Annotated in this window: 219 protein-coding genes, 5 tRNA genes, 1 pseudogene and 2 riboswitches (2 of these 227 only partly in view); of the genes and pseudogenes, 74 read left to right on the top strand and 151 right to left on the bottom strand. The window is 71.9% G+C overall.

The window, feature by feature from the left end; all coding sequences use genetic code 11:
• Both OG218_RS25500 and serB read left to right on the top strand, forming a co-directional pair.
• Positions 1 to 536: the 3' portion of an LLM class F420-dependent oxidoreductase gene (locus tag OG218_RS25500; protein WP_328296017.1), read on the top strand. 268 nt of this gene lie to the left of the window's left edge; 536 of the gene's 804 nt are visible here — the last part of the coding sequence; the start codon falls outside the window, past its left edge; it ends in the stop codon at positions 534 to 536.
• A 36-nt stretch (positions 537 to 572) separates the two neighbouring features.
• The gene (gene serB / locus OG218_RS25495) at positions 573 to 1,823 is read left to right on the top strand and encodes a phosphoserine phosphatase SerB (RefSeq protein ID WP_328296016.1); all 1,251 of its coding nucleotides are present in this window, start codon (positions 573 to 575) and stop codon (positions 1,821 to 1,823) included.
• A 101-nt stretch (positions 1,824 to 1,924) separates the two neighbouring features.
• On the opposite strand, the gene OG218_RS25490 is transcribed toward serB, so the two are convergent.
• Positions 1,925 to 2,656, bottom strand: coding sequence for an SDR family oxidoreductase (locus tag OG218_RS25490; protein ID WP_328296015.1), 732 nt, complete (start codon positions 2,654 to 2,656; stop codon positions 1,925 to 1,927).
• Between the two features lie 72 nt (positions 2,657 to 2,728).
• Here OG218_RS25490 and OG218_RS25485 point away from each other — a divergent pair, with 72 nt between their 5' ends.
• The 4 genes from OG218_RS25485 (at position 2,729) to OG218_RS25470 (ending at position 5,201) form a co-directional block, all read left to right on the top strand.
• Positions 2,729 to 3,070 (top strand): DUF3099 domain-containing protein, encoded by a 342-nt coding sequence (locus OG218_RS25485; RefSeq protein WP_328296014.1) that lies wholly within the window; start codon positions 2,729 to 2,731, stop codon positions 3,068 to 3,070.
• A 152-nt stretch (positions 3,071 to 3,222) separates the two neighbouring features.
• Positions 3,223 to 3,435, top strand: coding sequence for a hypothetical protein (locus OG218_RS25480; protein ID WP_328296013.1), 213 nt, complete (start codon positions 3,223 to 3,225; stop codon positions 3,433 to 3,435).
• The gene (locus OG218_RS25475) at positions 3,432 to 4,349 is read left to right on the top strand and encodes an SURF1 family cytochrome oxidase biogenesis protein (RefSeq protein WP_328296012.1); all 918 of its coding nucleotides are present in this window, start codon (positions 3,432 to 3,434) and stop codon (positions 4,347 to 4,349) included. The genes OG218_RS25480 and OG218_RS25475 overlap by 4 nt, the downstream gene beginning before the upstream one ends.
• A gap of 99 nt (positions 4,350 to 4,448) precedes the next feature.
• Positions 4,449 to 5,201 (top strand): SDR family oxidoreductase, encoded by a 753-nt coding sequence (locus OG218_RS25470; protein WP_328296011.1) that lies wholly within the window; start codon positions 4,449 to 4,451, stop codon positions 5,199 to 5,201.
• 29 nt (positions 5,202 to 5,230) lie between these two features.
• Here the strand turns inward: OG218_RS25470 and OG218_RS25465 are convergent, their stop codons facing one another.
• A complete protein-coding gene (locus OG218_RS25465) occupies positions 5,231 to 5,449 on the bottom strand; it encodes a helix-turn-helix domain-containing protein (protein ID WP_328296010.1) in 219 nt (72 codons plus the stop codon).
• A gap of 174 nt (positions 5,450 to 5,623) precedes the next feature.
• Here OG218_RS25465 and OG218_RS25460 point away from each other — a divergent pair, with 174 nt between their 5' ends.
• Complete coding sequence (locus OG218_RS25460) at positions 5,624 to 6,160, top strand: hypothetical protein (protein ID WP_328296009.1); 537 nt, start codon at positions 5,624 to 5,626, stop codon at positions 6,158 to 6,160.
• Between the two features lie 288 nt (positions 6,161 to 6,448).
• Here the strand turns inward: OG218_RS25460 and OG218_RS25455 are convergent, their stop codons facing one another.
• Entirely contained in the window at positions 6,449 to 8,047 is a 1,599-nt protein-coding gene (locus OG218_RS25455; RefSeq protein ID WP_328296008.1) for an ABC-F family ATP-binding cassette domain-containing protein, read from the bottom strand.
• A 90-nt stretch (positions 8,048 to 8,137) separates the two neighbouring features.
• Between OG218_RS25455 and OG218_RS25450 the strand changes: the two genes are divergently transcribed.
• The 4 genes from OG218_RS25450 to OG218_RS25435 all read left to right on the top strand — a co-directional run bounded on the left by OG218_RS25450 (position 8,138) and on the right by OG218_RS25435 (position 11,819).
• A complete protein-coding gene (locus OG218_RS25450; protein WP_328296007.1) occupies positions 8,138 to 8,749 on the top strand; it encodes a biotin transporter BioY in 612 nt (203 codons plus the stop codon).
• 13 nt (positions 8,750 to 8,762) lie between these two features.
• The gene (locus OG218_RS25445) at positions 8,763 to 9,455 is read left to right on the top strand and encodes an energy-coupling factor ABC transporter ATP-binding protein (RefSeq protein WP_328296006.1); all 693 of its coding nucleotides are present in this window, start codon (positions 8,763 to 8,765) and stop codon (positions 9,453 to 9,455) included.
• Positions 9,452 to 10,096 (top strand): CbiQ family ECF transporter T component, encoded by a 645-nt coding sequence (locus tag OG218_RS25440; RefSeq protein WP_328296005.1) that lies wholly within the window; start codon positions 9,452 to 9,454, stop codon positions 10,094 to 10,096. The genes OG218_RS25445 and OG218_RS25440 overlap by 4 nt, the downstream gene beginning before the upstream one ends.
• Before the next feature lie 139 nt (positions 10,097 to 10,235).
• A complete protein-coding gene (locus OG218_RS25435; RefSeq protein WP_328296004.1) occupies positions 10,236 to 11,819 on the top strand; it encodes a methyl-accepting chemotaxis protein in 1,584 nt (527 codons plus the stop codon).
• A 19-nt stretch (positions 11,820 to 11,838) separates the two neighbouring features.
• Here the strand turns inward: OG218_RS25435 and OG218_RS25430 are convergent, their stop codons facing one another.
• The 6 genes from OG218_RS25430 to OG218_RS25405 all read right to left on the bottom strand — a co-directional run bounded on the left by OG218_RS25430 (position 11,839) and on the right by OG218_RS25405 (position 17,274).
• Complete coding sequence (locus OG218_RS25430) at positions 11,839 to 12,720, bottom strand: patatin-like phospholipase family protein (protein WP_328296003.1); 882 nt, start codon at positions 12,718 to 12,720, stop codon at positions 11,839 to 11,841.
• Between the two features lie 79 nt (positions 12,721 to 12,799).
• On the bottom strand, positions 12,800 to 13,159 hold the full coding sequence (locus OG218_RS25425) for a metal-sulfur cluster assembly factor (protein ID WP_328296002.1): 360 nt from the start codon (positions 13,157 to 13,159) through the stop codon (positions 12,800 to 12,802).
• A gap of 10 nt (positions 13,160 to 13,169) precedes the next feature.
• A complete protein-coding gene (gene sufC, locus OG218_RS25420) occupies positions 13,170 to 13,928 on the bottom strand; it encodes a Fe-S cluster assembly ATPase SufC (RefSeq protein ID WP_328296001.1) in 759 nt (252 codons plus the stop codon).
• Positions 13,929 to 15,149, bottom strand: coding sequence for a Fe-S cluster assembly protein SufD (gene sufD, locus OG218_RS25415; protein WP_328296000.1), 1,221 nt, complete (start codon positions 15,147 to 15,149; stop codon positions 13,929 to 13,931). It abuts the gene before it with no gap.
• Positions 15,149 to 16,528 (bottom strand): Fe-S cluster assembly protein SufB, encoded by a 1,380-nt coding sequence (sufB, locus tag OG218_RS25410; RefSeq protein ID WP_328296296.1) that lies wholly within the window; start codon positions 16,526 to 16,528, stop codon positions 15,149 to 15,151. The genes sufD and sufB overlap by 1 nt, the downstream gene beginning before the upstream one ends.
• A gap of 53 nt (positions 16,529 to 16,581) precedes the next feature.
• The gene (locus tag OG218_RS25405) at positions 16,582 to 17,274 is read right to left on the bottom strand and encodes a helix-turn-helix transcriptional regulator (protein WP_328295999.1); all 693 of its coding nucleotides are present in this window, start codon (positions 17,272 to 17,274) and stop codon (positions 16,582 to 16,584) included.
• Positions 17,275 to 17,433: 159 nt separating this feature from the next.
• On the opposite strand from OG218_RS25405, the gene OG218_RS25400 reads away from it, so the two are divergent.
• Entirely contained in the window at positions 17,434 to 18,396 is a 963-nt protein-coding gene (locus tag OG218_RS25400) for an ABC transporter ATP-binding protein (protein WP_328295998.1), read from the top strand.
• The gene (locus tag OG218_RS25395) at positions 18,393 to 19,157 is read left to right on the top strand and encodes an ABC transporter permease (RefSeq protein WP_328295997.1); all 765 of its coding nucleotides are present in this window, start codon (positions 18,393 to 18,395) and stop codon (positions 19,155 to 19,157) included. Before OG218_RS25400 ends, OG218_RS25395 begins: the two co-directional genes overlap by 4 nt.
• A 172-nt stretch (positions 19,158 to 19,329) precedes the next feature.
• Here the strand turns inward: OG218_RS25395 and OG218_RS25390 are convergent, their stop codons facing one another.
• Positions 19,330 to 20,328, bottom strand: a complete 999-nt coding sequence (locus OG218_RS25390; RefSeq protein ID WP_380162091.1) for a heme o synthase — start codon at positions 20,326 to 20,328, stop codon at positions 19,330 to 19,332.
• A gap of 377 nt (positions 20,329 to 20,705) precedes the next feature.
• Between OG218_RS25390 and tkt the strand changes: the two genes are divergently transcribed.
• From tkt to pgl, 5 genes are all read left to right on the top strand, one after another.
• Positions 20,706 to 22,799: a transketolase gene (gene tkt, locus OG218_RS25385; RefSeq protein ID WP_328295995.1), complete on the top strand. Its 2,094-nt coding sequence runs from the start codon at positions 20,706 to 20,708 to the stop codon at positions 22,797 to 22,799.
• Between the two features lie 94 nt (positions 22,800 to 22,893).
• Positions 22,894 to 24,015 (top strand): transaldolase, encoded by a 1,122-nt coding sequence (tal, locus tag OG218_RS25380; RefSeq protein ID WP_328295994.1) that lies wholly within the window; start codon positions 22,894 to 22,896, stop codon positions 24,013 to 24,015.
• Positions 24,012 to 25,553 carry a glucose-6-phosphate dehydrogenase gene (gene zwf / locus OG218_RS25375; protein ID WP_328295993.1) on the top strand — a complete coding sequence of 514 codons (1,542 nt, stop codon included), beginning with the start codon at positions 24,012 to 24,014 and terminating at the stop codon, positions 25,551 to 25,553. Before tal ends, zwf begins: the two co-directional genes overlap by 4 nt.
• 22 nt (positions 25,554 to 25,575) lie before the next feature.
• A complete protein-coding gene (gene opcA / locus OG218_RS25370) occupies positions 25,576 to 26,730 on the top strand; it encodes a glucose-6-phosphate dehydrogenase assembly protein OpcA (RefSeq protein WP_328295992.1) in 1,155 nt (384 codons plus the stop codon).
• Complete coding sequence (gene pgl, locus OG218_RS25365) at positions 26,727 to 27,470, top strand: 6-phosphogluconolactonase (protein ID WP_328295991.1); 744 nt, start codon at positions 26,727 to 26,729, stop codon at positions 27,468 to 27,470. Before opcA ends, pgl begins: the two co-directional genes overlap by 4 nt.
• A 63-nt stretch (positions 27,471 to 27,533) precedes the next feature.
• Here the strand turns inward: pgl and OG218_RS25360 are convergent, their stop codons facing one another.
• The 9 genes from OG218_RS25360 to uvrC form a co-directional block, all read right to left on the bottom strand.
• Complete coding sequence (locus tag OG218_RS25360) at positions 27,534 to 27,884, bottom strand: RNA polymerase-binding protein RbpA (RefSeq protein ID WP_328295990.1); 351 nt, start codon at positions 27,882 to 27,884, stop codon at positions 27,534 to 27,536.
• 55 nt (positions 27,885 to 27,939) lie between these two features.
• Positions 27,940 to 28,191 (bottom strand): preprotein translocase subunit SecG, encoded by a 252-nt coding sequence (secG, locus tag OG218_RS25355; RefSeq protein WP_328295989.1) that lies wholly within the window; start codon positions 28,189 to 28,191, stop codon positions 27,940 to 27,942.
• Positions 28,192 to 28,235: 44 nt separating this feature from the next.
• Positions 28,236 to 29,021 (bottom strand): triose-phosphate isomerase, encoded by a 786-nt coding sequence (gene tpiA, locus OG218_RS25350; RefSeq protein WP_328295988.1) that lies wholly within the window; start codon positions 29,019 to 29,021, stop codon positions 28,236 to 28,238.
• A gap of 32 nt (positions 29,022 to 29,053) precedes the next feature.
• Entirely contained in the window at positions 29,054 to 30,280 is a 1,227-nt protein-coding gene (locus OG218_RS25345; protein WP_328295987.1) for a phosphoglycerate kinase, read from the bottom strand.
• Between the two features lie 89 nt (positions 30,281 to 30,369).
• The gene (gene gap, locus OG218_RS25340) at positions 30,370 to 31,374 is read right to left on the bottom strand and encodes a type I glyceraldehyde-3-phosphate dehydrogenase (RefSeq protein ID WP_328295986.1); all 1,005 of its coding nucleotides are present in this window, start codon (positions 31,372 to 31,374) and stop codon (positions 30,370 to 30,372) included.
• Between the two features lie 161 nt (positions 31,375 to 31,535).
• Entirely contained in the window at positions 31,536 to 32,516 is a 981-nt protein-coding gene (gene whiA / locus OG218_RS25335; protein WP_328295985.1) for a DNA-binding protein WhiA, read from the bottom strand.
• Positions 32,517 to 32,619: 103 nt separating this feature from the next.
• Positions 32,620 to 33,645 carry a gluconeogenesis factor YvcK family protein gene (locus OG218_RS25330; protein ID WP_380162093.1) on the bottom strand — a complete coding sequence of 342 codons (1,026 nt, stop codon included), beginning with the start codon at positions 33,643 to 33,645 and terminating at the stop codon, positions 32,620 to 32,622.
• Positions 33,646 to 33,698: 53 nt separating this feature from the next.
• Positions 33,699 to 34,610: an RNase adapter RapZ gene (rapZ, locus tag OG218_RS25325; RefSeq protein ID WP_328295983.1), complete on the bottom strand. Its 912-nt coding sequence runs from the start codon at positions 34,608 to 34,610 to the stop codon at positions 33,699 to 33,701.
• A gap of 97 nt (positions 34,611 to 34,707) precedes the next feature.
• Entirely contained in the window at positions 34,708 to 36,732 is a 2,025-nt protein-coding gene (gene uvrC, locus OG218_RS25320) for an excinuclease ABC subunit UvrC (protein WP_328295982.1), read from the bottom strand.
• Positions 36,733 to 36,912: 180 nt separating this feature from the next.
• On the opposite strand from uvrC, the gene wecB reads away from it, so the two are divergent.
• On the top strand, positions 36,913 to 38,094 hold the full coding sequence (gene wecB / locus OG218_RS25315) for a non-hydrolyzing UDP-N-acetylglucosamine 2-epimerase (protein WP_328295981.1): 1,182 nt from the start codon (positions 36,913 to 36,915) through the stop codon (positions 38,092 to 38,094).
• Here the strand turns inward: wecB and OG218_RS25310 are convergent.
• From OG218_RS25310 to OG218_RS25295, 4 genes are read right to left on the bottom strand one after another with little or no spacing between them, the layout of a single operon-like run.
• Positions 38,072 to 38,368 (bottom strand): Smr/MutS family protein, encoded by a 297-nt coding sequence (locus OG218_RS25310; protein WP_328295980.1) that lies wholly within the window; start codon positions 38,366 to 38,368, stop codon positions 38,072 to 38,074. The genes wecB and OG218_RS25310 overlap by 23 nt on opposite strands.
• A 17-nt stretch (positions 38,369 to 38,385) precedes the next feature.
• Complete coding sequence (locus tag OG218_RS25305) at positions 38,386 to 38,871, bottom strand: AAA family ATPase (protein ID WP_328295979.1); 486 nt, start codon at positions 38,869 to 38,871, stop codon at positions 38,386 to 38,388.
• Positions 38,872 to 38,874: 3 nt separating this feature from the next.
• Complete coding sequence (locus tag OG218_RS25300; RefSeq protein WP_328295978.1) at positions 38,875 to 39,234, bottom strand: hypothetical protein; 360 nt, start codon at positions 39,232 to 39,234, stop codon at positions 38,875 to 38,877.
• A gap of 45 nt (positions 39,235 to 39,279) precedes the next feature.
• Positions 39,280 to 40,149 carry an ABC transporter substrate-binding protein gene (locus OG218_RS25295; RefSeq protein WP_328295977.1) on the bottom strand — a complete coding sequence of 290 codons (870 nt, stop codon included), beginning with the start codon at positions 40,147 to 40,149 and terminating at the stop codon, positions 39,280 to 39,282.
• 191 nt (positions 40,150 to 40,340) lie between these two features.
• On the opposite strand from OG218_RS25295, the gene OG218_RS25290 reads away from it, so the two are divergent.
• Entirely contained in the window at positions 40,341 to 41,945 is a 1,605-nt protein-coding gene (locus tag OG218_RS25290; protein WP_328295976.1) for a methyl-accepting chemotaxis protein, read from the top strand.
• Between the two features lie 27 nt (positions 41,946 to 41,972).
• Here OG218_RS25290 and OG218_RS25285 read toward each other — a convergent pair whose 3' ends face one another.
• Positions 41,973 to 43,322 carry a protoporphyrinogen/coproporphyrinogen oxidase gene (locus OG218_RS25285; RefSeq protein WP_328295975.1) on the bottom strand — a complete coding sequence of 450 codons (1,350 nt, stop codon included), beginning with the start codon at positions 43,320 to 43,322 and terminating at the stop codon, positions 41,973 to 41,975.
• Positions 43,323 to 43,675: 353 nt separating this feature from the next.
• Positions 43,676 to 46,573, bottom strand: a complete 2,898-nt coding sequence (gene uvrA / locus OG218_RS25280) for an excinuclease ABC subunit UvrA (protein WP_442906559.1) — start codon at positions 46,571 to 46,573, stop codon at positions 43,676 to 43,678.
• 223 nt (positions 46,574 to 46,796) lie between these two features.
• On the opposite strand from uvrA, the gene OG218_RS25275 reads away from it, so the two are divergent.
• Both OG218_RS25275 and OG218_RS25270 read left to right on the top strand, forming a co-directional pair.
• Entirely contained in the window at positions 46,797 to 47,369 is a 573-nt protein-coding gene (locus OG218_RS25275) for a MarR family winged helix-turn-helix transcriptional regulator (protein WP_328295973.1), read from the top strand.
• Between the two features lie 25 nt (positions 47,370 to 47,394).
• Positions 47,395 to 47,763, top strand: coding sequence for a DNA polymerase ligase N-terminal domain-containing protein (locus OG218_RS25270; protein ID WP_328295972.1), 369 nt, complete (start codon positions 47,395 to 47,397; stop codon positions 47,761 to 47,763).
• On the opposite strand, the gene uvrB is transcribed toward OG218_RS25270, so the two are convergent.
• Positions 47,751 to 49,880, bottom strand: coding sequence for an excinuclease ABC subunit UvrB (gene uvrB, locus OG218_RS25265; protein WP_328295971.1), 2,130 nt, complete (start codon positions 49,878 to 49,880; stop codon positions 47,751 to 47,753). The genes OG218_RS25270 and uvrB overlap by 13 nt on opposite strands.
• A gap of 37 nt (positions 49,881 to 49,917) precedes the next feature.
• Positions 49,918 to 51,069: a dephospho-CoA kinase gene (gene coaE / locus OG218_RS25260; protein ID WP_328295970.1), complete on the bottom strand. Its 1,152-nt coding sequence runs from the start codon at positions 51,067 to 51,069 to the stop codon at positions 49,918 to 49,920.
• 53 nt (positions 51,070 to 51,122) lie between these two features.
• Here coaE and OG218_RS25255 point away from each other — a divergent pair, with 53 nt between their 5' ends.
• On the top strand, positions 51,123 to 51,269 hold the full coding sequence (locus OG218_RS25255) for a hypothetical protein (RefSeq protein ID WP_328295969.1): 147 nt from the start codon (positions 51,123 to 51,125) through the stop codon (positions 51,267 to 51,269).
• A 75-nt stretch (positions 51,270 to 51,344) separates the two neighbouring features.
• On the opposite strand, the gene mmsB is transcribed toward OG218_RS25255, so the two are convergent.
• The 3 genes from mmsB to chvE form a co-directional block, all read right to left on the bottom strand.
• Complete coding sequence (gene mmsB, locus OG218_RS25250; protein ID WP_328295968.1) at positions 51,345 to 52,574, bottom strand: multiple monosaccharide ABC transporter permease; 1,230 nt, start codon at positions 52,572 to 52,574, stop codon at positions 51,345 to 51,347.
• Entirely contained in the window at positions 52,571 to 54,169 is a 1,599-nt protein-coding gene (gene mmsA / locus OG218_RS25245; protein WP_328295967.1) for a multiple monosaccharide ABC transporter ATP-binding protein, read from the bottom strand. Before mmsA ends, mmsB begins: the two co-directional genes overlap by 4 nt.
• Before the next feature lie 107 nt (positions 54,170 to 54,276).
• Positions 54,277 to 55,428, bottom strand: coding sequence for a multiple monosaccharide ABC transporter substrate-binding protein (gene chvE, locus OG218_RS25240; protein ID WP_328295966.1), 1,152 nt, complete (start codon positions 55,426 to 55,428; stop codon positions 54,277 to 54,279).
• A 370-nt stretch (positions 55,429 to 55,798) separates the two neighbouring features.
• Here chvE and OG218_RS25235 point away from each other — a divergent pair, with 370 nt between their 5' ends.
• Positions 55,799 to 56,836, top strand: a complete 1,038-nt coding sequence (locus OG218_RS25235) for a LacI family DNA-binding transcriptional regulator (protein WP_328295965.1) — start codon at positions 55,799 to 55,801, stop codon at positions 56,834 to 56,836.
• A gap of 81 nt (positions 56,837 to 56,917) precedes the next feature.
• Here the strand turns inward: OG218_RS25235 and rpsA are convergent, their stop codons facing one another.
• Positions 56,918 to 58,441, bottom strand: a complete 1,524-nt coding sequence (gene rpsA, locus OG218_RS25230) for a 30S ribosomal protein S1 (RefSeq protein WP_328295964.1) — start codon at positions 58,439 to 58,441, stop codon at positions 56,918 to 56,920.
• A 181-nt stretch (positions 58,442 to 58,622) separates the two neighbouring features.
• Here rpsA and OG218_RS25225 point away from each other — a divergent pair, with 181 nt between their 5' ends.
• On the top strand, positions 58,623 to 59,441 hold the full coding sequence (locus tag OG218_RS25225) for a class I SAM-dependent methyltransferase (protein ID WP_328295963.1): 819 nt from the start codon (positions 58,623 to 58,625) through the stop codon (positions 59,439 to 59,441).
• Positions 59,442 to 59,643: 202 nt separating this feature from the next.
• Here OG218_RS25225 and polA read toward each other — a convergent pair whose 3' ends face one another.
• From polA to OG218_RS25180, 9 genes are all read right to left on the bottom strand, one after another.
• On the bottom strand, positions 59,644 to 62,445 hold the full coding sequence (gene polA / locus OG218_RS25220; RefSeq protein ID WP_328295962.1) for a DNA polymerase I: 2,802 nt from the start codon (positions 62,443 to 62,445) through the stop codon (positions 59,644 to 59,646).
• Positions 62,446 to 62,494: 49 nt separating this feature from the next.
• Positions 62,495 to 64,159, bottom strand: a complete 1,665-nt coding sequence (locus tag OG218_RS25215) for a sensor domain-containing diguanylate cyclase (RefSeq protein WP_328295961.1) — start codon at positions 64,157 to 64,159, stop codon at positions 62,495 to 62,497.
• Positions 64,160 to 64,196: 37 nt separating this feature from the next.
• Positions 64,197 to 64,796: a GNAT family N-acetyltransferase gene (locus OG218_RS25210; protein WP_328295960.1), complete on the bottom strand. Its 600-nt coding sequence runs from the start codon at positions 64,794 to 64,796 to the stop codon at positions 64,197 to 64,199.
• Positions 64,797 to 65,070: 274 nt separating this feature from the next.
• A complete protein-coding gene (locus tag OG218_RS25205) occupies positions 65,071 to 65,823 on the bottom strand; it encodes an ABC transporter ATP-binding protein (RefSeq protein WP_328295959.1) in 753 nt (250 codons plus the stop codon).
• Positions 65,820 to 66,647: an ABC transporter ATP-binding protein gene (locus tag OG218_RS25200; RefSeq protein WP_328295958.1), complete on the bottom strand. Its 828-nt coding sequence runs from the start codon at positions 66,645 to 66,647 to the stop codon at positions 65,820 to 65,822. Before OG218_RS25200 ends, OG218_RS25205 begins: the two co-directional genes overlap by 4 nt.
• On the bottom strand, positions 66,640 to 67,788 hold the full coding sequence (locus OG218_RS25195) for a branched-chain amino acid ABC transporter permease (RefSeq protein WP_328295957.1): 1,149 nt from the start codon (positions 67,786 to 67,788) through the stop codon (positions 66,640 to 66,642). The genes OG218_RS25200 and OG218_RS25195 overlap by 8 nt, the downstream gene beginning before the upstream one ends.
• On the bottom strand, positions 67,785 to 68,774 hold the full coding sequence (locus OG218_RS25190) for a branched-chain amino acid ABC transporter permease (protein WP_328295956.1): 990 nt from the start codon (positions 68,772 to 68,774) through the stop codon (positions 67,785 to 67,787). Before OG218_RS25190 ends, OG218_RS25195 begins: the two co-directional genes overlap by 4 nt.
• An 84-nt stretch (positions 68,775 to 68,858) precedes the next feature.
• The gene (locus OG218_RS25185; RefSeq protein WP_328295955.1) at positions 68,859 to 70,040 is read right to left on the bottom strand and encodes a branched-chain amino acid ABC transporter substrate-binding protein; all 1,182 of its coding nucleotides are present in this window, start codon (positions 70,038 to 70,040) and stop codon (positions 68,859 to 68,861) included.
• A gap of 302 nt (positions 70,041 to 70,342) precedes the next feature.
• The gene (locus tag OG218_RS25180; RefSeq protein WP_328295954.1) at positions 70,343 to 70,969 is read right to left on the bottom strand and encodes an ANTAR domain-containing response regulator; all 627 of its coding nucleotides are present in this window, start codon (positions 70,967 to 70,969) and stop codon (positions 70,343 to 70,345) included.
• A 110-nt stretch (positions 70,970 to 71,079) separates the two neighbouring features.
• On the opposite strand from OG218_RS25180, the gene OG218_RS25175 reads away from it, so the two are divergent.
• Positions 71,080 to 71,153: transfer RNA gene (locus OG218_RS25175), tRNA-Leu, on the top strand.
• A gap of 162 nt (positions 71,154 to 71,315) precedes the next feature.
• Here OG218_RS25175 and pyk read toward each other — a convergent pair.
• Complete coding sequence (pyk, locus tag OG218_RS25170) at positions 71,316 to 72,755, bottom strand: pyruvate kinase (RefSeq protein WP_328295953.1); 1,440 nt, start codon at positions 72,753 to 72,755, stop codon at positions 71,316 to 71,318.
• A 149-nt stretch (positions 72,756 to 72,904) separates the two neighbouring features.
• Here pyk and OG218_RS25165 point away from each other — a divergent pair, with 149 nt between their 5' ends.
• Positions 72,905 to 73,285 (top strand): hypothetical protein, encoded by a 381-nt coding sequence (locus OG218_RS25165; protein ID WP_328295952.1) that lies wholly within the window; start codon positions 72,905 to 72,907, stop codon positions 73,283 to 73,285.
• Positions 73,286 to 73,363: 78 nt separating this feature from the next.
• Here the strand turns inward: OG218_RS25165 and OG218_RS25160 are convergent, their stop codons facing one another.
• The 10 genes from OG218_RS25160 to hisI all read right to left on the bottom strand — a co-directional run bounded on the left by OG218_RS25160 (position 73,364) and on the right by hisI (position 85,979).
• Positions 73,364 to 74,821 carry a glutamate synthase subunit beta gene (locus OG218_RS25160; RefSeq protein ID WP_328295951.1) on the bottom strand — a complete coding sequence of 486 codons (1,458 nt, stop codon included), beginning with the start codon at positions 74,819 to 74,821 and terminating at the stop codon, positions 73,364 to 73,366.
• Positions 74,814 to 79,436, bottom strand: a complete 4,623-nt coding sequence (gene gltB, locus OG218_RS25155) for a glutamate synthase large subunit (protein ID WP_380156610.1) — start codon at positions 79,434 to 79,436, stop codon at positions 74,814 to 74,816. Before gltB ends, OG218_RS25160 begins: the two co-directional genes overlap by 8 nt.
• Before the next feature lie 241 nt (positions 79,437 to 79,677).
• Entirely contained in the window at positions 79,678 to 80,679 is a 1,002-nt protein-coding gene (gene lgt, locus OG218_RS25150) for a prolipoprotein diacylglyceryl transferase (RefSeq protein ID WP_328295949.1), read from the bottom strand.
• Entirely contained in the window at positions 80,676 to 81,503 is an 828-nt protein-coding gene (locus OG218_RS25145) for a DsbA family protein (RefSeq protein ID WP_328295948.1), read from the bottom strand. The genes lgt and OG218_RS25145 overlap by 4 nt, the downstream gene beginning before the upstream one ends.
• A gap of 40 nt (positions 81,504 to 81,543) precedes the next feature.
• Entirely contained in the window at positions 81,544 to 82,368 is an 825-nt protein-coding gene (gene trpA, locus OG218_RS25140) for a tryptophan synthase subunit alpha (protein ID WP_328295947.1), read from the bottom strand.
• The gene (gene trpB / locus OG218_RS25135) at positions 82,365 to 83,645 is read right to left on the bottom strand and encodes a tryptophan synthase subunit beta (protein WP_328296295.1); all 1,281 of its coding nucleotides are present in this window, start codon (positions 83,643 to 83,645) and stop codon (positions 82,365 to 82,367) included. The genes trpA and trpB overlap by 4 nt, the downstream gene beginning before the upstream one ends.
• 29 nt (positions 83,646 to 83,674) lie before the next feature.
• Positions 83,675 to 84,499, bottom strand: a complete 825-nt coding sequence (trpC, locus tag OG218_RS25130) for an indole-3-glycerol phosphate synthase TrpC (protein WP_328295946.1) — start codon at positions 84,497 to 84,499, stop codon at positions 83,675 to 83,677.
• A gap of 67 nt (positions 84,500 to 84,566) precedes the next feature.
• Positions 84,567 to 84,872, bottom strand: coding sequence for an HGxxPAAW family protein (locus OG218_RS25125; protein ID WP_328295945.1), 306 nt, complete (start codon positions 84,870 to 84,872; stop codon positions 84,567 to 84,569).
• 94 nt (positions 84,873 to 84,966) lie between these two features.
• Positions 84,967 to 85,563, bottom strand: coding sequence for a Trp biosynthesis-associated membrane protein (locus tag OG218_RS25120; protein WP_328295944.1), 597 nt, complete (start codon positions 85,561 to 85,563; stop codon positions 84,967 to 84,969).
• Positions 85,560 to 85,979: a phosphoribosyl-AMP cyclohydrolase gene (gene hisI / locus OG218_RS25115; protein ID WP_380156622.1), complete on the bottom strand. Its 420-nt coding sequence runs from the start codon at positions 85,977 to 85,979 to the stop codon at positions 85,560 to 85,562. The genes OG218_RS25120 and hisI overlap by 4 nt, the downstream gene beginning before the upstream one ends.
• On the opposite strand from hisI, the gene OG218_RS25110 reads away from it, so the two are divergent.
• Entirely contained in the window at positions 85,978 to 86,631 is a 654-nt protein-coding gene (locus OG218_RS25110) for a TIGR03085 family metal-binding protein (RefSeq protein ID WP_328295942.1), read from the top strand. The genes hisI and OG218_RS25110 overlap by 2 nt on opposite strands.
• Here the strand turns inward: OG218_RS25110 and hisF are convergent.
• Positions 86,628 to 87,401: an imidazole glycerol phosphate synthase subunit HisF gene (hisF, locus tag OG218_RS25105; RefSeq protein ID WP_328295941.1), complete on the bottom strand. Its 774-nt coding sequence runs from the start codon at positions 87,399 to 87,401 to the stop codon at positions 86,628 to 86,630. The genes OG218_RS25110 and hisF overlap by 4 nt on opposite strands.
• Positions 87,402 to 87,453: 52 nt before the next feature.
• Between hisF and OG218_RS25100 the strand changes: the two genes are divergently transcribed.
• Positions 87,454 to 88,722 carry a GNAT family N-acetyltransferase gene (locus OG218_RS25100; RefSeq protein ID WP_328295940.1) on the top strand — a complete coding sequence of 423 codons (1,269 nt, stop codon included), beginning with the start codon at positions 87,454 to 87,456 and terminating at the stop codon, positions 88,720 to 88,722.
• The gene (locus OG218_RS25095; RefSeq protein WP_328295939.1) at positions 88,704 to 89,288 is read left to right on the top strand and encodes a hypothetical protein; all 585 of its coding nucleotides are present in this window, start codon (positions 88,704 to 88,706) and stop codon (positions 89,286 to 89,288) included. Before OG218_RS25100 ends, OG218_RS25095 begins: the two co-directional genes overlap by 19 nt.
• Here OG218_RS25095 and OG218_RS25090 read toward each other — a convergent pair.
• From OG218_RS25090 to def, 13 genes and pseudogenes are all read right to left on the bottom strand, one after another.
• Positions 89,285 to 89,740 carry a PH domain-containing protein gene (locus OG218_RS25090; protein ID WP_328295938.1) on the bottom strand — a complete coding sequence of 152 codons (456 nt, stop codon included), beginning with the start codon at positions 89,738 to 89,740 and terminating at the stop codon, positions 89,285 to 89,287. The two genes, OG218_RS25095 and OG218_RS25090, sit on opposite strands and share 4 nt — an antisense overlap.
• 8 nt (positions 89,741 to 89,748) lie before the next feature.
• Positions 89,749 to 90,594 (bottom strand): ATP phosphoribosyltransferase, encoded by an 846-nt coding sequence (gene hisG, locus OG218_RS25085; RefSeq protein WP_328295937.1) that lies wholly within the window; start codon positions 90,592 to 90,594, stop codon positions 89,749 to 89,751.
• Positions 90,595 to 90,604: 10 nt separating this feature from the next.
• On the bottom strand, positions 90,605 to 90,868 hold the full coding sequence (locus tag OG218_RS25080; RefSeq protein WP_380156636.1) for a phosphoribosyl-ATP diphosphatase: 264 nt from the start codon (positions 90,866 to 90,868) through the stop codon (positions 90,605 to 90,607).
• Between the two features lie 140 nt (positions 90,869 to 91,008).
• A complete protein-coding gene (ribH, locus tag OG218_RS25075; protein WP_328295935.1) occupies positions 91,009 to 91,494 on the bottom strand; it encodes a 6,7-dimethyl-8-ribityllumazine synthase in 486 nt (161 codons plus the stop codon).
• A 23-nt stretch (positions 91,495 to 91,517) separates the two neighbouring features.
• Positions 91,518 to 92,105, bottom strand: a pseudogene (ribB, locus tag OG218_RS25070) (3,4-dihydroxy-2-butanone-4-phosphate synthase); the annotation flags it as partial.
• A 29-nt stretch (positions 92,106 to 92,134) separates the two neighbouring features.
• On the bottom strand, positions 92,135 to 92,764 hold the full coding sequence (locus OG218_RS25065; RefSeq protein WP_328295933.1) for a riboflavin synthase: 630 nt from the start codon (positions 92,762 to 92,764) through the stop codon (positions 92,135 to 92,137).
• Positions 92,745 to 93,833: a bifunctional diaminohydroxyphosphoribosylaminopyrimidine deaminase/5-amino-6-(5-phosphoribosylamino)uracil reductase RibD gene (ribD, locus tag OG218_RS25060; RefSeq protein ID WP_328295932.1), complete on the bottom strand. Its 1,089-nt coding sequence runs from the start codon at positions 93,831 to 93,833 to the stop codon at positions 92,745 to 92,747. The genes OG218_RS25065 and ribD overlap by 20 nt, the downstream gene beginning before the upstream one ends.
• Positions 93,834 to 94,025: 192 nt before the next feature.
• Positions 94,026 to 94,152: riboswitch (FMN riboswitch) on the bottom strand.
• Positions 94,153 to 94,206: 54 nt separating this feature from the next.
• Complete coding sequence (gene rpe, locus OG218_RS25055) at positions 94,207 to 94,872, bottom strand: ribulose-phosphate 3-epimerase (protein WP_328295931.1); 666 nt, start codon at positions 94,870 to 94,872, stop codon at positions 94,207 to 94,209.
• Positions 94,873 to 94,955: 83 nt separating this feature from the next.
• Positions 94,956 to 95,996: an alpha-hydroxy acid oxidase gene (locus tag OG218_RS25050; RefSeq protein ID WP_328295930.1), complete on the bottom strand. Its 1,041-nt coding sequence runs from the start codon at positions 95,994 to 95,996 to the stop codon at positions 94,956 to 94,958.
• Positions 95,997 to 96,076: 80 nt separating this feature from the next.
• On the bottom strand, positions 96,077 to 96,853 hold the full coding sequence (locus OG218_RS25045; protein ID WP_328295929.1) for an isocitrate lyase/PEP mutase family protein: 777 nt from the start codon (positions 96,851 to 96,853) through the stop codon (positions 96,077 to 96,079).
• A 62-nt stretch (positions 96,854 to 96,915) separates the two neighbouring features.
• On the bottom strand, positions 96,916 to 98,376 hold the full coding sequence (locus OG218_RS25040) for an RsmB/NOP family class I SAM-dependent RNA methyltransferase (RefSeq protein ID WP_328295928.1): 1,461 nt from the start codon (positions 98,374 to 98,376) through the stop codon (positions 96,916 to 96,918).
• Positions 98,373 to 99,293: a methionyl-tRNA formyltransferase gene (fmt, locus tag OG218_RS25035; RefSeq protein WP_328295927.1), complete on the bottom strand. Its 921-nt coding sequence runs from the start codon at positions 99,291 to 99,293 to the stop codon at positions 98,373 to 98,375. The genes OG218_RS25040 and fmt overlap by 4 nt, the downstream gene beginning before the upstream one ends.
• The gene (gene def / locus OG218_RS25030; RefSeq protein WP_328295926.1) at positions 99,293 to 99,838 is read right to left on the bottom strand and encodes a peptide deformylase; all 546 of its coding nucleotides are present in this window, start codon (positions 99,836 to 99,838) and stop codon (positions 99,293 to 99,295) included. Before def ends, fmt begins: the two co-directional genes overlap by 1 nt.
• Before the next feature lie 198 nt (positions 99,839 to 100,036).
• Between def and OG218_RS25025 the strand changes: the two genes are divergently transcribed.
• Complete coding sequence (locus OG218_RS25025; protein WP_328295925.1) at positions 100,037 to 100,333, top strand: DUF6458 family protein; 297 nt, start codon at positions 100,037 to 100,039, stop codon at positions 100,331 to 100,333.
• A gap of 15 nt (positions 100,334 to 100,348) precedes the next feature.
• On the opposite strand, the gene OG218_RS25020 is transcribed toward OG218_RS25025, so the two are convergent.
• From OG218_RS25020 to pyrR, 16 genes are all read right to left on the bottom strand, one after another.
• Positions 100,349 to 101,359 (bottom strand): aldo/keto reductase family protein, encoded by a 1,011-nt coding sequence (locus OG218_RS25020; protein WP_328295924.1) that lies wholly within the window; start codon positions 101,357 to 101,359, stop codon positions 100,349 to 100,351.
• A gap of 38 nt (positions 101,360 to 101,397) precedes the next feature.
• Positions 101,398 to 103,458 (bottom strand): primosomal protein N', encoded by a 2,061-nt coding sequence (locus OG218_RS25015; protein ID WP_328295923.1) that lies wholly within the window; start codon positions 103,456 to 103,458, stop codon positions 101,398 to 101,400.
• Between the two features lie 21 nt (positions 103,459 to 103,479).
• On the bottom strand, positions 103,480 to 104,682 hold the full coding sequence (gene metK, locus OG218_RS25010; protein WP_328295922.1) for a methionine adenosyltransferase: 1,203 nt from the start codon (positions 104,680 to 104,682) through the stop codon (positions 103,480 to 103,482).
• 26 nt (positions 104,683 to 104,708) lie between these two features.
• The gene (gene coaBC, locus OG218_RS25005) at positions 104,709 to 105,968 is read right to left on the bottom strand and encodes a bifunctional phosphopantothenoylcysteine decarboxylase/phosphopantothenate--cysteine ligase CoaBC (RefSeq protein ID WP_328295921.1); all 1,260 of its coding nucleotides are present in this window, start codon (positions 105,966 to 105,968) and stop codon (positions 104,709 to 104,711) included.
• Positions 105,965 to 106,231 (bottom strand): DNA-directed RNA polymerase subunit omega, encoded by a 267-nt coding sequence (gene rpoZ / locus OG218_RS25000; protein ID WP_328295920.1) that lies wholly within the window; start codon positions 106,229 to 106,231, stop codon positions 105,965 to 105,967. The genes coaBC and rpoZ overlap by 4 nt, the downstream gene beginning before the upstream one ends.
• 34 nt (positions 106,232 to 106,265) lie before the next feature.
• Positions 106,266 to 106,853, bottom strand: coding sequence for a guanylate kinase (gmk, locus tag OG218_RS24995; protein WP_442906558.1), 588 nt, complete (start codon positions 106,851 to 106,853; stop codon positions 106,266 to 106,268).
• The gene (mihF, locus tag OG218_RS24990; protein WP_328295919.1) at positions 106,850 to 107,200 is read right to left on the bottom strand and encodes an integration host factor, actinobacterial type; all 351 of its coding nucleotides are present in this window, start codon (positions 107,198 to 107,200) and stop codon (positions 106,850 to 106,852) included. Before mihF ends, gmk begins: the two co-directional genes overlap by 4 nt.
• Positions 107,201 to 107,356: 156 nt before the next feature.
• Complete coding sequence (locus tag OG218_RS24985) at positions 107,357 to 109,150, bottom strand: ExeM/NucH family extracellular endonuclease (protein WP_328295918.1); 1,794 nt, start codon at positions 109,148 to 109,150, stop codon at positions 107,357 to 107,359.
• Between the two features lie 129 nt (positions 109,151 to 109,279).
• A complete protein-coding gene (locus OG218_RS24980) occupies positions 109,280 to 109,561 on the bottom strand; it encodes a hypothetical protein (protein ID WP_328295917.1) in 282 nt (93 codons plus the stop codon).
• Between the two features lie 63 nt (positions 109,562 to 109,624).
• Positions 109,625 to 110,476 (bottom strand): orotidine-5'-phosphate decarboxylase, encoded by an 852-nt coding sequence (gene pyrF / locus OG218_RS24975; protein ID WP_328295916.1) that lies wholly within the window; start codon positions 110,474 to 110,476, stop codon positions 109,625 to 109,627.
• A complete protein-coding gene (gene carB, locus OG218_RS24970; RefSeq protein WP_328295915.1) occupies positions 110,473 to 113,778 on the bottom strand; it encodes a carbamoyl-phosphate synthase large subunit in 3,306 nt (1,101 codons plus the stop codon). The genes pyrF and carB overlap by 4 nt, the downstream gene beginning before the upstream one ends.
• On the bottom strand, positions 113,778 to 114,941 hold the full coding sequence (carA, locus tag OG218_RS24965) for a glutamine-hydrolyzing carbamoyl-phosphate synthase small subunit (protein ID WP_328295914.1): 1,164 nt from the start codon (positions 114,939 to 114,941) through the stop codon (positions 113,778 to 113,780). The genes carB and carA overlap by 1 nt, the downstream gene beginning before the upstream one ends.
• Positions 114,938 to 115,459 carry a PH-like domain-containing protein gene (locus tag OG218_RS24960; protein WP_328295913.1) on the bottom strand — a complete coding sequence of 174 codons (522 nt, stop codon included), beginning with the start codon at positions 115,457 to 115,459 and terminating at the stop codon, positions 114,938 to 114,940. The genes carA and OG218_RS24960 overlap by 4 nt, the downstream gene beginning before the upstream one ends.
• A complete protein-coding gene (locus tag OG218_RS24955) occupies positions 115,456 to 116,748 on the bottom strand; it encodes a dihydroorotase (protein WP_328295912.1) in 1,293 nt (430 codons plus the stop codon). The genes OG218_RS24960 and OG218_RS24955 overlap by 4 nt, the downstream gene beginning before the upstream one ends.
• Complete coding sequence (locus tag OG218_RS24950; RefSeq protein WP_328296293.1) at positions 116,745 to 117,704, bottom strand: aspartate carbamoyltransferase catalytic subunit; 960 nt, start codon at positions 117,702 to 117,704, stop codon at positions 116,745 to 116,747. Before OG218_RS24950 ends, OG218_RS24955 begins: the two co-directional genes overlap by 4 nt.
• A gap of 2 nt (positions 117,705 to 117,706) precedes the next feature.
• On the bottom strand, positions 117,707 to 118,279 hold the full coding sequence (gene pyrR, locus OG218_RS24945; RefSeq protein WP_328295911.1) for a bifunctional pyr operon transcriptional regulator/uracil phosphoribosyltransferase PyrR: 573 nt from the start codon (positions 118,277 to 118,279) through the stop codon (positions 117,707 to 117,709).
• 280 nt (positions 118,280 to 118,559) lie between these two features.
• On the opposite strand from pyrR, the gene bldD reads away from it, so the two are divergent.
• On the top strand, positions 118,560 to 119,054 hold the full coding sequence (gene bldD / locus OG218_RS24940; protein ID WP_106206055.1) for a transcriptional regulator BldD: 495 nt from the start codon (positions 118,560 to 118,562) through the stop codon (positions 119,052 to 119,054).
• A 234-nt stretch (positions 119,055 to 119,288) separates the two neighbouring features.
• Positions 119,289 to 120,221, top strand: a complete 933-nt coding sequence (locus tag OG218_RS24935) for a hypothetical protein (protein ID WP_328295910.1) — start codon at positions 119,289 to 119,291, stop codon at positions 120,219 to 120,221.
• A gap of 81 nt (positions 120,222 to 120,302) precedes the next feature.
• Here the strand turns inward: OG218_RS24935 and nusB are convergent, their stop codons facing one another.
• Both nusB and efp read right to left on the bottom strand, forming a co-directional pair.
• Complete coding sequence (gene nusB / locus OG218_RS24930; RefSeq protein ID WP_328295909.1) at positions 120,303 to 120,713, bottom strand: transcription antitermination factor NusB; 411 nt, start codon at positions 120,711 to 120,713, stop codon at positions 120,303 to 120,305.
• Positions 120,713 to 121,276, bottom strand: coding sequence for an elongation factor P (gene efp / locus OG218_RS24925; RefSeq protein ID WP_328295908.1), 564 nt, complete (start codon positions 121,274 to 121,276; stop codon positions 120,713 to 120,715). The genes nusB and efp overlap by 1 nt, the downstream gene beginning before the upstream one ends.
• Positions 121,277 to 121,582: 306 nt before the next feature.
• Between efp and OG218_RS24920 the strand changes: the two genes are divergently transcribed.
• From OG218_RS24920 to OG218_RS24895, 6 genes are all read left to right on the top strand, one after another.
• Positions 121,583 to 121,978, top strand: a complete 396-nt coding sequence (locus OG218_RS24920; protein WP_328295907.1) for a hypothetical protein — start codon at positions 121,583 to 121,585, stop codon at positions 121,976 to 121,978.
• Positions 121,979 to 122,531: 553 nt separating this feature from the next.
• Complete coding sequence (locus OG218_RS24915; protein WP_328295906.1) at positions 122,532 to 123,587, top strand: IS630 family transposase; 1,056 nt, start codon at positions 122,532 to 122,534, stop codon at positions 123,585 to 123,587.
• Between the two features lie 188 nt (positions 123,588 to 123,775).
• Positions 123,776 to 124,261 carry a hypothetical protein gene (locus OG218_RS24910; RefSeq protein ID WP_328295905.1) on the top strand — a complete coding sequence of 162 codons (486 nt, stop codon included), beginning with the start codon at positions 123,776 to 123,778 and terminating at the stop codon, positions 124,259 to 124,261.
• Positions 124,252 to 125,442 (top strand): glycosyltransferase 87 family protein, encoded by a 1,191-nt coding sequence (locus OG218_RS24905; RefSeq protein WP_328295904.1) that lies wholly within the window; start codon positions 124,252 to 124,254, stop codon positions 125,440 to 125,442. Before OG218_RS24910 ends, OG218_RS24905 begins: the two co-directional genes overlap by 10 nt.
• A 45-nt stretch (positions 125,443 to 125,487) precedes the next feature.
• Positions 125,488 to 126,681 carry a hypothetical protein gene (locus OG218_RS24900; protein WP_328295903.1) on the top strand — a complete coding sequence of 398 codons (1,194 nt, stop codon included), beginning with the start codon at positions 125,488 to 125,490 and terminating at the stop codon, positions 126,679 to 126,681.
• Between the two features lie 176 nt (positions 126,682 to 126,857).
• Positions 126,858 to 127,901, top strand: coding sequence for a hypothetical protein (locus OG218_RS24895; RefSeq protein ID WP_328295902.1), 1,044 nt, complete (start codon positions 126,858 to 126,860; stop codon positions 127,899 to 127,901).
• On the opposite strand, the gene aroB is transcribed toward OG218_RS24895, so the two are convergent.
• From aroB to OG218_RS24820, 15 genes are all read right to left on the bottom strand, one after another.
• A complete protein-coding gene (aroB, locus tag OG218_RS24890; protein WP_328295901.1) occupies positions 127,888 to 128,979 on the bottom strand; it encodes a 3-dehydroquinate synthase in 1,092 nt (363 codons plus the stop codon). The two genes, OG218_RS24895 and aroB, sit on opposite strands and share 14 nt — an antisense overlap.
• Complete coding sequence (locus tag OG218_RS24885; RefSeq protein ID WP_328295900.1) at positions 128,976 to 130,505, bottom strand: bifunctional shikimate kinase/3-dehydroquinate synthase; 1,530 nt, start codon at positions 130,503 to 130,505, stop codon at positions 128,976 to 128,978. Before OG218_RS24885 ends, aroB begins: the two co-directional genes overlap by 4 nt.
• A gap of 106 nt (positions 130,506 to 130,611) precedes the next feature.
• Entirely contained in the window at positions 130,612 to 132,084 is a 1,473-nt protein-coding gene (locus OG218_RS24880; protein ID WP_328295899.1) for a cell wall-binding repeat-containing protein, read from the bottom strand.
• 43 nt (positions 132,085 to 132,127) lie between these two features.
• Positions 132,128 to 133,312, bottom strand: coding sequence for a hypothetical protein (locus OG218_RS24875; protein ID WP_328295898.1), 1,185 nt, complete (start codon positions 133,310 to 133,312; stop codon positions 132,128 to 132,130).
• A complete protein-coding gene (gene pilO, locus OG218_RS24870) occupies positions 133,312 to 133,992 on the bottom strand; it encodes a type 4a pilus biogenesis protein PilO (RefSeq protein ID WP_328295897.1) in 681 nt (226 codons plus the stop codon). Before pilO ends, OG218_RS24875 begins: the two co-directional genes overlap by 1 nt.
• 28 nt (positions 133,993 to 134,020) lie before the next feature.
• Positions 134,021 to 134,668 (bottom strand): PilN domain-containing protein, encoded by a 648-nt coding sequence (locus tag OG218_RS24865; RefSeq protein WP_328295896.1) that lies wholly within the window; start codon positions 134,666 to 134,668, stop codon positions 134,021 to 134,023.
• Entirely contained in the window at positions 134,665 to 135,711 is a 1,047-nt protein-coding gene (gene pilM / locus OG218_RS24860) for a type IV pilus assembly protein PilM (protein ID WP_328295895.1), read from the bottom strand. The genes OG218_RS24865 and pilM overlap by 4 nt, the downstream gene beginning before the upstream one ends.
• A gap of 103 nt (positions 135,712 to 135,814) precedes the next feature.
• Positions 135,815 to 136,606: a prepilin peptidase gene (locus OG218_RS24855; protein ID WP_328295894.1), complete on the bottom strand. Its 792-nt coding sequence runs from the start codon at positions 136,604 to 136,606 to the stop codon at positions 135,815 to 135,817.
• On the bottom strand, positions 136,606 to 138,387 hold the full coding sequence (locus OG218_RS24850) for a hypothetical protein (RefSeq protein ID WP_328295893.1): 1,782 nt from the start codon (positions 138,385 to 138,387) through the stop codon (positions 136,606 to 136,608). The genes OG218_RS24855 and OG218_RS24850 overlap by 1 nt, the downstream gene beginning before the upstream one ends.
• A gap of 38 nt (positions 138,388 to 138,425) precedes the next feature.
• On the bottom strand, positions 138,426 to 139,151 hold the full coding sequence (locus tag OG218_RS24845; protein ID WP_328295892.1) for a prepilin-type N-terminal cleavage/methylation domain-containing protein: 726 nt from the start codon (positions 139,149 to 139,151) through the stop codon (positions 138,426 to 138,428).
• Positions 139,152 to 139,186: 35 nt separating this feature from the next.
• Positions 139,187 to 140,533 (bottom strand): type IV pilus modification PilV family protein, encoded by a 1,347-nt coding sequence (locus OG218_RS24840; RefSeq protein ID WP_328295891.1) that lies wholly within the window; start codon positions 140,531 to 140,533, stop codon positions 139,187 to 139,189.
• 103 nt (positions 140,534 to 140,636) lie between these two features.
• Positions 140,637 to 141,179 carry a type IV pilin protein gene (locus tag OG218_RS24835; RefSeq protein WP_328295890.1) on the bottom strand — a complete coding sequence of 181 codons (543 nt, stop codon included), beginning with the start codon at positions 141,177 to 141,179 and terminating at the stop codon, positions 140,637 to 140,639.
• Between the two features lie 84 nt (positions 141,180 to 141,263).
• Entirely contained in the window at positions 141,264 to 141,680 is a 417-nt protein-coding gene (locus OG218_RS24830) for a type IV pilin protein (protein WP_328295889.1), read from the bottom strand.
• A complete protein-coding gene (locus OG218_RS24825) occupies positions 141,677 to 142,942 on the bottom strand; it encodes a type II secretion system F family protein (protein ID WP_328295888.1) in 1,266 nt (421 codons plus the stop codon). The genes OG218_RS24830 and OG218_RS24825 overlap by 4 nt, the downstream gene beginning before the upstream one ends.
• 14 nt (positions 142,943 to 142,956) lie before the next feature.
• Positions 142,957 to 144,327 carry a type IV pilus twitching motility protein PilT gene (locus OG218_RS24820; protein ID WP_328295887.1) on the bottom strand — a complete coding sequence of 457 codons (1,371 nt, stop codon included), beginning with the start codon at positions 144,325 to 144,327 and terminating at the stop codon, positions 142,957 to 142,959.
• Positions 144,328 to 144,621: 294 nt separating this feature from the next.
• On the opposite strand from OG218_RS24820, the gene OG218_RS24815 reads away from it, so the two are divergent.
• Positions 144,622 to 145,260, top strand: coding sequence for a hypothetical protein (locus OG218_RS24815; RefSeq protein ID WP_328295886.1), 639 nt, complete (start codon positions 144,622 to 144,624; stop codon positions 145,258 to 145,260).
• Between the two features lie 34 nt (positions 145,261 to 145,294).
• Here OG218_RS24815 and OG218_RS24810 read toward each other — a convergent pair whose 3' ends face one another.
• The 6 genes from OG218_RS24810 to OG218_RS24785 form a co-directional block, all read right to left on the bottom strand.
• Positions 145,295 to 146,155 (bottom strand): shikimate dehydrogenase, encoded by an 861-nt coding sequence (locus tag OG218_RS24810; protein WP_328295885.1) that lies wholly within the window; start codon positions 146,153 to 146,155, stop codon positions 145,295 to 145,297.
• 21 nt (positions 146,156 to 146,176) lie between these two features.
• Complete coding sequence (gene mltG / locus OG218_RS24805; RefSeq protein WP_328295884.1) at positions 146,177 to 147,271, bottom strand: endolytic transglycosylase MltG; 1,095 nt, start codon at positions 147,269 to 147,271, stop codon at positions 146,177 to 146,179.
• An 8-nt stretch (positions 147,272 to 147,279) separates the two neighbouring features.
• The gene (ruvX, locus tag OG218_RS24800; protein ID WP_328295883.1) at positions 147,280 to 147,822 is read right to left on the bottom strand and encodes a Holliday junction resolvase RuvX; all 543 of its coding nucleotides are present in this window, start codon (positions 147,820 to 147,822) and stop codon (positions 147,280 to 147,282) included.
• 26 nt (positions 147,823 to 147,848) lie between these two features.
• Positions 147,849 to 150,530: an alanine--tRNA ligase gene (alaS, locus tag OG218_RS24795; protein ID WP_328295882.1), complete on the bottom strand. Its 2,682-nt coding sequence runs from the start codon at positions 150,528 to 150,530 to the stop codon at positions 147,849 to 147,851.
• Between the two features lie 180 nt (positions 150,531 to 150,710).
• Positions 150,711 to 151,262 (bottom strand): type II toxin-antitoxin system PemK/MazF family toxin, encoded by a 552-nt coding sequence (locus OG218_RS24790; protein WP_328295881.1) that lies wholly within the window; start codon positions 151,260 to 151,262, stop codon positions 150,711 to 150,713.
• A 17-nt stretch (positions 151,263 to 151,279) separates the two neighbouring features.
• Positions 151,280 to 152,659 (bottom strand): replication-associated recombination protein A, encoded by a 1,380-nt coding sequence (locus tag OG218_RS24785; protein ID WP_328295880.1) that lies wholly within the window; start codon positions 152,657 to 152,659, stop codon positions 151,280 to 151,282.
• A 114-nt stretch (positions 152,660 to 152,773) separates the two neighbouring features.
• Between OG218_RS24785 and OG218_RS24780 the strand changes: the two genes are divergently transcribed.
• The 6 genes from OG218_RS24780 to OG218_RS24755 all read left to right on the top strand — a co-directional run bounded on the left by OG218_RS24780 (position 152,774) and on the right by OG218_RS24755 (position 159,554).
• Positions 152,774 to 153,238: an STAS domain-containing protein gene (locus OG218_RS24780; RefSeq protein WP_328295879.1), complete on the top strand. Its 465-nt coding sequence runs from the start codon at positions 152,774 to 152,776 to the stop codon at positions 153,236 to 153,238.
• A 159-nt stretch (positions 153,239 to 153,397) separates the two neighbouring features.
• Positions 153,398 to 154,153: a response regulator transcription factor gene (locus OG218_RS24775; protein ID WP_328295878.1), complete on the top strand. Its 756-nt coding sequence runs from the start codon at positions 153,398 to 153,400 to the stop codon at positions 154,151 to 154,153.
• 28 nt (positions 154,154 to 154,181) lie between these two features.
• Positions 154,182 to 155,705 (top strand): sensor histidine kinase, encoded by a 1,524-nt coding sequence (locus OG218_RS24770; protein WP_328295877.1) that lies wholly within the window; start codon positions 154,182 to 154,184, stop codon positions 155,703 to 155,705.
• An 86-nt stretch (positions 155,706 to 155,791) separates the two neighbouring features.
• Positions 155,792 to 157,111, top strand: a complete 1,320-nt coding sequence (locus OG218_RS24765; protein ID WP_328295876.1) for a bifunctional glycosyltransferase family 2/GtrA family protein — start codon at positions 155,792 to 155,794, stop codon at positions 157,109 to 157,111.
• Positions 157,108 to 159,201: a glycosyltransferase family 39 protein gene (locus tag OG218_RS24760; protein ID WP_328295875.1), complete on the top strand. Its 2,094-nt coding sequence runs from the start codon at positions 157,108 to 157,110 to the stop codon at positions 159,199 to 159,201. The genes OG218_RS24765 and OG218_RS24760 overlap by 4 nt, the downstream gene beginning before the upstream one ends.
• 122 nt (positions 159,202 to 159,323) lie before the next feature.
• Entirely contained in the window at positions 159,324 to 159,554 is a 231-nt protein-coding gene (locus tag OG218_RS24755) for a hypothetical protein (RefSeq protein ID WP_328295874.1), read from the top strand.
• Here OG218_RS24755 and OG218_RS24750 read toward each other — a convergent pair.
• The 6 genes from OG218_RS24750 to OG218_RS24725 form a co-directional block, all read right to left on the bottom strand.
• Positions 159,492 to 160,133, bottom strand: coding sequence for a phosphatase PAP2 family protein (locus OG218_RS24750; RefSeq protein WP_328295873.1), 642 nt, complete (start codon positions 160,131 to 160,133; stop codon positions 159,492 to 159,494). The two genes, OG218_RS24755 and OG218_RS24750, sit on opposite strands and share 63 nt — an antisense overlap.
• A complete protein-coding gene (gene aspS, locus OG218_RS24745; protein WP_328295872.1) occupies positions 160,130 to 161,920 on the bottom strand; it encodes an aspartate--tRNA ligase in 1,791 nt (596 codons plus the stop codon). The genes OG218_RS24750 and aspS overlap by 4 nt, the downstream gene beginning before the upstream one ends.
• 86 nt (positions 161,921 to 162,006) lie before the next feature.
• Complete coding sequence (locus OG218_RS24740; RefSeq protein WP_328295871.1) at positions 162,007 to 162,396, bottom strand: roadblock/LC7 domain-containing protein; 390 nt, start codon at positions 162,394 to 162,396, stop codon at positions 162,007 to 162,009.
• Entirely contained in the window at positions 162,393 to 162,992 is a 600-nt protein-coding gene (locus OG218_RS24735) for a GTP-binding protein (protein WP_328295870.1), read from the bottom strand. Before OG218_RS24735 ends, OG218_RS24740 begins: the two co-directional genes overlap by 4 nt.
• Positions 162,993 to 163,110: 118 nt before the next feature.
• Positions 163,111 to 163,479, bottom strand: a complete 369-nt coding sequence (locus OG218_RS24730; RefSeq protein WP_328295869.1) for a hypothetical protein — start codon at positions 163,477 to 163,479, stop codon at positions 163,111 to 163,113.
• Positions 163,480 to 163,814: 335 nt separating this feature from the next.
• Positions 163,815 to 164,327, bottom strand: coding sequence for a GNAT family N-acetyltransferase (locus OG218_RS24725; protein ID WP_328295868.1), 513 nt, complete (start codon positions 164,325 to 164,327; stop codon positions 163,815 to 163,817).
• Positions 164,328 to 164,842: 515 nt separating this feature from the next.
• Here OG218_RS24725 and OG218_RS24720 point away from each other — a divergent pair.
• Positions 164,843 to 165,514 carry a hypothetical protein gene (locus tag OG218_RS24720; RefSeq protein ID WP_328295867.1) on the top strand — a complete coding sequence of 224 codons (672 nt, stop codon included), beginning with the start codon at positions 164,843 to 164,845 and terminating at the stop codon, positions 165,512 to 165,514.
• A 34-nt stretch (positions 165,515 to 165,548) separates the two neighbouring features.
• Positions 165,549 to 166,235, top strand: coding sequence for a pentapeptide repeat-containing protein (locus tag OG218_RS24715; protein ID WP_328295866.1), 687 nt, complete (start codon positions 165,549 to 165,551; stop codon positions 166,233 to 166,235).
• Positions 166,236 to 166,237: 2 nt separating this feature from the next.
• Here OG218_RS24715 and OG218_RS24710 read toward each other — a convergent pair whose 3' ends face one another.
• Entirely contained in the window at positions 166,238 to 166,930 is a 693-nt protein-coding gene (locus OG218_RS24710; RefSeq protein WP_328295865.1) for an MBL fold metallo-hydrolase, read from the bottom strand.
• A 119-nt stretch (positions 166,931 to 167,049) separates the two neighbouring features.
• On the opposite strand from OG218_RS24710, the gene OG218_RS24705 reads away from it, so the two are divergent.
• Complete coding sequence (locus OG218_RS24705) at positions 167,050 to 168,672, top strand: DUF349 domain-containing protein (protein ID WP_328295864.1); 1,623 nt, start codon at positions 167,050 to 167,052, stop codon at positions 168,670 to 168,672.
• 62 nt (positions 168,673 to 168,734) lie between these two features.
• Positions 168,735 to 169,364, top strand: a complete 630-nt coding sequence (locus tag OG218_RS24700; RefSeq protein ID WP_328295863.1) for a hypothetical protein — start codon at positions 168,735 to 168,737, stop codon at positions 169,362 to 169,364.
• Here the strand turns inward: OG218_RS24700 and OG218_RS24695 are convergent.
• The 7 genes from OG218_RS24695 to ruvA all read right to left on the bottom strand — a co-directional run bounded on the left by OG218_RS24695 (position 169,336) and on the right by ruvA (position 177,680).
• Positions 169,336 to 171,774, bottom strand: coding sequence for a RelA/SpoT family protein (locus tag OG218_RS24695; RefSeq protein WP_380156749.1), 2,439 nt, complete (start codon positions 171,772 to 171,774; stop codon positions 169,336 to 169,338). The two genes, OG218_RS24700 and OG218_RS24695, sit on opposite strands and share 29 nt — an antisense overlap.
• A gap of 75 nt (positions 171,775 to 171,849) precedes the next feature.
• Positions 171,850 to 172,407, bottom strand: a complete 558-nt coding sequence (locus OG218_RS24690; RefSeq protein ID WP_328295861.1) for an adenine phosphoribosyltransferase — start codon at positions 172,405 to 172,407, stop codon at positions 171,850 to 171,852.
• Positions 172,404 to 173,396 (bottom strand): protein translocase subunit SecF, encoded by a 993-nt coding sequence (secF, locus tag OG218_RS24685; protein WP_328295860.1) that lies wholly within the window; start codon positions 173,394 to 173,396, stop codon positions 172,404 to 172,406. The genes OG218_RS24690 and secF overlap by 4 nt, the downstream gene beginning before the upstream one ends.
• Complete coding sequence (gene secD / locus OG218_RS24680; RefSeq protein WP_328295859.1) at positions 173,396 to 175,387, bottom strand: protein translocase subunit SecD; 1,992 nt, start codon at positions 175,385 to 175,387, stop codon at positions 173,396 to 173,398. Before secD ends, secF begins: the two co-directional genes overlap by 1 nt.
• 95 nt (positions 175,388 to 175,482) lie before the next feature.
• Positions 175,483 to 175,845 (bottom strand): preprotein translocase subunit YajC, encoded by a 363-nt coding sequence (gene yajC, locus OG218_RS24675; protein WP_328295858.1) that lies wholly within the window; start codon positions 175,843 to 175,845, stop codon positions 175,483 to 175,485.
• A 174-nt stretch (positions 175,846 to 176,019) separates the two neighbouring features.
• Positions 176,020 to 177,090: a Holliday junction branch migration DNA helicase RuvB gene (gene ruvB, locus OG218_RS24670; RefSeq protein ID WP_328295857.1), complete on the bottom strand. Its 1,071-nt coding sequence runs from the start codon at positions 177,088 to 177,090 to the stop codon at positions 176,020 to 176,022.
• On the bottom strand, positions 177,090 to 177,680 hold the full coding sequence (gene ruvA / locus OG218_RS24665) for a Holliday junction branch migration protein RuvA (RefSeq protein ID WP_328295856.1): 591 nt from the start codon (positions 177,678 to 177,680) through the stop codon (positions 177,090 to 177,092). Before ruvA ends, ruvB begins: the two co-directional genes overlap by 1 nt.
• Before the next feature lie 108 nt (positions 177,681 to 177,788).
• Here ruvA and OG218_RS24660 point away from each other — a divergent pair, with 108 nt between their 5' ends.
• Positions 177,789 to 178,505, top strand: a complete 717-nt coding sequence (locus OG218_RS24660) for a dienelactone hydrolase family protein (protein WP_328295855.1) — start codon at positions 177,789 to 177,791, stop codon at positions 178,503 to 178,505.
• Here the strand turns inward: OG218_RS24660 and ruvC are convergent.
• The 9 genes from ruvC to pgsA form a co-directional block, all read right to left on the bottom strand.
• A complete protein-coding gene (gene ruvC, locus OG218_RS24655) occupies positions 178,424 to 179,056 on the bottom strand; it encodes a crossover junction endodeoxyribonuclease RuvC (RefSeq protein WP_328295854.1) in 633 nt (210 codons plus the stop codon). The genes OG218_RS24660 and ruvC overlap by 82 nt on opposite strands.
• A gap of 66 nt (positions 179,057 to 179,122) precedes the next feature.
• On the bottom strand, positions 179,123 to 179,884 hold the full coding sequence (locus OG218_RS24650; protein ID WP_328295853.1) for a YebC/PmpR family DNA-binding transcriptional regulator: 762 nt from the start codon (positions 179,882 to 179,884) through the stop codon (positions 179,123 to 179,125).
• A gap of 48 nt (positions 179,885 to 179,932) precedes the next feature.
• A complete protein-coding gene (pdxT, locus tag OG218_RS24645) occupies positions 179,933 to 180,586 on the bottom strand; it encodes a pyridoxal 5'-phosphate synthase glutaminase subunit PdxT (RefSeq protein WP_328295852.1) in 654 nt (217 codons plus the stop codon).
• A 119-nt stretch (positions 180,587 to 180,705) separates the two neighbouring features.
• Positions 180,706 to 181,230, bottom strand: coding sequence for an NUDIX hydrolase (locus OG218_RS24640; protein WP_328295851.1), 525 nt, complete (start codon positions 181,228 to 181,230; stop codon positions 180,706 to 180,708).
• 10 nt (positions 181,231 to 181,240) lie between these two features.
• On the bottom strand, positions 181,241 to 182,155 hold the full coding sequence (pdxS, locus tag OG218_RS24635) for a pyridoxal 5'-phosphate synthase lyase subunit PdxS (protein WP_328295850.1): 915 nt from the start codon (positions 182,153 to 182,155) through the stop codon (positions 181,241 to 181,243).
• Between the two features lie 48 nt (positions 182,156 to 182,203).
• A complete protein-coding gene (locus tag OG218_RS24630) occupies positions 182,204 to 182,737 on the bottom strand; it encodes an NUDIX hydrolase (protein ID WP_328295849.1) in 534 nt (177 codons plus the stop codon).
• Complete coding sequence (locus OG218_RS24625) at positions 182,734 to 183,834, bottom strand: glycosyltransferase family 4 protein (protein ID WP_328295848.1); 1,101 nt, start codon at positions 183,832 to 183,834, stop codon at positions 182,734 to 182,736. Before OG218_RS24625 ends, OG218_RS24630 begins: the two co-directional genes overlap by 4 nt.
• A 3-nt stretch (positions 183,835 to 183,837) precedes the next feature.
• Complete coding sequence (locus OG218_RS24620) at positions 183,838 to 184,782, bottom strand: phosphatidylinositol mannoside acyltransferase (RefSeq protein WP_328295847.1); 945 nt, start codon at positions 184,780 to 184,782, stop codon at positions 183,838 to 183,840.
• On the bottom strand, positions 184,779 to 185,396 hold the full coding sequence (gene pgsA, locus OG218_RS24615; RefSeq protein ID WP_328295846.1) for a phosphatidylinositol phosphate synthase: 618 nt from the start codon (positions 185,394 to 185,396) through the stop codon (positions 184,779 to 184,781). The genes OG218_RS24620 and pgsA overlap by 4 nt, the downstream gene beginning before the upstream one ends.
• Before the next feature lie 100 nt (positions 185,397 to 185,496).
• Here pgsA and OG218_RS24610 point away from each other — a divergent pair, with 100 nt between their 5' ends.
• Complete coding sequence (locus tag OG218_RS24610) at positions 185,497 to 185,967, top strand: hypothetical protein (protein ID WP_328295845.1); 471 nt, start codon at positions 185,497 to 185,499, stop codon at positions 185,965 to 185,967.
• Positions 185,964 to 186,824, top strand: a complete 861-nt coding sequence (locus tag OG218_RS24605; protein WP_328295844.1) for a hypothetical protein — start codon at positions 185,964 to 185,966, stop codon at positions 186,822 to 186,824. Before OG218_RS24610 ends, OG218_RS24605 begins: the two co-directional genes overlap by 4 nt.
• On the opposite strand, the gene OG218_RS24600 is transcribed toward OG218_RS24605, so the two are convergent.
• The 6 genes from OG218_RS24600 to OG218_RS24575 all read right to left on the bottom strand — a co-directional run bounded on the left by OG218_RS24600 (position 186,773) and on the right by OG218_RS24575 (position 191,002).
• Complete coding sequence (locus OG218_RS24600) at positions 186,773 to 187,141, bottom strand: thiol-disulfide oxidoreductase DCC family protein (RefSeq protein ID WP_328295843.1); 369 nt, start codon at positions 187,139 to 187,141, stop codon at positions 186,773 to 186,775. The genes OG218_RS24605 and OG218_RS24600 overlap by 52 nt on opposite strands.
• On the bottom strand, positions 187,138 to 187,710 hold the full coding sequence (locus tag OG218_RS24595; protein ID WP_328295842.1) for an HIT family protein: 573 nt from the start codon (positions 187,708 to 187,710) through the stop codon (positions 187,138 to 187,140). Before OG218_RS24595 ends, OG218_RS24600 begins: the two co-directional genes overlap by 4 nt.
• A 1-nt stretch (position 187,711) precedes the next feature.
• Positions 187,712 to 189,694 (bottom strand): threonine--tRNA ligase, encoded by a 1,983-nt coding sequence (gene thrS / locus OG218_RS24590; protein WP_328295841.1) that lies wholly within the window; start codon positions 189,692 to 189,694, stop codon positions 187,712 to 187,714.
• 51 nt (positions 189,695 to 189,745) lie between these two features.
• Positions 189,746 to 190,300 (bottom strand): MOSC N-terminal beta barrel domain-containing protein, encoded by a 555-nt coding sequence (locus OG218_RS24585; RefSeq protein WP_328295840.1) that lies wholly within the window; start codon positions 190,298 to 190,300, stop codon positions 189,746 to 189,748.
• Positions 190,301 to 190,317: 17 nt separating this feature from the next.
• Positions 190,318 to 190,389 (bottom strand) — tRNA-Val (locus OG218_RS24580).
• Positions 190,390 to 190,459: 70 nt separating this feature from the next.
• Positions 190,460 to 191,002: a TIGR02611 family protein gene (locus OG218_RS24575; protein ID WP_328295839.1), complete on the bottom strand. Its 543-nt coding sequence runs from the start codon at positions 191,000 to 191,002 to the stop codon at positions 190,460 to 190,462.
• Positions 191,003 to 191,372: 370 nt separating this feature from the next.
• Between OG218_RS24575 and OG218_RS24570 the strand changes: the two genes are divergently transcribed.
• The 6 genes from OG218_RS24570 (at position 191,373) to OG218_RS24545 (ending at position 194,739) form a co-directional block, all read left to right on the top strand.
• A complete protein-coding gene (locus tag OG218_RS24570; RefSeq protein ID WP_328295838.1) occupies positions 191,373 to 191,801 on the top strand; it encodes an SsgA family sporulation/cell division regulator in 429 nt (142 codons plus the stop codon).
• A gap of 194 nt (positions 191,802 to 191,995) precedes the next feature.
• A tRNA-Gly gene (locus tag OG218_RS24565) sits at positions 191,996 to 192,068 on the top strand.
• Between the two features lie 34 nt (positions 192,069 to 192,102).
• Positions 192,103 to 192,176, top strand: a tRNA-Cys gene (locus tag OG218_RS24560).
• Positions 192,177 to 192,211: 35 nt separating this feature from the next.
• Positions 192,212 to 192,286, top strand: a tRNA-Val gene (locus OG218_RS24555).
• Between the two features lie 217 nt (positions 192,287 to 192,503).
• Positions 192,504 to 193,739, top strand: coding sequence for a glycosyltransferase (locus OG218_RS24550; protein ID WP_328295837.1), 1,236 nt, complete (start codon positions 192,504 to 192,506; stop codon positions 193,737 to 193,739).
• Between the two features lie 70 nt (positions 193,740 to 193,809).
• Positions 193,810 to 194,739, top strand: coding sequence for a hypothetical protein (locus OG218_RS24545; RefSeq protein ID WP_328295836.1), 930 nt, complete (start codon positions 193,810 to 193,812; stop codon positions 194,737 to 194,739).
• A 13-nt stretch (positions 194,740 to 194,752) separates the two neighbouring features.
• Here the strand turns inward: OG218_RS24545 and OG218_RS24540 are convergent, their stop codons facing one another.
• On the bottom strand, positions 194,753 to 195,700 hold the full coding sequence (locus OG218_RS24540) for a YihY/virulence factor BrkB family protein (RefSeq protein WP_328295835.1): 948 nt from the start codon (positions 195,698 to 195,700) through the stop codon (positions 194,753 to 194,755).
• Positions 195,701 to 195,899: 199 nt separating this feature from the next.
• On the opposite strand from OG218_RS24540, the gene glgX reads away from it, so the two are divergent.
• The 5 genes from glgX (at position 195,900) to OG218_RS24515 (ending at position 204,104) form a co-directional block, all read left to right on the top strand.
• The gene (gene glgX, locus OG218_RS24535) at positions 195,900 to 198,041 is read left to right on the top strand and encodes a glycogen debranching protein GlgX (RefSeq protein ID WP_328295834.1); all 2,142 of its coding nucleotides are present in this window, start codon (positions 195,900 to 195,902) and stop codon (positions 198,039 to 198,041) included.
• Positions 198,042 to 198,055: 14 nt separating this feature from the next.
• Positions 198,056 to 200,479, top strand: coding sequence for a malto-oligosyltrehalose synthase (gene treY, locus OG218_RS24530; protein ID WP_328295833.1), 2,424 nt, complete (start codon positions 198,056 to 198,058; stop codon positions 200,477 to 200,479).
• A 97-nt stretch (positions 200,480 to 200,576) separates the two neighbouring features.
• Complete coding sequence (gene treZ, locus OG218_RS24525) at positions 200,577 to 202,316, top strand: malto-oligosyltrehalose trehalohydrolase (protein WP_328295832.1); 1,740 nt, start codon at positions 200,577 to 200,579, stop codon at positions 202,314 to 202,316.
• Between the two features lie 4 nt (positions 202,317 to 202,320).
• Entirely contained in the window at positions 202,321 to 202,968 is a 648-nt protein-coding gene (locus tag OG218_RS24520; protein ID WP_328295831.1) for an NUDIX hydrolase N-terminal domain-containing protein, read from the top strand.
• 53 nt (positions 202,969 to 203,021) lie between these two features.
• Positions 203,022 to 204,104 carry a HoxN/HupN/NixA family nickel/cobalt transporter gene (locus OG218_RS24515; protein ID WP_328295830.1) on the top strand — a complete coding sequence of 361 codons (1,083 nt, stop codon included), beginning with the start codon at positions 203,022 to 203,024 and terminating at the stop codon, positions 204,102 to 204,104.
• Here OG218_RS24515 and zapE read toward each other — a convergent pair.
• Positions 204,069 to 205,109 carry a cell division protein ZapE gene (gene zapE, locus OG218_RS24510; protein ID WP_442906557.1) on the bottom strand — a complete coding sequence of 347 codons (1,041 nt, stop codon included), beginning with the start codon at positions 205,107 to 205,109 and terminating at the stop codon, positions 204,069 to 204,071. The genes OG218_RS24515 and zapE overlap by 36 nt on opposite strands.
• Positions 205,110 to 205,264: 155 nt before the next feature.
• On the opposite strand from zapE, the gene OG218_RS24505 reads away from it, so the two are divergent.
• Genes OG218_RS24505 through OG218_RS24490 form a run of 4 tightly spaced genes read left to right on the top strand, consistent with a single transcriptional unit; the run spans position 205,265 to position 208,034 of the window.
• The gene (locus OG218_RS24505) at positions 205,265 to 206,173 is read left to right on the top strand and encodes a sulfurtransferase (RefSeq protein ID WP_328295828.1); all 909 of its coding nucleotides are present in this window, start codon (positions 205,265 to 205,267) and stop codon (positions 206,171 to 206,173) included.
• A gap of 59 nt (positions 206,174 to 206,232) precedes the next feature.
• Positions 206,233 to 206,646, top strand: coding sequence for a SufE family protein (locus OG218_RS24500; protein WP_442906556.1), 414 nt, complete (start codon positions 206,233 to 206,235; stop codon positions 206,644 to 206,646).
• A gap of 16 nt (positions 206,647 to 206,662) precedes the next feature.
• Positions 206,663 to 207,313 carry a GTP cyclohydrolase II gene (gene ribA, locus OG218_RS24495; protein WP_328295826.1) on the top strand — a complete coding sequence of 217 codons (651 nt, stop codon included), beginning with the start codon at positions 206,663 to 206,665 and terminating at the stop codon, positions 207,311 to 207,313.
• Positions 207,314 to 207,368: 55 nt separating this feature from the next.
• On the top strand, positions 207,369 to 208,034 hold the full coding sequence (locus OG218_RS24490) for a RibD family protein (protein WP_442906555.1): 666 nt from the start codon (positions 207,369 to 207,371) through the stop codon (positions 208,032 to 208,034).
• Between the two features lie 33 nt (positions 208,035 to 208,067).
• Here the strand turns inward: OG218_RS24490 and OG218_RS24485 are convergent, their stop codons facing one another.
• The 6 genes from OG218_RS24485 to gcvP form a co-directional block, all read right to left on the bottom strand.
• Positions 208,068 to 208,475 (bottom strand): PPOX class F420-dependent oxidoreductase, encoded by a 408-nt coding sequence (locus OG218_RS24485; protein WP_328295824.1) that lies wholly within the window; start codon positions 208,473 to 208,475, stop codon positions 208,068 to 208,070.
• Positions 208,472 to 209,986: a cryptochrome/photolyase family protein gene (locus OG218_RS24480; protein ID WP_328295823.1), complete on the bottom strand. Its 1,515-nt coding sequence runs from the start codon at positions 209,984 to 209,986 to the stop codon at positions 208,472 to 208,474. The genes OG218_RS24485 and OG218_RS24480 overlap by 4 nt, the downstream gene beginning before the upstream one ends.
• 56 nt (positions 209,987 to 210,042) lie before the next feature.
• Positions 210,043 to 211,113 (bottom strand): SPFH domain-containing protein, encoded by a 1,071-nt coding sequence (locus OG218_RS24475; RefSeq protein ID WP_328295822.1) that lies wholly within the window; start codon positions 211,111 to 211,113, stop codon positions 210,043 to 210,045.
• Positions 211,113 to 211,586, bottom strand: coding sequence for an NfeD family protein (locus OG218_RS24470; RefSeq protein ID WP_328296292.1), 474 nt, complete (start codon positions 211,584 to 211,586; stop codon positions 211,113 to 211,115). The genes OG218_RS24475 and OG218_RS24470 overlap by 1 nt, the downstream gene beginning before the upstream one ends.
• Positions 211,587 to 211,785: 199 nt before the next feature.
• A complete protein-coding gene (locus OG218_RS24465) occupies positions 211,786 to 212,298 on the bottom strand; it encodes a VanZ family protein (RefSeq protein ID WP_328295821.1) in 513 nt (170 codons plus the stop codon).
• Positions 212,299 to 212,488: 190 nt separating this feature from the next.
• On the bottom strand, positions 212,489 to 215,362 hold the full coding sequence (gcvP, locus tag OG218_RS24460; RefSeq protein WP_328295820.1) for an aminomethyl-transferring glycine dehydrogenase: 2,874 nt from the start codon (positions 215,360 to 215,362) through the stop codon (positions 212,489 to 212,491).
• 83 nt (positions 215,363 to 215,445) lie between these two features.
• Positions 215,446 to 215,547, bottom strand: a riboswitch (glycine riboswitch).
• A 60-nt stretch (positions 215,548 to 215,607) separates the two neighbouring features.
• Here gcvP and OG218_RS24455 point away from each other — a divergent pair.
• Entirely contained in the window at positions 215,608 to 216,369 is a 762-nt protein-coding gene (locus tag OG218_RS24455) for a ParA family protein (protein WP_328295819.1), read from the top strand.
• 141 nt (positions 216,370 to 216,510) lie between these two features.
• The gene (locus OG218_RS24450) at positions 216,511 to 217,176 is read left to right on the top strand and encodes a hypothetical protein (RefSeq protein WP_328295818.1); all 666 of its coding nucleotides are present in this window, start codon (positions 216,511 to 216,513) and stop codon (positions 217,174 to 217,176) included.
• Between the two features lie 81 nt (positions 217,177 to 217,257).
• On the opposite strand, the gene OG218_RS24445 is transcribed toward OG218_RS24450, so the two are convergent.
• The 9 genes from OG218_RS24445 to OG218_RS24405 form a co-directional block, all read right to left on the bottom strand.
• Positions 217,258 to 217,857, bottom strand: coding sequence for a MerR family transcriptional regulator (locus OG218_RS24445; protein WP_380156814.1), 600 nt, complete (start codon positions 217,855 to 217,857; stop codon positions 217,258 to 217,260).
• A 144-nt stretch (positions 217,858 to 218,001) separates the two neighbouring features.
• Positions 218,002 to 218,481, bottom strand: coding sequence for a bifunctional nuclease family protein (locus tag OG218_RS24440; protein ID WP_328295817.1), 480 nt, complete (start codon positions 218,479 to 218,481; stop codon positions 218,002 to 218,004).
• A gap of 25 nt (positions 218,482 to 218,506) precedes the next feature.
• Complete coding sequence (gene ftsR / locus OG218_RS24435; RefSeq protein ID WP_328295816.1) at positions 218,507 to 219,220, bottom strand: transcriptional regulator FtsR; 714 nt, start codon at positions 219,218 to 219,220, stop codon at positions 218,507 to 218,509.
• Positions 219,221 to 219,261: 41 nt separating this feature from the next.
• Positions 219,262 to 219,678 (bottom strand): FHA domain-containing protein, encoded by a 417-nt coding sequence (locus OG218_RS24430; RefSeq protein WP_442906554.1) that lies wholly within the window; start codon positions 219,676 to 219,678, stop codon positions 219,262 to 219,264.
• A gap of 309 nt (positions 219,679 to 219,987) precedes the next feature.
• A complete protein-coding gene (gene gcvH / locus OG218_RS24425) occupies positions 219,988 to 220,371 on the bottom strand; it encodes a glycine cleavage system protein GcvH (protein WP_328295814.1) in 384 nt (127 codons plus the stop codon).
• 41 nt (positions 220,372 to 220,412) lie between these two features.
• Complete coding sequence (locus OG218_RS24420) at positions 220,413 to 221,180, bottom strand: DUF881 domain-containing protein (protein WP_328295813.1); 768 nt, start codon at positions 221,178 to 221,180, stop codon at positions 220,413 to 220,415.
• A complete protein-coding gene (locus tag OG218_RS24415) occupies positions 221,177 to 221,509 on the bottom strand; it encodes a small basic family protein (RefSeq protein ID WP_328295812.1) in 333 nt (110 codons plus the stop codon). The genes OG218_RS24420 and OG218_RS24415 overlap by 4 nt, the downstream gene beginning before the upstream one ends.
• A 70-nt stretch (positions 221,510 to 221,579) precedes the next feature.
• Entirely contained in the window at positions 221,580 to 222,434 is an 855-nt protein-coding gene (locus OG218_RS24410) for a DUF881 domain-containing protein (protein ID WP_328295811.1), read from the bottom strand.
• Entirely contained in the window at positions 222,431 to 223,015 is a 585-nt protein-coding gene (locus OG218_RS24405) for a CDP-alcohol phosphatidyltransferase family protein (RefSeq protein ID WP_328295810.1), read from the bottom strand. The genes OG218_RS24410 and OG218_RS24405 overlap by 4 nt, the downstream gene beginning before the upstream one ends.
• Before the next feature lie 230 nt (positions 223,016 to 223,245).
• On the opposite strand from OG218_RS24405, the gene OG218_RS24400 reads away from it, so the two are divergent.
• Positions 223,246 to 224,001, top strand: a complete 756-nt coding sequence (locus tag OG218_RS24400) for an SDR family NAD(P)-dependent oxidoreductase (RefSeq protein WP_328295809.1) — start codon at positions 223,246 to 223,248, stop codon at positions 223,999 to 224,001.
• 80 nt (positions 224,002 to 224,081) lie between these two features.
• Here OG218_RS24400 and hrpA read toward each other — a convergent pair whose 3' ends face one another.
• Entirely contained in the window at positions 224,082 to 228,233 is a 4,152-nt protein-coding gene (hrpA, locus tag OG218_RS24395; RefSeq protein WP_328295808.1) for an ATP-dependent RNA helicase HrpA, read from the bottom strand.
• A gap of 175 nt (positions 228,234 to 228,408) precedes the next feature.
• Between hrpA and OG218_RS24390 the strand changes: the two genes are divergently transcribed.
• The 3 genes from OG218_RS24390 to OG218_RS24380 form a co-directional block, all read left to right on the top strand.
• Positions 228,409 to 229,023, top strand: coding sequence for a hypothetical protein (locus tag OG218_RS24390; protein WP_328295807.1), 615 nt, complete (start codon positions 228,409 to 228,411; stop codon positions 229,021 to 229,023).
• A 129-nt stretch (positions 229,024 to 229,152) separates the two neighbouring features.
• The gene (locus tag OG218_RS24385; RefSeq protein ID WP_328295806.1) at positions 229,153 to 229,998 is read left to right on the top strand and encodes a DUF4397 domain-containing protein; all 846 of its coding nucleotides are present in this window, start codon (positions 229,153 to 229,155) and stop codon (positions 229,996 to 229,998) included.
• Positions 229,979 to 230,073, top strand: partial view of a class F sortase gene (locus tag OG218_RS24380; RefSeq protein ID WP_328295805.1) — the 5' portion only. Its footprint extends 592 nt past the window's final position; only the first 95 of its 687 coding nucleotides appear in the window; it begins with the start codon at positions 229,979 to 229,981; its stop codon lies beyond the right edge, outside the window. Before OG218_RS24385 ends, OG218_RS24380 begins: the two co-directional genes overlap by 20 nt.

The following is a 230,073-nucleotide window of genomic DNA, read 5'->3' as shown; positions in this document are numbered from 1 at the left end:
TCGCCGACATGGCCCGCACCGTCGACCACGTCTCCGCCCACGACACGGGATCGGGCCGCCTGATCCTGGGCATCGGGTCCGGGTGGTTCGAGAAGGACTACGACGAGTACGGCTACGAGTTCGGCACCGCCGGCGGAAGGCTGAACAAGCTCCGTGACGACATGCCCCGCATCGAGAGCCGGCTGGCGAAGCTGAACCCGGCGCCCACCCGCAAGGTTCCCGTCCTCATCGGCGGCGGCGGGGAGCAGAAGACGCTGCGCATCGTCGCGAAGCACGCCGACATCTGGCACTCCTTCGGCGACGTCGAGACGTTCACCCGCAAGAGCGGGATCCTCGACGAACGCTGCGCCGAGATCGGCCGGGACCCCCTGGAGATCGAGCGCTCCGTCGGGGTCGAGCCCAAGGACGGGGTCGAGGCGGCGGAGGCGCTGCACGCCGCCGGCGGCCGGCTGTTCACCTTCGGTACCGGTGGACCCGACTACGACATGGGTTTCCTCGCCGAGCTCATCGCCTGGCGCGACAGCAAGAACGCCTGACCGTCACCGCAGGGCACGCCCGGTAGGGTTCCGGGCGTGCCTGACACCCCCTCCCCGACCACGGTGCTGGTGACCGTCACCGGACCCGACCGGCCCGGGGTGACGTCGGCGCTGTTCGCCGCCCTCGCCGGGACGGCGGCCCACGTGCTGGACGTGGAGCAGGTCGTCGTCGGCGGGATCCTGACGTTGTCGGCGCTGGTCACCGACCCGGTTCCCGGGGCGGTGGCCCTCGCCGTCTCCCCCGGAACCGTCGCCGGCCTGCAGGGGCTCGAGGTGACCTGCGCCGCACCGGAAGAAGTGCTCGTCACGGCCCGGCCGCGACGGTTGCACGTGACGCTGCTGGGAGCGCCGTTGGTGCCGGCCGCGATCGCGCGCATCACCACGGTGCTGGCCGAGGCCGGCGCCAACGTCGACCGGATCCGGCGGATGTCGGTCCACCCGGTGACCAGCGTGGAACTCGACGTCTCCACCCACGGCGGTCCCGAGGAACTCCTCGCCCTGCGCCGCACGCTCTCCGTCGAGGCCGGCCGGCACGGACTCGACGCGGCCGTCTCCCCCGCCGGCCTGGCCCGGATGGGTCGACGCCTCGTCGTCATGGACGTCGACTCGACCCTCATCCAGCAGGAGGTCATCGAACTCCTCGCCGCGCACGCCGGACGCGAGGCCGAGGTGGCGGCCGTCACCGAACGCGCCATGCGCGGGGAGATCGACTTCGCCGCCTCGTTGCGCGAACGCGTGGCCTGTCTGGAGGGTCTCGACGTCTCGGTCATCGACGCCGTCCGGGCGGCCGTCGTCCTCACCCCGGGGGCGCGGACCCTGTGCCGGACGCTGCACCGGCTGGGCTTCACCCTGGCCCTGGTGTCCGGGGGGTTCCTGGAGGTCGTCGGCCCCCTCGCCGCGGAACTCGGGATCGCCCACGTGCGGGCGAACCGGCTGCAGGTGGTGCACGGCACGCTCACCGGGCGGGTCACGGGACCCGTCGTCGACCGCGCGGCGAAGGCCGTGGCCCTGCGCGACTTCGCCGCCGCGGAGGGACTCCCGCTGCACCGCACCGTCGCCGTCGGCGACGGCGCGAACGACCTCGACATGCTCGCCGCGGCCGGGCTGGGGATCGCCTTCAACGCCAAACCCGTCGTGCGCGAACAGGCCGACGCGGCCCTCAACGTCCCCTACCTCGACGCCGTCCTGCCGCTGCTGGGCATCACCCGCGACGACGTCGAGGAGGCCGACCTGCTCGACCAGGCCGGACGGAGCGGTCCCGGGGACGCGGCGCTCAGCCGCGGTTGAGCGCCCAGGTGGAGAGCCCGGCCAGCCCGAGGATGACCACGATCATCACGACGCCGTAGAGGGCCAGGCGCCGGCCCCCGGAGGGTTTCGGGTCCGCCACCTCAGTGCCCCATCCCGAGGCCGCCGTCGACGGGCAGCACGGCCCCGTTGACGTAGCCGGCGTCGGCGAGGAACAACGCGGCCTGCGCGATCTCGGCGACGTCACCGAAGCGCCCCGCCGGGATGCTGCCCTTGTACTGGGTGGCGGTCGCCTCGGGCAGGGCACGGGTCATGTCGGTGTCGATGAACCCGGGGGCGATGACGTTGGCGGTGATGCCGCGGCTGCCCAGCTCGCGGGCGATGGAGCGGGCCAGGCCGATGAGACCGGACTTGGACGCCGCGTAGTTGGTCTGGCCCGGGGAGCCGTAGAGCCCCACGACGCTGGACATGAAGATGAGGCGCCCCTTCTTGGCCCGCACCATCCCGCGCACCGCACGGCGCGCCACCCGCCAGGCCCCCGCGAGGTTGGCGTCGAGGACGGAGTCGAACTCCTCGTCGCTCATGCGCATCAGGAGCTGGTCGCGGGTGGTGCCGGCGTTGGCCACCAGGACCTCGACGGCGCCCTGCTCGGCCTCCACGGCGGCGAAGGCCGCGTCGAGGGAGGCGGGATCGGTCACGTCGGCGCGGACCCCGAACAACCCTGCGGGCGGCTCCCCGGAGCGGTACGTGATCGCCACCCGGTCCCCGGCGGCCGCGAAGGCCTGGGCGACGGCGAGGCCGATCCCCCGGTTCCCGCCGGTCACGAGGACGCTGCGGGGAGTTCGTTCGCCGGTGGGGGCAGTGAGCTGCGACACGATGGGCGAAAATAACGCATCCGGCTGTGAACTGGACGGGTGGGGGTCGTCGGGCAGGCATAGCGTGAACGTGTGCAGGAGCAGGAACCGAGCTACCAGATCACCGCCGCCCCGACGTCCCAGACCGACGACATGGGGGTGCGGTACCGCAAGTACGTCATCTCGATGATCATCCGCACGGTCTGCTTCCTGTGCTTCGCGTTCATCAACCACCCCATCCGCTGGGTCTTCGTCGGTGGTGCGCTCGTGCTGCCCTACATCGCCGTGGTGCTCGCGAACGCCGGCCGAGAGTCCCGTGGGCCCGCCCCGGACTCCTTCGACATCACCGCGCCGGCCCCGCGGCCCCCGGAGCAGCTGCCGGCGATCGAGGCCACGATCACGTCCGTGCGCTCCCCGCGGGACGACGCCCGCTGAACCGCTCGGCCCGGACACGCGACATCCGGCGTTCACACAGGGTTGGACGGGACGTCGCTCGGTGCGAGACTGCTGACGTGGAACCTGGTGCACAGCCCGGTACGACTCATGGCGATGCCTCGCCGCGCTACTCCCCCCCGACCGTGGTCTCGATGCACGAGCCACCCTCGGACCCCGTCTGCAGCGCTCGGGGGTGCACCCACCACGCCGACTTCGGCCTGCTGTGGAACAACCCGAGCCTGCACACCCCCGAACGCCGCAAGACGTGGCTGGCCTGTGCCGAGCACCGTGACCACCTGTCGGAGTTCCTCGGGGCGAGGGGCTTCCTGCGCGAGGTTCTCGAAGTGGCACAGTTGCGGGCGTGAGCGTTCTGCGACTGCTGCGGGAACCACGGTGGCTGCGTGGACTGGCGGTCGCCGTCCTGATCGCGTTCGTCTGCCTCCTCCTGGGTCGCTGGCAGTGGCACCGCCGTGAGGAGCGCCTGGCCGCGAACGCCCCCCTGGTCCAGAACTACGACGCGCGACCCGTCGACGTCACCCGAGTGCTGCCCGCGGGCTCCGAACTGGCGAAGGCCGACGTGTGGACGCCGGTGCGGGTCACCGGTACCTACGACGTGGCCGACACCCTGCTGGTGCGCAACCGGCCGCGCGACGACACCGCCGGCTACGAGGTGCTCGTGCCGCTGGTGCTCGGTGACGGCACCGCCCTGGTCGTGGACCGCGGGTGGCTGGCGGCCGGTGACGACACCGACCGCCCGGACACGCTGCCCACCCCGGCGCAGGGCGAGGTCACCGTCGTGGCGCGCCTGCGTCAGTGGGAGGAGGCCAAGCGCGGGACCGTCCCGGCCGGCCAGGTCGGCTCCATCGGACGTGCGCAGGTGGCGGCGGCCGTGCCGGGGCTGAGACTGCTCGACGGGTACGCCGTGCTCGCCACCGAGGACCCGTCCACGGCCACCGCCCCCGCTCCGGCGCTGCGGCCCGACGTCGACGAGGGGCCGCACCTGGCCTACACGGTGCAGTGGTTCGGGTTCGCCCTGACGGCGCTGGTCGTCTGGGTCGTCGCGGGCCGGCGGGAGCTGGACCTGCGGGCCGGCGAGACCGTCGAGTCCGAGGAGGCCGGGGAGGCCGGGGAGACCACGGAGGGTGAGCGGATCGAGGAGACCGTCGAGGCGGTCGAGGCGGCTCCCGCGCCACGCCGGGGGGCCCGGCGCACGGTGCGGTCCGGGGTGGACGAGCAGGCGGAGGACGCCGAACTGGACGCCGCTGACCAGCGGTTCTAGAAGATCCCGGGTGTCCGCGGACCCCACCGAGGTTCGCCCGTTCGGGGGCAAACGATCATGCTGTGTGTACCAACGGCCACTCTGCGCAACAATGGACCCATGGACCTGGGCCTGAGTGACCGCGTGTACATCGTCTCCGGTGCGTCCACCGGGCTCGGGCTCTCCTGCGCCAGGGTGCTCGCCGACGAAGGTGCACTCCTCGTGCTGCACGCGGGAGACGAGGACGAACTGCGCACGGTGATGCCCAGCATCGGCGAACCGTCCCGTCTGCTGCCCGTCCCGGGCGACATCTCCGACCCCGGCACCGAGACCCGTCTCGTCGCCGCGGCCCACGCCCGGTTCGGGCGCCTGGACGGCGCGATCATCTCCTGCGGGGCTCCACCCACCTCCACCGTCCTGGAGGCCTCCGACGGGGCGTGGCGCGAGGCGTTCGAGTCGAGCCTGCTCGGCCCGCTGCGCCTGGCCCGTTCGGTCGGCAAGGCCGCGACCGGGGAGGGTGCCTCGATGGTGCTGCTGCTCTCCAGCACCGTCCGCACGCCCGTCATGGACGCCGGCGTCGCGAACGGGCTGCGTCCGGGCCTGGCGATGGCCGCGAAGGCCCTGGCCGACGAACTCGGCCCGCGCGGGGTGCGGATCAACAACCTGCTCGCCGGGCACGTCGACGCCAGTTCGCCGTTGGAGTTCGAGGATTCCGCCGAGCTGGCCCCCGACGTGCTGGAGGACATCCCGCTGCGCCGGGCCGGACTCCCCGACGAGTTCGCGCGCGCGGCGGTGTTCCTGCTCTCCCCCGCGGCGTCCTACATCACGGGGGCGTCGCTCACCGTGGACGGAGGAACCGACCGCTCGCTGTGAACGGCCGGCCCCCGCTCGGCAGCGGCCTCTCAGCCCTGCCGGGCCTTGCCGCGGGTGGCCCCGCCACGACTGCGCAGGGTCACCTCGTTCTCGCTGAGCAACCGGTGCACGAAACCGTAGGAACGACCTGTCTCCTCGGCGAGTGCGCGGATGCTCTTCCCTTCGGCGTAACCCTTCGACAGCTCGCCGGCGAGCTGCTCCCGTTCGGAACCGCTCAACCGGGTTCCCCGCTTGATCGTTTCGGTCATCCCGACCTCTCCTCAACGTCGTCGCAGACCCCAGGACCCCCTCCATGGTCACCACCACCGGCGGTTCCGGCCACTCGAACGGGGAGATCACTGCTCCGTACGTGATCTTCGGACCACCGCTCCGACCTGCACAAACGTTTCATCCTGGGAGGGTCGACCCGCCAGACCGGCGTGGTGACGCGGACGGGGAGGTGCGGGACCTCGGAAACCCGGCTGATCGTGGTCCGGGGGAACTCCGGCAGCGAGGGGTCGACGCTGGCCGCCGCGCTCCGGGCGGCGCGTCCCCGCGGCGTCGCGGTCCTGGGTCAGGACGTCCTGCGGCGTCAGGTGCTGCACGTCGAGGACCGGCCGGGCGCGTTGTCCGTCGGGCTCCTGGACCTCACGGCGCGCTCCGCCCTGGACCACGGACTCCACGTGGTCGTCGAGGGGATCCTCCACGAGGAGATCCACGGCAACGGCGCGGGCGTAGTACACCTGGTCGCCGAGCACGTCGGGACGAGTTGCTGCTACCGCTACGAGGTCCCCTTCGAGGAGACGCTGCGCCGGCACGCGACGAAGGGGGACGTGGCGCACGAGTTCGGAGAGGCCGAGATGCGTTCCTGGTGGCGGGACCGGGACCCGCTCACGGGAGTCGACGAGCGCACCCTCGACGCGGCGTGCAGGGCGATGCAGGCCCTGGCCACGGTCCTCCACGACTGCGGCTGGGGCTGACGGCCCCCGTGGGGAGGGACGTGATCGAGACGGTGCAGCTGCGCGACGGCGCCCGGTCGAGGACGGCGTCGCGCATCCGTCCGGGCGCCCGGCCCGTGGTGATCGTGCCCGGCGGCCCGGGAGGCTGGGACCACCTGGCTCCGGTCGCCGAGCTGGTCGGGATCCCGGGCTGCTGCCCCGCGCGGGACTGCGCCTCCTGGAAGGCGCCGGCCACCACCCGTGGGTGGAGCGCACCGAGGAGTTCACCGCCGTGGTGCGGGACTTCCTCGAGCCACCTCGACCTCGACCTCAGGCCAGCGAGACGAGCTCCTGGTAGCCCGCGTTCCACAGGTCCTCCACCCCGTCGGGCAGCAGCACCACCCGCTCGGGGCCGAGCGCCTCGACGGCGCCCTCGTCGTGGGTGACCAGCACGACGGCACCCTCGTAGTGCTTCAGCGCGTCGAGGATCTCGGCGCGCGAGGCGGGGTCGAGGTTGTTCGTCGGTTCGTCCAGCAGCAGCACGTTGGCGCTGGAGACGACGAGCGTCGCCAGGGCGAGGCGCGTCTTCTCCCCACCGGAGAGCACCCCGGCGGGCTTGTCGACGTCGTCTCCGGAGAAGAGGAACGAGCCGAGGACGGTGCGGACCCGGGTGTCGTCGAGGTCCGGGGACGCCGAGCGCATGTTCTCCAGCACCGAACGGTTGACGTCGAGCGTCTCGTGCTCCTGGGCGTAGTACCCGATCTTGACGCCGTGGCCGCCGATGATCTCACCGGTGTCGGGCTGCTCGACCCCACCGAGCATCCGCAGCAGCGTGGTCTTCCCGGCGCCGTTGAGCCCCAGGATGACGACGCGCGAGCCACGGTCGATGGCCAGGTCGACGCCCATGAAGATCTCCAGCGAGCCGTAGGACTTCGACAGGCCCTCCGCCATCAGCGGGGTCTTGCCGCAGGGGGCGGGCTTGGGGAAGCGCAGCTTGGCGACCTTGTCCTGGACGCGGACCTCCTCGAGGCTGCCCAGCAGCCGCTCGGCGCGCTTGGCCATGTTCTGCGCCGCCACGGCCTTCGTCGCCTTGGCCCCCATCTTGGCGGCCTGCAGCAGCAGCGTCCCGGCCTTCTTCTCGGCGTTGGCGCGTTCGCGGATGCGGCGCTTCTCGTCGGTCTCGCGCTGCTTGAGGTAGTTCTTCCAGCCGACGTTGTAGAGGTCGATGGTGGCGCGGTTGGCGTCGAGGTGGAACACCCGGTTGACGACGACCTCGAGCAGTTCGACGTCGTGGCTGATGACGATGAGCCCACCGGCGTAGTTCTTGAGGTGGTCGCGCAGCCAGGCGATGGAGTCGGCGTCGAGGTGGTTGGTCGGCTCGTCCAGCAGCAGCGTCTCGCTGGCGGAGAACAGGATGCGGGCGAGCTCGACGCGGCGGCGCTGACCCCCGGAGAGCGTCTTCAGCTGCTGCTCGAGGATGCGCTCGGGCAGGTTGAGGTTCGCGCAGATCCGGGCGGCCTCGCTCTCGGCGGTGTAGCCGCCGAGGGCCACGAAGCGGGCGTCGAGCTTGGTGTAGCGGTCCATGGCCTTGTCGCGGACCTTGTCGTCCTCGCTGGCCATGTCGACCTCGGCCTTGCGCAGCTTGGCGATGACGTCGTCGAGGCCGCGGGCGGCCAGGATGCGGTCGCGGGCCAGCATCTCGGGGTCGCCGGCGCGCGGGTCCTGGGGCAGGTACCCGATCTCCCCGGAGCGGGTCACGGTGCCCGAGGCGGGCTGCCCCTCCCCGGCGAGGACCTTGGTCAGGGTCGTCTTCCCGGCGCCGTTGCGGCCCACCAGTCCGATGCGGTCGCCGGCGGCGACACGGAAGTTCACGCCCTCCATGAGGAGACGGGCCCCTGCACGCAGTTCGATGTCGGACGCGACGATCACGAGGGCAGCTCTCAAGGGTTTCGAACGACGGGGGTCGACGACGATTCTACGGCCCTCGGTACCGGTGCACCGTCCGCTAGGTTTCGGCCCGTGACCTCGCCCACCCGCCGGCGCCCGGCGACCGCCCCCGACGCCGGTCTGCGCCGTCCCGCCGAACCCTCCCGGGACCTGGCCCTCGTCGCCGTCTTCGCCGCCCTGGTGTGCGCGCTGGCCCTCACCCCGGGCATCCCGATCGGGCTGCTGGCCATCCCGATCACGCTGCAGACGTTGGGGATCGTGCTCTGCGGTGCCCTGCTCGGCCCGTGGCGCGGGGCGGCGGCCGCGGCGCTGTACCTCGTGGTCGGAGCGGCCGGTGTCCCGGTCTTCGCCAACGGGGGCGCCGGGCTCGGTGTGTTCGCGGGCGCGAGCGCCGGGTTCCTGCTCTCCTACCCCTTCGCCGCCTTCGTCACCGGGCTGATCACCCGCGCGGGGGTGCGCCGCGGGCGCGCCGTCCTCGGGCTGGTCGCCGGGACGGTGGTGGGCGGGCTGCTCGTCGTCTACGCCTTCGGCATCCCCGGGATGGCCTGGGGCGGCGGCCTGACCTGGGGGAAGGCCGCTGCGCTCTGCCTCGGTTACGTGCCCGCCGACCTCGTCAAGGTCGTCCTCGCCGTGCTCGTCGCCGCCCCGGTGCACCGCGCCTTCCCCCGCCTGAGCGCCCGCTGAGGTCGCACGTCCCGTGATCCGCCTGGCGGGGGTGCGTGTGGAGGCCGGTGAACGGACCGTGCTGCACCACCTCGACCTCGAGATCGATCCGGCGAGCAGCCCGATGACGGCGCTGATCGGGCCCAACGGTTCCGGGAAGTCCACGCTGCTGCGGCTGCTGGACGGTCTCGTCCTGGCCAACGACGGTCGGATCACCGTCGACGGCCTCGACCCCGAACGTGAGCTGAAGGCGCTGCGGCGGCGGGTCGGTTTCGTCTTCACCGACCCCGACGCACAGCTCGTCATGCCGACGGCGGTCGAGGACGTGGCCCTGTCGTTGCGCCGCACGGAGGTCCCCCGCCGTCACCACGACGCCCGGGCGCGGGAACTGCTGGCCGCCGCAGGGCTGGGCGCCCTGGCCGACCGGTCGGTGCGGGAGGCCTCCAGCGGGCAGCGACAGCTGCTGGCGTTGACCTCCGTGCTGGCGACGGGTCCGCGGGTGCTGCTCTGCGACGAGCCGACGACCCTGCTGGACCTGCGCACCGCCCGTCGCGTCGGCGACGTCCTGCGGGACCCGCCGGCCCCCGTCGCCCAGGTCGTCGTCGCCACCCACGACCTGGACCTCGCCGGGCGCGCCGACCGGGTGCTGTGGATCGAGGACGGCCGGGTGCGGGGCGACGGGGGTCCCGCCGAGGTCGTCGCCGCCTACCGCCGGGCCGCCGGGTGAGGCGCGGCCTGCTCGGGGCGCCGCTGCTGCTGGGGGTGGTGGAACCGGGTGACTCCTGGCTGCACCGGACCGCTCCGGGGGTCAAGCTGGCCGTCTTGCTCGTCCTGGGCACGGTGATCGGGGTGGTGCGGCTGGTGGCCCCGGACGTGGTCGCCGCCGCGGTCCCGGTCGGTCTCGGCGTGCTGGTCGTCGTCCTCGCCCGCGGTGGCGGGCTGCGGGTGCGGCTGCTGCTCGTGCCGGTGCGCCGGGTGTGGGTGCTGCTCCTGGCGCTGGCGCTGGTGCAGCTGTGGAGCGCGGGGCCGCTGCGCGCGGTCGCCACCGTCGCGGGTCTGCTCGCGTGCCTGTGGGCGGCGACGGTCGTGACCGCCACGACGCCCGTCCCGGCGGTGCTGGACACCGTCGTGCGGGCCGCCACGCCAGTGCGCCGCTTCGGGGTGGACCCCGACCGGCTGGCGCTCGGGCTGACCCTGACGATCACCAGCATCCCCGTCGTCGGTCGCCTGCTCGCGGAGTCGCGCGAGGCCGCGGCCGCCCGCGGACTCGGTGGCGACCCGCGGGCGCTGCTCGTGCCGACGCTGGTCCGCACGGTCGCGCACGCGGAGGCGCTGGGTGAGGCGCTGGCCGCCCGGGGACTCGACTGACCCCAGGAGGGACGGTCACCGCTGGGCCGACCGGGTGGTCACGGTGTTGTGGGGCTCAGGACCGAGGGTGACGACTGCCGACAGGTGGTGGAGAGCCTGCGGACTCCTCCGGCGGGACCCATGAGCGGAGAGTTGTGCCATGTCGCGTCTGCGGGACCTGAGGGTCGCCTCGAAGCTGTTCGCCGGCTTCACCGTCGTGGTGGTCCTGATCGTCACCGTCGGGGCCGTCGGGTTCCTCGGCCTGCGCTCGGCCCAGCACCGGCTCGAGGACATGTACTCCAACAGCGTGGTCTCGGTCAGCACCCTGCAGCAGGTCCAGACCGACTTCGTGCAGAGCCTGAAGAGCCTCGACGACCTCGTCATCGCCTCCGACGACACGCACACCACGGCGGCGGCCGGCGACCTGCGGGCCGCCGACGCCGCCCTGGACGCGGACTGGAAGGCCTACCTGGCCACCGACCCGGTGCAGACCCCGGCGCAGCTCGACGCCTTCGAGACGGCCCTCGCCCAGTACCTCACGGCGCGCAAGGACCTGGAGGGGATCGCCCAGTCGTTCGACTCCAGCGCCTTCAGCGGTCGGTTCGACGCGACGGTGAAGCCCCTGGAGGCCTCCCTGGAGCAGCAGCTGCGGGAGATGGACGACCGCGAGCTCGCCGCGGCGCAGGCCTCCCGGCAAGCCGGGGCCACGGCCTACGCCCGCGCCGCCGTCCTCATGGTCGCGACCATCGCCGTCGCCGTCGTGGCCTCGCTGGTCATGGCCACCGTGATCGCCCGCAGCATCGCCCGTCCCCTGCACCGGGTGGTGGCGGTCGTGCGGGGCCTCGCCGAGGGGCACCTCGACGAGCGCGTCGGCCTCACCAGCAAGGACGAGATCGGCGTCATGGCTCAGGCCCTCGACGCCTCCACCGAGCGTCTCGGCTCGGTCATGGCCCAGATCGTCGCGAACTCCTCCACGTTGGCCGCCTCCGCCGAGGAGCTCACCACCGTCGCCACCCAGATGTCCGCCGGCGCCGAGGAGAGCTCGCACCAGAGCCAGGTCGTCTCCGCGGCCACCGAGCAGATCTCCGCGAACATCGGGACCGTCGCCGCCGCCGGCGAGGAGATGACCGCCGCGATCCGCGAGATCTCGGCCTCCACCGCCGACGCCAGCCAGGTCGCCGGCACCGCCGTCGTCGCCGCCCAGGCCGCGGACGAGACCCTCACCCGCCTCGCGGTCTCCAGCCGCGAGATCGGCGAGGTCGTCAAGCTCATCACCTCCATCGCCGGGCAGACGAACCTGCTGGCCCTGAACGCCACCATCGAGGCCGCCCGCGCCGGGGAGATGGGCAAGGGCTTCGCCGTGGTCGCCGAGGAGGTCAAGGAACTCGCGCAGCAGACGGCCCGCGCGACCGAGGAGATCGTCGCCAAGGTCGGTTCGACGCAGGCCGACGCGACCGCCGCCGGGGCGGCGATCGCGGAGATCTCCGAGGTCATCGCCCGCATCGACGCGCTGCAGTCGACCATCGCGGCGGCCGTCGAGGAGCAGTCCGCCACGACGTCGGAGATGGTCCGCAACGTCACCGAGGTCTCCGCCGGCGCCGGCGAGATCTCCGCCACCATGTCCGGCATCGCCCAGGGCGCCGTGGAGTCCGCCAACTCCGCCGGGCACACCGCGACGACCAGCCAGGACGTCTCCCGGGTCGCGAGCGACCTGCAGAGCCTCGTCTCGACCTTCCGCTTCTGAGACCCCCGGGCCCGCGGGCTCAGCGGGTCCCGCGCTGCGCCCAGGAGGCGCCGAGGCGGTGGGCGAGATCGCGGCCCCGTGCGGCACCGGCCCGCGCCGCGGCCGGGCGCAGCGAGAGGTCCATCGCGTTCGCGCCGAAGAGGTGCTCGTGCTCGACGTCGGGGACGACCGTCTCGACGTGGCTCCCGCCCGCCTCGAGCTCCTCGACCTGGGCCGCGAGCTGCATCCCCCAGGCCGGCGGGTGCAGGGTCCTGCCGCCGAGCGGTGAGAGCACGAGGACCCGGTCGTACCCGGCGGCGAGGTCGGCGTTCTCGTTGCGGCGGTAGCCGCCGTCGAGGTAGCGGTCCTCCCCGATCCGGTACGGGAGACGGCTGGAACAACTGGCCGCGACGGCGTCGACGAGGTCCGCCCCGGAGTTCCGGTCGAAGGTGAACCCCTCGCCGGTGCGGGCGTCGAGCGCGGTGAGGAGGAGTCTGCGCTGCGGCCAGTCCGGGCGGGGCAACCGGGCCGCCACGGTGTCGCGCCACTGCACCGACCAGGAGGCGTCGGAGTCCGTCGCCAACGCTGCGGCCCCGAGCCGCCGACGCATGTCGGCCGGATCCTGCGACCCGGCGATGAGGTCACGGAGGCGCTGCAGGTGGTCGCTCACCGGGCGGCCCGGTCCGCCCCCGGTGCGGGTGGGCGGGGGGACGAGCGCGGCGGCCAGCAGTTCCGTGGGGGTCGCCCCGGCCAGCTGTGCCGCAACCGTGGCCCCGGCCGAGGTGCCGACCGTCAGGTCGGCGTCGCTGACGTCGAGACCCGCCTCGAACAGCCCCGCCACGACGCCGATCAGCCAGGCGTTGCCGGTCGAGCCGCCGCCCCCGAGGACGAGGGCGGTGGACGGGGCGGGGTGGGCGGTCACGAGGGTCAGCGAAGCAGACGCACGAGGGGCGCGACACCGGGTTTCCCGGTGCCGCGCCCCTGTGGTGCTGCGTGCCTGCTCAGACGTTGAAGCCGAGCGCCCGCAACTGGTCCTTGCCGTCGTCGGTGATCTTCTCGGGACCCCACGGCGGCATCCACACCCAGTTGATGCGGTGGTCGGCCACCACGTCGACGAGGGCCTGCTGCGTCTGGTCCTCGATGACGTCGGTCAGCGGGCAGGCCGCGCTGGTCAACGTCATGTCGATGGTCGCGACGTTGTCGTCGGAGACCGTCAACCCGTAGATGAGGCCCAGGTCGACGACGTTGATCCCCAGCTCGGGGTCCATGACGTCCTTGAGGGCTTCCTCGATGTCGGCGATGGCCGCCGGCGTCGGCCCGCTGGCCGACGTGGTGGTCGCCGAAGTTTCTGTCTCGCTCACCAGGGCCTCCTCAGGCGTGGGTGAGGAAGCGGTCGTAACCGGATTCCTCGAGGGCGTCGGCCAGTTCCGGACCACCCTGTTCGGCCACCCGGCCGTTGACGAACACGTGCACGAACTGCGGCGTGATGTAGCGCAGGATCCGCGTGTAGTGCGTGATGAGCAGGACGCCCGGGTTCACGGTCGAGAGCGAGCGGTTCACGCCCTCGGAGACGATCTTCAGCGCGTCGACGTCGAGGCCGGAGTCGGTCTCGTCGAGGATCGCGATCTTGGGCTTGAGCAGCTCCATCTGGAGGATCTCGTGGCGCTTCTTCTCGCCGCCGGAGAAGTGCTCGTTGACGTTGCGCTCGGCGAAGGTGGGGTCCATCTTCAGGTCGTCCATCGCCTGCTTGACGTCCTTGACCCACGTGCGCAGCTTGGGCGCCTCGCCGTCGATCGCGGTCTTCGCGGTCCGCAGGAAGTTCGACACGGTGACCCCGGGGACCTCGACGGGGTACTGCATCGCGAGGAACATCCCGGCGCGGGCGCGCTCGTCGACGGTCATCGCGAGGACGTCCTCGCCGTCGAGCGTGACGCTGCCGCCGGTGACGGTGTACTTGGGGTGGCCCGCGATCGAGTAGGCCAGCGTCGACTTGCCGGAACCGTTGGGCCCCATCACGGCGTGGACCTCACCGGAGTTGATGGTGAGGTCGACCCCGCGCAGGATCTCCTTCACGGAGCCGTCGGCTTCGTCGACCGTCACGTGCAGGTCGCGGATCTCCAGGGTGGACATTCAGTTCTCCTCAACGGTTTCTCGCTCGGCGAGCTGGCGTTCGATGGTGGTCATGAGACGCGACGAGACGTCCGGGATCCCGATCTTGTCGACGATGCTCGCGAAGAACCCGCGGACCACCAGTCGACGGGCCTCGTCCTCGGTGATGCCGCGCGACTGCAGGTAGAACAGCTGCTCGTCGTCGAAGCGACCCGTCGCGGACGCGTGGCCGGCGCCGACGATCTGGCCGGTCTCGATCTCGAGGTTCGGCACGGAGTCGGCGCGCGCCCCCTCGGTCAGGACGAGGTTGCGGTTCAGCTCGTAGGTCTCGGTGCCCTCGGCCGCGGCGCGGATGAGGACGTCACCGATCCAGACGGCGTGCGCGCCCTGGCCCTGCAGCGCGCCCTTGTACTCCACGTAGCTCTTGCAGTTGACGGCCTCGTGGTCGACGAACTGGCGGTGCTCGGTGTGCTGACCGGCACCCGCGAAGTAGACGCCGAGCGCGGTGGCGTCGCCGCCGGGGCCCGCGTAGCTGAGGTTCACCGAGATCCGGACGGCCTTGCCGCCCAGCGAGACGCTGATGTGGCGGACGCGGGCGTCGCGCCCGGCCCGCACGTCGTGCTGGCCGATGTGGACCGCGTCGGCGTCCCACTCCTGCAGCGACACGACCGTGACCTCGGAGGCGTCGCCCGCGCGGACCTCGACGTTGCCGCGGTGCGCGCCGCCGCCCAGGTGCGAGAGCACGACGAGCGCCTTGGCGTGGTGCCCCGTCTCGACCACGACGTGACCGGCGGTGGTGCGACCGGCCTCCCCGCGGATGGTGACGAGGACGGGTTCGTCGAGTTCGGCCTCGGCCGGCACCTTCACCAGGTGCGCGACCTCGGTGGAGCTCCAGCCGGCGGCCGCGGCGCGGTCACCCGGCACGAACGCCGACCCCGCGCCGACCTCGGCGAGGGTGCCGGTGCGGTGCTCGACGACGGCGGGGCCGGAGACCTCGACGCTCGCAGCGTTCCCGGCGACCGCGTCCACGGCCTCGAAGAGCGGGCCGAACTCACGCAGCGGCGAGAACTTCCACTCCTCCTCGCGACCCGTGGGCACGACGAAGTCGGCCACGTCGAAGGAGGTCCTGCGCTCGGCGCGGGACGCCTCGGGGACGGTCCCGCCACCGTGGCTGTGAGCCCCGGTGGTGTCGCCCTGCTGAGCGGCGCGACTCTCGTCGAGGGCTTCGTTGAGCAGGGTCATCAGCCGACGGCCCCTTCCATCTGCAGTTCGATGAGGCGGTTGAGTTCCAGCGCGTACTCCATGGGCAGTTCCCGCGCGACGGGTTCGATGAACCCGCGCACGATCATCGCCATGGCCTCGTCCTCGGCCATGCCGCGGCTCATGAGGTAGAAGAGCTGGTCGTCGGAGACCTTCGAGACCGTGGCCTCGTGACCCATGACGACGTCGTCCTCGCGGATGTCGTTGTAGGGGTAGGTGTCCGAGCGGGAGATGGTGTCGACCAGCAGCGCGTCGCAGCGCACCGTGGAGGCCGAGTGGTGCGCGCCCTCGAGGACCTGGATGAGCCCTCGGTAGGACGTGCGGCCACCGCCGCGGGCGATCGACTTCGAGATGATCGAGCTCGCGGTGTACGGCGCCGCGTGGACCATCTTGGCGCCGGCGTCCTGGTGCTGACCCTCACCGGCCATGGCGATGGACAGCGTCTCGCCCTTGGCGTGCTCGCCCATGAGGTAGATCGCGGGGTACTTCATCGTGACCTTGGACCCGATGTTCCCGTCGACCCACTCCATGGTCGCGCCCTCGGCGGCCGTGGCGCGCTTGGTGACCAGGTTGTAGACGTTGTTCGACCAGTTCTGGATCGTCGTGTAGCGCACGCGGGCGTTCTTCTTCACGATGATCTCGACGACCGCGGAGTGCAGCGAGTCGCTCTGGTAGATCGGCGCCGTGCAGCCCTCCACGTAGTGCACGTAAGAGTCCTCGTCGGCGATGATCAGCGTGCGCTCGAACTGGCCCATGTTCTCGGTGTTGATCCGGAAGTAGGCCTGCAGCGGGATGTCGACGTGGACGCCCTTGGGCACGTAGATGAACGAGCCGCCGGACCACACCGCGGTGTTCAGCGACGCGAACTTGTTGTCGCCCACCGGGATGACGGTGCCGAAGTACTCGCGGAAGAGTTCCTCGTGCTCGCGCAGACCGGTGTCGGTGTCGACGAAGATGACACCCTTCTCCTCCAGGTCCTCGCGGATCTGGTGGTAGACGACCTCGGACTCGTACTGCGCGGCGACGCCGGCGATGAGGCGCTGCTTCTCGGCCTCGGGGATGCCCAGGCGGTCGTAGGTCGCCTTGATGTCCTCGGGGAGCTCGTCCCAGCTGGTGGCCTGCTTCTCCGTCGAGCGGACGAAGTACTTGATGTTGTCGAAGTCGATGCCGCTGAGGTCGGAACCCCAGTTCGGCATCGGCTTGCGGCCGAAGAGGCGCAGGGCCTTGAGGCGCAGGGCGAGCATCCACTCGGGCTCGTTCTTGAGCGAGGAGATGTTGCGCACGACGTCCTCGGAGAGCCCGCGGCGGGCGGTCGAGCCGGCGACGTCGGAGTCCGCCCAGCCGTAGGCGTACTTGCCCATGCCCTCGAGTTCGGGCGGGCCCGCGGTGGTCTGGGTGTCGGACACGGTGTCGGTCACGAGCGTCGTCCTTCCGTCTGGTCCCCCGTGGCGGTGGCCACGGTGTCGTCTTGCGGGTCGTGCTGGTTCTGGGTCAGCGCCTCGAGCGGTACGAACGAGGTGCAGACGTGGTCGCCGTGCGCGAGCGTGGCCAACCGCTGGACACGGGTGCCGAGGATCCGCTCGAACGTGCGCCGCTCGGCCTCGCACAGCTGCGGGAAGGACTCGGCGACCCGTTGCACCGGGCAGTGCCCCTGGCACAACTGGAGCCCTTCGGTGGCTGTTCCCCGCGCCGCCGGGCGCGAACTGGCCGAGTAGCCCTGGGCGGCCAGCGCCTCGACGAGGGCCTGCACCCGCTCGGGCACCGTCCCCTCCAGACCGGCGAGGGAGTGCTCCAGCGCGGCGAAGCGCCGGTTCGCGAAGTCCTCGACGGCCTGCGGTCCCTGGACCTCGGCGAGGTAGGCCAGGGCCGAGAGCGCGAGGTCGTCGTAGCCGGCCGGCAGGGCGTCGTGCCCGGCCGAGCCGACCACGTAGTCCTTGGCGGGACGGCCCCGGCCGCGGCGGGCGTCCGCACGCGGCTCCCGGGTCTCGAGCACCCCTTCAGCCACCATCGGGTCGAGGTGGCGCCGGACGGCGGCGACCGTGAGACCCAGCAGCTCGGCGATGCGGGCGGCGGTGACGGGACCGAACTCGGCGACGGTCGCCCGCACCCGGGTACGGGTCCGTGCGTCCTCACCAACTAAGGTCGGCCTCACCATTTGCACAACACCCATGTTACCTAATTGGCCGTCGCTCGCCCAACCACCCCGCGGGGTGACCTGGCCCACGTGGTCCAGCGGCTACTACCCGGGCTCGTAGACTCAACCCTCGTGGCGATCGGCTCCCCCTCACCCCTGACCCTGGGCGACTTCCGCAAGGACGCGGCCGTCGAGGTGAGCGACCTGCGCAAGACCTACCCCGGCGGCTCCGCCGTGCTCGACGGCCTGTCCTTCCGCGCCGAACGCGGTCGCGTGACCGCCCTGCTCGGCCCGAACGGGGCGGGCAAGACGACGACGGTCGGCATCTGCGAGGGGCTGCAGCGCGCCGACTCCGGCACCGTCCGCGTCCTCGGACTGGACCCGGTCGCGGACGCGGCCACCCTGCGGCCGCGGGTCGGGGTGATGCTGCAGGACGGCGGGCTGCCCAGCGGCGTCGGGGCCCTGGAGGCGCTGCGCCACCTCGCCGGGCTGCACACCGACCCCCTCGACGTCGACGCCCTCGCCGAGCGGCTCGGGCTCACCTCCTTCGCGAAGACCCGCGTGCGCCGCCTCTCCGGCGGCCAGCGCCAGCGGCTCGCGACGGCCTGCGCGCTCGTGGGCCGGCCCGAGCTGGTCTTCCTCGACGAACCCAGCGCCGGCCTCGACCCGCAGGCGCGGCTCGCCGTCTGGGACGTCGTGCGCGAGGTGCGGGCCGCGGGGGTGGCGGTCGTGCTCACCACCCACCTCATGGAGGAGGCCGAACGCCTCGCCGACTCCGTCGTCGTCGTCGACCACGGCCGGGCGGTCGCCACCGGCTCCCCCGACGAGCTCACCCGCGGTCCCGCCTCGCTGGCCTTCCGCTCGCGGCCGGGACTGCCCACCGAGTCCCTGGCCCGCGCGCTGCCGGTCGGCGCCGACGTCTCCGAGGTCGACACCGGCCGGTACCTGGTCAGCGGCATCGACGTCGACCCGCGGGTCGTGGCGACCGTGACCAACTGGTGCGCCACCCACGACGTCCTCGCCGAGGGGGTCGGACCGGTGCGCCGGACGCTCGAGGACGTCTTCCTCGACCTGACCGGGAGGACCCTGCGATGACGTCCGGTGCAACGACCCTCGACTTCACGCCCGCCGGGACCGCGGCGCCGCTGGCCCGCCGGGTGCTGCGCCAGGCCGCGTTCGAGACCAAGGTCTCGTTGCGCAACGGCGAGCAGCTGCTGCTGACCCTCCTCCTGCCCGCCCTGGTGCTCGTCGGGGTCACCCGCGTCACCTCCCTCGACCTCGGCTCCGGCGACCGCCCGGCGCTGGCCCTGGGGGGTGTCGTGGCCCTCGCGGTGGTCTCCACCGCCTTCACCGGGCAGGCCATCGGAACGGGGTTCGACCGGCGCAACGGCGTGCTGCGCCTGCTGGCGGCCAGTCCGCTGGCGCGCTCGGGCCTGCTCGTGGGGAAGGTCCTCTCGGTGCTGGCCGTCGTGGTGGTCCAGGTCGTCGTGCTCGGCGTCATCGCGCTGTTCCTCGGCTGGTCCCCCGACGCCGCCGCCCTGGCCGCGGCCGTCCCGGCCGTGCTCCTCGGCGTCGCGGCGTTCACGTCGCTGGGCCTGCTGCTGGCCGGGACGGTCCGCGCCGAAGGCACCCTCGCCGTCGCCAACTTCGTCTGGGTGCTGCTGCTCGCGGGGGGTGGGCTGGTGCTGCCGTCCCCGCTCGGCGCGTTCGCCGGGGTGCTGCCCTCGGGGGCCCTGGGGACCGCCGTCCGGCAGGCTCTCGCCACCGGCACGGTCGCCGTCGTCCCGCTGCTCGTCCTCGCCGCGTGGGGCCTCGTCGCGGGCCTGGCCTGCGCGCGCTGGTTCCGCTGGGAATGAGACGGGCCCCCGCCCGCCCGCCCGCGGGATCGTTGCCTCCCCGACGTCACCAGGCGTCCTCGGGGAGGCAACGATCCCACCCCGCCCGGCCCACCGCGGCCGCGGCGCCAGAACGGACGAAGCCGCCGTGGACGCTGTCCACGGCGGCTTCGTCGTTCGTCCGGTCAGGCCCTCAGAACGGCCAACCAACGCTCACGAACGGGTCGACCGCGACGGCGATCGACAGCAGCGTCAGGTAGGTGATCGAACCGTGGAAGACCCCCATCGGGGAGATCTGCTTCAGCTGCTCCAGCGTTCCGGCGTCACGCCCCCCGGTCTCCCGCTCGAAGCGGGTCGCCCTGCGGTGCAACCCGATCGTCTGCACCAGGAACCCGACGCCCAGCACGAGCGCGGCCACCCCGTAGACGACACCGGCGTTCCCGAGCGGCACCAGCAGCAACGAGCAGAGCACCATCGCGATCGTGTAGAGCACGATCTGGCGCGAGACCGTCGTGGGTTTCGCGACGACGGGGAGCATCGGGACACCGGCGTTGGCGTAGTCCTCGCGGTAGCGCACCGAGAGCGGCCAGTAGTGCGGCGGGGTCCAGAGGAAGATCACGCCGAACAGCACGAAGGGCGCCCAGTCCAGGGAGTCGCGCACCGCGGTCCAGCCGATGAGCACCTGCATGCACCCCGCGACCCCGCCCCAGACGATGTTCTGGGAGGTCCGGCGCTTCAGCAGCAGCGTGTAGCCCACGACGTAGAGCAGGATCGCGAGCAGCGCCAGCGCCGCGGAGAGGACGTTGACGAACGCGACGAAGATCGCCGTCGAGGCGAGCCCCAGGACCGTCGCGAAGACGAGCGCCTGGTTCGGCGAGATCAGACCCGTCACCAGCGGTCGGTTCTCGGTGCGTTTCATCAACGCGTCGATGTCGCGGTCGAAGTAGCAGTTGAGCGTGTTCGCGCAGCCCGCGGACAGCGCTCCCCCGACGAACGTCGTCAGGATGAGCCAGCCGGAGGGCAGGCCACCCGCGGCGAAGAGCATGACCGGGATGGTCGTGATGAGCAGCAGCTCGACGATGCGCGGCTTGGTGAGCGCCACGTAGGCGGCCACCCGGGGGTAACGCGGAGGACGCCCCTTGCGGCGCCGGCCCAGCAAGCTGGTCCGGGAGTGCGCGGGGGCGTCGGTCAGACGCGGGTCGGCGACGGTCACAGTGTCCTCAGGGCGAGGCGACAACGGGCGAGCACGAGCTTACGCCGCTGCTACGCAGTGTCGTACGCGGCGCCGCCTCCCGTGTCGGCGACGGTGCCTCGCACGAGGCCCCTGAGCACTCCCGGTGCGCCACCCTCACGAGCTGCGCCAGAGTCCCGTACGAGTAGGCTCGCTCTCGGTGATCCTCCCGCCGCGCCCGTCGTGTCGGGACGGAGGAGCCGCACACAGACGAACGCCTCGGGACGTCGCACCGCACGCGGTGGCGACGAACGACGGAGACAGAGAGCGGACCACGGCCGGTCCTCCACCGCCATCCCGGCGCTGGTCGGTCAGCTGGTTCGCACGGGAGGAGACACGTGAGCCAGCCCAGCCTCGAGTGGAGCGACCTCGACGACAAGGCGGTAGACACCGTCCGCGTCCTGGCGATGGACGCCGTGCAGCGCGTCGGCAACGGACACCCGGGTACCGCCATGAGCCTCGCGCCGGTGGCCTACCTGCTGTTCCAGAAACTGCTGCAGAACGACCCCACCGACCCGGACTGGGTCGGTCGTGACCGCTTCGTGCTGTCCTGCGGGCACTCCAGCCTGACGCTGTACATCCAGCTGTACCTGGCCGGCTACGGCCTGGAGATCGACGACCTCAAGGCGCTGCGCACCTGGGGTTCGAAGACCCCCGCGCACCCCGAGCACGGACACACCGCCGGTGTCGAGATGACGACCGGCCCGCTGGGTCAGGGTCTGGCCTCGGCCGTCGGGATGGCCATGGCCGCCCGTCGTGAGCGTGGTCTGTTCGACCCCGAGGCCGCACCGGGCACGAGCCCGTTCGACCACAACATCTTCGTCCTGGCCTCCGACGGTGACATCCAGGAGGGCGTCACCTCCGAGGCCTCGGCGATCGCCGGCGTCCAGGAACTGGGCAACCTCGTCGTCATCTACGACGCGAACCACATCTCCATCGAGGACGACACCGCGATCGCGCTCGGCGAGGACACCGGCAAACGCTACGAGGCCTACGGCTGGCACGTCCAGACCATCGACTGGACCAACGGCGGCGAAGGTCCCTACACCGAGGACGTCGCCGGTCTGCACGCCGCGATCGAGGCCGCCAAGGCCAAGACCTCCAAGCCCTCGATCATCGTGCTGCGCACCCTGATCGCGTGGCCCGCGCCCAACGCGCAGAACACCGGCAAGGCCCACGGTTCCGCGCTCGGCGAGGCCGAGGTCAAGGCGACCAAGGAGGTCCTCGGCTTCGATCCCGAGCAGACCTTCCAGGTCGACGAGGACGTCCTCGCGCACACCCGCGCCGCCCGTGAGCGCGGCAAGACGCTGCACGAGGAGTGGCAGGGCGCGTTCGACACCTGGCGCAAGGGCGCCGGCGACCGCGTCGAGCTCTTCGACCGGATGCGGACCCGCACCCTTCCCGCCGGTTGGGAGAAGGCGCTGCCCGTCTTCGAGGCCGGCAAGTCCGTCGCGACCCGCAAGGCCTCGGGCGACACGCTGAGCGCCCTCGCGAGCGCCCTCCCCGAGCTCTGGGGCGGTTCGGCCGACCTGGCCGAGTCCAACCTCACCGCCATGAAGGGCGAGCCGAGCTTCCTGCCGCTCAACCGCACCACGAAGACCTGGGACGGCAACCCCTACGGGCGCACGCTGCACTTCGGCATCCGTGAGCACGCCATGGGCTCGATCCTCAACGGCATCGCGCTGCACGGCGGCACCCGCCCCTACGGCGGCACGTTCATGGTCTTCAGCGACTACATGCGCCCCCCGGTGCGTCTGGCCGCGATCATGCAGCTGCCGGTGACCTTCGTCTGGACGCACGACTCCATCGGGGTCGGCGAGGACGGTCCGACGCACCAGCCGATCGAGCACCTCGCCTCGCTGCGCGCCATCCCCGGCCTCGACGTCGTCCGCCCCGGTGACGCCAACGAGACCGCCTGGGCCTGGAAGACGATCCTCGAGACGACGAACCGTCCGGCCGGCCTGGCGCTCTCGCGCCAGAACCTGCCGACGTTCGACCGGTCTCAGGAGGGCTGGGGCGGCGCCGAAGGCACCGCCAAGGGCGCCTACGTCCTGGTCGAGTCCTCCACCGCGACGCCGTCGGTGATCCTCATCGCCACCGGTTCCGAGGTCGAGATCGCCGTCGGCGCCCGCGCCAAGCTGGAGGAGGCGGGCGTCCCGACGCGCGTCGTCTCGATGCCCTGCCGCGAGTGGTTCGACGCGCAGCCGCAGTCCTACCGCGACACCGTCCTGCTGCCGCAGGTCAAGGCCCGCGTCGCGGTCGAGGCCGGCATCGCTCAGGGTTGGCACGACCTGACCGGCGACGCCGGTCGCATCGTGAGCATCGAGCACTACGGCGCCTCCGCGGCCGCCGGCGTGCTCTACCGCGAGTTCGGCCTGACCGACGACGTCGTGTTCTCGGCGGCGCAGGAATCCCTCGCCGGACTGCAGTGATCCACCCCCGGGGGTTGCGACCTGCGACCCCCGGGGTTCTGCGGGCGCCGTCCCGGCGCCCACCCACCCAGTGGACGATGGAACGGAGCACCTCATGAGCAACAACCTCGAGACCCTGCACGAACACGGCGTGTCGGTCTGGCTGGACGACCTCTCCCGCGAGCTGACCGACGGCGGTGAACTCGGCCGCCTCGTCGAGGCCGGCGTCCTCGGCGTCACCTCGAACCCGACGATCTTCGCGAGCGCGCTGAGCAAGGGCGACCGCTACACCGACCAGGTGAAGGAACTCGTCGCCGCCGGCGCCGACACCGAGGAAGCCGTCTTCCAGATCACCACCGAGGACGTCCGCAAGGCGTGCGACGTGCTCAAGCCGGTCTTCGACCGCACCGACGGGCTCGACGGCCGCGTCTCCCTCGAGGTCGACCCGCGCCAGGCGCGCGACACCGCCGGCACCGAGGTCTCCGCGCGCAAGCTGTGGAAGGCCGTCGACCGCGAGAACCTCTACATCAAGATCCCCGCGACCGTCGAAGGTCTCGCCGCGATCACCACCGCGATCTCCGAGGGCATCAGCGTCAACGTGACCCTGATCTTCTCCCTCGACCGGTACCGCGCCGTCATGCAGGCGTTCCTCACCGGGCTCGAGCAGGCCAAGCAGAACGGCCACGACATCTCCAAGATCGAGTCGGTCGCCTCCTTCTTCGTCTCCCGCGTCGACACCGAGATCGACAAGCGTCTCGAGGAGATCGGGACCGACGAGGCCAAGGCTCTGCGGTCCAAGGCCGGTCTCGCCAACGCGCGCCTGGCCTACCAGGCCTACGAGGAGGTCTTCTCGACCCCGCGCTGGCAGGTCCTCAAGGAGTCCGGCGCCCGCGCGCAGCGTCCGCTGTGGGCCTCGACCGGGGTCAAGAACCCCGACCTCCCCGACACCCTCTACGTCACCGGGCTCGTCGCCGCGAACACCGTGAACACGATGCCGGGCAAGACGCTCGAGGCGACCATCGACCACGCCGAGGTCACCGGGGACACCATCCGCGGTTCCTACGGCGAGTCCCAGGCCGTCCTCGACGACCTCGAGCGTCTCGGCGTCTCCTACACCGACGTCGTCGAGTTCCTCGAGACCGACGGTCTCGACAAGTTCGAGAAGAGCTGGGGCGAGCTGCTCACCACCGTCACCGACGAGCTGGAGCGAGTGAAGACGCAGGTCGACGCCCAGTGAGTCCGACGCGGGTGACGCACGCGGAGAACCCGCTGCGCGATCCGCGGGACCGTCGGCTCCCGCGGATCGCCGGTCCGTGCGGCATGGTGATGTTCGGCGTGACGGGTGACCTCGCGCGCAAGAAGCTCATGCCCGCGATCTACGACCTGGCGAACCGGGGCCTGCTGCCCCCCGGTTTCGCGCTGACGGGTTTCGCCCGTCGCGACTGGGTCGACCAGGACTTCGGCAAGATCGTCTACGACTCGGTGCGCCAGCACGCCCGGACCCCCTTCCGGGAGTCCGTGTGGGCCCAGCTCGCCGAGGGCTTCCGGTTCGTCCCCGGTGAGTTCGACGACGACGAGGCGTTCGACCAGCTCGCCACGACCGTCGCCGACCTCGACCGGGTCCGCGGTACCGGCGGGAACCACGCGTTCTACATGTCGATCCCGCCGCGGTTCTTCCCCGTCGTCGCCAAGCAGTTGGCGCGCAGCGGGTTGAGCGCCCAGCACGGCGACCAGTGGCGACGCGTCGTCATCGAGAAGCCCTTCGGGCACGACCTCAAGTCGGCGCGCGAGCTGAACGCCGTCGTCGAGAACGTGTTCCCGCCGGACTCGGTGTTCCGCATCGACCACTACCTCGGCAAGGAGACGGTCCAGAACATCCTGGCGCTGCGTTTCGCCAACCAGATGTTCGAGCCGCTCTGGAACGCCAACCACGTCGACCACGTGCAGATCACCATGGCCGAGGACATCGGCATCGGTGGCCGCGCGGGGTACTACGACGGGATCGGCGCCGCCCGCGACGTCATCCAGAACCACCTCCTGCAGCTCCTGGCGCTGACCGCGATGGAGGAGCCCGTCTCCTTCGACGCCGCCGACCTGCGCGCGGAGAAGGCCAAGGTCCTCTCCGCCGTGCGTCCGGCCAAGGACATCGCGAAGTCGACGGCCCGGGGCCAGTACGCCTCGGGCTGGCAGGGTTCGGAGTTCGTCAAGGGCTACCTCGACGAGGACGGGATCCCCTCGACCTCGACGACGGAGACGTTCGCGGCGATCGAGCTCGAGATCGACACCCGCCGCTGGGCGGGGGTCCCGTTCTACCTGCGGGCCGGCAAGCGGCTCGGGCGCCGGGTGACCGAGATCGCGGTCGTCTTCAAACGCGCCCCGCACCTGCCCTTCGAGAAGACCGCCACCGAGGAACTCGGGCAGAACGCCCTGGTGATCCGGGTGCAGCCCGACGAGGGCATCACCATGCGGTTCGGGTCGAAGGTCCCCGGGACGGCCATGGAGGTGCGCGACGTGACCATGGACTTCGGGTACGGCCACGCCTTCACCGAGTCCAGCCCCGAGGCCTACGAACGCCTCATCCTCGACGTGCTGCTGGGTGACCCGCCGCTCTTCCCCAGCCACACCGAGGTCGAGCTGTCGTGGAAGGTCCTGGACCCGATCACGCAGTTCTGGGCCAAGAACGGCAAGCCCGAGCCCTACGCGTCGGGCAACTGGGGTCCCGCCTCGGCCGACGCCATGCTCGAACGGTCCGGCCGGCAGTGGCGGCGCCCGTGAGCCAGACCCACCAGGAGCTGATGTGATCATCGACCTGCCCAGCACGTCGACCAGCGCCATCAACAAGGCGATGGTCGACCTGCGGGACTCCGGCGGGGCCGTCGCGCTCGGCCGGGTCCTGACCCTCGTCGTCATCACCGACGACGCCCACGCCGAGGACGCCATCTCGGCGGCCAACGAGGCCAGCCGCGAGCACCCGTGCCGGGTGCTCGTGCTGGCTCGCGGCAACAAGCGCGGTGCGGCCCGCCTCGACGCCCAGATCCGCGTCGGCGGCGACGCCGGCGCGAGCGAGGTCATCGTGCTGCGTGCCTACGGCCCGCTCGTCGAGCACGGGGAGACGACCATCGTCTCCCTGCTGCTGCCCGACGCGCCGATCGTGGCGTACTGGCCCGGGACCGCGCCCGACGACCTGCGCACCGACCCCATCGGGGCCATCGCGCAGCGCCGGATCACCGACTCCGCGGAGGCGAGGGACCCGGCCAAGGCGCTGGACTCCCGCCGCACCAGCTACCGGGCCGGTGACACCGACCTGGCGTGGACGCGGCTGACCAACTGGCGTGCGCTGCTCGCGGCCGCGCTGGACCAGCCGCCCTACGAGCCGGTCACCTCGATCACGGTGGCCGGTGCCCCGGACAGCCCCAGCACCGAACTCCTCGCGGCGTGGCTCGCGGCGAAGCTCAAGGCGCCCGTCGTACGGGCCCGCACCAAGCGAGGGACCGGGGTGCAGAGCGTCCGGTTGGAGCGCAAGTCCGGTGCGGTGGAACTCATCCGGCCGGAGCAGAGCGTCGCCACCCTCACCCAGCCCGGCCAGCCCGACCGCCGGCTGTCGCTGGCGCGTCGGCTGGTCAAGGACTGCCTGTCCGAGGAGCTGCGCCGTCTCGACCCGGACGACGTCTACGGCGAGGTCCTGGCCGACGGCCTGCCCCAGGTCAACAAGAAGGTCATGTCCGTCCGCGACGCGCAGACCGCCGGCAAGCTCTCGACCCCGGCGGCCGCCGCGAAGCGCCAGGCCGCCGCCGAGCAGCAGTCGGCCAAGGTCTCGCGCAGCATGAAGGGCGCCCCGCCGGAGCCGGAACGCAGCGGGGACCTGACGCTCGCGGCACCGGTCAGCCCCACCCCGGCGGCCAAGAAGGCGGCTCCGCGCAAGCGGGCCGTCGCGAAGAAGGCCACGGCGTGACCCGGGCGCTCGTCGTCCGGCACGCGACGCCGGACCTGTTGGCCGCCGCGACGGCCGGCCGGTTGCTCGCGGCCATCGCGGACGCCCAGGCCGAACGCGGGATCGCGCACGTGTCGCTCACGGGCGGCACCATCGGGGGCAAGGCGCTTGCCGCGGTGGGGTCCTCCCCCGCGCGCGACAGCGTCGACTGGTCCCGCGTCCACCTGTGGTGGAGCGACGAACGGTTCCTCGCGACCGGTGACCCGGAGCGCAACGCGACCCAGGCCGCCGACGCACTGCTCGACGTGCTGCCGTTGGACCCGGCCACGGTGCACCTGCCGCCAGCCACCGACGGTCCGGACGGGGACGACCTCGACGCGGCCGCGGCCCGCTACGCGGCCGAGCTGCTGGCCTTCGGGGGCGGGGCCGAGGTGCCCGCGTTCGACGTCCTGCTCCTGGGGATGGGGCCCGACGGTCACGTCGCGTCGTTGTTCCCGCACCACCCCGGGCTGGGTCGCGACGACTCCAGCGTCGTCGGGGTCCGGGAGTCCCCGAAGCCGCCGCCGCTGCGGGTGTCGTTCACCTTCGGGGCCATCGCCCGCGCCCGCCAGGTCTGGCTCGTGGCGGCCGGGGCCGAGAAGGCGGCCGCCGTGGCCCGGGGGGTCGCGGCCGGCGACGTCTCCGAGACCCCCGCGGCGGGGGTCTTTGGGACCGAGCGGACGCTCTGGCTCGTCGACGAGGCCGCGGCCTCCGACCTCTGAACCACCGAGGACGAGAGAAGGCCCCCTGCGGGAACCGCAGGGGGCCTTCTCTCGTTCGACAGGTCAGCGGATGAGACCGCGGGCCCGCAGGGAGTCGAGCGCTTCGTTGAGGATGGCCTCGCCGTCCGCGTCGGAGCGACGTTCCTTCACGTAGGCCAGGTGCGTCTTGTACGGCTCGTTCTTCAACGGAGCGGGCGGGTTGGCCCGGTCCGTGCCGGCGGGGAACCCGCACCGCGGGCAGTCCCAGGTCTCGGGCGGTTCGACCCCGGACTCCTCGGCGAAGCTGGGCTTCGTCTCGTGCCCGTTGGCGCACCAGTAGGAGATGCGGATGCGGGGCGCGGTGTCCCCGCGTTCCGCTTCGCCCATGGGGCCCGCGCCGACCCTGCTGCCCCGGATGGCGTTGCCACCTGCCACGTCGGTCCTCTTCCTGCTTCAGTCTCGGTGGATGCCGTGCTGCGGTGCTGGCCGGTCAGAACTCGTTGGTGAACCGCTCGACGAGGCCGAGGGTGACGATCGTGGCGAACCAGACCAGTCCCAGACCGACCGTGAAGCGGTTGAGGTTCCGTTCGGCCATGCTCGAGCCGGAGAGACTCGTCGTCACGCCGCCACCGAACATGTCGGACAGCCCACCCCCCTTGCCCTTGTGCAGGAGGATCAACAGCGTCAGGAGGAAGCTGGAGATCCCCAGGATGACCTGCAGCACGATGCGGAGCACGCTCACACCGGTCAGCCTAAGCCATCACTGGCGGTGTTCCCGCAGATTCGTCACGCGGGGTGGTCGCGGAAGCGGACGATCGCGGCGAAGTCCCCGGCGTCGGTGCTGGCCCCGCCGACCAGCGCACCGTCCACGTCGGGCTGCTTCATGATGGCCGCGATGCTCGCGGGCTTCACGCTGCCGCCGTAGAGGACCCGCACGGCGTCCGCGGTCGCCTGGTCGAACTGCTCGGCCACGGCGGCGCGCAGCGCGGCGCAGACCTCCTGGGCGTCCTCGGGCGTCGCGACCTCGCCGGTGCCGATCGCCCAGACCGGTTCGTAGGCCAGCACGAGACCGGCGACCTGCTCCGCGGTGAGCCCGGTGAGCGCCTGGGTGACCTGCCCGACCGTGAACTCGACGTGCTGCGCGGCCTTGCGGATCTCCAGGGCCTCGCCGACGCAGACGATCGGGGTCAGCCCGCTGGCCAGCGCCTTCGCCGTCTTCGTCCGCACGACCGCGTCGTCCTCGCCGTGGTACTGGCGACGCTCGGAGTGCCCGACGGCCACGTAGGCGACGCCGAGCTTGGCGAGCATCGCGCCCGAGACCTCACCGGTGTACGCCCCGGAGTCGTGCTCGGAGACGTCCTGCGCGCCGAGCTTGAGGGACAGCTTGTCCCCCTCGATCAGCGTCTGCACCGTGCGCAGGCTGGTGTGGGAGGGCAGCACGGCGACCTCGACGGCCGAGTAGTCGTGCCTGGCGTCCTTCAGCGTCCAGTCCAGCTTCTGGACCAGCAGGGTGCCCTGCTGGTGGTCCAGGGTCATCTTCCAGTTCCCGGCGATCAGCGGGGTGCGGGTCATCGTCGATCCTTCGTCTCGTCGGTTCGGGCGGGTCAGTCGAGCACGTCGAGGCCGGGCAGGTGCTTGCCCTCCAGGTACTCCAGGCTCGCTCCACCACCGGTGGAGATGTGCCCGAACTGCTCGTCGGCGAAGCCGAGGCTGCGCACCGCGGCCGCGGAGTCCCCGCCGCCGACGACGCTGAAGGCGCCGGAGTCGACGATGCCCTGCGCGACGGCGCGGGTGCCGTGGGCGTAGGGCTCCATCTCGAAGACGCCCATCGGGCCGTTCCAGAACACCGTGCGCGCGTCGGCGAGGCGGGCGGCGAACGCGGCGCCGGAGTCGGGGCCGATGTCGAGGCCCAGGCGGTCGGCGGGGATGGCGTCCGCCGCGACCACGTCGTGCTCGGCGTCCGCGGCGAAGGCCGTCGCGGCGACGACGTCGGTGGGCAGGACGAGCTCGACGCCCTTGTCCTTCGCGGTCCGCACGTACTGCGCGACGCGGTCGAGCTGGTCGGCCTCGAGCAGCGAGGTCCCGACCTCGTACCCCTGGGCCTTGAGGAAGGTGAAGACCATCCCCCCGCCGACGAGGAGGCGATCGCCCTCGCTCAGCAGCGACCCGAGCAGGTTGTCGATGACGCCGAGCTTGTCGGAGACCTTCGAGCCGCCCAGGACGACGGCGTAGGGCCGTTCCGGGGAGGTCGTGAGCCGCTTCAGCACCTCGACCTCGGTGGCGACGAGGCCACCGGCGGCGTGCGGCAACCGGCGCGCGACGTCGTAGACGCTGGCGTGCTTGCGGTGCACCGCACCGAAGCCGTCGGAGACGAAGGCGTCGGCGAGGGCGGCGAGCTCGTCGGCGAAGGCGCCGCGCTCCCCGTCGTCCTTGCTGGTCTCGCCCGCGTTGAAGCGGATGTTCTCGAGGAGGAGGAGCTCGCCGTCGGCGAGCGCGTCGACCGCGGCCTTGGCCTCCGGGCCCACGGTGACGGGGCTGAAGCCGACGGAGACGCCCTCGAGCAGCTCGGCGAGGCGGGCGTGCACGGGCGCCAGGGAGTACTTGGCCTCGGGGGCGCCCTTCGGGCGGCCGAGGTGCGCGGTCACCACGACGCGGGCACCGGCGTCGAGGAGACGACGCAACGTCGGCACCGAGGCGCGGATGCGGCCGTCGTCGGTGATGACGGGAGCGTCACCGGACTGGTCGAGGGGGACGTTGAGGTCGCTGCGCACGAGGACGCGCTTGCCGGCCCAGCCGCCGATCTGGGCCTCGAGGTCGTCGATCGTCTTCACGGGTGTTCCTTTCGCGTGACTGCCCGGATCCGGACGGACGACGGCCCGGGCACTCGTGACGCGAGTGCCCGGGCCGACGTGTCAGGACCTCAGAGCGAGGAGCCGACGAGCTTGACGAGGTCGACGAGGCGGTTGGAGTAGCCCCACTCGTTGTCGTACCAGCCGACGACCTTGACCTGGTTGCCGTTGACCTTGGTGAGGCCCGAGTCGTAGATGCACGACGCGGGGTCGGTGACGATGTCGGTGGAGACCAGCGGCTCGTCGGAGTAGACGAGGTAGCCCTTGAGCGGGCCGTCCGCGGCGGCCTGGTAGGCGGCGTTGACCTCGTCGACGGTGACCTCGCGGGCCAGCGTGACGGTGAGGTCGGTCGCCGAGCCGGTCGGGACCGGGACGCGCAGCGCGTAGCCGTCGAGCTTGCCCTTGAGCTGCGGCAGGACCAGGCCGATCGCCTTGGCCGCACCGGTCGAGGTCGGCACGATGTTGAGGGCCGCGGCGCGGGCGCGACGAAGGTCCTTGTGCGGGCCGTCCTGGAGGTTCTGGTCCGCGGTGTAGGCGTGGATCGTGGTCATCAGACCGCGTTCGATGCCGAAGGAGTCCTCGAGGACCTTCGCCAGCGGGGCCAGGCAGTTCGTGGTGCAGGACGCGTTCGAGATGATCGAGTGCTTCGCGCCGTCGTAGGCGGAGTCGTTGACCCCCATGACCAGGGTGACGTCGTTGTTGGTCGCCGGGGCGGAGATGACGACCTTCTTGGCGCCGGCGGTGAGGTGCGCCTTGGCCTTCTCACCGTCGGTGAAGAACCCGGTGGACTCCACGACGACGTCGACGCCCAGCGCGCCCCAGCCGAGGTTGGCGGGGTCGCGGTCGGCGAGGACCTTGATCGTCTTCGAGCCGACGACGATGGAGTCACCCTCGACCCGGACGTCCTCGGCGAGCTTGCCGAGGATCGAGTCGTGCTTGAGCAGGTGGGCCAGGGCCTTCGCGTCGGTGAGGTCGTTGACCGCGACGATCTCGAAGTCCGCGTTCTGCGCGAGTGCCGCGCGGAAGAAGTTGCGGCCGATGCGACCGAATCCGTTGATGCCGACGCGAGTGGTCATGCGCTCTCCTCCTTGACGCACCCTCGACCGGGCGGGCCTGGTGCGTCTCGTGCTTGCGGTACCGGTCCTGTGTCTGGTCCTACGGGTGCTGCGCCGCGGCCCCGCGGCGTCGCCCCGACCTTATGGCCTGCGTCACGTTCCCCGTGAACGGGGGTCCGCGCTCAGGCGTCGAGCATGTCCGCCGTGAGCCCGGACTCCGTACCCGGGATCCCGAGTTCGATGGCCTTCTTGTCCGCCATGCCGAGCAGCCGCCGGATCCGGCCGGCGATCGCGTCCTTGGTCATGGGCGGGTCGGCGAGCTGACCCAGCTCCTCGAGGCTGGCCTGCTTGTGCTCCAGGCGCAGCCGACCGGCCTGCAGCAGGTGGTCGGGGATCTCGTCACCGAGCAGTTCCAGCGCTCGTTCCACCCGGGCCCCCGCGGCGACCGCGGCCCGCGCGGAGCGGCGCAGGTTGGCGTCGTCGAAGTTCGCGAGGCGGTTGGCGGTGGCGCGGACCTCGCGCCGCATCCGGCGCTCCTCCCAGGTCATCATCGCGTCGTGGGCCCCGAGGCGGGTGAGCAGCGCGCTGATGGCGTCGCCGTCGCGCAGCACGACGCGGTCGACGCCGCGGACCTCGCGGGCCTTCGCCGACAGTTCGAGGCGGCGGGCCGCACCGACGAGGGCCAACGCCGCCTCCGGACCGGGGCAGGTCACCTCGAGCGCGGCGGAGCGGCCGGGTTCCGTGAGCGAACCGCGGGCCAGGAACGCCCCGCGCCAGGCGGCCTCGGCGATCTGGGCGGAGCTGGAGACGATGTGCGAGGGCAACCCGCGCACCGGGCGACCCCGGGTGTCGAGCAGTCCCGTCTGGCGGGCCAGCGACTCCCCGTCGCGCGCGACGCGCAGCACGTAGCGGGTCCCCCGACGCAGCCCCCCCGCCTGGACGACCAGCAGGTCGCTGGGGTGCCCGAACACGTCGGCGATGTCACGTCGCAGGCGCCGTGCGATCGAGGCCGAGTCGAGCTCGGCCTCGATGACGATGCGACCGGACACGATGTGCAACCCGCCGGCGAAGCGCAGCATCACCGACACCTCGGCCTTGCGCGCCGCCGTCGTCGTCACCGGCAACCGGCTCAGCTCGTCCTTGACCGCTGCCGTCATCGCCATGACTGGACCTCCCCCGACACCCGCACCACGCGTGAGTCTCCTCGTTCCTGCTCTGTCCGCACGTCTGTCCACACGTCTGGTTCCACGACTACCACCGCAGCCTTCACCGCGCCGCGAACCGGGGCGAGGAGAAGACGTCACGGTAGGCCGCGGCCAACCGCAGCGCGTCGTGGCGCGGCGTTCCGTCACCCATAGACACGCTGCGCAGCAACACCTCCGCACCGAGGGCCTCCGCGACCCGCACCAGCGAGTCCACGTCACCGACGGCCACCGGGTCCGCCAGGACCGCGTCGATCACCAACGCCGGGGCGTGGGCCGCGAGGACCTCGAGGTAGGCCTCGGCGCTGAAGCCGTCGGTCTCCCCCGGCTGGACGGCGAGGTTCAGCGTGACGCACGTCCGGGCCCGGGTGCTGGTCAGGGCCGCGAGCAGCCCCGGCACCATGAGGTGCGGCAGGACGCTGGTGAACCACGACCCCGGCCCGAGCACGACCCAGTCGGCCGACCCGATGGCCTCGACGACCTCGGGGCGCACCGGCGGGTCGGAGGGGACGAGCCGGACGTTCGCGACGCGACCCGTCGTGGAGGCCACCGCGACCTGTCCGCGCACCGCGGTCGTCTCCTCCGGGGCGCCCTCGACGAGACCGAGGACGTCGGCCTCGATGTCGAGCGGGACCGCGGCCATCGGCAGCACCCGGCCCCGGGCCCCGAGCAGGCGCCCCACCCAGTCCAGGCCGGCGACCTCGTCGCCCAGCAGTTCCCACAGCGTCGAGATGAGCAGGTTGCCGGTGGCGTGACCGTGCAGCGACCCCTCGCTGGAGAAGCGGTGCTGCAGCACGTCGCGCCAGGTCCGGCCCCACTCGGAGTCGTCGCAGAGGGCGGAGAGGGCCATCCGCAGGTCACCCGGCGGCAGGCCGCCGAGCTCCCGGCGCAACCGCCCGGAGGAACCGCCGTCGTCGGCGACGGTCACGACCGCGGTCAGGCGGTCGGTGAGGTGACGCAGGGCCGAGAGCGAGGCCGAGAGTCCGTGGCCGCCGCCGAGGGCGACCACGGCGGGCGCACCGGACGCGCCGACCCCGGGCGGGGTGAGGGGCGGGGAACCCGTCGCCGGCACAGCCCCGACGGTGGGGATCAGGCCGGTCGGGAAGCTCGTGGACGAGGGGTGCGAGTGCTCGGGCAGCGTGCTCACTCCCGGCCCAGGTCGCGGTGCAGGACGCGCACCGGCACTCCGTCGCGGCGCAGCCGCTTGCCCAGTTCCTCGGTCATCGCGACCGATCGGTGCTTCCCGCCGGTGCAGCCGAAGGCGATCGTCGCGTAGCGCTTGTTCTCCCGCCGGTAACCGTCGAAGACCGGCGCGAGCGCGGCCTCGTAGCGGTCGAGGAACGTCGCGGCCCCGTCGGCGGCGAGGACGAACTCGGAGACGGGGGCGTCCTGACCGGTGAGCGGGCGCAGTTCGGGTTCCCAGTGCGGGTTCGGGATGAACCGGACGTCGGCGACGTGCTCGGCGTCGGCGGGGGTCCCGTACTTGAACCCGAAGCTCATGACCGTGACCCGCAGGTCCTCCGCGCGGTCGGCCTCGAAGAGCGAGGCGACCAGCGCGCCGAGCTGGTGGACGTTGAAGGAGCTGGAGTCCACGACGACGTCGGCCCGGGCGCGCAGTTCGCCGGTGAGGGCGCGTTCGCGGGCGATCCCGTCGACGATGCGGTCGTCGCCCTGCAGCGGGTGCGGACGGCGCACGGATTCGAAGCGGCGCACCAGGACGTCGTCGGTGGCGTCGAGGAACAGCACCCGCGGGGACACGTGCCGGGTGTCGAGGGCGGCCAGCGCCCCGGTGAGCTCGGCGAAGAACGTGCGCCCGCGGACGTCGACGACGACGGCGAGGCGCGGGATGGTCAGCCCGGCCCGGGCGGCGAGTTCCGCGAGCGGTTCCAGCATCTGCGGCGGGAGGTTGTCGACGACGTACCAGCCGAGGTCCTCCAGCGCCTTGCCGGTGGTCGAGCGTCCGGCCCCCGACATGCCGGTGATGATCAGGAGTTCGGGACGGCGTGGCCGTTCCCCGTCCCCTGCGTCGCTCGTACTGTCCGCCGCGTCCTGCACTCGCCCATCCTGTCATCCCGGGCGTGTCGCCCGCGACGAGCCTGGCACTCGTCGCTGTCGTCCGATCACCCTGCGTTCCAGCGAGGCGGTCCGGCCGTCAGTCGAGGAGCTCCCCCGTGGCCGTGTTGACCGCGGGCTGCGCCGCGGTGTCGACCGCCTGGGTCCCGCCGCCCTGCAACGCCTCGACGACGGCCTGCGCCGTGCGCGGTCCCATGCCGGGGACGGCCGCGACCTCCTCGGCGGAGGCGGCACGGAGCTTCTTCACCGACCCGAAGTGGCGCAGCAGCGCCGTCTTGCGGGCCTGACCGAGGCCGGGGACGCCGTCGAGGGCGCTGGTCGTCATCGCCTTGCTGCGCTTGGAGCGGTGGTAGGTGATGGCGAAGCGGTGCGCCTCGTCGCGGACCCGTTGCAGCAGGAACAACCCGGGACTGGTGCGGGGCAGCACGATCGGGTGCGCCTCCCCCGGCAGCCAGACCTCCTCGAGGCGCTTGGCCAGGCCGCAGAGCGCGACGTCGACGATCCCGACGTCCGCGAGCGCCCGGGCGGCGGCCTCGACCTGGGGCTGGCCGCCGTCGACGACGACGAGGTTGGGGGCGTAGGAGAAGCGGCGGGGGCGGCCGGTGTCGGGGTCGATGCCGGCGAGGACCTCCCCGCTGACCGGGGCGGAGGTCTCGATCTCGGCGCCGTCGTCGGTCTCGGTGATGCGGGCGTCGTCGGCCTCGTCGCTGCGCAGCCGGCGGAAGCGGCGGGTGAGGACCTCGCGCATGGCGCGGGTGTCGTCGACGCCGCCCTCGTCGCCGCGGACGGCGAAGCGGCGGTAGTCGGACTTCTTGGGCAGGCCGTCCTCGAAGACGACCATCGAGGCGACGACGTTGGTCTCCTGGGTGTGGGAGACGTCGTAGCACTCGATGCGCAGCGGGGCCTCGTCGAGGCCGAGGGCCTCCTGGAGCTCCTGCAGCGCCTGGCTGCGGGTGGTGAGGTCCCCGCCGCGGCGGGTCTTGTGCAGGACGAGGGCCTGGGAGGCGTTGCGCTGCACCGTCTCCATCAGGGCGCGCTTGTCCCCGCGCTGGGGCACCCGCAGGTCCACCCGGGAGCCGCGCAGTTCGGAGAGCCAGTCCTCGACGTCGCTCTCGACGGTGGCGGGCAGTTCGGGGACGAGGACCTCGCGGGGGACGCCGTCGCCGGTCTCGCCGCCGTAGACCTGGAGCAGGAGCTGTTCGACGAGTTCGGGGGTGCCGACGTCCTCGACCTTCTCGGAGATCCAGCCGCGCTGGCCCCGGACCCGGCCGCCGCGGACGTGGAAGACCTGGACGGCGGCTTCGAGCTCGTCGTCGGCGATGGCGAAGACGTCGGCGTCGGTGGCGTCGGGCAGGACGACGGCGGACTTCTCCAGGGCCTTGTCGAGGGCGCCGAGGTCGTCGCGCAGCCGGGCGGCGCGTTCGTAGTCGAGGTCGGCGGCGGCGGCCTTCATCTCGCGTTCGGTGCGGCGGACGAACTTCTGGGTGTTGCCGGCCATGAAGTCGCAGAAGTCCTGGGCGAGGGCCTGGTGGTCCTCGGGGCTGATCTTGCCGACGCAGGGGGCGGAGCACTTGTCGATGTAGCCGAGCAGGCAGGGGCGTCCGACCTGACCGGCACGCTTGTAGACGCCGGTGGAGCAGGTGCGGACGGGGAAGACGCGCAGCAGCAGGTCGACCGTCTCGCGGATGGCCCAGGCGTGGGTGTAGGGGCCGAAGTAGCGGGTGCCCTTGCGCTTGGCCCCGCGCATGACCTGGACCCGGGGGACGTCCTCGCCCATGGTGACGGCGAGGTAGGGGTAGGACTTGTCGTCGCGGTACTTGACGTTGAAGCGCGGGTCGAACTCCTTGATCCAGGAGTACTCCAGCTGCAGGGCCTCGACCTCGGTGGTGACCACGGTCCACTCGACGCTGGCGGCGGTGGTGACCATCGTCATCGTGCGCGGGTGCAGGGCCGAGAGGTCCTGGAAGTAGTTGGAGAGCCGGGCGCGCAGGTTCTTGGCCTTGCCGACGTAGATCACGCGGCCCTGGGGGTCGCGGAAGCGGTACACCCCGGGATCGAGCGGGATCTCCCCCGGCTTGGGGCGGTAGGTGGCGGGGTCGGGCACGGGTACGAGGTTAGGTCGCGGGTCCGACACGGGCCCCTCGTGGTCCCTCGTGGTCCCTCACGCACGCTTCGTTCCTGACCGAACACGTTCTGCGACAACGGGTGCGCAGTTGGTGTGAACTCTCGCCGGATCGCGGTGGAAGCACCTCGCCGGGGGTGTCCACCGGCCTACCGTCCGTACGTGGCCACCCCGACGATGAGCTCCGCCGACCTCCCCGCGCCCGAGCGTCCGCGGGGCCTGCGGCGACCGCTCGGGTTCCCCGTCGGCGAGGACGCTCCCGGCCCGGTCGCCGTCGTGCTCGGTACCCGCCCGGAGGCGATCAAGCTCGCCGACGTGGTGCGCCGGCTCGGCGGGGCCGGACTGCTCGTGCACACCGGCCAGCACCACGACGCCGCGATGTGGTCCGACGTCACGGCCCAGCTCGGCTTCGCCACCACCCCGCTCGGTCTGGGCGTGGGCGGGACCTCGCGCGGTCACCAGCTGGGGGCGGCGGTGGCCGCGCTCGACGCCACCTTCGCGCGGCACCGGCCCTCCTGCGTCGTCGTGCAGGGCGACACGACGGCCGCCCTGGCGGGCGCGCTGGCCGCGAACGCCGCCGACCTGCCGCTCGTGCACGTCGAGGCCGGTCTGCGCAGCTTCGACCGGCGGACGCCCGAGGAGCACCACCGCGTCACCATCGACCACCTGGCCGACCTCTGCTGCGCCCCGACCCCGGCCGCCGTCGCGCACCTGCGCGCCGAGGGGATCTCCGACGACCGGATCCTGCTGACCGGGAACACCGTGGTGGAGTCCGTCCAGCAGCTGCTGCCGGCGCAGGAGGAGCAGGACCGGATCCTCGCCGGCCTCGGGATCCGCGGCGACCACCTCCTCCTGACGCTCCACCAGCCGGAGAACGTCGACAACCCGGCCGTCCTGCGTCAGGTCCTCGCCGAACTGCGCGGCGTCGTCGCCGAGGGCCTGCAGGTCGTCTTCCCGGCCCACCCGCGAACGCTGGACCGCCTGCGCGGCAACGGCCTCGGTGACCTCCTCGAGGCCTTCACGACCATCGCGCCGCAGCCGCCGGCGGAGTTCCTGACGCTGCTGGACCGGGCGCGCCTCGTGGTCTCCGACTCCGGCGGCGTGCAGGAGGAGGTCAGCGTCCTGAAGAAGCGGCTGCTCGTGCTGCGCCGGTCCACCGAACGTCCGGAGGTGCTGGGGACCTTCGCCACGCTGGTCCCGGGCGGGTTGCGCCTGGGTGCCGCGGTGCGTTCCGCGCTGGCCGAGGACCCGCGCGCGCTGCTGGACGTTCCCTCGCCCTACGGCGACGGGTCGGCCAGCCGGGTCATCGTCGAGTCGATCGTCAAGCTGGTCGCTCCCTACTGACCGGACGACTGACCGGACGACCGACCGCGCGCTCGAAGCGCACCAGGACCCGACCCGGGTTGTGCGGGTCGGGCGCCGCGCCCGCGTGCAACCGGCGGACGTGGGGCTGGGTCAGGAACGTCAGCACCCGCTCACGCAGCTGCCCGGACCCCTTGCCACACACGATCTCCGCCTGCGGTCCGCCGCTCGCGGCGGCCCGCAGCAGGAACGTGCGCAGGGCGTTGTCAATGTCGCGGCCGCTGCGGAAGACGGGGTGCAGGTCGAGGGAGAGCACCCCACCAGGATGAGGCCTCAGCCGGCGTGGCGGAGGATCTCGTCGACGACCCGCGACAGCGGGGCCGTCGCGTCGATCCGGACGGCGTCGCGCGGCAGATCCTCCCCGGTGGCGTGCACCCGCAGGACGAGCTCGCGCTCCTCGGGCCGCCCGCCGAACTCGTCGTCGCGCGCGGCGAGGCGGGCGATCAGGGTCGCGCGGTCGAGGTCGAGGACGACGACGGCGTCGAAGAGGTCGAGGAACGTCGCGTGGTTGCGCGAGCCCCCGCAGAAGAAGGTGGCCGGGGTGCTCCGGTCCGCGACCAGCACCCGTACGGCGTCCACCCGCCACAGGTGGTGGTCGTGGGTGTGACCGGTCGTGGGCTCACCGGTTACCGGGTCCCCCTGGTACGCGAGTTCGGTGTCGCCGTTGACGGCGTGGTGACCGCGCCGCTGCAACTCCCGGCAGACCGAGGTCTTGCCGCTGCCGGAGACCCCTTCGACGAGGACGTTGCGGACACCCACCGCTCAGTGCTCACCCGGGAGCGACATCAACCCCGAGCGGGCGACCCAGCCGCGGACGGGACGGGTGAGGAGCAGGACCGCGACGGCGACGTTCAGCACGACGGCGGCCAGGGCCACGACCCCGAACCCCACCACCACGAGCGAGGCGACCCCGAGGCCGCCGGCGAGGACCGAGAGGGCGAGGAGCACGATCCAGGCCAGACCGCTGCTGCGCCGGATGCGGTGCAGCAGCCACAGGTCCAGCGCGAACCAGACCAGGGCGAGGACCCCGCGGCCCGGGAGACCCAGGTAGAGGACCTCGCAGACCAGGACGGCCAGGAGCCGCTGCCCCACCGGATGGGTGCGCCACCACGTCGTGTTCACGGGCCCAGCCTAGGCCTCACCCCCGGGGCCCCGGAGCCCCGGACCTCAGGCGCCGCCGTTGATCGCGGTGGTGCGCAGGGCGGCGGCCTCGAGGCCGTGGGCCTTGAGAATCTCGTCGTAGCGGCCGGCGGCGATGGACTGCTGGAGGGCGACCTGGACGGCGTCGCGCAGGTCACTGCGGTCCTTGGCGAACCCCAGGCCGTAGGGCGCCGCCTGCAACGGGTCCCCGGCCAGGGAGAGCGCCCCGCTCGAGGTGGTGACGAGGTCGACGGCCGAGGGGTAGTCCTCGACACCGAAGTCGGCGGCACCCGCCGCGACCCGGTCCGCGCTCTTGCCGTTGGGGACGTCGACGATCGCCACGGCGGGTTTCCCGGCGGCGGTGCAGAGCGCGGACTGCGCGGCGACGAGGTCGCCGTTGGTGGTACCGGAGTTGACGGCCGCGGTGTGCCCGCACCAGGTGTCGGGCGCGGCCAGGCCGAGGGGGTTCCCGGCCGCGGCGATGGCCTGGCTGCCGGCGATGAAGTAGTCGACGAAGTCCACCTTCTCCTGGCGGGCGGCGCGGTCGGTCATCGAGGAGACGACGAGGTCGGCCCGGTGCGCGCCGACGGTGTCGATGAGGTCGTCGAAGCCGGTCTGGACGAAGGTCACCTTCAGGCCCATCCGCTGGGCCAGGTCGGTGACCACGTCGATGTCGGCGCCGGTGAACGCGGTGCCGTTCATCGACTCCATCGGGGCGTAGGTGGCGTCGGTGGCCACCGTGAGCGTCCCGGGCGTGAGCAGGGGGAGGTCGACCGCGGCCGTCGACGCGGGGGCGGTGGCGGAGGCGTCTCCCCCGCAGCCGGCCAGGACCGGCAGGGTCGCCGCGAGGACGAGCGTGGCGGTGAGCGCCCGGGATCGGGACAGCGGTGCGGGCACGGTGGCTCCTCGGACTCCGGCGACGAAGGGGCCCGGTGGGGCCCCCGCTGTGTCCATCGGCAGCTGGGGCGGTGGGCCCGTTCACCCGTTCGGGTGTCGCTTCCTCGGCGCAACCGGTTCAGTCACCGCGACGGGACGCCGATGCCGAACCTCGTGGGGTCTGGTCCCCACCGACCGGTCAGGAGCCCCGCATGTCCAGCACGACCGCCGCCCCCCGCCGTTCGACGAGTCTCGCCACCCGGGTCGCGCTGCTCGCGGTCACCGGCCTGGTGGGTGTCGCTGCCGTGGGCACCATCGGCCTCGTCGGTTCGGCGGGCCAGGACTCCGCCCGGACCACGCTGGTGCGGGCCGAGCGGGCCGCCACCCTGGCCGAGACCGTCGACGCGCAGCAGGCCGCCCTGCGCGCGGACGTGCTGGTGTCGGTGGTGGCCGCGAACGCCGCCGACCGGCAGGCGGCGATGTCCGCGCTGGGCGACGACGCCGTCGCGCTCCGGGCCGCGTTGCGCGAGCTGGCCGCGGCGGGCAACCCGCAGACGCGCGCAGCCGCCGAGCAGCTGCTGACCGAGTCCGAGCAGCTCGTCACGCTGGGCCAGCGGGTCGTCTCCCTCGCCAACCACGACGTCACCGACCCCGGTCAGGTCGCGGCCCGCGAGGCCGTGCCCGCGTTCACCGCGCAGGCCACGAAGGTCGCCGCGGCACTGCCGCAGATCCGCGAGCAGGCGTCCACCGCCCGCGCCGGGGCCATCACCGCGGCGGACGGCGCCCGGCGCAAGGCGCAGCTGCTGACGCTGGTCACGGCCGCCGTCGTCGCCGCTCTGCTGGCGGTGGTCGCGCTCACGGTCGTGACGTCGTTGCGCCGTCGGTTGCGCGCGACGGTGACGGTGCTGGAAGCGCTGGCCGACGGGCGCCTGGACCAGCGCGGCGAGGTGGGTCGTCACGACGAGATCGGGCGGATGACCCTGGCGTTGAACACCGCCCTGGACCGGATGTCGGGCCTGCTGTCCCAGGTCGCGCGCTCCAGCGACGAGCTGACGGCGTCCGCGGCGGACCTGACCGGCGTCTCCGGTGACCTGCGCGACCGGGCCGCGGGGACGGCGTCCCAGGCCGACGCGGGATCGGCGGCGTCGGAGGAGATCTCGGTGACGATCCGTTCCGTCGCCGACTCCAGCGCGGAGATGGAACAGGCCATCGCCCAGATCGCGGCGGCGACCACGGAGGCCAGCCAGGTCGCCCACGACGCCGTCGCGGCGTCCGGGGACGCGGCCCGCACGGTCCAGGGCCTGGCCCGGTCGTCGGCGGAGATCGGCGACATCGTGAAGGTCATCACCTCCATCGCCGAGCAGACGAACCTGCTGGCCCTGAACGCGACCATCGAGGCCGCTCGCGCCGGGGAGTACGGCAAGGGGTTCGCCGTCGTCGCCAGCGAGGTGAAGGAGCTCGCCACCGAGTCGGCGCGCACGTCGGAGACGATCGTCGCGAAGATCGCTGCGGCGCAGCAGGACGCGGCTGCGGCCAGCGTCGCGATCGGGCGCATCGATGAGGTCGTGGAACGCATCAGCGCGATCCAGTCGACGATCGCGAGCGCCGTGGAGGAGCAGACCGCGACGACGCGGGAGATGGTCCGCAACGTCGAGGAGATCGCGGCCGGGTCCAGCGACGTCACCCGGTCCATCACGGGGATGGCGCAGGACGTGAACCGCACGACGGGTGATGCCCAGCGCACGGCGGACGCGGCCGAGCAGGTCGCACGCTCGGCCGCCCGCCTCGACGAGGCGGTCCGCAGCTTCCAAGTCTGAGTCCCCGACCGCTGCCGCGTGGGTGCGTCAGACGGTGGTGAGGACGTGCGCGCTGATGCTGCGGCCCGCGAGCAGCGCGTCCTCCGGCCCGATCCCGTCGTGGCGCCCGTGGCGTCCGACCCGGGCGAGGTTGGAGAACGCGTCGAGCTGGACGTCGAGCTGCGCGCGAGCCGCTTCGGCGCCGCGGGTCGGCACGGGCACGCTGCGCGGCAGGCGGAGCACGTCGTGGTCGAGGACGCGGACACCGCGGTCCACCCCGAAGGCGGGGAGTTCCGCGATGGCGAGCTGGGCGAGCTCGTGGTCGGTCCGGGCCGACAGGTCGTCGTCGCCGGAGCTCCAGAACTCCGCGCAGAGGACGGTCCGGGGTTCGTCGCGGAACGCGGCGGGCCGCCAGACCCGGGTGTTGGAGAGGCGCCCGACGCGCAGCGACTCGTCGCAGGCGGTGACGTGGTGGCTGTCCTGGCCGACGTCACCGTCGAGGAGCAGGTGGACGAGGTAGGTGTCGCGGCTGCGCAGCGACGGGCCGCTCGGGGCGGTGGTACCGGGGAGCCACCGCACCAGCACGGGCGCGGGGACGCTGGAGACCACGGCACGGGCGGCGATCGAGAACTCGGCCGAGGTGTCACGCACCCGGACGGCGGTGACCCGGCCGTCGGTGGCGCTCAGTCCGGTCACGGTGGTGCCGAGCAGGATCCGGGCGCCGCGGGCGCGCAGCCGACGGGCCAGCTCGTCCCAGACGGCGCCGGTCCCCTCGCTCGGGGTGAGGAGTTCGACGGGTCGCTCCCCGGCGCGGCGGGTGCCCTGCAGCTCGTCGGCGAAGGCCGGGGACAGGTCGCGGGGGTGGGCCCCGAGGTACTTGCGCGTGTAGGGGGCGAGGAGTTCCTCGACGACGGCGCGGCCGTGGCTGGCGACGAGCGCCTGGTAGGCGTCGACGGGGGTGCGGGGTTCGCGGCGGTTCAGCGTCGCGGCGAGGCGGGCACCGGCGGCGCGGGCCGTGGCTCCGGCGCCGACGGTGCGCAGGACCTGACCGGGACGGGGCGGGAAACCCACGACGCGTCCGCGCCAGACGGCGGATCGCCGCGCCCGGGTGCGTTCCACCCCGCCGACGGCGCCGGCGAGGTCCAGCCACCGGGTCACCGACTCCGGGTGGGCGTCGGAGCGGAAGCTGTGCGGGCCGAGGTCGAAGCGGTGGCCCCACAACTCGATCGAGCGGGACAGACCACCGACCTCGGGGGCGCCGTCCACGACCACGACCTGGGCCCCGGCGTCCAGCAGGTGCTCGGCGGCGGCCAGCCCCGCGGGACCGGCCCCGATGACGACAACCGGCTGGTCGGTGCCGGCGCGGCCGGTCACACCCTCCACGACGAGCGCGCTCACGTCGTACTCCTCTGCCCCATGTGCTTCTCCCCGAGACGATCCGTGGTCCCCGCGGTGAGGAGTCCCTCGACCGCGGCTCCCCGCGGCGGTGCGGTGCTCGTGGTCACGGTGTCGTTCAACGTCCCCCCCCCCAGGTCGGTGCCGCGCGGAGACCCCCCGGAATCCGTGCGTGATCACGAGGAGTGTGGCAGGCGGGACGACCGTCGGGACGGCAAACCCCCGATCTGCGCGCGAGAAACACGAAGCGTTCTCGACGGTGACCGGCAGTTGCCGAGGAGGGCACCGGACCTTCACGGGGAGTAGGTGATCGGGGCACTCAGCAGCCCCGATCACCCGCCGCCCACAGGCGGGGCTCAGCTCACGCGGGCTCGCCGACGCGACGTCGTGGTCGCTGCCGTCGGGGTCTTGAGCACCTCGGCGAGGAACTGGCCGGTGTAGCTGTCCGGGTTCGCCGCGACGTCCTCGGGAGTGCCCTCGGCCACGACCTTGCCGCCGCCGTTGCCGCCCTCGGGGCCCATGTCCACCAGCCAGTCGGCGGACTTGATGACGTCGAGGTTGTGCTCGATGACCAGGACGCTGTTGCCCTTGTCGACGAGACCCTGCACGACACCGAGCAGACGGCGGATGTCCTCGAAGTGCAGACCCGTGGTGGGTTCGTCGAGGACGTAGATCGTCCGGCCGTTGGAGCGCTTCTGCAGCTCCGAGGCGAGCTTCACCCGCTGGGCCTCGCCCCCCGACAGCGTCGTCGCCGGCTGCCCGAGACGGACGTAGCCGAGACCGACCTCGGTGAGGGTCGTCATGAACCGCGAGATCGCCGGGACGGCCGCGAAGAAGTCCTTGGCCTCCTCGATGGGCATGTCGAGGACCTCGGCGATGGTCTTGCCCTTGAAGTGCACCTCGAGGGTCTCGCGGTTGTAGCGCGCACCGTGGCAGACCTCGCACGGGACGTAGACGTCGGGGAGGAAGTTCATCTCGATCTTCAGCGTCCCGTCGCCGGAGCACGCCTCGCAGCGGCCGCCCTTGACGTTGAAGGAGAACCGGCCGGCCTGGTAGCCGCGCAGCTTGGCCTCCGGGGCGGAGGCGAACAACTTGCGGATGTGGTCGAAGACACCGGTGTAGGTGGCCGGGTTGGAGCGCGGCGTGCGCCCGATCGGGCTCTGGTCGACGTGCACGACCTTGTCGAGGTGCTCGAGTCCCTTGACGGCCTTGTGCCGCCCCGGGACCCGGCGGGCACCGTTGAGCTGGTTGGCCAGGACCGTGTAGAGGATGTCGTTGACCAGGGTCGACTTCCCCGACCCCGACACCCCCGTCACACCGACCAGGCAGCCCAGCGGGAACTCGACCGTGACGTCCTGCAGGTTGTTCTGCCGTGCCCCCGTCACCACGAGCTTGCGGGCCGGGTCGATCGGGCGGCGCTGCTCGGGGACCTCGATGGCCCGGGCCCCGGAGAGGTACTGCCCGGTGAGCGAGCGCGGGTTCTCCAGCAGGCCCTTGAAGTCGCCCGAGTGCACGACCTCCCCACCGCGCTCCCCCGCCCCCGGACCGAAGTCCACGATCCAGTCGGCCACCCGGACGGTGTCCTCGTCGTGCTCGACGACGATGAGGGTGTTGCCCAGGTCGCGCAGTCGGGTCAGGGTGTCGATGAGGCGGCGGTTGTCGCGCTGGTGCAGCCCGATGCTCGGCTCGTCGAGGACGTAGAGGACGCCCACGAGGCCGGAACCGATCTGCGTCGCGAGCCGGATGCGCTGGGCCTCCCCGCCCGAGAGCGTGCCCGCCGGGCGGTCGAGCGAGAGGTAGTCGAGGCCGACGTCGAGGAGGAACCCCAGCCGGGCCTGGATCTCCTTGAGGACCTGCGCGGCGATCCGCTTCTCCCGCGTCGAGAGCTGCAGGGCGTTGAGGAAGGTCGAGCACTCGTCGAGCGGCATCGCGCAGACCTCGGAGATCGAGCGGTCGCCGACCTTCACCGCGAGGATCGAGGGCTTGAGCCGGGCCCCGTGGCACACCGGGCACGGCGTCTCGCGCATGTAGCCCTCGTAGCGCTCCTTGCTCATGTCCGACTCGGTCTCGCCGTGGCGGCGCTTGATGAAGTCGACGACGCCCTCGAAGCCGGTGGAGTACGAGCGTTCGCGCCCCCAGCGGTTCTTGTAGCGGACGTGGACCTCGTGGTCCTTGCCGCGCAGCAACGCGTCCTTGGCGCGCTTGGGCAGGGCCCGCCACGGGACGTCCATCGAGAAGGTGAGGTCGGCCGCGAGCGCCGTCATGAGCCGCTGGAAGTAGTCGGCGGAACTGCTGGCCCAGGGCGCGATGGCGCCCTCGTTGAGCGAGAGGTCCTCGTCGGGGACGACGAGCTCGGGGTCGACCTCGAGCTGGGTGCCGATGCCGGTGCACTCCGGGCAGGCGCCGAAGGGGGCGTTGAAGGAGAAGCTCCGCGGTTCGATGTCGTCGATGTCCAGCGGGTGCTCGTTGGGGCAGGCCATCTTCTCGGAGAAGCGACGCTCCCCCTCGGGGCCCTCGACGTCGACGAGGTCCACGACCAGCAGTCCGGCGGAGAGGACGAGGGCCGTCTCGACGGAGTCGGTGAGGCGCCGCTTCACCCCGTCCTTGAGGACGAGGCGGTCGACGATGACCTCGATGGTGTGCTTGAGCTTCTTCTGCAGCGTCGGCGGGTTGTCGAGGGCCACGACCTCGCCGTCGACGCGGGCGCGGGCGAAGCCCTTGGTCTGCAGCTCGCGGAAGAGGTCGGCGTACTCGCCCTTGCGGTCGCGCACCATCGGGGCGAGGACCTGGAAGCGGGTGCCCTCGGCCATCTCCAGCAGCTGGTCGACGATCTGCTGCGGGGTCTGGCGTCCGATCGGCTCCCCGCAGACGGGGCAGTGCGGACGTCCGGCGCGGGCGTAGAGCAGACGGAGGTAGTCGTAGACCTCGGTGATCGTGCCGACGGTGGAGCGGGGGTTGCGCGAGGTCGACTTCTGGTCGATCGAGACGGCCGGGGAGAGCCCCTCGATGAAGTCGACGTCGGGCTTGTCCATCTGGCCCAGGAACTGGCGGGCGTAGGCCGAGAGCGACTCGACGTAGCGGCGCTGTCCCTCGGCGAAGATCGTGTCGAAGGCCAACGAGGACTTGCCCGAACCCGAGAGGCCCGTGAAGACGACGAGGCTGTCCCGGGGCAGGTCGACGGAGACGTTCTTCAGGTTGTGCTCACGGGCACCGCGCACGACGAGACGGTCGTTGGCCACCCGGGCGGAGGTCACCGATCGTGTCGCCGCGCTGGCGGCGGTCTTCGCGCGGGTACCCGGAGAACGAGGGCTGGAAGAGGGAGAGCGAGTGGCCACGGGGCAACCCTAGGCGTCACCTCCGACACGAGCCTCCGCGGTGTTCGGACGGCGTTCGGGGACCCGGTCCGTGCCGAACGCCCACCTCGGGGTCAACCGATCGGCGGACGCGGTAGTTGAAAGCGCTGCATAAGCTGGGGACATGGCACCATCCGGCACGCTGATCGAGGTCCAGAGCACCACCGCGTCGCAGGACGCCGAACCGGGCCCGGTGGCGGGCGAGGGCACCCGGTGGCTGGACGACGACGAGCAGGTGACCTGGCGGACGTTCCTGTCGACCATGCAGCTGCTGCTGGACCGCTTCGACCGGCAGCTGCAGCAGGACTCCGGGATCGTCCTCACGTACTACGAGATGCTCGTGCGCCTCTCGGAGGCCCCGGACCGCTCGCTGCGCATGAGCGAGCTCGCGGAGTCCTCGTTGTCCTCCCGCAGCCGCGTCTCGCACGCCGTGGCCCGGATGGAGGAACGGGGCTGGGTCCGTCGCGAAGCCTGCCCCACCGACGGCCGGGGATACCTCGCCGTCCTCACCGACGAGGGTTTCGCCGCCCTCGCCCAGGCCGCTCCGGGCCACGTGGAGACCGTGCGGCGTGATCTCTTCGACCAGCTCTCCCCGACCCAGCTCGAGCAGTTGCGCGGGATCGGCGAGACGCTGATGGCCCACCTCACCGAGACCGGCAGCGTCTCCCCCGTCCCGGGCCTGCCCGGCGCGTCCTGACGCGGCGCTCGAGGTGGCGCAGGAGGTGACGCGGCGGCCGGCCTTCGTCCTGCACGAGCACCGCAGACCCCGTCGCCACCACGACCTCCGCCTGGAGGAGGACGGGGTGCTGCGCTCGTGGGCGCTGCCGAAGGGGCTGCCGACGTCGCCGGCCGCCGACCGGCTGGCGATCGCCGTTCCCGACCACGACCTGGCCCACCTCACCTACACCGACGAGGACAAGGCCATCGCCGACACCGGCTGGTGGGAACTGCTGGACCGCACCGGGCGCCGCACCCTCTTCGCCCTGCACGGGCGCGGGGGGACCCGCCGGTACGCGCTGATCCGCACCGGCGGCCCGAAGCCGGAGAACCTCCTGCTGCACCTCACGAAGGACCAGGGTCAGGCGCCCTGAGCCGCCTGCATCCCCCGCAGTTCCTTCTTCAGGTCCCCGACCTCGTCCCGCAGCCGGGCCGCGAGCTCGAACTGCAGTTCCGCGGCGGCACCGTGCATCTGGTCGGAGAGTTCCTGGATGAGCTGGGCGAGGTCGGCCTGGGCCATGCCCGGGCGCGGGGCCGCCGTCTCGCCCTGCGCGGTCTTGCGGCCCTTGCCCTTCGCCGGGGTCGGGGCCTTCCCCCGCGACTGCGACCGTCCGCTGCCGCCCTGGCTCGCAGCGGCGAGGAGGTCGGCGGTGTCGGCGTCCTCGCGGGCGATGAGGTCGGTGATGTCGGCGATGCGCTTGCGCAGCGGCTGCGGGTCGACCCCACGCTCGAGGTTGTAGGCGACCTGCTTCTCGCGGCGCCGGTTCGTCTCCTCGATCGCCTGCTCCATCGAGGCGGTGATGCGGTCGGCGTACATGTGGACCTCGCCCGACACGTTGCGGGCGGCGCGCCCGATCGTCTGGATCAGCGAGGTGGCCGAGCGGAGGAACCCCTCCTTGTCGGCGTCGAGGATCGCCACCAGGGACACCTCGGGCAGGTCGAGGCCCTCGCGCAGCAGGTTGATCCCGACGAGGACGTCGTACTCGCCCTGACGCAGCTCCCGCAGCAGTTCCACCCGGCGCAGGGTGTCGATGTCGGAGTGCAGGTAGCGGACCCGGACGCCCTGGTCGAGGAAGTAGTCGGTGAGGTCCTCGGCCATCTTCTTCGTCAGCGTCGTCACCAGGACGCGCTCGTCCTTGTCGGTGCGCAGCCGGATCTCGTGCAGCAGGTCGTCGATCTGGCCCTTGGTGGGTTTGACCACGACCTGCGGGTCGATGAGTCCCGTCGGGCGGATGATCTGCTCGACGACGCCCTTCCCGCGGGAGAGTTCGTACTGCCCCGGGGTGGCCGAGAGGTAGACCGTCTGCCCGGTGCGCTCGAGGAACTCCTCCCAGCGCAACGGCCGGTTGTCCATGGCGCTGGGCAGGCGGAACCCGAAGTCGACGAGGGTCCGCTTGCGGGACATGTCCCCCTCGAACATCCCCCCGATCTGGGGGACGGTGACGTGCGACTCGTCGATGACGAGGAGGAAGTCCTCGGGGAAGTAGTCCAGCAGGGTGTTCGACGCCGACCCGGGGGCCCGGTTGTCGAAGTGGCGGGAGTAGTTCTCCACCCCGGAGCAGGAACCGACCTGGCGCAGCATCTCGATGTCGTAGGTGGTGCGCATGCGCAGCCGCTGCGCCTCGAGCAGCTTGCCCTGCTGCTCGAGTTCGGCGAGGCGTTCGGTGAGTTCGGCCTCGATCGTCCCGATGGCGCGTTCCAGCCGTTCGGGACCGGCCACGTAGTGCGAGGCGGGGAAGATGTAGACGTGCTCCTCCTCGCGCAGGACCTCCCCGTTGAGGGGGTTCAGCGTGTAGAGCTTGTCGATCTCGTCGCCGAAGAACTCGATGCGGATCGCGTGCTCCTCGTACACCGGGATGATCTCCACGGTGTCCCCGCGGACGCGGAAGGTGCCCCGGGTGAAGGCGAGGTCGTTGCGGGTGTACTGCTCAACGATGAACTTGCGCAGCAGGTCGTCGCGCTCGATGGTGTCGCCGACCTTGAGCGGGACCATGCGGTCGACGTACTCCTGCGGGGTACCCAGCCCGTAGATGCACGACACCGACGCCACGACGATGACGTCGCGCCGCGTCAGCAGCGAGTTGGTGGCCGAGTGCCGCAGCCGTTCGACCTCGTCGTTGACCGAGGAGTCCTTCTCGATGTAGGTGTCCGACTGCGGGACGTAGGCCTCGGGCTGGTAGTAGTCGTAGTAGGAGACGAAGTACTCGACCGCGTTGTTGGGCAGGAGTTCGCGGAACTCGTTGGCCAGCTGCGCCGCGAGGGTCTTGTTGGGGGCCATCACCAGGGTGGGCCGCTGGACCTGCTCGATGAGCCAGGCCGTCGTCGCCGACTTGCCGGTACCCGTCGCGCCGAGGAGCACGACGTCCTGCTCCCCCGCGTTCACCCGCTTCGCGAGCTCCGCGATGGCCGCGGGCTGGTCGCCCGAGGGTGAGAACTCGGAGACCACCTCGAAGGGCGCCACCCGGCGCTCGATGTCTGTCGTCGGCCGCATGGGGGGAAGCCTAGGCGGGACCTCCGACACGAGCCCCTCAGCGCTGCGCGAGCACCTCGTCGACGAAGGCGGACTTGCCGGCGGCGTAGGCCTCGGTGTCGCCGGTGGACGCTGCGAGGGCCCGTTTGAGCGCGACGTAGCGCTCGCGCAGCCCGGCGTCGGCCCGGAGCGCGTCCCGGAAGGCCAGCGCGTGCGCGACGGCGGGCGAGGAGACCGGGCGGACGTGGCAGTTGACGGCCCGGCCGGGATCGGCGTTGGAGGCCAGGGCCTTGTCCACCTCGCCCCCGCCGGGCAACCGGTCCCACCAGCGCCCGGGCTCGCGGACCAGCCCGACGGCGAGCAGGTCCTCGGCCACCGCGGCCGCCGTCTCGAGGTCGGCCACCACGACCTGCACGTCGATCACGTCCTTCGCCACCAGCCCGGGGACGGCGGTGGAGCCGGTGTGCTGCACGTCGAGGGCCCGCGCCCCCGCCACCCGGGACACCCGCGCGCAGGTGCGCGCGCCGGCGGCCGCCCAGCCCGGGTCGGGGTCCACGAGCGCCACCGGCCCGCGGGCGGCGGACCGGCGGGCGCGGAGGTCGGCCTCGAAGGGGAGCAGCCGCTCCCGCCAGAGGGTCTCGACGAGCCCCGCGAGGGGGTCCGGTGCTCCCGCGGGGCGGCGCGGGTTCGCCAGCAGGACGTCGGCGACGGCCCGGCGCTCGTCGTCGCTCGCCTGGGCCGCGAGCCGGGCGCGGGCGTCCTCCGGACTCATCCCGCGGTCCTCGACGAGCCGGCGCAGCCGCTCCGGCGCGTCCGCCTCGACGACGACGACCAGCGGGAAACCGGGCGCCGCACCGGTCTCCACGAGGAGCGGGACGTCCTCGACGACGATCGCGTCGGTCGGCGCGGCGGCGGCCAGCTCGGCCCGCCGGGCCGCGACCAACGGGTGCACGATGCCGTTCAGCACCGTCCGGGCCTGCGCGTCCTGGAACACGATGCGCCCCAACGACGGACGGTCGAGGTCACCCTCCGCCCCCAGGACCCCGGTCCCGAAGTGCTCGACGATCGAGGCCAGACCCGGTGTTCCGGGGGCGACGACCTCCCGGGCCAGCAGGTCGGCGTCGACGATGACGGCACCCAGGGCCGCCAGCGACCGCGACCCGGTCGACTTGCCCGCCCCGATGCCCCCGGTGAGGCCCACTCTCAGCACGGTCGGACCCTAACGGATCACCTAGTCTGGAACCCCGAGTGCCGGAGGAAGCGATGAGCGGACAGCCCGAACGCCTCTGCGTCTGCGGGCACCCCGCGGTCCACCACCAGCACTACCGGCGCGGGAGCGACTGCAGCGAGTGCGACTGCCCGCACTACCGGCGCCGGGACAGCCTGTGGCGCCGGTTGTCGCGTCGCTGACCCGGTACCGCCGGGGAACGGCGAAGGGCCCGACCGCATCGCTGCGGTCGGGCCCTTCGTCGTGGGGGTGGCGGGTCAGCGCACCCCACCGCGACGCTTGTTGTAGACGTCGAACGCGACAGCGAGGAGCAGCACGAGGCCCTTGATGACCGACTGCAGGGACTGGTCGAGGCCCAGCAGCTGCATGCCGTTGGAGATCACGCCGACGAGCAGACCACCGATCATGGCGCCCTGGATCTTGCCGATGCCGCCGGTGACGGCCGCGCCGCCGATGAAGGCCGCGGCGATCGCGTCGAGCTCGAAGCCGACGCCGGCGCTCGGCTGGGCTCCGTTGGACCGCGAGGAGAAGATGACCCCCGCGACCGCGGCCAGGAAGCCCATGTTGACGAAGATCCAGAAGTTCACCCGACGGACGTTCACGCCGGACAGCTGCGCCGCAGCGAGGTTCCCGCCGATGGCGTACACCTGACGACCGAACACCGTGCTCTTCATGATCACGGAGTAGGCCAGGATCAGGACGGCCAGGATGATGAGGACGATCGGCAGACCACGGCTGTGCGCGAGCTTCCACGCGATGGCCATGACCACGAGCGCCACCAGGACGATGCGCAGCACGAACAGCGGGAGCGCCTCGACGACCTGCTGGTAGCGGACCTTGGCCAACCGGGTGCGGAACTGACCCACGGCGAAGGCGACGACCGCGACGACCCCGATGAAGAGGGTGAACGCGTCGTAGCCGTACCCGCCGAACAGACCGTTGATGAACCCGGTCGCGACCTTGCCGTACTGCTCGGGGAAGGGCGAGAGCGAGACGTTGTCCAGCACGAACAGCGTGAAACCGCGGAACAGCAGCATCCCGGCCAGCGTGACGATGAAGGCGGGGATGCCGACGAAGGCGACCCAGAAACCCTGCCAGGCACCGATGAGGATCCCGACCCCGAGGGCGGCGAGGATGCCGACCCACCACGCGTGACCGTCACCGATCACCAGTTTCGCCGAGACCGCCCCCGTGAGGGCGACGACAGACCCGACCGAGAGGTCGATGTGGCCGGCGACGATGACGATGACCATCCCGATGGCCAGCACCAGGACGTAGGAGTACTGCAGGATGATGTTGGTGATGTTGCCCGGGCTGAGCGACAGGTGGTTGTCGGTGATCAGCCAGAACAGCGCCACGACCACGACGAACGCGATGTAGATGCCGCTCTCGCGCAGGTTCGCCGTGATGGCGACGAGGGGGTTGGCCGAACCGGTCTTCGGCGCCGGCGGCGGCGTCGCCTTCTTGACCGTGCTGGTGCCGCTCATGCGGTGTGCTCCTGAGGGGTGGGGGTGGTGGTGAGCGAGCGGTCCTTCGTCATGAGGACCATCAGGCTCTCCTGCGATGCCTCGGCGATCGGCACCTCACCGGTGATCCGGCCGGCCGAGAGGGTGTAGATGCGGTCGCAGATGCCCAGCAGTTCGGGCAGTTCGGACGAGATGACGATGACGGCCTTGCCTGCGGCCACCAGCCGGTTGATGATCGTGTAGATCTCGTACTTCGCGCCGACGTCGATGCCGCGCGTGGGTTCGTCGAGGATCAGCACGTCGGGGTCGGAGTAGATCCACTTCGACAGGACGACCTTCTGCTGGTTCCCGCCGGAGAGCTTCCCGGTCAGGGCCGTCACCGTCGGAGCCTTGATGTTCATGCTCCGCTTGCTGTCCTCGGCGACCTTGATCTCCTCGTTGGCGTCGACGAAACCGCCGGTGGCGAGTTTGTCGAGGGCCGCCGCGGAGACGTTGCGCTTGATGTCGTCGATGAGGTTGAGGCCGTACTTCTTGCGGTCCTCGGTGGCGTAGGCGAGCCCGTGCTTGATCGCCTCGCCGACGTTGCGGGTCTGGAAGGGCTTGCCGCGGTGGAACAGCTGCCCACCGAGGTAGCGGCCGTAGCTGCGACCGAAGACGCTCATCGCGAGTTCGGTGCGCCCGGCGCCCATCAGCCCGGCGATCCCCACGACCTCGCCGGCCCGCACGTTCAGGCTCGCGTGGTCGACGACCAACCGGTCCTGCACGGGGTGCCCGACGGTCCAGTCCTCGATGCGGAGGACCTCCTCGCCCGGGTTCGACTCGCGCTCGGGGTAACGGCTGTCGAGGTCACGGCCGACCATCCCGCGGATGATGCGGTCCTCGGTGACGGCGTCGGCGCGCATGTCGAGGGTCTCGATGGTGCGACCGTCGCGGATGATCGTCACCGAGTCCGAGATGGCCTCGATCTCGTTCAGCTTGTGCGAGATCATGATGCAGGTCATCCCCTCCTCCCGCAGCTGGCGCAGCAGGTCGAGGAGGTGGGCGGAGTCGTTGTCGTTGAGCGCCGCGGTCGGCTCGTCCAGGATCAGCAGGCGGACGTCCTTGCTGATGGCCTTGGCGATCTCGACCAGCTGCTGCTTGCCGACGCCGAGCTGCCCGATCGGCGTCGTCGGGTTCTCGTCGAGCCCGACGCGAGCCAGCAGCTTCGACGCCTCGCCGTTCGTGCGGTTCCAGTCGATGAGACCGCCGCGGCCCTTGATCTCGTTGCCGAGGAACATGTTCTCGGCGACCGACAGGTAGGGCACCAGCGCGAGCTCCTGGTGGATGATCGCGATGCCGGTCTTCTCGCTGTCGGCGATCCCCGAGAACTGCGAGAGCTTGCCGTCGAAGTGGATCTCGCCCTCGTAGGTCCCGTAGGGGTAGACCCCGGAGAGGACCTTCATCAGCGTCGACTTCCCGGCGCCGTTCTCGCCGCAGATGGCGTGCACCTCACCGCGACGGACCGACAGGGAGACGTCGGACAGCGCCTTGACCCCGGGGAAGGTCTTGGTGATGGAACGCATCTCCAGGATGGTGGGCCGCGTCGCTGAAGTCGACGCCTGGGTTGTGTCGGTCATCGGTGAACCGTCGTCCCTCGTTCTGGATGGGGGTTTTCGTGCTGGAGCACCACGGATCCCGCCCCGGCCGCGGAGACCGGGCCGGGGCGGGAGGTTCACGTGGTGGGTCAGCTGGCCTTGCCGGCGTCGACCTCGGCCTGGGTGTAGTACTTGGTGTCGACCAGGGCGGTCTTCACGTTGTCCTTGGTGACGACCTGGGACTCGAGCAGGAAGGCCGGGACGACCTTGACGCCGTTGTCGTACGTCTTGGTGTCGTTCGCCGTGGGCTCCTTGCCGGCGAGGATGTCGCCGGCGGCGGTGACGGCCTCGTCGGCGAGCTTGCGGGTGTCCTTGAAGATGGTCGAGTACTGCACGCCGTCGTTGATGAGCTTGACGGAGGCGATCTCGGCGTCCTGACCGGTGATGACCGGCATCTTCTTGTCGCCGCTGCCGTAGCCGGCGTTCTGCAGCGCGGTGATGATGCCGCGGGAGATGCCGTCGTAGGGCGAGAGGACGCCGTCGACCTTGCTGCCGTCGTTGTAGGCGGAGGTCAGGAGGTTCTCCATGCGCTGCTGCGCGACCTCCTGCTGCCAACGGAGGATGGCGGCCTGGTCGATCTTCGACTGCTTCGACTTGACGACGATCTGACCCTTGTCGATGAAGGGCTGCAGGGTGTCGATCGCACCGTCCCAGAAGAACTGCGCGTTGTTGTCGTCCAGGGAACCGGCGAAGAGTTCCACGTTGAACGGGCCGGTGGCGGTGCCGGGGGTTCCGTCGGCGTTCAGCAGGCCGAGACCGGTCAGCAGCGAGGTGCCCTGCTGCACACCGACCTTGTAGTTGTCGAACGACACGTAGAAGTCGACGTCGGCCGAGCCGCGGATGAGGCGGTCGTAGGAGATGACCTTGATGCCCGCGGCCTTGGCGGCGGTGAGCTGGCTGGTCAGCGCCGTACCGTCGATGGCGGCGATGATGAGGACCTTGTCGCCCTTGGTGATCATCTGGTCGATCTGCTGCGCCTGCGTCGGGATGTCGTCGTTGGCGAACTGCTTGTCGACCTTGTAGCCGGCCTTCTTGAGGCCCGCCTCGACGTTGTTGCCGTCGGCGATCCAGCGCTCGGAGGTCTGGGTCGGCATCGAGACGCCGACGGTGACGTCGGAGGGCTTGGCGGAGGAACTGCCGTCACCGCTGGCGGTGTCGGTGCCCGCACCGCCACCACCACAGGCGGCGAGGGTGAAGGCGATTCCTGCGCCGAAGACGGCAAGGGCACTGCGGCGTTTCATCACGGCGGAACTCCTCTGTACCTCGTGAATGCCGCGCGAACGAGCTCGCGCGGCACTGAGTGTGCGCCGGACGGCGCTGGGGGATGGATGTTCGCTGCGGGGCTCGAGCTTCCTCGTCCCAGCGCCCGACAGCAGGTCGATCTGACGATCTGGTGTGACTGGTGACTTCATTGTTAACGTTGCCAAACGCGCTCGTCAAGCTGTTCACCCAGACGCCGAGAAGGTGCACGTGGTAGTGCGGGCGTGGGTTACCCTGACGCCGCGAGGTCGACGCCGACAGGAGCACTCCCCCGCACCCCCGTCGTTCCTCAGCCCTTCTCCCGTCCCTCAGCGATGAGGGGCGAGACCTGCTCACCAGTCAGGAAGTGGCATGTCCGCCGATTCCGAGGCCCGGGGCGCCGCTGCCCCCGAGGCCGAGTCGCGCGTTCCGGTCCTCGCCGACGTCGCCGCGCTGGCCGGCGTCTCCCAGCAGACCGTCTCCCGCGTGGTGCGCGGCAGTCCCTCCGTCGCGCGCCGCACCCGCGAACGCGTCGAGCTCGCCATCGCCGAGCTCGGCTACCGGCCCAACATCGCCGCCCGGACCCTCGTCACTCGGCGCTCCCACCGCATCGGCGTGGTCGCGGCCGACACCTCGCTCTACGGCAGCGTCACCACGCTGTCCGGGATCCAGGAGGCGGCGCGTGCGGCCGGGTACTCCGTCTCGCTCGTGATGCTGCCCGACCTCACGCCCGACGGTGTGCGGACGGCGCTGGAGGAACTCCGCTCGCAGTACGTGGACGGCGCCATCGCCGTCGTCCCCGAGGACGCCTCGCAGGAGGCCGTCCGCGCGGTGGACGCCGCGTTCCCCTGCGTGCTGGCCCCCGGCCTCGACGGGGCCGGGATCGCCGACGCCTACTGGGCCGAGGTCACCGCGGCCCGGGAGGCGACCCACCACCTGCTCGACCTCGGGCACACCACGGTCCACCACGTCGCCGGGCCCCGGGACTGGGCGGAGTCGCGGGCACGCTCCACGGGCTGGCGGACCGCGCTGGTCGAGCGCGTGCGGGTCGTGCCCCGTCCCGTCCGCGGCGACTGGTCCGCGCAGTCGGGGTACCTGGCGCTGGGTGGACTGCCGGTGGATGAGGTCAGCGCCCTCTTCGTCGCCAACGACCACATGGCCGTGGGGGTCCTGCGGGCGCTGGCCGACGTGGGCCGCTCCGTCCCCGAGGACGTGAGCGTCGTCGGCTTCGACGACATCCCCGAAGCGCGGTTCCTCTTCCCCCCGCTGACGACGGTCAGCCAGGACTTCGCCGAGATCGGCCGCCGCTGCGTGCGGGTGCTGCTCGGCCGCCTGGGCGAGCGCGTCGTCGAGACCGGTCCGGTCTCCCCCGCTCTGATCGTCCGTTCCAGCACCGCCGCCCCCCGCTGACCGGACACCCCCGGCACGACAAAGGCCCCGACCGGGATCCGGTCGGGGCCTTCGTCAGTCGATCAGCGTGTCAGCGGAGGATCAGTTCCCGCCGGTGAGCTTCTCGCGCAGGGCCGCCAGGGCCTCGTCGGACGCCAGCGTGCCGGCGGCCTCCGGAGCCTCGGAGGTGTAGGACGACGGAGCGGAGGACGAAGAGCTGCTGCTGCTCGAGGAGCTGGAGCTGCTGGTCGTCGACGCCGCGGTGACGCCCTCGGCTTCGGCCTTCGCCTCGGCCTCGGCCTGCTCGGCCACGGACTTCTTGTGGGCCTCCCAGCGCTCGTGGGCGAGGGCGTACTGCCCTTCCCACTCCTCGCGCTGGGTCTCGAAGCCCTCGAGCCAGTCGTTGGTCTCGGGGTCGAAGCCCTCGGGGTACTTGTAGTTCCCCTGCTCGTCGTAGTCCGCCGCCATGCCGTAGAGCGAGGGGTCGAACTCCTCGCCCGCGGCCGCGAGGGCCTCGGTGGCCTGCTTCAGCGACAGCGAGATCCGGCGACGCTCGAGGTCGATGTCGATGACCTTGACGAAGATGTCGCTGTTGACCTGGACGACCTGCTCCGGCACCTCGACGTGGCGCTCGGCCAGCTCGGAGATGTGGACCAGGCCCTCGATGCCGTCGTCGACGCGCACGAACGCACCGAACGGGACGAGCTTGGTGACCTTGCCCGGCACGACCTGACCGATCGCGTGGGTCCGGGCGAACTGCTGCCACGGGTCTTCCTGCGTCGCCTTGAGCGACAGGGACACGCGCTCGCGGTCCATGTCCACGTCGAGGACCTCGACGGTGACTTCCTGACCGACCTCGACGACCTCGGAGGGGTGGTCGATGTGCTTCCAGGACAGCTCGGAGACGTGGACGAGACCGTCGACGCCGCCCAGGTCCACGAACGCACCGAAGTTGACGATCGAGGAGACGACGCCGGAGCGGACCTGACCCTTCTGCAGGGTCGTGAGGAAGTTCTGGCGAACCTCCGACTGGGTCTGCTCGAGCCAGGCACGGCGGGACAGGACCACGTTGTTGCGGTTCTTGTCCAGCTCGATGATCTTGGCTTCGATCGTCTTGCCGACGTAGGGCTGCAGGTCGCGGACACGACGCATCTCGACCAGCGACGCGGGCAGGAAGCCGCGCAGACCGATGTCGAGGATGAGGCCGCCCTTGACGACCTCGATGACGACGCCCTCGACGACCTCGTCGGCTTCCTTCTTGGCCTCGATGGTGCCCCAGGCACGCTCGTACTGAGCGCGCTTCTTGGACAGGATCAGACGGCCTTCCTTGTCCTCCTTCTGGAGGACCAGGGCCTCGACCTCGTCGCCGACACCGACGACCTCGTTGGGGTCGACGTCGTGCTTGATCGAGAGCTCGCGCGAGGGGATGACGCCCTCGGTCTTGTAACCGATGTCGAGGAGGACCTCGTCACGGTCGACCTTCACGATGGTGCCGGAGACAATGTCACCGTCGTTGAAGTACTTGATGGTCGCGTCGACCGCGGCAAGGAAGTCCTCAGCCGATCCGATGTCGTTGATCGCGATCTGAGGAGTGGTGCCCGCCGGCGCGGTCGTGGTGGTCGTCATGGAGGTAGGGGCTCCGTCATGGACAGTCGTAGGGTCGCGGGCCCGGGTCGTCCCGGCCGCCACCTGCGCCACCCGGGGGAACCGTAGGTGGAACCTGGGGACGCAAGCCGTACGAGCTTACCTGTGTGCGGCGGAGGGGGCAAAGCCGCCCCGGCACCGGGGTGACTGGGACGATCTCCCGGTGAGCACCGAGGAACTCCCCGACCAGCCCTCCGTGGGACGCCGCAGCGTCGGCGCGAGCGAGACCGTGGCCGCCCAGCGCCGCTGGTGGGACGCCGAGGCCGACGGGTACCGCCGCGAGCACGGCGCCTTCCTCGGTGACGACCGGGAGGGCTCGGAGCTGGTCTGGGGACCGGAGGGCCTGCGCGAGGCCGACGCGGGGTTGCTCGGCGACCTGACCGGGAGGACCGTCCTGGAGTTCGGCGCCGGGGCCGCGCAGTGCGCCCGCTGGGTCGCCGCGCGCGGCGGACGGGTCGTGGCCAGCGACCTCTCCCTCGGGATGCTGCGCGAGGGTTCCGACGCGGCGCACGCCGCCGGGGTGCCGCTGGTGCAGTGCGACGCCCGGGTGCTGCCCTTCGCCGACGACAGCTTCGACGTCGTCTTCACCTCCTACGGGGCACTGCCCTTCGTCGCCGACGCGGACGCCGTGCTCGCGGAGTCCGCCCGCGTGCTGCGCCCGGGCGGCCGGTTCGCGGCGAGCGTCCCGCACCCGCTGCGGTGGGCCCTGCCCGACGTCCCCGGCCCCGAGGGCCTCACCGCCACCCACTCCTACTTCGACCGCCGGGCCTACGTCGAGGCCGACGAGCACGGCGTCGTGACCTACGCCGAGCACCACCGCACCGTCGGCGACTGGGTGCGGCTCCTCGTCAGCGCCGGGTTCGTGGTGCGCGACCTGGTCGAACCCGAGTGGGCCGCCGGCGACGCCGTGTGGGGCGGGTGGAGCCGGCTGCGCGGAGAGCTCCTCCCGGGGACCCTGGTCCTGGTCGCTGACCTGCCGTGACTCTGCCCACCCACGCCCCGGACCGTCGCAACCATCGGTGTCACCACGTGGAGTGAGGTGTGGGTGGGACGGAGTGGGCGTCAGGGCGACCTGTCCGGCACACCCACACCTCACTCCACGGTGCGGCAGCGCCGGGACGGACCGGTGGCAGGTCGGCCGGTCGCTGCGGGGGTGACCACCGCGGCGACCCGCACGACCGGGGTCAGTGCCCCGCTTCGTGCCAGCTGCGCCCGACGCCGACCGACACGTCCAACGGCACGGCCAGGTCCGCCGCCCCCGCCATCGTCGAGCGCACCAGGGCCTCCAGGGCCTCGCGCTCGCCCTCGGCGACCTCGAGGACGAGTTCGTCGTGGACCTGCAGCAGCAGCCGCGAGCGCAGCCCGGACTCCCGCAGACCCCGGTCCAGGTCGAGCATCGCGACCTTGATGATGTCGGCCGCCGAACCCTGGATGGGCGCGTTGAGGGCCATCCGCTCGGCCATCTCGCGTCGCTGGCGGTTGTCGCTGGCGAGGTCGGGGAGGTAGCGGCGACGACCCATGATCGTCTCGGTCCACCCGGTCCGGCGGGCCTCCTCGACGACACCGAACAGGTAGTCGCGCACCCCGCCGAAGCGTTCGAAGTACTCGTCCATGAGGCCCTTGGCCTCCTCGGTGGAGATCTTCAGCTGGTTGGAGAGCCCGAAGGCGCTGAGGCCGTAGGCGAGTCCGTAGGACATCGCCTTGATCTTCGCGCGCATCTCCGACGTCACGTCGGCGGGTTCCACGTGGAAGACGCGACTGCCGACGAAGCGGTGCAGGTCCTCGCCGGAGGTGAAGGCGGCGATCAGCCCCTCGTCCCCGGAGAGGTGGGCCATGATCCGCATCTCGATCTGGGAGTAGTCGGCCGTGAGCAAGCACTCGAACTCCCCCCCACCAGCTGCGTAGGAGCCGACGACGAACGCCTCCCGGATCCGGCGTCCCTCCTCGGTGCGGATCGGGATGTTCTGCAGGTTCGGGTCCGTGGAGGACAGCCGACCGGTCGCGGCGATCATCTGCTGGTACGTCGTGTGGATGCGGCCGTCGTCGGCCACGGACTTCTGCAGCCCCTCGACGGTCTGGCGCAGCCGGGACGCGTCGCGGTGCTCGAGCAGGTGGGCCAGGAACGGGTGCTCGGTCTTGACGAAGAGCGCGGCCAGCGCGTCGGCGTCCGTCGTGTACCCGGTCTTGGTGCGCTTCGTCTTCGGCATCTCCAGCTGTTCGAAGAGCACGGTCTGCAGCTGCTTGGGCGAGCCGAGGTTGATCTCGGTGCCGATGACCTCGTAGGCGAGGGTCTGCGCCTGCGCGACGCGCTCGGCGAAGTGCGCCTCCAGGTCGGTCAGCAGCTGTCCGTCGACGGCGACGCCGACGCGTTCCTGGCGAGCGAGCACCCCGACGAGCGGCAGTTCGACCTCGTGCAGCAGCCGGGTGCCGCCGCGCTCCTCGAGCTCGGTCGCGAGCACCCCGGCCAGCTCGGAGATCGCGAGCGCCCGGACCATGCCCTCCTCGGCGCGGGCCTGCTCGTCACCGCCGACGGGACCGTCGTCACCGTCGAGGGTGAGCTGCTCGTCGACGGGTTCGGCGGGCGAACCGGGCGCGGAGCCCTCGGCGCGCAGCTCGCGCTTGAGGTGGCGCACGGACAGGTCGGCGAGGTCGTAGCTGCGCTGGTCGGGCCGGCACAGGTAGGCGGCGAGGGCGGTGTCGAAGACGACCCCGGCCAGCTCCCAGCCGCGGGCGAGCAGGGCGTGGCTGGGGCCCTTCACGTCGTGGGCGACCTTGGGTCGTGCGGGATCGGCGAGCCAGGCGGCGAGGGCCTGCTCGTCGCCCGGTTCGAGGGTGACCGGGTCGATCCAGGCGGCGACGCCGTCGGCGCCGGCGAAGGAGAGGCCGGTGACCTCGCCCGTGCCGCGTCCCCACTCCCCCGTGACCTGCAGTCCGGTCCGGCCCTGGGCGTGCTCCAGCAGCCAGGGGGCCACCTCGCCGCCGAGCAGGATCGCGCCGTCGACGCCGAATCCCTCCTCGGCCTCCGGTTCGGCCGATTCCAGCGTCGCGAACAGCCGGTCGCGCAGGACGCGGAACTCCAGACCGTCGAAGACGGTGTGGACCTCCTCGCGGTCCCAGGCGCGGCGGATCAGCTCGGGGATGGTCGCGGAGAGCTGGAGGTCGTTGACCAGGGCGTTGAGTCGTCGGTTGCGGATGACGGAGTCGAGGTGCTCGCGCAGGCTCTCCCCCGCCTTGCCCTTGACGAGGTCGGCGTTGGCGATGACGCCGTCGAGGCCGTCGTAGAGGTTGATCCACTTCGCGGCGGTCTTCGCGCCGACGCCCGGCACCCCGGGCAGGTTGTCCGAGGTCTCCCCCACCAGGGCCGCGAGGTCGGGGTAGCGCTGCGGCGGGACGCCGTACTTCGCCTCCACGGCCTCGGGGGTCATCCGGATCAGTTCGGAGACCCCCTTGACCGGGTAGAGGACGGTGACCTCGTCGCGGACGAGCTGGAAGGCGTCGCGGTCCCCGCTGGAGATGAGGACCTCGAAACCCTGCTCGACGGCCCGTTCGGTGAGGGTCGCGATGACGTCGTCGGCCTCGTAGCCCTCGATCTCGACGATCGGCACCCGCAGGGCGGTGAGGACCTCCTTGACCAGGTCCACCTGCCCGCGGAACTCGTCCGGGCTCTTGGTCCGGGTGCCCTTGTACTCGGCGTAGACCTGGGTGCGGAAGGAGGCGCGCGAGACGTCGAAGGTGACGCAGAAGTGGGTCGGGTCCTCGTCGCGCAGCAGGTTGATGAGCATCGAGGTGAAGCCGTAGACGGCGTTCGTCGGCTGGCCCGTCGTCGTCGCGAAGTTCTGCACCGGCAGGGCGTAGAAGGCGCGGTAGGCCATCGAGTGGCCGTCGATGAGCAGCAGCCGGGGGCGGGTGGGCGCCGCCTTCTTCGCGGGCTTCGCGGCGGTCTTCTTCGCGGCGGCGCGAGTGGGCGTGGAGGCAGCGGGTGTCACGTCGGTCAGGGTAGCCAGCCCCTCCGACACCGGCCTCACCAGCGAGGGGTCAACGGCCGGGGTCGCTCCAGTCCGCCCGGCGCCCGGCGCGCTTCGCCACGTACATGGCGGCGTCGGCGCGGGCGACCAGCGTGCCGGCGGTGTCGCCGGGGACGGCCCGCGCGGAGCCGGCGCTGGACCCGATGGGCAGCCGGTGCAGGTCCCCGGCCAGCTGCGGGGTGCGGGGCAGGTTCTCGCGCAGCGTCTCGCAGGCGCGCCGGGCGAGGTCCTCGACCTCCTGCTGGTCCTCGCTGCGGTGCAGCACGACGAGGAACTCGTCGCCGCCGAGGCGGGAGACCTCGGCGCCTCCGGGGTGGACGGCGACGACCTCGCGCAGGACCTCGCTGACCCGGATCAGCAGCGCGTCGCCGACGGCGTGCCCGAGGCGGTCGTTGACGGACTTGAAGCCGTCGAGGTCGAAGAAGATCACCGCGGGGGCGTGCTCGCCCCCGGTCGGGGCGGTGGCGAGCGCGTCGTCGAGGGCGCTCAGCACGGCGGAGCGGTTGAGGCAGCCGGTGAGGCCGTCGGTGGTCGCGCGGTGGGCGAGGCGCCGCTGAGCGCGCACGGCCTCGGTGACGTCCTGGACGACGAGCACGACACCGGGTTCACCGTCGTCGTCGCCCAGGGGGACGACGTCGATCGAGCAGTGCTGGGCGCCGGACCAGTCGTCGCCGCCGACGGTGACCTGGACGCGGGCGTCGTCACCCCCGGTGAGGCAGGCCTGCACGGCGGCCAGGGTGCGAGTGGCGCAGTCCTCGCCGCAGTCGGCGAGGCGGGCAGCCAGCGAGGCGTCCTCGGCCAGGCCCGCGGGCGAGCCCAGCAGCGCGCCGAAGCGGGCGTTGACCTGGACGACGCGGCCCTGCAGGTCCATCCGGAGCAGGCCGACGGGCAGCGCCTCGACGGTTCGGCGGAAGAGCCGCTCCCGGCGACGCAGCTCCTCCACGGCGGCCATCTCGGTGCTGATGTCGGTGAGTTCGGCGACCACGGACAGGGTGCCGTCGGCGGTGGGCGCGAGCTGCTGCACGACCTCGAGCCAGAGCCAGCTGCCGTCGCCGCGACGGTGGCGCAGCCGCGACCGGTAGCCGACTCCGGTGCTCAGCATCTGCATCCACCCGTCGAGGGCGACGGCGACGTCGTCGGGGTGCAGGAACTCCGTGGAGCGGTGTCCCAGCATCGCCGCGGCGGGGTGTCCCAGGAGGCGTTCGGCCCGGTCACCGACCTCGGTGATGAGGGCGTGGGAGTCCTTGCGCAGGGTGGCGGTGCGCGGACGCACCTCCTCGATGACGCGGGTGATCTCCTGGGCGCCGCTGCCGGTCCCCACCAGGGTGACCCCGAGCGGGGTCAGCGAGGCCAGGTAGCACCCGTGCTCCGCGCGGGCGTCGGCGAAGGCGAGGGCGTACTGCTCGGGGTTGCCCGGCAGCCGGACCACGCCGGAGGCGACGCCGTCGACCTGCACGGACTCCCACATCTCGACCACGCGCATCAGGTCCAGGGAGTCCACGAGGTGGGCCAGCGTCGTGCGGTGGCCGGGCGGGGTGAGCGCGCTCCCCGCGGGCAGTTCCAGGCTCGCGGGGACGGTGACGAGCACACCCTCGTGGTCGATGGCGCAGACGCGGGACCGCTCGTCGGCCCGCATGGCGGCGACGATGGCGGCAGCTGCTTCCGACGTGCTCACCTTCGGGGTGTCGGCACCCCGGAGGTGGTCTTGAGCCTCAGGAGGCGGTCGGGACGCCCGTGCCGGGAGTCGTCGGGGCCGCCGAGCGGGCCAGCCGGGCCCGCAACGAGCGGCGCCGGGCCACGACGTCGGTCGTGTGCACGAGGGCGGCGGGTCCCTCGGAGAGACGCCGGCGCAGGACGTGGACGGGGACCGCGCGGCGCACCACGGCGGGCGCGAACCCGAGGCGGGCCATGTAGCGGGTGTAGTCGCGGTCACCCGGCAGGACGGTGCAGGCGATCTGCTCGGCGCCCTCGGCCTGGGCCAGGTGCAGCGCACGACGCAGCAGCGCCCGGCCGACCCCGCGACGCCGCAGCGCCGGGACGACGTGGAGGTGTTCGATGCTGGGGCCCGCGGTGCTGCCCAGCGGCAGCAACGGCGAGGTCGTCAGGAGGGCGTAGCCGGCGGGCTCGGCGCCCAGGAACGCGATGAGCACCTGGACCTCGCCGGCCTCCATCGCCCGCTCGAGCCGGGCCCGGACGCTGCCCACCGAGGCGCGCAGCTGGCCCTGGTCGAAGCGGGCGCTCGAGTAGAGCTCCATGAGGGCGTCGAGATCGCCCGTGCCGGCGTCTCTGACCTCCAGGGCAGGTCGTGCCACGTGATCCCCTTCCACGAGGTGCGTCGACGCACCCGACGAAGCAGACCGGGCCCCCGCTCCGGTGGCCGCCCCGCTTGCTCGTGGCGACTGCGCCGGACACTAGGGCACGGGAGCGCCGGGGCGGAAGGTACCCCCACGATCTGGGCGTCACCTTCGACGCTGTGTGCTCGATTGTGCTGTCAACGTGACGATCCGCCACGCCCGCGATCAGGCGCACGCTGACCCCGGGAGCCGGGCTCCCGGGGTCTGCGGCGTCGTGACGGACGGGGAGGGCCTAGACGTCGCCCCCGAGGTAGGCGGCGCGGATGGAGTCGTCCGCGGCCAGTTCGGCCCCCGTGCCCGTTCGCACGACGGTTCCGGTCTCCAGGACGTAGGCCACGTCGGAGATCCGCAGCGCCTGGGCGGCGTTCTGCTCGACGAGCAGGACGGTGGTGCCCTGCTGGTTGATCTCCACGATGATCGAGAAGATCTGCTGGATGAGCTTGGGCGCGAGGCCCATGGACGGCTCGTCCAGGAGCAGCACGCGGGGTCGACTCATGAGGGCGCGCCCGATGGCGAGCATCTGCTGCTCCCCGCCCGACATCGTCCCGGCGAACTGGGTGCGGCGTTCCTTCAACCGCGGGAACAACGTGTAGACGCGGTCGAGGTCGCTCCGGTAGGCCGCGGAACGCCGGTCCTTGCGGGTGTAGGCGCCCATGTCGAGGTTCTCCTCGACCGTCATCCCGACGAACGTCCCCCGACCCTCCGGGGCCTGGCAGAGCCCCTTCGTGACGAGCTTGTGCGAGGGCACCTTGGTGATGTCCTCGCCCTCGAACACGATCCGGCCGGTCCGCACGGTCCGCAGACCCGACACCGTCTTGAGCGTGGTCGTCTTGCCGGCCCCGTTGGCGCCGATGAGCGTCGCGATCCCGCCCTGGGGGACGCTGAAGGAGACGTTGCGGATGGCCTCGATGCGCCCGTAGTTGACGCTGAGGTCGTCGACGACGAGCTGGGTCTCACCGAGGGTCTTCTGCGTCGGCGTGCTCACTGGTCGTCCTCCTCGGACTCGACGCCGAGGTAGGCGGCGATGACGGCGGGGTCGTTGCGGATGTCCGCGGGGAGGCCGTCGGCGATCTTCTTCCCGAACTCCAGGACGACGATCCGGTCGGTGACGCCCATGACCAGGCGCATGTCGTGCTCGATGAGCAGGACCGTGTTGCCCATGTCGCGGACCCGGCGGATCAGGTCCATCAACCGCTGCTTCTCGACCGGGTTGAAACCCGCGGCGGGTTCGTCCAGGCAGAGCAGCTTCGGCCGGGTGGCCAGGGCGCGGGCGATCTCCAGGCGGCGCTGCTCGCCGTAGGAGAGGTTGCGCGCCAGGTCGTCCGCCCGGTGGGACAGGTCCATCATCTCGAGCAGTTCCTCGGCCAGCCGGTGTCCCTCACGGGTCTCGCGCCGGTGCCGGGGCAACCGGAACAGCGAGTTGATCACCCCCGAGCGGTGGTGGGAGTCGGCCCCGACGAGGACGTTCTCCCGCGCGGTCATGTTCCCGAACAGGCGGATGTTCTGGAACGTGCGGGCGATCCCGAGACGGTTGATCTGGAACCGCTTGCGCTTGCCCAGCGGCTGCCCGTCGAAGACGACCCGGCCCGACGTCGGCTGGTAGACGCCGGTGAGGGCGTTGAAGCACGTCGTCTTGCCGGCGCCGTTGGGGCCGATCAGGCCGAGGATCTCCCCCTCGCGGATCTCGAAGGAGACCTCGTTGAGGGCGACGACCCCGCCGAACTTGAGGGTGACGTTCTCCATGGTCAGCAGCGCACGGCCGGCCTGGCCCGGTGCGGTGTTCCCGGTGTCCTTCGTGAGTTCAGGCACGAGCGCCCTCCTCGGTCCCTTCGAGTTCCTTGGTGGCGGCGTCGGCGCGCTGGGCACGCTTCGCCCGCCGCGGTGGCAGCAGACCCTGCGGGCGGAAGTTCGCCAGCAGCAGCAGGAGCAGGCCGAAGACGACGATGCGGAAGTCGGCGAACTCGCGGAAGCGTTCCGGCAGGTAGGCCACGACGACACCGCCGACGATGGCGCCCCAGCGGTTGCCCTGGCCTCCGATGACGACGGCGGCGAGGAACATCATGGACAGCTGGATCATGAACGAGTCGGGGTTGATCGACCCGATGCGCGAGGCGTACAACGCCCCCGACAACCCCCCGACGAACGCCCCCATGGCGAACGCGAGCAGCTTGAAGCGGAACGTCGGGACCCCGTTGAGCTCGGCGGCCTCCTCGTCCTCGCGGGTGGCCTCCCACGCACGGCCGACGCGGCTGGCCTGCAACAGCTTGTCGGCGATGAGGACGACGATGATGACGATGAGGGCGAGCCAGTAGTACGGCACCGCGTCGAGCAGTCCGAACTTCAGGAAGATCGACTTCGCGCCGTCGCCGAGGTCCACCTTGGCCGTCGCCCCGTCCCAGACCAGGCTGGGCAGGCCGAAGAGTTCGGTGGACGGCGGACGCGGGATCCCGGTGATACCGCGGGCCTGGTTCAGCCACGGCGAGTTCAGGGCCGTGAGGCGGATGATCTCGCCGAACCCGAGGGTCACGATCGCCAGGTAGTCCCCGCGCACCCGCAGGGTCGGGGCCCCGAGCAGCAGACCGCTCGCGGTGGAGATGGTGACGGCCATGATGATCAGCACGAACCAGTTGATGTGGCCGTGCAGCGATCCGCCGACCCCGACCGTGTAGGCACCGATGGCGTAGAAACCCACGTACCCGAGGTCGAGCAGTCCCGCGTAGCCGAGCACGATGTTCAGGCCGAGGGCGACGAGGGCGTAGTTCGCGACGGTGGCCAGCACGGACCCGAACTGGGCGTCCGGGGTGGACACGATCGGCAGGTTCATCAGCGGCAGGACGAAGAAGAAGAGCGCGATGAGCACCCAGACCAGGATCTGGGCGGGTTTGGGCAGGGCCGACCAACGGTCGACCAGGGTCAGCTTCACGGGTTTCGCCGTGGCGGAGGTGCTCATGCGCGGGCCTTCCCGAGGGACTCACCGAGGATGCCGGTGGGCCGGAACAGCAGGACGACGATCAGCAGCAGGAACGACACGACGTCCTTCCACGACGACGCCAGCCCGAACAACGTGGCGTAGTTCTCGGCCAGGCCGAGGACGAGGCCACCGACGAGGGCGCCGCGGATGTTGCCGATGCCGCCGAGGACGGCGGCGGTGAAGGCCTTGATGCCGAGGATGAACCCGACGTTGTAGCGGGTGACCCCGATGTGCAGCAGGTACAGCAGCGCCGCCGCACCGGCCATCAGACCACCGATGAAGAACGTCAGCTGGACGACGCGCTTCTGGTTCACACCCATCAGCGCCGCGGCCTCGGGGTTCTGCGACACGGCGCGGACGCCCCGGCCGAGGCGGGAGCGGCTGACGAACTGGTCGAGCGCGACCATCATGAGGATCGCCGCGACGAGGACGATGAGCTGGTTGCTGCGGATCTCGAAACCGCCGACCGCCAGCACCTGCACGTTGGGCAGCGGGTTGGGGAAGGAGGTGTTCTCCCGGGCCTGGCGGACGTAGTCGCCGAGGACGCCGTCGAGACCGACCCAGCCGGCGATGCGGTCCCGCAGCCCCATGATCTCGGACAGCATGAACGAGGCCCCGATGGCGGAGATGAGCGCGACCAGGGGCGGCGCGTGCTTCTCACGCAGGCGGCGGTAGGCGATCCGTTCGACGACGAGGGCGACCCCACCGCTGACGAGCATGGCCACGACCAGCGCGACGATCAGCAGCCCGATCGCGGCCACCCAGTTCATGCCGGAGTGCGCACCGAGCAGCGTCATGGCCCAGACGGCACCGAAGCTGCCCCACATGAAGACTTCGGAGTGCGCGAAGTTGATGAGGCGCAGGACGCCGTAGACGAGGGTGTAGCCGAGGGCGAACAGGGCGTAGATCGCGCCGATCACCAGACCTGTGAATGTCAGGTCGAGAAACGTGGACAGGGGAACCACCCGGGGTGAGGGGAACGAGCGGGGGGACGGTGAGGACGTGCGACGGCCCCACCCGCACAGCGGCGGGTGGGGCCGTCGACGACGTCAGGAAGCCTTGATCTCCTGGTCGGCCACGATCTGACCGCCCTCGACCTTGTAGGCCCAGACGCTGATCTCGCTGGGCTCACCCTTGTCGTCGAACTTCAGCTGCTTGGTGACACCGGCCTCGTCGTAGCTGGCCACGTAGGACAGCAGGTCGGCGCGGGTGACCTTCCCGGCCGCGATGCCCTTGAGCAGGATCGTCGCGGCGTCGTAGCCCTCGGCCGAGTAGGTGGCCGGCGCTGAGCCGTTCTCCTTGGTGTAGTCGGCGACGAAGGTGCCGCCGGCCTTGTCCGGCGGCAGGCACGGGCAGGTGAGGTAGGCGCCTTCGGCCGCGGACTCGCCCGCCGCGGTGATGAGCCCCTGGTCCTTCGCGCCGTCGTCGGAGACGAAGGCGACCTGGTCCGAGGTCAGCCCCGCGTCGCGCATCTGCTTGAGCAGCAGCCCGGCCTCGGCGTAGTAGCCGCCGAAGAAGACGGCGTCGGCGCCGGAGGCGCGGATGTCGGCGACGACGGCCGAGAAGTCCGTCTGGCCCTTCTGGATGGTGTTGTCCTTGACGTCGGCCGCGCCCAGGCCCTTGCGGGTCAGGTCGGCCAGGCCCTTGCCGTACTCGGAGGAGTCGTCGACGACGTACACCTTCTGCTTGCCCAGGGTGCCGGTGATGTAGGACGCGGCGGCCGGGCCCTGCGAGGCGTCGTTGCCCAGCACGCGGAAGAAGGTCTTCCAGCCGTTGTCGGCCAGCGCGGGGTTGGTGGCCGAGGGGGTGATCGCGACGAGGTTGACGTCGGGGTCGGCGAAGATCGGGTCGGCGACCTTGGACTCGCCGGAGAACGCCGGACCGACGAGGCCGACGAGGTTCTTGTCCCCGGCGGCCTTCTGGGCCAGGCCCTGGGCCTGGTTCTGGTCGCCCTGGGAGTCGTAGGGGGTGAGCTTGACCTGGCACGCACCGGACTCGGCGTTGTGCTCCTTGAGCGCCAGCTTCACGCCGTTCTGGATGTTGACACCCAGGTTCGCGTCGGGGCCGGTGAGGGCGCCGAAGAAGCCGATGCTGAGGCCGGAGGGGCAGCTGCTGCTGCCGCCGCTGGACTCGCCGCCGGTCGCGGTGTCGTCGCCACCGGTGGTGCCGCACGCAGCGAGCAAGAGGGCGGCGGCCGCGGCCGGAGCCGCGAGTTTGACGATGGAGCGCACTGGCTTGTCCTCCTGGGCCGTGGGCGCGGGAGGCGCACCGACGCACGCACCCGCGGGCACCACCCGTGAGCGGTGGAGCCGGGGTGAACACTAGGGGGCGCACAGCGTTTTCGGGGGTATTGCGTGTACGAGTTCACCGGGTCGTTACACACATCGGTCAACACCGGGCCCCGGAACTGCGCAGATGTTCCGTTCCGTGACCGGATCGACGCCGAAACGACGACAACCCCGACCCGCGCGGAGCGCGTGTCGAGGATGTCGTCGTGGTGCGGTCACCGCAACGGGAGCCGCTGGACGCAACGTCAGGCGCGGTCCTCGCCGCCGGCGCTGATGACCGTCGTCGCGACCTCGCGCATCGTGAGGCGCTTGTCCATCGAGGTCTTCTGGATCCAGCGGAAGGCCTCGGGCTCGGACATGCCGAACTGGGTCTGCAGCTTCGACTTGGCCCGGTCGACGAGCTTGCGCGTCTCGAAGCGGTCGGCGAGGTCGGCGACCTCGTCCTCCAGCGCCATGATCTGCTGGTAGCGGCTGACCGCGATCTCGACGGCCGGCAGCAGGTCGGCGGACGTGAACGGCTTCACGACGTAGGCCATCGCCCCGGCGTCGCGGGCGCGTTCGACGAGCTCGGCCTGCGAGAACGCCGTCAGCAGCACGACGGGCGCGATGCGGGCCTTGGCGATGCGTTCCGCGGCGGAGATGCCGTCGAGGATGGGCATCTTGATGTCCATGACCACGAGGTCGGGCTTGTGCTCCTCGGCCAGCGCGACGGCCTGCTCGCCGTCACCCGCCTGACCGACGACGTCGTACCCGGCCTCGGTGAGCATCTCCACGATGTCGAGCCGGATGATGGCCTCGTCCTCCGCGACGACCACCCGACGAGTGGTCGCGGAGGGGGCGGGGGTGTCGGGAGTGTTCGTCACGGAGGGCATCCTAGTCCGTACCCCGCACCTACTACGACCCGTCGTCGCGTCGGGTGTCCCCGAGGGGTGTCGAAGGCACCGCTCCGGCTTCGGTAAGGTGATCCAGCATCCTCCGGGACGCCCTGGTAGCCCAACCGGCAGAGGCATGCGACTCAAACTCGCACCAGTGTGGGTTCGAATCCCACCCAGGGCACGCGTGAACGGTCGTCGGCCCCGCAGCTGCTCCCCGGACTCCCGTCCGGAGGGGCCGTTGCGGGGCCTTCGTCGTCTCCGGCCCCGACGGCACGGCCCGAGGACGACGAAGCGCCCCCCGGCTCAGGTGGTCCCTGGCCGGGGGGCGCTACGTCGTCGTCCGTCAGCGGTAGGCGGCGGTCGATCCGGACGTGGCGTCACCGATCCGGTGGACGCGGACGGCGTTGGTGGAACCGGCGATGCCCGGGGGGGCACCGGCGACGATGACGACGAGGTCACCGATGGCGCAGCGGCCCATCTCCTGGAGGCGACGGTCCACCTCCTTCACCATCTCGTCGGTGGTGGAGATGAACGCGGCGAACTCGGGCTCGATGCCCCAGGACAGCGCGAGGCGGCGGCGGGTCTTCTCGTCGGGGGTGAAGGCCAGCAACGGGATGCCGGAGCGCAGCCGCGACAGGCGGCGGGCGGAGTCGCCGGACTGCGTGAAGGTCACCAGGAGCTTGGCGTCGAGCTGCTTGCCGATCTCGGCGGCCGCGAGGGTGACCGCACCGCCCTTGGTGTGGGGAACGGTTCCCAGGGCGGCGATCCGCTCGGCGCCGTGGGTCTCGGTGTTCTCGATGATGCGGGCCATCGTGCGGACCGCCTCGAACGGGAACGCGCCGACGCTGGTCTCGCCGGAGAGCATGAGCGCGTCCGCGCCGTCGAGGACGGCGTTGGCGCAGTCCGAGGCCTCGGCGCGGGTCGGACGCGGCGCGGTGATCATCGACTCGAGCATCTGGGTCGCGACGATGACGGGCTTGGCCTGACGACGGGCGAGCTCGATGGCGAGCTTCTGGACCAGCGGCACCTCTTCGAGGGGCAGCTCCACCCCGAGGTCACCGCGGGCGACCATGATGCCGTCGAAGGCGGCGACGACCTCGCGGATGTTCTGCACGGCCTGCGGCTTCTCGACCTTGGCGATGATGGGGACGGTGATCCCCTCCTCGTCCATGATCGCGTGCACGTCGTCGGCGTCCGCGGCGGAGCGGACGAACGACAGCGCGACCATGTCGACGCCGAGCTGGAGGGCGAAGCGGAGGTCCTCGATGTCCTTCTCGGACAGGGCGGGGACGCTCACGGCCACGCCGGGCAGGTTGATGCCCTTGTTGTTGCTGACGGGGCCGGGGACGGTCACCTTGGTGGTGACGCGGGGACCCTCGACCCCGGTGACCTCGAGGCCGACCTTGCCGTCGTCGATGAGGATCGCGTCGCCGACCGACACGTCGCCCGGCAGACCCTTGTAGGTCGTCGACGAGACGTCCTTGGTGCCGACGATCTCCTCGGTGGTGATCGTGAACACGTCACCGACCGCGAGGTCGTGGGGACCGGCGGCGAACTTCCCGAGGCGGATCTTCGGACCCTGCAGGTCGGCGAGGATCGCGACCGAGCGCCCGCTGGCGGCCGCAGCCGATCGCACCCCCTCGAAGTTCGCCCGGTGGTCGTCGTGGGAACCGTGGCTCAAGTTCAGCCGGGCGACGTCCATCCCGGCGTCCACCAGTGACTGCAACCCTTCGGGACCCGCCACGGCGGGTCCGAGGGTGCAGACGATCTTCGCTCTGCGCATACCCAGACCCTATTGCGCCCGCAGCGGTGATCGGTGCGTGGGGCGCGCCGCACACCCTCGAACTCACCGGATCGTCACCTGCCCGACGCCTGCGCCGTGTGGGTGGGCCTCGACGGGCCGCACTCCCCCGACCCCGTCACACTGGGCCCGTGAACGCGCACGAACCGCAGCAGCAGAAGGACTTCGACCGCGAGATCGACGAACTCGCGGAGGAGGGGAGCGAGCACGAGTACGCCGTCTACCTGCGCCTGCACGAGGACCGCCGCTGGCCGCCGGGGGCGTTGCAGACGCTGCTGGCCGACCTGCACGCGACCCACCCGCGCCTCGAGCAGGTCGACGCACCCCGCCACGACGTCGTCATCAGCGTCGACGGGGACGGTCTGGACGCCCAGGGCGCGGCCCGGCACGCGCTCGCGCGCGTCACCGCGGCCGCGCAGGCCCGCGGGTTGTCCGGGCACGCCGCCGACGTGACGGTGCTCAGCGACAACGCCGTCTGGACCTACGACAAGGACGAGGTCGCCGGCTGGTAGTCCGGTAACCACTTCTGGGGGACTTTCCACCCTTCCCGCGCACGAGAAGGGTGGAAAGTCCCCCAGAAGTCGGGTCGATCAGGCGGTCAGGGGTACCGCGTCGGCCCGGATGGGCGACGGGAGCGCGGTGTCACCCATGAGGAACTCGTCGACGGCGGACGCGCAGGCGCGACCCTCGGCGATGGCCCACACGATGAGCGACTGCCCACGCCCGGCGTCGCCGGCCACGTAGACGCCCGGGGTCGAGGTCGCGTAGCCGGGGGTGCGGGTGAAGCGGGTGCGGGCGTCGGCCTGCAGACCGAGCTGCTCGACCAGACCACCGTGCTCGGGACCGGTGAAGCCGATCGCGAGCAGCACGAGCTGGGCCGGGAGGTCCTCCTGGGTCCCCTCGACCGGGGTCCAGACGCCGTCGACCTTCTCGACCTCGACGACGCGCAGCGCGGTGACGTGACCGTCCTCGCCGATCAGCGCCTGGGTCGAGGCGGAGAACTTCCGCTCCCCGCCCTCCTCGTGGGAGGAGGACACCGAGAAGACCTTGGGCATCGTCGGCCACGGTTCGGCCTCGTGGCGCTCCCCCGGAGCCTGGGGGTAGATGTCCAGCTGCGTGACCGACCTCGCGCCCTGGCGCAGGGCGGTGCCGTAGCAGTCGGAGCCGGTGTCGCCGCCGCCGATGACGACGACGTCGAGACCCGCCGCGTCGATGTGGTCCGCGGGAGGTTCCTCCCCGACCGCGACGCGGTTGGTGGGCGGCAGGTACTCCATGGCCTGGTGGATGCCAGCCAGGTCGCGGCCGGGCAGGTCCACGTCGCGCCACGCCGTCGCACCCGTCGCGACGACGATGGCGTCGTAGCGGTCGCGCAGCTGCTCGCCGGTGATGTCCTCACCGATGGAGACGCCGGCGCGGAACCGGGTGCCCTCGACCTCCATCTGGGCGAGACGACGGTCCAGGACGGCGCGTTCCATCTTGAACTCGGGGATGCCGTAGCGCATCAGCCCGCCGATCTTGTCGTCGCGCTCGTAGACGGCGACGGTGTGACCGGCCCGGGTGAGCTGCTGCGCCGCCGCGAGCCCGGCGGGACCGGACCCGATGACGGCGACGGTCTTGCCCGTGAGGCGTTCGGGGACGCGCGGTTCCAGCCAGCCGTTCTCGGCGGCGTTCTCCGCGATCATCACCTCGACCTGCTTGATCGTCACCGGCGGCTGGTTGATGCCCAGCACGCAGGCCGACTCGCACGGCGCGGGGCAGAGCTTCCCGGTGAACTCCGGGAAGTTGTTCGTCGCGTGCAGGCGCTCGATGGCCTCGTGCATGTCACCGCGACTCACCAGGTCGTTCCACTCGGGGATGAGGTTCCCCAGCGGGCACGCACTGTGGCAGAACGGGATGCCGCAGTCCATGCAGCGCCCGGCCTGGCGCTGCAACTGCTGCATGTCCTGCTTCTCGTAGACCTCGCGCCAGTCCATGAGGCGCAGCGGGACGGGACGGCGCGGGGGCAGTTCCCGCTCCCGGACGGTGAGGAATCCCCGGGGATCAACCATGCGAAGCCTCCATGATGCGGGTGAGCACGGCGTCGGAGTCGGGTTCGAGGCCGTCGCTGACGGCCTTGGCCCGCACCTCGAGGACGCGCTGGTAGTCCCGCGGGACGATCGTCGAGAAACGGTGCCGCGCGGTGCCCCAGTCGGCGAGCAGCTTCGCGGCGGTGGTGGAGTCGGTGTGGTCGCGGTGGCGCACGAGCAGCTCGTGCACCGTCGCGGCGGCCTCGTCGTCCAGCGGAACGACGTCGACCATGTCGCGGTTGACGCGGGACTCCTTGAGGTCGAGGACGTGGGCGAACCCGCCCGACATGCCCGCGGCCACGTTGCGCCCGACGCGGCCGAGGATGACGACCGTCCCGCCGGTCATGTACTCCAGCGCGTGGTCGCCCACCCCCTCGACGACGGCGGTCGCCCCGGAGTTGCGGACGCAGAAGCGTTCGCCGACCTCACCGCGCAGGAAGAGCGAACCGCTCGTGGCGCCGTAGGCGATGACGTTGCCGGCGACGATGTCGCGTCCCCGCGAGCCCGACGCGCGGTCGGGGCGCACGACGACGGTCCCGCCGGAGAGGCCCTTGCCGACGTAGTCGTTGGCGTCGCCGAAGAGGCGCAACGTGATGCCCCGGGGCAGGAACGCCCCGAGGGACTGACCGGCCGACCCGGTGAGGGTCACGTCGATCGTGCCCTCGGGCAGACCGTCCTCGCCCCACTTCCGGGTCAGCTCGTGACCCAGCAGGGTGCCGACGGTCCGGTTGACGTTGCGCACGGGCAGCTCGACCTGGACCGGGGTGCCGTCGGCGAGGGCACCGGAGGCGCGCTCGATGAGCACGTGGTCCAGCGCCTTCTCCAGACCGTGGTCCTGGGTCTGGGACCGGTACAGGGTCGTGCCCGCCGGCGGGACCGGCGCGTGCAGGATCGGCGACAGGTCCAGACCGGACGCCTTCCAGTGCGAGACGGCGCGACGGCTGTCGAGGACCTCGACGTGGCCGACGGCCTCCTCGACCGAGCGGAAACCGAGCGAGGCGAGCATCTCGCGCACCTCGAGGGCGATGAACTCGAAGAAGTTCACGATGTACTCGGCCTTGCCGGTGAAGCGGGCCCGCAGTTCCGGGTTCTGCGTCGCGACGCCGACCGGGCACGTGTCCAACTGGCAGACGCGCATCATGATGCAGCCCGACACGACCAGCGGGGCGGTCGCGAAGCCGAACTCCTCGGCGCCCAGCAGCGCGGCGATGACGACGTCACGGCCCGTCTTGAACTGCCCGTCGACCTGGACGGTGATCCGGTCGCGCAGCCCGTTGACGACGAGGGTCTGCTGGGTCTCGGCGAGGCCGAGCTCCCAGGGCCCGCCGGCGTGCTTGAGGCTCGTCAGCGGCGCGGCGCCCGTGCCACCGTCGGCGCCCGAGATGAGCACGACGTCGGCCTTGGCCTTGGAGACACCCGTCGCGACGGTGCCGACGCCGACCTCGGAGACCAGCTTCACGTGGACCCGGGCCGCCGGGTTCGCGTTCTTCAGGTCGTGGATGAGCTGGGCGATGTCCTCGATGGAGTAGATGTCGTGGTGCGGCGGCGGCGAGATGAGCCCGACGCCCGGCGTGGAGTGCCGGGTCTTCGCGATGTTCGGGTACACCTTGTGCCCGGGCAGCTGACCGCCCTCGCCGGGCTTGGCGCCCTGCGCGACCTTGATCTGCAGGTCGGTCGCCGAGGTCAGGTAGTTGCTCGTGACGCCGAAGCGGCCGGAGGCGATCTGCTTGACGCGCGAGGTCCGCTGCGGGTCGTAGAGGCGGTCGACGTCCTCGCCGCCCTCGCCGGAGTTGGACCGTCCGCCGAGCTGGTTCATGGCGACCGCGAGGACCTCGTGGGCCTCCTGGCTGATCGAGCCGTAGCTCATCGCGCCGGTGTTGAACCGCTTGACGATCTCGCTGACGGGTTCGACCTCGTCGAGCGGGACGGGCTCGCGGGCCCCCTTCTTCAGCTGCAGCAGACCGCGCAGCGTCATCAGCCGCTCCGACTGCTCGTCCACCCGGGAGGTGTACTTGCGGAAGAGGCCCTCGTTGCGCTGACGCGTGGAGTGCTGCAGCTGGAAGACGGTCTCGGGGTCGAACAGGTGCGGCTCACCCTCACGACGCCACTGGTACTCGCCCCCGGTCTCCAGCCGGCGGTGCGCGCGCTCCTGGCCCTCGAGGGGGTAGGCGAGGCGGTGCCGCTGGGAGACCTCCTCGGCGAGGACGTCGAGGCCGACGCCGCCGAGGCGGGAGGTCGTGGCGGTGAAGTACTCGTCGACGAGGGTCTGGGAGAGACCCAGGGCCTCGAAGACCTGCGCCCCGCGGTAGGAGGCGACGGTCGAGATGCCCATCTTGGACATGACCTTCAGGACGCCCTTGCCGAGCGCCTTGATGAGGTTCTTCACGGCCGTGGGACCGTCGACGTTGGTGATGACCCCGTGGCGGACGAGGTCCTCGACGGTCTCCATCGCCAGGTAGGGGTTGACCGCGGCCGCGCCGTACCCGATGAGCAGCGCGACGTGGTGCACCTCGCGGACGTCACCGGCCTCGACGAGCAGCCCGACCTGGGTGCGCAGCTTCTGGCGCACGAGGTGGTGGTGGACGGCCGAGGTGAGCAGCAGCGACGGGATCGGTGCGTACTCGGCGTTGGAGTCGCGGTCGGAGAGCACGACGAAGACGGCGCCGTCGGCGATGGCGCGCGAGACCTCCGCGCGGATCTCCTCGATGCGACGGGCGAGTTCCGCCCCGCCGCCGGCGACCCGGTACAGGCCCTTGACGGTGTGGGTGGTGCGACCGGGGTTGCGACGGTCCTTGTCGATGTGGACCATCTTCGCGAGCTCGTCGTTGTCGATCACGGGGAACGGCAGCACCAGCTGGTGGCAGTGCGCCGCCGACTCCGAGAGCGGGTTCTGCTGCGGCCCGGCGGTGGTGATGAGCGAGGTGACGAGCTCCTCGCGGATCGCGTCCAGCGGCGGGTTGGTGACCTGCGCGAAGAGCTGGGCGAAGTAGTCGAAGAGCAACCGGGGACGCGGCGAGAGCACCGCGAGCGGGGTGTCGGAACCCATCGAGCCGATCGGCTCGGCCGCCGCACGGGCCATCGGCGCCAGGATGAGCCGCAGCTCCTCCTCGGTGTAGCCGAAGGTCTGCTGACGACGCGTGACCGACGCGTGGCTGTGCACGATGTGCTCGCGCGGGGGCAGGTCCCCGAGGTGGACGACGTTCTTGAGCCACTCGGCGTAGGGCTGGGCGGCGGCGAGCTCGGACTTGATCTCCTCGTCGTCGACGATCCGGCCCTTGGCCGTATCGACGAGGAACATCTTGCCGGGAGCGACGCGGCCGCGGGCCACGATCGAGGACGGGTCCAGCTCGAGCACACCGGTCTCGGAGGCCAGCACGACGAGACCGTCGTCGGTGACCCAGTACCGCGAGGGGCGCAGGCCGTTGCGGTCCAGGACGCCGCCGATGACGGTGCCGTCGGTGAAGGTGAGGTTGGCCGGGCCGTCCCACGGCTCGGAGAACATCGAGTGGAACTCGTAGAAGGCCCGGCGGGCCGGGTCCATCTCGGTGTTGTTCTCCCAGGGCTCCGGGATCATCATCAGCACCGCGTGCGGCAGGGACCGTCCGCTGAGGTGCAGCAGCTCCAGGACCTCGTCGAAGGAGGCGGAGTCGGAGCCCTCGGTCGCGCAGACCGGGCCGAGGCGCTGGACGTCACCCGGGATGAGCGGGGTGGACATCGTCGACTCGCGGGCGGCGGTCCAGTTCCGGTTGCCCTTGACGGTGTTGATCTCGCCGTTGTGGGCGATGGCCCGGAACGGGTGCGCCAGCGGCCAGCTCGGGAACGTGTTCGTCGAGAAGCGGGAGTGGACCAGGCCGAGCTCGGAGGTGAACCGGCGGTCGGAGAGGTCGGGGAAGAACGGCTCGAGCTGCCCGGTGGTGAGCATGCCCTTGTAGACCATCGTCCGCGACGACAGCGAGGGGAAGTAGACGGCGAGTTCGCGCTCGGCGAGCTTGCGCAGCGCGTAGACCCGGCGGTCCAGGACGATGCCGGTCTCCTGCGCCTGCAGGCCCTCGCGGCGGGTCGCGACGAAGAGCTGGGCGAAGAAGGGCATCGCGGCGCGCGCCTGCTGGCCCACGAGGTCGGCCGTCACGGGCACGTCGCGCCAGCCGAGGACGTCGAGGCCCTCGGCCACGGCGATCTCCTCGATGCGGGCGACCGCGGCGGCGCGTTCGGTCTCGTCCACCGGCAGGAAGGCGTTGCCGACGGCGTAGGCCCCCTTGGCCGGCAGCTCGACGCCCTGCTCGGCCATGACGGCGCGCAGGAACTCGTCGGGGACCTGGGTGAGGATGCCGGCCCCGTCACCCGTGTTGGTCTCGGCGCCGACCGCACCCCGGTGGTCCAGGTTGCGCAGGGCGGTGAGGGCGTGGTCGACGATGTCGTGACCGGGTTCGCCGCGCATGGTGGCGACGAAGGCGACACCACAGGCGTCGTGCTCGTTGGCTCGGTCGTAGAGACCGGCCGAGGGCGGGAACGACGTGAACGGCAGCGGGCGGACCGGCGGGGTCAGCGGCTGGGTCACGGACGTGGTGATCGGGTGCGACGCGGGGAAATGCGACATGCAGTGCACCGTCCTCGGAGAGAGGTCGCGATCGACCTCGAGTGGACAGGGGGTCTCTCGACGGATCTCCTCGAGCGTTCGCCACACGGGTGGCGATCTCGGCGAGCCGGGTGGGTCTCTTCGAGATGAGGCTCACGCCTGGAGGGCGCGCACCACGAACGGGGGGCGGCGCTGGCCCGCGTTCACCTCACTGTAACGCGCGAGACGCGGTGCTCAGGCGCACCAACGCGTCACCGGATCATCACGAATTGCGCGCGTCCGGGCGTTCTTCACGGTCCAGCGGAGGGTGATCGGCAGTCGCGGTGACGGTCGGTCCGCCGGTCTGCATCGCTTCGTCACCGGACGGGGTGACCGCCGGCGACTCGGAGGAGGCTACCCGTTCCAGGACCTCGGGCTGACCACGATCGTCCCTGTGCACCCTGCGTGAACGGATGAACGCGACGAGTGCGACCGCGAAGACGATGCCCGCCACCCACTGGTTGACCCGCAGGCCCAGGATCTGGTTGGCCTCGTCGATGCGCAGGTCCTCGAAGTAGCTGCGGCCCAGGCAGTACAGCGCCACGTAGAGCAGGAACGCCTGTCCGTGGCGCAGCCGGAAGCGCCGGTCGAGCAGCACGATCACGACCGCCACCGCCGCGCACCACAACGACTCGTAGAGGAACGTCGGGTGGAAGGTGCCGAGCACCACGGGGTTGCCGTCGGCACCCACGACGGCGCGGCCGGCCGACTCGTCCCAGCGGTGGACGGTCAGGGCCCAGGGCACGTCGGTGGAGCGACCGTAGAGCTCGTTGTTGAACCAGTTGCCCCAGCGGCCGAGGGCCTGCGCGACCAGCAGCCCCGGGGCCATCGCGTCCGCCATCGGCGCGAGCCGGTACCCGGCCCGGCGGCAGGCGATCCAGACCCCGAGGGCTCCGCCGGCGATCGCGCCCCAGATCCCGAGCCCGCCCTCCCAGACGTAGAGGGCGCGGACCGGACTGCCGTCCGCACCGAAGTACGCCTGGGGGGAGGTGATGACGTGGTACAGCCTCGCGCCGACGACACCGAGCGGGACGGCCCACACCGCGGCGTCGAGGACGAAGTCCTTGCGACCGCCCTTGGCCTGCCAGCGCCGCTCGGCGATGACCACGCCGGCGACGATCCCGAGCACGATGCACAACGCGTACGCGCGCACCGGGATCGGGCCCAGGTGCCAGACGGCGACCGTCGGGCTGGGGAGGGCGGAGGCCAGGGCGGCGGGGATCACGGCGCGGCCGTCGCGGCGGTCACGGCCGACTGGAGGGCGCCCACCGGGTCGGCGCCGAGGAGCTGCTCGTTCGTCAACGACGTCTTCTGCCCGGAGGCCGAGGTGACGGTCACGGTGGGGGTTCCGCTGACCTTGTTGGCGTCCATCGAGGCCTGCACGGACTTCACGTAGTCGCGGTAGGCGTGGCCCTCGACCGCCTTCTGCCACGCGTCGAGGTCTGCCACCCCGGCGTCCTTCGCGAACCCTCGCAGGTCGGCCAGGGTGTACCCGGTCCCCTCCTCGGGCTGGTTGGCGAAGACGACCTTGGTGTACTCGGCGAACCGGCCCTGCGCGTCGGCCGCCGCCGCCCCCTCGGCCGCGAGCTGGGAGGCGGTGTTGCCGAGCTTGTCGTCCAGGAAGGTGAGCGTGTGCACGACCACCTTGGCCTGCCCACCGGTCGCCAGGGCGACGTAGGCGTCGCCTGCGGCCGTCTCGTACTGCTTGCAGAACGGGCACTGGTAGTCGAGCCAGACGTCGACGGTGGGCGCCCCGGCGGCAGGCGTGCCCGCCAGCACGTAACCCGCGGCGGTGGCCCCGGCGCTCGGCGGGTTCACCTGCGCCGCGGTGGGGACGTCCTCCGGGCGGGACCTCTGGATGACCACCACGACGACGGCGACCAGGGCCAGCACCACGACGACGGCGATGCTGATGAGCACCACCCGGCGGCTGCGTTCGCGGGCCAGCTCGCGCTGGCGCAGGGCCGCGGCCTTCTTGCGCCGGGCTTCGCGCGCGTCCTCGGCCTCCCCGGCTCGTGCGGGGTGGCCACCGGGCTTCTTCGTGCTCAACGCAGGTTCTCCTCGTCGGGGTTCTCGTCGGTGAAGGCGTTCAGCCGGCGCGGACACCCTCGGAGAGGGCACGGGCGAGTTCCTCGACGGCACGCGCCCCCGCGAGGGGCGAGTCCGCGTCGAGCAGGCGCTGGACGAAGGCCGAGCCGACGATGACGCCGTCGGCGTAGCCCGCGACCTCGGTCGCCTGCGCCGGGGTGGAGACTCCGAGGCCGACGCAGACGCGTTCGGCACCGGCCGCGCGGGTGCGTCGGACGAGTTCCGACGCTCCTGCGCCCACCGTGGCACGCGTTCCTGTGACCCCCATCAACGACGCCGCGTAGACGAACCCGCGGCACGCGGCCGCGGTCGTGCTCAGCCGGGCGTCGGTCGAGCTCGGAGCGACGAGGAACACGCGTTCGAGGTCGTGGTCGTCGCTGGCGGCGATCCAGGCGGCGGCCTCGTCGGGGATGAGGTCGGGCGTGATGAGCCCCGCTCCCCCGGCGTTGGCCAGGTCGGTCGCCCAGCGGTCCATGCCGTAGCGGTCGATCGGCGGGAAGTAGGTCATGACGAGGGTGGCGGCGCCGGTGGCGGCGACCCCCTCGACGGCCCGCAGGACGTCGACGGGCCGGGTCCGGTTCGCCAGGGCGACGTCGACGGCCTGCTGGATGGTGTGCCCGTCCATCGTCGGGTCGGAGTAGGGCAACCCGAGCTCGATGATGTCCGCACCCCCCGCGACGGCGGCCTTGGCCGCCTCGATCGAGGCGTCGACGTCGGGGTAGCCGACCGGGAGGTACGCGACGAGCGCGGCGCGCCCCTCGGACTTCGCCCGGTCCACCGCCGCAGCGGCCTTGCCCACGCGTGCGGGGCTCTCCAGAGTGCTCACCAGCCGGATCCTTCGGTCTTCTCGGGGGCTTCGGAGACCCGCTCGGCTTCGGAGGCGACGAGGTCGGCGTCGCTGACGAGGCCGAACCAGCGCGCCGCGGTGTCGACGTCCTTGTCTCCGCGCCCGGAGAGGTTGACGAGGATGACGGCGTCCGGACCGAGCTCCTTGCCCAGCTCCAGCGCGCCGGCGAGCGCGTGCGAGCTCTCGATCGCGGGGATGATCCCCTCCGTGCGGCAGAGCAGGCGGAACGCCTCCATGGCCTGGGCGTCCGTGACCGGGCGGTACGTGGCGCGACCGCTGGCCGCCAGCCACGCGTGCTCCGGTCCGACGCCCGGGTAGTCCAGGCCGGCGGAGATGGAGTGCGACTCGATCGTCTGGCCGTCCTCGTCCTGCATGACGTACTGGCGGGCACCCTGGAAGACGCCCGAGACGCCCGCCGAGATCGGCGCGGCGTGGCGGCCGGTCTCGATCCCGTCGCCGCCGGCCTCGTAGCCGTACAGCGCTACGCCCGGGTCGTCGAGGAAGCCGTGGAAGATCCCGATGGCGTTCGACCCACCGCCGACGCACGCCGCGACGGCGTCGGGCAACCGGCCGACGAGGTCGAGCACCTGCTGGCGCGCCTCGATGCCGACGACGCTCTGCAGGTCGCGCACCAGCACCGGGAACGGGTGCGGGCCCGCGACCGTGCCGAAGGCGTAGTGGGTGGTGTCGACGGAGGCGACCCAGTCGCGGAAGGCCTCATTGACGGCGTCCTTCAGGGTGCGGCTGCCGGCCGTGACGGGCACGACGGTCGCGCCGAGGAGACGCATGCGGGCGACGTTCAACGCCTGCCGCTTGGTGTCCTCCTCGCCCATGTAGACGACGCACTCGAGACCCATCAGGGCCGCGGCGGTGGCGGTGGCGACACCGTGCTGGCCGGCCCCGGTCTCCGCGATGATCCGCTTCTTGCCCATCCGCTTGGTGAGCAGCGCCTGACCCAGCACGTTGTTGATCTTGTGCGAACCGGTGTGGTTCAGGTCCTCGCGCTTGAGGATGAGCCGCGCCCCACCGGCGTGGGCCGCGAAGCGCGGGACCTCGGTGATGATGCTGGGACGGCCGGAGTAGCTGCGGTGCAGTTCGGCGAGCTCGGCGAGGAAGCCCTCGTCGGCCATGGCCGCGTTGTGGGCGGCCTCGATCTCGTCGAGCGCTGCGACCAGCGCCTCCGGGACGAAGCGGCCACCGAAGTCCCCGAAGTACGGGCCGCGTTCCTGGCTGAAGCTGCGAGCGGAGGTGGTCAGGGGTGTCTCGTTGACCTCGGCGGAGGCGCTCACGGGCGCACCGCCTGGATGGAGGGGTGCGCGCCGGCGGCGACGAGGTCGGCGACCGCGCGACGGGGGTCCGCGCCCTTGACCAGGGTCTCTCCGACCAGGACGGCGTCCGCGCCCGCACGGGCGAACTCGACGACGTCGCGGGGACCGGACACGCCCGACTCGGCGATCTTGACGACGTGGTCGGGGATGAGCGGAGCGAGGTCGGCGAAGGTGGCGTTGTCGACCTGGAGGGTCTTGAGGTTGCGGTTGTTGACACCGATGACCTTCGCGTCGGCGTCGAGGGCGCGCGCGACCTCCTCGGCCGTGTGCACCTCCACCAGCGCGGTCATGCCCAGGGACTGGGTGCGTTCGATGAGGGACACGAGAGCTTCCTGTTCGAGGGCGGCCACGATGAGGAGCACGACGTCGGCTCCCCAGGCGCGGGCCTCCCACAGTTGGTACGAATCCACGACGAAGTCCTTGCGCAGCACCGGGACGTCCACGGCGAGGCGCACCGCACGGAGGTCGTCGAGGCTGCCGCCGAAGCGGCGCTGCTCGGTGAGGACGGAGATGACGGTGGCGCCGCCGAGCTCGTACTGCGCGGCGAGGGCGGCCGGGTCCGGGATGGTGGCGAGGGCGCCCTTGGAGGGGCTCTTGCGCTTCACCTCGGCGATGACCTTCACCCCGCGCTGCTCCACGTCACGCGGCCTGAGGAGCGCACGAGCGTCCTTGGCCGCGACCTGACGGTGGGCGCGGTCCTTCAGCTCGTCGAGGGTGGTCAGCGCCTTGCGGGCGGCCAGGTCCTCGCGGACGCCGGCCAGGATGTCGTCGAGGACAGTCACAGCACGAGGGTATCCCCGCTCACCGACACGCCCGACACCGTCCTGACCCCGTCCGGTCAGCACGTCCTCAGTGCTGGGCGCGGCCGACGCCGACGGGGGTGCCGTCGGCCTTCTTGACGCCGTAGCCGGCCTTGGCCAGCCCCCCCGCGACGGCCAGGGAGGCCACGATGACGACACCGCCGATGATCCCCCACGTCAGGCTGGGGAAGACGATCGCGAGGCAGAGGATGAGGAACCCGACGAGGCACACCGCGACACCGGCCCAGGCCGCGACGCTGTGGCCGTGACCGTGCTCGTCGACGACGTCGGTCGCCCCGCGGGTGGTCGAGTCGTTCGCCCCGTGGCTGTTCGACGGGCTCTGCTGGCTGCTCACGGTGGGCTCCTGGGGAAGAGGGGTGTACTACGCACACCGTACCCACTCCCCCGGCCCGGGCGCCCGCCGCGGTGGGTCGGACGGACAGGCGGGTTCAGCGGGTGGGGTCCTCGCCCTGGCTCAGGGAGTCCCAGGCCGCGGCGGGGTCCTCGTGGGGGGCCAGGGTGACCGCGGCGCGGGTGGCGTCGCGTTCGTGGCGGGTGGAGCCGACGGACGGCGCGGCGGCGTTCCAGCGCCGCGTCCGCACCAGCACACCCGCCCCGCCGACGAGCACCAGCACCCCACCCACGGCGGAGACCACGGGCCAGGGCCGCACCGACGGATCGCCCTGGAGACGGACCCCGGTCGTCCCGCTGGCGGCCCGGGCGGGTGCGGTCAACGCCGCGGACGGGTCCGAGGTGACGGCCAGGCTGGCCACGACCGTCCCGGCCCCGCCGAGGACGAGGACCACCGCGGCCACGAGCCGCGCCACCCGGCGCCCCAGCGTCGAGGCCACCACGGCGGCGAGGCTGACCAGGCTCAGCGCGGTGGCGACGGGGGCGGCGTCGCGACCGTTGACGAGCACGGCGCTCGCACCGGTCGCGGTCTCCACGGCCCCGCTCACCCACGTCGGCGCACCGGCCCCGAGGCCGACGACGGCCCCCGCGATCCCGGCGAGCAGCAGCAGACCGCGTTCGCGTCCGGCGTTCACGCCGGCAGGAGGGGCAGCGTCACGGCGTCGAAGCACGTGCGGTCGCCGGTGTGGCAGGCGGCCCCGACCTGGTCGACCTCGACGAGGAGGGCGTCGCCGTCGCAGTCCAGCGAGACCTTCTTGACCCACTGGACGTGCCCGGACGTGTCGCCCTTGCGCCACAACTGCTGGCGGCTGCGGGAGAAGTAGGTGGCCCGGCCGGTGGCCAGCGTGCTCGCGAGCGCCTCGTCGTCCATCCAGGCGACCATCAGCACCTCCCGGGTGTCGTGCTGCTGCACGACGGCGCAGACCAGTCCGGCCTCGTTGCGCTTGAGCCGCTCGGCGACGTGGGGATCGAGATCGAGGGACGACACGGGGACGATGGTCTCACCGCCCGCGCGTGGCGCGCTCCGCCCCGGGTGGCACGATCTGGCCATGACGACGGCGCAGGCCCCCCGCAGCAGCCACCGCACCGACGCCCGGCGGGAGCGTGACGCGCTGTGCGACAGCGCCTCGCGGGTCGGTCCCGACGCGCCGACGCTCTGCGCGGGCTGGGACGTGCGCGACCTGCTGGTGCACCTGGCGGTGCGTGACAACCGGCCGGACGTGGTGCTGGGCGAGGCTGTGGGCCCGTTGCGCCCGCGGCGCGAGCGGGTGCTGGCGGAACTGGGCGCCCAGCCCTTCGAGGAGCTGGTGGAGCGGGTGCGCAACGGCCCGCACGGGCCGCTGAAGCTGCAGGCGCTGGACAGCCTGGCCAACACCTCGGAGTTCTTCGTCCACCACGAGGACATCCTGCGGGCCCAGGACGACTGGGCCCCGCGCGAGCTCCCCCGGGGGCAGACGGCGACGCTGTGGCGCACGGTGAGGGTGATGGGTCGCGTCGCCTACCGCCGTGCCGGGGTCGGGGTCGTGCTGGTCACCCCCGGCGGTCCGCGCGCCGTCGTCCGCTCCGGTGACGAGGCCGTCTCGTTGACGGGTGAGCCGGCGGAGCTGGTGCTGCACGCGTTCGGTCGGCGCAGTCGGGCGAAGGTCGAGGTCGACGGCACTCCCGCTGCGGTGCAGCGCTTCCGCAAGGCCTTCCCGGGCTAGCGGACGGCGGACCCGCTGGCCCGCAGCGCGTCCTTGACCTCGCCGACGGTGAGCTGGCCGAAGTGGAAGACGCTGGCGGCGAGGACGGCGTCGGCGCCCGCGGCGACGGCCGGCGGGAAGTGCTCGACGGCCCCGGCGCCGCCGCTGGCGACGAGGGGGACGCTGACCCGGGCGCGGACCTGGCCGAGCATCTCGAGGTCGAAGCCGGCCTTGGTGCCGTCGGCGTCCATGGAGTTCAGCAGGATCTCCCCGGCGCCGAGCTCGGCGGCTCGGGCGGCCCACTCGACGGCGTCGAGGCCGGTCCCCCGTCGGCCACCGTGGGTGGTGACCTCGAAACCGGACGCGGTGGTGGGTTCGCCGGGCAGGGTCCGGCGGGCGTCGACGGAGAGCACGAGGACCTGCGCGCCGAAGCGGTCGGCGATCTCGGCGATGAGTTCGGGCCGCGCGATGGCCGCGGTGTTCACGCCGACCTTGTCCGCGCCGGCGCGCAGCAGCTTCTCGACGTCGGCGACGCTGCGGACACCGCCACCGACGGTGAGGGGGATGAAGACCTGCTCCGCGGTGCGGCGCACGACGTCGTAGGTGGTCTCCCGCGAGCCGGAGGATGCGGTGACGTCGAGGAACGTCAGCTCGTCGGCGCCCTCGGCGTCGTAGCGCCGCGCGAGTTCGACGGGGTCACCGGCGTCCCGCAGGTCGGCGAAGTTGACGCCCTTGACGACGCGGCCGGCGTCGACGTCGAGGCAGGGGATGACACGGACGGCGACGCTCACGGGGCCAGACTAGACGGGGCCGCGTCGGGGCCCGACCGCTACGGTGGCGGGCATGAGCGTGCTCGAGGAGACCCTTCCACTGAGCTCGGTCGACCCGGGCGACCGGGACGCCCTGCGCGCCTGGTACACCTCGAGCCGTGCGGCCTTCCTCGAGGCCGCCCCCACCGAGGCCGACCTCGACGAGCGGTCGAAGGCCATCGCCGCGCACCGCCTCACCGCCGTCCGCGACGGCGAGCGGGTGGTCGCGACGCTGCGGACCTTCGACTCCGAGCTGACGATGCCGGGCGCCGGTCCGGTGAGCGTCGACGCGGTCTCCACGGCGACCGTCCTCGCGACCCACCGCCGGCGGGGGCTGCTGACGCGGATGCTCACCGCGGACCTCGAGCGCGCCCGGCTCGCCGGCCACGCCTTCGCGACGCTCATCGCGGCGGAGGCCCCGATCTACGGCCGGTTCGGGTTCGGGGCCGCGACCCGGGCGACCAGCCTGGCCATCGACAACACCCGGGTGCGCTTCCGCGACGACGCCCCGGCGGCGAGCGGGTCGCTGGAGTTCCTCACCGGAGCGCTCGACGAGCCGGCCCTGGTCCACGACGCGGCGCGGCGGTCCCGCCCGGGCGGCCTGCACCGCGACGCCGCCTTCTGGGAGGCCGCGAACCGCCGGGGCGAGGGGCGCTGGATCGGGACCCACGGTCACGCGGTGCTGCACCGCGACGAGGGCGGGACCGCCGACGGCTACGTCGTCTACGAGCTGCGGGACGAGTCGGTGGGGCGCGTCGTCACCGGCACGACGACGGTCCTGGACCTGACGGCGACGACGCCCGCCGCGTACCGCGCGCTCTGGGAGTTCGTGACCTCGATCGACCTGGTGCGCACCACCCGGGCCAAGGACCGGCCCGTGGACGAACTGCTGCCGCACCTGCTCCTCGATCCCCGTGCGGTGCAGACCGGTCCGGTGGACGACTTCGCGTGGCTGCGCGTCCTCGACGTCCCGGGTGCGCTGGCGGCGCGACGCTACCTGGGCTGCGGGACGCTGGTGCTGAAGGTCGTGGACCCGCTGGGGCTGGCCGACGCGACGGTCTCCCTGCACGTCGCCCCGCAGCGCTGCGGGGCCGACGGGTGGGTCTGCGCCGAGATCACCACCACCGACGCGGCGCCCGACGTCGTGCTGGGGGTCGGGGAGCTGTCCTCGCTCGTGCTCGGCGGGACCTCGGCGGTGGCGTTGCACCGCGCGGGACGCCTCGACTGCTCGGCCGCGGACGCGTTCGCCCTGCAGACGCTGTTCGCGACGCCCGAGGCCCCCTGGTGCCCCACGTGGTTCTGACCGCCCGCTCGACCACCGACGTCGTCGACGACCTGGTCGCGCTGCTGGCGGCGACGCCGGTCCCACCCGCCGGTCCGGTGGTGGTGGCGGTCGACGGCCGGTCCGGGTCGGGCAAGACCGACCTCGCCGACGTCCTCGCGGCCCGCGTCGGGGCGGTCGTGGTGCACATGGACGACCTCTACCCGGGGTGGTCCGGTCTCGCGGCGTCGGTGCGGCTCCTGGGCCGGGTCCTCGACGGTCTGCGTTCCGGCGCGTCGACGAGCCACCCGGTCTGGGACTGGGCCGCGGCCGCCTACACCCGCGAGGTCGTCCTCCCCCGGGCGGGGACCGTCGTGGTCGAGGGGGTCGGGTCGGGCTGCGCACGGCCCGTGGACCTGCTGGTCCGCCTGGAGGCCGCCCCCGACGTCCGACGCGACCGGGCCCTGACCCGGGACGGGGCGACGTTCGAGGCGCACTGGGACGCGTGGGCCGCTCAGGAGGCGGAGCTGTTCTCGCACGAGCCGTTCCGTGCCGACGTCGTCTTCACGTCCGACACCACCGCGGGCGGGGAACCGGCCTGGCGCTAGTCGGCGTCGGGGCGCGGGGCGTGCGCCTCGACGAGGCGGGCCAGGCGCCGCGCCTCGGTCTGGGCGAACTCGCCGTCGGCGCGCTGGACGGCCATGACCGCGAGGTTCTCGCCGTCGTCGAGGTCGAGGGTGAGCCACGGCTCGGCCCCGCCGAAGCGGACGGCGACGACCGCGCCCCAGGCCACCCGCCGGGTGAAGACGACGTTGCGGACCTCGAGGCCGTCGGCGGTCACCCGGGCACGGACCGCGACGAGGCGGACGAGGACGCCGGCCAGCAGCACGGCGAAGACGACGGCCGAGACGGTGTCCTGGCCGGTCCACCCGGACTGCGGGGAGAACGTGAGCAGGATCGACATCCCGACCATCACGACGAGGATGCCCACGGCGAAGACCAGCCCGACGACCCGCGCCCGGCGCGGGCGGAACGCGGACTCCGGGACCGCACCCGGCACGGGGGGCGTCACAACCGGCAGGCGTGGATGCTGGTCACCAGGATCGCCCGCGCACCGAGGTCGTAGAGGTCGTCCATGACCTGGTTGGTCGCCGCCTTCTTCACCATGGCGCGCACCGCCACCCAGTCCGGGTTCGCCATCGGCGACACCGTCGGGGACTCCAGCCCCGGGGTGATCGCGCAGGCCTCCTCGACGATCGACTTCGGGCAGTCGTAGTCGACCATCACGTACTGGCGGGCGACGAGGACCCCGCGCAGCCGACGCACCAGGACCTCGACGGCCGGGTCGAGCGGCGCGTCGGCCCGGCGGACCAGGGTCGCCTCCGAGGACATGATCGGCTCACCGAAGATCTCGAGCCCGGCGGCGCGCAACGTGGTCCCGGTCTCGACGACGTCGGCGATCACGTCGGCGATCCCGAGGGCGACGGCCGTCTCCACAGCCCCGTCGAGGTGCACGATGTCGGCGGTCACGCCGTGCTCGGCGAGGTGCTTGCCCAGCAGGCCGGAGTAGCTGGTCGCGATGCGGCGGCCCTGCAGGTCGCTCACACCCTCGGCGACCCCGGGGCGGCCGGCGAAGCGGAAGGTGCTGCGGGCGAACTCCAGCGGCAGGATCTCCGACGCCGGAGCGTGGGAGTCCAGCAGCAGGTCACGACCGGTGATGCCGACGTCGAGGGTCCCCGAGCCGACGTAGAGCGCGATGTCGCGCGGGCGCAGGAAGACGAACTGCGCGGAGTTGTCCGGGTCGTCGAGGATGAGTTCCTTCGCCTCGCGGCGCTGGTTGTAGCCGGCCTCGCGCAGCATGGCGCTGGCGGCCTCGGCGAGAGAACCCTTGTTGGGGACGGCGATGCGCAGCATGGTGGGTTCCTCAGAGGTGGGCGTAGACGTCGTCGAGGGTCAGTCCGCGGGAGATCATCAGCACCTGCAGGTGGTACAGCAGCTGCGAGATCTCCTCGGCCGTCCGTTCCCCGGACTCGTGCTCCGCAGCCATCCACACCTCGGCCGCCTCCTCGACGACCTTCTTGCCGATGGCATGGACCCCGGCGTCCAGTTCCAGCACCGTCCCCGACCCAGCGGGTCGGGTCAGCGCCTTGTCGCTCAGCTCGGCGAACAGGGCGTCGAAGGTCTTCACGTGCACGGAGTCTAGGTGGTGGCGCCCCACTCTCCCGCCACCCCCTGGCGGAGTCGGCCGGGTGGGATCGTTGCCTCCCCGAGGACCCCCAGCGACCTCGGGGAGGCAACGATCCCACCTCGCGATCCCACCCGGTGCGGTCAGCCCTTCGGGAGGGGCGCGACGTCGCGCAGGGCGACGACGGTCTCCAGGGCGGCGAGGACGGCTTCGGCGCCCTTGTCCTCGCGCGAGCCGCGCAGGCCGGCGCGGTGCAGCGCCTGCGCCTCGGTGTCGACGGTCAGCACCCCGAAGCCGATCGGGACGCCGGTGGTCACCGCGACCTGGGTCAGCCCCGAGGTCGCCGCGTCGCAGACGTACTCGAAGTGGGGGGTGCCACCGCGGATGACGACGCCGAGGCAGACGACGGCGTCGTAGCCCGCCCGGGCGAGGCGGGAGGCGGCGACGGGCAGCTCGAACGCGCCGGGCACCCGCACCTCGGTGACGTCGGTGACGCCCGACGTCTCCAGCGCGCGGCGCGCCCCGGCGACGAGGCCGTCCATGGTCTCGGTGTGCCACCGGGCGGCGACGACCGCGATCCGCAGCCCGCTCCCGTCGACGGTGATCTCCGGACTTCCGTCCCCGCTCATCTGTGCTCTCCCTCGGGTGCAGCTGCGGTCAGGTGAGCCCGCAGATCGGCGATCGTCAGCACGGGCAGGTCGTACTCCTCACCCAGAGCGACGATCTGGTCCCAGCGTGACATCGATCCGTCGTCTTCGACGAGCTCCGAGATGAGCGCGACCGGCGCGAGCCCCGCGAGCCGGCAGAGGTCGACGGCGGCCTCGGTGTGTCCGGGCCGTTCCCGCACCCCACCGGGACGGGCCCGCAGCGGGAAGACGTGCCCGGGTCGGATCAGGTCCGAGGGGGCCGAGGACGGGTCGGCGAGGACGCGCGCGGTGCGGGCCCGGTCGGCGGCGGAGATGCCGGTCGTGACGCCGGCCGCCGCGTCGCAGCTGACGGTGTAGTCGGTGCGGTAGGAGTCCTCGTTGCGCTCGACCATCCGCGGCAGCCCGAGGGCGTCGGCGCGCTCCGCGGGCATGGGCGCGCAGAGCATCCCGGAGGTGTGCCGCACGGTCCAGCCGACCCACTCGGGGGTGGCGTGCTCCGCGGCGAGGATCACGTCGCCCTCGTTCTCGCGGTCGGCGGCGTCGCTCACCAGGACGGGTCTCCCCGCCCGCAGCGCATCGAGGGCCGCGGCGATGGTCTGGTCGAGACCCACCGTCGGGGCGTTCACGCGGACACCTGCGCGGAGCGGTCGAAGGCGTTGAGGCGCTCGACGTACTTCGCCAGCACGTCCACCTCGAGGTTGACGGTGGCGCCGACCGGTTTGCGACCCAGGGTCGTGAGGTCCAGCGTCGTGGGGATCAGCGAGACCTCCAGCCACGGTTCGCGCTCCTCGACGGGGCTCACCCCGGACACGGTCAGGGAGGTCCCGTCGAGGGTGATGGACCCCTTCTCCACGACGTAGCGGGCGAGGTCGGTCGGGATCGCGACCCGCACGACCTCCCACGCCTCCCCCGGCGTCCGCACGGCGATGGTGCCGGTGCCGTCGACGTGGCCCTGGACGATGTGCCCGCCGAGGCGGCCGTGGGCGGCCATCGCCCGTTCCAGGTTCACCCGCCGTCCCGCGGCGACGTCGTGCAACGAGCTGCGCACCAACGACTCCTGCATCACGTCGACGGTGAACGTCCCCGGTTCGGGCTGGTCGACGACGGTCAGGCACACCCCGTCCACCGCGATCGACGCCCCGTGCACGGCGTCGGACACGACCAGCGGACCGCGCACGGTCAGCCTCGCCGACTCCGCGCCGAACTCCACGGCGACGACCTCGCCGATCTCCTCAACGATCCCGGTGAACACCGAAGGCCTCCTGCAACTCGTGGCTGGTCTGGCTGGGCTGGAACTGCGGTGGGACGTCACGGCCGAGCGGCCGGGCGACGATGCGGACGTCGTCGCCGACCAGGTCGACGGAGGTGGTCCGCAGGCGGGCGATGTCGGGCATCCCCCGGATCCCGAGGTCGCCGACGGCAGCGGGACCGGCGCCGAGCAGGGCGGGGGCGAGGTAGCAGACGACCTCGTCGACGAGACCGGCCGCGAGGAACGCGGCCGCGAGCGCCGGGCCGCCCTCGAGCAGGACGGTCCGGACCTCGCGGGCGGCGAGTTCGGCGAGGACGACGTGGGGGTCGCGGGTGCGGACGTGCAGCAGGTCCGCGTCCCCGTCGAGGAGTCGTGCTCCGGGCGGCAGGTCGCGCAGTCCCGCGACGACCCGCAGCGGCTGCGGTCCGCGGACGACGCCGTCGCGCCGGACGGTGAGCGAGGGGTCGTCGGTGAGCGCCGTCCCGGTCCCGATGAGGACGGCGTCGTGCTCGGCCCGCAGCCGGTGCACGTCGGCCCGGGCCGGGGCGGAGGTGATCCAGCGGCTGCTCCCGTCGGCGGCGGCGGAGCGCCCGTCGAGGGTCGAGGCCCACTTCCACGTCACCCACGGTCCGCCGCGGCCGACGGCGGTGGCCCAGCGTTCGTTGAGGGCCCGGGACTCCTCCCCCAGCAGACCGACCTCGACGTCGACGCCGTGCGCGGCGAGTTCGGCGATGCCGCCGGCGGCGTGCGGGTTGGGGTCGGGGGTCGCGACGACGACGCGGGTGACCCCGGCGTCGAGCAGGGCCCGGCTGCACGGCCCGGTGCGCCCGGTGTGGTTGCACGGTTCCAGGGTGACGATCGCGGTCGCCCCGGCGGCGGAGGTGGTGAGGGCCTGCAGGGCGACGACTTCGGCGTGCGGAGCGCCCGCCCCGTGGTGGTACCCCTCGGCCAGGGTCGTGCCGTCGGGGGCGAGGATGACGCACCCGACGCGGGGGTTGGGTCCGTGCGTGGGTCCGCGTGCGGCGAGCTCGAGGGCGCGTCGCATCGCGGCGAGTTCTGCTGCTGGTGCCACCACCGGTTCCTGCCTCTCGGACGGTCCGACGAACGGACCCCGGAGGGGGTGCACACAGGGGGGCGACGACGGGTCGGCGACGGCGCAGCCCCGGAGGGGTGCACCGCAGCGGACCGTCGACTCGGGCGTCGTCGGAGGGGCCGGCACGCGCGTCAGCAGAGGACGGCGACGACGGCTCGCACCGACGACACCGCGCGCTGCCTCCCATCCGGACTCTCACCGTCGGCCCCGGAGTTCCACCGGATCAACCACCTGCCGAAGCAGGGGCTCGCGGACTGTCACCGCCGGCTCGGACTTCCACCGACCCCGGAGCACGCGTGTCGTGCGGTCTAGCTGTTGGTACTGCTGGCGGCAGTGTGCCACGCGCACCCGGTCAGTGCCTGCAGGCCCCGGCGGCGAGGTTCCTGAGGGTCCCGATCGCGGCGGCCGCGTCCTGCGCCCCGTAGACCGCGGACCCGGCGACGAAGACGTCGGCGCCGGCGTCGGCGGCCCGTTCGATCGTGTCCGCGGAGACCCCGCCGTCGACCTGCAGCCGGACGTCGAGGTCACCGATCGCGGCCCGTGCGCGGCGGACCTTCGGCAGGGTGACGTCGAGGAAGCTCTGCCCGCCGAAGCCGGGTTCGACGGTCATGACGAGGATCATGTCGAACTCGCCGAGGAGGTCGACGAAGGGCTCGATCGGCGTCGAGGGCCGCAGCGCGATCCCCGCGCGACCGCCCGCCGCGCGGATCTCGCGGGCCAGCTTCACGGGGGCGATCGCGGCCTCGGCGTGGAAGGTGACCCCCGCCGCGCCGGCCTCGGCGTAGGCCGGTGCCCAGCGGTCCGGGGCCTCGATCATCAGGTGGCAGTCCAGCGGGATCGGCGAGACCCGTTGCAGCGCTTCGACGATGGGCAGCCCGAGGGTCAGGTTGGGCACGAAGTGGCCGTCCATGACGTCGACGTGCGCCGCGTCGGCGGTGGAGATCCGCTGCAGTTCCGCCTCGAGGTTGGCGAAGTCCGCGGACAGGATGCTGGGGTTGATCTGCACGGTGCTCGACACCCGCCGAGGGTAGCCGTCGCGCTCGGGATCGTTGCCTCCCCGGTGTCGTCCAGCGGGACCGGGGAGGCAACGATCCCCCCGCGTCAGCGGCGGACGACGTCGCGCGGCGCGAGGTCGTGGACGGAGCCGATGCCCATCTGACGCAGGGTGGTGACGAACTCCGCCTGGTAGGTCGCGAGCACCGCGGCGACCCCGTCGGCCCCGTCGGCGGCCAGACCCCACATGACCGGGCGGCCGATGTGGACGGCCTTGGCGCCCAGGGCGATCGCCGCGGCGGCCTGGGCTCCGCCGCGGATGCCGGAGTCGACGTGCACCTCGGCCTCGGACCCCACCTCGGCGAGGATCTCGGGCAGCGCGTACGCGGAGGTGACGGAGTTGCCGAGGCGGCGACCGCCGTGGGTGGAGACGATGATCCCGTCGGCCCCGGCGTCGACGCAGCGGCGGGCGTCGCGGGCGGTCAGCACGCCCTTGCAGAGCACCGGGAGGCCCGAGGTCTCGGCGAGCCAGCCGATGGTGTCGGGGGTCAGGTCGAGGGCCATGTCGGTGTCGGCGCCGAAGCGGTCGAGCTCGTCCGCGGTGAGGTTCGCGGTGCGGTTCTTGCGCGGGCCGGCGGGCCAGTTGCGCGGGTCGATCGCGGGGATCTCCCGGCCGATCGGGGTGGTGTCGACGGTGAGGATGAGGGCCCCGGCCCCGGCCTCGGCGGCGCGCTGGACGAGCAGGCGCGTCGCCTCGCGGTTGCGCGCGACGTAGACCTGGTACCACCAGGGCGCGCCCTGGGCGGCGATGTCGGAGAACGTCGCGCCGGTGTTGGTGGAGACCCCGAGCAGGGTCCCGGCCTTGGCCGCCCCCTGGGCGGTCAGCACCTCGCCCTCGGGGCGGGCACCGACCTGCTGGGCCATGGGGGCCACCAGGATCGGGGCCGCGACCGGCGTCCCGAGGACCTGGGTGGCGGTGCTCTGGATCGACGCGTCGCGCAGGACGCTGGGCCGCAGCCGCAGCGCGTTCCAGTCGGCGATCCCCTCGCGTCCGCAGGAACCGTCGCCGGCGTAGGAGTGGTAGTACTCCGACACGTAGTCCGGCAGCACGGCGTCGGCGCGGTGGGCGAGGTCTTCGATCCAGGTCACGGAACTCATCCTCGCCCACCGGCGCTCACGGGTGTGACCGCTCCCGGCGATCCGGGAGCGAAGTCACCGGTTCGGCGTCACTAGTTCAGCGGTCGGGTGCCCTCGGGGATGCCGCCACCGGCGTAGATCCCGCGGGCCGCGTCCTGCAGGGCGGTCAGCGCGACCCGCTGGGTCAGCGGACCGTAGGTGATGCGTGCGACGCCCAGCTCCGCGAGGCGGGCCTGGTCCGGCAGGCTCGGGAAGCCGATGACCGACAGCTTCTGCGGGCCGAAGGCACCCACGAGCCGGGTCACGGTGTCCTCGTCGAGCATGCCGGGCACGAAGACGGTGGTGGCCCCGGCGGCGAGGTAGGCCCGGCCGCGTTCGATGGCGTCGGCCAGGACGACGTCGGCGGGTCGGTCGCCGCCCTTGGCGAACGCGTCGGTGCGGGCGTTGAGGACGAACGGGACACCCTCGGCCTCACCGGCAGCGATGATCGCCTCGACGTTGGCGACGGAGTCGGCCAGCGGTCGCAGCTGGTCCTCGACGTTGGCGCCGACGACGCCCACGCCGATGGCCTTGCGGACGGTCTCCCCCGCGTTGCCGTAGCCGCCGTCGAGGTCGGCGGAGACGGGCAGGTCACCGGCGGCGACGACGATGCGCTCGACGAGCGAGAGCGCGAGGTCGAGCGGGATCTGCTCGCCGTCGCCGTAGCCGAAGGTGGCGGCGATGGAGTGGCCGGCGGTGGCCAGCGCCTTCGTCTGCGGTTCACCCGCGACGACGGTGGCGGAGACCGCGTCCCAGACGTTGACCAGGACGAGGAGTTCGGGGTCGGCGTGCAGCTGCCGCAGTCGTGCGGCCTTCTCGGCGAAGTTCACCCCCGAAACCTCCCACGCCCCCGCCGCCCGGGCGCACCGGCCCCGCCCCCCGTCGGGTGGGATCAGCCCACGCGGCGCAACAGCGCGACGTGCATGGCGTCCGTCCCGTGCGTGTGCGGCCACAACTGCACGGCCTGACCCGCTGCAGCGGAAGGCATCCCGGGGACGACCCGCTCGAGGACGGCGGGGGTGTCCACCCGTTCGACGAGGACCCCGCGCTTCTTCGCGGCCTTCACCGCGTCGTCGACGACGAGCCGGGTCTCGCTCAGCACCGGCGAGCACGTCGCGTAGGCGACGACCCCGCCGGGACGGACCGCGTCCAGCGCCGAGGCCAGCAACTCGCGCTGCAGCGGACCGAGCTCGCCGAGGTCCGCGGGCGTCCGGCGCCAGCGGGCCTCCGGGCGGCGGCGCAGGGCCCCGAGGCCCGTGCAGGGCGCGTCGACGAGCACCCGGTCGTAGCTCGCGGGTTCCTCGGCCCCGACGGTGCGCCCGTCGCCGACCCGGACCTCGACCTCGCCGGGAATCGCGGTGAGGGCCTGGCGCACCAGGTCGGCGCGGTGCGGGGCGAGCTCGACCGCGGTCAGCGAGGCCCCCCGCCCGGCGGCCGTCGCGGCCAACAGGGCCGCCTTGCCGCCCGGTCCGGCGCACAGGTCGAGCCAGCGCTCGTCGCGACCCTCGAGGTCCGCGGCGGCGAGCACCAGGGCGACGATCTGCGACCCCTCGTCCTGCACCCGGGCCCGTCCGCCGCGCACCGAGGGCAACTTGCCCGGGTCGCCGTGCACGAGCTGGACCGCCGTCGGCGCCCAACGGCCGGGGACGACCTCGAGGAAGGACGCCTTACCCACGAGGTCCTCGGGTTCGGACAACCCCGGCAGGGCGGCCACGGCGACCTGGGCGGGGGTGTTGTCGGCGGTGAGCAGGTCCTCCAGCTCGCCCGCCTCGTGCCCGTGCGCCTTCAACGCCTCGCGCAGGCTGCGCACGATCCACTGCGGGTGGGAGTAGCGCAGCGCGAGGTCGTCGTCCTCACGACCGGTGCTCGCGACCTCCGCGATCCAGGCGTCGAGGTCACGGCCGGCGGCGCTGCGCAGCACCGCGTTGATCAGGCCGGACGGGCCACCACCGACGACGTTGCGCGCGAGGGCGACGGAGGTCGCGACGGCGGCGTGGTCGGGGACCCGCATGGCCAGCAGCTGGTGCAGGCCCATCCGCAGGATGTCCAGGACCCCGGCGTCGAGCTCGGCGAAGGGGCGGTCGACGAGCGTGGCGAGCAGCGCGTCGTAGGTGCCCTGACCGCGCAGGACGCCGTAGGCGAGTTCCGTCGCGAACGCGGCGTCGCGGCCGTTCAACTTCCTGGCGCGCAACAGCTTCGGCAGCACGAGGTTGGCGTAGGCATCGTCCCCGGACACCGCGCGCAGCACCTCGTAGGCGACCTTGCGCGACTCGTCGACGCGGGTGAAGCGGTCCTGCTTGACCCCGGTGCGCGGGGTCCGCTGCTGACCTGTTCCCAGTTTCGGTCCGGTCACGAGAACTCCTCTTCCGGCTCCGGCCGGATCCCACGCGCCCAGTCGGTCGCGTTCATCGCCTTCTTGCCCGCGGGCTGGACGGTGCCCAGCGCCACGCAGCCCTGGGCAGAACCCACCAGGACCCGTTTCCTCTCCACCACGATGCGCCCCGCGGGTACGTCCTCCGGGCCCGGGACGAGCGGGCCGACCTTGACGCGTTCGCCGCGGAACGCCGTCCACGCGCCCGGTTCGGGGGTGCAGCCGCGGACCCGGCGGTCGATCTCGACGGCGCTCGCCGTCCAGTCGATCCGGGCCTCCTCGACGCTGATCTTCGGCGCCAGCGACACCCCTTCAGCGGGCTGCGGGAGGGCGTGGGCGGTGCCGTCCTCGATCGCGTCGAGCACGCCGACCAGCAACGCGGCCCCGCGCACCGCGAACCGGGACAGCAGGTCCCCCGACGTGTCGGTCGGGCCGACGGGATCCGCGAACGAGGCGTAGACCGGACCGGTGTCCAGCCCCTCCTCGAGCCGGAAGACGCAGGCGCCGCTGACGTCGTCACCGTTCATCACCGCACGCTGCACGGGCGCCGCTCCGCGCCAGGCGGGCAGCAGCGAGAAGTGCAGGTTCAGCCAGCCGAAGCGCGGGACGTCCAGTGCCGCGCGCGGCACCAGGGCCCCGTAGGCGACGACCGGGCAGGCGTCCGGCGCCAGCTCGCGCAGCTGGGCCAGGAACTCCTCACCGCGCGGCTTCACCGGTTGCAGGAGCGGGAGTCCCACCTCGCGGGCCCGCAGCGCCACGGGCGAGGCGGCGTGGCGACGGCCGCGACCAGCGGCCGCGTCGGGACGGGTCAGGACGGCGACGACCTCGTGCCGGCTGGCGAGCAGCGCGTCGAGGGCGGGGACGGCGACGTCGGGGGTTCCGGCGACGACGAGGCGCACTACCTCGCCTGACCGAAGGTGTCGTGCGGGGAGACCTTGATCTGGGGGGTCTCCAGGCCCAGCCACTCGGCCTCGCGCACGGCCTTCAACGCCAGCTTGCGCTGCGGTTTGTCGAGGCGGTCGATGAAGAGGATGCCGTCGAGGTGGTCGGTCTCGTGCTGGATGGCCCGCGCCTTGAACTCCGAGCCGGAGATCGTGACCGGTTCACCGTGCATGTCGAAGCCCTTGGCCACCACGTGCAGGGAACGCCGGGTGTCGGCGACGATCCCGGGGAACGAGAGGCAGCCCTCGTCACCCTCCTGGCACTCCTCGGAGAGGTCGAGGACGGGGTTGATGAGGTGCCCGATCTCGTCGTCGGCGTTGTAGGTGAACACGCGCAGCGACACCCCGAGCTGCGGGGCGGCGAGCCCCGCCCCGGGGGCGGCGAGCATCGTCTCCTCGAGGTCCTTGACGAGCTGCCGCAGCTCCTTGTCGAAGGTGGTGACCTCCTCCGCGCGCTGGCGGAGGACGGGGTCCCCGAAGAGTCGGATGGGCTGGATCGCCACGAGGCTCCCTGGAAGTGGAACGGCTGGGTGCGGCGTCGAGTCTACGGGCCGGTGGTGACCGTCGACGACGACGCGCAGCCACGCTCCGTCGCGACCGGTGGCTCTGCGTGCTGCCACTGCCGCCCAGGGAGGGACCCTCCTGCGGCGGGCGGGTGAGCCGGGGCGGCTTTCCCTGCCGCGACCGCGGAGGGTGGGGTCGTGCGAACCGGAAACAGTTGCTGTCTGCTCACGATCGGCGCGATCCTCGCCTTCGCCGTGCACGTCGACCTCGACGTCGTCGACGTGGCGACGGTGGGGTGGATCCTCATGCTCGTGGCCGTGGTCGGCGCCTTCGTCGACCTCGCCGTGGTGCGCCCGCGCGCCCGGGCGGCACGGGTGGAGGCCGAGCTGCGCCTGGCCTCCACCCGCCCCGTCGCCCGGACCCCGCAGACCTCGTGGTCGTCCTGGGACACCCGCGCGTTCACCCCGGTCCAGCGCCCCCACCAGGAGTCCTGAGCCCGGGCGCGGGGATCAGACCTCGCGCTGCTTGGGCGAGGACTCGTGGGTCTTGGCCGGATCGCGCTCGACGACGTCGCCGAGGACGGCGTCGATGCGGCTCAGCACCTCGGGCGGGATCGTCTTCCCGGCCGCCCCGGCGTTGTCGTGCACCTGCTCCGGGCGCGAGGCCCCGATGATCGCGGTCGCCACGTTCTCGTTCTGCAGGACCCACGCGACGGCGAGCTGCGCCATCGAGAGGTCGAGTTCCGCCGCGATGGGCTTGAGCTCCTGCACCCGGGACAGGACGTCGTCGCGCATGAACCGCTTGATCATGTCCGCGCCGCCCTTGGTGTCGGTGGCGCGCGAGCCCTCGGGCAGCTTGCCGCCCGGGACGTACTTGCCGGTCAGGACGCCCTGCGCGATGGGCGACCAGACCACCTGGGACACACCGAGTTCCTTCGAGGTCGGGACGACCTCCTCCTCGATGACCCGCCACAGCATCGAGTACTGCGGCTGGTTGGAGATGAGCTGGAAGCCGAGCTTCCCGGCCAGTTCGACGCCGGCGCGCAGCTGCTCGGCGGTCCACTCGCTGACCCCGACGTAGAGGACCTTCCCCTGCCGCACGAGGTCGGCGAAGGCCTGCATCGTCTCCTCCAGCGGCGTCGCGTAGTCGTAGCGGTGCGCCTGGTAGAGGTCGATGTGGTCGGTCCCGAGGCGGCGCAGCGACCCTTCGCAGGCCTCCATCACATGCTTGCGGGAGAGGCCGGTGTCGTTGTGCTGCTTGGGGCCGATGGGGCCGAAGACCTTGGTGAGGATCTCCAGGGATTCCCGTCGCTGCCCCTTCAGCGCCTGCCCGAGGACGGTCTCGGCGACGGTGTTGGCGTAGACGTCGGCGGTGTCGAAGGTGGTGATCCCCGCGTCGAGGGCGGCGTGCACGCACGCGATCGCCGCCTCGTTCTCGACCTGGGACCCGTGGGTGAGCCAGTTGCCGTAGGTGATCTCGCTGATCTTCAGGCCGGAGCGGCCGAGGTGTCGGAAGTCCACGGGCGTGATCCTTCACCCGCTGGGGCGATGGCGCGCGGTCAGCCGATCTGGAGGGGGTCCACGCGGACCCGCACCAGGGGCAGCTTGCGGACGCTGCGACCAGCGGTGACGTTCTTCACCGCGGCCGACAGCGCGGCCGACTCCGTCCGCGGCACGCGCACGACGCTGCGGACCATCGGCGCGTGACCGGGCCGGTCCGGCACGGGCAGGGGTCCGAGCACCCGCACCCCGGGCAGCTCGGGCAGCGCCTGCACGAAGTCCTCGACGTCGGCGGCGACCCCGATGAGACCGGCGAAGCGCGCCGCCGGGGGCAGGTCGAGCTCGCGGCGCTGGGCCAGTTCCCGTTCGGCGAAGCCCGCCGGGTCCCAGCGCACGAGGGCCTGCACCGCCGCGGCCTGGGGGTCGGCGACGACGACGACCGCCCCACCCTCGGCGGCGGGACGGACCAGGGACGCGGCGCTCGTCCAGCGCCGGAACGCCTCCTCCTGCGCGCGCAGGTCCGGGCGGGCCAGCAGGGCCCACCCGTCCAGCAGCAGGGCCGCGGCGTACCCGGTCGCCACGACCGGTTCGGCGCCGGGCGTGGAGATCACCAGCGACGGCTTGTCCGGCACGGTGTCCAGGACCTGCGAGCCGCCCGAGGTGCGGACGTCGACGCCCGGGAAGGCCCGGCCGAGCTCCTCGGCGGTGCGACGGGCCCCGGTGACCACGGCCCGGAACCGGCCGTCACCGCAGTTCGGGCACACCCAGTCCGTCGCCGGCCGGCCGCACCAGCGGCACGAGGCGCGCTCCCCCGCGTCGGTGACGGCGAGCGGGCCGTGGCAGGAGGTGCAGCGGGCCGGGTCGCGACACGTCTGGCAGGCCAGCGTGGGGACGTAGCCGGTGCGCGGGACCTGGACGAGCACCGGCCCGCGCCGGACGGCGTCGCGCAGCACCCGCCACCCGTCGGAGGGCAGTCGCGCCGCCGCCGCCAGCGGGTCCTGGGCGTCGAAGCCGCTGGTCCCGGCGACGGAGATGCGCGGCGAGGTGGAGCGGACGGTGTCGCGGGAGGCGAGGACGGGACGCGCCCAGCCGGACTCCAGGAGCAGCTGCGTCTCGGCGGTGCGGGTCCGGCCCGCGAACAGCGCGGCGGCGCCGGTCTGCTCCGCGCGCAGCACCGCGACCTCGCGGACGTGGGGGTAGGGGGCGCGCTGGTCGGCGTGGGAGTCGTCGCCGTCGTCGAGGACCGCGATGAGCCCCAGGTTGGGCAGCGGGGCGAACACCGCGGCCCGGGTGCCCGCGACGATCCGCGTGCGGCCGGTGAGGGCCTGCAGGAAGGCCCGGTAGCGCGGCGAGGGTCCCGCGTCGGCCTCGAGGCGGACGTGTCCCTCCGGGACGATGCGCTCCAGCGCCTGCGACAACCGGTCGAGGTCGCGGTGGTCGGGCACGACGAGCAGCGCCGTCCGCCCCGAGGCCAGCGTCGCGCGCGCGGCGACCGCGAGCGCCGCGAACGGGTCCGTCCCCGGCGCGAAGGTGGCGACGGCCCGCGGCGATCCGCCGCCGCGGACGTGGGCGAGGAAGGCGGGTCCGGCGCTGTGGCGTTCCCACCCGTGCAGGTCCTCCCCCAGCAGGACGGGTTCGTGCACGACGGGGTCGGCGCTCAGCACCGACTCCTCGGCGGCGGCGTGCCGGCCGGGGACGGCGAGGCGGACCACGTCGGACAGCGTTCCCGCGTACTCCGCGGCGACGCGTCGGCACAGTTCCAGCGTGGAGGGGGTGAGGACCGGCACGCCCGAGACCACGCGCCGCAGCCGGGCGAGGCGGCCCGGGTGCTCGCTCTCGGCGAGCCGTTCCAGCACGTAGCCCTCGGCGTCGGTGCCGGCGAACGGGACGCGGACCAGGCGTCCCGGTTCGGCGGTGTTCTCCATCGACGCGGGGACGAGGTAGTCGAAGGGCCGGTCCAGGTGCGGCAGTTGCGAACTCACCAGGATCCGCGCGACCGGGTCGGTCTCCGCGACCCCCTCGAGGGCCTTCTTCTTCGCGGTCGGCTTCTTCTTCCTCGGAGCGACCGCGGGGACGCCCAGCCCGTCGAGCGCGGGCTGAGCGTCGTCGTCAGCGGACACGATCAGCGGGCAAGGTGAGGGTCAGGCACCCGTCGCGGCGCGCAGCTGCTCGACCCGGTCGGTGCGCTCCCAGGTGAACCCGGGCAGTTCCCGGCCGAAGTGGCCGTAGGCGGCCGTCTGGGCGTAGATCGGCTGCAGGAGCTGCAGGTCGCGCACGATGGCGGCGGGACGCAGGTCGAACACGTCGCGGATGGCGGACTCGATGCGGGCGCGGGCGACCTTCTCGGTGCCGAACGTCTCCACGTAGAGCCCGACGGGCTGCGCCTTGCCGATGGCGTAGGCGACCTGGACCTCGCAGCGGGTCGCGAGACCAGCCGCGACGACGTTCTTCGCGACCCAGCGCATGGCGTACGCGGCGGAGCGGTCGACCTTCGAGGGGTCCTTGCCGGAGAACGCGCCGCCGCCGTGGCGGGACATGCCCCCGTAGGTGTCGACGATGATCTTGCGGCCGGTGAGACCGGCGTCGCCCATCGGGCCGCCGATCTCGAAGCGGCCCGTCGGGTTCACCAGCAGGCGGATGTCGGAGGTGTCGAGGTCGAGACTCTCCAGCACGGGTTCGATGACGAAGCGGCGCACGTCCGGGGTCAGCGTCTTGATCAGGTCCACGTCCGGCTCGTGCTGGGTGGAGAGCACGACGGTGTCGAGGCGGACGGCCTTGTCGCCGTCGTAGCCGACCGTCACCTGGGTCTTGCCGTCGGGACGCAGGTAGGGGATCTCCCCCTTCTTGCGCACCTGCGAGAGCCGCTGGGAGAGCTGGTGGGCCAGGTGGATCGGCAACGGCATGAGCTCGGGGGTCTCGTCGCAGGCGTAGCCGAACATCAGGCCCTGGTCACCGGCGCCCTGCAGGTCGAGGGGGTCTTCCCCGCCGCCGTCCTGGCGGTTCTCCCACGCCGAGTCGACGCCCTGGGCGATGTCCGGGGACTGCGAACCGATCGAGACCTCGACGCCGCAGGTGCGGCCGTCGAAACCCTTCGCCGAGGAGTCGTAGCCGATGTCCAGCAACGTCCGGCGCACGATCGTGGGGATGTCGGCGTAGGCCTCGGTGGTGACCTCGCCGGCCACGTGCACGAGGCCGGTCGTGACCATCGTCTCGACCGCGACCCGGCTCCTGGGGTCCTGGGCCAGCAGCGCGTCGAGGATCCCGTCGGAGATCTGGTCGCAGATCTTGTCCGGGTGGCCCTCGGTGACCGACTCGGACGTGAACAGGCGAAGCGGGGTCGTCACGGGGCTCCAGTCTCCAAACGGGTCCTTCACGTCGTCAGTGTGACGGCGGACGTCAGCATAGGCACCACGGCGTCCCACACCGCGTCGGCCACGACGTCCTTGCTCGCCTCGGCCACCTCGCGCTCGGAACCGTCGGCACCGAGGATCGTGACGGCGTTCGTGGGGGTCGCGAAGCCCTTCGCCTCCCCCACCTCGTTCAGCACCAGCAGGTCGCAGCCCTTGCGGGTCAGCTTCGCCCGGCCGTGCTCGAGGACGGTGCCGGACTCGTCGCCCGTCTCGGCGGCGAACCCGACGATCACGGGTGCGGCGCCGGCGCGCTCGCGGACCAGCCCGGCGAGGACGTCGTCGGTGCGTTCGAGCACCACGACCGGGTCGCGGGCCGGGTCGTCGGACTTCTTGATCTTGTTGCCGGCGCGGGTCGCGGGGCGGAAGTCGGCGACGGCCGCGGCCATCACGACGACGTCGGCGGAGGCGGCGAGCGCCCGGACGGTCTCCCCCAGCTCGGCGGCGGTCGCGACGCGGACGACCTCGACGCCGGAGGGGTCGGGGACCTCGACGTGCGCGGCGACGAGGGTCACGACCGCGCCCCGCGCGGCGGCGGCCGCGGCCAGCGCGACCCCCTGGCGACCCGAGGAGCGGTTGCCGAGGAAGCGCACCGGGTCCAGCGGTTCGCGGGTCCCGCCCGCGGAGACGACGACCCGTCGCCCCGCGAGGTCGTAGGACCGCGCTCCGGAGGCCAGCAGACGACGGCAGGCGGCGGCGATGTCGGCGGGTTCGGGCATGCGCCCGGGCCCGGTGTCGGCACCGGTGAGCCGCCCGGAGGCCGGTTCCAGCACGGTGGTCCCGCGCGAGCGCAGCAGCGCGACGTTGGCCTGGACGGCCGGGTTGAGCCACATCTCGGTGTGCATCGCCGGGGCCAGCAGCACCGGGCAGGTCGCCGTCAGCAGCACGTTGGTCAGCAGGTCGTCGGCGAGGCCGTGCGCCGCCCGACCCAGCAGGTCGGCGGTCGCGGGGGCGACGACCACGAGGTCCGCGTGCCGGCCCAGCCGGACGTGGGGGACCTCGTCGGCGTGGCTCCAGACGTCGGTGGCGACCGGCTTCCCGGACAACGCCTCCCACGTCGCGCGCCCGACGAAGTGCTCGGAGGCCGCGGTGGGCACGACGGTCACGTCGTGCCCGGACTCGGTCAGCTCGCGCAGCAGCAGCGCCGCCTTGTACGCGGCGATGCCCCCCGCGACCCCGAGGACGACGCGCGGGCCGTTCCCGGGGCCACGGGTGGTGCTCACTGCTGCTCGATCGGCTCCGACGTCAGCAGACCCTCGTTGATCTCACGCATGGCGACGGACAGCGCCTTCTCCTGCACGTGGGTCTCGACGAGCGGACCGACGTACTCCAGCAGGCCCTCGCCCAGCTGGGAGTAGTACGCGTTGATCTGACGCGCGCGCTTGGCGGCGTAGATGACCAGGGCGTACTTGGAGTCGGCGGCCGTCAGCAGGTCGTCGATGGGCGGGTTGGTGATGCCCTCGGGCGCTGCGACGGTTCCAGCCACGATGGTTCTCCTCGGTTCGAAAGCGTCCGGTCCATCACGCAGGGTGGACCGGTAGACCCATGCATCCTACGAGCTCGTCGGTCGCCCGGCGCACGTCGTCGTTGTAGATGGTCACGTCGAACTCCGGTTCGGCCGCCAGTTCGACCTTCGCGGTGGCCAGGCGGCGCTCGCGCTCCTCCTCCGACTCCGTCCCGCGACCGACCAGGCGGCGCACGAGTTCGTCCCAGCTGGGCGGGGCGAGGAAGACGAACTGGGCGTTCAGGCCGGTGACGGGGATCGCCTCCCGGACCTGGCGGGCACCCGCGAGGTCGATCTCCAGCAGCGCCGGTCGACCGGAGGCCAGCACGTCGGCGACGGGACGACGCGGCGTGCCGTAGCGGTGGCGGCCGTGGACGCGGGCCCACTCCAGCAGCTCGCCGTCGCGCACGTAGCCGTCGAAGACGTCCTCGGAGACGAAGTGGTAGTGCACCCCGTCGACCTCGCCGGGACGCTGGGCCCTGGTCGTCGCCGACACCGAGATCCAGACCTCGGGGTAGCGCGCGCGGAGGTCGGCGGAGACGGTGCCCTTCCCGACGGCCGTGGGGCCGGCCAGGACGGTCAGGCGCGGGGTCGCAGCGTTCAGGAGGTGCTCCCGGCGGCGTGGTCCGGGGAGCGGTGGTTCCCGAACCGGTCGACCAGGGCGGCGATCTGGTGCGCCCCGAGGCCCCGCACGCGGCGCGACTCCGAGATCCCGATCTCCTCCATGATCTGCTTCGCGCGGACCTTGCCCACGTTCGGCAACGACTCCAGCAGCGCGGAGACCTTCATCTTGCCCAGGACCTCGTTCTCCTGGCCGTCCTTGATGACCTCTTCGAGGTCACCGCCGGTGTACTTCAGGCGGTGCTTCACCGCGGCGCGTTCCCGGCGGGCGGCAGCCGCCTTCTCCAGCGCAGCGGCGCGCTGTTCGGCGGTCAGGGGAGGCAGAGCCACGTAGTCACCTCGGGTCGTCCACTCGAGTTTCTGCGGTGTCGCCCGGTCGAGCGGACGAACACCAGGAGGAGTTCGGCTGAACCTATCCACCCTGGTCACAGCCCTGCAACGGGAGGGGGTCCCCGCGGGCTCCGGGGACGGGTCGCCGGGTCCCCGTCAGCGCGCCAGGTCGATGCCGATGACCAGCGGGTCGTGGTCGCTGGAGCGGTAGGGGTTCGCCGCGTACAGCGCCGGGTCCCCGTCGTACTCGTAGGCGAAGGACTCCACCGAGTTGACGTTCCAGTGCGCCACGCCGGTGATCTTCCGCGTCAGCTCCCGGGTGGCCAGCGCGTGGTCGAGGGAACCGGAGAGGGCGTCGAAGACGTAGCTGTAGCGACCGGCGTCGAACCTCGAGCCCAGGTCGGTGAACCCGTCGCGACGCAGTTCCTCGATCGGGTCCTCCCGCGTGTAGGAGTTGAAGTCGCCGAGCAGGACGACGTCGGGGTCACCCGTGCTGCGGCGCAACCGGTCCGCGAACCCGGCCAGCGACGCGGCCTGGCGCACCCGGGCGCCGTTCCAGGCTCCCTGCCCGTCGCCGGAGTCGGCGTCGTCGCCGACGGCGTCGTCACCGGAACCCTTGGACTTGAAGTGGTTCGCCACCACGGTGAACCGGTCGGTCCTCCCCCGTCCGACCTGCACGAAGGTCTGCGCCTGCGGTTCGCGGGCGTTGGACCAGACGCTCTCGTCGACGAGGCCGACGGGGGCGCCCAGTGCCCGGACGGTGTCGTCGCGGTAGACGATGGCGCTGCGGATCGCGTCGCGCTGCACCCCGTACAGCTCGGCCGGCATCGGGACGTAGGACCAGTGCCCGTCGCCCGCCGCGTTCAACCGGCGCGTGAGGTCGGCGAGAGCGGTGTCGGCGTTGCCGGGGGTGAGTCCGGTGGAGTCGGTGTCCTCGATCTCCATGAGGGTCACGACGTCGGCCCCGAGGGCCCTGATCGCCGGCACGATCTTGGCGGCCTGGGCGTCGAGCCCCGCCTGGTCCGCGGCCCCCCGCGCGTCCGGGCCCGTGAAGGTCAGGAAGTAGTTCAGGACGTTGAAGGCCCCGATCTGCACGTCACCGCCGACGCGGTAGGGGCGGCGTTCCCGGGTGTCCTGGGCCGCGAACACCCCGTCGGCGGTGCCGTCGGCGGGCTGCAACCGCCAGGCGTCGAACCCGTGGCCGAGGACGAGCGGTTCGCGGAACCGCACGACGTCGCCCACCCGGACGGGGGTGGTGGCCGAGAGGTAGGGCCGCTCCGTCGTGCTGGTGCGGGCGCTCGAGGCGTCGTCGAGGACGATGCTGGAGTTCGCGTTGTCCGTCGCGATGCGCTGCGCGCGGGGCGAGCCCGGGCGGGCCAGTTCGGTGGGCTGGACGAGCCGGCCGCCTGCGGACAGGGTCAGCTCCCCGAAGCGGGTGAGGTCGTAGACCTCGCTGACCGTCAGCGCGTCGGCCGGGGCGACGAGCATGCCCTCGAGGCGCTCCCGGGCGGCGGGGTCGGCGGGGAGGTCCAGCTTCGCGGCCTTCGGCAGGTTCCTCGCCGACCCCTCGGCGCAGACGGTGACGCCGCCGCGGGCCGAGACCTGGGTCTGGCCGGAGTACTCGCTCACCGCGCCGGTCGCGGTCACCGTGTCGCCCAGGTCGACGGCGGCGTCCGGCGCGTACACGAAGACGCCGTCGGAGGTCGCGCGGTCCCGATCGCCGCCGTCCTGGAGGTAGAAGCCGGACAACCCCGGGACGTCGCCGACGACGGTCCCGCTCACGGTGACGGTCCGACCGGCGAGGGGGCTGACGTCACCGGTGCCCTGGACGGCACCGACGGCCTGCGTGGGCGCGGCGCAGCCGGTCGCCGTGGCGGGCAGGGCGGTGAGCAGTGGGCTCGCGAGGACGAGGGCGAGCGCGCCCCCGGTCAGCAGTCGGGCGCGGCGCATGAGTGGGTCCCCCCGGTCGGTTCCGTGATCGGGAGCAACCTAGCCACTCTCAGCAACGACACAACCACCTCACGGTGAACACCTCCCCCCGCCCCGTGATCCCGCGGGGATTCCCCGCGGGATCACGGGTCAGAGGGGGGTGCCGCTCGCGGTGTCGACGGTCATCCGCTCCAGCCAGGCGCGGGCCTCCAACGCGGCGAGGAGTTGCCGTTCGCCGCCCGCGACCCGCATCTCGGCCGGGGCGAGCTCGGCGACGGCGGCGACGGCCTCGCGCAGGATCGTCACCGGGTCCAGCGAGAGCCCGCGCAGGGAGGCACCGACCTGACGCCGCGCCTCGAGCTCGTCGTGACCGACCTCGACGGCCGTCACCGTGAGGGCCGCGAGCCCCCGGGCGATCTCCTTCGAGGGCATCAGCAGGTCTCGCCGGGGTGTCGCAGGAGCACCCGTCCATCGTAGTGAGCGGTGGTGCCGCGGCTAGCGGGCCAGCGCCGCTCCGACCGCGTCCGCGCTGCGACGGGCCGCGTCGCGCAGGGCCGTCACGTCGGGTCCGGCCTGCAGGACCTCCCGCGAACTGGACGCGAGCACCAACCGGCGCCCATGGCCGAACACCCGCTGCAGGTCCTGCGCGGTCGCACCCTGCGCGCCGACCCCGGGGGCCAGCAGCGGACCGTTCACGGCGTCGAGGTCGATGCCCAGGTCCTCCACGGCGGAACCCACGGTCGCGCCGACGACGAGACCGACGTCACCGAAGGGCGACGCACCGGAGTTCTCCCGCGCCGCGGACTCCGCGACGGCCCGGGCGACGGAGCGACCGTCGTGACCGAGCGCGTGCTGGACGCCGGCCCCCTCCGCGTTCGAGGTGAGCGCCAGCACGAAGACGCCCCGGCCGTTCGCCAAGGCCAGGTCCAGGACCGGGCGCAACGACCCGAACCCCAGGTAGGGCGAGACCGTGACGGCGTCCCCGGCCAGCGGCGAGTCGCCCACGAACGCGTCGGCGTAGGCGGCCATGGTCGAGCCGATGTCCCCGCGCTTGGCGTCGACGATCGTCAGCAGACCGGCCGCGCGGGCGTCGGCGACGACACGTTCCAGCGCGGCCACCCCGCGGGAGCCGTGCCGTTCGAAGAACGCCGCCTGCGGTTTGACGCAGGCGACGTTCCCGGCGAGCGCCTCGACGACCGTGCGGCCGAACCGTTCGACGCCCGCGGCGTCGTCGCTCAGTCCCCACGCCGCGAGCAGCGGGGCGTGCGGGTCGATGCCCGCGCACAGCGGACCGTGCGCGGCCATCGCCGCGGCGAGGCGCTCCCCGAAGCGCGCCGTCGGCCTCACGCGCGGAACCCGTCCCAGGCGGCGACGAGCCGCGCGGTGTGCTCCTGCAGCGACGCGACGTTCCGCCCGCCGCCGTTGCGGTAGGCCTCGATGGCCTGCACCGCAGCGGAGAGCTCCTGGATCGTCGTGATGATCGGCGCCCCGACCGCGGTGGCGGCGGCGCGGATCTCGTAGCCGTCGGCGCGGGCCTGGTTGCCGGAGGGGGTGTTGACGACCATCGAGATCTCGCCGTCCCCGATGCGCCCGACGATCGTGGGTTCCCCGTCCTCCCCGACGCCCTCGGTGAGCTTGCGCACCACGGTGGAGGCGATCCCGTTGCGACGCAGCACCTGCGCGGTGCCCTCGGTGGCGACCAGGGTGAACCCGAGGTCGGCGAGGCGCTTGATCGGGAAGATCATCGCGCGCTTGTCCCGGTCGGCGACCGAGATGAACGCGGTCCCCTCGGTCGGCAGCCCGCCGTAGGCGGCGGTCTGCGACTTCCCGAACGCCGTCGGGAAGTCGACGTCGATGCCCATGACCTCACCGGTCGAGCGCATCTCCGGCCCGAGCAGGGAGTCGACGACGACGCCCTCGGCGGTGCGGAACCGCGCGAACGGCAGCACCGCTTCCTTCACCGACACCGGCGAGTCCGCCGGCAGCAGCCCACCGTCGCCTCGGGAGGGCAGCAGACCCTCGGCCCGCAGGTCCCGGATCGAGGTGCCCGCCATCAACCGCGCGGCGGCCTTGGCCAGCGCGACCCCGGTGGCCTTGGAGACGAACGGCACGGTGCGCGAGGCCCGCGGGTTCGCCTCGAGGACGTAGAGGATGTCGGCGGCGAGGGCGAACTGCACGTTGAGCAGACCCCGCACCCCCACCCCGCGGGCGATGGCCTCGGTCGCGGTGCGGACCCGGGCGAGTTCGGAGTTGCCGAGCGTCGCGGGCGGGATGACGCAGGCCGAGTCGCCGGAGTGGATGCCGGCCTCCTCGATGTGCTCCATGATCCCGCCGAGGTACATCTCCTCGCCGTCGAACAACGCGTCCACATCGATCTCGATGGCGTCGTCGAGGAACCGGTCGACGAGCACGGGCCGTTCCGGCGACACCTCGGTCGCGGTCCGCATGTACTCCTCGAGGGAGGCCTCGTCGTAGACGATCTGCATCCCGCGGCCACCGAGGACGTAGCTCGGGCGGACGAGGACGGGGTAGCCGATCTCGGCGGCGATCGCCTTGGCGCCCGGGAAGCTCGACGCCGTCCCGTGCTTCGGGGCGACCAGCCCGGCGCGTTCCAGCACCTGGCCGAAGGCGCCGCGCTCCTCGGCGAGGTCGATGGCCTGCGGCGAGGTCCCGATGATCGGGACACCCGCCTCCTCGAGCTTCGCGGCGAGGCCCAGCGGGGTCTGTCCGCCGAGCTGCACGATGACGCCCTTGACCGGGCCGCAGCGCATCTCGGCGTGCACGACCTCGAGGACGTCCTCGAGGGTGAGGGGTTCGAAGTACAACCGGTCGGAGGTGTCGTAGTCCGTGGACACCGTCTCGGGGTTGCAGTTGACCATGACGGTCTCGTACCCGGCGTCGCGCAGCGCGAAGCTCGCGTGCACGCAGGAGTAGTCGAACTCCACGCCCTGCCCGATGCGGTTGGGGCCCGAGCCGAGGATGAGGATCGCCTCCTTCTCGCGGGGGCGGGTCTCGTCCTCCTCGTCGTAGCTGGAGTAGTGGTACGGCGTGCTCGCCGCGAACTCGGCGGCGCAGGTGTCGACGGTCTTGAAGACGGGCCGGATCCCCAGCGCGTGCCGGACGCCGCGGACGACGTCCTCGGGCAGGTGACGCAGTTCGCCGATCTGCAGGTCCGAGAACCCGTGCCGCTTGGCGTGACGCAGCAGGTCCGGGGTGAGTTCGTCGCTCTCGCGGACCTCGACGGCGATCTCGTCGAGCAGGAACAGCTGGTCCAGGAACCACGGGTCGATCCGGGTGGACTCGAACAGCTCCGCCGGGGTCGCACCCGCGCGGATGGCCTGCATGACCAGCCCGATGCGTTCGTCGGTGGGCTGCGCGGCGCGGCGCAGCAGATCCGCTCGGTCCCCCGGGTCACCCGCCCAGGAGAACTGCGCGCCGCGCTTCTCGGTGCTGCGCAACGCCTTCTGCAGCGCCTCGGTGAAGTTGCGGCCCAGCGCCATGGCCTCGCCGACGCTCTTCATCGTCGTGGTCAGCGTGGGGTCGGCGGCCGGGAACTTCTCGAACGCGAACCGCGGGACCTTGACCACGACGTAGTCGAGGGAGGGTTCGAAGCTCGCCGGGGTCGAGCGGGTGATGTCGTTCGGGATCTCGTCGAGGGTGTAGCCGACGGCGAGGCGGGCGGCGATCTTGGCGATGGGGAACCCCGTCGCCTTCGACGCCAGCGCGGAGGAACGCGACACCCGCGGGTTCATCTCGATGACGATGATGCGACCGTCGGCGGGGTTCACCGCGAACTGGATGTTGCAGCCGCCGGTGTCGACGCCGACCTCGCGGATGACGGCGATCGCGATGTCGCGCATCCGCTGGTACTCGCGGTCGGTGAGGGTCATCGCGGGCGCGACGGTGATGGAGTCGCCGGTGTGGACGCCCATCGGGTCGAAGTTCTCGATCGAGCAGACGACCACGACGTTGTCGGCGCGGTCGCGCATGAGTTCGAGCTCGTACTCCTTCCAGCCCATGATCGACTCCTCGAGGAGCACCTCGGTCACGGGCGAGTGGTGCAGCCCCTGACCGGCGATGCGCCGGAGGTCGTTCTCGTCGTAGGCGAAACCCGAACCCAGCCCGCCCATGGTGAAGCTGGGGCGCACGACGACGGGGTAGCCGAGGTCGGCCGCTCCGGCGAGGACCTCGTCCATCGAGTGGCAGAGGTGGCTGCGCGCGGACTCCGCACCGCAACGTTCGACGACGCCCTTGAACAGCTGGCGGTCCTCGCCGAGCTTGATGGCGTCGACGTCGGCGCCGATGAGCTCGGCGCCGTACTTCTCGAGGACGCCGTTCTCGTAGAGCGCGATCGCGGTGTTCAGCGCGGTCTGGCCCCCGAGGGTCGCCAGCACCGCGTCGGGACGTTCCTTGGCGATGATCGCCTCGACCACGGAGGGGGTGATCGGCTCGACGTAGGTCGCGTCGGCCATCTCCGGGTCGGTCATGATCGTCGCCGGGTTGGAGTTCACCAGGATGACGCGCAGCCCCTCGGCGCGCAGCACGCGGCAGGCCTGGGTCCCGGAGTAGTCGAACTCGGCGGCCTGGCCGATGACGATGGGCCCGGACCCGATGACGAGGACCGACTTCAGATCGGTGCGACGGGGCATCAGGCGTCCTTCTCGTGGTCGTCGTGCACCGGGTTCGCCATGAGGTCGACGAACCGGTCGAACAGGTAGGAGGCGTCGTGCGGACCGGCCGCCGCCTCCGGGTGGTACTGCACGGAGAACGCCGGCGCGTCCAGGCAGCGCAGCCCCTCGACGACGCCGTCGTTGAGCCCGACGTGGCTCACCTCGGCCCGCCCGTAGGGGGTGTCGCGAACCTCCCCGGCGGTTCCGTCCACGGCGAAACCGTGGTTGTGCGCGGTGACCTCGACCTTGCGGGTCGTGAGGTCCATCACCGGCTGGTTGATCCCGCGGTGGCCGTACTTGAGCTTGTAGGTCCCGAACCCGAGCGCACGACCGAGGAGCTGGTTGCCGTAGCAGATCCCGAAGAACGGGATCCGGCGCTCCAGCACCCCCTGCAGGACCTCGATCTCGTGGGTCGCGGCGGCCGGGTCGCCCGGGCCGTTGGAGAAGAACACCCCGTCGGGGGCGCTCCCGTCCGGCCCGGAGGTCAGCACCTGCTCCAGGGTCACGGTCGAGGGCACGACGGTCACGTCGATCCCGCGTTCCGCGAGGCGGTGCGGGGTCATCGACTTGATGCCGAGATCGACGGCGGTGACGGAGAACCGCCGCTCCCCCACGGCCGGCACGACGTAGTCCGCGTCGGTGCTGACCAGCGAGGCGAGGTCGGTGCCCTCCATGTCGGGGGCGTCGTGCACGGCCTGCAGCAGTTCCGCGGGCGACTTCGCGGCGGCGTCGCCGGAGAACACCCCGACCTTCATCGCGCCGCGTTCGCGCAGGTGCCGGGTCAGCGCGCGGGTGTCGACCCCGGAGATCCCGACGACCCCCTGGGCGTCGAGCTCCTCGCCGAGACCGCGCTGCGAGCGCCAGTTCGAGGGGGTGCGCGCGGGGTCGCGGACGACGTAGCCGGCGACCCAGATCCGGCCCGACTCCTGGTCCTCGTCGTTGTAGCCGGTGTTCCCGACGTGCGGGGCGGTCATGACGACGACCTGGCGGTGGTAGCTGGGGTCGGTCAGCGTCTCCTGGTAGCCGGTCATGCCGGTGGAGAACACCGCCTCACCGACGGTCTGACCCACGCGGCCGTAGGCCTGTCCGTGGAACGTGCGGCCGTCCTCGAGGACGAGCACGGCGGGAACGCGGTCGCTCACTGGGCACCTCCGGGGTTCTTCGTGTTCTTGTGCTTGCGCACGAGTTCCTCCACCTGCTCCGCGAACGCCGCACCCTCGGCGGGGTGTCGCGGTTTCACTCCCGTGTCGACGACCCTGTCCCCCAGCTTCCAGCGGAGGACGATGAGCCCCTTCTCCTTGCCGATCCACTTGCCGACCATGCCCGGCCCGTGGCCGACGCCGAGGACGTCTCCGATCGGGACGACGAACGAGCGCGCGCCCTGGCGCAGGAACCCGATGCCCTCCTCGACGAAGCCCAGCTGCACCGCGCTGCGGCTGCCGAGCCCGTGGGCGGCGATCCGGTCCAGGGCGTTCTCCGCGTCGGTCGTGGAGACGTAGATCCCCTCGACGGAGCGGCTCATGGCCTTCCAGTCCCTGGCCCCGACCGGGCGCGGCAGGTCGCGCCGCTGGCGCAACGCACGACCGCGGTAGCCCATGAACATCATCCGCCACAGCACGAGCAGCGCCGCGACGAGGACGATCACCGCGATGATCTTCACGCGTCCACCAGCTGGGAACCGAGGACGGTCGCGCGCCCGCGCAGGAACGTGGCGACGACCTGACCGGGGAGCTCCATGTCCCGGAACGGCGAGTTCCGACCGGCGGTGGCCATCGCGGCCGGGTCGACGGTCCAGCGGGCGGCCGGGTCGAGCAGCACGAGGTTCGCGGCGCTGCCGACGGCGATCGGCTGACCGTGGGTGGCGAGGCGGCCGATCCGCGCGGGCGCGAACGACATCCGGTCGGCGAGGGTGTCCCAGCCGATGAGGCCGGAGTCGACCATCGTGTGCTGCACGACGCTCAGCGCGGTCTCCAGCCCCGTCATCCCCATGGCCGCGGCGGACCACTCGCAGTCCTTGGCCTCGACCGGGTGCGGGGCGTGGTCGGTGGCGACGACGTCGATCGTCCCGTCGGCCAGACCCTCGCGGACGGCCTCGACGTCGGCCTGGGTGCGCAGCGGCGGGTTGACCTTGTAGACCGGGTCGTAGCCCCGGACGAGTTCGTCGGTGAGCAGCAGGTGGTGGGGGGTGACCTCGGCCGTGACCTGGACCCCGCGCGCCTTGGCCCAGCGGACGATGTCGACGGAGCCCTTGGTGGAGAGGTGGCAGACGTGCAGGCGCGAGCCGACGTGGTCGGCGAGCAGCACGTCGCGGGCGATGATCGCCTCCTCGGCCACGCTCGGCCAGCCGCGCAGGCCGAGGACGGCGCTCACGGTGCCCTCGTTCATCTGCGCGCCCTCGGTGAGGCGCGGTTCCTGGGCGTGCTGGGCGATGACGCCGTCGAACGCCTTGACGTACTCCAGGGCCCGGCGCATCAGGACGGCGTCGGAGACGCAGTGCCCGTCGTCGGAGAAGACCCGGACCCCCGCACGGGAGTCGGCCATGGCGCCGAGTTCGGCGAGCTGCTGCCCGGCGAGACCGACCGTGACGGCGCCGACGGGACGGACGTCGACCCAGCCGGCCTCCTCGCCGAGGCGCTGGACCTGCTCGACGACCCCGGCGGTGTCGGCGACGGGGAAGGTGTTGGCCATCGCGAAGACGCTGGTGTAGCCGCCGCGGGCCGCGCTGCGGGTGCCGGACTCGACGGTCTCGGCGTCCTCGCGACCGGGTTCGCGCAGGTGGGTGTGCAGGTCGACGAGACCCGGCAGCGCGATGAGCCCCGTGGCGTCGAGCACCGTGGCGCCCTCGGCGCTCAGGCCCGGCCCGATCGCGGCGATGCGGCCGTCGCGCAGCAGCAGGTCGCTCGCCTCGCCGCCCAGCGGTCTCACGTTGCGGATGATCGTGGTGTTCACGCGTCCCCTCCCGGGAGTTCGCCGGCCAGCAACAGGTAGAGGACGGCCATCCGCACCGCGACGCCGTTGCCGACCTGCTCGACGATGGTGGAGCGGGCCGAGTCGGCCGCCTCGGCGGAGATCTCCAGCCCGCGGTTCATCGGGCCCGGGTGCATCACGATGGCGTGGTCGTTGAGCAGTTCGAGCCGCTTGCGGGCGAGGCCGTAGCGGCGGCTGTACTCCCGCGCGGAGGGGAAGAACGACCCCTGGGAGGCGTCCATCCGCTCGGCCTGCACCCGCAGCATCATCACCGCGTCGGGATCGGCCGCGCGCAGGGTCGCGTCGAGGTCGTGGGAGGAGGCGCACGGCCAGTCCTCGATCCCGACGGGCAGCAGCGTCGGCGGAGCGACGAGGGTGACCTGCGCGCCGAGGGTGTGCAGCAGCAGGACGTTGGAGCGGGCGACCCGGGAGTGCAGGACGTCGCCGACGATGACGACCTTCGCGCCCTGCAGGTCGCCCGTGCCGGCGCGGAGGTGGCGACGCATCGTGTACGCGTCGAGCAGGGCCTGGGTGGGGTGCTCGTGGGTGCCGTCCCCGGCGTTGACGACCGCACCCTTCGTCCAGCCCGCGTGCGCGAGCCGGTGCGGGGCGCCGGAGGAGCCGTGCCGGACGACGACGGCGTCGGCGCCCATGGCCTCCAGCGTCAGCGCGGTGTCCTTGAGGCTCTCGCCCTTGGAGACGCTGGAGCCCTTGGCGGAGAAGTTGATGACGTCGGCGCTGAGGCGCTTCGCGGCGGCCTCGAACGACGTGCGGGTGCGGGTGGAGTCCTCGAAGAAGAGGTTCACGACCGTCCGTCCGCGCAGCGTGGGGAGCTTCTTGATCTCCCGGCGCTGGGTGGCGGCCATCTCCTCGGCGACGTCGAGGACGCGGACGGCGGCGTCGCGGTCGAGGTCGGCGGCGGAGAGCAGGTGGCGCATGGTCACTGGAGGCCTCCCGTGATCATGACCGCGTCGCGGCCGTCGAGCTCGCTCAGCAGGACGCTGACGCGCTCGGTCGAGGACGTCGGGAGGTTCTTGCCGACGTGGTCGGCGCGGATCGGCAGCTCGCGGTGACCGCGGTCGACGAGGACGGCGAGCCGGACCGCACGGGGGCGGCCGAGGTCGTTGAGCGCGTCGAGGGCGGCACGGATGGTCCGCCCGGAGTAGAGGACGTCGTCGACGAGGACCACGACCTTGTCGTCGATCCCGCCGGCCGGCAGCTCCGTGGGGAGCAGCTCGCGGGTGGGGTGGCGGCGCAGGTCGTCGCGGTACATCGTGACGTCGAGGGAGCCGGTCGGGACGGTGCGTCCCTCGACCTCGGCCAGCCTGGCCGCCAGTCGCTTCGCGAGGGGGACCCCGCGGGTGGGGATGCCGAGCAGGACGAGATCGTCCGCACCCCTGTTGGTCTCCAGCAGCTCGTGCGCGATGCGCGACACGGCACGGGAGATGTCGGCTCCTTCGAGGAGCACCCTGCCCTGCGCGGACGGGTCTGCCTGGTCATGGGCAGCGCTCACTGCGACCTCCTTCCCCGCCTCACTGGACGGATCCTTAAAGGACGTCTTCACCGGCTCCCCACCTCGTCGTGACGGTGGGTGCTGGTCACCGGGGACCTTACAGGAGCAGGCTGGTGTCCTCGTGCGGGGGCGCCTCGACTCCCGAGAGCTGTCGTTGCGGGGTCAAACGCTCACACGGAGTAATGGCTGGAGTGCCGAGAGAGTGGTGAATCTCTGAGAACAGGGTGGGAAACGGCAGGTCAGCTTGACGAAGACGTTCACGCTCCGTGACGATTCTCGTATGGCATCGGACTACTCCCGCGCACTCGGATCGCGCCTTCGCGCCATCCGTACTCAACAGGGTCTGTCCCTGCACGGCGTCGAAGAGAAGTCCGAGGGACGGTGGAAGGCTGTCGTCGTCGGTTCTTACGAACGTGGCGACCGTGCAGTGACCGTTCAGCGACTGGCAGAACTCGCGGACTTCTACGGAGTCCCCGTCTCGGCTCTGCTTCCCGAAGGCGCCCCGCAGGGCAGCTCCGAGCCGCCGCCGCGGCTCGTGCTCGACCTCGAGCGTCTCCAGGAGGTCCCCGCCGAGAAGGCCGGCCCCCTCGACCGCTACGCGAAGACCATCCAGTCCCAGCGTGGCGACTACAACGGCCGGGTCCTCTCGATCCGCGCCGACGACCTCCGCACCCTCGCCGTCATCTACGACGTCCCCGCGACGACGTTGTGCGACGAGTTCATCGCCTGGGGCGTGCTCAACGCCGACGCGCGTCGCGCCGTCGAGCACGGCTGATCCCACCCGAACGCCGACGGCCCGGTCCCCTCGTGGGGGCCGGGCCGTTCGGCGTTGTCGGCGCCCGGGGGTGGGATCGTTGCCTCCCCGAGGCCACTAGACGTCACCGGGGAGGCAACGATCCCACCGGAGGGGTGACGACGGCGTCTCCACAGCCGCTCTGAGCACCCGACCGTCCACACCCGGCACCGCCGCACGACACGTAGGCGGTCGCGCCGCCCGAACATCCTCGGCATGACTCGACGGACTTTCGACCCGGACGCTGTCGAAACGCTCCTCCGGGAGAACGACCGCATCGCGACGCACGCGCAGCTGAGGGCGTTGGGGATGCCGATCAAGACCATCGCGCGGTGGGCGAGCAGAGGCCCCTGGCAGCGTGTCCTCCCCGGCGTCGTCGCCGGCCACCGCGGCACGCTGTCACGGCGTCAACGACGCCTCGGCGCCCTGGCCTACTGCGGTCCGGCCGCGGTCCTGAGCGGAGAGCACGCGCTCGAGGTCCTGGGCGTCACCGGCGAACGGATCGTCATCGGGGACCAGATCCTCGTGCTCATCCCGTGGACCCGGAAACGCCTGTCCACGGGATTTGTCACCGTCGAACGCACCCAGCGCGAACCCGTGGTCAGCGTCAGACGCGGCCTCCCCGTCGTCCCTCCCGCGCGAGCCGCTGCTGACGCCGCCCGGCACGGCGCCGACCTCGAGCGCATCCGCGAGATCTTCGGCGCGACCCTGCACCAGCGGCGCTGCACGGTGGAGGAGTTGAGGGAGGAGGTCCTCGACGGACCGACGCAACGCACCGCCGACGCCCGTCTCGTCCTGAGCGAGGTGTCGGCCGGGGTCAGGAGCACCGCGGAGGCGACCGTCCTCCGTGCGATCTCGGCGTCCGGCCTGCCGCAGCCGCTCTGGAACGAGACGGTGGTCGTGAACGGCCTGGTCGTCGGCGAGGCCGACGCGTACTGGCCTGAGCTCGGCGTCGCGCTCGAGGTCGACGGGATCCGTTGGCACTCGACGCCCCACGACATCCGGCGTACCCAGACGAAGCAGCGGGCCTACGCGGAAGCCGGGATCCTGCTCGTCTCCATCGCCCCCGCCGACGTCCTCGCCGACCTGGACGGGTTCCTCCGGCAACTGGGCACGACCCTCGCTGTCGCGGCCCGACGGGTCGGCTGACGCGGAGGGGGATCGTTGCCTCCCCGATGACGCTCTACGTCATCGGGGAGGCAACGATCCCCCTCCAGCACGCCCACCCACTCAGGCGGAGAGGGTCTCCTTGAGCTCCGCGATCCGGGCCAGGAGCCCGTTCACGAACTTCGGGGACTCGTCCGTCGAGAGGTCCTGCGCGATCTCCACGGCCTCGCTGACGGCCACGTGGTCGGGGACGTCGGGGGCGTGCAGGATCTCCCAGACCCCGATGCGGAGCATCGCGCGGTCGACCGCCGGCATCCGGTCGATCGTCCAGCCCATCGAGTACGTCGAGAGGATCTCGTCGATGCGGGCCTGCTGGGCGACGACGCCCTCGACGAGGGTGACCGCGTACTCGCCCACGGGCGGGTCGGCGCGGACGATCTTGTCCTTGAGGACGTCCAGGGGTGCCAGCCCGCGCTGGTCGGCCTCGAAGAGGACCTCCAGCGCGCGCGTGCGTGCCTTGCGGCGGGCAGCCATCAGTCGTTGACGCGGCCGAGGTAGTCGCCCGAGCGGGTGTCCACCTTGACCTTGGTGCCGGTCTCGAGGAACAGCGGGACCTGGATCTCGTAGCCCGTCTCCACCGTCGCGGGCTTGGTGCCACCGGTGGAGCGGTCACCCTGCAGGCCGGGCTCGGTGTAGGTGATCTCGAGGACGACCGACGCCGGCAGCTCGACGTAGAGGGGGGTGCCCTCGTGCGTCGCGACCATGGCCTCGGTGGACTCGAGCATGTAGTTGGCGGCGTCACCGACGGTGGTCGCGCTGACGTAGAGCTGGTCGTAGGTGGCGGAGTCCATGAAGACGTAGTCCTCGCCGTCCTTGTACAGGTACTGCATGTCGCGCTTGTCGACCGTCGCCGTTTCCACCTTGGAGCCTGCGTTGAAGGTGCGGTCCACGACCTTGCCGGAGAGGACGTTCTTGAGCTTGGTCCGGACGAAGGCCCCGCCCTTGCCGGGCTTCACGTGCTGGAACTCGACCACGGCCCAGAGGTTGCCGTCGAGGTTCAGCACGGTGCCGTTCTTCAGGTCGTTCGTCGATGCCACGTCGTCTCTCAGTCCATCTCGTTGTCCGTCGATCACCCGGCGACCGGGAACGGGCGCGGGTGTAGCTGATGCATCCTACCGAGCGAACTGCCCCCGTCCCGTCCGCACGGGTGGCGTCCGGGTGTCCCGGCGATCACCCTGCGCCCAGCCTGCGGGGGCGCCCGTTGGGCCGGACGGTGGAGTGGGATGCGCGTCCGGGTGGCCCGCAGGCTCCGGACCTCAGTCGCGCAGGCGCCGCGCCCGATCACTCCTGGGCAACGCCAGAGCGACCCCCGCCGGCGCTGGACCAGGGAGAGGAGACCGCGTGTGAGCCTGTACGTGGAGACCCCCACCCGCCCCGATCCCCCGTACCCGGGTCGACGACCGCACCGCGCCGCCGTCGTGGGCGCCGGGGTGCTGATCGTGCTCGGACTGGCGAGCGCCGTCACCCTTCCCGTCGTCCTCAAGGACCGAGCGTCCAGCGCCGCGACGAGCCTGCGGGAACAGTTGCAGCAGGTGGCCTCCGCGCAGAGCGTGTGGAAGACCGCGCACGGGAGCTACACGACGCAGCTCTCGGACCTTCGAATGAGAGAACCGGACGGGGACCTCGCGATCGTCCGAGCGGACGATTCTGGGTTCTGCGCCGGCGCCTTCGACGAGGAGACACGGACGGCGTTGTTCTACTCCGCTGCTGCCGGATTCAGCAGTACCGCCTGCACGTGACCTGTCTGGTCCTCGGAGAACTGCACCATCACGGATGATCGTGCTAGAACGACGTGGACAGGCCCGAATCCCCTGAGGACCCTCGCCACGGAGGCAACCGCAGGTCCTCGCTCCACCCCTGCGAAGAGTCCTGCCCACCCCGCGTTCCGCCGGCACGCCCTCGCGATTGGGCAGCACACCCCAGTTCGGCGGCACACCTCAGTCCGGGAACACACCACCCTTCTGGACGCCCAGCTGGCGCCGCTGTAGCTCGTCGCCCATCCGAGGACGCCCACCCGGGCGAGGTCCTCATCGGCCTCGGCATCGCCGGAGCGGGCTGAGCGTTCCCGGCCATCGTGGCCGCCGTCATCCCGGTGTTCCTGAACCAGCGGGTCAAGGCAGCCAGCACCCAGATCGAGGGGGACTCGACGCCGTAGCCGCGGGAATGAACGGGTGCTCCTCGTCGAGCGCGACCTAGTGGTCTGGTGCGAAAGTTCATGATCACTGAACTGCCGCAACAGGTCCACAAGTCGCTACCCGGTCCGTGATCAACGACACGGCACCGTCGGTGTGCATGGGAATGCTTCTGCCGACGATGCCGCGCCTCGACGATGCTACGCGGGCAGCGTTGACGAAGATCGCCACCGGACCCACCAGCCAACAACGCCACGCAGACCGCGCCCGATGGGTCCTGGCCCTGCACGACAGCGGTGGTGAAGTCCGTACCGTCGCCGACACCTTCACCGTCAGCCCCACCACCGTCCGCAAGTGGACCCGCCGAGTCGCCGCGGCAGGCGTAGACGGCCTGCAGGACGCTGAACGCAGTGGCCGGCCACTGCTCTACGACGACACCGCCGTCCGCGACCTCATCACCCTGGCCACCTCTCAACCTCCCTCGCCGGCGGCCTTGTGGACCCACGCCGCCCTGGCGGCAGAGATGGGTGAACGCAACTGGGGCGTCACGGCCTCCTGGGTCACCCGCACCCTGACCCGACTGCAGCTGAAGGTCCACCAGGTTCGCGGCTGGATCCATCGGCGCACCGACCCTGACTTCGACACAAAAGTAGCTGCCGTACAGCACGTCGTCGCTAACGCAGCGCTCGACCCGTACCCGGTACTGAGTCTGGACGAGAAGACCGCGTTCTCCGTCCGAACCCCCGTCTGCGCCGACACCCGCGATCGGCAGGGACGCACCCGCCGCGAGTTCGAGTACGTCCGGCGCGGGACGATCTCCTGGTACGGCGTCCAGGACGTCGCCACCGGCGCTGTCTCGATGCGGCGCGCCACCGCGCGGATGGACTCCGCAGCGTTCACCGATCTGCTCAAGAACCTCCAGGCCGAGCACGGTCCGGTCTTCACCCTGGTCATGGACAACGGGTCCGCCCACACCAGCAAACACACCCGACAGTGGCTCACCGAGCATCCGGGGGTCACGGTCGTTCACACTCCCGTGCACGCCTCATGGGTCAATCCGATCGAATCAGTGTTCGGGATCTGCGTTCGCCAGGTCCTGCGTCACGGAGTCTTCGAGGGCACCGATGACTGCGACGCGATGGTTCAAGCCTGGGCTGAACGCCGCAACAGATCGCTTCGTCCGGTCACTTTCACCTGGCAGAGCACCCCTGCTTGATCACGAACTTTCACACCAGACCACTAGCGACCGATCCGCTGGTCCTCCGCGAAGAACCCACCGACGTCAAGGCATCGCCCTGGTTCTCAGCGTCCGACACGTCTTCAGCGAGCAGGCCCGCGTCTGACCGTCAAGGTCTCGCACCAGGTGTCGATGATGTCAAGGACGAGTGACGGGAGGAGATGCTGATGGAACAGCAGGAGACCGCAGGTGACGAGTTCTTCCGTCCGGTCAAACGCGCGCCTACGTTCGACCCGGCCGGCCAGTACCGACGGTCGATGGCCGGACAGACCGAGGCCCCTGAGGCAGCCCGCAAGCGACGCCGGAGGCGGCGCCGAACCCTGACCCGGATCACGACTCTCGGACTGCTGGTCGTCTTGGGCGTCGGTGGGTACCTCGCCTACCCGACCGTCTCCACCAAGGTCCTGACCTTCGTCCGTGAGGACCTCGTGCAGGAGATCGACGACGTGGCCGCCGGTGAGCAGAACTTCCACGCGCTGTACGGCGGTTTCACAACTGACCGGTCCCAGCTGACTGTCGCCAAGGACGGGTTCAACGACGTCCGCATCGTGTCGGCGGACGGTCGCAACTTCTGTTTGGCTGGGGATCCCTTGGTGGGCGAGAAGGTCTACTACACGCCATCGACCGGTTTGTCCGAGAAGCCGTGCGTCTGAGTCCGGGGGCTGGACGTGCTGAGTTCCTGATCCGGCACCGCTTCGCCGTCCTGACCGTAGCCGCGGTCGTGATCGGCGTGAAGACGTCGGTGTCCTTCGGCGCCGGCTCCGACTTCACCTTCTTTCGAATGGCCGCCCTGGTGTTCACCGGGCACTCCGGCGACGTCGCCCCGAACCTGTTCTTCGCCGGGCCCACCCTCGCCACGGGCCCGCTGGACCTTTATCGGGACGTTCCGACGGTCCAGATCGGACCCGTGCCACTCGCGGCGCTCACCCCGGTCGTCCTCTGGTTGCCGCAGCACCTCGCGGTGACCACCATCGCCGCGATCTCCGCCCTCGCCCTCCCGCTGTGCCTGCATCTCCTGGAGGGCGCCGCCGACGAACACCTCGGCCGCGATGACAGCCGCCCCGTGCTGGTGTTCACCGCAGGCGCTGCGTGCCTCTTGCTGTGGCCCAGCGCCTTCGGTCGCTACGTCCACCCGGACGACGTCCTGCTCCTCCTCGCGGCCTGCGCTGCTGTCCGCGCCGGTGTCGCGGGGCGGTGGGTCTCCAGCGCCGTCCTCCTGGGCATCGCCGCGGGCGCGAAACCTTGGGGGCTGGCACTACTGCCGGTCGCCCTACTGGGTTCGCGGGGGCGACGGCTCGTCCTCGCTCCCGCGATCGCGGCGTCCACCGCTGCCCTGCCCTGGCTGCCCTTCGTACTGGGGGCCCCTGGGACGGTCGACGCCCTGTCCGGGTTTCACATCTACGTCAGCAGTACCGCACCGTTGTCGCTGCTCGACGTCGGTGGCCAGGTCCCGTCCTGGCTGCGTCCCCTCCAGATCGGTGTCGGAGCGCTCCTGGTCCTCTTCGCGGTCCAATGTCGCCTCGTGCTGGCGGGGATCGCCTTCGCGGTCGCGGTCAGGGTGTCGCTCGAGGCGCAGAACTACGACTACTACTTCGCCGTGCTAGCGGTCGCGACCGTGGGAGCCGACCTGGCTGTGCGTGGACGTAGGATGCCGTGGGCGACGATCACCGTGGTCCTGCTCGTCTACGACGCCCGGTGGCTCGTCCCCAACGACTGGCAGGTCGCTGTGATCCAGGCCTCCCTGCTCCCGGTGGTCCTCGGAGCTGTGCTCCTGGGCCCCGCGGTCTCACGCTTGCGCACGCCGCGGAGGAACGCCGGACCACGCACGGCATGACGCCGGCACATTCAGAGCAGCGGCTGCGTTACCGATGATCAACGCATGACGACGTTCCCCGCCGCCTCGACGCAACCCGTGACCAGGTGGGTCAACGTGGTGCTGCGGCTGCGCTTCGTCGTCCTCCTGCTGGCGGGCACCGTGCCCGGGCTGTGGCACCTGCACACCACGGGCGAGCTCACCGACTGGAACTACTTCCGCGACGCAGCCCGCATCCTGGCCGGGCAGACCGGCGACGCGCCCCTGAGCCTGTACGCGGTGTCACCCGAGACTCAGATCGGACCGCCCGCGGTCCTCCTGGCGCTCCCCCTCGCGCTGCTCGACCCGCGAATCGGACAGCCGGTCGTCGTGCTGCTGCTCGGGTCGTGTCTCGCGCTCAGCTGCCGACTCCTCGAACGGGCGGCGGGTTCCCTCACGCCGTCCGCCGTCCACACCCAGCTCACGGTGCTGGCGGGTGGGCTCTTCGCATCGATCTACTGGTGGCGGGTCGTCGCCGACTTCACCCACGTCGAGGACGTCCTCGCCATCGCTGTGACCTGTGTGGTGCTGTCCTGGAACAGAACACGCACCGACCCGTCAACCCCGTGGCTCGCCACAGTCCTGCTGGGGATCGCTGCCGCGGGCAAGCCGTGGGCCGTGGGGTTCCTCCCGCTGGCGGGCGCCTTCGGCGGCCCGGTCCGCATCCGTGGCCTGCGCGTGGTGGTCGGAGGACTCGTCGCGGTCCTGTGGTGGGCGCCGTTCCTCATCGCCGCACCGGGGACCCTCTCCGCGCTCAGTTCCTTCAGCCTGCGCGTCTGGGACGAGTCACCACTAGCCCTCGTCGGACTGGCCGGCGAGAGTTTCCCGGACTGGGTCCGTCCGCTGCAGTTCGCTGTGGCCTTCGGGCTGGCCGGCCTGGCCGTGGCGCGCGGCCGAGCACACCTGGTCCCGTTCGTGGCGGTGGCGGCACGACTCGGGCTCGACCCGCAGTCCTGGGACTACTACCTGGCCACGGTCGCCGTGGCGTGCCTGGCCGCCGACGTCCTGCGGAGGGGCCGCCCGGGGCCCTGGCTGACCATCGTAAGCGTCTTCGTGCTGTACGACGTCCGCTGGGTCATCCTCTTCACCCCCCTCGAGGCAGCCCTGCAGGCGTTGCCGCTCGTCGCCGCCGTCGTCATGGTGGCCAGGACGGACGAGCCGCTCCTCTCTCCCACGTCCGCAAGCCCCCACCGCAGACCCCAGCAACGGGTGCAGGGCTGACGATCAACCCAGGGCTGCAGTCTGCCGATTCCCCCACGGTGGAGTTCCGACGTGACCAGCGAGCAACCTGGACGGGCCTTCCCGGGTGGCTCCTGACCCTAGCGGGTTTCCGGTACCCGCTGCTGCTAGCCGCTGGTGTCTTGCCGGCGCTGTGGCAGGTGCGGACGTCCGGTGGGATGCCCGGCGACTGGCCGTTCTTCTACAACGCCGCGCAGGTCTTGACGGGGCGGACCGGCACGTCCCCGCTCGGGGTGTACATCGCATCGCCCAGCACGTGGATCGGTCCCCCCGCCCTCATCCTGGCCGTGCCGGTGGCGATGCTCCCGGACGCCGTCCGCGGCTGGACGGCAGTCACCGTTCTGGGCGCCTGTTTGCCGTTGCTCTGCTACGTCCTAGAGCGGGCCCGACGAGCTGGCGGGCCACCCGATCCGATGACCTCCCTGACGGTCTTGTCGGGTGGGGCATTCGCGGCCATCTACTGGTGGCGCATCGCCGCGGAGTTCAGCCATCCCGAGGACGTCCTCGCCCTGGGCGTGGCGTTCCTCGTCCTCTGCTGGTCGCGGACGCGCGATGGGCAATGGATCCCCTGGCTCTCAGCGGGGCTACTCGGCCTCGCTGCGGCCGGAAAGCCCTGGGCAGTCGGTCTGCTCCCCCTCGCTGTCCTCTGGTCAGCTCCGGTACTGGTCCGATGCCTGCGGGTCGCGACCGCGGCGTTCGTCGCCGCTGCCTGCTGGGCACCATTCCTGCTCGGCGCACCCGGAACGCTGTCCGCGCTCGCGGCTGCCCGGCTGGACGTCTGGTGGATCTCCCCGTTGGCTCTGCTGGGTCTGGGCGGCGACCCCTTCCCCGGCTGGGTCCGACCACTGCAGTTCGTCCTAGTGCTGACGCTTGGTTCGCTGGCCGTCCTCCGGGGGCAGCCGCACCTGGTCCCCTTCGCCACGGTGGCCGGTCGGGTCGCCCTCGACCCGCAGGCCTGGAACTACTACTTCGCCACGGTCACCGTGGCCTGCCTCGCCGTGGACGTTCTGCGCCGCAGCAATCGTGGTCCCTGGCTGACGATGGTCACCGTGTTCGTGCTCTACGACGCCAGGTGGTTGTCCAACGCGTGGTGGGTCGTCGCCGCCCTGCAAACCGTCCCACTGCTCGTCCTGTTGGTGCTGCTCACCGGGTGGCGCCCACGAGTGGGCCGCCAGGTCGCGTACCGGATCAGGACGAGCTGATCTCGGCGTAGGCCGCTTGCAGCATCGCGGGATCCGGGCCCTCCAGCCGCGAAGGTTTGCCGATCCCGTCGAGGACGACGAAACGCAGCAGTGCCCCGCGCGACTTCTTGTCCCTCTTCATCGCGTCCAGCAACTGCGGCCAGCGGTCGCCCCGGTAGCTCGTCGGCAGGCCCAGGCGTTCGAGAACCGCCTTGTGCCGGTCCGCGTCGCTGTCGGTGAGCCGGCCCGCCATCCGGGCGAGCTCCGCGACGTAGCAGAGACCGACACTGACCGCCGCGCCGTGCCTCCACTGGTAGCGCTCCACGAGTTCCACGGCGTGGGCGAACGTGTGACCGTAGTTGAGGATCTCCCGGAGGTCGGATTCCTTGAGGTCCTCCCCCACGACGTGGGCCTTGACCCGGACGGCGCGTTCGACGAGTTCGGCGAGGACGGGCGAGTGGGGATCGGTGGCCGCGGCGACGTCCTCCTCGATGAGCTCGAGGATCCGCGGATCGGCGATGAAGCCGCACTTGACGACTTCGGCCAGTCCGGCGCGGAGGTCGTGGGGCGGCAACGTGTCCAGGGCATCGAGGTCGCACAGCACACCGACCGGCGGGTGGAACGAGCCGACGAGGTTCTTGCCCTCGGCGGTGTTGATCCCGGTCTTCCCGCCGACGGCGGCATCGACCATCGCCAGCAGGGTGGTCGGAACCTGCACCACCCGAACTCCGCGCAACCAGGTCGCGGCCACGAAACCCGCCAGGTCCGTGACCGCGCCTCCGCCGACCCCCACGACCGCGTCGGACCGGGTGAAGTCGGACTGACCGAGGACCGTCCAGCAGAAGGCGGCGACCTCGGCCGACTTGGCCTCCTCGCCGTCGGGAACTTCCGCGAGAATCGCTTCGAGCCCCTGACCGACGAGGTCGTCCCGGACCGCCTCGCCGGTGGAGCGCAACGCGCGCGGGTGGACGACGAGGACCTTGGCGACCTTCGGTCCGAGCAGACCGCGGAGTTCTCCGAGGAGACCGCGACCGATGAGGACGTCGTAGGGCGACTCGCCGGGGACGGTGATCCGGACGGGTTCTGGTGTGGTGGTCATCTGTCCTCCGCGAGGTCGTCGAGCGCACCGGTCAGTGCGTCGTCGTCGGCGGGAACCCCCGCCTCGGGGCGGCCCGGGCCGTGCAACAGCACGAACCGGACTCCGTTCTTGAACTTATTGTCGCGCAGCCAGAGCGGCATCAGCTCAGCCAGAGTGAACCGGTGTGCCGTCGGCAACCCGAACGCGCGCAGCGCCGTCCGGTGCAGTTCCACTCCGGCGTCGTCGAGCAAACCGAGCCGGCGCGCCAGTTGGGCAGCGGCCATCAGCCCGAGCGGCAGGGCTTCTCCGTCCCGCTCGAGCACTTGCTCGAACGCGTGGGAGAACGTGTGGCCGTAGTTCAGGTGCAACCGACCGGCCGCCTCCCGCTCGTCGGCCGTGACGATCCTGGCTTTGGTCGCGACCGCCCTTCGGACCAGGGCCGCCACGGCACCGACGTCCCCGGCCAGCACGGCCGGGGCGGAGGTGACCGCGAGCTCCAGGTCCCCGGGGTCGGCGACGAGCGCTGTTTTGACGGCCTCCGCGAGACCGGCCCCGAACCTCGGATCGGTGACCGGAGAGATCCCCTCCGGATCGCTGAACACCGCGATGGGCTGGTGCACCGCGCCGAGCAGGTCGCGCGCCTGCGGGAGGTCCAGAGCGACCTCCCCCCCGAGCGAGGAGTCGACGAGGGTTTCCAACGACCGGGGCACGACGGCCCAGCGGATACCACGGTTGTAGGTTGCGGCGAGGAATCCAGCGACATCGACGACGGCCTCGTCACCGATCGCGATGACGAGGTCGTCGGGGTGCAGCGCGATCTCCGCGGCGCACAACGCGAGGCGACCGTAGGTCGCGAGGTCCTTCACGGGGCCGACCGGCAGTTCCTCGACGTGGACCGCACCCGACATCCCCGCCGTCAGCAAGCTCAGCGAGGGGTCCCCTGCCCGCGCCACGACGAGGACCATCCCCACGGTGGGTAGTTGCGCGCCGACTCCGGCCAGCAGACCGGCCCGGACATGCACCCGGTAGGTACCACCAGGTGGCGCGACGAGGACACCGTCGTGGCCGGTCACTCCGTCGAGGACCTCGAGGACGATGGCCTCGGCGCGGCGCCCGTCGGTGCCGACGCTGACGTCGGCGAGGTCGTCGAACACCTCGCGCCGGGACGCGTGGAGCTCAGCCAGACCGGGACGGTGCAGCATGGGACGGTCGGCGTCCCCCGCGGTGCGTTGCTTCGCCTCCTCGAAGGAGACGTCGAGGTGCACGACGGTGTGAGCACCGAGGACCACGCGGGTGCCCGCACGGCCGCACGCTCCGCCACCGAGGGACACCACAGCTTCCGGGCCGGCCAGCACGTCGGCAACGACGGACTGCTCGACGTCGCGGAACGCGGTCTCGCCGTCCCTCTCGAAGATCTCCGGAATGGGCCGGCGCTCCCGATCCTCGATCACGAGGTCGGTGTCGACGAACGGGAGCCCGAGGCGATCGGCCAGCAACCAGCCGACGGTGGTCTTGCCGGCGCCCATGAAGCCGACGAGAACGATCACGGACGGCTCCTGCGGTGGTCTGCGGACGAGCGGACACACCGATCCTAGGCGGGCTCACGCAGAAGGCCCGCACCCCGGTGGGGTACGGGCCTTCGAGCGACGGTCTTCAGTTGACAGCCGCGTCGCCGAGGTAGACGTAGTTCGCCCGGGCCGTGGTGGGAGGGGTCTTGCCCCCGGTGGTGGTCGTCGTGACCTTGATCCGGCTGACGCCGCGCACATCGACGTCGAGCGTCGCCGGCTTGCCCCGGGACACCGAGACCTCGCCGAGCAACTGCTCGTCGCCGTACACGCGGACAATCGAGCTGATGCCGCTGGTGTTCTCATCGGCGATGCCTGCGACCGTGCTGAAGCGGGAGTACTTGCCGCCGAGCGTCCAGCTGCCGTAGTCGGCGTTGGGGTACTGCGTGTCCGGCGCCTGGTGACGCGGGTCAGTGTCGAACGCCGTCGATCGCGGGTAGAAGTGCCCCGCGATGGTGGCGTGGTCGATCCGGTAGCGCGCGCTGCCCTCGACGTAGGTGAGGTCGTCCAGGTAGGTCTTCGGCGCGGTCCCGGTCGGCTGGCAGTTCGTACGCTTGTTGGCGGACTCACTGATCCGGTCGGTGTAGCCGAACGAACTCAGGGACGCGTCCGTCTCGTCGACCGTGGCCTGGAGGCGTTCGATCTCGACGTTGGTCGCCTCGGTCAGGCAGTCCTCTGCGGTCAGCAGCAGTGGCCCCCCGCTCCGGCCGGCCGAGGCTCCCGCGGACAACGCGTCCGCGTAGGTCTGGCCGGAGACGAGCGTGACGTTGGCCGCGGCGGGGAAGAACCGGGCGCTGACCCGGTCCGCCGTCTGGTAGCGGTCCGAACCCGCGACCCGGTCCACGGAGCCGGCGGTGTAGGTCTTCAGCTGCGCGAGGACGGTATCGGACACCCGCTCGGAACCACCGACGACCGTGATCGCCTTCGGTTTGAGCCGCTGGAGTTCGGCGACGACTGAAGCCGGGACGGTATCACGCTGCACCAACAGCAGCGGTGACGTCTCGTGGGCCGCGGCGGCGCTACCGGTCAAGGCGTCCGGGTAGTCCCACCCGGTCGCGATGACGACGTTGCTCACCGGGTCGGCGGCGGTGCCCGCGGCCAGCGGGAAGAACTGCTTCGACAGATCGGCCGCCGTGTCGAACCGGTCCAGACCCTGGGCGCGGGACAGTTGGGCCTTGGTGTTCTGCTGCAACCACGACATGACGTCACTGCCGACCGAGGCCTCGCTGCCGACGAGCACGATCCGCTGCGCGTAGACGATGCGATCCCGGACGGACTGCGGGATCGAATTCTTCTGCACGAGGTAGACGTTCCCGCCGACGGCCCCGGCGACCGCCCCGGCAGCGAGACCGTCGGGGTAGTTGTCGCCGGAGACCAGGAAGGCCGTGGCGGTGGGGTTGCCGTCCGCGAAAGCGGACGTCTGGTACCGGTCGACGCCGTAGGTGGCGGCGAACCGGATCGGCGAGGCGTCGGCGGCACCGGCAGCCGCGCCACCGACGAGGCCGGCGAGGACGACCGCGGCCGCGGCGCGCCGGGCGACGGCGTGGGGCTTGCGCATCATGGAGGGCTCCGAGTGGGTGGAGTGGCTCGAGTGGGTGCCGGCGTCAGAACGTGACGCCGGCCCCCTCGCCGCCGCCGAGGATGGTGAAGTACTGGTTGACGCCGTCGCTGAACGACACGACGTCCGTCCGGCCGATCTCCTTCAGTTCCTTGGTCTGGAACGTCAGAGGCGTGCCGGCCACCGCGGTGTTCTCCTTGACCCACTGCGGATTCTCGTCGTCCACCTGGATCAGGTAGGAGTCGCCGCGCGTTCCGAGCCAGCGCACCGTCCCCGTGACCTTGCCCATGACGGCATCGGGCACCCGCTTGCCGACGGGGACGACCCAACCGGAGCTCTCGGACCCGGAGGCGAGCGCCAGCTGGCCGCTCGGCACGAAGACGGCCTGCAGGACGAAGTCGCTGATGATCTTGCAGTTCTCGGTCTCACGGTTCCGCTGCTCCGCGTCGACCGCCGAGGCGGACTTCACGAACGCCCTGCAGACAGCGGTCTCGTCCTCGGTCATGGCCCGGTCGGTCTTCTTACCGGCGGGACGGAAGGCGCTGGACGTCGAAGGCAAGAGCGAGCCTGCGGCGACTCGTACGGACACCGGGCTGATCCCGGCGGCGTCGAGGACGAACTTCCCGGAAGAGGAGTTGTCGACGAAGGAGTCGAACTCCACGACACCCTTCTGCCAGGGCGCCGCGACCGACTTCACCGGGGCCGGCGCCGTCGTGACCGGGGCCGGCCCCGTGGTGACCGGAGCGGGCGTCGTGCTCGGATCGGTCGTCGGCTCGGTCGTCGGTTTGGTCGTCGGCTTGGTCGTCGGCTTGGCGCCAGAACCCGTCGTGGTCGACGACGTCTTGCCGGTAGTACCGACGCCGACCGTGGTCCCTTCGGTTCCGGACGCCGAGTTGTTGACCGAAGCGGACGTCGAGACGACACCGGAGGTGTCCTGGGGCAGGAACGAACCGTCGAAGACGTCTCGCCCCGCGAACCCGAAGGAACCGACCCCGGTGGTGGACGTCCCGGACGGTGTCGACGCGGTGGCGATGCCTGGCGTCACCGCGCTCGCGGTGTCGGCACCGGGGTTGCTGCTCACCCAGAGATAGCCTCCGGTGAAGGCGCCGAGGACGGCGACACCGGCCGCCCCGGCCAGGAGGGCTCGCACAACGCGGCCGTCGAGGCCGCGGCGGGAGGGGATCTCGTCGAAACCCGGGGAGAAGTCCCCCTGCGGGATCTGCTCGGACATCAGTTCACCGTCCCGGTGGAGGTCGCCGCAGCGCTGGTGGCGGGCGTGGTGGCGTCAGTACCGGTGGACGCGGTGCTGGTGACCGTGGCGTCGTCGGCGAGGACGAAGATGCTGCCGGTGATGGTGGTGGCGAGGGTGGTGTCCTCGTCGACCAGCGCGACGCCGTCGACAAGGATGTACCGGTGCATGTCTGCCTGCAGGTTCTTGACGAAGAGCTCGGTACCGGCGAAGGAACCCTCGACGGTCACGCTGATCGGCATGACGGAGATCCCGCCGTTCGTACCGCTGGCCGTCGTCCCGGTGGTCGTCGTCGCGGTGGTGCCGTCACCGGCGTAGGCGGTGAGAGTTCCCGGCGCGATGGTCTTGACGCTCACGCCGGCACCCGCCGCGTAGACGGAGAACTGACGGATCAACGCCGGAACCTCGGACTCCGCCGGGAGTTCCGCCTGGATCTCGGCCAGCTGGGCGCGCTGGTCGTCGAGGGTGGCGAACTGCGCCTTCAGGCGTTCCGTCTCCGCCGCGAGGGTCTCGTTGCCCTGCTCGACGCCGGCAGCCTGGGCGACGGTGTCCGCCGCTTCCGCACGCTTCGGGGCGATCAGGAGGAAGTAGCTGGCCACCAGGATCAGCACCGCGAGAACGCCGGTGCCGGCGATCCAGGCAGTGTTCTTGGAACTGGTCATGTCGTCGGTCCTCCTCTCCTGGGGCTGATCACTGGTTGGACGACAAGGCGGCGCTGGTCAGCGTCACGGTCGCGTTGAAGGTGATGACGCCCTGGTCGTCGCGATTGGCGTCGCTGATCGCAGCACCTGCGAAACCCGGCACCGCGTCGATGCTGTCCATCCAGGCCGCGATCGTGTCCATGGACAACGCCTTGCCGGAGATGGTCAGGGTTCCCGCCGTCCCGGCCGACGCCGTGGCGGCCGGTGACGCCGAGCCGTTGGTCGCAGCCGCCGATGCGAAGGTGATCGTGGACATCGAGAGGTCCGCCGGGGCTGCGGTCGCGAGGCGGTCGAGCATCGCGTAGTACGGCACGTCCGACGCGGAGACCTGGTCGCGCACATCCTGGACCGCCTTGACCCGCGCCAGGATCTTCGGAACCTCGGCGTACGGCTGCTGGGCCCGCTGCAGTTCCGCTGTCTGGAACTGAGCCGTCTCGAGGCGCGAGTTCGCGTCTCCGACGTGCCCCAACGTGATGTAGTAGCCGGCACCGCTCGCAGCGACGACGGCCAGCAGGGTGATCCCGAGGCCGATCCGGAGTCGACGCTCCCTGCGGGGCTTGTCGAAACCGGTGGGGAGCAGGTTGACCCGGACGGGCCGCGTCCGGGAGGCCACCGCCTCCAGCGTCTGAAAACTCATGAGATCACTCCGAGGGCGAGGCCGACGGGAACTGCGGCCAGAGGCTGGACGGTGGACAGCTGCTGTTCGTCGAGACCGGTGCGCCCCAGGTGCAGCCCCTCAATCGGGTTGGCCCACACGACCTTCTTGCGGGTCGCCGCCTCGAGCCGTTCGCACACGCCGGCCATCAGCGAACCACCGCCAGAGATGACGATGCGCTCGATCGGAAACCCGGCGTTGGAGGCCGCGTAGTAGTCCAGCGAGCTGCGGATGTCGTCGACGAAGACCTCGAGCATGAGGTCGACCGCGCTCTGGACCATGCCCAGCTCGCTCTGCGTCAGCTCCTCGGTGCCACCTCGCTTCACGGCCTCGGCGATCTGTGCTGGCAGCCCCAGACGTTCGGCGATCGCATCGGTGACGTCCTGGCCACCGCTCAGCAGTACGCGGACGAAACGAGGCTGTCCCGCGGAGTGGATGACGAGGTTCGACACCCGGGCACCGATGTCCAGGAGCGCCTCGGTCGCCACGTCCCCGTGGGGTTTGCCCACGCTGCGCAACACCGCGAAGGACGTGAGGTCCACGGAGGTGACCCGCAGACCAGCGGCCTCGACGGCGGCGACGTTGTTCAACACCATGTCGCGCGACGCGGCCACGAGCAGGCCGCGCAGACGGCGCTGGTCCCCGTCGTGGATCTCCTCGGTGGGGTGGAAGTCGATGACGCACTCTTCCACCGGCATCGGGAGGTAGTCCTGGACCTGCAGCGGCAGAGCCGCTTTGAGCTCGGCGAGCGGCATCCACGGCAGGTCGATCTGGCGGACGATGACCCTCTGGTTCGCGACTCCGAGCGCCACTTTCTTGCCGGTGAACCCGCTACCCTTCCAGAGCGCCTTCAGCTGGGTGACGACCGCTTCGCGGTCGACGACCTCCCCGTCGCGCACCGCGCCGTCGGGGAGCGCGACCTGCCCGAACTTCTCGAGGGTGATACCTTCGCGGCCGTAGGAGACCTCGGCGGCACGGACACCCGAGGTACCGAGGTCGAGACCGATCGCGCTGCGAGCGGGCACGTCGCCTCCTTCGTCTGGGAGCCCGGCGGGCTCACGCTTCACAGTGATGATCGGATTGTGGTGCTATGTGCTTGAGCAGTTCCGACACCCGGGGTGATCGCTCTCACCCGGTCGGGGCAATGCCCATGAGGTCGAGGTACCAGCCGGCGATGGGTGCCGCCACGACGAGGGACGCCAGGGCGGCCGCGAGCATGTACGGACCGAAGGGGATGCGGGTGCCGCGCCCAGAACGCCTGGTCGCGACCACGAGCAGTGCTCCCGCTCCACCGAGGACGAAGGCGCCGAAGGCGCCGACGGCCAACGCCGACCATCCCCACCAGCCCAGGTACAGACCCAGGACCCCGGCGAGCTTCACGTCGCCCAGCCCCATCCCCCGGGGGTAGACGACCACCATGACGGCGTAGAGGAGGAACAGCGCGAGACCACCGACGACGGCCCGGACGAGTGCTCCCCAGTTCCCGTCACCCAGGCTCGCGACCGCGAGCAGGACGAGAGCGACCCCGTAGGAGGGAAGGACGATCTTGTCGGGTAGTCGCTGGACGTCGATGTCGATCGCCGCCAAGGCCACTGCGACCGCCGCCAGGTAGAGGTAGGCCGGCAGCGCCCAGGAGAGGCCTACGACCAGAGTCACCCCGGCGAACAGGAGGGCCGTGAGGAGTTCGACCAACGGGTAGCGTGGGCTGATCGGGAGATCGCACCCCCGGCACCGTCCGCGCAGGAAGATCCAGGACACCAGCGGGACGTTGTCCCGCGCGGTGATCCCGAGACCGCAGCGTGGGCAGGCGCTCGGCGGGTGGACCACCGACTCGTCCCGGGGTACGCGGTGGATGACCACGTTGAGGAACGAGCCGATGGCCAGGCCCACGAGGCCGGCGAAGGCCACCAGGGCCGGCATCAGTTCGAACTCTGCTGCACGACGGTGGTGCTGGAGATGTCCCACGCGTCGAACTCGGGCTGGATGAACGCCGGCGGGGGGTTGCTGTTCAACCGGTCGTCGTAGCGGTAGTCCTTGGCGTAACCGCTGGCGGTGCTCGACCCGCTGCCGGTGGCAACCGGTCCACGGAACCGCTGCACGATGACCCCACGGACGGTCAGGGTCCCCATCTTGGTTCCACCGCCGCTGTAGTTGAACACCGTGAAGCTGTTGCCCGTCGACGCGATGGCCGCGTCGATCTCGAGGTTCGCGGTGGCCGTCAGGTTCTGGTTCGACGCGTTCACCGGGTGCCAGACCGCGACGTTGTTCGTACCGATCAGCCCGAGGACGTCCGCCCCGACGCTCCAGTCGTTGTAGAGGATGTTCCCCGTGATGACGATGTCGTGCTGGGCGGCGACGGTGAACCGGCCGCTCACGGTGCCCTGGACGAACGCGTCACCGGTGGTGCAGCCGGAGTTGTCGTAGTTCGTGACGTCGTCCTTGGTCGTCTGCCAGCTGAGGCAGGTTCCCGCGTCGGTGGTCTTCTGGACGTAGATGACACCGTTGGTCGGTCCCGCCACGGTCTGCTCAGTCGTCATGTACCCCGTGCCGATGGCGCACCCGGTGTTGACCGACGTCCCCTGGGTCTTGGGGCTCAGGACCTTCATCTTCCCGTTGGCCAGGAAAGTGATCTGGGTCGGTCCGGTGTAGACGCAGCCGCTCTTCGCTGCCACATCGGCCTGGGAGTCGGTCGTCTTGGGCATGGACAGCGTCGACGCGCGGACCGGCACCTGCCCGGCCGGGTTCGGATTGTTCCCGCCGTACCAGGGGTTGCCGGCGCCGGGAGCCCAGCCGGTCGTGACGTTCTTCTTGAACAGCACGGGACCGCTGAGGCTCATGCCGTCGTTGGAGTGCACCTTGCCGTCGAAGCTGTCGTTCCCGCTGAAGCTGATGGTGAGGCACTGGTAGCTGGCGAGGGAGCCGATGACCGGGGACGTGGTCGTCGGCCAGTACTGCACCCCGGCGGCCGGGAGGCCGGGACCGGTCACCGTGCGTGGGAAGTTCGCTCGGCCGGGGATGGTCGTAGCCCCCGATTTGGTCGAGTAGTAGTACCTCTGGCAACCGGCGGTCAGCTGGTCCAGCGTGGGCTGCGCGATTCCGTAGCTCTTGTTCTTCTGGAGCGAGTAGGAACCACCCGTCGCGTAGTCCTTGATCGTGTAGGAATCGTCGGCGGTGTCGGAGGTCGCCGTCTTGATCAGGCGCGTGTTGGCGGGACTGAAGGTCTCGTAGTCGGTGAAGTAGAGGTACTCCAGGAACCCCGCGCGGCTCAGGTCGGCGACGATGGTCCGGCTCTCCCGCACGGCACCGGTGTTCTGGTTCACGATCTGACCGGTGACCTTGACCCTGATGGACGTGCTGAACGTCCCGGCCGCCACGGTGCCCGCCGGCGAGGCGAGCACTCGCTGCGAGTACACCGCCTGGTCGGTGCCCGAGCTGCCCTGGACGACGGCCACGTTGGTCTGGCTGGCCGAGGTGCGCAGACCGGGGTTGACCGTGACGGTCGTGCAGCTCGGCACCGCCGCGTAGTAGTCGGCGCAGCCGTTGACACGCGAGATGTAGTCCTGCAGTCCGGCCTGGGCGGCCGAGGCCGCTCCCTTGCTGTCCTGGGAGACGCGAGCGGTCTTGTGCGCCGCCACGGCGTAGCCGATCCCGACGAGGACGAGCCCCATGACCAGGACCATGGCCGCGAGCACGGGCAGCATGGTGAAACCGTCATCGCTGCGTCGGGCGAACCTGCGCATCACGGGTTCCGTCCAATCTTGTTCAGCAGCTGGATCAACGAGGTCTTCTCGAGGACCACGGGGTGCACTCCGGTGCCGGCGTTGACACGCAGGTTCACGTACAGGGCGCGCATCGCGGAGGAATCGGTCGCCGGCGCGCTGACGACCTGGTTACCGCTGGGAACCCCGGAGAGCGGGTCGAACGCGGCGGTCACGTACTGGAAGACAGGTCGCGTGCTGTCCACGACGGCGAGGTCGGCGATGAGCACGCGGCAGGTCCGGTTCGTGGCCACGTTGAGGTCCGGCGAGAGGGCGGCCAGCTTCCCGCTGTCCGTGGCGGACCGGGTGCGCGCCCTGGTCTGCGAGCACAGCTGGCGCTTCGTCCCGGACGTCTGGACCCAGAGCCAGACCTCCTCCACCGGAGCGACCGACGTCCCGCTGACGTCCACGCTCGTGACGAAGCTGTAGAACCCCACAGTCTCCGTCGTCGCGGCGACCGGGCCGTTGATGTCCTTGCCAGAGGGGTCGTCCAGCGGCGTGCTACCCACGTAGGCGACCATCGTCCGCGTCTTCTGCGCGATGAAGTCCTGCGTGGTCGCGATCTGGTTCTGCGCAGTCCCCCGCTTGTCGGCGTAGTCGATGGTCCGCAGTTCCCTGACGGTGAACGAGGTGACGAGGGCCAACAGGAGTGCTCCGATGGCCATCGAGACCACGACCTCCACCAGCGTCAAGCCTGCGTCGCGCACCGTGTCGGGTGCGAAGGCCGCACGCAGCCGCCGCGTCACAACGTCACCGCGAGGCTCGTGACCACGGGGGCACTGGAGCTCGTGACCGTGACGTTCTTCGAGGACACCTTGCCGGTGGCGGACGTAGCGGTGATCGTCCACGTTCCGAGCGGCAGACCCACCTTGTACGCCGAGTTGGACGAGGCGTTCCCCAGTGAGATCGTCTGCCCCGTGCACGAGGCGGTCGGGTTGGTGTAGGTCGCGGTGACGGCCCAGGTCTGCGTCGTCAGGATCGACGTCAGCTGGTATGCCGCCGACCCGAGCTGGACATTGACGGTCGGTACGTCCGCCGCGGTCCAGCGTGGTGTGAAGTCGCCGGAGGTGGCCTTGGTGGACGCTGCGTTGACATCCGCGCACAGACCCAGCCAGCCGCTGTAAGCCTTGGGGTACAGGCGTCCGATGGTCCCGTCACTACCCAGGCACGGGGTGCTGAGCGCGCTGGCCGCTCCGACGCAGGCCGAACGCTGGTCGTAACCGCTGATGGTGTCGGCGTAGAGGGTCGAGGAGAACCCGGTCCAGCTCGCGAGCGAGGACGGCGGGTTGTAGCCCGCGACCTGGACCAGCTTGAGCTTCGCCGAGGAGACCGGCGCGTAGCGCAACGGATCGGGGACGGAGATCTTGCCGGCCTGAACCGTGACGTCGGTGCTCTGCTGCTGCTTGTTGTCCTGGCCCACGTAGTCCGCCTGGTTGACGATCACGCTGTACTTCCCAGCGTCCAGGTTCGACATCACGACGCACCCGTTGGAGTCGGTGACCCCGGTCGCGGCGAGGGCGCCGGTGGAACTGTCGTAGGCGCTGGCAGTCAGGCCAGACAGGCCCGCGTAGCTCACGGCACCGGTGGGAGAGAATCCAGGCGTGTTGACCTGCCAGGCGGCGGCGCCCGGCTGGGACGCGGAGTCGGACTGGTAGACGCGGCGGAACGTGCTGTTGGTGACGGCGTCGGTGCTGCCCATCCCGGGCCAGCTCACGTCGACCCGGATGAGCTTGCGGGTGAGCTCGGCGCCGTTGGTGGAACAGAAGCTGTCGGAGTTGGGCACCAGCGCCACGGTGGTCTTCACCGTGTACTGGACACCCTGGGTGGCGTTCGTCCAGGGGTCTCCGTCGGCGTCGACCGTGTTGCTCCCACTGACCACGCTGTCCCAGTCGGTGCCGATCAGGTATTCCTTCTTGGCGTCCGCGAGGTTCGAGGCAGCGCTCTTGTTGTCCGCCTTCGTCGTAGTCTGGAGGGTCTTGACCACGAGGCCGACCACCGCCGAGGACAGCACGGCGAAGATCAGCATCGATACGACGACCTCGATGAGGGTGAAACCCTCGTCACGCCGGCGTTCCTGACGCAGTTTCACTGGAGCTCCCGATGGCGGTGGGCGTCGGACGACGCCAGGTTCACGTGCGGAAGGTGGGTACCGTCCACGAACCGTGGACGGCACCCACCTCAGTGCGATCGGATCAGACGCAGGCGGTGACGGAGGAGGCCTGCAGACCACCAGCGGTGCTGTTGTAGACCCAGGTCTGGGTCGCCTTGCCAGTGGCCGCAGAACCCTCGATGCAGTAGCCGGTCGTGTCGACCAGCTTCACGGTGAAGGTGTTGCCGGAGCTGACCTTGACGGTGTCGCCGATGGTCAGGGTGCCGGTGCCGCCGGCGACCGCCACGTAGGCGTTTTTGTCGGTGTAGGCCGTCTCCTCGGCGGTGGCGATGGTCTTCAGGTCCGACTTGATGGACGAGTCCACGGCCTTCTTGCGCTGGTTCAGGAAGACCGGGATGGCGATCGCGGCGAGGATGCCGATGATGATCATGACGACGAGGAGCTCGATCAGGGTGAAGCCCTGGTCCTTCTCGTTCATGGACTTGCGGATGCGAGCGAGCATGTCGATGCTCCCCTTCGGGTAGTTCCGGAGCCGCTCGCGGGTCGCGCACCGGCTTTCCGGTGTGGCGGCTCTGACAAGTAGTTCTTCGGTGCGGGCGAGAAGGTCCTTGAGCCCCTCGGTCACGTGATCACCCGGAAGGATCAACGGGCGAACGCGCGCATGCGAACGGTCCGTGAGCAACGAACACTCACGGACCGTTTGGTCGACTCAGAAGGAGGTGGGACAGACCTGGACGCCGGCCGTCTGCTGGCCACCCTGAGTGGAGACGAAGACCCAGGCCTTCGGGGTCTTCGGGTTGCTCACGACGATGCAGTAGGCCGTCGAAGCACCGTTCAGCGTCACCTCCACGGAGTTGCCCGGGGAGAGCGAGACCTTGCCCGCGATGTCAGGCGTCTGGGTCTTCGCGACCGCCAGGTAGTCCTGCCCGTCGTGGGCGTAGCTCTCCTCGAACTCCGCGACCGTCCGCAGATCGCTCTTCAGCGACGACTCCACGGCCTTCTGCCGCTGCGCGATCGTCACCGGGATCGCGATGGCCGTCAGGATCCCGATGATGATCATGACGACGAGGAGCTCGATCAGGGTGAAACCCTGGTCGACGAACGCCGAACGCCGTGTTCCGGTCACTGGATGAGGTTGAACACACCGAAGATGGGCATGTACATGGCGACGATCATGGCGCCGATGATTCCGCCGAGGAAGGCGATCATCAGGGGCTCGATGAGGCTGGTGAGGGCCTCGGTCGTCGCCTCGACCTCCTGGTCGTAGAAGTCGGAGATCTTGTGCAGCATGGCGTCGAGTGCACCGGTGTCCTCGCCGACGCTCATCATCTGAACGACCATGGCTGGGAACACGGCGTGCTCGGCCAACGGACCGGCCAGCGACTTACCACCGCGCACGCTTTCCATGACGTCCCTAGACGCCCGCTCGATGACGACGTTGCCCGAAGCGTTGCCGACGATCTCGAGGCTCTGCAGGATCGGCACCCCCGAGTGCAGCATCGTCCCGAGGTTGCGGGTGAACCGGGAGAGGGCGATCTTCTGGGCCAGGAGGCCGAAGATCGGCATCTTCAGCTTGATCGGGTCGACGACGTTGCGGACTTCGTCCTTGTTCTTGATCTTCCGCCAGAGGACGGGTCCCACGATCGCGATCACGAGGATCACCGGGCCGCCCACGCGGAGGCCGTGGGACAGCGCTACGAGGATCTTCGTCGGCAGCGGCAGGTCGCCACCGAGGGAGTCGAACATGCTCGCGAAGATCGGGACGATGAAGAGCAGCATGCCGATCACGGCGACGATCGCGATGATGAACACCACGACCGGGTAGGTCATGGCCGACTTGACCTTGGCCTTGAGCTTCACCTCGGACTCGAAGTTCTCGGCCAACTGGACGAGGACCTGGTCCAGGAAACCGCCGACCTCGCCGGCGCGCACCATGTTGATCATCAGGGGTGGGAACACGTTGGTGTGCCGGGCGAGCGCGGTGGACAGCGATGTTCCGCTCTCGACCTCTCCGCGCACCTCATGCAACGTCACCGCGAGCTTCTTGCTCTCCGTCTGCTCCGCGAGGATCGACAGCGCTTTCAGCAGCGACAGTCCCGAGGAGACCATCGTTGCGAACTGTCGGGACATCAGCGCCAGGTCCTTCAGCTTCACCCGGTTCGAGCCGGGGAGGCTGATCTCCATCTGCATGCCCTTGCCGGCCTTCGACTCCACGATGGAGACCGGGGCCATGCCCTGCGAGGCGAGCCGCTGGACGACCGCCTGGGAGTCGTTCGCCTCGAGAGTTCCCTTGACGAGCTTCCCCGCACGGTCACGCGCGGAGTACTCGAACGTCGAGTGCTGCTGGCGCCCAGCGGGCCTCGCCGGCGCCTTGGTGGCGGTTGCCATCAGTCTGTCCTCTCTCAGCGCCCGGTCAGGCGACGGAACTCGTCGGCGGCGGAGCACTTCTCCAGGCCGTGTTCAAAGGTGATCTGACGGGTCTTCACGAGTTCGGCCAGGTGCTGGTCGAGGGTGTGCATCCCGAACTGGGCGCCGGCCTGCATGGCCGAACCGATCTGGTGGGTCTTGCCCTCGCGGATGAGGTTGCGGATGGCGGGGGTGGCGACGAGCACCTCGGTGGCCACGACGCGGCCACGGCCGTCGGCGCGCTTGCAGAGGGTCTGGCAGACGATCCCCTGGATCGCGCCGGCGAACTGGGTGCGGATCTGGGTCTGCTGGTGGGGCGGGAAGACGTCGATGACGCGGTCGATCGTGGAGGCGGCGCTGGAGGTGTGCAGGGTGCCGAAGACGAGGTGACCGGTCTCGGCGGCGGTGAGGGCCACCGAGATCGTCTCGAGGTCGCGCATCTCGCCGACGAGGATGATGTCGGGGTCCTGGCGCAGCACGCTCTTCAGCGCGTTGGCGAAGGACTTGGTGTCCTCCCCCACCTCGCGTTGGTTGACGATGCAGCTCTTGTGCCGGTGCAGGAACTCGATGGGGTCCTCGACGGTCATGATGTGGTCCTTGCGGGTCCGGTTCGCGAGGTCCACCACCGAGGCGAGGGTCGTCGACTTCCCGGAACCGGTGGGACCGGTCACGAGGACGAACCCGCGCTGCAGGCTCGCGAAGGAACCGACCACGGGCGGGACGCCGAGGTCCTCGAGGGGTTTGATGTCGAAGGGGATCTGGCGGAACGCCGCCCCGGTCGACTCGCGCTGGCGGTAGACGTTGACGCGGAAGCGGGAGTGCCCGGGCACCTGGTAGGCGAAGTCGAGCTCAAGGTTGGCCTCGAAGGTCTCGCGCTGCTTCTGGGTGAGGATCGCGTAGATCATCTCCTGCAGCACGTTCGTCGTCATCCGCGGGAACTCGTCCATCGGCTCGACCTCGCCGGACACCCGGACGGAGGGGGGCGTCCCGACGGTGAAGTGGACGTCGGAGGCCCCCAGTTCCAGCGCGCGGATGAGGACCTCGTTGATGCGGACGGTCGCGCCGCGGTCGGGGTCACCGCCCGAGGTCACGAGCGCCTCGGGTTCGGGGTGCTCGGTCCGGGCCTCGGGGACGAGCTGCGCCACGACGGGCACGCCGACAGGCACCGGGGCGACGGGCTGGACAGCGAGGGGCGCGGAGGAGTGCCGGGGCACCTCCTCCACCACGGGCGCCAGCTGGAACTCCTGGGGAGCGGGAGCGGGCGGCGCGGCGATCACGGCCTCGTCGCTCTCCAGCTGCTTCAGGAGCGCGCTGATGTTCGGGCGCGCCGAAGGCACCCCGTCGCCCCCGCCCGGTCGGAAGTTCACCGGGACGTAAGCCTCCGAGGGCTGTCCGCCCTGACCAGCGTTGTCCATCTCGCTCCCCACACACACGACCACGACGAAGGAGAGCGCTGACCTCCAGCACTCCCCTGTGCTCATCGGTCGGGGTGGGGACCCCCTTGAGAGCGACGATCACGACGCTGGCCCGTTCGGGTGGTGCACCTCCTCGGTGGACGCGACGAAGGTCACGTGCGCCGCCGCGGTCCCCGTCCGGCACCTCCCAGGCGAGGGGTGGAAGCTGTTGCCCGCACGCAGGACAGGGAACCCGAGGGGACAGCAGTGAGTCAGCAGGCGATGGACGACCGGGGCACGACGCGGCGGCAGCGGGGTGGGCCGCTGGTGTGGCTGGGTGGGATCGCGGCCGTCGTCGCGGTCGGCGTCCTGGTCACGATCGCGTCGTTGCTGGTCCGCTCGGCCCGCGAGGCGCACGAGGTGGCCCAGGCCGGTGCGCACCTCCCCCAGCTCGGGACGTACGACCTCACCACCCAGCCCGGCGAGGGCCGCACCGCCTCCGTCGACGACGGCGCGGTGCGCGTGGAGGCAACGTCGGTGGTCGTGTCGGCGAGGACGGTCTCGGTGGCGCTGACCTGGTCCACGACGACCGGTCGCGACGTCCAGCTCTCGTGCGCGAGCGACTCCGCCCCCGGTGGGTCGTGGTGGGCGACGTCGGACGCCCTCGCGGCGTCGGCCTCGGAGCAGAGCAGCGCCTCGTGCCCCGCGACCGGGGCCCTGGACGTCGCGGTCGACCGGCCCGTGACCGACAAGCACGTCTTCGCCCGCGACGCGGCCTGGGGCGACGGGCCGGCGACGCTGGCGGTGTGGACCGTGGCCAGCGCGACCACCGACCCGGACCGCACGACCCCGCCGACCGCGCAGCTCACCGTCGACCTCTCCCAGGCGCGGTTCACCGCCTCCTGAGGACAGGCGTGCCTGATCCCCACGAGAGGGTGGATCAGGCGCGCGCCCGCTCCGCCAACGCCGCCAACCCGGCCGCACGCATGGCCTCCACCGGCCCGTCCCGCCCGGTCATCAGCTCCACCTGGGCGACGGCCTGGTGCAGCAGCATCTCGAACCCGCCGACGACGACCCCGCCCCAGCGTTGCGCGACGGGGGTCGGCCACGGCGCGTAGACCACGTCGAGCAGCAGCGGCCACCACACCGGGCGGAAGGCACCGAGGACGGCGTCGGTCATCGCGTCCGAGCCGCCGATGGGGACGGTCGAGATGACGACGTCCGCGGACAACGCCACGGCCAGCTCGGACCAGTCGCGGATCTCCACCTCGCCGCCGAGGCGGGCGGCGACCCCGCGCAGCTCCGCCGCCCGGTCGGGGGACCTGACCACGGCGACGGGTCGGGGACAACCGGCCTGCAGCAGGGCCACGACGGCGGACCGCGCAGTCGCTCCCCCGCCCAGCACGACGCCCCGGCGGATCCGCGACGCGCCGGCCTCGGCCAGCGCGGTCACCAGACCGATGACGTCGGTGTTCTCGGCCCGCAACCGCACCCCGCGCCGCCCCGGGGTGTTGCGCCGGTCCAGTCGAGGGGTGACGACGACGGTGTTGACGGAGCCGACGGCGCGGGCGAAGTCGCTGACCTCGTCGACCAGCGGCACGACCGCCTGCTTGAGCGGCATCGTGAGGCTGAGCCCGGCCCAGCCGGCGTCGAGGTCGCCGATCACGGCCGGCAGCCGCTCCTCGTCGACCTCGAGCAGGTCGTAGCTCCACCCCTCCAGCCCGAGCGCCGCGTACGCCGCGCGGTGCAGGGCGGGCGAGAGCGAGTGCCGGATGGGGGAACCGCAGACCGCGGCCTTCATCGTGAGGCCCTCATCGTGACGTCACTTGCCCTCCGGGTGCTCCCGCAGGTACTGCTGGAACAGCGCGACGTTGGCGTTGTGCTCCTCGATGGTGGTCGCGAAGCGGGTCTCACCCGTCTCGAGGTTCACCGTCACGAAGAACAGCCACGGGCCGTCGGCGGGGGCCAGGGCGGCGCGCAGGGCGTCCGCGCCGGGGTTGCTGATCGGCCCGGCGGGCAGGCCGGGGTGCAGGTAGGTGTTCCAGGGCGAGTCGGTCGCCCGCTGCTCGGCGGTGGTCGTCACGACGTTGGAGGAGTTCACCGCGTAGCTGACCGTGGAGTCCAGCTGCAGGTTCATCCCGATCGCCATCCGGTTGTCGAGGACGCGCGTCACCCGGGTCATGTCCTCGGCGCTGCGCGCCTCCTTCTGCGCGATGCTCGCCTCGACCACGACGTCGTGCATCTGCTCGGGGGTGACGCCGAGGTCGGCCATCACCTTCGTCGACTGGGCGACCATCGCGGTGAGCAGTTCCACGGCGGTCTCGTCGGGGTCGACGTCGTAGGTCGCGGGGAAGAGGTAGCCCTCGACGTTGCCGTTCGCGGACGCCGGCAGACCGAGCGCGGCCGGGTTCGCCAGCGCCGCACGGACGTCGGCGTCGGCGATGGAGGTGTTCTTCTCGATCAGCGCGTAGACCTGCTCGGCCCGCAGCCCCTCGGGGATCGTCAGCTTGGTGGTGACCTTGGCGCTCGGGTCGAGCATCAGCGCGACGGCGGCGGTGCCGGACATGTGCTCCTTCAGCCGGTAGGTGCCGGGCTGGATCCCGGAGAACTTCGGCTGGGCCTGCGCAGCGGACACGAACGCGTTCTGGGTCTTCACCACGCCCGCGTCGACGAGGGTGCGGCCGATGGCCCGGCCGGTGTCGCCGCTGGCGACCTTGACGTCGACGCTCCCGGTGCCCGAGCCGTCCCAGTCGCCGCTCTCGGTGAAGTGGGCCACGACCGGTCCGAGGGTGCCCCAGGCCGCCCACGTCCCGCCCCCGATGACGGCCAGCGCCGCGACGATCGCGACGAGCGCGCGTCGGCGGCGGAGGCGGCGTCGCCGCCGTGACCCGTCCGAGCGGGTGTCGGGAAGATCCATCAGGTCCATCATGAGCCCCTGCCCTCCGTGGCGTCGGGACGTGCCTGTCCTTCCGCGGCCTGCTGACCCTCAGAGGTCACACCGTGCCCGCGGTGGCGGGCCTTGCGGCGCCCCTTCGGTCCTTCCATCACCCGTCCGGGCGCGTGACCTGCACGCTCGGCGTCCAACGCTGACTGCAGCAGCACCACCGCGGCGGCCTGGTCGACCACCGCGCGGAACTGCTTCTCCTTCTTGCCGGCGGCGTGCAGCAACCGGTGCGCGTCGACGGTGCTCAGCCGCTCGTCGACGAGTCGGACCGGCACCTCCGGGACGGCTCGGACGATCTTGGCCGCGTAGTCGAGCGCGCGCAAGGCCGCCGGGCCCTGTGACCCGTCCATCGACAGCGGCAGACCCATGACGATCTCGACCGCCGCCCGCGCGCGGGCCTCGGCCGCGATCTCGGCGACGTCGCCGTCGCGCTCCGGATCGCGGACGAGGGTCCGCACGGGTGAGGCGATCACGCCTGCAGGGTCGCACGCCGCGAGGCCGACCCGGACGCTCCCGACGTCCACGGCGAGTCGGGCGCCTGGCCGCACCCTCAGACCGAGCCGGTCACGCGGGCGCCGACGAAGTCCTCGATCCCCTGCAGCGCGGCCACGACCTTGGTCGCGTCCTGACCACCGCCCTGGGCGAGGTCGTCCTTGCCGCCACCGCCCCCGCCGAGGGTCTGCGCGGCGCCGCGCACGAGTTCACCGGCCTTGACGCCCCAGCGGCGCGCCTCGGCGTTGGTGGCCACGACGACGACCGGGCGGTCCTTGGCGACCCCCGCGATCGCGACGACCGTGGGCCGTTCGTCCCCGAGCCGCGACCTGACGTCGAGGGTGAGCGTGCGCAGGTCGTCGGCCGAGACCGTCCCGGCGTCGTAGGTGACGACGTGGACCCCGAACTTGTCGACGGGGTGGGCGGCGATCGTCGGGGCGAGCGCGAGGACCTGGCCCGCGCGCAGCTTCGCGATCTCCTTCTCGGCGTCGCCGAGACGGGTCAGCAGCGAACCGATGCGGTCGGCCAGTTCCTCCGGCCGCGCCTTGACGACCTCGGTGAGCTGGTTGACCAGCAGGTGCTCGCGCGTGAGGAACGCGTACGCGTCGGTGCCGACGAGGGCCTCGATGCGGCGCGCACCGGAGCCGATGGAGGACTCCGAGACGATCGAGACGAGCCCGACCTGCTGCGACGTCAGGGTGTGCGTCCCCCCGCAGAGTTCCTTGGACCAGTTCTCGCCGATGGAGACGACGCGGACCTTGTCGCCGTACTTCTCGCCGAAGAGGGCCATGGCCCCGGAGTTCAGCGCCGACTCCCGGTCCATGATCGCCGCAGACACGGGGAGGTCGTCGGCCACCCGTTCGTTGACGACGCCCTCGATGTCGCGCACGAGGGCCGCCGCGACCTGGGAGCTGGAGTGGTAGTCGAAGCGCATCCGGCCCGGCGCGTTCTGCGACCCGGCCTGGGTGGCGGTGTCACCGAGGTGCTCGCGCACGACCTGGTGCACGAGGTGCGTCGCGGTGTGGGCGCGACTCACCGCGCGACGGCGGTTCGCGTCGACGACGGCGTGCGCGCCGTCCCCCGCGACGACCTCACCGCTGGTGACGCTGCCCTTGTGGACGTAGAGCCCGCGGACGGGCTGCTGCACGTCGGTGACGGTGACGACGGCGCCACCGGTCGTGGTGATCGTGCCGTGGTCGGCGAGCTGGCCACCGCCCTCGGCGTAGAACGGCGTGCGGTCGAGGACGACCTCGACGTCGCTGCCGGTCGGGGCGGACGGCGTGGAGACCCCGCCCTGCAGGACCACGGAGATCCGCGCCTCGCCCTCGGCGAGCTCGTAGCCGGTGAAGGTGACCGGCGCGGTCAGCTGCTCCAGCGTCTGGCGGTAGATCGACAGGTCCAGCCCGCCGAGCTTCTTCGCCTTCGCGTCCGCCTTCGCCCGGCCGACCTGCTCGGCCATCAACGTGCGGAAGCCCGGCTCGTCGACGGTGACGCCGGCCTCGGACGCCATCTCCAGGGTGAGGTCGATCGGGAACCCGTAGGTGTCGTGCAGCTGGAACGCGCGGTCGCCGGTCAGCGTCGAGCCGCCCGCCGCCTTCGTCTGCGCCACAGCCGTTTCGAAGATCGCGGTGCCGGAGACGAGGGTGCGCCGGAACGCCTGCTCCTCGGCGTAGGCGACCTTCGAGATCCGGTCGAAGTCGGTGCGCAGCTCCGGGTAGGAGGCGCTCATGACCTCCATCGAGGCGGGCAGCAGGATCGGCAGCGCCTCGTCCTCGAAGCCGAGCAGGCGCATCGCGCGGACCGCACGACGGATCAGGCGACGCAGCACGTAGCCCGCGCCCTCGTTGCCGGGGGTGACGCCGTCGCCGATGAGCATGAGGGCGCTGCGGACGTGGTCGGCCACGACGCGCATGCGGACGTCGTCCTCGTGGTTGGCGCCGTAGTCCTTCTCGGCCGCGAGCGCCGCGTAGTCGAGGACGGGGCGGACCTCGTCGATCTCGTACATGTTGTCGACGCCCTGCTTGAGGAACGCGACGCGTTCGAGCCCCATGCCGGTGTCGATGTTCTTCGCGGGGAGCTCGCCCTCGACGTCGAAGTCGACCTTCGAGCGCACCGCGGAGAGCTGGTACTGCATGAAGACGAGGTTCCAGATCTCGATGTAGCGGTCCTCGTCGGCCTCGGGGCCGCCCTCGGCGCCGAACTCGGGACCGCGGTCGTAGTAGATCTCGGAGCAGGGGCCGCCGGGGCCGGGCTGGCCGGTGTTCCAGTAGTTGTCGGCCTTGCCGCGGCGCTGGATGCGCTCGGCGGGCATGCCGATCTCCTGCCACAGCCGGAACGCCTCGTCGTCGTCGAGGTAGACCGTGGTCCACAGCCGCGTCGGGTCGAAGCCGAGGCCGCCGTCGGCCTCGGGTGTCGTCAGCAGTTCCCAGGCGAAGGTGATGGCCTCGCGCTTGAAGTAGTCGCCGAAGGAGAAGTTGCCGTTCATCTGGAAGAACGTGCCGTGCCGGGTGGTCTTGCCGACCTCCTCGATGTCGAGGGTCCGCAGGCACTTCTGCACGCTCGTCGCGCGCTTGTACGGCGCGGGCACCTGAGCGGTGAGGTAGGGGATGAACGGCACCATCCCGGCGACGGTGAACATGAGGCTCGGGTCGGTCGACACCAGCGAGGCGCTGGGCACGATGGTGTGCCCCTTGCGCTCGAAGAAGTCGAGCCACCGACGACGGATCTCTGCCGTCTGCATCGGACGTGCCTCCTGCTGCTGGGTCTGCTGCCGTGTGGGGCGGGGGTGGGGCGGGGTGGTGCGGGGGTGGGGCGGGGTGGTGCGGGGGTGGTGCTCAGTACAGCCATCGACCCTACCCGTCCCCGTCCAGCGGGTTGCGTGGAGCGGTCGGTCGGGGATCCACGCCACGACCCGGCGGCCTCACCAGCCGTGGAGGCGGCGGCCTTCGGCGACGACGGCGTCGAAGCGGGCGCGGTCCAGAGCGGAACCCTCGCGGCGCACGTCGCGCGGGGAGACGGTCAGCACGCGGTCGACGCGGACCTCGCTGGGGCGGCCCTGGCGGTCCCAGGGGCCGGAGCCGACGTCGATCCAGACCCGGCCGTCCGCGGGGTCCCGGTCCCTCCCGTCGTGGTGGTCCTTGCTCGTCATCATCAGCCCGACGAGGTCGTCGCCGGAGCGGCCGACGACGAGCACCGGGCGGTCCTTGCCGCGCCCGTCCATCTCCTCGAAGGGCACCCACGCCCAGACGACCTCGCCCGGGTCGGGGCGACCGTCCGCGCGGGGCGCGTACTCGATCGCCACCCCGCCGGAGGCCACCGCGGCACCGCCGCGACGCGGACGGGGACGTTCACGACCGGCGTCGGCGGAGGTGGGTGTCCGCCGGGGCGCGGCGGTCTGGCGTTCGAGCTCGCGCAGCGCCGCGCGACCGCCGATCGCGAGGAGGCGGGTGAGGGCGGAACGGAGACCGGGCACGCGGGGAACGTACCGGCTCAGCGACCCCGCAGGATCCGGCGCAGCCGGGCGAGGCGCTCGCGGACCTGGTTCTCGAAACCCCGGTCGGTGGGGACGTAGTAGTCCTTGCCGACGAGTTCGTCGGGGGCGTACTGCTGCTCCGCGACCCCGGCGGGGACGTCGTGGGTGTAGACGTAGCCCTTGCCGTGGCCGAGCTTCTGCGCGCCGGAGTAGTGCGCGTCGCGCAGGTGCGGGGGGACCGACCCGCCGAGACCCGCACGGACGTCGGCGATCGCCGCGTTGATGCCGAGGTAGGAGGCGTTGGACTTCGGCGCCGTCGCGTTGTGCACGACGGCCTGGGCCAGGACGATCCGCGCCTCCGGCATCCCGATCTGGGCCACGGCGTGCATCGCGGCGACGGCCGTCTGCAGGGCCGAGGGGTCGGCCATCCCGACGTCCTCGGAGGCCGCGATGACGATCCGCCGGGCGATGAAGCGGGGGTCCTCCCCCGCCTCGATCATGCGGGCCAGGTAGTGCAGGGCGGCGTCGACGTCGGAACCGCGCATCGACTTGATGAGGGCGCTGGCCACGTCGTAGTGCTGGTCGCCCTGCCGGTCGTAGCGGACGGCGGCGCGGTCCAGGGCGCGTTCGGCGTGGACGAGGGTGATCCGCGCCGTCCCGGCCGCGGAGTCGTCGAGCGCCGTCCCGGCCGCGGCCTCGAGGGCCGTCAGCGCGCGCCGGGCGTCGCCGTCGGCGACCCGCACGAGGTGGGCGAGCGCGTCGTCGTCGATCGTGACCTCCCCCGCGAGCCCGCGGGGGTCCTCGACCGCCTTGCGCAGCAACCCCTCCACGTCGGCGATCGTCAACGGCTGCAACGTCAGGAGCAGCGAGCGGGACAGCAGCGGGGTGACGACGGAGAAGTTCGGGTTCTCCGTGGTGGCGGCGACGAGCACCACCCAGCGGTTCTCCACCCCGGGCAGCAGCGCGTCCTGCTGGGCCTTGGTGAAGCGGTGGATCTCGTCGAGGAACAGCACGGTCTGGCGGCGGTAGAGGTCGCGGTCGTCGCGGGCGGCCTCCATGACCTTGCGGACGTCCTTCACTCCCGCCGTGACCGCGGAGAGTTCCGCGAACCTGCGACCCCCGGAGTGCGCGAGGACGTTGGCCAGCGTCGTCTTCCCCGTTCCCGGGGGGCCCCAGAGGATCACCGAGGCCGGGCCGGCGCGGCCGAGGTCGCCGTCGGCGGCGAGGCGGCGCAGGGGTGAGCCGGGTTGCAGGAGGTGCTGCTGACCGACGACCTCGTCGATCGAGCGCGGTCGCATCCGGACGGCCAGCGGCGCCCCGGCGAGCACCGACGGGATCCTCGTCCCGTCCGCGCCCACGGAGTCCTCCGCGCTCGCGCTGGAGAAGAGGTCGGCCACGCGGACAAGGTACGTGCTCCCCCGGACACGGCACGCAGCACACGGCACGCCACACGCAGCCGGGTCACAGGTTCCTCCGCACTCCCACCCACACCGCGCAGCGAGGCTGCCGCGATGACCCACACACCCCTCCGCATCCACCTCGTCACCCGCTCGGGCACCGGGACCCTGCGGGGTGCCGAGCTCCCGGGCGCGACGCGGACCTGGGCCCCGCTCGAGACCCCCGCCGAGTCCCGGGACGCCGTCGCCGTTTCCGGCGTGAGCACCCGCACCGACGGGGACCGGTTCACGATCACGCTCACCGGCGACGTCGACCTCGTCCTGGCCGAGGAGCTCGCCCGGATCGCCCACCGGGTGGAGCAGCACTGCGCCCACCTGACGACCACCCGGGCCCGCGTGCACCTCGACGTCCGCGAGGTCACCGCCGTGGACGCGAGCGCCCTCCGCTTCGTGGAGCGGGTGCGCCGGCTGTGCGCCGCGTGGGGGGCCGAGTGCACGACCTCGACCGCCCGCCCCGCGGTCGAGCAGGTCCTCGCGCTGGCCCGGCCCGTCGTCGACGGGGAACTCGCCGCCTCCTGAGCAGAGGGGTTGCGGGACAGGGCCCTAGAAGCGTGGTGAATGGGTGGAGTGGCGCACCAGCAGTCACAGGGTCCTCAGTGGTCCGATCCAGTGACGACACACAGGTCCGTCTCAGGGTTTCCCACGACAGCTGGCAGGTTGAGGGTCGAGCATGGAGCCATGACCGCGACCACCAACCGCCGATCGGAACTCACCCGCCCCGACGGCACCGCTCTGCGGGTCCTCGTCGTGGACGACGAGTCGACGCTGTCGGAGCTGCTCAGCATGACCCTGCGCTACGAGGGCTGGGAGGTGCAGACGGCCGGCAACGGTCTCGACGCGGTCCGCGCCGCCCGGACGTTCCGTCCCGACGCCGTGATCCTCGACATCATGCTCCCCGACATCGACGGTCTCGAGGTCCTGCGGCGCCTGCGCGCCGACGCGACCGACGTCCCCGTCCTCTTCCTCACCGCGAAGGACGCCGTGGAGGACCGCGTCGCCGGTCTCACCGCCGGGGGTGACGACTACGTCACGAAGCCGTTCAGCCTGGAGGAGGTCGTGGCCCGGCTGCGCAGCCTGCTGCGGCGTTCCGGTCTCGCCGCGGCGAAGCAGGAACCCGTCCTCGCCGTCGGCGACCTCGTCCTCGACGAGGACAGCCACGAGGTCACCCGCGACGGCGTGGAGATCAAGCTCACCGCCACCGAGTTCGAACTGCTGCGCTACCTGATGCGCAACCCCCGCCGGGTGCTGTCCAAGGCGCAGATCCTCGACCGCGTCTGGAACTACGACTTCGGCGGCCAGGCGAACATCGTCGAGCTCTACATCTCCTACCTGCGCCGCAAGCTCGACGCCGGCCGCAACCCGATGATCCACACCGTCCGCGGCGCCGGCTACGTGCTCAAGCCCGCCGACGGGGTCATCGCCGTCGCCAGCTGACCCTCGATCCGTCGGAGCTGATCCCCGGATGCCCTCCCCGTTCTCCCGGCTGCGCCGGCCCCAGACCCTGCGCAGCCGGCTCGTGCTCACGACGAGCGCACTGCTGGTCGCGGTCGGACTCGTCATCGGGGTGGTGACGGCGGGGGCGCTCTACTTCTCGCTCATGGGCCGGGTCGAGAAGCAGCTGGACGCGACGGTGAACCGCTCCCAGCGCTTCGTCGGCGACCCCGACCGCGGTGGGGGCAGCGGCGGGAACTTCCCGCCCCCGGAGCAGTTCGACCGGACGACGTGCAGCGACGGCACGACCCCGTCCTTCGTCGGACCGGGTCAGACCGACGGGACCCTGTACGCGCGCTACTCCGGAGGGAAACTGCTGACGTCGCAGTCCGGCGTCTACGACGACTCGACCTCCACGCAGACCCCCTGCGTCCGTCAGCTGAGCGCCGCGCAGTCCGACGTCCTGGAAGAGATCACCGCCGGCCAGGAACTCACCGTGGACCTCGACGGTCTGGGCCGGTACCGGATCGCGGCCACCATCCTCGACGACGGGTCGCTGCAGGTCACCGGCTTGCCGCTGGCCGACGTGAACCGGACCCTGCTCACCGTCGTGGGCGTCGAGATCGCCGTCATCCTCGGCGGTGTCGCCGTCGCGGCCGTCGTGGGTTCCTTCCTGGTGCGGCGTGATCTCCTTCCGCTGCAACGGGTCGCGACCACGGCGGCCCGGGTCTCCGAACTCGAGCTGGACCGCGGCGAGGTCGACCTCTCGCTGCGCGTGCCCGACGCCGACGCCGACGGCGCCACCGAGGTCGGCAAGGTCGGCCTCGCGCTGAACCGGATGCTGGAGAACGTCGGGTCCGCCCTCGAGGCCCGGCACACCTCCGAGCAGCGCGTCCGGCAGTTCGTCGCCGACGCCAGCCACGAGCTCCGCACCCCGCTGGCCGCGATCCGCGGGTACTCCGAGCTGACCCGCCGTTCCCGTGACCAGGTCCCGCCCGACGTCGCGCACGCCATGGGCCGAGTCGAGTCCGAGGCGGTCCGCATGACGGGTCTCGTCGAGGACCTGCTGCTGCTGGCCCGCCTCGACTCCGGCCGTCCGCTGGACCGCGAGAGCGTCGACCTCACGATGACCGTCCTCGACGCGGTGAGCGACGCGCAGGTCGCCGGCCGCGACCACCGGTGGCGCCTCGACCTGCCCGACGAAGCCGTCGAGGTCGTCGGTGACCCGGGCCGGTTGCACCAGGTGCTGACGAACCTGCTCGCCAACGCCCGCACCCACACCCCGCCGGGGACGACGGTCACCGTCGGGATCGTGCCGGACGGCGCGAGGACCCACCTCGACGTCGTCGACGACGGTCCCGGCATCGACCCCGACGTCCTGCCCCGCGTGTTCGAGCGGTTCGCCCGCGCGGACTCCTCGCGTTCCCGGGCCGCCGGCAGCACCGGCCTCGGGCTGGCGATCGTGCAGGCCGTGGTGACCTCCCACCACGGGTCGGTGACGGTGGACAGCCGCCCCGGTCGCACGGCGTTCCGCGTCACCCTGCCCTCGAGCTGAGACCGGTGGTCGCGGGCGCGGGGTCTCACAGGTCGACCACAGCGGCAGCCCACGGCACCCGGAGGTCGCGGGACGACGTTGGGACCATGACAGCGACCACCTCCTCCACGGGGACGACGCCACCCCGGCCCCGGCCGGCCGCGGACACCGCCACCTGGGGCACCACCGCCGCCACCTCCGGGGCTCCCGTCCTGGACGTCGTGGTCCCCGTCTTCAACGAGGAGACCGACCTCGAACCCTGCGTCCGCCGCCTGCACGCGCACGTGGCCCGCTTCCCCTTCCGCACCCGCATCACCGTCGCCGACAACGCCAGCACCGACGGCACCCCGCGGGTCGCCCGCGCCCTGGCCGAGGAACTCCCCGACGTCCGCCACGTCCGGCTCGAGGAGAAGGGGCGCGGGCGGGCGCTGAACCGGGTCTGGTCCGCCTCCGACGCCGAGGTCCTCGCCTACATGGACGTCGACCTCTCCACCGACCTCGCGGCCCTGCTGCCGCTGGTCGCGGGCCTGCTCTCCGGCCACTCCGACGTCGCCATCGGTTCGCGGCTGGCGAAGGGTTCCCACGTCGTCCGCGGCGCGAAGCGCGAGATCATCTCCCGCTGCTACAACCTGATCCTGCACGGCACGCTGCGGGTGCGCTTCACCGACGCCCAGTGCGGTTTCAAGGCCCTCCGCGCCGACGTGGCCCGGGAGATCCTGCCCCTCGTCGAGGACACCGGCTGGTTCTTCGACACCGAGGTGCTGGTGCTCGCCGAACGGTCCGGCCTGCGGATCCAGGAGATCCCGGTCGACTGGGTCGACGACCCCGACAGCACCGTCGACATCGTCGCCACCGCGGTGGCCGACCTGCGCGGGATCCGCCGGCTCGCGGGGGCGATGGCCTCGGGCCGGTTGCCGCTGAAGGAGATCCGCGCCAGCCTCGGCCGCGGCCCCCAGCCCGCCGCCCTCGCCGGTGTCCCGACCTCGCTCGCGGGGCAGCTCACCCGGTTCATCGCGGTCGGGCTGACCAGCACGGCCGCCTACGCCCTGCTGTACCTGCTGTTCCAGGAGTTCGGCAGCGCCCAGGTCGCGAACTTCGTCGCCCTCCTCGTCACCGCGGTCGGGAACACCGCCCTGAACCGTCGCGTGACGTTCGGGGTCCGCGGGCGGGACGGGGCGGGACGGCACCAGGCGCAGGGGCTGTTCGTGTTCCTGCTCGGCTGGGCCATCACCGCCGGCAGCCTGTCGGCGCTGCACGCGGGAAACCCCGACGCCGGTCGCGGCGTCGAACTCGCGGTCCTCACCGCGGCGAACCTCGCGGCGACGGTCGTCCGCTTCCTGCTGCTGCGCTCCTGGGTGTTCCGCAGCCGCAGGCACCACCAACCCGGGGCCGAGCAGGCCGTCGACACCCCGCAGGAGCACGCATGAGCACCACCTCCGACGCCGTCCCGCGGTTCGAGCGTACCGCCGCCACCTCGCCGGGCACCGGGCGGTGGCGACGCGCGGCGACGTCGGTCTGGCGGGGTCGCGACGCCGATCCGCGCTGGGTCCGACCCGCCCTGCTCGTCCTCCTCCTGACCACCGGTGTGCTCTACCTGGTGGGGTTGTCGGAGTCGGGGTGGGCGAACCCCTTCTACTCCGCGGCCGCGCAGGCGGGGTCGCAGTCGTGGGAGGCCTGGTTCTACGGCTCCTCCGACGCGGCGAACGCCATCACCGTCGACAAACCCCCGGCGGCGTTGTGGGTCACCGGGTTGTCGGTGCGCGTCTTCGGGTTGTCGTCGTGGTCGATCCTCGTGCCCCAGGCCCTCGAGGGCGTCGCCGCGGTGGCGCTGCTGTACGCGACCGTCCGCCGGCGCAGCACCCCCGCGGCCGGTCTGATCGCCGGAGCGCTGCTGGCCACCACACCCGTCGCGGTCCTGATGTTCCGCTTCAACAACCCCGACGCCCTGCTGGTCCTGCTGATGATCGCCGCCACCTGGGCGGTCCTGACGTCGGTCGACACCGGACGGGCCCGATTCCTGTACTGGGCGGGGGTGTTCGTCGGCCTGGGTTTCCTCACCAAGCAGTTGCAGGTGTTCCTCGTCCTGCCCGGCCTCGGCCTGGCCTACCTGTGGGCGGCCCCGCACGGCCTCGGCCGGCGCGTCCGGCACCTGCTGCTCGCAGGAGCGGCCGTGGTGGTGGCCGGCGGCTGGTGGGTCGCGGTCGTCGAACTCGTCCCGGACTCCTGGCGCCCCTACGTCGGCGGCTCGCAGGACAACTCGTTCCTGGAACTGACGTTCGGCTACAACGGCTTCGGCCGCCTGACCGGCGATGAGACCGGAAGCGTCGGCGCCACCCACGGCTGGGGCGAGACCGGTCTCGGGCGGATGTTCTCCTCCGAGTTCGGCGGGAACGTCTCGTGGTTGCTGCCCGCGGCGTTCCTGCTCGCGATCGCCGGGTTCGTCGTGACCCGACGCGCCCCGCGGACCGACGTCCGCCGCGCCGGCTACCTCGCCTGGGCCGGCTGGTTGCTGGTCACGTTCGTGGCCTTCAGCTTCATGTCCGGGATCATCCACCCCTACTACACGGTGGCCCTGGCCCCGGCCGTCGCGGCTCTGGTCGCGACGGGTGCGGTGGACCTGTGGCGGCTGCGGTCGGCCCGGTGGGCGCTCCCCGTCCTCGCGGTCGTCGTCGCGGTCAGCACGGCGTGGTCCGTCGTCCTGCTCTCCCGCAGCGCCGACTTCGTCCCGTGGTTGCGCTGGGTCGTCCTGGTGGCCGGGGTCCTGGCCGTCGCCGGGTTCGTCGCGGCGGCGTTCGTCCGTGGCCCGGTGTCCGGCCAGCTGCGGAGTTCACTGCGGCAGGCCGGGGCCGTCGCGGCCGCCATCGCGGTCCTCGCCGGCCCCGCCTCGTACTCCCTGCAGACGGCGTCGACCGCCCACACCGGGGCGATCGTCTCCGCAGGCCCGACGGTGTCCTCCGGTTTCGGCATGGCCGGCGGGATGCCCGGCACCCGCGGGGGCGGTCAGTTCAGCGGGATGTTCGCCCAGGGCGGGGCCGGCGGTCAGAGCGGTCAGAGCGGTCAGCGGACGTTCGGGCCGCCGACCGGTGTGGGCGGCCCGACGGGTTCCGCCGGCACCGGACTCGGGACGCGGTCCGCGCGGGGTGGCGGCGTCGGCGGCCTGCTGGGCGCCAGCACCCCCGGCGCGGCGCTCACCGCCCTCCTCGAGGCCGACGCCGGTTCCTACTCCTGGGTCGCGGCCACGACGGGTTCGAACAACGCGGCCGGGTACCAGCTCGCCACCCAGGAACCGGTCATGGCCGTCGGCGGGTTCAACGGCACCGACCCGGCGCCGACCCTGGCCCAGTTCCAGGCCCACGTCGCGGCCGGCGACATCCACTACTACATCGCGAGTTCCTCGATGGCCTCCACCACCTCCGGGGGCAGCGACGACGCCAACGAGATCTCCGAGTGGGTCGCGGCGAACTTCACCGCGACCACGGTCGACGGCACGACGGTCTACGACCTCACGGCCTCCTGACCCGGTCGGCACGAGCGCGAGCGTGGTCCCGCGGGACCAGGCTCGCGCTCGTCGGGAGCCGGCTGGGTCAGGGCACAGGAACCTCCAGGGCCACGCAGAACCCCCGGCCCCAGGATGACGTCATGACGCAGCGCACCCGCACGAACCGCCTCCCCCGCCGCCTCCTCGCCGTCGGCCTCGTCACGGGGGTGGGCAGCCTCGGACTCGCCGGGGCGGCGCAGGCCGAACCCACGACCGCCGACGTCGGCCACCGCGCACCGGTGCGCGTCAGCGAGGTCTCCCCCGCGGCGTTACCCGCGAGCCTCGGGACCGGGACCACCCGCCGCACCGGCTGGGTCACCGTCACCCTCTGACGCGGACCGGGCGGCGAGCAGGACGATCAGACCCGCCAGCAGGAACCCGGCCAGCACGTCACTGGGCCAGTGCGCGCCCACCCAGACCCGGTCCACCGCGACCACCCCGAGTTCCAGGCAACCCAGGACGATCGCGCGGGAACGCCACCGGACGGGCACCAGGACGAGCACGAACAGCAGCACCACCGTCGCCGACGCCAGGGCGTGCCCGGAGGGGAACGACCCGCCACCGGCGGTGGTGTACCCGAGGTCGACGGCCGGACGTTCCCGGTCGAAGGCCGCCTTCAACGCCGGGGACGTCACCGACGCGACCGCACCCGCGACCAGCGAGGCCACCGCGGCCCGCCGACGCCCGCGGCGCCAGACGGCCACGACGCCGAGCAGACCCGCCAGGTACACCCACACGGGCTGGGTGACGGCCTCGACGACCTGGGCGACCCGCGTCAGCGTGGGATGGGCACCCGCGGCGGCCGTCCCGAGCTCGGAGAGGAACCGGTCCGGACGCGCCGTGGCGCCCGTGGTCACGAGGACCGCGAGCGCCACGAACAGGACGGCACACCCCAGGGCGGACCGGATCACGCCTCGACGGTCTCCGCCGGCTTCTTGGCCTCGGGCGTGAAGTCGACCCCGGCCTCGCGGCGCTGCTGCGCCGTGATGGGCGCGGGCGCGGCCGTCAGCGGGTCGTAGCCGCCGCCGGACTTGGGGAAGGCGATGACCTCGCGGATGGAGTCGGAGCCGGTGAGCAGGGCGACGACGCGGTCCCAGCCGAAGGCGATCCCGCCGTGCGGCGGGGCGCCGAAGGAGAACGCGTCGAGGAGGAAGCCGAACTTCTCCCGCGCGTCGGCCTCGGAGATGCCCATGACCGCGAAGACGCGTTCCTGGACGTCGCGACGGTGGATGCGGATCGAGCCGCCGCCGATCTCGTTGCCGTTGCAGACGATGTCGTAGGCGTTGGTGAGCGCGGACCCCGGGTCGGTGTCGAAGGTGTCGAGGTGCTCGGGCTTCGGGGCGGTGAAGGCGTGGTGGACGGCGTTCCAGTTCCCGCCGCCGATCGACACGTCGTCGTCCTCGGCCGCGGACTTGAACATGGGTGCGTCGACGACCCAGAGGAAGGACCACGCGTTCTCGTCGATCGCGCCGGTGCGCCGGGCGATCTCGGCGCGGGCGGCTCCGAGCAGCGCACGGGAGGGGTTCACGGCGCCGGCGGCGAAGAAGATGCAGTCGCCCGGGTTCGCGCCGACGTGCGCGGCGAGACCGGCGCGTTCGGTGTCGGAGAGGTTCTTGGCGACCGGACCGGCGAGTTCGCCGTCCTCGCCGACGAGGACGTAGGCCAGCCCGCGGGCCCCGCGCTGCTTGGCCCACTCCTGCCAGGCGTCGAGGGTCTTGCGCGGCTGGGAGGCGCCGCCCGGCATGACGACGGCACCGACGTAGGGCGACTGGAACACCCGGAAGCTGGTGTCGGCGAAGAACTCGGCGCACTCGACGAGTTCGATGCCGAAGCGCAGGTCGGGCTTGTCGGAGCCGTAGCGGCGCATGGCCTCCTCGAAGGTCATCCGCGGGATCGGCAGCGGAACGTCGTAGCCGATGAGCTTCCAGAGCGCGGAGACGATCTGCTCGCCGAGGGCGATGACGTCGTCCTGCTCGACGAAGCTCATCTCGATGTCGAGCTGGGTGAACTCCGGCTGCCGGTCGGCGCGGAAGTCCTCGTCGCGGTAGCAGCGGGCGATCTGGTAGTAGCGCTCCATGCCGGCGACCATCAGCAACTGCTTGAACAGCTGCGGGCTCTGCGGCAGGGCGTACCAGGAACCCGGGGACAGGCGGGCGGGGACGACGAAGTCGCGCGCCCCCTCGGGGGTGGACCGGGTCAGCGTCGGGGTCTCGACCTCGGTGAACGCGTGTTCCTCGAGCACGGTGCGCGCGGCCTTGTTCGCGGCCGAACGCAGCTTCAGCGCGTTCGCGGGGCCGGTGCGGCGCAGGTCGAGGTAGCGGTACTTCAGCCGGGCCTCCTCACCGACGGTGAGGTGGTCGTCGATCTGGAACGGCAGCGGTGCGGCCTCGGAGAGGACCTCCAGCGCCGTGGTGTCGACCTCGACCGCACCCGTGGGGATGTTGGCGTTGTCGTTGCCGTCGGGGCGCAGCCGCACGTCTCCGGTGATGCGGATGCAGTACTCGTTGCGCAGGTCGCGGGCGCCGCCGGCGTCGAGGATCTCGTCGCGCGCGACGACCTGGACGACACCCGAGGCGTCGCGCAGGTCCAGGAAGGCCACTCCCCCGTGATCCCGTCGACGCGCCACCCAGCCGGTGAGCGTCACGGTCTGTCCGGCGTGACCGGCGCGCAGGCTGCCGGCCTCGTGGGTGCGGAGCACGGGAGGTCCCTTCGATCGTCAGAGCGCGGTGTGCGCACGGACGATCCTACGGAACGCCGCACCCCGGGGAGCACTCCCCCGAGGGCTCAGCGGGCGCGGGCCGGTGTCGCGCCGGACTCGGCGCCGGCGAGGTCGGCGACCAGCTTGAGGGCGAGGCGGTCGAGCAGCACGAGGTTGACGGAGGGGTCGGTGACGACGGCGAGGATGTGGCTGGTGGTGATCGCGTACACGACGAGAGCGCCGTCGCTGCCCTTGACGGTCGTGGACTGGAACGGGCCGAGGACGTTGGCGTCCGCGGCGCGCTGGGCGATGCCGAGGACGGTCGCGACGATGGCGGCCGCGGACTCGTGGTCGCGTTCGGGGCCGTCGTCGTGGAAGGCGAGGCCGTCGGTGCGGGCGACGAGGATCCGCCGCAGCCCCGGGATGTCGCGCTTGAGGGCGCCGCTGACGCGCATCGCGTGCTGCTTCACGATCATGCTGTGGCTCCGTCCGTGCCGGCGGCGACGCGGCGGCTCTCGAGGGTGTGGACGCCGTCGAGCAGGACCGTCAGGACGGCCGTGCACTGGGACAGGTCGCGGGGGTCGCAGGCGATGAGCGCCGACGGCGAGGTGCCGAGGAGCTGGCCCAGTCGGGCGCGGGTGCCGGCGGGGTCGGCCCAGCGGCTGACCGCGACCAGGCGCGGGACGGCCGGGGCGATGCGCTGGAAGGCCCCGACGATGTCGGCGGCCGCTTCGATGCTGGTGGAGCGGCTGGCGTCGACGAGGACGAGGTAGCCGTCCATGTTCCGGGCCAGCAGTTCCCACATGAAGGAGAACCGTTCCTGGCCCGGGGTGCCGAAGAGGTTGACCCTGACGTCGTCCCAGCCGGCGGTGGCGGGGGCGGGCACCGTGAAGCTGGTGTGGTCCATCGCGACGGTCGTGGAGGTCTTGAGCGCGGCCGTCTCGTCGCTGACCCCGGTCTCGGTGGTCACGAGCGTCCCACCCCCGAGGCCTGCGGTGACGGTGGTGGCGAACGTGGTCTTGCCGGCCCCGAAGGGTCCGGTGACCACGATCTTGCGGGCGGGGCTGCTCACGGAGCTCCTCGGGAGGCGGGGTGGGGGCTGCGCGCGTCGGCGGTCGGACGCGGACGCGGTGAGGCGTCCGGCCGACCGCCGACGGGTGGTGCGGTGGTGCGGTGGTGCGGTGGGATCGTCAGATCGCGAGGTCGCGCTCGAGGATCGTCAGCTGGCGACGGGCCATGGCGAGGTTCGAGGAGTCCTTCTTGAGGACCAGGTACAGGAACAGGCCCTGGCCGGACTGCGACTGGATGAGACGGATCAGGTGGATCTGGGTGCCGAGGGTGATGAGGATGTCCTCGATGTTCTCGGACAGGCCCAGGCGCTGCATGGTGCGCAGCTTGGCGCGGACGACGTCGGTGTTGCCGGCGGCGGCGACGTCGAGGTCGAGGGCGCCGCCCCCGGCCTGGCCGAGCGACATGCCGGACTCGTAGTCGACGAGGGCCGCGGCGGTGGCGCCGTCGATCTCGAGGCAGGCCTTCAGGGTGGCGTCGACGTTGGTCACGTCAGGTCCTTCCGTAGGTGGGGCTGCGGACGGCGGTCGATCCGCTGCCCGGTGGTGTCCCCCATTACTTCGGCCCTCAACGTCCCGGTCTGAACCCCGATCGGGATCGGTGAACGGGTGAATCGCACTCGGACGAACGGGTGAGACCCTCTGCGCCCCACGACGTCTAGAAGTTCCCGGCGGGAACGGGCCGGCTGGCGAGAGAGCGGCTGGGCCGACGTGACGCGGCAGCGTCTGCGGAGCCCCGTTCCGGCGTGGTGCCGGGGGTGGCCGGCCCGGAGCCACCGCGCGCACCGCGGGGTGACCGGATGGATGTCAGCGGGTCAGTCAGCGGGTCAGAGGCCGCGCCGGTAGCTCACCTCGTCCAGGACGACGCCCCGGCGGTGGTCGTGCTGGGTGCGCCCGTCGGTGTGCCAGCCGCACCGTTCGTAGAAGCGCCGGGCGCGGGCGTTGCCGGTCAGGACCCACAGGGTCGCGTCGGTGAAGCCGTCGTCGCGCAGCTCGGTGGTGGCGGTGTCGAGCAGTGCTCGCCCGGCCCCGGTGTTCCAGTGTTCGGGGTGGACGTAGAGGGACTGGACCTCACCGGTGGTGGGTGCTGCTCCCTCGTCGCGGCTGGGGCCGCGACGCACGAAGCCGATGACGTCTCCGGTGACGTCGAGAGCGACGAAGCAGTGTCGTGGCGGGGTGGTGGGCAGTACGTCACGCCACCGCTGGACGGAGCTGTTCAGCGACAGTCCCGCGATCACCGTGTCGGGGATCAGGCCCGTGTAGGTGGCGCGCCAGGTGTCGACGTGGATGCGTGCGAGCTGGTCGGCGTCCTCGAGGACGGCGGGCCTCACCTCGGTCATCGTCGAACCCTAGGGAGGGGTGCCGTTCGCTCGAGACACCGCGCCTGCGTCGCGCGTCTGCTCTTCGGCGAGGCCGCAGCGTCGCGGCCGCCGGCGGCAGCGCTCACGACGCGGGATGACCGTGACGTCGGGCGCAGGGCGCCCAGAACGGCTGGGAGTGCCCGAGCCGACGAGCAGGGCGGCGTAGCGCAGCGACGCTCGGTCCAGGTAGCCGGTCCCAGGGTTGATGTCAGCGAGGAAGCTGGCGAGCCCACCACGGGTGGGCCTACGTGATCTCGTGACTTTCGACGTGTCCACGACGTCGACAGGTTGGGGCCCTGCATCGCGCGTCCACCATCCTGGACTCGTGATCGTTCGCGAGCGGAACCGCGCCGGGTGGCGCACGCCCGGCGCGCGCCCCTTGTCGGAGCGTCGTGGGAACGGTTGACTGACCCCAGCCGCGCTGGAGCCTGCGCTCGGACGGCTGCGCGCGTCGGCTGGGGGATGTCCGACGTCGATCGTCCCCGGGAGGTTGCGTGTCGGACGCCCTGAGCCACGAGCACCACCTGCGCCACCGCGCCGAGCGCGTGCGCGCGGACCTGGAGGCCCTCTGGGGGGACGAGCTCCCCGAGGCTCCCGACCCGGTGCTGACCGTGCTCGTGGACGCCGTCGCCGTCGACGACCAGCACGGAGTGGACGACCGGCTCGTCGTCCAGGGGGACGGTCTGGGCTACGAGGCGCTGGCCCGGGTCCTCGCCGACGTCCGCAGCTCCGCCACCCTGCACCTCGTGCCGCCCGCCCTGCGAGCCCGCCTCGCCGGGGTCCTGCCGCCGATGGGCCGCCTCATCGACCTGCGGGTCGCCGGGGAGGCCGCGCTGCCGAGCGAGTCGACCGGGGCGTGGGAGTACGACGCCACCGCGGACACCGTCGCCTGGGACGCCCGCAGCGGCGTCCTCTACGGCCTCGGCCAGCACCCGGGGGTCGCGTCGCTGCCGGAGTGGTTGCGGCGCAGCGTCCACGACGAGGACCGCTCACTCGTCTCCTCGGCGCTGCGCTCCTCCGCCTCGACCGGGCTGCCCTACGACGTGCGCTTCCGGATCGCGCCGCCGCGGCACGGGGTGGTCCTCGCGCGCGGACGCGTCCTCAACGGTCCCGGCGGTGGCGCGCGGGTGCTGGGCTTCGCGGCGGAGGACGTCGGCGCCGGCTAGTCCGGCACCGCAGCTGATCGGGCACAGTGGCGCCGTGCCGAAGAAGCCCAGCCGCCGCTCCGAGGAGCCGGCGACGCCCACCCCCGACCTCCCGCTCGACGAGTCCACCCTCGAGGCGGCGACGCGGCCACCGAGGGCGGGTGAGTCCCACGACGGACTCCTCTTCGGCGAGGCGACCTGCGGGGACCTCAGCGGCGTCGACGCCCGGGACGCGCGGTTCCTGGGGTGCGTGCTGTCCCGGGTGCGCGCCGACGGGCTGGCGTTGGCGGGGGCCCGCCTGGTCGACGTGCGGATCGCCGCGCTCGCCGCGACCGAGGCGCCGTGGCGCTCCTCCACCTGGCAGGAGGTGGTCGTCGAGGACTGCCGCATCGGCGCGTGGGACCTGTCCGCGGCGCAGTGGACGCGCGTGGCCGTCCGCGGTGGCCGTTTCGACTTCGTGAACCTGCGCGAGGCGTCGCTGACCGACGTCACCTTCACCGGGTGCGACCTGCGCGAGGTCGACGTCTCCGGCGCGGGCCTCACGCGGGTGCGGTTCCTCGACTGCCGGATCGGGCACCTGGACGTGACCTCGGCCCGGTTGAGCGGTGTCGACCTGAGCGGGGCCGACCTCGAGGCCGTCAGCGGGGTCGGGTCGCTGCGCGGCGCCCGGATCAGCGAGCTCCAGCTCCTCCGCCTCGCGCCGTTGCTCGCCGAGCACCTCGGACTGCGGGTGGCGGACTGACCTCAGGACCCGCCGGCGAGACGGGCCAGCTGCTGCAGGTAGGGGTTGGTCGCACGTTCGCGGGCGATCGTCGTCGCCGGACCGTGCCCCGGCAGCACGTCGGTGGCGTCCTCCAGCGGCAGCACCCGCGTCAGCAGGCTGCGCAGCATCGCCTGGTGGTCCCCGCCGGGCAGGTCGGTCCGTCCGATGGAGCCCGCGAAGAGCACGTCCCCGGACAGCAGCAGGTCGGGCTCCCCGGCCCGGTCGACCGAGAAGAGCACGGACCCCTCGGTGTGCCCGGGTGCGTGCTGGACGGCGATCGAGAGGCCCGCGACCTGCAGGGAGGCCCCGTCCTCGACGGTCACGACGTCGTCGGGGTCGCGCCACTGCACGGTGCCCGTCGTGGCCTCCAGGGCCTGGCGCAGGGGGGCTCCGATCCCGGCCAGCGGATCGTTCAGCCGGTACGCGTCGGCGCGGTGGATCGTGGCGGCGACACCGTGCACCCCGCACACGGGGGTGACGGAGTACGTGTGGTCGAGGTGCCCGTGGGTCAGCAGGACCGCGGCGGGTTTCAAGCGGTGCCGGCGCAGGACCTCGGCCAGGCGGTCGGCCACGTCGACCCCCGGGTCGACGACGACGCACTCCTCCCCGGCCCGGGGTGCGACGACGTAGCAGTTGGTCCCGAAGACGGTCGCCTCGACCGTGTCGATGAGCACGTCACGCACCCTAGTTCGCGCCGCCGACAGGGACGACGTCGCTCACGGCCCGCGATCAGGACCGGGCACGCCGTGACTGCCTGCTCCGATCGGGGCCCGAGGGACCTAGAATCAGGCGGGTGACCGAGCAGCCCCAGGAGCCGGCGTCCCTCACGGACGTGGCGGACACCCCCGAGACCCCGACCGAAGCGACCCCGGAGGCACCGGAGACGGTTGCCGCGCAGCAGGACGCGACGGCGGCCGAGACGCCGGCGGCCGAGGCCGACCCGGCGTCGGAGGCGCCGCAGTCGTCGTCGGAGGAACCTTCCGAGGTGACGGCGGAGCCGCAGCCCGAGGCCGGCCCTCCGGCGGAGCAGCCGGTCGACCCCACCCCGGCTCCCGGCCCGCGTCCCACCCCGGCCGCGCCGCGCCCGCGTCCCACCCCCGCCCCGGCCGTCGTCGCGCCGACGACCACCGAGGCGGGCCCCGAGGTCGGGCACCTGACCTCGGTGGACCGCGAGGCGGCCGCCGCCTTCGGGCGCGTCGACGACAACGGCACCGTCTGGGTGCGCCGCGCCGACGGTGAGCACGAGGTCGGCGCCTACCCCGACGCGACACCCGAGGAGGCGATCGCCTACTTCGTGCGCAAGTACGGGGAGGTCGTCGCCCAGGTCGACCTGTTCGAGCAGCGCCTGCGCAGCACCGAACTGGCCGGCAAGGACATCGTCTCCGGGGTCGCCACGCTGCGCACCGCGCTCGCCGAGACCCGCGCCGTCGGTGACCTCGACGCCCTCGGCGCCCGCGTGGAGGCGCTGGCCACCGTCGCCGACGAGGCCCGGGCTGCCGCCGACCGCGCCCGCGCCGCCCAGCGCGAGACGCTGCGCGCCGGTCGGCTCGCGATCGTCGAGGAGGCCGAGCAGATCGCCGGTCAGGACCCCGAGAAGGTCCAGTGGCGTTCCTCCGGCGAACGCCTGCGCACCCTCTTCGAGGAGTGGAAGGCGGCCCAGCGCGAGGGTCGCCTCGACAAGCGCAGCGAGGACGACCTGTGGAAGCGCTTCAGCCACGCCCGCAGCGCCTTCGACAAGATGCGCCGCCACCACTTCGCCGCCCTCGGTGAGGAACGCAGCACCATCCGCTCCGAGAAGGAGACCCTCGTCGCCGAGGCGGAGGCGCTGTCCACCTCCACCGACTGGCGCGGCACGACCAACGCCTACCGCGCCCTGATGGACCGCTGGAAGGCGGCCGGCCGCCTCGGCCGCAAGGACGACGACACCCTGTGGGACCGCTTCCGCGCGGCTCAGGACGTCTTCTTCGCCGCGCGCACCGCGGCCAACGACGAGGTGGACGAGGAGTTCCGCGAGAACCTCGTCGCGAAGGAGGCCCTGCTGCTCGAGGCGGAGGCGCTGCTGCCGATCAAGGACCTCAACGCGACCAAGAAGGCCCTCAACTCCATCCAGGACCGCTGGGAGGCCGCGGGCAAGGTGCCGCGCACCGACCTCGGCCGGGTCGAGGGGCGCCTGCGCGCCGTCGAGACCGCCGTCCGCGACGCCGAGCAGGCCCGCTGGTCGCGGTCCAACCCCGAGGCCCAGGCCCGGGCCGGTGGCCTCGCCAGCCAGCTCGAGAACGCCATCCGCGACCTCGAGGCCGACGTCGAGAAGGCCCGCACCCAGGGTGACGCCCGGGCGCTGGCCCGCGCCGAGGAAGCCCTCCGGGCCCGTCGTGCGTGGTTGGACGCCGCCCAGGCCACCCTGCGCGACGCCTGAGCTGTCCACAGGTCCGAGCCGTTCGTCGCGCACGTCCCCGTCCACGGTGTGGACTGGGTGGCGTGCGCGACGAGTGGTTGACCTCCGTCCTGGTCCGAGGTGCCGCCGGCAACGGTGACACCCCGTGGCGACCGCAGGGTCGGGCCGCAGCGGCGGCGGCTGACCGTGAGGTCCGCGACGGGCTCCTGCAGCAGGTCGTCGGGGACGTGATCCTCGCGGCCGACGTGACCCTGGACGCGGCCCTGCGCGCCCGCGCCCTCGCGCTGTTCGTCCCCACTGGTGTCGTGGTCATCGCCGACGCCGCGGCTTGGGTGCACCTGGGCCGACCGCTGCCCGCACCGCACGAGGTCCAGGTCGCGGGCGGGCGACTCCCCGAACTCCCCCACGCTCCGCTGCGCTTGAGCTTCTCCCGGGTGCGGCCCGCACCCGGTGACGTGCAGGACCTCGCGGGGCTGGCCCTCACGACGCCCGCCCGCACGCTGCTCGACGTCGCCGCCGTCCGACCCCACCGCGCACCGTGGCTGCGCGAGCGGATGCTCGACGCGGGACTGCTGGCGGACGGCGACCTCCGGGACGCCAGCGACCGGGCCCGCGGGCGCGGCGGGGTGCGCACCGCCCGCCGGGCCCTCGACCTCCCGCGGGCACCCCGCCCGCGGGAGGAGGTCAGGCCTTCGTCGGACGCGACGCCATGACCCGGTAGGCGTCGAAGACCCCGTCGACGCGGCGCACCGCGTTCAGCACCTGGCTGAGGTGGTTCGGTTCGGCCATCTCGAAGGAGAACTTCGACAGGGCCACCCGGTCCCGGCTCGTCGACACCGTCGCGGACAGGATGTTCACGTGGTTGTCCGAGAGGACCCGGGTGACGTCGGAGAGCAGACGCGCCCGGTCCAGCGCCTCGACCTGGATCTGCACCAGGAAGAGCCGGGTCTGACCGGTCGCGATGGCCGAGGCCCACTGCACGTCGACGATCCGCTCGGGCTCGTTGCGCAGCATCGTCACGTTCTCGCAGTCCTCCCGGTGCACCGAGACACCGGCACCCCGGGTGACGAACCCGACGATCGGGTCCTGCGGCACGGGCGTGCAACACCGGGCGAGCTTGACCCACACGTCGTCCGCACCGGCCACGACGACCCCGGCGTCACCGCTGCTGCGACTCGGCCGGGTCTGGCCCGGAGTGGTCGCCTCCGCGAGGTCCTCCTCGGCGGCGGCCTCCCCGCCGACGGCGGCGATGAGCTTCTCGACGACGTGGGCCGCGGAGACGTGACGCTCCCCCACCGCCGCGTAGAGCGCCGAGACGTCGGGGTGGTTCAGCTCGCGGGCGACGACGAGCAGCGAGTCGTGGGACAGCAGACGCTGCAACGGCAGGTGCTGCTTGCGCATCGCCCGGGCGATCTCGTCCTTGCCGTCCTCGATCGCCTCCTCGCGCCGTTCCTTCGAGAAGTGCTGCTTGATCTTGTTGCGCGCTCGCGGGCTCTTGACGAACTGCAGCCAGTCGCGGCTGGGCCCGGCGCCGTCGGCCTTGGAGGTGAAGATCTCGACGAGGTCGCCGTTGTCGAGGGTCGACTCCAGCGGGACGAGGCGGCCGTTGACGCGGGCGCCCATCGTGCGGTGGCCGACCTCGGTGTGCACGGCGTAGGCGAAGTCGACCGGGGTGGAACCGGCCGGCAGTTCCTGCACGTCGCCCTTGGGGGTGAAGACGAACACCTGACCGGCGTTGATCTCCCAGCGCAGGTCGTCGAGGAAGTCGCTGGAGGCGGACTCGCGCTGCCAGTCGACGACGGCCTTCAGCCAGTCCATCTCGTTCTGCGCCCCGCCGCCGCCGACGGCGTTCGGATCGTCCTTGTACTTCCAGTGCGCCGCGACGCCGTACTCGGCGCGCTGGTGCATGTTGTAGGTGCGGATCTGGATCTCGACGGGCTTGCCCTCGGGCCCGATGACCGTCGTGTGCAGCGACTGGTACATGTTGAACTTGGGCATCGCGATGTAGTCCTTGAACCGGCCGGGGACCGGGTTCCAGCGCGCGTGCAGCGCACCGAGGACGGCGTAGCAGTCGCGGACGGAGTCGACCAGGACCCGCACCCCGACGAGGTCGTAGATCTCGGCGAAGTCGCGGCCGCGCACGATCATCTTCTGGTAGATCGAGTAGTAGTGCTTGGGCCGGCCGGTGACCGTCGCCCGCACCCGTGCGCTCTTGAGGTCGTCCTCGATCTGTTCGCGGACGCCCTGCAGGTACTCCTCGCGCGCGGGCGCCCGGTCGGCCACGAGGCGGACGATCTCGTCGAAGACCTTGGGGTAGACCGTCGCGAACGACAGGTCCTCCAGCTCCCACTTGATGGTGTTCATGCCCAGGCGGTGGGCCAGGGGGGCGTAGATCTCGAGGGTCTCGCGGGCCTTCTTCTCCGCCGAGGCCGCCGACACGTAGCGCCAGGTCCGGGCGTTGTGGAGGCGGTCGGCGAGCTTGATGACCAGGACGCGGATGTCCTTGGCCATCGCCACGACCATCTTGCGGACGGTCTCGGCCTGCGCGGCGTCGCCGTAGGTGACCTTGTCGAGCTTCGTGACGCCGTCGACGAGGACGGCGATCTCGTCACCGAAGTCGGCGCGCAGGTTCGCCAGCGTGTAGTCGGTGTCCTCGACGGTGTCGTGCAGCAGCGCCGCGGCGAGCGTCGACGGGGTCATGCCGAGCTCGGCGAGGATCGTCGCGACCGCGACGGGGTGGGTGATGTAGGGGTCGCCGCTCTTGCGGCGCTGGCCGTCGTGCGCGCGCTCGGCGCGGTCGAAGGCCTTCTCGACGACGGACAGGTCCGCCTTCGGGTGGGTGTTGGAGACGGTGCGCAGCAGCGGTTCCAGCACGGGCGAGACGCTGGACTGGCGGTGCTGACCGAAGCGCGCGAGGCGCGAGAGCATCCGCCCGGCGGTGACCGGACCGGTGTGCTGCGCCTCCGTGCCGCGACGTCGTTCCGGCCCGTTGGGTCGGCCCGTGGGGGGACGGCGTTGCGGTGCCGGTGCGGGGACCACGGACCCCTGCGTCGGGGATTCCACCTGCGCCGGTGTGTCGGGCGCACTCGTGGCAGTGGCGTGAGTCTCGGTGCCGTCGGCCATGTCGCCCCTCCGTTCGTCCGGGCACCAGTCTAGGTGAACGCGGACGGAAGGGGAGGAGGACGGGCCGACCTGCGCTCAGGCCTCGGTGTGCAGGGCCAGCACGGGCCGCTGGCCCAGCTGCGGACGACCGTCGAGGAACCCCAGTTCGAGCAGCACGGCCAGGCCGACCACCTCGGCCCCGGCCTCCTCCAGCAGCTCGCACGCCGCGCGGGCCGTTCCGCCGGTGGCCAGGACGTCGTCGACGACGAGGACCCGCTCCCCCGCACCGACGGTGTGCGCGGACAGCTCCAGGGCGGCGGTGCCGTACTCCAGGGCGTAGTCGCGCCGGTGCACGGGCGCGGGCAGCTTCCCGGCCTTGCGGATCGGCCAGAACCCCAGCCCGGCGCGTTCGGCGGCCGGGGCGGCGAGCATGAACCCGCGGGCCTCGATCCCCGCCACGGCGGTGGCGCCGGTCGCCCGGGCCACCTCCGCCAGCGCCGCGACGACCGTCGCGAACGCCGACGCGTCGGCCAGCAGCGGGGTGATGTCCTTGAAGACGACTCCCGGTTCGGGGAAGTCGGGGACGTCGCGGAAGCCGGCGACCACCGTGGCCGCGACGCGCTCGGCGTCGGGCACGGTCAGCACCCGGCTCACGCGGGGTCGCCCGCGGTGACGGGTTCGGCGGTGACGCCCTCGCGGACGTCGCGGTCGAGCTGCCTGACCCGCGCCTCGCGGGAGCGGAGCACGACCAGCAGCGGCGTGGCGACGAAGATCGACGAGTACGCCCCGACGAGCATGCCGACGAACAACGCGAGACTGATGTCGCGCAGCGTGCCCGCGCCGAGCAGCAGGTCCCCGATGAAGAGGATCGCGGCGACGGGCAGCAGGGCGACGACGGTCGTGTTCACCGAACGCACGACGGTCTGGTTGATCGCGAGGTTGGCCGCGTCACCGAAGGTGCGGTCCTTCTTGAGGAAGGCGCCGTCGGTGTTCTCGCGGACCTTGTCGAAGACCACGACGGTGTCGTAGAGCGAGTAGCCGAGGATCGTCAGGAACCCGATCACCGAGGCCGGCGTGACCTCGAAGCCGACGAGGGCGTAGACCCCGGCGGTGATCAGCAGGTCGTGGAACAGCGCGACGAGCGAGGCGATCGCCATCGTCCAGGCCCGGAAGTACAGCGCCATGACGATGGACACGATGACGAGGAAGACGATCAGACCGGTGAGGGCCTTGTTGGTCACGTCAGCACCCCAGCTCGGACCGATGCTCGAGGGGTTCACGTCGTTCTGGGAGACCCCGAGCTTCTGCGCGAGCTCGGCCCGGATCTCGTCGAGCTGCGTCGTGCTGACCGTCTCGGTCTGGACCCGGAGCCCGTTCCCGCCGACGGTGGTCACCGTCGGCACGGCGTCCGGGAGGACCGCCTGGACCGCCTCGCGGGCGGCGTCCTGGTTCGTGGTCCCGGAGACGCGGAACTCCGCGCCCCCCTCGAACTCGATGCCGTAGGTGAGTCCGGGCTTGACCAGCAGGATCGCCGAGATCAGCACGAGTGCACCCGCGATGAGGAACCACAGCTTGCGGCGGCCGACGAAGTCGAAGGAGGACTCACCGGTGTAGAGCCGGTTGCCCAGTTGCGCCATGCCCATCAGGAACCCGCCTCGTTCTCGTCGCGGCCGGCGTCCGGCTCGCCCTCACCCTGACCGCTGCCCGACCCGGACGTCGCCCGGGCCTTCTCCCGTTCCGCCGCACGGCGTTCGGCCACGGTGGGCCGGTGCTCGCCGTGGTGCAGGGCGACCCGGGCCACGACGGACCCGAGGTGTTCGGGGTCGAAACCGGACCACTTGTGCCCACCGCCGAAGAACTTCGTCTTCGCCAGCAGTGCGACGACGGGGTGGGTGAAGAGGATCACGATCGCGACGTCGATGATCGTCGTGATGCCCAGGGTGTAGGCGAACCCCCGGACGTTGCCGACGGCGAGGACGTAGAGGACCACGGCCGAGAGCAGGCTGACCGCGTCGGAGACGAGGATCGTGCGCCGGGCGCGGAACCAGCCGGCCTCGACGGCGGAGGACAGGATGCGGCCGTCGCGGATCTCGTCGCGGACGCGTTCGAAGAACAGGATGAACGAGTCGGCGGTGATGCCGATGGCGACGATGAGCCCGGCGATCGCGGCCAGGCTGAGCCGGAAACCCTGCAGCCAGCTCAGCAGCAGGATGACCCCGAAGTTCAGCGCCGCCGCCAGCACGAGGCTGCCGATGGTCACCAGGCCCAGCGCGCGGTACTGGACCAGCGAGTAGGCGACGACGAGGATCAGACCGATCAACCCGGCGAGCAGCCCGTGGCGCAACTGCTCCGAGCCGAGGGTCGCGGAGACCTGCTCCTGGGTCTGCACGACGAACGACACCGGCAGCGCGCCGAACTGCAGCTGCTGGGCCAGCGCCTCGGCACTGGCCTGGGTGAAGTTCCCCTCGATGTCGACGTCGGCTCCGAAGCGCTGGGACACCGTGGGAGCGGTGATGACCAGGCCGTCGAGGACCGCCGCGAACTGGTTCTGCGGCGAAGGCAGCGTCGAGATGCGGGTGGTGAGCTTCGAGAACGCGTCGGCACCCGCGCTGTTGAACTTCAACCGCACGACCCACTGGCCGGTGTTCACGCCGGAGCTGTTCGTCGCGGTCGTGGCGACCGCGCTGGTGAGCTGCGTGCCCTCGAGCTCGGCCGGGCCGAGGACGTACTTGAACGTGCCGTCCTGGCTGCAGGTGACGAGCACCTTGGTCGGGTCGTCGGCGATGCCCCGCCCGCGCTGGGCCGGGTCGGAGCAGTCCAGGTTCTGGAACAGGGCCGCGAGGTCCGGGATGGTCTGGTAGTTGTCGAAGTCGCTCGCGTCGGTCGGCGAGGCCGCCGGGGTGCCGCTGGGCTGACCCGGCCCCGGGGTGGCGGTCGGCGTCGCGATCTCGGCCAACGTCGGCGGCGTCACCGCGGCGGTGGCGGCGTCGGTGGGGGCGGTCGTCGCGGCCTGCAACGCGGCGGGGGCGGCGGCGCCGTCCGCGCTCTGCGTCGGGTCCGGTGTCGCTGCGCCCGTCGGGGTCGCCCCGTCGGTGGGGGCCACCGACGCACCGTCCGTGGGCGTCGCTCCGTCGGTCGGGGTGGCCCCGTCCGTGGGCGTGCCGGTGGCGGCCGGCGTGACGGGCTCGTCGTAGAGCACGACGCGCATGCGCATCTGCGCCGACTGCGAGATGAGGTTCAGCTGCTCACGGGTGGCCTGACCCGGGATGGAGACGGAGATGTTCTGCCCACCCTGGACCGACACCTCCGTCTCGCTGAGCCCGGTGGCGTCGACGCGCTGCCGGATGATCTCGGCCGCGCGCTGGACCTGTTCGGTGGGCACCGTCCCGCCGTTGGTCGAGCGGGGCGTCAGGACGATCTGGGTCCCGCCCTCGAGGTCGAGCGCCAACCCTGGCGACCACTTCGCCGTGCTCCAGATCGAACCGGCGGCCACCGACGCGAACATCGCGACGACGACGAGGACCAGCACCGCGAGGGTGCGGCCCGGGTGGGGTCGGCGGATGGGCGCACCGCGGCGCACGCGGGGCGGCCGGTTCGGGGACCCGCTGGTGGACGTCGGCCTGTCGTTGGACACTCAATACCTCGGGACGGCGCTCACCGGGTGACGGATGTTCACCCGGTCAGCGCAAGCTTGTCACTGCTAGTGGACGACTGCTGTCTTATCAGTAGTCACTGTGCGCGCGGGGCACCGCCCGCGGTGTCGTCGTCGCGCTTCTGCAGGCTGAGAGCACCGTCGCCCGGGTCCACGCTCTCCTCGAGGGGAGCCACCTCGGTCGGCGCCACCACGCGGGCGACGGCCCGGCGGGTCCACCGGGTCTGCAGGCCGGGGGCGATCTCGAGGACGACCTCGTCACCCTCGATCTCCACGACGGTCCCGAACATGCCCGAGGTCGTCATGACCCTGGCCCCGGGCGCGACCCCGGTCTGCATCTGCTGTTGAGCCTTCTGCTGCTTGCGCGTCCGGCTGAACATGAACACCAACAGGGCGACCATGATCAGCAGGAAGATCAGCTGGCTGCTGCCACCACCCACGACAAAACCTCTCCGCACCGGTGGGATCGACGACTCACCGGTGCTTGCGCCGACCCGGTGCCGGCACGGCCGGGCCAACGCGGTGAGGCCCTGTGAGGTTCCGCAGGGACCCACCCGGGACCGACTCGCCCGTGGAGTCTAGAGGCTCACCCGTCCGGCCCAGCCCAGCGACGCTCAGGGTTGCGAGGGGTCCTCGTCGGTCTCGTCGCCCTCGGGAGCGAACGCCCAGGCCGTCCCCACGGGCGCGTTGCGGGGCGGGGTGAGTCCCAGGTGGGCCCAGGTGTCGGGCAGGGCGATCCGACCCCGCGGGGTCCGTCCCAGCAGCCCCTCGCGCACCAGGAAGGGCTCGGCGACCGTCTCGACGGTCTCGGCCTCCTCCCCCACGACGACGGCCAGGGTCGAGAGACCCACCGGCCCGCCGCCGAAGCGCCGGCACAACGCGTCGAGCACGGCGCGGTCAAGGCGGTCCAGGCCGCGCTCGTCGACCTCGTAGACCTCCAGCGCCGCCCGGGCCGCGTGCCGGTCGACGATCCCCGACCCCCGCACCTGCGCCCAGTCGCGGACCCGGCGCAGCAACCGGTTGGCGATGCGGGGCGTCCCCCGCGAGCGGCCGCCGATCTCGGCGGCCCCCTCCGCGGTGAGCTGCACCCCGAGCAGGGAAGCGCTGCGGCGCAACACCTGCACGAGCTCCGCGGGCGTGTAGAAGTCGAGGTAGCCGGTGAAGCCGAACCGGTCGCGCAGCGGCGCCGGGAGCAGGCCGGCCCGGGTCGTCGCCCCGACCAGGGTGAACTTCGGCAGCTCCAGCGGGATCGCCGTGGCCCCCGCGCCCTTGCCGACGATGACGTCGACGCGGTAGTCCTCCATGGCGATGTAGAGCATCTCCTCGGCCGGGCGGGCCATCCGGTGGATCTCGTCGAGGAACAGCACCTCACCCTCGTCGAGCGAGCTCAGCACCGCCGCGAGGTCCCCCGCGTGCTGGATGGCCGGACCGCTGGACTGGCGCAACGGGGCGCCCATCTCGGAGGCCACGATCATCGCCAGCGTCGTCTTGCCCAGCCCGGGCGGACCGGAGAAGAGGACGTGGTCGCTGGGCATCCCGCGCGCCTTGGCGGCGTCGAGGACGAGCGCGAGCTGCTCCCGCACGACCTTCTGCCCGACGAACTCGTCGAGACCGTGGGGGCGCAGCGCGGACTCGGCGGCGCGCTCGTGCTCGTCGGCCCCCGTCGTCACCAGCCGGTCCTCCATCAGCGACCCGACAGGTGGCGCAGCGCCGCCCGCAGGACGCCCGGCACGTCGAGGTCGTCGTCGAGCACGACCTCCACGACGTCACCGGCCTGCTTGAGCGGGTAACCCAGCCCGACCAGGGCCTCGACCACCCGGTCCTTGCGCGCGTCCCCGCCCGAGGGCGAGGCCGCCGGCGCGATCGACCCCGAGGGCGGTCCGAGGCGGTCCCCCAGTTCCAGGCAGATGCGCTGGGCGGTCTTCTTGCCGATGCCCGGCACCCGGACGAGGGCCGCGTGGTCCTCGGAGGCGACGGCCGCGCGGATCCCGTCGGGGCGGTGCACCGCCAGCATGGCCAGCGCCATCTTCGGACCGACCCCGGAGGCGGTCTGCACGACCTCGAAGACCTCCTTCTCGTCGGCGTCGGCGAAGCCGAACAGCGTCAGGGAGTCCTCGCGCACCACCAACGTGGTGTGCAGCAACGCCTCCTGACCCACGCGCAGACCGGCCAGCGTGGCGGGCGCGGCCAGGACGAACATCCCCACGCCACCCACCTCCACGACCGCGGAGTCCAGCCGCACCGCGAGCACCTGCCCACGCACCGACGCGATCACCAGCACGACCTCCGAGACACCCGACGAACACTTGTACGAGAGGCTAGACGGCTCCTGCGACACGACCCCTCAGGCGCGCCGCGCGGACCCTGGGGGCAGAGTGCTGCCGTGACCCACGAGAAGACCGCGAACCCCCGCCAGAACGTCACCTTCGACAGCGCCACCGAGTCCGGCCACGCCCACGGCTACCTCCGCGTCCCCGAGTCCGGTAGCGGCCCGGGCGTCATCGTCGTCCAGGAGTGGTGGGGCCTCACCGACCACATCGCCGGCATCGTCGACCGCCTCGCCCGCGAGGGCTTCGTGGCGCTGGCCCCGGACCTCTACGGCGGGCGCACGACCCACGACTCCGCCGAGGCGGCGCAGCTGCTCACCGACCTGCCCGCGCAGGACGCGGCCCGCGACCTGGCCGGGGCCGTCACGTACCTGCTCGACCTGCCCGAGACCACCTCGCAACGCGCCGGGGTCGTCGGCTTCTGCATGGGCGGGGGCTTCGTGCTGACCCTGGCTGCGCAGCAGGGCGACCGGATCGGCGCGGCGGTGCCCTGGTACGGGCTCCCCGGCCCGGACACCGACTACTCCGGCCTGCGGGCGCCGGTGCTGGGCCACTACGGCGCCGAGGACACCTCCGTCCCGCTGGAGGGTGTGCGCGCCACCGAGGCCCGCATCCGCGAGCAGGCGGGGGTCGAGGTGACGATGGAGGTCTACCCGGCCCCGCACGCGTTCTACAACGACGAACGCCCGAGCTACCGGCCCGAGTCGGCCGAGCTGGCCTGGGAGCGCACGACGGCCTTCCTGCGGGGTCGGCTCGCGGCCGAGCGCGCCTGAGCCTCCGCCTCCGCGTAGGCGTTGCGCCGGCCCGTGACGAGGGCGGTGTGCGCGGCGGCCTCCAGCCGGGAGGTCGCCCCGCCCCGCCAGAGGTGGCACAACGCCAGCGCGAGGGCGTCGGCGGCGTCGGCGGGCCGGGGCGGGGCGTCAAGACCGAGGATGCGGGTGACCATGACGGTGACCTGCTCCTTCTCGGCCCGCCCCGACCCGGTCACCGCGGCCTTCACCTCGCTCGGCGTGTGCATCGCCACGGGCAGTCCCCGGCGCGCGGCGGCGACGAGGACCAGACCGGCGGCCTGCGCGGTCCCCATGACGGAACGGACGTTGGCCTGGGCGAAGACGCGTTCGACGGCGACGACGTCGGGGCGGTGGGTGTCGAGCCACTCGTCGAGGCCGTCGCTGATCGCGAGCAGCCGGGAGGCCACGGGATCGGTGGCGGGGGTCCGGATGACGCCGACGCCGACGAGCTCGGCGCGACGTCCGGCGCGGACCGCGTCGATCACCCCGACGCCGCACCGGGTCAGCCCGGGGTCGACCGCTAGAACGCGCACGGCCCCCACGATCGCACGGAGCGGTCGTGGGGGCCGGGAGCCGCGCTCGGGCGTCGGGGCGGTGGGTCAGGCGTCCTCGAGGGCCGCCATCACGTCGTCGGACACGTCGTAGTTCGCGTAGACGTTCTGCACGTCGTCGCAGTCGTCGAGGACGTCGATGAGGCGGAAGACCTTCGTCGCGCCCTCGGCGTCCAGCGGCACCTCGACGCTGGGCACGAAGCTGGCGTCGGCGGAGTCGTACTCGATCCCCGCGGCCTTCAGCGCGTCGCGCACGGCGCCGAGGTCGGTCGCCTCGCTGACGACCTCGAAGGTGTCGCCCTGGTCGGTGACCTCCTCGGCCCCGGCCTCGAGCACGGCCTCGAGGACGCCGTCCTCGGTGAGGTCGGTGCCCTCCTTGCCGATGACGACGACACCCTTGCGGGTGAACATGTAGGCCACCGACCCCGGGTCGGCGAGCGAGCCGCCGTTGCGGGTCATCGCCGTGCGGACCTCCATCGCCGCGCGGTTCTTGTTGTCGGTGAGGCACTCGATGAGGAGCGCGACGCCGTTGGGGCCGTAGCCCTCGTACATGATCGTCTGCCAGTCCGCGCCGCCGGCCTCGGCACCGGAGCCGCGCTTGACGGCGCGGTCGATGTTGTCGGCGGGCACGGAGGTCTTCTTCGCCTTCTGGATCGCGTCGAAGAGCGTCGGGTTGCCCGAGACGTCGCCGCCGCCCGTGCGCGCCGCGACCTCGATGTTCTTGATCAGTCGGGCGAAGCTCTTGGCGCGCTTGGCGTCGACGACGGCCTTCTTGTGCTTGGTCGTCGCCCACTTGGAGTGGCCGGACATCTGCTTCCCTCCGCCGTTGCTCTACCTGCTCGAAAAACGTGTGTGCGCTCAGGCCGTCGTCGCCGCCACGCTGTCGCGGACCATCTCCACGAAGTAGCGGTGCACCCGGTCGTCCCCGGTGATCTCCGGGTGGAACGACGTGGCGAGCAGACGACCCTGTCGCACGGCGACGATCCTACCCGCGGCGGGCCCCGCGCTCAGTCGGGCGAGCACGCTGACCTCCGGACCGGCCTCCTCGACCCACGGCGCCCGGATGAAGATCCCCTCGACCGCCGGTCCCCCGCGGGTGACCTCCTCGAGCGGGAGGAGTTCCTCCCAGGAGTCGACCTGGCGTCCGAAGGCGTTGCGCCGCACGGTGATGTTGATCCCGCCGAGGGTCTCCTGACCCTTCCCCCCGTCCAGGATCCGGTCGGCCAGCAGGATCATCCCCGCGCACGAGCCGTAGACGGGCAACCCGTCGGCGATCCGGGCCCGCAGGGCGTCGCGGAGCTCGAAGACCCGCAGCAACCGGTCGATCGTCGTCGACTCGCCCCCGGGAAGGACGAGACCGTCGACGCTCTCCAGCTCGGCCAGGCGGCGGACGGTGACCACCCGCGCTCCCCCGGACTCCAGCGCGCGGACGTGTTCCCCGACGTCGCCCTGCAGGGCGAGGACGCCGATGACGACGTCAGGCCCTCCCGATCCGGTTCCTCCAACGCTCACGCGCGAAGACTAGGCCGCGCCCCGGCCGCCTCGTACGCGGCCAGGGTGGCGGTCAGGGTGGCGGGCAGGACCCGCACCCACGTCACCCACCGCCTCACCGCCGTGCGGGAGCGCTGACCTCAGACGATGGGCAGCGGGTCGCCCGTCCAGGCCAGCGGGAGTTGCGCGACGAGACGCACGAGGTCGCCCGGGTAGTACGTCGTCCCCGCGGCGGCCAGGTCCGCCGGTGCCCACCAGCGCCACTCGCTGACCGACTCCCGTTCCAGGTCCGTCCAGCCGGCCGCGTCGAGGGTGAAGCCCTCCCCCACGCGCAGGACGAAGAACTCCTCCGCCTGCCGGCACCGCGCGCCGAGGAAGGGGAACTCCGCGCTGCGCACCCACACCGGCCCGACGAGCTCGGCGGGGTCGACGTCGAGTCCCGTCTCCTCGCGCAGCTCCCGGCACGCCGCGACGCGGGCGTCCTCCCCGGGCGCCCGACCGCCGCCGACGGTGAACCACCAGTCGCTGCCCGGGGTCGCCGGGTCGCACCCGCGCAGCATCAGCACGCGTCCCGCGTCGTCGAGGACGACGACGCGGGACGCGCTGCGGGTGCGGAGCCCGTCGGGACCGTGGGCCCACTCCGGGCCGAGGGGGTCGGTGCTCACGCGGGGCGGGTCACCAGCCGCGCTGGGCCAGCCGGTGCGGTTCGGGGATCTCCTCGACGTTGAGCCCGACCATCGCCTCGCCCAGACCGCGCGAGACCTTGGCGATGACGTCGGGGTCGTCGTGGAAGGTCGTGGCCTTGACGATGGCCTCCGCGCGCTGGGCGGGGTTGCCGGACTTGAAGATCCCGGAGCCGACGAAGACGCCGTCGGCCCCCATCTGCATCATCATCGCCGCGTCGGCCGGGGTGGCGATGCCGCCCGCGGTGAAGAGGACGGTGGGCAGCTTGCCCTTCTCGGCGACCTCGCGGACGAGGTCGAACGGCGCGGACATCTCCTTGGCGGCGACGTACAGCTCGTCCTCCTCCATCGAGCGGAGGCGGTTGAGCTCGGCGCGGATGGTGCGCATGTGCATGACCGCGTTGGAGACGTCACCGGTGCCGGCCTCGCCCTTGGAGCGGATCATCGCCGCGCCCTCGGTGATGCGGCGCAGCGCCTCGCCGAGGTTCGTCGCCCCGCAGACGAAGGGGACGGTGAAGGAGTGCTTGTCGATGTGGTGGGTGTAGTCGGCGGGGGTGAGGACCTCGGACTCGTCGATGTAGTCCACGCCCAGGGACTGCAGCACCCGGGCCTCGACGAAGTGGCCGATGCGGGCCTTGGCCATGACCGGGATGGAGACCGCGGCGAGGATCGAGTCGATCATGTCGGGGTCGGACATCCGCGAGACGCCGCCCTGGGCGCGGATGTCGGCGGGGACGCGCTCGAGGGCCATGACGGCCACCGCTCCGGCGTCGGCGGCGATGCGGGCCTGGTCGGCGGTCACGACGTCCATGATCACGCCGCCCTTGAGCATCTCGGCCATGCCGCGCTTGACGCGGCTGGTGCCGACCGCCGGTGCGCTCGTCTGCTCGGTGCTGTCGGTGCTCACGGTCGTCGCCTCGCGATTCAGAAGGAGAGAGTTCAGGCGTTCGTCATCCTACGAGTCGGAACCGTCGAGGAAGTCCGCCGTCTCGGGCAGGCGCGCGTACCCCGCCAGCCGGGCCCAGCGCACGACCCGCTTGCCCCGCAGCCGCCGGGTCTGGACGACGGCGTCGTTGTGGAAGCGCCGGGCCAGTTCCACCCGGTGCTCCGCGTCGGCGACCCGGGCGAGACCGGGACCGTCCTCGTCGGGAAGGGCGACCTCCATCGCCCGGGTCAGGTCGCTCTCGACCCGCCAGCGGTGGGCGTCGTCGGCGTCGCTGGCGTCGCGCAGCGCCGCCGGGGTGCGGGGGGCGTCCAGGCTCGCGGTCGCGGCGTCGGCCAGCACCAGCGACGAGGCGGGGTCCAGCTCACCGGAGGTGGCGTACTCCAGGGCGGCCGAGGCGCGCCGGGTCAGTTCGGCGTCGAGGGCGGCGCGGCTGGTCTCGACCCGACGGTGCAGCCGGTCGACGCGCTGCGCCGTGGCCGAGAGGTACCAGGCGAGGACGGTCAGCAGCAGCAGGACGACCAGCGTCGAGACCACCGGGGTCACGCGACCACCGTCTCGTAGACGGTGAGCACCTGGGCGGCGACGACGGACCAGTCGTAGCGCGCGGCGGCCCGCTGACCGGCGGCCCCGAGGGCGAGGCGTTGTGCGGGGTGGGCCAGCAGGTCGAGCACCGCCTCCGCCGCCGAGGCCGCGTCGCCGAGGGTGAAGACCCGCCCGAACTCGCCGTCGCCCAGCACCCGCCGGAACGCGCCGAGGTCGGCCGCGACGACGGGCGCCCCCGCCGCCATCGCCTCGACCAGGACGATGCCGAAGCTCTCCCCGCCGGTGTGCGGGGCGAGGTAGACGTCGGCGCTGGCCAGCAGCGACGCCTTCGCCGGGTCGTCCACCGCGCCGAGGAACTCCACCGAGGACGGGTCGTCCAGCAGCGCCCGGGCGGCCTCGACGTCACCGCGTCCGGCCACGAGGAAGCGCGCCCCGGGCACGACCGCCCGCACCAGCGGCACGATCCGGCACAGCAGCGGCAACCCCTTGCGCGGTTCGTCGAGCCGGCCGACGAAGGCGATCACGGGAGCTTCGGGGGTCCCGGTCCACTCCGGACGCCTCTCGGCGCGGGCGAAGACGTCGGTGAAGACCCCGTTGGGGATGACGACGGCGTCGCCGCCCACGTGCTCGACGACGGTCCGCCGGGCGTCCTCGCTGACCGCGATGCGGGCCGAGATCTTCTCCAGGCTGGGCCGCAGCAGCGGGAACGCGGCCTGCATCGCCCGCGAGCGCAGGTTCGCGGTGTGGAACGTGGCGACCAGCGGTCCGCTCGCCGCCCACAGGGCGAGCAGCGAGGTGCTGGGTGAGAGCGGTTCGTGCACGTGCAGGACGTCGAAGTCCCCCTCGGCGATCCAGCGGCGCACCCGGGCCGCGGTCACCGGCCCGAAGGAGAGTCGCGCGACGGACCCGTTGTAGGGCACGGCGACGACGTTGCCGCCCGGGTCGGCGAAGCTCGGCAGGGTCGACTCGTCGTCGGCGGGCGCCAGCACGCGGACGTGGTGGCCGAGGCCGATGAGGTGCTCGGCGAGGTCCCGGACGTGGAACTGCACCCCACCGGGCACGTCGAAGGAGTAGGGGCAGACGATCCCGATCCGCACCGTTCACCCGCTCCGCAGGTCGGCGGGGAACACCGGTTGCAGCACGTGCCACTCGTCGGGGTGGGCCCGGACGGCCGCGGCGAGCACGTCGGCGCAGGTCTGGGTCATCGCGGCGATGGCCCGGTCGCGGTGGCCCCGGACGGACTCCCCCGCCCGGCGCTGCGGGACCTCCACCCGTGGGTGGGTCACGACCACCAGCACCCGGCCCTGCGCTCCGACCTCGTGGTGCAGGGTCATCGGGAACAGTCCGGCGCCGGTGAGGACGGCGAGCGCCGCGGGTCCCGGAGCCATCCGGACGCGGTCGCCGAGGAAGTCGACCTCGACGCCGGTGGCGGACAGGTCGCGGTCGGCGAGCAGCGGGACGAGGGCACCGGCCCGCAGCCGGCGGACCAGCGTCGGGAACGTCGCCGGGTCCCCCAGCGGCAGGACCTCCATCCCGAGGCCGCGGCGGAAGGCGAGGAACTCCTCGTAGACCTCCTCGGGCCGCAACCGTTCGGCGACGGTGACGACGTGGTGCAGGTCGTGGGCCGACCAGGCGGCGGCGTGGTCCCAGTTGCCGAGGTGACCGAGGAAGGCGACGGCGCCCCGACCGGCGGTGAGTTCGGCCCGGAGCGCTTCCCCCCCGTCCATCCGGACGGTGTCGACGATGCGCTCCCGACTCCACCCGGGCAGCGCGAACGCGTCGAGCCAGTAGCGGGTGTAGCTGCGGAGACCGTCGCGGACGAGGGCGTCGAGCTCGGCCGGCGTCGCCTCGGGGCGGGCCCGGGAGAGGTTGCGGCGCAACTGCTCCACGCCCTTCCCACCGCGGGCGGTGACGCGGTCGGCGACCCGGGTGCAGGCGGCGACGGCGAGGGGTTCGGGGACGCTGCGGGCCAGGCGCCAGCCGAGCCGGAAGGCCGTGGTCACGCACCGGTCGCGGGTGCGGCGCAGGGAGGTGCGGGGGGTCATGCGGGGTGGTCGGCCAGCGCCTGCCGGCGGACCGTCGACATGCGCTGCACGATGGTGACGACGCTGGCGAGGGCGAGCAGGCCGAGGACGACCTGCAGGAAGGGCAGCGGGACACCGAGGCCGACGAACCCGGCGCCGACGAGGACGGCGACGAGTCGTTCGCCGCGTTCGGCGATGCCGACGTTGGCCGTGTAGCCGAGGCCCTCGGCGCGGGCCTTGACGTAGGACACGATGCTGCCGAACACGAGGCAGGCCAGGGCGAGCCCGGCGGTGAGCTCGTCGTTCCCGCCGCGGGCGAACCAGACGACCAGCCCACCGAAGACGGCGCTGTCGGCGAAGCGGTCGAGGCTGGAGTCCAGGTAGGCGCCCCACTTGCCGGACCGGCCGAGGATGCGGGCCATGATCCCGTCGATGGTGTCGAAGAGGACGAAGACCGTCACGGCCAGCGAGGCCCAGAACAGGTGCCCCGTGGGGTAGAGGACGAGAGCGCTGAGCACGGTGCAGACCGTGCCGAAGACCGTCACCATGTCCGGGGTCACCCCCAGCCGCAGCAGCAGCCGCGCCAACGGGGTGAAGACCTTCGTGACCACCGCACGCGCGTACCTGTTGAGCATCGTCTCGTCGTCCGTCGGGGTCGGGGGGCTCCAGGGTAGCGTCGGCGCGCCCACGCTCCGGTCGCCCGCGCCGGGTGGCGCGATCACTAGGGTTCGGGTCGTGCACCACCTGTCCCGTCCCGCCCGGTGGTGGCGCACCGCGCTCGCCCTGGCGTTCCTGGTCGCGCTGGTCCTGGGCACCCTGCGCTTCGACGACGACCGCTGGCCGTTCGCCCCGATGTCGCAGTACGCCTTCGGGGTGGACCTGAACGGCGAGATCCGCTCGACGCGGGTGGAGGCCGTGACCGTCGACGGCGAGCAGGTCGACGTGCCGCTCTCCCCCGGCGGTGTCGGGCTGCGCCGGGCGGAGGTCGAGGGCCAGTTGCGCCGCTTCGTCGACGACCCGGCGTTGCTGGAGGCGATCGCGGCGGCCTACGCCACGCGCCACCCCGATGCGCCGCGCTACGCGGAGGTGATCCTGGTCCAGGACGTCAGCGCGCTGCACGACGGGACGGTGGTGGGGAAGAGCACCGAGGTCCTCTCCAGCTGGGACGTCCCCGATCCGCGGCACCCGCTGGGGTGCTGCTCGTGAGCGCGTGGCGCACGTGGTGGTTCCCCGCGGTCCCGTTGCGGCGGATCGCCGCGCTCCGGGTCCTGCTGTACCTCTTCGTCGTCTGGGACGCGTGGCGGATCACGACGTGGCCGCTGTCGCACGGGGACGTGCCGGCGCAGCTGTACCGCCCGATCCTGCTCTTCCGTGCGCTGCACGTACCGGCGCCGACGCACGTGGTCACCCACCTCGACCTGTGGGTGCTGACCGTCACCGCACTGGTGGCGGCGAGCGGACGTCTGCCCCGGGTGGCCGGGGCGGTCTGCGCGATCGCCTACCTGTACTGGCTGGGCAACGGCTTCAGCTACTCCAAGATCGACCACGACCACGTCGCCCTGCTGGTGGCGTTGCTGGTCCTGCCGAGCGTGGGTCGTGCGGGGGCCCGCGGTGGGCCGAGCGAGTCCGCCGGCTGGGCGGTGCGCTGCATCCAGGTCGCGACGGTCTGCACGTACTTCCTCGCCTCGCTGGCCAAGGTGCGTTTCGGGGGCTGGGACTGGGCGAACGGGGCGGTGACGACGTGGGCGTTCTCCCGCCGGGGCAACGGGCTCACCGACGCGTTGCAGCGGATCCCGTTCTTCGTCGTCGGGATCCAGTGGATCGTCATCGTCGCGGAGTTCTGCTCCCCGGTGATGCTGTGGCTGCGGGGTCGCGCGCTCGCCGCGGCCATCCTGTTCTGGGGGTTCTTCCACCTGGGCACCTACCTGACCCTCGGCATCCACTTCCTGCCCACGGTGGTCTGCCTGCTGGCGTTCGTGCCGTTGGAACGGGTGTCGGTGCGGGGGCTGCGTCAGCGCTGGGCGGGCAGGGCGCAGGCGGGGGTCCCGCCGGGCAGGCGCTGACGGTTCCGGGCGACCCAGCGGTAGCCGAACCCGGCCAGGGCGTTCAACCCCGGGAGCTGCAGCAGGCGACCGGCCACCGGCAGCGGGAAGGCGCTGTGCCGCAACAGCACCGCGACCGCGTCCTGGGCCGAGGAGATCCGCCGTCGCGCGTCGACGAACTGCAACGCCCGGTCGCAGGCCTCGGGGGTCAACCCGAGGGAGGGGAGGTCGAGGGTCTGCCAGGCCGCGACGTCCACGTCGGCCCGCAACGCCGGGACGAACCCCGCCAGGCGGGTGCAGATCCCGCAGTCCCCGTCGAAGACGAGCACGGGCCTCACCCGCGGGTCCAGGCCTGGGCGAGCCGCGACCGGGTGTCCTCCAGCAGTTCCGGCATCGCCTTCGTCCGCCCGACGACGGGCAGGAAGTTGGCGTCGCCCTCCCAGCGCGGGACGACGTGCTGGTGCAGGTGCGCGGCGATCCCGGCCCCGGCGACCGCGCCCTGGTTCATCCCGACGTTGAAACCCGACGGGTTCGAGGCCGCCGTCAGCGTGTGGATCGCCGCCCGGGTGAAGGCGGTGAACTCGGCCAGCTCGTCGGCGTAGAGGTCGACGTAGGCCGACACGTGCCGGTAGGGGCACACCATGAGGTGCCCGGGGTTGTACGGGAACAGGTTGAGCACCGCGAAGACGTGCTCGCCGCGGTGCACGATGAGCCCCTCGTCGTCGGCGAGGCCCGGCGCCCGGCAGAACGGGCAGCTGCCCGGTTCCCCGTCGGCCGGTTTCTTCTCGCCCTGGATGTAGGCGAGGCGGTGGGGGGTCCACAACCGGGCGAACCCGTCGGGTTCCCCCGCGAACCGTTCGGCCGGTTCGACCCCCACCGCCTCGTCGTCGGTCGGGTCACCGCTCACGTCACACCTGCACCCGGTCACGCACGGCGGCGGCGATCCGCGCGACCGCGTCGTCGACCGGGACGCCGTTCTCCTGGCTGCCGTCACGGAAGCGGAACGACACCGCACCGTTCTCGACGTCCTCGGCCCCGGCGATGAGCAGGAACGGGATCTTCTGCTTGGTCCAGGTGCGGATCTTCTTCGGCATCCGGTCGTCGGCGTCGTCCACCTCGACCCGGATCCCGGCGGCGCGCAGCTTCTGCGCGACCTCCTGCAGGTGCGGGACGTGCGCGTCGGCGACGGGGATCCCCACGACCTGCACGGGGGCCAGCCACGGGGGGAACGCCCCGGCGTAGTGCTCGACGAGGACGCCGAAGAAGCGTTCCAGCGAACCGAACTTGGCCGAGTGGATCATCACCGGCTGCTGCTTGGTGCCGTCGGCGGCGGTGTACTCCAGCTCGAAGCGGGCGGGCTGGTTGAAGTCGTACTGGATGGTCGACATCTGCCAGGTGCGGCCGATGGCGTCCTTGGCCTGCACGGAGATCTTCGGCCCGTAGAACGCGGCCCCGCCGGGGTCGGCGACGAGTTCCAGCCCGGTCTCCTTCGCCGCGGTCTCGAGGACCGCGGTGGCCTTCTCCCACTCCTCGTCGGAGCCGATGAACTTCGCCGAGTCCCCGCGGGTGGAGAGTTCGAGGTAGTAGTCGTCGAGACCGAAGTCCTTGAGGAGGCCGAGGACGAAGTCGAGGAGGTGCTTGATCTCTCCCGGCGCCTGCTCCTGGGTGACGTAGGAGTGCGAGTCGTCCTGGGTCAGCCCGCGGACGCGGGTGAGGCCGTGCACGACGCCGCTCTTCTCGTAGCGGTAGACGGACCCGAACTCGAAGAACCGCAACGGCAGTTCCCGGTAGGACCGACCGCGCGAACGGAAGATCAGGTTGTGCATGGGGCAGTTCATGGCCTTGAGGTAGTACTTCGAGTTCTCCAGCTCCATGCCGGGGAACATCGTGTCCTCGTAGTACGGCAGGTGCCCGGAGGTCTCGAACAGACCACCCTTGGAGATGTGCGGGGTCCCGACGTAGGAGAACCCCTCCTCGATGTGGCGGCGACGGACGTAGTCCTCCATCTCCCGCTTGATCACCCCGCCCTTGGGGTGGAAGACGACCAGGCCGGACCCGATCTCGTCGGGGAAGGAGAACAGGTCGAGTTCCGCCCCGAGGCGACGGTGGTCGCGACGTTCGGCCTCCGCGACGCGTTCCTGGTAGGCCTTCAGCTCGTCCTTGGACGGCCACGCGGTGCCGTAGATGCGCTGCAGCTGCGGGTTCTTCTCGCTCCCGCGCCAGTAGGCCGCGGCCGAGCGGGTCAGGCTGAACCCGATGCCGACGAGACGCGTGGTCGGCAGGTGCGGACCGCGGCAGAGGTCCTTGAAGGCCACGGAGTCGTCGCGCTTGAGGTTGTCGTAGATGGTCAGTCCGCCCTCGCCGACCTCGGCCGAGGCGCCCTCGGCCGCGTCCGCGACACCACCGGGGGCGGTGCTCTTGAGGCCGATGAGCTCCAGCTTGTACGGCTCGTCGGCCATCTCGGCGCGGGCCTCGTCGTCGGAGACGTCGCGACGGGCGAAGCGCTGCCCCTCCTTGACGATGCGCTGCATCGTCTTCTCGATGACCTTGAGGTCCTCGGGGGTGAAGGGGCGCTCGACGTCGAAGTCGAAGTAGAAGCCGTCGCGGATCGGGGGGCCGATGCCGAGCTTGGCCTCGGGGAAGTGCTGCTGCACGGCCTGGGCCATGACGTGCGCGGTCGAGTGACGCAGCACGGCGAGGCCCTCGTCGGAGGAGATGAGGACACCCTCGACGTCGTCGCCCTCGGCGAGGACGTGGGAGAGGTCGCGCAGTTCGCCGTTGACCTTCGCGACGACGACGGCGCGGTCGTCGGCGAACAGCTCCCCTGCCGTGGTGCCGGCGGCCACCTGCTGGGTCTCCCCGGATCGGGTGATGCTGAACTGGGCCGACACGTGGGGCCTCCGCTGGTCTGGGCTGCTGGTGCTGGGACGGACCGTTCGACTCTACCCAGGGGGGTTCACGCGGACCTCGTCCCCCACCCGCAGCACCCCGCCCGTCGCGACCTGGGCGAACAGCCCCGCGCAGTGCCGGGGCGCTCCCCCCAGCCGCAACACCGCCGCGCCGATCGAGCAGGTCCACCCCTGCAGGTCCGCGGCCGGGGGTTCGTCGGCGCCGAACTCCACGACGAGGTTGGCCCGCGAGGAGTCCCCGGCGTCCGGCTCCCGTCGCTGGCCGAGGCTGACGAGGTGCACGGGAGCCACCTGCCGCGCTCCGCCGTCGACGGGCGCGAGTCGTGCCCCGGGCACGGCCAGGAAGTCCGCGAGCGCCGTCCCGTCGGGAGTGCGCAGGCGGGGTTCGAGGGGGTCCCCGGCGAGGGCGAGCCCGCGCAGCGCGGGGTTCCGCTTGGCGGCGAGGACGCGACCCGCCTCGTCGACGACCGCGTGGCCGCGGTCACCCAGGAGGCCGTCGGGGCCGAGTTCGGCCGCGGTGAGGGAGGATCCCGGGACGGACTTCACCGGGAAGAGGTGGATCTCGCACAGGACGCCGACGAGGGTCATGTCCTGATGATGCTGGGTGGGCGATACTGGGTTCGAACCAGTGACCCCTTCGGTGTGAACGAAGTGCTCTACCACTGAGCTAATCGCCCGAACGTCGCGCTGAGCGCGTCCGGCCCGAGAACCATACCGTGACTCGGGCCGTGCTCTCGACCGCCGCGGTCAGAGACCCGGGACCCACTGCAGCTGGGCGGTGACGACCTCGGGCGTCCACGCCGGCAGCCCCTGCCAGGCGAGGTAGCCCCAGAGCAGGGCCGCGACGACGGCGGCGGTTCCCGTCCCCAGCGCCGCGCGGGTCGCCAGGGAGTGGCGCGCGAGCCACCGGGCCCAGCGGTGGAGCTGGCGTTCCCCGAAGTGCTTGAGCCGTTGGGCGGAGGAGAACTCCGTGCCGAGGACGGCGAGCCCGAGGAACACCACGAGCCAGCCGGGACCGGGCAGCGGCACCAGCACGAGGCCGAGCAGGACGACGAACGCGCCGACGGCCCCGACGACGGCGCGGTAGACCCGGTTCTTGCGGGTGTCGGCGCGGATCCGCTCGCGCTGGGCGTGCAGGGCGGCCCGGGTCCGCCGCAGCCGGTGCTGGTGGGCGCTGACCGGGGCGTCCACCCCGGTCACCACGGGGTGCGGCGCGGTCGGCGGCGACGGCAGCGACGCCCCCTCGGCGCGCGCCCAGTGCTCCACCTGCCCGTCCACTCGCTCGTCCACCTGCCCGTCCACCGCGCCGTCCTGGTCCCCAGGTCCGTGTTCGTGCACCGTCCGCACCGCTCACCCTCCGTCCACGACCTACCCACCCCTCCAACGCACGGACGGGACGCGACGCTCCCGCCGGAGGTGGAGGTTTCGCGTCGACCCGTGGTGAGAACCGTCACAGCGGCCCGCCGGACGGCGGTTGACCTGCGGAGACACCCTCTCGTAGGCCCGCGAACCCGCCGGGGCCGAACGGTGGGGGAACCTCCGGCGACACGCCGACGTCCCACTTGCGTCGTTCGGGTGTTTCAAGCGCGCAGTTGGTGGGAAACTCATGGACACGGTCGCTGGAGCCCGTCAGCGGCCATGAGCACACACGGAGGTCGACGTGCCTGCATTGCCGCACCGCAAGACCGAGGTCGACGTCGACGTGTCGCTGCGACTCCGGACCACCAGTGGTCCGGGACTCCCCGTCCCCGCCAGCCTCCACTACGGAGCTGACGACCCCTACGCCATCCACGCGGTCTTCCGCGGTGGCGACACGGACGTGGAGTGGGTCTTCGCACGGGACCTGTTGAGGGAAGGACTGACCGCACCCGCCGGCACCGGCGACGTGCAGGTGCGGCCCTGTTCCGACACCCTCGACGGCCGCCCCCGGGTCCTGCTCCGCCTGTCGTCCCCGGACGGCAATGCGGAACTCGAAGCCGACGAGGCCGACGTCCGGCGCTTCCTGCGCCGTGCCGACGCCCTCGTCCCCCCGGGCCGCGAGACCCGCCACCTGGACCTGGACGAGCTCATCGCTCGCCTGGTGTCCTGACGCACCGGCAGACGACGCACGAACGCGAGCGGACCCGCCCCGGCACTGTCGCCGCGGCGGGTTCTCCCGTGTCGCAGCTCTTCCGTTCCCCGCGGCCGCGTGAGCCGGGAGGGGATTTGGCCTTGTGGCCGACGTCGGCTAATGTTTTCAACGCCACGGGGAACCGGCCGGGAACGGCAGGGAAACCAGGGCATGCGGACGTAGCGCAGTTGGTAGCGCATCACCTTGCCAAGGTGAGGGTCGCGAGTTCGAGTCTCGTCGTCCGCTCGGAAGTCGGCACAACGGGGCCGTGAGCCTCTACGGTGGAGTGGCCGAGAGGTTAGGCAGCGGCCTGCAAAGCCGTCCACACGGGTTCGAATCCCGTCTCCACCTCCACTCGCAGTCGGGTAGCTCCCGACCGTGGGTACCGAGGGCGATTGGCGCAGCGGTAGCGCGCTTCCCTGACACGGAAGAGGTCACTGGTTCGATCCCAGTATCGCCCACCAGCACGTGAAGAGGGTCGGGTCCGGAAACGGACCCGATCCTCTTCGTCGTTCCGGCCGCGCTCGCGACGCCTCCCGGGGTTCCGGTACACGGTCTCGCCGCTGAAACCGCAGAGAGTCACGAAAGGTCACCCAGGCGGACCAACGCCTTGCCTGCCAACGGGTTAACGAATTCGTAACACGCCTGTCACGGAGCCGCGGAGTACGTACGGTGACGGCCATGTCCTCCGCACACTCCGGCCGCCCGGCGCTGCGCGTGCTGTTCGTCCAGGGCCACCTCCGGGAGAACGGCGGCCTCCGCGTCGTCAACGCCCTGGCGGCCCGCTTCAGCGCCGACGGGGTCCGGACGGGCGTCTTCGCCCTAGAGGAGGTCGACGGTGAGGAGGCCGTGGCGCTCCCCAGCGACGGCGTCGCGCTGCGCTACGGCGCCCACCACGCCCTCCCGGCCGCCCGCCGGCTGCCCACCGGGCTCCTCGCCCTGCTGCGCACCGCCCGCGGCTACGACGTCGTGGTCTCCGGCTCGGAGATCGGCCACGGCCTGCTCGCGGCGTCCCTGGTCGCCCGCACCCTCGGCAAGCCCTTCGTGGTCCTGGCCCAGGGCGACCTCGACCAGGCGATCGCCGCCTGGGTCCCCGCCAAGCTGCAGTCCGCCACGCGGTGGGTGCACCGCCACGCGGACGCGGTGATCGCCGTCTCCCCCGGCCTGGTCCCGGGTCTGCTGGCCAACGGCCTCCCCGCGGAGCGCGCGCACGTCGTCGTGAACGGCGTCGACGTGGACGAGGTGCAGGAACGGGCCGTGACCGACCGCGGCGCCCCCGACCCGGTGCCCCGGCGACCGCGCCTGCTGGCGATCGGCCGGCTCACCTCGCACAAGGGCTTCGACCTGCTGCTGCGCGCCTCGGTCGGCGTCCGCGACCGCGGGTTCGACCACGACCTCGTGATCGCCGGGGAGGGCCCTGACCGGGCCGCCCTCGAGCAGCTCGCCGCCGATCTGGGCGCGGACCACGTCAGCCTGCCCGGGTTCGTGGAGAACCCGGCGGCCCTGCTGGCCCAGGCCGACCTCTTCGTCTCCTCCTCCCGCACGGAGGCGATGCCGTTGACGCTGCTGGAGTCGCTGGCCCTGGCCGTCCCCGTCGTCGCCACCGACTGCTGCGAGGGCTCGCGGTTGCTGCTGGACGACGGTCGCTACGGTGACCTCGTCGCGCCGGAGTCCGTCGAGGCCCTCACCGAGGCGATCGCCGCTCACCTGGGCGACCAGCGGCGGTTGCGGAACGCCGCGGCGGCCGGACCGGCCTTCGCCCGACGGTTCGAACCGCGTCGCCTCGCCCGCGAGCACCTCGCGCTGCTGTCCCGGATCAGCGGAGCACCGCTGCCCGTGTTCGCCCCGCTGCCCGTCGCGACCGGGGACACGTTGCTGAGGACGCACCAGGGTCCGTCCCTCGGCAGCACCACCTGACCCACCGCCCGTCCGCCCGACCGACCCATCGAAACCACCGCATCCCTCGAAGCCCTAGGAGCTCCTCACCGTGCGCGCGCTCGACCTGGTCCGTTTCCTCTCCACCAGCGCAACGACGCGCACCGCCCCCGACACCCCCACCGCGCTGCGGGCCCGTCTCGCCGGCGGCGCCGCCAGAGCGCTCGAGGCGGGTCGCAAGGTCCGCACCGAGGTTCCGCGCGAACTGCGCGAACGCACCACCGAGGCCTCCCTCGCCGCGTTCCTCACCGCCTACGTCGACGACCGCGAGAGCGGCGCCACCGAGGGCGGCCGGCACGCGCTCCGCTACGCCCTGCACCACCCCTCGGCCACCCTCGGCGCCGTCGCGGCCGTCCTGCGCCTGCCCGTCGCCCCCGCGGCGCTGGGGGACGGACCGGCCGGTGAGATCCTCCGCTCCACGCTGCTGGCCCGCCACCTCGGTGGGCTGACGGTCGCCTCGACCGGGGTCGCCGTCCTCGACGTGCCCGCCGACGGTGGTGACTACGTGCTGGGCGCGACCCGTCAGACGCTGCGCCGCAAGGTGCGGGCGGCGCAGAAGAAGGGCGTGGCGTTCCGCTTCGTCGAGGACCCGGCGGAGCGCGCGGCCCTGCTGGAGCGCGCCAACGCGGCCGAGCAGGCGCACGCCGACGCCCAGTACCGGGTGGACACCCCCGACAACTCCGACCTGCTGCTGCACGACCTCTGGCTGGTGGCGACCGACGCCGACGGTGAGGCGATCATGCTGTCGGTTACCCCGGTCGACGGCGAGTGGGCCCTGTTGCGCTACTTCCGCACCCTGGGCGCCTCCCCCGCGCACAGCGACGCCCGCTACCTGCTGATGCCGGCCCTGGTCTCGGCCCTGGCCGAGCGCGGGGTGCGCCACCTCGTGGACTCGACCCCGCCGCCGCAGCTGTCCAACGGCCTGCGCCACTTCCAGCGCATGGTCGGCTACCGCTACGCCCGGGTGCGGGTCACGCGCTGACCCCTGCCGGGGATCAGGGGACCCAGCGACGCCGCTCGGCCGCCTGGCTCCGGGCGGCCTCGCGGGCCGCGGTCTTCGTCGGGTCCGGCCACACCCGGTCCACGGCCGAGTTCAGGGCCGCGCCGATGAGCACCGAGATGGCCAGGAAGTAGAACCAGATCAGCACCACGACGGGCGCCGCGAGCGGCCCGTAGATCGACGTCGAGGGGCCCGCGATCGAGAGCGCCAGCGAGCGGCGCAGCACCCACGAGACGAGGAACCACCCCAGCAGCGCCAGCAGCGCCCCGGGCAGGTCGCGCCACCAGCGCGACCGCACGGGCGTCGAGAGGTGGTAGAGCGTCGTGAGGCAGAAGACCGAGAGCACCAGGACGACCGGCCAGTACAGGTGCGACAGCACCCGCACGTTCGCGGGCAGCCACTCCTGCAGCAGGCGCGGGCCCACGAGCACCAGCGGCACGACGACGACCCCCACGAGCAGCGCCACCAGGTAGGTGGACAGCGACAGGATCCGGGTCCGGACGATGCCGCGGTGCCCGCCGAGCCCGTACGTGATCGCGATGGTGTCGACGTAGACGTTGAGGGCGCGCGAGCCCGACCACACGCTGACCAGGAACGCGAGCACCGTGAGGTCGGCCCGGCCCTGCGTGGTGACGGAGTCGAAGGTCGGCAGGATCACGTCGGCGATGGCCTGGGACGTGAAGACGGCCTCGGTGATCCGGGCGAGCTGCTCGCGCACGGCGGCGACGTCGTCGGCTCCCAGCCAGCGCCCGAGGTAGCCCAGGCTGGCGACGATGCCGAAGACCAGCGGCGGCAACGAGAGCAGGGCGAAGAACCCGCCCTCCGCCGCCAGACCGGTGACCCGGAAGCGCATGCAGGCCCCGACGGTCGCGGTGGCCAGGGCCCGGACGTCGCGCCACGCCCTCCCCGGCCACGACAGGGTCAGGACAGGCTGCTGGTGCATCGTCTCCTCGGGGTCCCGCAGGTGGTCCAGACGGTGGTCCGCCTCGCTCGCCGGACACGGCGGGTCCGCAGGCGTCCGGACACCGTAACCGGGCCGGGAGCCCGGCCGCGGGAGGCGCCCCGGGAGGTGGCACGGTCCCCGACCCGCCATGATGGGCCGGTCACGCCCACTTCGAATCCCTTCCGGAGGGAACCCCGCGATGCAGATCTGGCCCGGACGGCCCTATCCCCTCGGCGCCACGTACGACGGCGCCGGGACGAACTTCGCCCTCTTCTCGGAGGTGGCCGAACGGGTCGAGCTGTGCCTCATCGCCGACGACGGCACCGAGCAGCGGTTCGACGTGCCCGAGGTCGACGGGTTCGTCTGGCACGCGTACCTGCCCTCGGTGATGCCCGGTCAGCGCTACGGCTTCCGCGTGCACGGCCCGTTCCACCCCGAGAGCGGATCGCGCTGCCAGCCGGAGAAGCTGCTGCTCGACCCCTACGCGAAGGCCATCGAGGGCCAGGTGGACGGCGACGAGTCGCTGTTCTCCTACCACTTCGACCGCCCGGACGAGGTGAACGTCGAGGACAGCCTCGGCCACACGATGCTCTCCGTCGTCGTGAACCCCTTCTTCGACTGGGGCAACGACCACCGCCCCGGCCACGAGTACCACGAGTCGGTGATCTACGAGGCCCACGTCAAGGGTCTGACGATGCAGCACCCCGACGTGCCCGAGGACATCCGCGGCACCTACGCCGCGATGGCGCACCCGGCGATCATCGAGCACCTCACCTCCCTCGGGGTGACGGCCGTCGAGCTCATGCCGGTGCACCAGTTCGTGCAGGACACCCACCTCGTCGACAAGGGCCTCTCGAACTACTGGGGCTACAACACCATCGGGTTCTTCGCCCCGCACAACGCCTACTCCTCCAACGGCCAGCGCGGTCAGCAGGTGCAGGAGTTCAAGTCGATGGTGCTCGCGCTGCACCAGGCGAACATCGAGGTCATCCTCGACGTGGTCTACAACCACACCGCCGAGGGCAACCACATGGGCCCGACGCTGTGCATGCGCGGCATCGACAACCAGGCCTACTACCGCCTCGTCGACGGCGACCAGAAGCACTACTTCGACACCACCGGCACCGGCAACAGCCTGCTGATGCGCCACCCGCACGTCCTGCAGCTCATCATGGACTCGCTGCGCTACTGGGTGACGGACATGCACGTCGACGGCTTCCGCTTCGACCTCGCCGCGACGCTGGCCCGCCAGTTCCACGAGGTCGACCGGCTCAGCGCCTTCTTCGACCTGGTGCAGCAGGACCCGATCGTCTCCCAGGTCAAGCTCATCGCCGAGCCCTGGGACATCGGCGAGGGGGGCTACCAGGTCGGCGGCTTCCCCCCGCTGTGGACGGAGTGGAACGGTAAGTACCGCGACTCCGTACGCGACTTCTGGCGCGGGGAGCCCGAGTCGCTGGGCGACTTCGCCAGCCGCATCAGCGGTTCCTCCGACCTCTACGAGCACTCCGGGCGCAAGCCCATCGCGAGCATCAACTTCGTCACCGCCCACGACGGCTTCACGATGCGGGACCTGGTGTCCTACAACGACAAGCACAACGCCGCCAACGGTGAGGGCGGCAACGACGGCGAGAGCCACAACCGCTCCTGGAACTGCGGGGTCGAGGGCGAGACGAAGGACCCCGAGATCATCGCCCTGCGGGCCCGCCAGCACCGGAACCTGCTGACGACGCTGCTGCTCTCCCAGGGCGTGCCGATGCTCCTGCACGGCGACGAGCTCGGCCGCACCCAGCGGGGCAACAACAACGTCTACTGCCAGGACAACGAGCTGTCCTGGGTCGACTGGGACCTCGACGACCCCCAGAAGGAGCTGCTGGCCTTCACCCAGCGCATCGTCGCCCTGCGCCGCACCGAGCCCGTCTTCCAGCGCCGGCGCTTCTTCGCCGGTGACGCCTCCCACGGCGGGGAGAGCGAGGTCGGCGACATCGAGTGGTTCACCAACGACGGCACCGAGATGACCGCCGCGGACTGGGCCGACCGGTCCAACCACACCGTCATGGTGTTCCTCAACGGGGAGGCGATCCCCGAACCGGACAAGCGCGGGGAGCGCATCGTCGGCGACTCGTTCCTGGTGCTGTGGAACCCGTGGCACGAGGCGGTGGAGTTCACGCTGCCCGAGAAGGCCTACGGCGACGACTGGGCCCCCCGCCTCGACACCGCCGACGACCAGGTCGGCATCGTCTCGATCTTCACCGAGGAATCGGCGTTCTCCCCGGGCGCGAAGCTGCCGGTGGCGGCCCGCTCGGTGCTCGTGCTCGCTCGTGGACCGCTGGGAGAGAAGTGACCTACCGTCCGACCGTGGTGCCCGGGAGCACCTACCGGCTGCAGGTGCAGCCGGCCTTCACCTTCGACGACGCCGCCGCGCAGGCGGAGTACCTGGCGACCCTCGGCGTCTCGCACGCCTACCTCTCGCCGGTGCTGGCGCCCGCTAAGGGCTCCGAGCACGGCTACGACGTCGTCGACCACTCCCACCTGAACCCCGAGGCCGGGGGTCGGGAGGGCTTCGACCGGCTGGTGGCCGCGCTGCGTTCCGCCGGTCTCGCCGCGGTGGCCGACGTCGTCCCCAACCACATGGCCGTGCCCACTCCCGCCTCCGACAACGCGCAGCTGTGGTCGGTCCTCAAGGAGGGGCCGGACTCGCCCTTCGCCTCCTGGTTCGACGTCGACTGGTCGGTGCCGGACCGGGCGATCCTCATGGCCGTCCTCGGTCAGCGGATCGGGCAGGTCCTCGCCGCGGGCGAGCTGGCCCTGGACGACTCCGGCGACGAGCTCGTCCTGCGCTACTACGACCACGTGTTCCCGGTGCGTCCCGGCACCGAGGACCTGCCGCTGGCCGAGCTGGTGGACCGCCAGTGGTACCGGCTGGCGCACTGGCGGGTGGCCGACGAGGAGCTGAACTACCGCCGCTTCTTCGACGTCGACACCCTCGCCGCGATCCGGGTCGAGGACCCGGCCGTCTTCGACGCCTCGCACGCCCTGCTGCTGGAACTGCTGCGCGCGGGGGACCTGCAGGGGTTGCGGATCGACCACCCGGACGGTCTCGCGGACCCGCGCGGCTACCTGCGCCGCCTGGCCGAGGTCACGCGCGAGGGGGACTCGAGCGCCTGGGTCGTCGTCGAGAAGATCCTCGAGGGTGACGAGACCCTGCCCGAGGACTGGGAGTGCGCCGGGACCACCGGCTACGACGCGTTGCAGCGCATCGGTGGGCTCTTCCTGGACTCCGCCGGGGCCGAACCGCTGTCCGCGCAGTACGCCGCGGTGACCGGTGAGAACCGGCCGTTCTCCACCATCGTCGACGAGGCGAAGCGCGAGGTCGCCGAGTTCGGCCTCTACGCCGAGGTCCACCGCCTGGTGGAGCTCCTCGCCGGCATCTGCCACGACCACGTCGACCTGCGCGACCACACCCGTCGCGGGTTGCACGAGAGCGTGCTCGAGCTGCTCGTCTCCATCGAGCAGTACCGCGCCTACGTGGTCCCGGGCGAGGCGGCACCGGAGGTGGCCGTCGAGGTCCTCGAGCACGCCGCCGAGGTCGCCGGAGCCCGCCTGCCCGCCGAGCGCCACGACACCCTCGCGGTCGTCGTGGACCTGGCGCTGGGTCGGGTCGCGACCGACGACGCGCGCGCGGCGGAGTTCATCGTCCGGTTCCAGCAGACGTGCGGCCCGGTGATGGCCAAGGGCATCGAGGACACCGCGTTCTACCGGTGGTTCCGGCTGAGCTCGCTCAACGAGGTCGGCGGTGAACCCACGAGGTTCGGGACCTCCCCGGAGGAGTTCCACTCCTTCGCCTCGGCGCTGGCGCGCGACTGGCCGGCCACGATGACGACGCTCTCCACCCACGACACCAAGCGCAGCGAGGACGTCCGCGCCCGCCTGTCGACGTTGTCGGAGTTCACCACCGAGTGGGCGGCCGCCGTCACCGCGTGGCGAGAACTGGCCACCACCCACCGGGCCGCGGAACTGGACGCCCGGACGGAACTGCTGATCTGGCAGACGCTCGTCGGCACCTGGGGCTCCTCGGGTCCGATCGCGGCGGAACGCCTCCTCGGCTACCTCCAGAAGGCGACCCGCGAGGCCAAGGACCACACCACGTGGACCGCGCCGGACGAGGCCTACGAGGCTGCGGTGGAACGGTTCGCGACGGGGGTCCTCGGCGACGCCGACGTCCTGGCCGCCGTTGCCGAGTTCGTCGAGCTCACGGGCCCCGCGGCGCGGGTCGCGCTGCTGGGGCAGAAGTTCGTGCAGCTGACGATGCCGGGTGTCCCCGACGTCTACCAGGGCACCGAACTCGTCGACCTGTCCCTGGTCGACCCCGACAACCGCCGCCCGGTCGACTTCGCCGACCGCGCCCGCCGCCTGACGGCGCTGGACGCGGGCTCGGGGCCGACCGACCTGGACGACGAGAAGCTCCTCGTGGTCTCGCGGACCCTGCGGGTGCGCCGGGACCACCCCGAGGTCTTCGCGGGCGCCTACTCCCCCGTCCCCACGACCAACGGCAACGCCGTCGCGTTCTCCCGCGGCCCGGCGGAGAACCCGGCCGTCGTCGCGGTGGCGACCCGCCTCCCGGTGTCGCTGGAACGTCTCGGCGGTTGGGGCGAGCACACCCTGACCCTCCCCGAGGGCCTGTGGCGCAACGTCTTCACCGGCGCCGAGGTCCCCGGCGGGGCCGCCCGCATCGCCGACGTCCTCACCGACCTCCCGGTGGCGCTGCTCGTCCGCGCCTAGCAACTTCTGGGGGACTTCCCACCCTTCCGAGGCCGCGGAAGGGTGGGAAGTCCCCCAGAAGTCGCAAGGGGGCGCGGGCTCCGACAAGCTGTGCACCATGCGGTTCGAACTGTGGGCGCCGGCGGCGCAAGAGGTGGAGCTCGTCCTCGACGCGGGACGGGTGCCGATGCGGCGCAGCGACTCCCCCCGTCCGGGGTGGTGGAGCGTCGAGGCCGAGGGCGCGGACGGCACCCGCTACGCGTTCTCCCTCGACGGGGGTGACCCGCGCCCGGACCCGCGCAGCGGTTGGCTGCCGGACGGGGTGAACGCCGCGAGCGCCGTGGTGGACCCGTCGCTCTTCACCTGGACCGACCAGAACTGGGCCGGCCGGGACGCCCACGGGGCGGTGTTCTACGAACTGCACATCGGGACCTTCACCCCCGAGGGGACGTTCGCGGCGGCGGCGCAGAAGCTGGACCACCTCGTCGACCTCGGCGTGGACGTCGTGGAGGTCCTGCCGGTGTCGGCGTGGGACGGGCCGTGGAACTGGGGTTACGACGGCGTCGCCCCCTACGCGGTGCAGCACGAGTACGGCGGTCCGGAGGGTTTCGCCGCGTTCGTCGACGCCTGCCACGCGAAGGGTCTGGCCGTCGCGCTCGACTGCGTCTACAACCACCTCGGGCCCAGCGGGAACTACCTGGCGGAGTTCGGGCCCTACTTCACCGAGAAGCACGACACCCCCTGGGGTGCGGCCGTGAACCTCGACGACGAGGGCTCGGTCGAGGTCCGTCGCTGGATCGTCGACAACGCGCTGCGCTGGTTCCGCGACTTCCACGTCGACGCCCTGCGCCTGGACGCCGTGCACGCCCTCGTCGACGACTCCCCCCGCCACGTCCTGGCGCAGCTGTCGGACGAGGTCGCGGAACTCGCCCGCCAGCTCGGCCGACCGCTGTCCCTGGTCGCGGAGTCCGACCTCAACGACGCGTTCATGGTCTCCCCCACGACGCAGGGTGGCCGGGGGATGACCGCGCAGTGGGACGACGACGTGCACCACGCCCTGCACGCCTGGCTCACCGGGGAACGTCAGGGCTACTACGCCGACTTCGGCGACGCCGAGGTCGTGAAGACGACGTTCGAGGAGGCGTTCTTCCACGCCGAGCGGTTCTCCACCTTCCGCGGGGAGCAGTGGGGGAAGAAGGTCGACCGCGCGGCGGTTCCGGGGACGGCGTTCCTGGGTTACCTGCAGACCCACGACCAGGTCGGCAACCGCGCCGTCGGCGACCGGATCGGGCACCTGCTCTCCCCCACCGCGCAGGCCGCCGGGGCGGCGCTGTACCTGCTGGGCCCCTTCACGCCGATGGTGTTCATGGGTGAGGAGTGGAACGCCTCGACGAAGTGGCAGTTCTTCACCTCCTTCCCCGATCCCGACCTCGGCAAGGCCGTCAGCACCGGCCGCCGCTCGGAGTTCGGCCAGCACGGGTGGGACGCCGAGGACGTCCCCGACCCCCAGGATCCGGCCACCAAGGAGGCCTCGGTCCTGCGCTGGGACGAGGTCGACGCCGAGCCGCACGCGCGGATGCTGGCCTGGTACCGGACGCTGACCGGCCTGCGTCGCGCCGTGCCGGACTTCGCGGCCGCGGACCTGCGCGAGGTCCGGGTGGACGTCGCGGGCAACGCCCTGGTCCTGCACCGAGGCCGGTACCGGGTCGTCGTCACCCTCGGGGAAGGCGCCGACGTCGAGGTCGAGGGCAGCCCCCTCGAGGTCGTCGCCCAGTTCAGCGACGGCCCGGCCGCCGAGCTGCTCGGCGAAGGGGTGCGCACGTCCGCGGAGTCGGTGGTGGTGCTGCGGGTAGCGTGATCGCGTGAGCGAACCCGCCGACCTGGTCCGCACGGCCGCCGTCCGCATCGCGGCCCTGGCCCAGGACGGGTTGACCTTCGCGCTCGGCGACCCCGCCAAGGACTACGACGCGGCCCGCTACCGGGAGCTGACCGAGCTCGCGGCGGATCTGCTGGCCGCGGTCTCCACCTCGCCCCGCGACGTCCTGCGGGCGCTCCTGGACACCGACGCGGGCTACGCGACGCCCAAGGTCGACGTCCGGGCGGGGGTCATCGACGACCAGGGCCGGTTCCTGCTGCTGCGCGAGCGCAGCGACGGGCTCTGGTCGATGCCGGGAGGGTGGGCGGACCCGGGTGACCGCCCGGCTCAGGCGGCGGTCCGCGAGGTGCTGGAGGAGACGGGCTACCCCGTCGAGGTGGTCAAGGTCGTGGGCGTCTGGGAACGGGACGCCCGCGGCAAGCAGCCGCCGATGCCGGTGAGCGTCTTCCACCTGTACTTCCTCTGCACCGTCTCCGGGGACCGCGTCGCGGCGAGCGAGCTCGAGACCCTGGACGTCGGCTGGTTCGGCCTGGACGAGTTGCCGGAGCTGTCGCAGCGGCGCATCAACCGCTGGGAGCTGGAACGGATGATGGCCCACCACCTGGACCCGTCCCTGCCCACCGAGTGGGACTGACCCGTTAGGCTCCCTGCTTGTTGCCAGTGACTTGCAACAAGCGAGGAGTGAGCGTGTCCGTCCTGTCCGAGCCGTCCCGCGCCGCCGGCCGCTCCTGGAGCGGCCTCGACACCCGACGCCTGCTGCGTCTGCTGGCCGTCGTCGCGGGGTTGCACGTGCTCGGGTGGGGTGTCCTGGGTCTCCTCGTCGTACCCCACGAGTTCTCCGTGGGCGAGCAGGTCTTCGGCTGGGGGCTGGGACTGACGGCCTACGTGTTCGGGGTGCGGCACGCCTTCGACGCCGACCACATCGCCGTCATCGACGGAACCACGCGCAAGCTCACGGGGGACGGCCAGCGTCCGCTGTCGGTGGGTTTCTGGTTCTCCCTGGGCCACTCCAGCGTTGTGTTCGCGATGGCCGTCGTCGTGGCGACGGGCGCGAGGTTCGCCTCCGGTCTCGTCACCGAGGGCAGCGCGGCGCACGACGCCCTCGGGGTGTTCGGCACGAGCGCCGCGGGGATCTTCCTCTGGGTCATCGGGCTGGTGAACCTCGCCGCGCTGGTCGGGATCCTGCGCACGGCCCGGATGCGCCGTCGCGGGGAACTCGACGACGCGGCCCTGCACCAGCGACTCGCCCTCGACGGTGCGGTGGCCCGGTTGCTGCGGGGTTTCACCGCGAGGATCCGCTCCCCCCGCCAGATCTACCCGGCCGGGTTGCTCATGGGTCTGGGTTTCGACACGGCGACGGAGGTCGCGCTGCTCGTGCTCGCCGGGACGGCGGCCGTGACCCTGCCCTGGTACGCGGTCCTCGTGCTCCCGGTCCTGTTCGCCGCGGGCATGAGCCTGTTCGACACCCTCGACGGCGCCTTCATGAACCTCGCCTACGACTGGGCCCTGGCGAACCCGTTGCGGCGCCTGACCTACAACGGCGTCGTGACGGGGGCCTCGGTGGTCGTCGCGCTGACCATCGGCACGATCCAGCTGGTGTCGGTCCTGCACGACGAACTCGGTCTCGGCGGCGCCGCGACGTGGATCTCCGGCCTCGACACGGAGTACGTCGGGTACGCCGTCGCGGGGCTGTTCCTGCTCGTGTGGGCGGTCGCGCTGGTGTGGTGGCGCCGCTCAGGCCGGCGCCGCACCCTCACGCGCGAGGGCTGACAACCGCGACACCGCGCGCAGGTACTTCTTGCGGTACCCGCCGTTGATCAGCTCGTCGGTGAACACGGCGTCGAAGGGAACTCCGGACGCGACGACGGGGATGTCCCGGTCGTAGAGCCGGTCGGCGAGGACGACGAGGCGCAGACCCACCATCTGGTCGGTGACGGTGCTGACCCCGCGCAGGCAGACCGCCGTGGTCTGGCCGACCATCGCGCCGTAGCGGCTGGGGTGGACCTGGGCCAGGTGGTTCAGCACGGTCGTGAAGTCGTCGAACGTCGCGCCCGGACGGGCGGCGGCGGCGCGTTCGACCTCCTCGTCGGACAGCGGCGCGGGCGCGGGCTGCAAGCCGCGGTGGCGGTAGTCCTCGCCGTCGACGCGCTGCACGTCGAACTGCCCGGCCAGGGCCTGGATCTCGCGCTGGAAGTCCTGCGCGGCGAAGCGCCCCTCGCCCAGGGCCCCCGGCAGCGTGTTCGACGTCGCCGCCAGCTTCACCCCGCGGTCGACGAGTTCGCGCATCAACCGCGACATCAGGACGGTGTCACCCGGGTCGTCGAGCTCGAACTCGTCGATGCAGACCAGGGCGTTCGGCGCCAGCGCCTCGACGGCGGGCAGGAAGCCCAGTGCACCGACGAGGTTGGTGTACTCGACGAAGGTGCCGTAGGCGGCGGTGCGGCCACCCTCGGTGACGACCTGGTGGTACAGCGAGGAGAGCAGGTGGGTCTTGCCGACCCCGAAGCCACCGTCGAGGTACATCCCCGGCGCACCGCTCGGCGCGGCCTTGCGCTTGAAGAGGCCCGCCAGACCCTTCGCCGGCGCGCCGCCCGCGAGGACGCGCTCCCCGAACGCGCTCATCCCGGCGACGGCCTCGGCCTGGCTGGGGTGCTCGGGGGCGGGGACGTAGCTGGCGAAGCGGACGTCGGCGAAGCGCGGCGGCGGCACCAGCTCCGCGACCAGCTGCTGCGGGGGTACCCGCGGGTTGCGGTCTGCCAGGGAGTCCAGACGCATCTGAGAGCCGGTCACAGTGCTCCACAGTAGTGAGCGGTCGGTGGGGGCGTCGGTGGGGTCTGGCAGGATCGCGGCCAGCGGGAACGACCACGGCTGGGAACGACGGACCGCGCCGGGACGTTGCTGCAAGGACGACGACCGCTGGAGGAACCACCGTGACCACGCTGCCCCTGGACACCGACGAGAAGCTCGCCGCCTACGCCCACCCCGAGAAGCTCGTGACGACGGGTTGGCTGGCGCAGCACCTCGGTGAACCGGGCCTCGTCGTCGTCGAGAGCGACGAGGACGTCCTGCTCTGGGACACCGGGCACGTGCCCGGATCGGTGAAGGTCGACTGGCACACCGAGCTCAACGACTCCGTGACCCGCGACTACGTCGACGGCGCCGGCTTCGCCGCGCTGATGTCGGCCAAGGGCGTCCGCCGTGAGGACACCGTCGTGATCTACGGCGACAAGAACAACTGGTGGGCCGCGTACGCGCTGTGGGTCTTCACCCTCTTCGGCCACCCCGACGTCCGCCTGCTCGACGGCGGCCGGGCGAAGTGGGTCGCCGAGGGCCGGGAGATGACGACCGAGGCCCCCGCGCGTCCCGCGGCGGACTACCCCGTCGTCGAACGCGAGGACACCTCGATCCGCGCCTTCAAGGAGGACGTGCTCGCGCACATCCGCACCGGCAGCGGCGGCAAGCTGGTCGACGTGCGGTCCCCGCAGGAGTACACGGGCGAACGCACGCACATGCCGGACTACCCCGAGGAGGGCACCGTCCGCGGCGGCCACATCCCCGGCGCCGACAGCGTCCCGTGGGCTCGCGCCGCCGCCGAGGACGGCACCTTCCGCTCCCGCGAGGAACTCGCCGCGATCTACCAGGACGAGAAGGGCCTCTCCCCCGAGGACGACGTGATCGCCTACTGCCGCATCGGGGAACGCTCCAGCCACACCTGGTTCGTGCTCTCCCAGCTGCTCGGTTTCGGTCAGGTCCGCAACTACGACGGGTCCTGGACGGAGTGGGGCAACGCCGTCCGCGTCCCGATCGCCAAGGGGTCCGACAAGGGTTCGGCCCAGTGACCGCCGATGCGTCGGGAGATGACCTCAGCGATGACCCGACCGCGGGGTTGCCGGCCCCGATGGCCGAGATCGTCGAGGACTTCCAGGCGCTGCCCGATCGCGAGCGGCTGCAACTGCTGCTCGAGTTCAGCCAGGGCCTGAAGCCGCTGCCCCCGCAGTTCGAGGGGCACCTCGAGAAGATGGAGCGGGTGGACGAGTGCCAGTCACCCGTCTTCATCACCGTCGAGGTCGACGAGGACGACGCCGTGCACCTGCACGTCTCGGCGCCACCCGAGGCGCCGACCACGCGCGGTTTCGCGGGGGTGCTGCAGGAAGGTCTGGACGGCCTGCCCGCGGCGGTGGTGCTCGACCTGCCGGGTGACGTGTGTTCCCGGCTGGGGCTCGACCGAGCCGTCAGCCCGCTGCGGATGCGGGGGATGACGGGGATGCTGGCGCGGGTGAAGCGCCAGGTGCGCGTCGCCACCGTCGCCTGAGGAGAGGGACGAGGACGTGACGCACACCCAGGAGTCGAGCCACGAGCTGCTGGCGGAGGACAACCGTGCCCTACCGGTGACGCGGATCTCCGAAGCACGACTGCCCACGACCTTCGGCACCTTCCGTGCCGTCGCCTACCGCCAGGCCGACGGGATCGAGCACCTCGCGCTCGTCGCCGGCGACATCGGCGACGGGCGCGACGTCCTCGTTCGGGTGCACTCGGAGTGCCTGACGGGCGACGTGCTCGGCTCACTGCGCTGCGACTGCGGTCCGCAGCTGCACGCCGCACTGGAGGCCGTCACCGCGGAGGGTCGGGGGGTCGTGCTCTACCTGCGCGGTCAGGAGGGGCGCGGCATCGGGCTCGCCGAGAAGATCGCGGCCTACGCGTTGCAGGAGCAGGGTCGCGACACGGTCGAGGCCAACCTCGACCTCGGTCTGCCCGTCGACTCCCGCGACTACGCCGGGGCCGTCGCGGTCCTGCGCGACCTCGGCGTCCACGACGTGGAGCTGATGACCCACAACCCGGTGAAGGTCGCGGCGCTGGAGACCCACGGTGTCCCCGTGCTGCGCCGTCGGGACCTGCCCGTCGCCCAGACCCTCGACAACGTCCGGTACCTGCGGACCAAGCGCGACCGGATGGGCCACCGCCTCCCCGGTGTGAGCTGACCCGGTGAGCATCGACGCACCAGTCCGCCTCGGCGACTGGGACACCCTGCTGCGCCTGGCGCGCGAGGACGACCCGGTCCTCGTCGGGGCGGGACTGCAGGAACGCTCCGGCGGCGACCTCGTCGACCGCTACGCACCGCTGCTGCTCGCGGGGCGCACCGGGGTCGTCGCCCAGCTCGGGCAGAGCCTTGACGGCTGCATCGCGACCGCCTCGGGCGACTCGCACTTCGTCACCGGCGAGGCCGACCGCGAACACCTGCACCGGTTGCGCGCCCTGGTCGACGCCGTCGTCGTCGGGCCCGGCACCGTCCACACCGACGACCCGCAGCTGACCGTGCGGGCCGTCGAGGGGCCGAACCCGGTGCGGGTCGTCCTCGACCCGCGCGGAACGCTGCTCGACCGCGGGGTCCTGCGGGACCCCGCCACGGTCCACCTGGTCGGCGAGCCGGCCCGTTCGCCCCGGACCGTCCTGAAGACCCTGCGGGAGCGGGGGTTGCGCCGGATCCTCGTCGAGGGCGGCGGAGCCACGGTCAGCGACTGGGTCGCGGCCGGGCTGGTCGACCGGCTCTACCTCACGGTCGCCCCGCTCGTCGTCGGCCGCGGCGGCCGGCGGGGGATCTCGTTGCCCGACGTCGAACCCCTCACCGACTGCCTGCGCCCACCCGCCCGTCGCCACCTCCTCGGTGACGACGTCTGCTTCGAACTCGACCTCCGCGCCTGAGCGGTGGTCGGGCAAGGACCGCGGCGCCGGGCATCAGTCGGTGACGGTGAGGACGACCCCCACCCGTTCGCCCTGCATGCGTCCGCGGCGCTGCATGAACCCTTCGACCCGGGTGAACAGCTGGAACTGGAGGCCGTACTTGGCCGCGAGGACCCTCTCCACCTCGGGCAGTTCCTCCGGCCCGAGCAGCTCCGCCGTGCCGCGCACCGGACGACCGTAGGGTTTCCCGCGGTTGCTGCAGGGAGCGAGGAGCACCTGAGGTTCCCGGCGCAGGCGCTTGACCTTCCCCGTGGTGTCCTGGGTGACCAGGACGAGGCGACCGTCGCCGTACGGCGCCGCCCACACCGGCGTCGGCACGAGGCGCCCGTCACGACGGGACGTGGTGAGGAGCACGTAGGAGGACTTCCCCAGCAGTTCCGTCGCTCGCTGGACGTCGGTCACGGTGGACCACTACCTCTCTCGGCCTCCTGGTGGAGCACACCGTCGAGGTCCCGCAACCGGTCCAGGCCCCCCAGTGCCCGGGACATGCGCCGGTTGCCTCCCAGTTCCTCCCGGTGGCCGGCCAGGAAGTTCCAGTACCCCGCGGTGAACGGGCAGGCGTCCTCGCCCACCCGGACCTTGGGATCGTAGCGACAACCCCCGCAGAAGTCGCTCATCCGGTCGATGTACGCGCCGCCCGAGGCGTACGGCTTGGTGGCGAGGACACCGTGGTCGGCGTGCTGGGACATCCCGACGACGTTCGTCGTCATGACCCAGTCGTAGCCGTCGACGAAGTTCCGCCAGAACCAGTCGGCGAGTTCCGCCGGCCGGTAGCCGCGCTGCAGACCCCAGTTGCCCAGCACCATGAGCCGCGGGATGTGGTGGGCCCAGCCCTCGTCGCGGACGCCGGCCAGGACGTGGTGCAGGCAGTTCGCCTCCACCGCGTCGGCGTCGAGGTCGGCGAACCAGTCCGGGAGCGGTGACGTCGCCCCCATCGCGTTGCGGCCCTTGTAGTCCTCCCCCAGGTGCCAGTACAGGTGCCAGGTGTAGGAGCGCCAGCCCACGACCTGACGCACGAAACCCTCCACCGAGGCCAGCCGGACCTGGTGCTCCCGGCCGTGCTCCTCCGCCCGGCGGGCCACCTCGACCGGGTCGAGGAGGCCGAGGTTCAACGGGACGGAGAGCATCGAGTGCGCCATCCACGGGTCGGCCGCGAGCATGGCGTCCTCGTAGACGCCGAACTGCTCCAGCCGCTCGGACAGGAACCGGCGGAGCGCGCTCAGCGCCTCCCGGCGGGTCACCGCGAACCGGCGCGGCCCGTCGTTGCCGCTGAACTCGACGCCGTCGTCGCGCACCATCCGGTCCAGGTCGGCGCGCACCTCCTCGTCGATCGTGTCCTCCGTGGGCCACCAGGGTTCGCGGACGTCGAGCATCGCCTGCTTCGGCGGCGCCTCGCGGTTGTCGTGGTCGTAGTTCCACGAACCGCCGACCGGTTCGGCGCCGTCCATCAACAACCCGTGCTGGCGACGGACGTCGCGGTAGAAGTCCTCCATGAGGAGCCGCTTCCCGCCCCGCCGGTCGGCCCACCCGGCGAACTGCCGCTCGGAGACCACGAAACCCCGGGAGGCGAGCACCTCGAGGTCGGGCACCCGCCGGACGAAGCGGCGGGAACGGTAGGACGTGGGGTCGCAGACGCTCACCGGCTCCCCCGACGCCGCGAGTCCGTCGCGGTAGGTCCCCGACCGGACGAACACCGCCTGGTCGCCGAGTTCCGCGGCGCGGTGCCGCAACGCGGAGAGGATCAGGTGCGCCTTGCGCCGGTGGTAGCGGGCACGCCGGAACACCTCGGTGGACTCGACGAGTAGCACCGATTGCCCCGGGGCGTCGAGGAAGTGCGGGCCGAGCTGATCGGCGAACAACCACCGCCGGGTGTCCGGCGAGCGGTCGGGCAGTTCCTGCGCGGCGACGTCCACTCGTCCACTCTGGGAGAGCGACGCCCGCCCGGCACGCCGAAGCGGGGCGGGACCCGTCAGTTCCCCGGGAGGTGCGTCTCCCGGGTGACGCCCTCGGCGTCACGGGCCGCCCCGGCGGCCTCCTCGCGGGCCCGCTTCAACGCCTGCGCGGGGTCCTCGAGGACGACCTCGTCGAAACCCGTCGCCGGCTCCGGGGCGGCGGGGCGGGGCGCCCGGGACCCGGTGGACCCGTCGGAACCCGAGGAGTCACCGCCGTGGGCGGTGAACATGTTCCCGAAACCCTTGAGGGCGTCGTTCAGCTCGCTCGGCACGATCCACAGCTTGTTCGAGCTGCCGTCGGCGATCTTCGGGAGCATCTGCAGGTACTGGTAGGCCAGCAGCTTCGGGTCCGGGTCGCCGCGGTGGATGGCGTCGAACACCTGGGTAATCGCCTTCGCCTGCCCCTGCGACTCGAGGATCGCGGCCTGGGCGGAACCCTCGGCCCGCAGGATCGAGGACTGCTTCTCACCCTCGGCCGTCAGGATCTGCGACTGCTTGAAACCCTCGGCCGTGAGGATCGCGGCGCGCTTGTCCCGTTCGGCGCGCATCTGCTTCTCCATCGAGTCCTGCACGCTGGCGGGCGGGTCGATCGCCTTGAGCTCCACGCGGTTCACGCGGATCCCCCACCGACCCGTCGCCTCGTCGAGGACCCCGCGCAGCTGACCGTTGATCTGGTCGCGACTCGTCAGGGTCTGCTCGAGGTCGAGGGACCCGATGACGTTGCGCAGCGTGGTGACGGTGAGCTGCTCGATGCCCTGGATGTAGTTCGCGATCTCGTACGTCGCGGACTTCGGGTCGGTCGGCTGGTAGTAGATGACGGTGTCGATGCTCACGACGAGGTTGTCGGAGGTGATGACCGGCTGCGGCGGGAACGAGACGACCTGCTCACGCAGGTCGACGTTGGCCCGCACCTTGTCGATGAAGGGAACCAGGATGTTCAGCCCCGCCTCCAGCGTCCGCGAGTACCGGCCGAGCCGTTCGACGATGACGGCCGTGGCCTGCGGGACGATCCGGATCGTGCGGGCGATCACCGTCACCACGAACACGACGACGAGCACGAGCACGACAAGGGTGACGACGTTGTCCATCAGTTCTCCTCGGTGGTACTGAGTGGTGCGAGCGGCCCCACGACCGCGGTGGCCCCGTCGATCGCGGTGACGACGACGTCGTCACCCGCGGCGAACGTCGGACCGGTCGACCGAGCCGACCACGTCTCCCCGACGAGTTTCACCAGGCCCCCGCGGAGGGTGACCGGTTCGAGGACGATCGCCGAGCGCCCGACGAGGGCGGCCGAGCCGGTCGTCCCGGTGGGCGGCATCCGCAGGCGGCGCAGCAGGACGGGCCGGATCGTCGCCAGCAGCAACCCGGCCACGACGGCCGCGATGAGGACCTGCGGGACGAACGACAGCCCCACCGCGTCGGCGATCGCCCCCGCCACCGCCCCGCCCGCGAGCATCGCGAAGACCAGGTCGATGGCGGTGATCTCGAGGATCCCCAGGACCAGGGCCGCCGCGACCCACAGCAACCAGCTGCGGTCCAGCAGCGCGTCCAGGAACTCCATCGTGATCACCCCCTCGCCGGGGACCCTACCAACCCTCCGTGGTGCTGGGCTGGGACCCGGGGGCAGGTCCTCGTCCGGGTCGTCAGGGGGTGCTCCCGCCGGATACTCCGTTCGCGCGAGCGGGTGCACCAGGTCGGACGGCTGCATCAGCGCTCACTTCGGACATCCAGCGGGAGTACCCCCTGGCGACCCTTCGGCGTCACCTGGGTGCGGCTCCTGCACGACCCGCACGGGTGCGGTCCAGCACGAGGAGGGCTGCCCCGACTCCGACGCCCAGCACCGTGCCGGCGGTGTTCATGGCCCAGTCGCTGGTGGTGCAGGAGCGGCCGAGGACGACGGCGAGCGCCTGGGTGCCCTCGATGACCGCGGACAGCAGGATGCCGCCGAGAGCCACGAGGACCGGGCGGCGGAACCGCACCACGGCGAACACCGTCACCGGCACGAACAGGGCGACGTTGGCCAACAGTTCGCTGCTCCCCCACGACGGGAAGTCGACCCCCACCTCGCACGTGACCTCGCGCACCCGCCCCCGGTCGTCGGGGGCCAGGGTGACCGCCAGGACCCCCAGCAACGTGAGGCCGACCAGCCAACCCAGCACGCGTGGGCTCTTCCGGCCCACCCAGCCCAGCGCGCCGGACCCCACCACGACGACGAGCACCCCGAGCGGCACCAGCGCGGAGTGCTCGACCAGCAACGTCGGCAACCAGCCCACACCGCTCCCCTACCTCTGGTCGAGCCGCTCCTGGTGCACGGAGGGCGGTCCGGGCGGGACAGGTGCGCCGGATGTCCGAAGTGAGCGCCGGTGCACCCAGACCAACGAGGTGCACCCGATCGCGCGAACGGAGTATCCGGCGCACCTGTCCCGCGCGGTCCGCCCGCCCCGACCCCGCGGGCTTGAGACCTCAGTACTCAGACAGCGGCGGGCAGGAGCAGACGAGGTTCCGGTCGCCGGCGGCTCCGTCGATGCGGCGGACGGGGGGCCAGTACTTCGAGCGGGGGTTCATCCCGTTGGGGTACACCGCTTCCTCGCGGGAGTAGGGGTGGTTCCACTCCCCGACGAGGGACACCGCGGTGTGCGGGGCGTGGCGCAGCGGCGATTCCTCGACGGCCCAGCGCCCGTCGGCGATGTCCTGAACCTCGGCGGCGATGGCGAGCATCGCGTCGCAGAACCGGTCGAGTTCGGCGAGGTCCTCGCTCTCGGTGGGTTCCACCATGAGGGTCCCGACGACGGGGAACGACATCGTCGGGGCGTGGAACCCGTGGTCGATGAGGCGCTTGGCGACGTCGTCGACGGTCACACCGGTGGCCTTGGTCATCGGGCGCAGGTCGAGGATGCACTCGTGGGCGACGAGCCCGCCGGGACCGCGGTAGAGGACGGGGAAGGCCTCCTGCAGCCGGGTGGCGACGTAGTTGGCGGAGAGCACGGCCTGGACGGTCGCGGCGCGCAGCCCGTCGGGGCCCATGAGGCGCAGGTAGGCCCACGGGATGGGCAGGATCCCGGCGGAGCCGTAGGGCGCGGCGGAGACCATCCCGACCCCGTCGCCGTCGGGGGCGGTGGAGGGAAGGAACGGGGCGAGGTGGGAGCGGACCGCGACGGGTCCGACGCCGGGGCCGCCGCCACCGTGGGGGATGCAGAACGTCTTGTGCAGGTTCAGGTGGGAGACGTCGGCCCCGAACTTGCCGGGCCGGGCGAGGCCGACGAGGGCGTTGAGGTTCGCGCCGTCGACGTAGACCTGGCCGCCGGCGTCGTGGACGAGTCCGCAGACCTCGCGGATGGACTCCTCGTAGACGCCGTGGGTCGAGGGGTAGGTGACCATCAGCGCGGCGAGGTCGTCGGCGTGCTCGGCGACCTTGGCGCGCAGGTCGTCGAGGTCGACGTTGCCCGCGTCGTCGCAGCGCACGACGACGACCTTCAACCCGGCCATCACGGCGCTGGCGGCGTTGGTGCCGTGGGCGGAGGAGGGGATGAGGCAGATCGTGCGCTCACCGTGGCCCTGGGCGAGGTGGTAGGCGCGGATCGCCAGCAGACCGGCGAACTCGCCCTGGGACCCGGCGTTGGGCTGCAACGAGACGGCGTCGTAGCCGGTGACCTCGGCGAGCCAGCCTTCGAGGTCGGCGGAGAGTTCGGCGGTGCCGGCGAGCTGGTCGGCCGGGGCGTAGGGGTGCAGGTCGGCGAACTCGGGCCAGGAGATCGGTTCGAGTTCGGTGGTCGCGTTGAGCTTCATGGTGCAGGAGCCCAACGGGATCGCGCCGCGGTCGAGGGCGTAGTCGGCGTCGGAGAGGGTGCGCAGGTAGCGCAGCATCGCCGTCTCGGAGCGGTGCCGCTCGAAGACGGGATGGGGCAGGAACTCGCTGGTGCGACGCAGCGCGGTGGGCAGCGCCGCCTCGGCGGTCGCCTCCGTCGGGGCCAGGCCGAAACCGGTCAGCGCCGCGGCGACGTGCGCCTCGGAGGTGGTCTCGTCGACGGTCAGCCCGACGTGGTCGGCGTCGACGAGGCGCAGGTTCACCCCCGCCTCGAGCGCGGCGCTGACCACGGCCTGCGCGCGGCCGGGCACGCGGGCCAGGACGGTGTCGAAGAACGCCTCGTGCACGACCTCGACCCCGCCGGCGCGCAGGGCGTCGGCGAGCGCCGCGGCCCGGCGGGCGACCTGGGAGGCGATGGCGCGCAGACCCTCCGGGCCGTGCCAGACGGCGTAGCAGCCGGCCATCACGGCCAGCAGGACCTGGGCGGTGCAGATGTTGGAGGTCGCCTTGTCGCGGCGGATGTGCTGTTCGCGGGTCTGCAGGGCGAGGCGGTACGCGCGGTTGCCGTCGGCGTCGACGGAGACGCCGACGAGGCGCCCGGGGAGGGAGCGTTCGAGGCCCTTGCGGACGGCCATGTAGGCGGCGTGCGGGCCACCGGCACCCATCGGGACGCCGAAGCGCTGGCTGGAACCGACGGCGACGTCGACGCCGAACTCGCCCGGCGCGACGAGCAGCGTCAGCGCCAGCAGATCGGCCGCGGTGATCGCGATCGCACCGCGGGCGTGGGCGTCGGCGACGACGGCGGCGAGGTCGCGGACCCGGCCGGAGGTCCCCGGGTACTGCAGGAGCACCCCGAACACCCCGCGCTCGCCCACCACGGCCAGCGGGTCCGCGGCGTCGAGGTCGACGCTCACGAGGTCGACGCCCAGCGGCACGGCGCGGGTGCGCAGCACGGCGAGGGTCTGCGGGAGCACGTCGGCGTCGACGGCGAACACGGCCCCGGCGGGGGCCTTGGAGGTCCGGCGGGCCAGGGTCATGGCCTCGGCCGCGGCGGTCGCCTCGTCGAGCAGGGAGGCGTTGGCGACGTCGAGCGCGGTGAGGTCGGTGACGGCGGTCTGGAAGTTCAGCAGCGCCTCGAGGCGGCCCTGGGAGATCTCGGGCTGGTACGGCGTGTACGCCGTGTACCAGGACGGGTCCTCGAGGACGTTGCGGCGCACGACGGCCGGGGTCCGGGTTCCGAAGTAGCCGAGCCCGATCATCGACGGCACGACGCGGTTGCGACCGGCCAGCACGCGCAGGGCCGCGGTCACGGAGGTCTCGTCGAGGGCCTCCGGCAGGTCGAGGACGCCGTCGCGGATCCCGGCGGGGACGGCGCGGTCGACGAGTTCCTCGGTGGAGGAGAGGCCGACGACCTCGAGCATCCGGGCGACGTCGGCGGCGTCGGGGCCGATGTGGCGGGCGCTGAACGGCAGGGCGGCGGGTTCCGGGGAGAACTCGGGCAGGTCGCTGCGGACGGGCGTGGGTGAGGTCATGGGACGCTCCGGAGGTCGCTGAGGGCAGGTACCTCCCCGTCTGTCACCCACCCGCGCGGGCGCGGACGTGCTTCAGAGCGGCCTGATCTCGCGTGGTCCTTCCGCCTGAGAGGTTCCGGGGATGTTGCCCCTTCGGCGCCGCGGTCGGACTCTTCCCCGACCAGGGTCTCTCCCACACGAGCTGAACGGCCTGCCGCCATCGTACGGGACGGGATCCCGGATCCCGGGAAGATAGGTTGACCGTCGTGATCACCCTCGCCGTCTGCAGTGCCAAGGGTGGGGTCGGCAAGACGTCCGTCGTCCTCGGGCTGGCCTCGGCCGCCCTCCACCGCGGGACCAGCACCCTCGTCGTCGACCTCGACCCGCAGGCGGACGCCACGTCCGGCCTCGACGTCAGCGCCCACCGCGACCACGACGTCGCCGCCGTGCTGCGGACCCCGAGACGTCGTGTCGCCGAGGACGCCGTCGCGCCCAGCGGGTGGGTCGACGACCACCCGGGACTGCTCGACGTCCTCACCGGTTCCGCGGCCTCCGCGGGTCTGGACACCCCCGGGGCCGACGAGGAGACGCTGAAGTCGCTGCGCCGGGCCCTGGGCAAGCTCGACGACCACGACCTCGCCCTGCTGGACACCCCGCCCTCGCTCAACGGGCTGACGCGTTCGGCGTGGCGCGCGGCGGACGCCGTGCTCGTGGTCTCCGACGCCAGCCGCTTCTCCGTGGCGGCGGTCGACCGCACGATCCGGGAGGTCCGTGCCCTGCGCAGCTCCCCGGAGGTCGTCGGGGTCCTGGTCAACCGCTACACCCAGCGCTCGGGGGAACAGCGCTTCCGCTACGAGGAACTGCAGGCCATGTTCGGCGACCTGGTGCTGGAACCGCTGCCGGACCGGGTGGCCGTGCCGCAGTCGCAGGGAGCGGGGGTTCCGCTGCACTCGTTGCGGGCCAAGGCGGCGAAGACCGTCGCGGAGCAGTTCGACGTGGTGCTGGACCGGATCCTCCGCACGACGTAGGGAACCGGGCGGGGTCGTACCGCGTCCGAGGTGCGGGAACGCCGATGAACGCCTAGTTTCTAGCAAGTCGGTCTACCCGGGTTCGTCCCCGCTGGTGCCGCCCGTTCTTCCCCGCGCTCTTCGCGGGCCCTAGGAGGTTCCGTGACGCCCAACACACCCCTCGACCGTCTCCGCGTGGTCCGCGCCGTCCGCGGAGCGGCGGTTGCGACCGCAGCGCCGCACGTGCCCGCTCCGGACCCGGAGGCCGACCGGATCACCGGCATCGTCACGCGGTTGCGCGCCCAGTGGACGCGTTGCGGTGCGGACATCGCCAGCCACCTGCGCCCCGGGGTCGGCGAGGCGCACCTCGACGCGGTGGAACGCCAGATGGGCCTGCTGATCCCCCGCGGTGCCCGGGCCTGGTGGCGCGCGGTCGACGGTGTCGATCCCGTCCGCACCACCTTCCGCACGAGCGCTCCGACGGTGGGGCCCGGTGGCTGGGTTCCCCTGACCCTGGAAGAGGCCGTGCGTCGCGCGAGCGGCCAGGGTCCCGGCCTCACCGCCCCGCCGGCCCTGCTGCCCCTCTTCGCCCGCGACGAGGAACTCATCGCCGTGCGCCTGGGCTCCAGCCGCTCCGTCGTCGAGCAGATCGTGCTGGCCGAGGACGGCGAGGGCTACCAGCACTCCTGGCGCGTCGGTCTCGACGAGCTGCTGAGCACCTGGGCCGACTCCCTGCTCGCCGCGGTGCACTGGCTGCCCGACGCCCACGACTGGGTGACCGACCCCTTCGCCCTGCAGGCCCTCCCCCGCGCCGAGCTCCTCGACTAGTCCCCACCCACGCACGACGAGAGCCGCGACCTCGCTGGGAAACCCAGTGGGATCGCGGCTCTCGTCGTGCGTGGGGTGGGGCTAACCGGCTTCGCGGGCGGCGCGACGCTTGGACAGCTCGTCGGCCAGCACCATGGCGCTCTGACCGGGCTCGCGGTCGGCGGGACGTTCGCTCGGCAGCGAGGCCAGCTCCCCCTCGACCTCGCGCCAGACGCGGCCCACGGCGATGCCGAAGACGCCTTGACCGCCTTGGACGAGATCTATCACTTCATCGGCCGAGGTGCACTCGTAGACGCTGGCGCCGTCGGACATGAGGGTGATCTGGGCGAGGTCGTCGACGCCACGCTCACGCAGGTGGGTGACCGCCGAACGGATCTGGTGCAGCGAGACGCCGGTGTCCAGCAGTCGCTTGACGACCTTCAGGACCAGGATGTCGCGGAACCCGTAGAGACGCTGCGAGCCGGAGCCTGAGGCACCGCGCACACCCGGTTCGACCAGGCCGGTGCGGGCCCAGTAGTCGAGCTGGCGGTAGGTGATGCCGGCGGCCTTGCAGGCCGTCTGACCGCGGTAGCCGACCTCTTCGTCCAGGTCAGGGAGGTCCTCGGCGAACAGCAGACCCTGCGCACGAACTGGTGGGGTCGACTTCCGCGACGACCCTGCGACTGCATCGCCACTGCTCACGCCGGCCTCCTCGTCATCGCCACCCGTCGAGGACCGACCGGAAGCGTTCTGCATACTGACCGTAGAAGAGCACCCCCGGAGCGTCAACGAGGCGCGCGGCGCGCCGCAGACCGTGACCTTTCCGTGACCCGGGAGAACCCGGATTCAGGCCCCGCCCGAATCGGCTTCGAAGTCCTCGGGCGAGATGTGGTCGAGGAACTCGCGGAACTTCTCCACCTCGTCCTCGTCCTCGTCCGGCACCGGGACGCCCCCGGAGTCGAGCACCTGGTCGGCGCTCACGATGGGGCAGCCCACGCGCAGGGCGAGGGCGATCGCGTCAGACGTCCGCGAGCTGACCGTGAGGCCACCGTCGAAGACGAGTTCCGCGAAGTAGACGTTGTCCTTGACCGCCACGATCCGGACCTCTTCCAGACGTCGGCCGACGGCCTCGATGACGTCCTTGAGCAGGTCGTGGGTCAGCGGACGGGGCGGGACCACACCCTGCTGGGCGAAGGCGATGGCACTCGCCTCGGGGGCCCCGATCCAGATGGGCAGGTACCGGTCGCCGTCCCGTTCGCGCAGCAGCACGATCGGGTTGTTGGAAGGCATCTCGACTCTGACGCCGATGACATCGAGCGCGCGCACCCGATCACCGTACCCCGGCGTCGGCTCAGCGCGCGCCGCGGCCGAGCGCGCCGGCGACGAGCGCGGTGTGCAGCCGCAGGCAGGCCGCCGCGATCTCCCGCACGACCTGGTCGGCGCGGTCGACGGACTCCCCACCGCCTCGCTGCCCGAGGCGCTGCAGCGGCGCGGCGACCTGTTCCGCGAGGGCGATCTCACGGTCGGCGGCGGTGCGGAACATCCGCAGGTGCCGGGCCTCGATGCCGTGCGCCGCCAGCGAGGCCGCGGCGCGCAGCACCTCCAGGGCCTCACCGTCGTACCACGGGCCCCCGGGAGCGGGCGAGAGCACGCCGAACCCCTCGAGCGCGTCGAGGAGCTCGGCGTCGACGCCGGACTCGCGCAGGATCTCCAGCCGGGTCAGCCGGAGGTTGGCGGCGTGGCCGTCGAACCGGTCGGCCCCCGGGACACTGCCCGCCGCGACGACCTCGGGGACGCGCGGTGCCGCCCCGGGCTGTTCCGGCGGCTCGAGGCCGCGGTCCATGGCCTCGAGGTTCTCCCGGATGACCTTCAGCGGCAGGTAGTGGTCGCGTTGGGCGGAGAGCACGTACCGCAACCGGTCGACGTCGTCGGAGGAGAACTTGCGGTACCCCGCGGGGGTCCGGCCCGGTTCGACGAGGCCCTGCTCCTCGAGGAAGCGGATCTTGGAGATGCTGACGTCAGAGAAGTCCGGCGTGAGGATCGCGAGGACCTCGCCGATCGTCATCCTGGGCAGACTCGGGTCCAGGGACCGCGCCCCGGCAGCGCTCACTGCTCCCCTCGCGGGCTGGGGTGGAAGTCCATCCGGTACTTGCCGATCTGCACCTCGTCGCCGGCGGCGAGGACCACGTCGTCGATGCGCTCGCGGTTGACGTAGGTGCCGTTGAGACTGCCGACGTCGCGCACCCGGAACCCCGGACCCGTCGACGGGTCGGGCGCGCGGAGGAACTCCGCGTGCTTGCGCGAGACCGTCACGTCGTCGAGGAAGATGTCGCTGGTCTGGTGGCGGCCCGCGGAGGTCCGCTCGGCGTCCAGGAGGAACCGGGACCCCGCGTTGGGACCGCGCCGCACGACGAGCAGGGCCGATCCGGCCGGCAGGGCGTCGATGGCCTCCTGGTCGTCACTGGTGAGACCGCGTTCCGCGGACTCGTGGACCTCGGGGACGACCAGACCGGCGAAGGACATGGTGGAGTCCACCGGCCGCTCGGCCGCGCCACCCCGGGGGGTCGACGCAGGGGTCGTCCCGCCCTCCGAGGACGCATCCGACCCATCGGTCGACGATGCAGCCAACCCGTCGTCCGACGCAGCCAACCCGTCGTCCGACGACGTGCCCGACGCAGACATCGACACCACCTCTCACGCTGGCAGAACACGTGACTCCCGGGGGCAGGCAACTCCCTGCACGCGGGCGGTCACGCTTGGAACTTCCAGGATCACCCTAGCCGTGCCGACCCGGCAGGTCAGGTCACCGGGTCGACACGGGTGGCGGAGCGCTCAGCCCGCGTGGGCGGTGTAGGCCTCCGCGTCGAGGAGGCCCTCGACCTGCGCCACGTCGCTCGGGGTGATGGTGAACATCCAGCCGTCGCCGTAGGGGTCGGTGTTCACCAGGTCGGGACGCGTCTCCAGCCCCGGGTTGTGCCCCGAGACGGTGCCGGACACGGGCGCGGTGATCTCGCTGACGCTCTTGGTCGACTCGACCTCACCGCAGGCGCCACCGGCGGCGACGGTCTCGCCCTCGGCGGGCAGCGAGACGTACACGACGTCCCCGAGGGCGTCCTGGGCGTGGTCGGTGATGCCGACCCGGACGGTGCCGTCCGCCTCGACGCGCACCCATTCGTGCTCGCTGGTGTAGCGGAGGTCGGCGGGGACGTTCGACATGCTGGAACTGACTCCTCTGGTGGGGACGGCCGGACGGGGACTCAGCCGGTGCTGGCGGAGGGTTCCGGTGACGCCGGGCGAGCGTACTGAGGCGCGGAGACGGCGTGCAAGGCGTCCACCTGCACCCCGTCGGCACCGGCGGCGTTGCGGACCTCGAGGTCCGCCCCGGCGGAGCGCAACGTCTCGCGCACCCCGCCCGGGATGTCGAGGGCGGTGGAGAGGGTGGCGGGGTCGCCGATCACGCTCACGACGTAGGGCGCGCGCTCGGTCGCCCCGTCGACCAGGACGGCTCCGGTGGTGTCGGTGAAGGCGGTCTCGGCCACCACGCGGGTGCTGCCGATCTGGATCGCCTCGGCGCCGGCGTCGCGCAGCTCCTGGACGAACTGGATGAGGTTCGTCGAGCGCACGGCGGCGTCGGGGTCGGTGATGGTGGCGACGATCCCGGGCCCGTGCGCGGGCAGCGTCCCGGCCAGCAGCCCGTACTCCTGGGCCCGCTGCTCGGCGGCCTGGGCGGCGGCCTGGGCGGAGTCGGACCCCTCGGTGAGCTGACGCCGGGTCGCCTGGAGGCTGTCGAGCTCCTCCTGCAGGCGGTCCCCCCGCTCGGTGGTGTCGTCCAGGATCCGGACCAGGTCGGTCTCGCGCAGGTCGCTCAGACCCGAGGTGCTCGTCTGACGCACCTGCACCACGAATCCGAAGCCGAGCGCGGCGCAGAGGATCCCGGCCAGGACCTGGGCGCGCGTGGCGCGGGGCCGGCCCGCGCGCCACAACCGTCGCCACGGCGAGCGGCGCGGGGCCGCGGGCTCGCTCACGCGTTCAGCAGGTGCCGGCGGATGGCGGCGGCGTTGGAGAAGATGCGCACCCCGAGCACGACGACGACCCCCGTGGACAGCTGCGAGCCGACGCCGAGCTGGTCGCCGAGGTAGACGATGAGGGCCGCGACGACGGCGTTGGACAGGAAGGAGACGACGAACACCTTGTCGTCGAAGATCCCGTCGAGCACCGCCCGCAGACCGCCGAACACCGCGTCGAGCGCGGCGACCACGGCGATCGGCAGGTAGGGCTGCAGGGACACCGGGACCTCGGGGTGCAGGAGCACACCCACGACGATCCCGACGACGAGTCCGACGGCTGCGATCACGTCGCGGAACGCTACCTCCCCCACCGCCTTCCCCGAGCCGCCGCGCGCCCGGTCCGGGGTCCCGGCGAGGTCACGGCACGGAGGGGTGGGCCAGGCGCAGGTCGAGGCGGGGGGCGGCGGGCAACGTCATCGGGTCGTCGCCGGAGCGGGTGTCGACGCCGGCGGAGATGCCGTAGTTGTCGCGCAGCACCTGCAGGTAGCGACCCGCGACGGACGTCGCCAGGCCGGTCTGCAGGGCCGTGGGGTCGCCGATGGCGGAGATCGTGTACGGCGGGGTCAACGGGCGGTAGTCGACGAGGACGGCCTCCCCCGCCGCGCGGATCGAGGACAGCGAACTCAGTCGCTGCCCGTTGATCGCGACGGCCTCGGCGCCGTTCTGCCACAACCCGTTGACGACGATCTGGACGTCGCGGTCCACGACCCGTCCCGAGGTCGTGGTGGAGCCGGAGTCGTCGCCGCGCGCGTCGTCGAGCACGACCTGCAGCCCCGGGCCGGTGACGGCGGTCGCGGCGGCGGCCACGGCGAGTCCGCCGGCCTGGGCGTCGGCGGAGGCGGCGGGTGCCCCGCCCAGCCGCGCGGCGAGCGCGGCGTTGTCGGTCTGGGCGCGGGCGACCTGCGCGGTGAGCCGGTCGGAACGCCCGGTGCTGTCGTCGATCCGCTGCAGGAGCGCCTGCCGGCCGCGGTCGGCCGCGGGTTCGGCCGCGGCGGCGCGCACCCCGGCGACGGCCAGCAGCCCACCGATCACCAGCAGCGCGAGCCAGGTCAGGCCTCGCCCCGAGCGACTGCGCTCCTCCCCCGTCTCCGCGCGACGTCGGGCGGCCGCGGCGTAGCCGGGGTCCAGGGGGCGGGTCATGACCTCGGTGAGCAGCGCCGTGCTGGCCGCGGGGTCGCGCGGCACCTGCGGCCGGGCGCTGCGGGGACTCACCGGCGTTGCGCGCGCCACAACCCGACGACCTGGGAGACGTAGAGGATCCCCGACCACCAGTACAACCCGGTGCCCCACAGCGCGAAGGCCCAGCCGAGCGCGCCGGCGTACGTCGACAGCGTCGGCGAGACCTCGCCGAGGAGGAGGAGCGGGAAGGCGTAGAGCAGGCAGAACGTGCCGGCCTTGCCGAGGAAGTGGACGGGCAGGGCGCTGTGACCGAGCTTCGCCAGGAACGGCAGGGTCACGATCATCGTGACGTCGCGGGCGACGAGCACGACGACCAGCCACCACGGGATCAGGCCGCGGTAGGCCAGTCCGAACAACGTGGTGAGGATGTAGAGCCGGTCGGCGAAGGGGTCCAGGACCTGCCCGAGGCGGGTGACCTGGTTCCAGCGTCGGGCCAGGTTCCCGTCGAGGTAGTCGCTGGCCCCGCTGACCGCGAGCACGAGCAGCGCCCAGCCGTCCTGACCGTTGGTGATGAGGACACCGAAGACGGGGACCAGGAGCAGTCGCAGGAAGCTGAGCGCGTTGGGGACGGTGAGGACGCGCGTGCTGACGACCTGCTCGCTCGCCGTCGCCACCTCTGCCACCCCGTCCCGCGCTGTCGTCCCGTACGCGCACGCGCACCGGGAGGGCAGCCTACGTGGCCGGGCCCCTCCCCTCCGTCACGAGCCGGACGGGCACCCGCGTGAGCGAGGTCGCGCCCGTTCGGCCCCACGGTGACCCCGGGCCTGGCCCGGGTCGTTCGCCGGGCGTACTGTCGTCACGTTGTCCGACACATGTAGCACAAGGTGATCTGAGGAGATCGAGCATGGCCACCTACGACCTGAGCAACCGTTCCGCCATCGTCACCGGCGGGGGTTCCGGCATCGGTCGCGCCGTCGCGCTGGAACTGGCGAGGAACGGCGCCTCCGTCCTCGTCGCCGACCTCGTCGAGGCGTCGGCCGACGGGGTCGTCGCCGAGATCGCCGAGGCCGGCGGGACCGCCCGGGCCTTCGTCGGCAACGTCGCCGACTTCGACACCAACGTGGCGATGGTCGCCGCCGCCGGCGAACTCGCCCCCCTGAAGGTCGCCGTCAACAACGCCGGCATCGGCGGCGAGGCCGCGCCGGTCGCGGAGTACTCCCTCGACTCCTGGCACAAGGTGATGAACGTCAACCTCAACGCGGTGTTCTACGCCCTCAAGGCGCAGATCCCCGCCATGCTCGCCGCGGGCGGTGGCTCGATCGTCAACATGGCCTCCGTGCTCGGCAGCGTCGGCATCCAGGGCTCCAGCGCCTACGTCACCACCAAGCACGCCGTCATCGGCCTGACCAAGAACGCCGCGCTGGAGTACTCCGGGCAGGGTGTCCGCGTCAACGCCGTCGGTCCGGGTTTCATCCAGACCCCGCTGATCGACGCGAACCTCTCCGCCGAGGCGAAGGCGGGACTCGCCGCCCAGCACGCCACGGGCCGCCTCGGCACCCCCGAGGAGGTCGCGGCCCTGACCGCCTTCCTGGCCAGCGACGCCGCGAGCTTCGTGACCGGTTCCTACCACCTCGTCGACGGTGGCTACGCCGCCCACTGACCCACCCCACCCCACCCACTTCTGGGGGACTTTCCACCCTTTCCGGGCCCGGGAAGGGTGGAAAGTTCCCCAGGAGTCGGTCAGGGGAGGTCGGCGAGGGCCTTCAGCACCCGCTCGTCGCTGACCGGGTGGGCCGTCGGGACACCCGGGGCGAACTTCTGCAGGCGCAGTTCCTCCAGCGTCCAGCGGATCCGCGCCAGGTCCGGCGGCACCGGGGACCCCGCACGTCGCACCCGCTTCAGGTACTCCTCGCGGACCCGGGCGAACTCCGCCATCCGCACCCGGTCGCGCTGGGGGTTCTCCGGCATCGTCGCCAGCCGGCGGTCGATCCCCTGCAGGTAGCGCAGCAGGTCCGGCAACCGGTCCACCCCGGTGTCGGTGACGAAACCCGCGTGGACGAGTCCGGTGAACTGCTCTCGGACGTCGGCCAGCGAGGGCACGAGGACGAGGCTGCTGGTGCGGGAGATGTTCTTCTCCACCGCGGCCGCGGTGCGCAGGACGCGCAGGCTGCGCTCCACGGCGCTCACGGTCAGGTCCACGAAGCGCCCCGCCACCCGGACCCGCAGCTCCTCGAAACCGGCTGCGGTGCGGACCGATCCGCCGTCCGCCTCGTCGAGCAGCTGCGCCGCGGCGGCCTGGGCGCAGTCGGCCACGACCGCGTTCGCGTCGGCGTGCGGAGCGCGGGCCAGCAGGAGCTTCGCGTCGTTGCCGAGGGAGTTCTGCACGGTGCGCACCGGGGAGGGCAGGGCGAGCGTCAGCAACCGCAGGACCCCCTCGTGGTGGGCGACGGCGGCCTGCACGGAGTTCGGGAACGTCCGCAGCCCGACAGACTCCCCCTCGTCGACGAGCGCCGGGAACGAGGTCACGTCGCTCCCGCGCACGACGCTGGTGTGGGTCAGCGGGACCTCGTCGGGCAGGTCCGCCCACGACGTCGCCCCGGTGCGCTGGACGTCGTCCGCGGCGGCCGTGAGGGTCTCCACGACCTCGGTCTCCAACGAGGCGCGCAGGCGGGCGAAGTCCTTGCCCACCGCCATGGTCGACCCGTCGCCCGCCCGCACGCGGAACGTCGGTCGCAGGTACCCGGGCACCTTGGTCCAGTCCACGTCCTCGGCGTAGATCTCGGTGCCGTCGCCCAACCGCGGCATCTCGGCCTCGAAGGCGGGCCAGAACCGGTCGACGTGCGGGCGGACGTTCTCCAGGAAGCGGGCCGCCTTGTCGGGAGCCGGGGCGAGGTTCTTGCGCAGTTCCTTGGGCAGCGCCCGGATCATCGCCGTGATCAGGTCGTGCCGGAAACCCGGGACCTGCCACAGCAGGTCCCGGTCGTCGAAGCGGTTGACGACCTCGACGGGGACGTCGACGGTCAACCCGTCGGCGGCCGAACCGGGGTCGAAGACGTAGTCGAGGGCGAGTTCAAGGTCGCCCTGGCGCCACACGCGCGGGAACTGCTCCTCGCTGACGGTGTCCTCCACCCGCACCAGCATCGCCGGGTCGAAGGTCAGCAGGTCGGGGTCCGCCCGACGAGCCTCCTTCCACCACGCGTCGAAGTGCCGGCCCGACACGACGTCGGCCGGGATCCGCGCGTCGTAGAACTCGAACAAGACCTCGTCGTCGACGACGATGTCGCGCCGCCGCGCGCGGTGCTCCAGTTCCTCGGCCTCGTCGAGCAGTTCCCGGTTGCGCCGGAAGAACTCGTGACGGGTCTCGAAGTCGCCCTCCACCAGGGCGGCGCGGATGAAGAGGTCGCGCGAGAGTTCCGCGTCGATCCCGCCGTAGGCGACCTTGCGGCCCACCACGATGGGGACGCCGTAGAGCGTGACGCGTTCGGTCGCGACGACGGCCGCCCGGCTGCGCGACCACCGCGGTTCGGAGTAGACGCGGCGCACCACGTGCTCCGCCAGTGGTTCGATCCAGCGCGGGTCGATCGAGGCGACGACGCGGGCCCAGAGCCGCGACGTCTCGACGAGTTCCCCCGCGACGACCCAGTCCGGGCTGCGTCGGCCCAGCGAGGAACCGGGCGAGACCGCGAACTTCGCCCCGCGGGCACCGTTGTACTCGACCTGCTGGCGCGCGGGCCGGGAGTCGCGACGGCCCTTGCCGGCGCTCGAGGTGTCCTCGCGCACGTCCTTGGAGCCGATGTTGCCCAGCAACCCGGCCAGCAGTGAGCGGTGCACCGCGTCGGCGTCGTAGCCGGGGTCGGGGAACAGCTGGTCGTCGTCGAGTTCGGCGGGTTCCCGCGTCTCGACGGAGAACTTCAGGTCCCGGGCCACGCGGCGCAGCTGGGAGTAGGTGTCCTGCCACTCCCGGATGCGCAGGAAGTGCAGCATCTCGGCCTTCACCCGGCGGCGGAACGCCGAGGACGACAGGTCGCGCTGCAGGTGCTGCAGGTAGGACCACAGGTTCAGGTACGTGAGGAAGTCGGACTGCTCGTGACGGAACCGGGCGTGCAGCTGCGCGGCCTGTTCGCGCTTCTCCAGGGGGCGCTCCCTCGGGTCCTGCACCGAGAGCGCCGCCACGACCACGAGGACGTCCTGCAGGCAGCCGTTGCGCTGGGCCTCCAGGACCATCCGGCCCAGCCGCGGGTCGATGGGCAGCTTGGCCAGGTCCCGGCCCGTGCGGGTCAGCCGCGGCCCGCGGTCACCCGCCCGCGCGGTCTCCAGCGCGCCCAGCTCGGACAGCAGGGCGAGGCCGTCGGTGATGGCCCGCGGTTCCGGGGGCTCGACGAAGGGGAACGCCCCGATGTCCCCGAGACCGAGGGACGTCATCTGCAGGATGACGGCCGCCAGGTTGGTCCGCAGGATCTCGGGGTCGGTGAACTCCGGACGCGACTCGAAGTCGTTCTGGGAGTAGAGCCGGATGCAGATGCCGTCCGCGACACGACCGCAACGGCCGGCGCGTTGGTTGGCCGAGGCCTGCGAGATCCGCTCGATCGGCAACCGCTGCACCTTGGTGCGGTGGCTGTAGCGGGAGATGCGCGCCGTCCCGGCGTCCACCACGTAGCGGATGCCGGGGACCGTGAGCGAGGTCTCGGCCACGTTGGTGGCCAGCACGATCCGGCGGTTGCCGTGGGGCCGGAACACCCGGTGCTGCTCCTCGGCCGAGAGCCGGGCGAAGAGCGGCAGGATCTCGGTCCCGCGGAACTCCCGTTCCTGCACCAGGTCGGACAGGGCGTCCGCGGTGTCGCGGATCTCCCGTTCGCCGGGCAGGAACACGAGGACGTCACCGGGTCCCTCGGCCGCCAGTTCACGGACGGCGTCGAGGATCCCCTCGGTCTGGTCGCGGTCGTCGCCCACGACCTCGTCGCGTTCGTCGAGGGAGTCCCCCTCGTCGTCCTCACCCGAGCCGCCGGCGAGCTCGTCCGCCAGTTCGCTCGCCAGCAGCGGCCGGTAGCGCATCTCGACGGGGTAGGTCCGCCCGGACACCTCGAGGATCGGGGCGCCACCGAAGTGCTGGGAGAACCGTTCCGGGTCGATGGTCGCGGAGGTGATGACGAGTTTCAGCTCGGGCCGGCGCGGCAGCAGCCGCGCCAGGTAGCCGAGCAGGAAGTCGATGGTGAGGCTGCGTTCGTGGGCCTCGTCGATGATGAGCGTGTCGTACTGCAGCAGTTCGGGATCGCGCTGGATCTCGGCGAGCAGGATGCCGTCGGTCATCACCTTGACGAGGCTGTCCTCGCCGACGGTGTCGGTGAAGCGGACGGCGTAGCCCACGCTGGCGCCCAGCTCGGTGCCGAGTTCCTCCGCCACGCGTTCGGCGACGGCCCGGGCCGCGATGCGTCGCGGTTGGGTGTGCCCGATGCGTCCGCGCACACCGCGGCCGATCTCGAGGCAGATCTTCGGCAGCTGGGTCGTCTTGCCCGATCCGGTCTCCCCCGCCACGACGATGACCTGGTGCTCGCGCAGCGCGTCCGCGATGCGGTCCTTCTCCTGGCTGACGGGCAGCTGCTCCGGGTAGTGCAGGGCGGGAACGCTCGCCACCCGGGCTGCCACCCGGCGCTCGGCCGTCGCGGTCTGCTCCTCGAGGCCCGGGAGCTCCTGCTCGAGGTCCACGGGGCGCCGGGCGAGACCGGCGAGTCGACGACGGAGGCGGTCCTCGTCGCGCAGCGAGACCGCACGCAGCCGCTCGGCCAGCGCCGTGGCGCGGGGGTCGTCGGGCAGCGCCCCCGGCGCCGAGCCGGGACGGGAACGGACGGGGTTGCGGGACGCGGGTCGTGAACGCCGCTGGGAGGACCGGGACATGACTCCCCGAGTCTAGGTGGCCCACCCCGACCGCACCCGATCGGAGCAACCGTCACCCTCCGTCGAACATCCGGCGGAGCGAACGGGCGGTTCCGCTGGCGCGCGACTCCCGGATCGCGCGACGCTGCTCGTGGCCGTCACGGGGAGCGACGGTCACTTCACCTGGGGGAACACCATGATCACTTCCGCACGTCCTGCTGCCCGCTTCGCCGTCGGCGCAGCGGCCGCCCTCGCCCTCGGCACCGGTCTGGCCGCGGTGGGGGCCGCGACCAGCGCCGACGCCACCGAGCGCCCGACCCGGACCGCCCACGTGGCCCTGCGGGCGGGACAGGTCGAGAGCCACCTCGTCGTCTCCGGCACCGACCTCTCGGTCCGCAGCGCCCTCGGTCCCTCGAGCGACCGCAGCTACGTCGAGTCCACGATGGAGGGCGAGCTCACGCTGGGCTGCTTCACCGACGGCGCCGTGGTCGCCGGCACCACGGTCCGCGCCGGGTGGGTCCGCATGGGCTCCCTGGACGGCGCGCCCTGGAACAACAGCGGCTACTACGTCGACGCCGTCGCGGAACCGGCGGCGGCCATGGTCTCGGCACCCGTCGTCTTCAAGAACGTCCTGCGCGACCGGGCGGGCGACCTGGCCGACCTCGACTGCGCCGCCGGCAGCGCGCCGGGGTTCTACCGCTACCAGGTCACCTACCTGTCCTCCGCACGTCACGCGTTCGACGGCACGGTGACCGGGACCGACAAGTCCTGGCCGAACACCTCGTACTACTTCGCCGCACCGCTGGTCTGACCCGGGAGCGGGGAACTCCGGGAACCTCCGAGAAACTTCGGGAGAACTGCATCCGTTCTCCTCCCCCGGCGGGAAGAGGGGGTGACGGGCCGCACCGAGCGGCCCGCCGCCCCTCCTGGAGGAGAAACGATGCGCACTGCACGCAGCACCGCCGCCCTCGTCGCCGCCCCGCTCATCGCGCTGTCCGTCCCGGTGGCCGCGCTGGCCACCGCGGGCACGGCGTCGGCGGCCGCGACGAGCGACACCGCGACCGTCTCGATCCTGCACGCGGTTCCCGGCCTCACCGTCGACGTGTACGCCAACGGCAAGGAACTCGTCCCCGGTTTCACCCCTGGAACCCTGACCGACCCGCAGCAGTTGCCTTCCGGCAGCTACGACCTCGCGGTCTACCCCGCCGGCGCCGACCCGGCCGCGACGCAGCCCGCGATCTCGGCGAAGGGCGTCCAGGTCCCCGCCGGGGCGAACGTCACCGTGGTCGCCCACCTCGACGCCGCCGGAACGCCCGCGCTGACGCCGTTCGTCAACGCGCCCGCGGACCTTGCGGCCGGGGAGTCCGAACTCACCGTCCGCCACGTCGCGGCGGCCCCCGCGGTCGACGTCCGGGCCGGCGGGACACCGGTGCTCACCGGTCTCACCAACCCGAACGAGGCCAGCGTCACCGTGCCCGCGGGAACGGTGAGCGCGGACGTCGTCCTGGCGGGAACCGACCAGGTCGCCATCGGCCCGGCGGACCTGACCCTGCCCGAAGGGACGCAGACCATCGTCTACGCCTGGGGTTCCGCCGCGGACGCCAACCTGGCTCTCGCGACCCAGCAGGTGACCGGCGGGGCCGGCGCGCCGTCCGGGGTCCCCTCCGGTTCCGGTGGTCTCGCCGAGAACGGGTGGTCCGGCTGGGTGGTCGGCGCCGGTGCGCTGGCGCTGGTCGGTGCGGGTGCGGCGACCGTCGTCTCGCGGCGTGCGCACGCCACGCGCTGACGCACGGCTGGCCCGGGGCGCCGCGCTCGTCGCGGTCGTCCTGGCCGTCGCGGGGGTCTTCCTCGTCGCGGGGTG

Source organism: Kineococcus sp. NBC_00420 (assembly GCF_036021035.1).
Taxonomy (GTDB): domain Bacteria; phylum Actinomycetota; class Actinomycetes; order Actinomycetales; family Kineococcaceae; genus Kineococcus.
The sequence above is the reverse complement of the archived record's forward strand: the minus strand, read 5'-3'. Positions and strand labels throughout refer to the sequence as shown.

What these genes read in the sequence shown, in the direction of transcription:
- pilO (WP_328295897.1), bottom strand. Translation starts at nt 133,992, where the DNA reads ATGACCAGTTCCAAGAACACTGCCTGGATCGCCGGCACCGGCGTTCTC.
- zapE (WP_442906557.1), bottom strand. Translation starts at nt 205,109, where the DNA reads ATGCGTCTGGACTCCCTGGCAGACCGCAACCCGCGGGTACCCCCGCAG.
- sufB (WP_328296296.1), bottom strand. Translation starts at nt 16,528, where the DNA reads ATGGGCAAGTACGCCTACGGCTGGGCGGACTCCGACGTCGCCGGCTCG.
- OG218_RS24825 (WP_328295888.1), bottom strand. Translation starts at nt 142,942, where the DNA reads ATGGCAACCGCCACCAAGGCGCCGGCGAGGCCCGCTGGGCGCCAGCAG.
- mltG (WP_328295884.1), bottom strand. Translation starts at nt 147,271, where the DNA reads ATGGATCTTCCCGACACCCGCTCGGACGGGTCACGGCGGCGACGCCGC.
- OG218_RS24725 (WP_328295868.1), bottom strand. Translation starts at nt 164,327, where the DNA reads ATGACCGAGGTGAGGCCCGCCGTCCTCGAGGACGCCGACCAGCTCGCA.
- secF (WP_328295860.1), bottom strand. Translation starts at nt 173,396, where the DNA reads ATGGGCATGGCGCAACTGGGCAACCGGCTCTACACCGGTGAGTCCTCC.
- OG218_RS25435 (WP_328296004.1), top strand. Translation starts at nt 10,236, where the DNA reads ATGTCGCGTCTGCGGGACCTGAGGGTCGCCTCGAAGCTGTTCGCCGGC.
- OG218_RS24880 (WP_328295899.1), bottom strand. Translation starts at nt 132,084, where the DNA reads ATGATGCGCAAGCCCCACGCCGTCGCCCGGCGCGCCGCGGCCGCGGTC.
- chvE (WP_328295966.1), bottom strand. Translation starts at nt 55,428, where the DNA reads ATGAAACGCCGCAGTGCCCTTGCCGTCTTCGGCGCAGGAATCGCCTTC.
- OG218_RS24390 (WP_328295807.1), top strand. Translation starts at nt 228,409, where the DNA reads ATGATCACTTCCGCACGTCCTGCTGCCCGCTTCGCCGTCGGCGCAGCG.
- uvrB (WP_328295971.1), bottom strand. Translation starts at nt 49,880, where the DNA reads ATGCGGCCGACGACAGACATCGAGCGCCGGGTGGCGCCCTTCGAGGTG.
- OG218_RS24770 (WP_328295877.1), top strand. Translation starts at nt 154,182, where the DNA reads ATGCCCTCCCCGTTCTCCCGGCTGCGCCGGCCCCAGACCCTGCGCAGC.
- OG218_RS24935 (WP_328295910.1), top strand. Translation starts at nt 119,289, where the DNA reads ATGACTCGACGGACTTTCGACCCGGACGCTGTCGAAACGCTCCTCCGG.
- tal (WP_328295994.1), top strand. Translation starts at nt 22,894, where the DNA reads ATGAGCAACAACCTCGAGACCCTGCACGAACACGGCGTGTCGGTCTGG.
- OG218_RS25465 (WP_328296010.1), bottom strand. Translation starts at nt 5,449, where the DNA reads ATGACCGAAACGATCAAGCGGGGAACCCGGTTGAGCGGTTCCGAACGG.
- gltB (WP_380156610.1), bottom strand. Translation starts at nt 79,436, where the DNA reads ATGTCGCATTTCCCCGCGTCGCACCCGATCACCACGTCCGTGACCCAG.
- OG218_RS24865 (WP_328295896.1), bottom strand. Translation starts at nt 134,668, where the DNA reads ATGAGTTTTCAGACGCTGGAGGCGGTGGCCTCCCGGACGCGGCCCGTC.
- OG218_RS24980 (WP_328295917.1), bottom strand. Translation starts at nt 109,561, where the DNA reads ATGCCCTCGAAGGAGATCGCCCGGGGGCTCGCGGCCCTCACGGTGACG.
- aroB (WP_328295901.1), bottom strand. Translation starts at nt 128,979, where the DNA reads ATGACCACCACACCAGAACCCGTCCGGATCACCGTCCCCGGCGAGTCG.
- sufD (WP_328296000.1), bottom strand. Translation starts at nt 15,149, where the DNA reads ATGACCCTGCTCAACGAAGCCCTCGACGAGAGTCGCGCCGCTCAGCAG.
- gcvH (WP_328295814.1), bottom strand. Translation starts at nt 220,371, where the DNA reads ATGTCGAACGTCCCCGCCGACCTCCGCTACACCAGCGAGCACGAATGG.
- OG218_RS25195 (WP_328295957.1), bottom strand. Translation starts at nt 67,788, where the DNA reads ATGAGCACCTCCGCCACGGCGAAACCCGTGAAGCTGACCCTGGTCGAC.
- OG218_RS24875 (WP_328295898.1), bottom strand. Translation starts at nt 133,312, where the DNA reads ATGTCCGAGCAGATCCCGCAGGGGGACTTCTCCCCGGGTTTCGACGAG.
- tpiA (WP_328295988.1), bottom strand. Translation starts at nt 29,021, where the DNA reads ATGACCCGCACCCCGCTGATCGCCGGGAACTGGAAGATGACCCTGGAC.
- OG218_RS25395 (WP_328295997.1), top strand. Translation starts at nt 18,393, where the DNA reads ATGACGTCCGGTGCAACGACCCTCGACTTCACGCCCGCCGGGACCGCG.
- ruvB (WP_328295857.1), bottom strand. Translation starts at nt 177,090, where the DNA reads ATGGAGGACCGGCTGGTGACGACGGGGGCCGACGAGCACGAGCGCGCC.
- bldD (WP_106206055.1), top strand. Translation starts at nt 118,560, where the DNA reads ATGGCATCGGACTACTCCCGCGCACTCGGATCGCGCCTTCGCGCCATC.
- OG218_RS25470 (WP_328296011.1), top strand. Translation starts at nt 4,449, where the DNA reads ATGGACCTGGGCCTGAGTGACCGCGTGTACATCGTCTCCGGTGCGTCC.
- OG218_RS24780 (WP_328295879.1), top strand. Translation starts at nt 152,774, where the DNA reads ATGACCCACACACCCCTCCGCATCCACCTCGTCACCCGCTCGGGCACC.
- OG218_RS24910 (WP_328295905.1), top strand. Translation starts at nt 123,776, where the DNA reads ATGGAACAGCAGGAGACCGCAGGTGACGAGTTCTTCCGTCCGGTCAAA.
- gcvP (WP_328295820.1), bottom strand. Translation starts at nt 215,362, where the DNA reads ATGACCTCACCCACGCCCGTCCGCAGCGACCTGCCCGAGTTCTCCCCG.
- nusB (WP_328295909.1), bottom strand. Translation starts at nt 120,713, where the DNA reads ATGGCTGCCCGCCGCAAGGCACGCACGCGCGCGCTGGAGGTCCTCTTC.
- OG218_RS25275 (WP_328295973.1), top strand. Translation starts at nt 46,797, where the DNA reads ATGGCACCATCCGGCACGCTGATCGAGGTCCAGAGCACCACCGCGTCG.
- ribH (WP_328295935.1), bottom strand. Translation starts at nt 91,494, where the DNA reads ATGAGCGGGGACGGAAGTCCGGAGATCACCGTCGACGGGAGCGGGCTG.
- OG218_RS24810 (WP_328295885.1), bottom strand. Translation starts at nt 146,155, where the DNA reads ATGAAGGCCGCGGTCTGCGGTTCCCCCATCCGGCACTCGCTCTCGCCC.
- OG218_RS25290 (WP_328295976.1), top strand. Translation starts at nt 40,341, where the DNA reads ATGTCCAGCACGACCGCCGCCCCCCGCCGTTCGACGAGTCTCGCCACC.
- OG218_RS25180 (WP_328295954.1), bottom strand. Translation starts at nt 70,969, where the DNA reads ATGCCCTCCGTGACGAACACTCCCGACACCCCCGCCCCCTCCGCGACC.
- OG218_RS24855 (WP_328295894.1), bottom strand. Translation starts at nt 136,606, where the DNA reads ATGCCGGCCCTGGTGGCCTTCGCCGGCCTCGTGGGCCTGGCCATCGGC.
- alaS (WP_328295882.1), bottom strand. Translation starts at nt 150,530, where the DNA reads ATGCAGACGGCAGAGATCCGTCGTCGGTGGCTCGACTTCTTCGAGCGC.
- OG218_RS24400 (WP_328295809.1), top strand. Translation starts at nt 223,246, where the DNA reads ATGGCCACCTACGACCTGAGCAACCGTTCCGCCATCGTCACCGGCGGG.
- OG218_RS24430 (WP_442906554.1), bottom strand. Translation starts at nt 219,678, where the DNA reads ATGTCCTTCGCCGGTCTGGTCGTCCCCGAGGTCCACGAGTCCGCGGAA.
- mmsB (WP_328295968.1), bottom strand. Translation starts at nt 52,574, where the DNA reads ATGAGCGGCACCAGCACGGTCAAGAAGGCGACGCCGCCGCCGGCGCCG.
- OG218_RS25160 (WP_328295951.1), bottom strand. Translation starts at nt 74,821, where the DNA reads ATGGTTGATCCCCGGGGATTCCTCACCGTCCGGGAGCGGGAACTGCCC.
- OG218_RS24850 (WP_328295893.1), bottom strand. Translation starts at nt 138,387, where the DNA reads ATGCTGCCCGTGCTCGCGGCCATGGTCCTGGTCATGGGGCTCGTCCTC.
- OG218_RS24385 (WP_328295806.1), top strand. Translation starts at nt 229,153, where the DNA reads ATGCGCACTGCACGCAGCACCGCCGCCCTCGTCGCCGCCCCGCTCATC.
- OG218_RS24500 (WP_442906556.1), top strand. Translation starts at nt 206,233, where the DNA reads ATGGCCGAGATCGTCGAGGACTTCCAGGCGCTGCCCGATCGCGAGCGG.
- OG218_RS25480 (WP_328296013.1), top strand. Translation starts at nt 3,223, where the DNA reads ATGCACGAGCCACCCTCGGACCCCGTCTGCAGCGCTCGGGGGTGCACC.
- ftsR (WP_328295816.1), bottom strand. Translation starts at nt 219,220, where the DNA reads ATGACGATCGGCGAGGTCCTCGCGATCCTCACGCCGGACTTCTCTGAC.
- OG218_RS24915 (WP_328295906.1), top strand. Translation starts at nt 122,532, where the DNA reads ATGGGAATGCTTCTGCCGACGATGCCGCGCCTCGACGATGCTACGCGG.
- pyk (WP_328295953.1), bottom strand. Translation starts at nt 72,755, where the DNA reads ATGCGCAGAGCGAAGATCGTCTGCACCCTCGGACCCGCCGTGGCGGGT.
- OG218_RS24775 (WP_328295878.1), top strand. Translation starts at nt 153,398, where the DNA reads ATGACCGCGACCACCAACCGCCGATCGGAACTCACCCGCCCCGACGGC.
- OG218_RS24540 (WP_328295835.1), bottom strand. Translation starts at nt 195,700, where the DNA reads ATGCACCAGCAGCCTGTCCTGACCCTGTCGTGGCCGGGGAGGGCGTGG.
- mmsA (WP_328295967.1), bottom strand. Translation starts at nt 54,169, where the DNA reads ATGACCGACACAACCCAGGCGTCGACTTCAGCGACGCGGCCCACCATC.
- OG218_RS25255 (WP_328295969.1), top strand. Translation starts at nt 51,123, where the DNA reads ATGAGCGGACAGCCCGAACGCCTCTGCGTCTGCGGGCACCCCGCGGTC.
- OG218_RS24765 (WP_328295876.1), top strand. Translation starts at nt 155,792, where the DNA reads ATGACAGCGACCACCTCCTCCACGGGGACGACGCCACCCCGGCCCCGG.
- OG218_RS25100 (WP_328295940.1), top strand. Translation starts at nt 87,454, where the DNA reads ATGAGCGTGCTCGAGGAGACCCTTCCACTGAGCTCGGTCGACCCGGGC.
- carB (WP_328295915.1), bottom strand. Translation starts at nt 113,778, where the DNA reads ATGCCCCGTCGCACCGATCTGAAGTCGGTCCTCGTCATCGGGTCCGGG.
- rpsA (WP_328295964.1), bottom strand. Translation starts at nt 58,441, where the DNA reads ATGACGACCACCACGACCGCGCCGGCGGGCACCACTCCTCAGATCGCG.
- OG218_RS24900 (WP_328295903.1), top strand. Translation starts at nt 125,488, where the DNA reads ATGACGACGTTCCCCGCCGCCTCGACGCAACCCGTGACCAGGTGGGTC.
- hrpA (WP_328295808.1), bottom strand. Translation starts at nt 228,233, where the DNA reads ATGTCCCGGTCCTCCCAGCGGCGTTCACGACCCGCGTCCCGCAACCCC.
- OG218_RS24470 (WP_328296292.1), bottom strand. Translation starts at nt 211,586, where the DNA reads ATGGAGTTCCTGGACGCGCTGCTGGACCGCAGCTGGTTGCTGTGGGTC.
- hisG (WP_328295937.1), bottom strand. Translation starts at nt 90,594, where the DNA reads ATGCTGCGCATCGCCGTCCCCAACAAGGGTTCTCTCGCCGAGGCCGCC.
- whiA (WP_328295985.1), bottom strand. Translation starts at nt 32,516, where the DNA reads ATGGCGATGACGGCAGCGGTCAAGGACGAGCTGAGCCGGTTGCCGGTG.
- OG218_RS24895 (WP_328295902.1), top strand. Translation starts at nt 126,858, where the DNA reads ATGCCCGGCGACTGGCCGTTCTTCTACAACGCCGCGCAGGTCTTGACG.
- OG218_RS24755 (WP_328295874.1), top strand. Translation starts at nt 159,324, where the DNA reads ATGACGCAGCGCACCCGCACGAACCGCCTCCCCCGCCGCCTCCTCGCC.
- OG218_RS24760 (WP_328295875.1), top strand. Translation starts at nt 157,108, where the DNA reads ATGAGCACCACCTCCGACGCCGTCCCGCGGTTCGAGCGTACCGCCGCC.
- OG218_RS25110 (WP_328295942.1), top strand. Translation starts at nt 85,978, where the DNA reads ATGACGACGGCGCAGGCCCCCCGCAGCAGCCACCGCACCGACGCCCGG.
- glgX (WP_328295834.1), top strand. Translation starts at nt 195,900, where the DNA reads ATGCAGATCTGGCCCGGACGGCCCTATCCCCTCGGCGCCACGTACGAC.
- OG218_RS24585 (WP_328295840.1), bottom strand. Translation starts at nt 190,300, where the DNA reads ATGACCCTCGTCGGCGTCCTGTGCGAGATCCACCTCTTCCCGGTGAAG.
- OG218_RS24740 (WP_328295871.1), bottom strand. Translation starts at nt 162,396, where the DNA reads ATGATCGTGAAGCAGCACGCGATGCGCGTCAGCGGCGCCCTCAAGCGC.
- OG218_RS24475 (WP_328295822.1), bottom strand. Translation starts at nt 211,113, where the DNA reads ATGGACAACGTCGTCACCCTTGTCGTGCTCGTGCTCGTCGTCGTGTTC.
- OG218_RS24950 (WP_328296293.1), bottom strand. Translation starts at nt 117,704, where the DNA reads ATGCGCCACCTGCTCTCCGCCGCCGACCTCGACCGCGACGCCGCCGTC.
- pgsA (WP_328295846.1), bottom strand. Translation starts at nt 185,396, where the DNA reads ATGCTCAACAGGTACGCGCGTGCGGTGGTCACGAAGGTCTTCACCCCG.
- sufC (WP_328296001.1), bottom strand. Translation starts at nt 13,928, where the DNA reads ATGTCCACCCTGGAGATCCGCGACCTGCACGTGACGGTCGACGAAGCC.
- OG218_RS24985 (WP_328295918.1), bottom strand. Translation starts at nt 109,150, where the DNA reads ATGCGCCGCGCCCGACTGCTGACCGGGGGCGCGCTCGCCCTCGTCCTC.
- OG218_RS24650 (WP_328295853.1), bottom strand. Translation starts at nt 179,884, where the DNA reads ATGTCCGGCCACTCCAAGTGGGCGACGACCAAGCACAAGAAGGCCGTC.
- OG218_RS25235 (WP_328295965.1), top strand. Translation starts at nt 55,799, where the DNA reads ATGTCCGCCGATTCCGAGGCCCGGGGCGCCGCTGCCCCCGAGGCCGAG.
- gap (WP_328295986.1), bottom strand. Translation starts at nt 31,374, where the DNA reads ATGACCACTCGCGTCGGCATCAACGGATTCGGTCGCATCGGCCGCAAC.
- OG218_RS24620 (WP_328295847.1), bottom strand. Translation starts at nt 184,782, where the DNA reads ATGACCCCCCGCACCTCCCTGCGCCGCACCCGCGACCGGTGCGTGACC.
- OG218_RS24695 (WP_380156749.1), bottom strand. Translation starts at nt 171,774, where the DNA reads ATGGCCGACGGCACCGAGACTCACGCCACTGCCACGAGTGCGCCCGAC.
- OG218_RS24550 (WP_328295837.1), top strand. Translation starts at nt 192,504, where the DNA reads ATGTCCTCCGCACACTCCGGCCGCCCGGCGCTGCGCGTGCTGTTCGTC.
- hisI (WP_380156622.1), bottom strand. Translation starts at nt 85,979, where the DNA reads ATGGCCAGATCGTGCCACCCGGGGCGGAGCGCGCCACGCGCGGGCGGT.
- treZ (WP_328295832.1), top strand. Translation starts at nt 200,577, where the DNA reads ATGCGGTTCGAACTGTGGGCGCCGGCGGCGCAAGAGGTGGAGCTCGTC.